Below are 230,686 nucleotides of genomic sequence, written 5' to 3'. Positions count from 1 at the left end.
CGACATCTATTTCGGCAACGATTACTGGGAGCTGACGCCGATGAACATTTCGCATTTTATCGGCGACACGACGCTCGATCTCACGAAGGCGCAGGTGCCGATCGGAGAGACGAGAATCCAAATTTCTTCCTTTATAGGCGATGTTAAAGTATACGTGCCGAACGACTTGAGGATCGGCATACAGGTGATGTCCAGCTGTTTGATCGGAGACGTCAAGGTGCTCGATCAGAAGCGCGGGGGGTTCTTCAACCATATGTCGGTGGCGACGCCGAGCTATCAAGACGCGGAACAACGGGTCGTCCTCGTCGTCAGCAGCTTCATCGGCGACGTTCGCATCATGAAGGTAGGTTGAGACGATGAGGGCGATTATTCGATACAGCAAATGGAGGGCGCCGATCTACGCGGGTACGGCGACCCTCGTTCTCATGCTGGCGCTCTATTATTCGTGGGACATGTTCGGCAAAGAACCGCCTCCTAGAGCGGAGCTGTGGTTAAGCTGGACGGTCGGTTTGCTTCTCGTGCAAGTCGGCATCTCGTACCGGTTCGGCCAGACGACTCAGCGCAAGCTGGATCAGTTGCAGCTCGCGATGAAACACGCGGCGGCGGGCAATTTGAACGCCAGGCTGCCGGAGGTGGAGCATGACGCGTTTTCGGAAGTTCATCGCGATTTCAATCGGCTGATGGGTTCGTTGGAAGCGCGGCTGAAGATGCTGCAGCAGCTTGGAGAGCGGGATATATTGGAGGAGGCCACGAGTCTGGAAGCGGCCGTCCTCGAAGAGCGGCGCCGCCTTGCTCGCGATCTGCACGATTCGGTCAGCCAGCAGCTATTCGCGCTCCACATGTCCGCTTCTTCACTGCCGAAGCTGCTGGAACTTAACCCGGAGCACGCGAACAAAGTGATGGAGCAGCTCATTGCGATGTCCTCTACCGCCCAGCGCCAGATGCGCGGACTGATCGCGCAATTGCGGCCGATGGAGCTGCAAGGCCGGACTTTATGCGAGGCGATGGATCGCTGGTTCCCGGACTATTGCCGCCAGAACGGGCTTCAGGGAACGCTCGATATGCAGCTTCGCAGCCGACTGCCCGAGGCGATGGAGCATCAGCTGTTTCTTATCGTTCAAGAGGCGATGGGCAACGTGGTGAAGCATGCGGAAGCGACAAGCGTTCGCTTGTACTTGGGGGAGACGGACAGTCAAGTCGTCTTGAATATCGAGGACGACGGTTCCGGTTTCCGGAGCGAGCAAGTGAGGACGGAAGCCTACGGCTTGTCGACGATGAGAGAACGCGCGCAGAAATTGGGCGGCGAAGCGGAAATTATGAGCAAGCCCGGTGCAGGCACGAAGGTCAAAGTGTGGTTCCCTATCTTCGGAACGGAGAATGAAGACAGGTAGATACATAGATGAGGAGATGAGAGAATGACGGACAAGGCAACTTCTCCATGGAAAGTGTTGATCGTAGACGATCATGAGATGGTCAGAACGGGCTTGCGCACGTACCTGATGCTGGATCCGCGCTTCGAGGTGATCGGGGAAGCGAGCAGCGGTTTGATGGCGCTCGAGACGTTGTCGAATGGCGGATATGAAGGCCGAATGCCCCAATTGGTGCTGATGGATCTCATGATGCCGCAGATGGATGGGGTAGAGACGACCAAAGCGCTGCTCGGCAAATTTCCCGAGCTTCGAATTATTATTCTGACAAGCTTCCTGGAAGACGAGAAGGTCGTGGCCGCGATCGAGGCGGGGGCGGTCAGTTATGTGCTGAAAACGGTGTCCGCCGACGAGCTCATCTACGCGATGCAAGGCGCGATCCGCAACATGCCGGTCATGAGCGGAGACGTATCCCAAGCGTTGACGCGGGGTCTTCGGAAACGGTCGGCCAGCCAGGAAACCGAAGGTTTGACCGAGCGCGAGCGCGAAGTGTTGCTCCTTATCGCGGAAGGTCGCTCCAACAAAGAAATCGGCGACGAGCTCCACATCAGCATTAAGACGGTCAAGACGCACGTGAGCAACCTGCTGATGAAGTGCGAGTTGGAGGATCGGACGCAGCTTGCGATATTCGCCCATCGCAACGGTTGGGTCAAGGAAGGATAAAACCCCTGCAAGCGGGATAGGCTTATACTAAACCAAAGGGGGTTCCATTCGGTATGCATTCCATTCCCTCCTCGCTTACGTCGCAGGAACAAGAATTCGTAATCGTCAAAAACGATTTGTCGGAGCATGGCTTCGCGTTGGGCGGCAACTGGGACTACGATCACGGGTCGTTCGACTGCGCGCTCGACGACAAGCACCAAGTGTGGCTGCGGCTGCCGTTCAACGTCACGAACGGCAATTTGGACAGCGAATCGCAAGAGATCGATGCCAAAATAAAGTTCGGAGAACCCTACGTCCTTAAGCACTTGTATAACGAAGGGTCGGATAAAGAGGCGCAGCCAAGAATACTCGGAGCGTTAATCGATCAGTTCCAGGACCCGGTAGACAAGGATGCGAGCATCGAAGCCCGCTGGATCGACGAAGCGAAGTCGAAGCTGCGGCAAGTAGAAGCGATATTCCCGGCATGAGACGGCACGCGGTGCCGTTTTTTTGCGTCGTCCTACTCGAGAATTCACCTGTGCTTTTACTTCCTTCTCATTTCCGTTTAAGATAGTTTTAAGGTTTCGCGATTAAGATAGGAACATGAACACAGGAAGTCGCCACATTATACGGCGCAAGGAGGCAATCGCGATGGATGAATTTTTCAAAAAACCGGAAGACGATAACGAAGCGCAAGATCAGACGAAACGCGACGATCCGTACGCAAGCGTGCGCAGAGAATCCGAACCTTATACATTCGGTCCGTTCGGGGCTAACCAGGCCAAGCCCTCGATAAGCGAGGCGCCGAATTCCGATCAACCGCACGACATCGTCGTGCCGGGTTCCGTAACCCGGGAATATCGCCCGTTCACCGTATCGGGAGGCGTCGAGAGAAGCCAGTTCGGTTCCAAGCCGCCTCGCAGAACGTCGCTGCGTTCCGCCTTCGCCGCGTTCCTGGTCGGCGTGCTTGCCGTCGGAGCGCTAATGTACTCCGCGGACCGGTACAACTGGTTCTCCGACGATATATTCGGAGGAACCACGAAAGCGGCGACGGAAGCGGACGTAAAGGCGGCCAGCAATCCGGTAAGCAACGCTTCCGACGTCGTAAGGCCGAACAATATCGCCAAAATTTTCGAGCAATCATCTCCTGCCGTCGTTCAGATCGAGACTTACGCCAATTCGCGCAGCAGCGCGGGCAACTTATGGCAGGACGACTTCTTCCGCCAATTCTTCGGCGACGATTACGGCCAAGACAACGGCGGCGAAGACGGCTCCCTGCAGCAAAGCGGCATGGGATCGGGGTTTATCTTCGATTCGACGGGTTACATTCTGACGAATCAACACGTGATCGCGGATGCGGCCAAAATTAAAGTCATCGTCGACGGATATGAGCAACCGTTCACGGCAGAATTGCTGGGTTCGAGCTACGAGCTGGATCTGGCGGTGTTGAAAATCAAAGGCAGCGACTTCCCGACGCTTAAGCTCGGCGATTCCGGCAGCATGAATATGGGCGACTGGGTCGTCGCCATCGGCAACCCGTACGGCTTCGACCATACGGTGACGGTCGGCGTGCTGAGCTCCAACGAACGCGAGATCAGCATTCCGGACTCGAACGGAACGCGCAACTATAAGCATCTGCTGCAGACGGACGCTTCGATCAACCCGGGCAACTCCGGCGGTCCTCTGATCAATCTGCTGGGCGAAGTCATCGGGATCAATACGGCGGTCAGCTCCCAAGCGCAAGGCATCGGATTCGCCATACCGACCAGCACGATCAAGGACGTTCTCGAGAATCTGAAGAGCAACACGAAGATTCCGCAGAAGCCGGTGCCGTTCATCGGCGCGACGCTTCAAGACGTGACTCCGCAAATCGCGGAGAGACTGGGCATCGACGCCAAGACGAAGGGCTCCTTCGTCCGCGAAGTTCTGTTCAATACGCCGGCTTACAAGGCGGATTTAAGACAGTACGACGTGATTACGGGAATGGATGATAAGAGCTATGACACGTCGGCTGCGCTTATCGAAGCCATCAAGACGAAAACGGTAGGCGACAAGGTGACGCTGCACCTCATCCGCGGCGACAAGAAGCTTGACATCGCCGTGACGATCGGCGACCGGAACGAATTCGAAACGCAACATTAAGCTGCAGGAAGCCATGTGGAGCGGGATACCGGATGCGGTTGTCCCGCTCTTCGCACGATAGGGGAGGACGGTCCATGGCAAGACCTCATATTGCTGTTATCGACGACGACGACAAGATCACTTCGCTCTTGCGCAGAAGCCTGGCGTTCGAAGGTTATGACGTATCCACGGCGCAAGACGGCGGAGACGGGCTTAAGCTGCTCGGGAGCCGTCATGCCGATTTGATCATTCTGGACGTCATGATGCCGAAGATGGACGGCTGGGAAGTGTGTCGCCGGTTAAGAGAGGCGGGCATCTCGTCGCCCGTGTTGCTGCTTACGGCGAAGGACGAGGTGCAGGATCGCGTGAAGGGCCTGGACCTCGGCGCGGACGATTATTTGGTGAAACCGTTCGCGCTGGAAGAGTTAATGGCGCGGGTACGCGCGCTGCTTCGGAGAAGGCCGGAGAAGGCGGAAGATTCAACGCAATTCCGGTTCGAGGACTTGCTGCTGGACGTGGACGGGCGGGAGACGATTCGGGGCGAACGCCGGATCGAGCTGACCGCGAAGGAATTCGACCTCTTGCATCTGTTCATGCAGAATCCGAAACGCGTGCTGTCGCGGGATCAGATCATGGAACGAATCTGGGGTTACGATTACAGCGGAGAATCCAACGTGCTTGAGGTATACGTCGCCATGCTTCGCCAGAAGCTCGAAGAGCAAGGAGAGAAGCGGCTGATCCAGACGGTACGCGGCGCCGGCTACGTCCTGAAAGGGGACGGCTAGCATGTCGATCAGGCTGAAGCTGACGCTATGGTATTCCGGGCTGTTCGCGATCGCGTTCGTCGTCTTCGGGATGACCGTCTACAACGTCGTAGAGCACAATACGAAGTCCGAACTGCGGGATCGCCTTCGCGAAGTCGCTTCGAAGGTTCAAACGTCCGGCGGTTTTTTCGGCGAATACAATCTCGATTCTACCGCGCCGGGTTTCGACGCTTCGGTTATCGGTATTCAACTGGTGGACTATAGAGATCGCCACGCCGGCATCGTGCTCGGCAAGTCGCGCAATATGATCGGCGTGCGAGGTTCGGAGGTCACGCTGCCTTACCCGGACCAATCGGAAGCCCGCGAGAGGTTTGCGGATACCCGTATCGGTCACTATTCTTTCTATATTTACGAGAAGCCGATCTATATGAATGGGACCAAAGACATCGGCGGTTTACTGTTGGTAGGCGCGAATACGGATCGGGAGGAACAGTTCTTCGCCCAGTTGAGAGGCATTCTGTGGATATCCGGCGGGGCGGCGCTGCTCGCGGCGTTCTTGCTCGGAATGTTCCTCTCGCGCAAAGCGCTCGCGCCGATCGATCGCGTAACCGCCGTCGCCCAACAAATCCAGAGCGGGTCGGAGCTCGGCTTGCGCATTCCGCGCGAACGCGCCGACGACGAAGTGGGCAGGCTCACGGATACGCTCAACGGGATGCTCTCCGGTCTGGAAAAGGCGTACAAAAACCTGGAAGAGACGAACGCGGCGCAGCGCAGATTCGTATCGGACGCCTCGCACGAGCTTCGCACGCCGCTGACGACGATTCGGGGCAACGTGGATCTATTGGAGAAAATATGGGCGGATCAAAACGGCGAAACGGAAAGTCAGTCGCAAAGCTTGTCGGATACGGACAGACGCCAGCTCTCGCTCGAATCGATCCATGATATCGCGGACGAAGCGAGGCGGATGAGCCGATTGGTGAACGATCTGCTCGCACTCGCGCGCGCGGACGCCGGATACGTCGTGGAGATGGAAAGCTTGTCGCTTCGGCCGCTTGCCGAGGAGGCCGCCCGGAGGGCGTCCTTCCTTCCGCGGCGAGCCGATTGGCTGGTCGGACCGTTCGAGGCTTTGGACGGCGTATGGGTGCGCGGCAATCGGGATTACTTGCTGCAATTGCTTTTCATTCTGATCGAGAACGGATTTAAGTACACGAGCGAAGGAAGCGTAAGATTATATGCATCGCGATCCGGCGAATACGTCGGGCTGACCGTCGCCGATACGGGGATCGGTCTCCTTCCCGAACATGTTCCTCACATCTTCGAACGGTTCTACCGCGCGGACGCGTCCCGGGGCGAGACGTCCGGTACGGGATTGGGCTTATCGATCGCGAGATGGATCGCCGAGCTGCATCAGGCCAAGATCGACGTGCAAAGCCGTCCGGGCGAAGGCTCGGCTTTCACCTTATGGATTCCGGTCGTTCCTGAGCCGCAGATGCAATAAGAGGTCAACATACAAACGCACAATAGCGGTTCAGGGGCTATGTGCTCCTGATACCGCTATTGTGCATTCTAACCTAAGGATAGTCCAAGGTTTAACTTAGAGGTTCAACGGTTCACCAACGGCCTAGCTTCGATGACCGGCGTTGGTTGGGATTCATGTCCGGCTTTGTCGACTGCGGTTACGTAAAAACTATATTTGAAGAAATAGGTCCCCGACACGATTAGAAAATTTTCATTGCCATTGGTCGGCACTACGCGATAATTGGTTTCCATGTTGCTTTTCCTATACACATTGTAATATTGGATGTCAGGGTTGTAATTCGCCCAGACTAGCGTAATCTTACTTTCCCCGGGGAAGGCTCGCAAATTCTCGGGCCTGATCGGATGATCGTCATCCACCCTGACCGGAATGGGGCGATCCGTCACCGTACCGTCGCCGACCGAACCACGATTGTTAATCCCCCAGCCCCATAGAGCTCCGTCCGCGGACATGGCTAATCCATGACTCCAGCCTTTCGCAATGTCGATAATATCGGAAGGAAGTCCCTGTACTTGTTTCGGAGATTCCCATTGATAGTTGTTTATATTGCATCCGAAACTATAGACTTTTCCGGCCTTATTAAGCGCTAGAAAGGAGTAAGATGCATCGATTTCGGTTATTCCGGTCAAACCGGGGATTTGTTCGAGTTTGGAGTTATAGTTTGAATCGTTGCTGCACGCGTTTTTATCGCCCCAGATCCAGACAGTACCGTCAGCCTTCAATCCGATCGTAGCCATTTGTGCGCCGCGAAACGACTTGAAACCGGTAAGGTTGTAGTTTCTGATCGGCGTTGGCTGCGACTTGTCGGCTGTGTCCAGCCCCAATTGTCCGGAATGATTACTGCCCCATACGTATACCTTGCCATCGGCTGTTGTCGCAAAGAAGGAGTCACCTTCGGCGAAAATAGTATCTATGTTGCTCGGCAAACCCGATAGTTGACGAGGAATATGATATTTATCTCTGGCAAGCCCGCTATTGTAGCCCCATTCCCATGCCGTTCCGTCCTTCTTTAGCGCTATGGCAACACCACCACCCAATGCAACCGATCGCACGTTATTGATCGGTACGATGATAGGGATGGCAGACGATTCGACAATCCTCACGTCGAATGGATTCACCCTCAAGCCTAATAAACCTTCATGGTTCTTTCCGAAGCCCAACAGATCGCCGTTCGCTTTGACCGCAAGTGTCGTGCTACCGTTTGTCTCGACCGATACGACATTGACCAGTTCGTTCACGACGGGTCTCGTTTCGAAGTAGGTGCTGCGCTCGCGAAGACCGAGTCTACCACTTTCGTTATCGCCCCATACCAAGAGCTTGCCGTCTCTCAACGCGAATGAAGATTTGTAACCGGCTTCCACGGCATGGATGTCCGAGCCTTCCGCGGCAGCCTCGCGAGGCGTTCCCGCGTTCCAGACGACCGCACCCGCGCCTAATACGGCGCATAAGGCAAGCTTGACGCCTAACGCGATTTTTTTCATTTTACCGACAGTGTTCATTTCTCTTTGCTCCTTATTTTTTTCTAATTAAATATAAAACTGTATTCCGTTGCTATATCGTCCACAAAATAATTTTTTGTAATAGATGATGTAAAAATGATGCTTTACGAATAAGACATTCGCCCTAAAGCTAATTACGTAACCAGGAAAATGGAATTATTTATTAAAAATAAGTAAATCCTATTCAATTTATTGTCGATATGTTAATAGGCAAACAGCCACATCCCACTAAAAGATAGCGAGGAAGAGGACGATGACGACAGTACAGCGGAAAGGCAAGGCAGGTACGGGAATCAAACTGATGATGTGCGCGTTATTGGCCGCAAGCTTCACAAGCGCAATCGCGCCGAGGGAAGCTGCCGCCGCGCAGGTACCTGCGATGAAGGCTATAGGGGCGGCGGGCGATATATCGTTCGCGATCGCTGCGGACGGGGAACTATGGAACTGGGGGGATTTCTACGAAAACCCGGATAGGTTAGTGGGACAGCCAGATCTTGATGTCGTACAACACTTATGGTCGATCGACGACGTATGGGGGGGACAACCATTCGGACTATCTTCCATTTCGGCCGGGAACAATCATGCGCTCTTTCTAAAAGGAAGCCAGGTATGGGGTTTGGGCGCCACCGACTTCGGTCAACTGGCTTATTTGCACCCTTTACATCCTAAGGCGGACCGGTTTACCGTTTATCCGGAGGATCTCGGCATAAGCAATGCGAGATCCGTCGCGGCGGGCGACGGCCACTCCGTTGCGCTGAGAAGCAACAGAACCGTATGGGAATGGGGATTCAACGCATTCGATTTCTTGGGGGAACGTACGCCGGACGAGTGGAAAAAACCGGTCCAGGTTCCCGGTTTTCCTGACGACACCGCAATGATCGCGGTCGCCGCGGGAGCACGACACACGTTAGCGATTAACGCCAATAACGAATTGTTTGCTTGGGGATACAACGGAGATGGCCAGCTTGGCATCGGCAGCGCGGAATTGTTCGCGAAGATGCCGACCAAAGTCAAAGGCAACTTGAAATTCAAAGCGGTCGATGCCGGACCGGATTATACGATCGCGTTGAACGTAGACGGTACCGTCTATGCTTCGGGTTCGAACGCATGCGGTATTCTAGGCACGAATGCGAAATACAGTACCGTGTTAGTCCAAGTAAACGGATTAACCGACATTGTCGCGATTGCCGCGGGCGATCATCATAGCCTCGCGTTGGGCAAGGACGGTAAAGTGCGCGTATGGGGATGCGAGACGAAGGACAGCCAAACGGTCACTAAGTTGCCGCGCACGATCGATTATCCCAATAACGTGAAGTCCATCGCAGCGGGCGCATGGCATTCCGTTATCTTAACGGACGATGGTGTGATGTGGGCATGGGGCGACAATTCGAAATATCAGGTCGGACCATTCGGCGCGTCCACGATTCCGAACCCGGTCCAAATCGTTCACGACTCGTTCAAGCCGGAGTTTATTTCCGTGACTCCGGGCGATAAACAGGTGAAGCTGGTATGGAAGACGGCAGGGAACGACGTAACCGGGCATGAAATTTGCTGGAGGTCTACAAGCGGCGGGGGAACCACCTGCCAAAAAATTGAAGGTAAGTCCTCTTACGATGTATATACCTACACGGTAACCGGTCTCTCATACAGCCCTAGGTATGAATACAAATTCTATGTAAGGGCGAAGGACAAGAGTGGGAAAAAATCGGAAACCTCCGATTACGTCACCGCAAATCCGACTTTGAATCTCGTACCCGTAAAGACGATCAAGATACTGAACTGAATGGACGTTGGAACATAGGAGAGGAACGGTTCCATAAGCAGTTTATCGCATAAGTACGTTTGCGCAAAAAGCATGTCCCGTAGATGGGTGCAATCTACGGGACATGCTTTTTTTTGTTCCAGCATAGGCTGTGGCCGGAGCGATTTTGCCGAAAGACGTCGAAGATGCCTTTAAAAAGGAAATCAATCTTATTTGATTATAATTGGTAAAATTTATACAAAAAAATGAGCAGTTTGCGGTATAATGTGTGTGAAATGGGATCGACAAGAAAAAGGGAGTGATAAGGTGGAAAACGGTGTAAGGAGAAAAATACGTTTAACGGCAACGATCGCGCTGTGCGCAGTTCTCGGATCGGCAGCATGCGTATGGAACGGAAACTCGCCCAAACGGGCGAATGCGGCTCCGGCCATATTCGCGGTCGCCGCTGCAGGCGACCATACGATGGCTCTGCGGGACAATCAGTTTCTAGTATGGGGCGGGAACGGATTCGGCAGTCTGGGCCTTGGCGAAAGCTCTCCTTTGTTAGTCTACGCCCCGACTTCTAACGAATTGCGCGGAGTCGTCTCTATCTCGAATTCCCAATCGCACTCGCTGGCGTTATTGGGCAACGGCGAACTTTGGGGCTTCGGGAGTAACTACTATATGAATCTGGGGAGCGGCTCGGAAGTCGCCTACACTCCGCGCCGAATAACGGGTATTGCCGATGTTCAGTCAGCCGCGGCGGGCATTCATTCTACATTGGCGCTTAAGCGAGACGGATCGGTCTGGGAATGGGGGAATTTCCCCGACCGCGTCGCGCAGGAGCGGCAAACTCCCAAGCAAGTGTCCGGTTTGCCGTCCGGGATTAAGACGATCGCCAAAACCTGGGAAACCTCTTATGCGATTACCGGAGCTGGCGAATTGTATGCATGGGGGAACAACAATCTAGGCCAAGTCGGATCGGCTTTGGCGGCGACGTGGCAGTACGTGCCCATTCGAGTGAACATCGGTTCGGGCGTTAAGGCAGTCGCTTCGGGGCGTTATCATACGATTGCTTTGAAGGAAGACGGTACCGTCTGGCAATGGGGTTACGCCGGCTGCAGTCCGAATCCCCCGAACCATAACGCTTCGCCGGAGCGCCTATTAAATCTGCCTACCATCAAGGCCATTGCCTCGGGGGACACCCATAACCTTGCCATTGACGCCGAGGGCAAAGTTCATGCATGGGGATGTTATCCTCATGACAATAACAGCGATTGGATGCAGCCGACAACCGTAGATTCGCTTAGCAACGTTATTGCGATCGCGGGCGGCACCAGGCATTCCGTTGCAATGACTTCGGACGGCAATATTTGGGCTTGGGGAAATAATCTGCAAGGTCAGATTGGGGATGGAAGCGCTTCCAGTAGGCGGACTCCGGTCAGAGTGGCAGACGGCCCGCCGGATCAGCCGAAAGGATTGAGAGCTACGGCCGGGCCGGGCTCGATTCACCTCACCTGGACGCGCGGCGAGGAGGATGTGCATCGTTATGAACTGTCATGTAGAACAAAGTCGTCCGGCGTCTGCGTGAAAAATTACCTCTTGGGGACGAGTACCTCGTTTACGATGACGAGCCTCAGTTACCTTAACCAATACGAGTTTGTGCTTGTGGCGATCGATTGGCTGGGACAGAGATCGGCGCCGTCGGCACCGATAATCGCGAAGCCGCGGCCAAGCAAAAAAGAGCCGATATTAAGGTAGCCGCGTAAAGAACGAGGGAGCTGTCTCTAGGTCATAGAGGCAGCTCCTTTTATAACCGACCGAACCGTCATTGCGCGGAATCGTCGAGATTTTCTTACCTTTCTCCGGGCTTGCGATTAAGGTATAATGAGTAGCAACGGAACGCCCGGAAACGATAAATCGCAATACCGATGAACCGCGGGCGGGAAAGCAGGCGCTTATCATGGAAGTCGTGAAAATATCTCCGAGAGGTTATTGTTACGGCGTCGTAGACGCGATGGTATTGGCATTGCAGACAGCGCGCAACTTGTCGCTGCCTCGTCCGATCTATATATTGGGTATGATCGTTCATAATAGCCACGTGACGGATGCATTCAAGGAAGAAGGCATCATTACGCTAGACGGCAGCGACCGCTTGGAAATATTGGAGCAAGTCGACCGGGGGACCGTTATTTTCACCGCCCACGGCGTTTCTCCCGAAGTTCGCCGCAGAGCCAAGGAGAAGGGGCTCACGCTTGTCGACGCGACTTGTCCCGACGTGACGAAGACGCACGACCTGATTCGCGAGAAAGTAGGCGAGGGCTTCGAAGTCGTATATATCGGCAAAAAGGGCCATCCGGAGCCGGAAGGCGCAATCGGCATCGCGCCCGGCCACGTGCATCTGATCGAGCGCGATGAGGATATTGCGAAGCTGCACCTGGATACGGAACGCATAATCATAACGAATCAAACGACGATGTCCCAGTGGGACATCAAACATCTGATGGAACGGCTTCTTAAGGCGTTCCCGACGGCCGAGATTCACAATGAGATTTGCCTTGCGACGCAAGTGCGGCAGGAAGCGGTGGCGGCGCAAGCGAAAGAAGCTGACCTCTGCATCGTCGTCGGCGATCCGCGCAGCAACAACTCCAATCGCCTCGCGCAGGTGTCGGAGGAGATCGCGGGCGTACCGGCCCATCGCATCGCCGACCTGGGCGAGCTGGAACGCGAATGGCTGCAGGGCGTGAATAAAGTATCCGTAACCTCGGGAGCTTCGACGCCGACGGCTCTCACGAAGGAAGTTATCGCGTACCTGGAGCAATACGATCACAATGATCCCGCAACATGGCCGATCGTTCGAACGGTCAATCCGAACAAGCTGCTGCCTAACGTCAAGGAGCGGACTACGGAGGAATCCAAATAACGGGCTCCCGGGCTAAGGAGAACGACATGCAACATAGACTAAGCACAACTTGGCGCTGGCTGAAGTACAAGTACTTGCTGCTCATGCGCGCCGAAGGCGGCGCGTCGATGGTCGCGATGGGCTTCGCGATCGGCATGGCGATCGAGATGTTCACGCTGCCTACGTTCGGTTTGGCCTTCTTCCTTATCTTCCCTTTAGTTAAATTATTGCGCGGCAATCTCCCGGCGGCGCTGATCGGATTCGTCTCCGGCAAGCTGATCTACATTCTCATGTCGTTCCCGAATGCGAAGGTCGGATCATGGATTCTGCCCGATCCCATTCATTTGTTCGAGCATGAGTGGGCGAACAAGCTTCTGCTCAAGGATTTAAGGCTTACCGTAGGCGGAATGATCGTCGGCGCATTGCTCGGAGTCCTCTGTTATTATCCCGTCAAATTCAGCGTTAACGCGTTCAAGTCCAAACGCAAGGAGAAGCGCAGGGCGAGCAGAGTTCGCTGGGAATCGGGTTCATCCTCGCATTGTTAGTCGATCGTCGAATAGATGCGCCGTCGGTCTTCCGCGCATATACCGCGAAAGTGGAGTTGCTCGGATGACCGTTGACAGGGCATCTATTTTTCGTTATAGTTACTTTAGTGCTTAAAAGCGTATAAGCGTTGACGCGTATACGCGTCTAAGCGTATAAGCGTTAAACCAATTAGGAGCGTGACTTATTTATGATCGTCATTACTTCCCCCCATATATCGGATAGCCGTATTGCCGAGATCGTTCGCGTCATCGAGCAAAGCGGCGTGCAAGCGCACGTCTCCCGCGGAACGGACCGCACCGTGATCGGCATCATCGGCAAGGCAGCTCCTTCGCTTGCAGAGCACATCCGCTCGATGCAAGGAGTTGAGAACGTGATCAAGATTTCGAAGTCTTACAAGTTGGCGAGCAGAGACTTCCACCCGGACGATACGATCATCGAAGTGAAGGGCGTCAAGATCGGCGGCGACAATCTGGTCGTTATGGGCGGACCTTGCGCGGTGGAAACGCCGGAGCAAATCGATGAAATCGCCCGATTGGTGAAAGCGGCCGGCGGTCAAGTGCTGCGCGGAGGCGCGTTCAAACCCCGCACGGGTCCGTACAGCTTCCAAGGAATCGGCATCGAAGGTTTGAAATGGATGAAGGACGCAGGAGACAAGTACGGCTTGCTTACGATTACTGAAGTCATGGCCCCCGAGTTCGTGGACGTATGCGCGGAATACGCGGACATTATGCAAGTCGGAACGCGCAACATGCAGAACTTCGACCTGCTGCGCAAACTAGGCACGATTAAAAATCCGGTGCTGCTCAAGCGCGGCTTCAGCGCCACCTACGACGAATGGTTGAACGCGGCGGAGTACATCCTGGCCGGCGGAAACCCGAACGTGATGCTGTGCGAACGCGGAATCCGCACGTTCGAGACCTACACGCGCAACACGTTCGATCTGACGGCGATTCCCGTGATCCAGCAGCTTTCCCACTTGCCGGTTATCGCCGATCCGAGCCATGCGACCGGACGCCGCGAGCTCGTTGAGACGATGACGAAAGCTTCCGTGGCCGCCGGCGCGAACGGTCTGATTATCGAGATGCATACCGATCCGGACAATTCGGCGACGGGAGACGGCGTACAATCGCTGTTCCCGGATCAATTCGCCAACCTGCTCAAGGAACTCGAGCAGCTTGCTCCGCTTCTTGGCAAGAAGTTCGACACGCAGAAGGCGCCTGCCGAAGCGTTCGCGACTTGGATTAAATAAGTCATTCCGTGAGAATAGGAATCTCGATTTGCAACGGCCTGCGGAGCGCAGGCCGTTTTTGTCGTTATGACAAGTCTGGCGTCGATCAGTCGATTTTGAATGTTTGATGAACAAGAGTCTAAAATGTGAGAAATGCTAACATAACCACAAAAAATACCTTACATAAGTATTGACGCTTCACAAGACTCGGTTTTATAATTACCTCATAAGTTCAATGAAAACTTGAACAATAGACCGACAAAAACCTTTTAATGTTCGGGAATGGGGGGGAAATTTAAATGTCTGCTCAACAAGTATTGGATTTAATTAAGGAAAAAAACATTGAATTCGTTGACTTCCGCTTCGTCGACCTTGGCGGTCGCGCTCACCACATCACGCTTCCGGCTACAGAGGTAGAAGCTGAAACGTTCGTGAATGGCGTTGCATTCGACGGTTCCTCGATCGTAGGCTTCCGCGGCATCGAAGAATCTGACATGGTCATGATGCCTGACACGGATTCCGTATACGTTGATCCATTCACCGCTCACGCCACTTTGATCGTTATGTGTAACATTCATACTCCGGACGGCGAGCGCTATGAGCGCGACCCTCGTTCGATTGCCCATAAAGCTGAAGAGTACTTGCAGAAAGCCGGCGTAGGTACGGCAGCATTCTTCGCGCCTGAATCCGAATTCTTCGTCTTCGACGACGTTCGTTACGAAAGCACGATGAACTCCTCTTCTTACTTCGTCGATTCAGAGGAAGCCGCTTGGAACACGAACCGTAAAGAAGAAGGCGGCAATCTGGGCTTCAAAGTCGGCGTTAAAGGCGGTTACGTTCCCGTAGCTCCGGTCGACTCCCAGCAAGATATCCGCAGCGAAATGGTTCGCTTGATGCAAGATACCGGTCTGCGCGTAGAGCGCCACCACCACGAAGTCGCGACGGCTGGCCAAGCGGAGATCAACTTCCGTTTCGACACGCTGACCAAGACGGCCGACAACCTGATGAAGTACAAATACATCATCCACAACGTTGCCCGCCAATACGGCAAAGTCGCAACGTTCATGCCTAAGCCTCTTTTCGGCGACAACGGTTCCGGCATGCACGTTCACCAATCGATCTTCAACGAAGGCGAACCGCTCTTCTATGAGAAAGGCGCTTACGCGAACCTGAGCCAGTTGGCCCTGTACTACATCGGCGGCATCCTGCACCACGCTCCAGCGTTGATCGCGATCACGAACCCGTCGACGAACTCGTTCAAACGTCTCGTTCCTGGTTACGAAGCTCCGGTTAACTTGGTATACTCCAAAGGCAACCGCTCCGCAGCCGTTCGTATTCCGGTTGCAGCCGTTACGCCTAAAGGCTGCCGCATCGAGTTTCGTACGCCGGACTCCACGGCTAACCCGTACCTTGCTTTCGCAGCTATGCTGATGGCAGGTCTGGACGGCATCAAACGCAAAATCGATCCAACCGCTCTTGGCTATGGACCGTTCGATACGAACATCTACGAGCTTTCCGACGATCAGAAGAAAGAAATCCGCAGCGTACCTGGCTCGCTCGACGAAGCGCTCGACGCTCTGGAAGCCGACTCCGATTTCTTGACGGAAGGCGGCGTATTCACGAAGTCGTTCATCGAGAACTATGTTGCCGTGAAACGCGCTGAAGCGAAAGCCGTTAACATCCGCATTCACCCTCACGAGTACAGCCTGTACTTCGACTGCTAATCATAGGACTTATGCGCGAAGCTCCCCGCAAGGGGAGCTTCTTTCTGTTGTCGTGCAAAGTCGGATATTGGTTAGTGTCTCGGATATCGGATAGTGTCTCGGGTATCGGATAGTGTCTCGGATATCGGATAGTGTCTCGGGTATTGGTTAGTGTCTCGGGTATCGGATAGTGTCTCGGATATCGGATAGCTGCAAAAGTGCAGTAAACATAGGTGTGATGCTATAGATACGGCGGCAAGCTGCAGAGGTGCAGTTAAATCGACGCGGATCGTTTCGTTAGAGCGAATGGTAAGAGAATACCTGCATGATAGCAGGTATTCCCTTTGTCTATCGAGGTCGGCTGGCAAGTACCTGTACTTGTGCTGGTATTTACTGCAGAGCAAGCTCCTTGCCGCCGCCGAACGGGAAGATTGCCAGCACCTCGTAGCTCGGCCGCCGGCCGAGGTGCGTGCGAAACAGCGTGACGGCATCCGCCGTCCACGCTGCGGCCGCGTGCGGCGCGTCGCATGGCGCAGCCTGCCACGCCGCCGCGATGGCCGCCGCCGGATCGCCTGCGGCTCCGGCGGCGCCGGACCAACCGCGCGCGAGCGTAGCGTGCGCGCGGAAAGGCCTCGCCTCCGTGGCGAAGCCGGAGGCGTTCAAGCTCTCGCCGAGCGCTGCGTGCAGCTCGGCGAGAGCCCCCGGCGCGGCCGCCGGCTCCGCCACGCCGCACCACAGCACGCGCGGCGCCGACGGGGAACCGAAGGTTCCCGCGTTCGTCAGCGCCAGCGTGAACGGCGCCGCGCGCGCAGCCGCGGCCGCTGCCGCGTCGCCGAGCGCGGCGAGCCGCGAGGCGGGCGTATCGCCGAGGAAGTGCAGCGTTACATGCAGATCCTCGCTATGCGTCCATTGGCGGAACGGCAGTTCCCGGGCCATCGCGGACATTCGGCAGCCTAAGTAGGCTTTGGCTGGCGGAGATAGTTGTAGACCGAGGAAAAGACGAAAATTCTTCATATATCCACCCATTTTCGTTCGGAATTTCATGAATTTGACGCACAAAAATTGCAGTTTCTAGTTGCTCTGCGCATGAAAGCTTTGTTATGATTAGCCTATCCTAATTCTAGACAAGGTGGGAACAAGAAAGATGGCTAATCGTGCCTATAACTTCAATGCCGGCCCTGCGGCGTTGCCGCTTGACGTGCTGAAGACCGCGCAAGAACAATTCGTTGAATACGAGAATAGCGGAATGTCCCTGATGGAGATGTCGCACCGCGGCGCCATCTACGAGAAAGTCCACTACGAAGCGGATTCGTTGCTTCGCGAGCTGCTCGGCATCCCAAGCGGCTATAAAGTGCTCTTCATCCAAGGCGGAGCAAGCACGCAATTCGCCATGGTTCCCATGAATCTGCTTCGTCCGGGCCAGACGGCCGCTTACGTATCCACGGGCAGTTGGGCGACGAAAGCGATCCAAGAAGCGAAACTGTTCGGAGAGACCGCGATCGCGGCATCTTCGGAAGCGGACAAATTCATGCGCATTCCGGCGTTTAGCGAGCTGAACTACGCTTCCGACGCTGCCTATCTTCATCTGACATCGAACGAGACGATCGAAGGCACGCAATGGGCCGAATATCCGGATACGGGTTCCGTTCCGCTCGTCGGCGACATGTCCAGCGACATCCTGTGCCGTCCGGTCGACGTATCCAAATTCGGCTTGATCTATGCCGGAGCGCAGAAGAACCTCGGTCCTTCCGGCGTTACGATCGTTATTATCCGCGAGGATCTCATCCGTAAACCGGAAATCGCCGGCGTGCCGACGATGCTCCGTTACGAGACGCATGCGAAAGCCGATTCCTTGTACAACACGCCTCCGACTTTCGCGATCTACATGGTAGGCGAAGTGTTGAGATGGGTGAAATCGCAAGGCGGCGCAGCAGCGATACAGAAGCTCAACACCGAGAAAGCCAACCTGCTGTACAACTTGATCGACGGCTCCGACGGCTTCTACCGCGGATGCGCGATGCAAGGAAGCCGTTCGATTATGAACGTAACGTTCCGCCTCGGTTCAGAAGAGCTCGAGAAGCAGTTCGCCAAAGAATCGGAGCAGCAAGGGTTCGTCGGCCTGAAAGGCCATCGCAGCGTAGGCGGCTTGCGCGCTTCCATCTACAACGCGGTACCGATCGAAAGCGTACGGGCTCTGGCCGAGTTTATGAAAGAATTTAGGCAACGCAACGGCTAAGCTAGACGATAAAGCATACTAGCGGTACAATTGTACCGCTGTATGCTTTTTTTTGTGTGTGGAAACATCGGCAAGGAGGATCAGCTTTATGGCTTTCCATATCGTGCTCGTCAATCCGGAAATTCCGGCGAATACGGGCAACATCGCGCGTACGTGCGCGGCAACCGGCACTCATCTTCATCTCGTGCGTCCGCTTGGTTTCGATACCGACGACAAGACGCTGAAGCGCGCGGGACTGGATTATTGGTACGCCGTTAACATTACCTACTATGACTCCTTCGAAGAGGTGAAGGCCGCATTCCCGGAAGGGCGGTTCTTTTTCGCGAGCACGAGGGTGACGAAACGCTACAGCGATTTCTCGTTCAAGGACGGGGACTTGTTCGTATTCGGCCGCGAGACGAAGGGGCTTCCGCAAGAGCTGCTGGACGCGCATTCGGAGACGGGCATGCGGATTCCGATGACGGACAAGGTCCGCTCGCTTAACCTGGCGAATTCCGCTGCGATTGTCATCTACGAAGCGCTTCGGCAGAACGATTTTCCAGTTTGAACAATTTGGTTATATCCCTAAATTCCGGTCGGATATATCTGTAGTGGATGCGCGGCAATTTTCTGTCTATTTCGATTTATTTTTACCTGTTTTGCATTATTCTAAGTAAATAATTATTATTGCAGGAGATCAATTGTCGATATCGAACGCTATAGGGTGGCAAAAGTGTTTCAGTAACTAACTAGATTTGACACTTGAATGGAGGAAATGCTTTGAAACCGGCTGGCGTTGTTCGTAAAGTAGACCAATTGGGACGTATTGTGTTGCCTAAATCTCTCCGTAAACGGTATCAGATGAACGAAGGAGATCCCGTAGAAATTTTGGTTCAAGGCGATCATATTATTCTTGAACGTTATCGGCCTCGTTGCGTGTTCTGTTCTTCGATGGAGGGCGTAGGAGAGTTCAAAGAGCGTTACGTCTGCGCTTCCTGCCTGAAGGACATGCACGGGCTGTAAGCATAGCCGCGAGAGCAAAAAAACCGTCCAATCCATGGACGGTTTTTTTGTTGCCGGTAAGATTGGAAATTCGGAAAATGGGGATGGGATGGGGTGGAGTGGGATGGGATAGAGAGGAGATGGAGATGGAGATAGAGAGGAGATGGAGATGACCTGAGCGAAGGGGATACCGATAAAAAGAGCGATTAAATAACGATATATCGACAGCTATAATGGCGTCTATCCGACCAACTCGAGGAATAACAACCAATCGATACTTATTTGAGCGCATTCGTGCCAGGCGGCCGAAATCTCCTCGAATAAGTGAGAATGGTTGTTATTTTTGATTTATATCGGGGAAATTAGAGAATTAACTGCTAATGGTTGTTATTCGGCGATCCTAGCACCTTTAGCGGGATATGTTCTAACCATTGCGGGCATGAAAAAAGCCGGCTCTTCCGCATGGAAGAATCCGGCTTCGGGGCGATCGATTAGAGCCCGCTCGTTTTATCGTCGTTATAAGATGCCGTCAGAATTGCGCCGATGAAGAGCACAAAGACGATGATGACGACCCAGAACTTATTGGACATTCCAAAAATCTGATTCGCTTCTTCCGCTGCTTTGGCAGCCGTCTCCGCAAGAAACATGTCCTACACCTCCGATTGACTCCTTCTATTATAACCAACGACATCCAAAAAGAAAACGCTAAAATGTGTGAACAATTTGCAACTTGCATGCGGCTATGGAACGGCATCGGTTCGCATATAGATGTACCGAGAGTAGGCAACGTTAGGGGAGGGAAACGCTCTGAACCAGGTCATTAACTGGATGGGTGGCTGGCCCAAGGAAGGCTTGATCGCGGGTTCCGATTGGGACGAGAGACTGGCGAGGGCGGCAACGAAGACGGCGCAGGCTGTCGCGCTCGAAGGCTTAGCGAGTCGTCGCGAGGCGCATGGCACGCAGAAGCTGCGCGAGCAGCTGGCCCAAGGGCTGCTGAAAGGCAAGACGGGAGGCAACGGCAGGCTGCTTACGGTGACGCCTGGCGCGGACGGCGCGCTCGCTTGGATCGTGGAGAGGACGGCGAAGCAGGGCGACGTCGTCTTAGTCGAGCGCTTGACGTCGAGATCGGCGCTGCAGACGTTCAGACGCGCGGGGTTGCAGCCGCTGGCGATCGCCGGTGATCGGAACGGGATGGACCCGGAGGCGCTTACGATGGCGCTGTATCGTTATCGGCCGAAGCTGGTGTATGTCGGTTGGACGTGCACGGACCCGGAAGGGGGGAGCTGGAGCGAGGAGCGCAAACAAGCGGTTCGCTTCCGGTGCCAAGAGGCGGGGGTGCTGCTCGTTACGGATGACCGGCAGGAAATGCTGCAGTACGAGGGGGAAGACCCGGAGCTGCAAAGACGCGTCGATACGGGGTGCTTGTCGATCGGTCAATTGCCGCCGGGGTTGATCTCGGGCTTGCGAATCGGTTGGATCGCGGGCAACGCCGACCCGCTGAGGCTGGATGCGACAGGGGACCAGCCTCCCGTCAAAGAGCCGCCGGTCAGCGAGATCGAACAACAGGCGCTATCGGATCTGATCGAGGAGCATCCGCTCGCGCCGTTAATCGATATGTTCAAGGTGCAGTGCGGGATGCGGATGAAGCAGATCACCGATCTGCTGGCGCACAAACGGCTGCCCGACCTGAGCTGGGTAACGCCCAAAGGGGGCATGCACTTATGGGTTACGCTGCCGGTTGGATTAGACGGCGAGACGCTGCTGAAGGGCGCTTGGCTCAAAGGGCTCATCTTCCAGCCGGGCGGTCCTTTCTATGCGAAAGACCCGCAGTGCAATACGCTTAGACTCACCTTCGCTTTCGCGGACGAGAGGCAGCTTAGGCAAGGCGTATCGCGTCTCGCCGAGAGCATCGAAGAGTTCACGGGCAGGTGGTCGATCGGCTAATCGGTTACTCGTCCGCTCCTACGGCGTACAGCCTGCCGTCACGAACGACAACCTGACGTTGCATCAGCCGTTCGTCCGGCATATTCAAGCATGCGCCGGTCTTCGCGTCGAACGTCCAGAAGTGTAGCGGGCAGAAGAGCACGTCGTTCATCGGCCGGACTTCTCCTCCCGCGTGGGGGCATAATCCGCTGAGGAGCCGATATTCGCCGTCCCCGCACCGCACGAGCCAATACGGCGAATGATCGATGGTGACTTCCGCCGGTAATGTCTCGTATTGTTCGATCGGACCGAGTTCCGCTTCACTCATTTTGAACGCCTCCGTTCGCATCCGCCGCCGCCGTCTCCGTCGCGGTCGTCCACGCGAATTTGCTTGACCACGCCGCTACGACCTCGGCGTATTGCTTTAACGCTTCGTGCCCCGCTGGGGATAGCTCGTATCGGCCTACGCCAAGCCTTCTGAACCATCCGTAATAGTTCGTGCGCAGCATGGGGCCGGCGTCCGGGCAACCGGTCCACGCCTTCACTTGCTTCGGCGCCGAAGGACCGTGGACGGCCAGCGCCATCGCGCATTGGATCGCCCGCTCGCGATATGCGGTCACGAGCTTGCGCTTCGTGCTGCCTCCGACGTTGTAATCGCCGCTTCTGGCGGAGAACTCCTTGAGCAGCCGAGCCGCTCCTTTCCTGCGTCCGCCGGCGGCCGCGGCCAGCGCGTAGGCTTCCTTCGACTCGGCGGCGGTTTCGCTTGCCGGGTTCTGGATGCGAATTCGCTCGGATGCATACGGAGTGCCGGGTTCGCACCACACTTCGATGACGGGCGCTTTCGTTTTGTAGAACGTAACGGTTATGAAACCTAGCTGAAGCCTGCGGCATAGGGTCGTAATCTCTCCGAACCGCTGGTTATGCGCGCCTTTCTTCGTTCGGTTCCGCTCGACGGCGAGCCATACGGCAGCGCCGGTTTTTTGTCTATCTATGCCTTGAAGCAATAGCGGCAGCGTAAAAATCCGCTTCATCTCGACGATCGTCGGATCTTGTTGCCCGGGATGGTAGGCGACCAGATCGCAGTCTCTGACTTCTGCTTTGACTTCGAATCCGCGTCCGGAGAAAAAAGCCTTGATCGGCGGATAGAGCTCGGTCTCATGCTTGACGGCCAAGTCAAGCACCTCCTCGTAACAATGGGATCTTCGTCGGGCTCGAACTAACTCACCCTCGTAACAATGGGATCTTCGTCGGGCTCGAACTAACTCACCCTCGTAACAATGGGATCTTCGTCGGGCTCGAACTAACTCACCCTCGTAACAATGGGATCTTCGTCGGGCTCGAACTAACTCACCCTCGTAACAATGGGATCTTCGTCGGGCTCGAACTAACTCACCCTCGATGCGCAAGAATATCGCCATTATAACATACGCCGGCTTTCCGAAAGACAAGTCGTTCTCTAGGAATTGATGTCGTGTCCTCACAATGTCAGGTCAAATTCGTCCGCCTTGCCGCATAGGTATGTAATACGTTCGGGTGACGAGTAGAGAAAGAGAGCGAGGAGGAAGCGGCATGGACATCTTCAAGCGGATTGCGGAGTATCGGGCCGAGAGTGAGAAGCTGAACTGGTCGGGGACGTTCCGGGATTATATCGAGCTGCTGCGGCGCGATAGCACGCCCGCGATGACCGCTCACGCTAGGGTATACGACATGATCGTCTCCCAAGGGGTAGAGGAGAAGGGCGGGAACAAAAGATATAAGTTTTTCGAATCGGAGATCTTCGGCTTGGACCGGACAATGGAGAAGCTCGTGGAGGAGTATTTCCATTCCTCGGCGCGCAGGCTCGACGTTCGCAAACGGATATTGCTTCTCATGGGCCCGGTGAGCGGAGGGAAGTCGACGATCGTGACGCTGCTCAAGAAAGGACTGGAGAGCTACTCCCGAACGGACCGCGGAGCCGTGTACGCGATTAAAGGCTGCCCGATGCACGAGGACCCGCTGCATCTCATTCCTTCCGAGCTGCGGGACGATGTGGAGCGGGAGCTGGGCGTGCGCATCGAAGGCAACTTGTGCCCTTCTTGCCAGATGCGTCTCAGAACCGAATACGAGGGCGAAATCGAGCGCGTAGACGTGGAGCGGGTATTGATCTCGGAGGAAAACCGGGTCGGCATCGGCACGTTCAGCCCGTCCGATCCGAAGTCGCAGGATATCGCGGATTTGACGGGGAGCATCGACTTCTCGACGATTACCGAATACGGTTCGGAATCGGACCCTCGGGCGTACCGTTTCGACGGGGAATTGAACAAAGCGAACCGCGGGCTGATGGAATTCCAGGAGATGCTCAAGTGCGACGAGAAATTTCTATGGAATTTGCTGTCCCTTACGCAAGAGGGCAACTTCAAGGCGGGCCGGTTCGCGCTGATCAGCGCCGACGAACTCATCGTCGCGCACACGAACGAATCGGAATACAAAGCGTTCATCGCCAACAAGAAGAACGAAGCGCTTCAGTCGCGGATGATCGTCATGCCCATTCCGTACAACCTTAAAGTGTCGGCGGAAGAGAAAATATACGCCAAGCTGATCGCGCAATCGGACATGAGACATATTCACATCGCCCCTCACGCGCTGCGATCCGCCGCGATCTTTTCCATTCTCTCGAGGCTCAAGGAATCGAAAAAGCAGGGAATGGATCTCGTCAAAAAAATGCGGATGTACGACGGGGAAGAAGTGGAAGGCTACAAAGAGGCGGATTTGAAGGAGATGCAGAACGAGTACTCCGACGAAGGGATGTCCGGAATCGACCCTCGCTACGTCATCAACCGGATTTCCAGCGCTTTGATCAAGCACGATCTGCCATGCATCAATGCGCTTGACGTGCTGCGGGCGATGAAGGACGGACTCGACCAGCACCCGTCGATTACGAAGGATGAACGGGAGAAGTATCTCAATTTCATCTCCGTCGCACGCAAGGAGTACGACAATCTCGCCAAGAAGGAAGTGCAGAAGGCGTTCGTCTACTCGTTCGAGGAGTCTGCTCGCACGCTGTTCGAGAACTACCTCGACAACATCGAATCGTACTGCAACTGGTCGAAGATCAAGGACCCGCTGACCGGCGAGGAGATGGATCCGGACGAGAGGCTCATGCGCTCGATCGAGGAGCAGATCGGCATCTCGGAGAACGCCAAGAAGGCGTTCCGCGAAGAGATTCTAATCCGGATCTCCGCCTATTCCCGCAAAGGCAAGAAGTTCGACTACAGCACGCATGACCGCCTGCGAGAGGCGATCGAGAAGAAGCTGTTCACCGACTTGAAGGATATCGTGAAAATCACGACTTCGACGAAGACGCCGGACGAGAACCAACTGAAGCGGATTAACGAGGTATCCAAGCGGCTGATCGACGAGCACGGTTACTGTCCGGTTTGCTCCAACGAACTGATGCGGTACGTGGGCAGCTTGCTGAACCGGTAGACTGGCGATCAGGCAGACTCGTTACGATCGGTTCAAATCGCCCGCGAGTTTGTTCAGAAGCGTATCGCTTTCGTCGTCTTGCGTGATCTCCCAGATCATCGCGCCGCCTAAACCGCGGGATTTCACATAGCTCGTCTTGTATCCGATCGATTCGGCATCTTCGTAGGAGACGAAGGTGCCGGTCGTTTTTTTGTACAGATAGGGCACTTTCGCTTCGCTGTTCCAGTAGCGCACGAAACCGTTCGCGTTGATCCAGCCTTGCTCCATGATTTGTTCGTAGCTGTACATCTTGCGCGTCGGTCCGTCGCAGTCTTGATAGAGCCCTTGGTTATCGGCGCCGCAAGAAGTCCAGCTTCGTCCGTAGAACGGCACGCCGAGCACGAGTTTGCCCGCGGGTACGCCGTTCTTCAAATATTGATCCACGACCGCGTCGATGTTGTTGCTCTTGTTCGCGCGGCTCGGGTCTTGGCTATCCGCGTATAGAGGAGCGTTATGATTGCTCGAATCGTCCCAAGGTCCATGGTAGTCGTAAGTCATAAGGTTGATCCAATCGACGGCAGCCGCGATAGACGAAATTTCGACGTTGTTCAAGAAACCGGGGAATGCGCCTCCGGCGATCGTCAGCAAGTAATCGCGGCCGTCGTTCTTCTCCGCGGAATCCAGCTGTTGACGGATCTCTTGCAGCAGCAGCGTAAAGTTGCGCTTGTCCTCGGGACGTTCCTTGTTGCCGGCAAGTCCTCCCTGAACGGGATACTCCCAATCGATATCAACGCCGTCGAAGCCGTGTTGCTTCATGAACGCGACGGCGCTTGCCGCGAATGTCTGCCTGGACGCGCTAGTCAGCGCCGCGTCGGAGAACTGTCCCGACCAAGTCCAGCCTCCTACGCTGATCAGGGCGCGAAGCTTCGGATTCGCGGCTTTAAGCTGCCTCAGATGCTTGAAATTCTGAAGATCGGCGTCCGGATCTCCGAGAACGACTTGGCCGTCGCTCACGTTGGCGAAAGCGTAGTTGACGTGCGTCAGTTGCGATACCGGCTGTTCGGACAGCGGCTCTTGCAAGTAAAGTCCCCATGACGGGTAATAGGCGATCACTTTATAAGATCGGGCTGCCGGTGTGCTCGGCGGAGCGTTAGGCGGCGTCCGGTTCGTGATGCTGACCGTATTCACGGCTTGCTCCCAAGATACGGCGAAATTCATCTTCTCCGCGATTGCGCGCAACGGAACGAATAAAGTCGGGCCGACCTTCTTCGGAACGGGAGAGATCGTGGTCTTCACTCCGTTCACGGCGGCTGTCGTACGACCGACTTCCATCACGATCGTCGTACCCGGCTTCGTCAGGCTAAGGCGGGTACGATCCAGCCAATCGATGCGGAAGCCTAGCGTCTGGGCGAAAGGACGTACTTGTATGTAGGTATTGCCGTTGCTTATGAAAGGGCTTTCGGAGAAATCGATGCGACCGCCGTTGTAGGTGACCTGAACGGATTTTTCCGCATGGCTTGGAGGCGGCAAGATGACGTAGATGGTTGCGGTTACGATCAGCGCGATGAGGATGGCTCTGAGGGCGACGTGTTTCAACGCAATCTCTCCTTCGGTTCTCGCAGCCCCGCGTCGTCCCGCGAAAGCTGCGAATCTACTAAGTAGCTAGCTTATCTTAGTTTCCAAGAGAGATAGGGTTTACGTAAAGGCAAACATTTTGGCATCGGAGGGAATTGCAGGTTAGATCGCCATTCGTTCGGCGAAAGGAAGGCGGACCTCGAAGGCGGTCGTACCGTTATCCGGATCGGATCGGACGTCAAGCTGCCCGCGATAATGACGGACTCTCTCCTGCACGATCGCAAGCCCGAGACCGGAGTGTCCTTCGCCTTTGGTGCTGTAACCGGCTTGGAAAATACGGCTGCGCGTCTCGTCGTCGATAGGCGGGCCGCTGTTCGTTATCGTGATCCGTACCTCGTTATTATCGTAGAAGATCGATACGTGAACGGATCGCTTTCCTGCCGGCATCATCATCGTCGCATCGAATCCGTTATCCACGAGATTTCCAATGATTTTGATCATGTCGAGCATATTGATCGCGGTATCCGGCACGTCCCACTTCCTCGGCAGATCGCAGGTGAATGCGATGCCGTATCCGAGCGCCATCGTCGTCTTCGCCTTGGCGAAAGCGGCAAGAGCGGGAACGGTGTGGTTCATAATATCGTTGACTTCGCTGGTTTCTTGGACAAGCGTCGCCGTATACGTCTGCAACTGTTCGAATTTGCCCATTTGCGCCATCGCGTGGATGACCTGTACATGATTCAAGAAATCATGGCGTTGACCTCGTACGGACGCGAACATGTTGTTAATGTCGTCCAAATACACTTCCTGGGTCGAACGGATCGCGTCCGCGCGCGTCTGCGTCAACATGCGGAGCATGAAGACGAGCGCGGTTAGGCTGACGATAATGGTGAAGTAGATAAGGATCGTCGTAACCAATTGATTGTTGGCGTCGGATGCGAACTTTACGGTGTAAATGGTTCCTAGAGAGACAAGCTGGATCACGATGAGCGCGATGATTTTGAGCAGCGTCTTGTTTTGATTGAAGCCGATGGTTAACCATTTAAAAGTAGAGAGAGAAAATCTCTTTCTCACGAACCAAGCTAAGATAAGAATTATAGTGAGGATGGGATAAAGTATAGAAATGAGTATAGACAAATTCTGACGAAGCAAGGATTCGATTTCTTCTACGCCTATTGCGGTTGCGATGGTGGTGATGATGATATCCATCAACATACTGAGGAGGGTGCTTCCGATGAATAAGAACAACCTCGTGCGCAGAGATAGATCCTTGAATATCAGAATAATAAGCAGGATCATCGCGAACAAATTATTGATGATTTTAAGAAGAGGGGGGATATAGAAGAGCATAATATCGGTATATAGAGAATGGGCAACCGTCAAGAAGACTAGTCTCGCGATTAACTTATTCGGTTGCGGACGCAAGAGCGAGAATACGAATAACAAAACAACGAACGTTTGCGGTAATGAAAAGAGAACGTGCAGTCTTAAGGCGTCAAGTAGAGTATCCATATAAACCGTCTCCTTATGATGCGGGCTCAAGTAAGCTCACTAATATAACGCCCGCGAAGACAAATCGTTCGTGCTGCAGCTCTAATTCTTCGAAAAACTAAGCAGGTGTTCAAAGCTTCGGCTTTCCTCGCAAGGCAGTCGAACCGTGAAAGTCGTCATTCGCGTTATCTCGCGAGTCTCTTGTACGAGATTTGCGGTGTAGGATCGCAACTGATCGTACTTGCCCATTTGCGCCATCGAATGGATGACTAGCACATGGTTCAGGAAATCGTGCGGCTGCCCGCGGTCGGACGTGAACATATGTTGAATGTCGTCGACGTAAACCGCTTGCGTAGAACGGATCGCTTCCGAGCGAGTTTATGTAATCATGGTTAGGAAAATGCTGACTGTGGATTTGAATTTATTACTTATATACTATAGATATATAGTAGAATAATCGATAAGTTTTAATAAAATTTAAGTGATTTATGGTAAAATAGACATGATAAAACTAATGATAGGTCTTTAAAAGGGAGATACACCCATGAGTTTGCTTGAATATATCACTTTTTCTTTTTTGGAATATTTATCGTTATTTGTGTTTATTTTTGTTCAATTCCGTTTCTCTATTAAAGAGAACATTACTCAAATCGGCATGATTGCTTTATTGCTCTCTTTCGTTTCATATTCTTTTACGAGTTCCGATTTAAACGGAGTATTGCCTTTGGTTCAATTTATCATTGTTCTTTTATATATACGTATGGTAATGAAAGTAACTATTTTCAATGCTTTATTAATGTACTTCGTGGGGTACATCGTGCTTGGAGTGGCCCAAACCTGTATTGTTGCAGTTGCAAGACATATTCAATTTTTACAAGGGGACTTGAAACCTGCAACGTATGAAGGTGATGTACTTCAATTCATTTCGAGTTGCATCCTGCTATTATCCAGCTATGTAATTTATTATTTAAAGGGTGGATTTAGTTTCATAGAAGCTAGAAGTCGATTTTCGAAAAAAACGTTTGTTGGGAAAAATGTTATATACATTAGTTTTGTTATATTAGCGTTTATCATCACGGTCGTATCGAGTATAATTATGATTGAACTTGAAAATCCTCCATATCTGTTGATAGCTTCAATCCTATTGATCATTCTTATTTCATTGTTCTACCTTTCTTTAAGAAAGGATGAGGTCATTGATTGAAGCCCTTTCTAATCGTCTGGCTTTGAAAATGAAACAAGTAAACCCCGAACAGACTACAAGCGTTGAAGTTATGAGTTTTGCACTTCAAGGTCTTCTCCAGAATACTTTGGCTATTATAACAGCCTTTATAGTCGGTGTATTTCTAGGTAAACCTTGGGAGACAGTGATTGCTGTCATTTCATTCATGGGATTACGGTTTGTGTCTGGCGGCCATCATTTTAATAGTGCACTCCTTTGCTTTCTTTCCTCTGCAGGAATATTCATCGTGATCCCTTTACTTAATTTCGACGATATGACACTGATGGTTCTTAATTGCATAAGTCTCATTATCGTATGTATATTTGCTCCTTCTGATATTAGGGAACATATCCGTTTACCTGAAAAGTACTTTCTCCTATTCAAACTGGCTAGTGTGTTACTTGTGGCAATAAACTTCATGTTTCTTTCGTCTATTGTTACCATCGCATTTACAATACAAGCGGTTACACTAGTACCTTTTACCAGGAGGTGAGAAACAATGAAAAATCCAGGTAAAGTATTGGTTTCGGTCATCTCTAAACTACTAGCGGTGACTGCAGTTATGTTTGTAAGTACGGCATGTGCATGGATCATTCATCGTCCCAAAGTTCCATCCGAACTACAAAGTAAGAAATAGGGGGGTAATATATGACAGAACACATCCGATTGTTGGATCGCGAAGGAAATCCCTGTGTAGTTACAGTCGACGAAATCATCGCGATCAAACCGACGGCTGACGGTCCGGAGTTTCATACGAAGGACGAACTGTATTACTATCCCACCACTCTGGAAGAGCTTCTAGTCATACTGAAAGATCAAGGATTCGAACGGTTAGACCGGACGAATCTGGTGAACTTGAACCATGTGAAAGAGTTCGACAAGAAAGCCCGCAAGGTTTATTTCGAATCGCCGCACAGCAAAGACAGCAAGTTCGCTACCGTCTCCGAAGCGAATATCAGCAAGGTGGAGCACTTAGTCAAAGAGGAACAACCTACATACAAGACAGTCCCGAAACCGTCGTTGTTCTGGAACAAGTAACGGCTGGCAACCAAGCTGAAAGGCTTGGTTGTTTTTATATCATTTTATAGACAAAAACTATTGCGTATATAGATTTAATATATTTCAACAATAAATGTATTGGTGATATAACGGGATTAGCATAATTTTACCGATTGGAGATGAACAGTTATGGAGCAGAAAGTTCACTGGGAAGCAGCAAAATACGACGGTTCGATGGGGTTTGTTTCCGAATACGGATTAAGCTTGCTTGAGTGGCTGCGACCGCAGGCTGGCGAAAGCATGATAGACTTCGGCTGCGGTACGGGGGATCTTGCGGCCCGGATCGCGGAGAGCGGAGCCGAGGTGCTCGGCGTTGATATTTCCCCGGAAATGGTCGAACGGGCGCGGGTGAAATATCCGAATATCGGTTTCGAATGCGGGGATGGCACGACATGGCGTTCGCCACGGCTATTCGATGCGGCGTTCAGCAACGCGGCGCTGCATTGGATGAAAGATGCAAGAGCTGTTGCGACGACGATAGCAAGCAGCCTCAGAATCGGCGGCAGGTTCGTCGCGGAGTTCGGCGGGTACGGCAACGTACGCGATATCGTTCGGGCGATGCGAGAGACGTTGGAAGCGCAAGGGCGTATGGATGCGTTCGTCATGCCGTGGTATTTTCCGAAGTTGGGGGAATATGCGTCTGTGCTGGAACAAGAAGGCTTCGAGGTGCGGAAGGCAATGCTGTTCGACCGGCCGACACCGCTGGAGGATGGGGAGCAAGGAATGATGGGCTGGCTGCGGATGTTCGGACACGCGATGGTGCCGAATGCTTCGGCTGCGGAATCGGAAGCGTGGTTCGAGGAAGCCTGCGAACGGCTTAACCCTGTTGCTTATAAAGCCGGGCAATGGACGGCGGGATATAGAAGAATCCGGGTCGAGGCGGTAAAGTTAGGCTAGAGCAGGACAATATTGGATACAACATAGCCTCGAAGCCGCATTGACAGAACGGCCGTTGCCTTGCGAGAATGAGGGAATCAACTTCGCGGAGGAACATACAACAAGATGAAACTATTCAAAACCTGGTACGCGATACTATGGCTGGCGCTTCCATCGCTATTCTCGTTCGCGACGCAGACGGTTACGGGATCGATTAATCTGATTATCGTCGGCGACTTAGGCTTTCTGGCCATTGCGATCGTAGGCGTTACGAATATTATCATGTACAACGTATTCGCCATTTTCTCCGGAATCGGACATTCCGTCAACTACTTGGTCGCGCAAAATTTCGGCGCGGGAGAGATGCGCAAAGGGATGCAACGAACGTACTTGGCGCTCGTGGTCAGTGTCGGGGTTGGCGTATTGATTACGCTTGCCGGCTGGCTGGCTAGCGATACCGTACTGAAGCTGACGGGCGCATCGCCTAATTTCCTTGCCGAAGGCACCGAGTACGTGGAGCTGAGGTTCTATGCGATGGCGTTCGGCATTATCAGCTTCGTGTTCCATGGGTTTTTCAGAGGCGTCGGGGATACGAGAACGTCGATGATCGTCTCGATCCTGTCGAACGCGCTGATGGTGGGGTTAACCTATGGAATGACTTACGGTCATTGGGGATTGCCGAACCTCGGACTCGTCGGGGCCGGATACGCGCTTCTCATCGGCGAGGCGGTTCAATTGGCAATCTGTCTCATCGTATTCTGGGGGCCGATGAACCGTAAGTTCCGGACGCGCAGCATACCGCAGCCGGATTGGAAGGAACTCCGCTTGATTTCTCAGGAGAGCGGCAAGTTGGGTCTGCAAGAATTTTCCATGAGCATATCCATGTACATCTTCACGATATTCGTATTGACGCTCGGCGAAGTGGCCACGGCAGCGAACGAGATCGCGCTTAACGTCATGTCCTTCGGGTTCATGCCTGCGTTCGCGTTCGGCTCGACCGCGACGATTCTGATCGGCCAACAGCTCGGCCAAGGTAATCCGAAGCTGGCGAAAATCATGGGCACGCATACGGCTGTGCTCGGCGCGATCTTCCTGTTCCTACTCGGAACGGCGGAGCTGATATGGGCGGAATCGATCGCGAGATTGTACAGTCAAGATCCCGAAGTATACGAATTGGCGGCAGAGCTGATCCGGGCGTCGGCCTACTTGCAAATCTTCGACGGATTCTATAACTTCTATGCCGGCGGCTTGAGAGGAATCGGGGACACGACGTTCCTGATGCGAGCGTCGTTAATCCTCAGTTTGTTCATGTTCGTTCCCGTTACGTATTTGTTCGTCAGCGTGTTCGAATGGGGAAGCATGGGGGCATGGTACGCGCTCTACTCCTATTTGGTCGTTCTCGGACTTGCGGTGATGATACGTTATTATCGAACGGACTTTACGACGGTACAGTTGAAGGAAGCGCACGGATAACGAGTGCGCAACGAAACGGGTGAGCCGATGCGGCTCACCCAAGACTGCCGAGAAAATCTCGGCAGTCTTTCTTTTTGTGTTTACTCGGATAGGCCCATCCATTGATTTTGTAAGGTTTGCCGCTCTTCATTTGGGCAATGTTGGAAGCTGCTTAATAGGCAGCTTTTGCTATTTGTCAAGTACTTTTCGAAGCCGAAAACAGACATTTCGCGACGCGATTTTGCCGTGTTCGTGCTTCTTATACCATTTCGAGGTCGTTTATTGACATTTCGCGGCAATCCCATTTCGCAGGTGGATGGATTTCCATATACTAGAATAAGAGATCGGCACTCTGGATTCGAGTATACCGGAAGGAGGGGTTCGGGATGTCTCAGATTAAGATACACGTGAACGATGTGCGGGCCGAGAACAAGGCGTTCAAAAGAATGATCGGGAGGATCGGCGACGAGAGAGATGAGCTATCTTCGATACGCCGTAGATTGGACGGCGATATTACCCGGAGGCGGAACATCGACTCGCGGATGAGTCAAGCAGGGTCAAAACTCAATGACGTACAAACCCGGCTTCAAGCGTTGTATCATTTTATTGAATACGGAATGGATGCCTACATACAAGCGGACGATATAGCAAGAGATCACCCGTTCGAGAAAAAGAAGAAAAAATCGATATGGGATAAAATCGGTGGCGCCATCAACGCGGCGGCGGACGGCGTAGCGGGGTTCGTGGAAGGCGTAGCGGACGCGGTGATCGGTACCGTCGAGGGCATCTTTAACATGATTGCCCATCCGATTCAGACGATTCAAGGACTCGTGTATGTCGTGACGCATCCCGTGGACGTGGCCGTTGGCATTTGGACCGCCGTATCCGAATCGTGGAACAACGACGTCGTCAACGGAGACGCTCAGAGCCGCGGCAAATGGTTCGGGCGGATGATCGGCGAAGTCGCGCTCGCAGCCGTCGGAACGAAAGGCGTCGATAAGATCGGCAAGCTGGCCAAGGGATCGAAGATTGTCCAAGAAGCCGCGGGCGTACGGATCGTACCTGATGCCCTGAGAAGCAGGCTTCCGGGTGGGAAATGGCAAACGGGTTCCCCAGGGAAACCGGAAGTTGAGGGAACCTCGTTACATTTGCCGAGAGAAGAGAAAGTAAAGCCCCCTAGGTCCAACAACCCTGATGAGGAGATTAAGAAGCGTGTACTTCAGAATATTGAGAGAAGTAAAACCGCCCGAGAATCTTCAAAATTCGATGAGTATTTAAGAAAAGAGAAGGAACTGCTTACGGAAATAGAGAAGAAGAAGGTTCTTGAGGGGACGGGTGAAACTGTTTCGTACTATAGGGTTCAAGGTGGCGAAATGCCAAATGCTAGCCAAGTCAGAATACAGGTTGATGCAAATGGAAAAATGGTAATACCGAACAAAGATGCGAATTTGAATGTAAGTGCAGGAACTAGGGAGCATGCCGAGTATTTTCAGCAAAAAAGGGGTAACGGTGCAGAAATCGTTGAAGTTGAAGTACCGAATTGGTTTGATGATTTTGTGAAAGAAAATGCAATTCCACAGTATAAGTACAATTCAAATCCTCTTAATCAAGGGGGGGCAGCACCAAAAGTGGTTGACCCGAGCACACCGGGCACATCATATGAATTCCCTGCCCCTTGGATTCAGTGGCTTGAAGAGTATGGTAAAATTAAAAAATAGGAATATTGAGGGACTTGAATGCTGAGGAGGAGGTAAAGTGCATCAGAAGCCGAAGTATGCTGAGACTATAATAGTTCTTGTTAAAAATAAGAACCATTTCAGATGGTTTGTTGCAGATAAGGAGATATGGTTTTTAGATTTGAAAAAACTAATTTCTTCATATCTTGAGAAAGGATTTGACATTCCTAATCCTGATGATTTCTCTGACAGATTTAATATTGCAGTTGTAAGCGACGAAACGGCGGAGGACTTCCTTCTACAGCTTAGTGACTTCGAGGTTAGAACAGAAGAATTAAGGGAGATGTTAGAGCAGAGGACGTATAGTCATATTTCAGATATGTTACCTTCCCTATACGTGGACTTTGATGAAAAGGAATTGACATCCTACTATCCTGAGCCTGCATCCTTTGAACTATATGTACCGGATGGGTGGCATGGGAAGTACGGGCAATTTATTGGTGTCATTCCTGAGGTCTATCGTTACTGGATAATCCAAGGTACAAATCAATTTTTATAAGGAGAGTAAAATGAATAATTCAGACACCTTTACGATAATGAAGGATATGTTCGGTAAACAGGGAAGTGAGGAGCAGGTAGAAGGGCTTACACTAATAATTGATGGCAAGCTGAAAGATGTTTTTGATACCATAATAGCCAAGTCAGATGATTATAAAAATTATACTGATGTACTTAGTAGTGTGATTGTGCATGGGGTAAGCGGGATAATTGAAAAACTGAAATAATTTATGTGGTTTTGGTGGGGGATACCCAGTCATCGGGAGCGATTGCTGAGGCTGGAGCGGGAATCGTAACGGTTTTACATGTGGTAATGATGGAGGCTGTCTTTTCAAGTCTATCGGACTTGGAAGACAGCCTTTGTTATTTGTCAAGACCTTTTCGAGGCCGGAAATAGACATTTCGCGACGCGAATTCGTCTTGTTCGTGCTTCTTATACCATTTCGAGGTCGTTTATTGACATTTCGCGGCAATCCCATTTCGCAGGTGGATGGATTTCCATATACTAGAATAAGAGATCGGCACTCTGGATTCGAGTATACCGGAAGGAGGGGTTCGGGATGTCTCAGATTAAGATACACGTGAACGATGTGCGGGCCGAGAACAAGGCGTTCAAAAGAATGATCGGGAGGATCGGCGACGAGAGAGATGAGCTATCTTCGATACGCCGTAGATTGGACGGCGATATTACCCGGAGGCGGAACATCGACTCGCGGATGAGTCAAGCAGGGTCAAAACTCAATGACGTACAAACCCGGCTTCAAGCGTTGTATCATTTTATTGAATACGGAATGGATGCCTACATACAAGCGGACGATATAGCAAGAGATCACCCGTTCGAGAAAAAGAAGAAAAAGTCGATATGGGATAAGATCGGAGGCGCCATCAACGCGGCGACGGACGGAGTAACAGGGTTCGTGGAAGGGGTAGCGGAAGCGGTGATCGGTACCGTCGAGGGCATCTTTAACATGATTGCCCATCCGATTCAGACGATTCAAGGACTCGTGTATGTCGTGACGCACCCCGTGGACGTGGCCGTTGGAATATGGACCGCGGTATCCGAATCGTGGAACAACGACGTCGTGAACGGAGACGCTCAGAGTCGCGGCAAATGGTTCGGACGGATGATCGGCGAAGTCGCGCTCGCAGCCGTCGGAACGAAAGGCGTCGATAAGATCGGCAAGCTGGTCAAGGGATCGAAGATTGTCCAAGAAGCCGCGGGCGTACGGATCGTACCTGATGCCCTGAGAAGCAGGCTTCCGGGTGGGAAATGGCAAACGGGTTCCCCAGGGAAACCGGAAGTTGAGGGAACCTCGTTACATTTGCCGAGAGAAGAGAAAGTAAAGCCCCCTAGGTCCAACAACCCTGATGAGGAGATTAAGAAGCGTGTACTTCAGAATATTGAGAGAAGTAAAACCGCCCGAGAATCTTCAAAATTCGATGAGTATTTAAGAAAAGAGAAGGAACTGCTTACGGAAATAGAGAAGAAGAAGGTTCTTGAGGGGACGGGTGAAACTGCTACCAAATTAAAAGCCGCAAAACTATCTTCTGAGAAGATTGATCTTGAGTGGTTGCCCGATAAATACACTGCCGTTGAAGTAAAAGGCGCTGTTAAAGTAGCAGGTAAAGAAGTAGATGTGTCAAGAAGGGTTTACCAAATCGAGATTGATAAAAATTATAATCCAAAAGATCCGAGTGCGGCTGGAATGAGCAATAAAGAACTCATGGAAAAAGGGAGAGCTCCTTATGTTATTAAGGATGGCGAAGAGAGCAGAGTAGAATTACACCATTTGATTCAAAGAGAGCCTGGCGGAATGGTGGAAATTGCCGAAACAACGCATGATAAATATAGTTCCGCTTTACATGGATTGGTAGAAGACGGCAATAGTTTTAGAAATGATCCTGATCTTGAAAAACAGTATAATAATTTTAGGAGCAATTACTGGAAAATGCGTGCAAATGAATAATGGGAAAGGGGCGAATATGCATGAACGAAACAATAAGTAAAATGATTGAGGAGTATTCCCAAGAGAAAGACTTCTTTGGAGAGGTATCTGAGGAAGAAATTCAGAGTGCCGAAAAAGCGCTTGGATTAAAATTCCCTCAAAAGTATCGGGGGTATGTAATAAATTATGGTTCTGGCGGGATATGTGGTGTTGAAATCTTAGGGGTTCAGGGTAAACTTGGTGCTTCAGTAGTAAAGGCAACAGAAAGATGGAGAAGATTGGGGTTAAGTGATGGCCTTATTGTGATTGAAGATTCGGGGGAATTTATAAGGTGTATGTATTCAGCCGATATTGGTGACGAAAAAGTTTATACTTGGGACAGAGGCGGGAAGAAATTGTCTGTGAGGTATGAAACGTTTGACGATTATGTTATAGATATGTTTCAGGAAGGGATCGATAATTTATAATGGATATGGCAGAGAAAATGCTTAAAGAAATTTTTAATTAAAAGGTGGGGCCGCTCAGTACCGAATGAATCCATCATTCATGCCGATACATTACACGGGTTGATTACGTTCAAATACTAAACATTCTGACTACCGAGAAAATCTCGGCAGTCTTTCTTTTTGTGTTTACTCGGATTGGCCCATCCATTGACTTTGTAAGGTTTGCCGCTCTTCATATGGGCCATATTGGAAGCTGCTTAATAGGCAGCCTTTGTTATTTGTCAAGACCTTTTCGAGGCCGGAAATAGACATTTCGCGACGCGAATTCGCCTTGTTCGAGCGTCTAATACCATTTCGAGGTCGTTTGCTGACATTTCGCGGCAATTCTATTTCAGGCGTGGATAGTTTTCCATATACTAGTAGCGAGAGTGAAGCGCTCCGGATTCGAGCAGACCGAGAGGGGGAAATTGTGCTGTCGCAGATTAAAATTCATGTGAACGACGTGCGGGCCGAGAACAAAGCGTTCAAGAGAATGATCGGCAGGCTCGGCGACGAGAGAGACGAACTCTCCTCGTTACGCCGTAGATTGGACAGCGAAATTACCAGGAGGCGGAGCATCGACTCGCGGATGAGTCAAGCCGGGTCAAAACTCAGTGATATACAAACCCGGGTTCAAGCGTTGTATAATTTTATTGAATACGGAATGGACGCATACATACGAGCAGACGATAAAGCTAGAGATCATCCGTTCGAGAAAAAGAAGAAAAAGTCGATATGGGATAAGATCGGAGGCGCCATCAACGCGGCGACGGACGGAGTAACAGGGTTCGTGGAAGGGGTAGCGGAAGCGGTGATCGGTACCGTCGAGGGCATCTTTAACATGATTGCCCATCCGATTCAGACGATTCAAGGACTCGTGTATGTCGTGACGCACCCCTTGGACGTGGCCGTTGGAATATGGACCGCGGTATCCGAATCGTGGAACAACGACGTCGTGAACGGAGACGCTCAGAGTCGCGGCAAATGGATCGGACGGATGATCGGTGAAGTCGCCCTGGCAGCCGTCGGAACGAAAGGCGTCGATAAGATCGGCAAGCTGGCCAAGGGATCGAAGATTGTCCAAGAAGCTGCGGGCGTACGGATCGTACCGGGAGCCTTGAGAGGCAGGGTTCCGGGGGGCAATTGGAAGCCGAGCACCCAAGGCAAACTGGAATTTGAGGGAATACCGTTACATTTGCCGAAAGAACAAAGTGTAAAGCCTCCTTCGATCAATAGACCTAATGCGGATATCAGAAAGCATGTACTTGAGAATAATGAGAAAAGTAAAACCGCCCGAGAGTCTTCAAATTTCGATGAGTATTTAAGAAAAGAGAAGGAACTACTTACGGAAATAGTGAAGAAAGAGGTTCTTGAGAGGAAGGGTAAAGGTGTACCTGAGATTAACCCTAAATATGCTACAGCAATTGATAACAAAGTAACAATTAAGGAACAAGTGGAACTACCAACATGGCTTAAAGAAACATATACTGATGGCCTATATCGAACAGTCATCACAAATGAAAGTATAACGTTATACCGTACTTTCGGTGGTAAGGCAGGAGAAGGTGGGGCTTTCGCTACTACGGTACCTGCTGCAAACAGAATAGGCAGTAAAATAGACTCTGCTCTTTTGCCGGAATGGAAAAATAGTAGACAGTATGAGGCAGTTATTGAAATACCCAAAGGTACAGAATTAAATATCGGTAAAGTAGAGCAACAAATGACACAGACAGGGACGGTTCTTAAAGGAGGAGGGGATCAAATTTTGCTGCCGCAAAATTGGCCGAATGAATGGATAAAAGAAATTAGGGAAGTCCCAAGCAGATAAGGAGGAGAAGGGTATGTCAAATAATGAAAAGCATGATAGGTTACATCTACAATTAAGAAAGGTATTAGCTCTATTAAAGGAGCAGTATATAACACAACCTACACCCATGCTCGAAATGATTATTTCACGTTATCAACATGCTAATGATATCTTGGAGAGCAGTAATCGCGAAGAACTGACAAGAGACATGTTTAAAATCAGTGGTTCAGCAAGGGCATATTTGGAATCGTATAGTGACTATATGAATCCAATGCTTGGTGAAATGGATAAGGCAGAGAATATGCTTAAAGAAATTCTTACTTAAAAGGTGGGGATACCCAGTGCCGAATGAACCTCAACGCTTGATTTTTATACCCTAAATAACGCTATGCCGATACATTACACGGGTTGATTACGTTCAGATACTAAACATTCTGGGGTGAGCCATTGCGGCTCACCCGTTTACGATTTCGCCGCCGTTGACGTGCAGCACTTGACCGGCTACGTAAGAAGAATCCTCGCTTGCCAAGTAGACGTACGCCGGGGCAAGCTCGGAAGGCTGGCCGGCTCTCGTCATCGGCGTGTCCGAGCCGAACTTGGCGACTTGCTCGGCGCCGAACGTCGAGGGAATCAGCGGCGTCCAGATCGGACCCGGGGCTACGGCGTTGACTCGGATGCCTTGGCCGATGACGTTAAGCGCGAGCGAGCGGGTGAAAGCGACGATCGCGCCTTTGGTTGCCGAGTAATCGAGCAACGTCGGGTTACCTTTGTATGCGGTGATCGAAGCCGTGTTGATGATCGTCGCGCGGGCGGACAGGTGAGGCAGCGCGGCTTGCGTAAGGTAGAACATGCCGAATACGTTTGTTTTGAACGTGCGCTCTAGCTGTTGGGGGGTAATCTGTTCAAGCTTGTCCTGGGGATGCTGCTCGGCTGCGTTGTTGACGACGACGTCCAGGCGTCCGAACGTTTTGATCACTTGGTCTATCGCGTAGTTGCAGAATCCTTGGTCGCCGATATCGCCGGATATCAGCAGAATTCGGCCGCCGGCGGCTTCGACGAGTTTCTTCGTCTCTTGAGCGTCGACTTCTTCGTTCAAGTAGACGATGGCGACTTTCGCGCCTTCCTTGGCGTACAGAATCGAGACGGCCCGTCCGATTCCGCTGTCTCCGCCGGTAATGATCGCGACTTTATCCTTGAGCTTGCCAGCGGGGCGATAGATCGGCGATTGCGCTTCGGGCAGCGGATTCATGTCCTTCTCGATGCCGGGCTGACGATCCTGATGCTGCGGAGGGAATGAAGTCGGGCGTTGCGGATTAGTTGGTGCGGTCATGCGAACACTCCTTTCGTTCTGAGGGTAGGGTATACAGGTTTGGCAGGAGTTAGTCATAGGGGTGAGATAGCTATTGGCACGAATGGAGGCTGGTAGCAAAATAACAACAAATTGCAGTTGTTTTGGGCTGTAGTTGTGGAGGCGCGAGAAATAACAACATTATGCATTTATTTTTGCGATAATGGCTTCGCACGACCGGAATGGACGGAAATAACTATCGATTGGTTGTTATTTCTACGGAATGGACGAGATCGGTAATAATAACTATCGATCCGCAGTTATTTCAACACAAAAAGGCAAAGCATCGGGATTTCCCCGCATGCTCCGCCTTTTTACACCCCATCCGCACCCTACGCGTTCTTCCTCGAAGTCTTCTTGCCATCGCAGCTGAACAGCACTTTTTTCTCGTCGACGATCGTCTCCAGATGAACCGGTTTACCCCATAACGTTACGAGATAAGGCAACGTTCGCTCAACGTATTTCAAATCGAGCTCGACTCCCTCGAACCGGTGCACGATGAACAGCTCGCCATTGCGTTGATAGTCGCCGTCGGTCACTTCCAAGAACGGGAAGCCTCCGTTCACGCGGGAGAACGCGAGCTGGTCGCGGATATTTTCCCACGTTTTATCGGTAATCTGCCATTCCGGGCCTTTCTTCTCGAAAATATACAGGTCAAGCTCCTCGACAAGCTCCTTGGTAAGGTAGTTGCGCAGGAACGAGATGTCCGAATCCAGCTCGCGCACCTCGAATATTTTCTCGTGTCCGTACTTGCGCTCGATGTCCTCGAAAATTTTCAGCCCGAGATAGTACGGGTTAAGCGAATGGCGCGAAGGCTGGACGACGGCGGAATTGAGCTTGGCGTATTCGATCGTCTCCTCGCTCGTCAGCGGGAGCTCCCGCATGATTTTCTGATGCCAGTAGGAAGCCCAACCTTCGTTCATGATCTTCGTCTCGATCTGCGGCCAGAAGTAGAGCATCTCCTCCCGAATGATGCTCATGATATCGCGCTGCCAGTCTTCGAGCTCCGGCGAGAACTCTTGAATGAACCAGACGATGTCCTTCTCCGGCCGAGGCGGGAACTTGCGCGATTCCGATGCGCCGTCGGCCTGCTTGGCCGCACGCGCCTCCGATTCCTCTAACTCCCACAAATCCGCGTATCTTGGGTCGATCTGCCGGGCGCCTCGTTCCTCTTTCAAGCGCTTGGTCTGGATTTCCGTATATTTTTTCTTGTCGAGTCCGTAAGGCTTGTGAATGCTCGGGTCGACGTGCTCCTGCACGGCCATGACCGCGTCGAGGAAACGCTCGACTTCGGCGGCGCCGTATTCGATCTCGTATCCGTTAATTCGTTCGGCGGCTGCCGACATGCTCTCGACCATGTTGCGGTTGGAGATGGAGAAGCGGGCATTGTTCTTGAAGAAGTCGCAGTGCGCGAGTACGTGGGCGACGATCAGCTTGTTCTGCACGAGCGAGTTGCCGTCGAGGAGGAAGGCGTAGCAGGGATTGGAATTGATGACGAGCTCGTAAATTTTGCTGAGACCGAGGTCGTATTGCATTTTCATCTTATTGAAGGTTTTGCCGAAGCTCCAGTGCGAGAACCGAGTGGGCATCCCGTACGCGCCGAACGTGTAAATGATGTCCGAAGGGCAAATTTCGTAACGCATAGGGAAAAAATCGAGATGAAAGCGCTCGGCAATCTCGGTAATCGCCGATATCGCTTCTTCCAATTGTTGTTGCTCCTGTTCGTGCGACATGCTTGGTCAAGCCCCCTGTCGATCGCGATAGATTTCACCACCTTATGTATATGAGGGAAGCGGCTGGAGCGTGACAGGTACAGGGGGAAAGTTAATTAGGATAGGAAGAAGGGGGAATGCGATTGTCATATTTGAGTTGCTTATGTTAATAAGGCAATAGAAAGACCGAGTGCTGTGAACACCCGGCTGAGTCGGAAGATTGGCGAGGTGGAGGCCGCGGAGGCGATCTGGATCGGAAGAGCGGGCAGAGATGGGGGCGCGGGAAGTTGCGAGTTTGATTGTCTGCAATGATGCAGTTAGTCCCGAACAAATAGATCGTAAATGCATGAACACCTGCGACAATACAGGTAAACGAACAATAAATCTTCCAATGGCCGAATAGCCGCTCCCAACACTGCACTTTTGCAGGTGTTTTTTCGTAACTACCCATGCGCTGGCGAGTAACTGTATGATTACAGGTTTTCCGAAGATCATGATCAGTGGAGTTATGGGACAAAGACGACGCTATTTCCGATGTCGAGTAACTGTATGACTACAGGTTTTCCGAAGAGAGCAATGACAAATGTGATGAATCCGATCCTTTATGCGATAGGCGATCATGTGTTCTCATGGTATGATAACAAAGGAAACCATCCCATCAACCATATAAAGCCGAACACGTTCCATGCCAGCAATAACGGCACGCCGATCGTGAAGCCGCGATGCTTCGTTTTGTGGCGGAACGCGTACATGCCGATCCAGGAACCGAGCGCGCCTCCGGCAAAGGCGATGAACATCAGCGTATTCTCGGGGGTGCGACGGGCGCGGCGGCGGGCCAGCGTCTTGTCGCGGCGCATGGAAGCGAAGCCGATCAGATTGAGCACGATAAAGTATGCGGCGATGATCAAGGGTAATTCCTCCGAACGATGTAAAATAAGAAGCGCCTCCGCATGCCTAACCGGCTGATTGGGGGGGCGTTCGTTCTGCTTACCCCTAATATAACGCGGCGTGACGGATTAGGTTGCACTCGGTATCCGCGCATGTTACAACAGAGATTACAATGTTATCGGTAAGGAGTGGACGTTCAAGTGGCAGAGCAGATGGCGCCTCGCGAAGAGGAAGAGCAGAGGCTTCGCGACACGCTGGAGCAAGTAAGCCGCAGGCTGCGCAAGGAGATGGCGCTCCTCGGGGAACGGCGCGACGACGTCGTCGGCATCCGCCAAGAGTTCTGGGACGACGTGCGGATGAGCTTCACCGATTCCACGGAAGTGGAGGAAACGTGGCGCAGCATCATGCAGCAGGCGGAGCTTCTCGCGGAGCGCGAGCGCAGCCACCGCGTCGCGTCGGAAGCGGTCGAGCGGTTGACGAAGCAGTTCGATTCGCCGTATTTCGCGCGGATCGATTTCGCGGAGCGGGGCGGCCCGGACGAAGTGATCTACATAGGAAGGGCGTCTCTTGTCGGGGAAGACGGGGACACGTTCTGGGTATACGATTGGCGCGCGCCGATCTCGAGCTTGTTCTACGATCACGAGCCGGGGCCGGCCGCTTACGCGATACCGGACGGCATCATGGAAGGCGAGCTGAAGCTGAAGCGCCAGTTCGTCATTCGCGCCGGGCAGATGAAGCATATGTTCGATACGTCGGAGACGGTCGGCGACGAGATTCTGCAGGCGGTGCTGTCCGAAGGCTCGGATACGTCTATGAAAAGCATCGTGGCGACGATCCAGAAGGAGCAGAACCGGATCATCCGCGACGAGAAGCACCGGATGCTCATCGTGCAAGGCGCGGCGGGAAGCGGGAAGACTTCGGCGGCGCTGCAGCGGATCGCTTATTTGCTGTACCGGTTCCGCGACACGCTAAAGCCGGATCAGATCATCCTGTTCTCCCCTAACCCGGTATTCAAGGGTTACGTGTCGCGCGTACTGCCGGATCTCGGAGAAGCGAACATGCTGCAGATGACGTTCCGCGAGCTGGTCGAAGCGAGGCTGGGCCGGAGGTTCGAAGTCGAGGACCTGTTCTCGCAGACCGAGGCGCTCGCTTCGATGGCGGGAACGGAGGGCGGCGAAGCGAGGGAACGTGCGGTAAGGTATAAGGGTTCGGAGCATTATTTCACGACCGTGGAAAATTATTTGAAGCGGCTGCAGACGGAAGGCGTCAAATTCCGACCGCTTCGGTTCCGCAATATGACGATCGCTTCGGCCGAGGAGATGGCCGAGCGCTTCTACGCCATCCAAGAGGCCGACGGGTTCGGCACCCGCGCCGCAGGCTTGCGAAGATGGTTGAACGAGCGGCTCAAAGCATGGATCGAATCGCAACTGGACGAACCCTGGCTGGAAGAAGCGGCGGAGCTCGCGGAGACCGAGGACGTGCAGCGAGCGTTCGTCGACGTGCGGAGAAGCGGCGGTTTCCATGACGACGCGTTCGACGACGAGGAGCAGATGAGCATCCGAATCCGCAGGCGTGCGGCCGAGGATGCGATCGCGCCGCTGATCAAAGCGGTACGGAGCTACCGGTTCATCGATCCCGTCGCGACCTATCATGAGCTGTTCTACAGCCGGTCTTTGTTCACGGCCTGCGCGCCGGACGGCTTGCTGCCGGCCGGGTGGGATTGGATGGCTTTGCGCGCGGAGGAGACGTTGGGCCGGAAAACGATCGACCATGAGGACGCGACTCCGCTCATGTACGTGGCCGAAGCGCTCGAAGGCTTCCGCCGCGTCGAGGGGGATATCTCTCATGTGTTCGTAGACGAAGCGCAGGATTACTCGCCGTTCCAGGCGGCTTACTTGCGCCGCCGGTATCCGCGTGCACGCATGACGGTGTTAGGCGATTTCAATCAAGCGATCTATTTGCAATCGCAGCAAAGCGGAGGCTTCGGCGGTTGGACGCGCCTTATGGCGCCTGAATATACGGCGGTATGGAAGCTCACGACGAGTTACCGCTCCACGAAACCGATCGTGGAATTTACGAAGAAGATTCTATTACCGGAGGATGCGGCAAGCATTAGGCCGTTCGAGCGCGCGGGAGAAGCGCCTGCGGTCGTCCCCTGCAGAGACGTCGCGCAGATCGGAGAGCGCGTCGCGGCGGCGATCGGGATACTAACGGCGCGGGGCTACGGCACGATCGGGGTAATCGCGAAGACTTCGAAGGAAAGCGGCGACGCCTACGCGTTGCTAAGCGAGAGGCTCACCGGAGAAATCGCGATTACGCACGTGACCGGCGTATCGGCGGAGCTTCCGAGAGGCGTGTCGGTTATTCCGTCCTACTTAGCCAAGGGAATCGAATTCGACGCGGTGCTCGTATGGGATGCAAGCGCCGATCGTTACGGCAGGGAGCAGGACCGCAAGCTGCTGTATACGGTGTGCACGCGCGCATTGCACGTGCTGAAGGTGTATTACGTCGGGGAGTCTTCTCCTTGGCTGCCGCTAGATGAGTAGAAACCGGGGAGAGCGAATGGGATGAACGCAGATTTCAAAGACGCCTTGCAGGCGCTTCGCACTTATTATGGTTATGACGCGTTCCGCGGCGGTCAGCGCACGCTGATCGAGGCGATGCTGCAAGGCCGCGACGTGCTGGGTATTATGCCGACCGGCGCGGGTAAATCGATCTGTTATCAAATCCCGGCCGTGCTGCTGCCGGGCGTAACGCTTGTCGTCTCGCCGCTCATCTCGCTGATGAAGGACCAGGTCGACGCGCTGAACGAGACCGGGATTCCGGCGACCTACATTAACAGCTCGTTATCGCTCGCGGAGACGAACGAGCGCATGCGGCAAGTGGCTGCGGGACGTTACAAGCTGCTCTATATCGCTCCGGAGAGGCTCGAGTCGGAGCATTTTCGAGCGCTCGTGCGCAAGCTTGAAGTGCCGCTCATCGCGGTGGACGAGGCGCACTGCGTATCCCAGTGGGGGCACGATTTCCGGCCGAGCTATATGACGATCGTCCGGCTGCTGCGCGACATCGAGTCGCGTCCGATTATGGCGGCATTCACGGCAACGGCGACCGACGTCGTGAAGGACGATATCGTCGAGCGATTGAAGCTAAGCGATCCGGTGCGGGTAACGACGGGGTACGCCCGCGACAATCTGACGTTGTCAGTCGTCCGCGGAGCGGACAAGCGGCAGTATATGAGCCATTTTCTGCGGGAGCGGCCAGGTCAGGCGGGTATTATCTATGCGTCTACCAGGCGCGAAGTCGATAGCTGCCACGCTTGGTTGAACGGGCTTGGCATCGCGGCGGGCAAGTACCACGCCGGATTGCCCGAGGAGGAGCGCGCGCGTACGCAGGATGCGTTCCAGCGGGACGACGTGCAGGTCATCGTGGCGACGAACGCGTTCGGGATGGGAATCGACAAGTCCAACGTCCGGTTCGTCATTCACCACAACATGCCGAAGAACCTTGAGGCGTATTATCAGGAAGCCGGACGCGCGGGGCGCGACGGAGAGCCGGGCGACTGCGTGCTGCTGTTCTCGCCGCAGGACGTCGTGACGCAGAAGTTCTTCATCGAGCAGAGCGAGGCGGACGAGGAGCGTAAGCGCAACGATTACCGGCTGCTGAACGAGATGGTGCAGTACGCCCATACGGGCGACTGCTTGCAGCTGGCGATCGTGCGGTATTTCGGCGAGGAGAACGGGGAGCCTTGCGGACGCTGCGGCAACTGCACGGACGACCGGGAGATGCTCGACGTGACGGACGAGGCGAAGCTGGTGTTCGGGTGCATTCACAAGATGCGCCAGCGCTTCGGCGTCACGATGGTCGCCAAAGTGCTGCGGGGCGCCAATGACGCCAAGCTCCGGCAGTTCGGCTTCGATAGCTTGGCGTATTACGGCAAGCTGAGCGGGCAGACGGAAAAAGCGATCGTGCAGTTGATCCAGTCGCTTGTCGGCGACGGGTATTTGCGGCTGACGGACAGCCAGTATCCGGTCGTGCAATTCACCGAACGCGTTCGGGATGTGATCGAGCAAGGCGAGCGCGTGTTCCGCCGGGTCGAACGGGAGCTTCCGCCCGAGCTGGCTCGCGGAGGAAGCGGCGGCAGGTCGCGGGGATCGCGTACTGGCGGAGGAGCGGGCTCGCGCGGATACTCGGAAGATCCGGCGCTGTTCGATGCGCTCCGGCAACTGCGCAAACGGATCGCGGACGGCGAGCGGCTGCCTCCGTTCGTTATTTTCCACGATGCCGTGCTTCAGGAGATGTGCCGCGTGAAACCGCGAACGGAGAGCGCGATGAGGGGCGTCAAAGGGATTGGAGAGGCCAAGCTTGCCAAGTACGGACAAGCGTTCCTGGAAGTGATTCGGGCACACACTTAAGGAATCGAATCCGCAAACCGACCTATCCAACGAGAGCACGGAAGATCAGGTTATCGTTCGTTCCCGATGTTACGATTAGTCCATAGGAGGTTATGCGTGTGGAATGGCTAACCCGGATGAGCGACGCGATCGACGCCATGGAGCGAACGATGAAGAAGCCGCTCGATATCGACGCAATTGCCAAGGCCGCGTATTCGTCCCCGTTTCATTTTCAAAGAATGTTCGGTATGCTGACCGGGATGACGGTAGGGGAATACGTACGCAAACGCAAGCTGACGTTGGCGGCCCAAGAGCTCACGAGCTCTTCGTCCAAGGTGGTCGATATCGCGCTGAAATACGGCTACGACTCTCCCGAGTCGTTCGCGAAAGCGTTCCGCAAGCTGCACGGCATCGCGCCGTCGGATGCCCGCAAGCCCGGCGCCAGCTTGAAAGCGATCCCCCGCATATCGTTCCATATTTCTCTCAAAGGGGACAAGGATATGGATTATAGAATCGTCGAGAAGAAGGCGTTCAAAGTGATCGGCAAAGCGATTGAAACGACTTCCGCGGATGGCGAGAACTCGCGGGAAATTCCGCGGTTCTGGCAGGAGAGCAATCAGAACGGCATGGTCGACGACCTGATCTCCCTAGCGGGCGGAGCAGATGCCACGCTTGGCATCTGCATGGACATGGCGATGGAGAACTGCACGTTCACGTACATGATCGCCGTAGAGAATAGGGCGGGAGTCGAAGCGCCCGAGGGGTTCGCCGTTAGGGAGATTCCCGCGCACACATGGGCCGTGTTCACGTCGATCGGACCGATGCCGCACGCGATTCAAGACGTATGGACGAGAGTCTTCCAGGAATGGTTCCCGGCGACGGGTTACGAGCATGCCGGAGGACCGGAGTTCGAGTCGTATCCGGAAGGCGACGTGAACGCCGACGATTACCGCTGCGAAGTCTGGGTTCCGATCGTGAAGAGGTGAGCTTATGTTCAGAAAGCTGGAATGCGTCTGCATTCATACCGTCGATATTGAACGTTCCTTGGAAGTGCCGGACGGCAACGCGTTCGTGCTGGTCGGCCGATAATCAATGAATGCTATACGAAACCCCTTCCGGTAGCGGAAGGGGTTGTTGCGTTGTAACCGGAAGCTGCTCCTTTACTTCGGATCGCGCAGAAGCAGGTAGACCATATAAGGGCCGCCGAGTATCGCGGTTAACAGTCCGCAAGGGATTTCGGTTGGGGCCATCAGCGTTCGGCCGGCGAAATCCGCGGCGAGCACGATGATTCCGCCGAGCATCGCGGCGATCGGAATGAGCGTCCGGTGTCTCGTTCCGACGATCCGCCTCGCCAAGTGAGGCGCCATCAGCCCGACGAAGCCGATCGTGCCGACGGTGGCGACCGTCGATCCGGCCAGCGCGACGGCGATGAACAGCAGCCAAGTTCTGCTTCGGTGAATCCGGTTGCCGAGTCCGGTCGACGTTACGTCGCCGAGTCCTAGCACATCGAGCGTACGGGCACTGAGCCAAGCGAGCGGAAGGAAGACGACGACCCAAGGCAACAGCGGCCAGAAATGCTCCCAGCTTCGTTCGTACAAGCTTCCGACCATCCAGATCGTCGCTTGGTTGACTTTGCGGATATTGCCGTCAAGCAACGCGATAGAGATGACGGCGTCGCATACGAACGCGATGCCGATCCCGATCAGCACCATGCGAATCGTCGAGACGCCCTTACGCCAGGCGAGCGCATAACTGAGCGCGGCGACGATTAACGCCCCCGCGAAAGCGAATGCCGGCAGCCAGTCTCGGCTGACGTCGAGCCAGACGATGACGACGACGGCGGCTAATCCGGCGCCCGCGTTGAGGCCGACGACGCCGGGAGAAGCAAGCGGGTTGCGCGTGATGCCTTGAAGCAGCGTTCCGGATACGGCCAGACTGGCTCCGGCCATCCAGCCGATCAAGGCTCGCGGGACGCGAAGAGTACGGATAACGAAGTCGTATTCGCCGGTTCCATAACCGAACAGCGTAGCGAACGTATCTCCGATCGAGATCGCATATTCGCCGGTACCGATCTGCAATAGCAACAGCAGCAGCGTTAGCGGCAACAGCACGGCATAAACGAGAAGGTTGCGGGATGCGCTCGTCATGCGGGTTCCTCTTTCTTGCGCGCCGCATAGATGAAGAACGGAGCGCCGAACAGAATCGTCATGATGCCGACAGGCACCTCGCCCGGATGCCGGATCAGCTTGCCCGCGATATCGGCCGCGAGCAGCAGAACCGCGCCGAACCAGATGGAATGAAGGACGATCCAGCGATAATCGCTCCCCGCGAACGAACGGACGAGGTGCGGCGCCGCAAGCCCGATGAAAGCGATCGGTCCCGCTAACGTAACGCATGCGGAAGCCAGCAGCGCGGAGACGAAGAACAGCATCGCCTTGCTCGCGCGGATGTTGTTCCCTAGCCCGGCAGCCACTTCGTCCCCCATCTGCAGGACGTTCATGCGCTTGCCGAGCAACAGCGTACAGATGAGCCCCGACACGATTACAGGCAAAGTCTGCAATAAAGGCTCCATGCCTCGGCCCGTAACCGAACCGGCAAGCCAGAAACGCATTTCGTCGACCGTCCGCTCGTTCAGGACGAGAACGCCTTGCGTCAGCGAATGAATGAACATGGAGATGGCCGTTCCGGCCAAGATGAAGCGCATCGGATTCAGCGCCCGGCGCCCCGCGGTGCCGAGAGCGAAGATGAAGGAAGCCGCTAAGCAGCCCCCGGCGAAAGCGGATAGGTTGTACAGCCATAAAGCGGAACCGGGCATGGCGAACATCGCGATCACGATAGCCATGGCAGCCCCTTGGTTCACGCCTAGCAGCTCGGGCGAAGCCAGCGAATTGCGGGTCAGCGACTGAAGGCAGGCCCCGGCGACGGCCATTCCGGCTCCGACCGCCATCGCGATGCATGCCCTCGGGAGGCGGATGGTGGCGACGACCCAGTGATCGTCCGTCGCCCGGTCTCCCCAGAGGGAGGACCATACGGTTGTGAACGAGATGAGCAGCGAACCTGTAGACAGCTCGGCCAGGAATAAGGCGGCTAATGCCAGCAAGCCGGCAACGGAAAGCCAAACTTGTTTGTTCATGATTTCTCCAAAAATATAATAATAAAATGCAATTGACATCAATTTACAAAGTAAATATACTAATCAGTGGCAAAGAAAATGAGAATCATTATCAGTTAGTTTGCCATAATTATCCTACCATCGGGGGAGTGGAGTGTCAATGAAAGAAAGAAGAATACGGCTGCCGCTGCTCGTTTTGGGACTGGCGTTGGTCCTGATCGCGGCGGGTTGCTCTACGAGCGGAAACAACAATAACGCGGGATCGCCCGAAGCGGCAAGCCCCGCCACATCGGCTGCCGCGCCGAGCGAGTCCGCCGCCGCTGCAACATCCGAGACCATCGTCGTCAAGCATGCGATGGGAGAAGCGACGATCGACGGCGTGCCGAGTCGCGTCGTCGTTCTGGACAACGGAGCATTGGACAATGTGCTCGCTCTCGGCGTTAAACCGGTCGGCGCGCCTACGGTGCAGCTCGATAATCCGTTTCCGGCGTATTTGACGGCCCAGACGGACGGCATAACGAATATCGGAACGATCGACGAGCCGAACCTGGAGACGATCTCTTCGCTCAAGCCGGACGTTATACTCGGCAGCAAGGATACGCATGAAGCGATTTACGATAAGTTGGAACAGATCGCTCCGACCGTATTCGTGGATACGCTCGGCTACACTTGGAAAGAGAATTTGAAGCTGCAAGCGCAGGCGATCGGCAAGCCGGCGGAAGGAGACAAGCTTCTAGCGGATTATACGGCGCGGCTCGAAGAGTTCAAGGGCGCGATGGGAGATTCCCTGGCGACTACCGATGTGTCCATTCTGCGGCCGCGCGCGGATCACGTCCGCATTTACTTAAGGCAGTCGTTCAGCGGCATCATTATCGAGGATGCCGGACTGCCGCGTCCGGATTCCCAGAAGGCGGACGAATTTTCCAAGGAAGCGACGGAAGAGCAGATTGCGGACCTGGGAGGAGACGTCATTCTTTGGTTCACGCGCGACACCGATCATTTGCTTAAGTCGAAGCTGGAGAACAACACGTTGTGGAAAAACCTCGATGCGGTCAAGAACAATAAAGTTCACGAGGTAGACGCGGAGACTTGGCTTAGCGGGCTTGGCGTACAAGCGGCTAATAAAGTGGTGGACGATCTGTTCAAGTACATGGCGGAATCGAAATAGTTAACGCTCCTAGGAGGGCCGCTGGCGAGGTGAGGCGGCCTTCCTTATTTCATTGCAGAGTGAAAGGGGGTGTACTAATGAAGTCGAAGCAGCGCTTGATCGTAGAATGCGAGACCGCCGCGAGAGAATGCCCGTCCGTGATGGCGGAACTGCAACAGCTCATCATCGACAAATTGACGGTTATGGACGGTCATGCGATCGTGACCTTTTCATGGGAAAGCCGTGCGGTCGACGAACAAGAGCAGAAGAAAGCCTCTGAGCCGGTCAGGCATACCCTAAGCGGAAGACAGCTCGAGATCGCCTTGTTGCTGTGCAAACATCACTCGATCCGCAAAATCGCCGGCCAGCTCTACATCACGGATAACACGGTGAAAAAGCACATCCAGAACATCAAGCGTGCTTACGGACTCCGATCGACCGGACTTGATTTTCTGTACGAGCTTCAGGGTAAATTGAACGAAGAGCAAGCGAGCGGAGTACTTCTCGCGGAGAACATAAATCATTCGATCGAATAATTTACAGTTCCCTGTCAACGGCGTTACGATTGTCTTGTTAGTGATAATGATTATCATTATCGCGTATCGAGTAACAATCGTAACCGTTGGGAGGGATTTTTGTGTTTAATGCCGGATTATCGACCGCGACGAAGCCGGATTCGGGTTCCGTTCGTTGCCACGCCTCTTTGATGGACTGCATCGGCCGTACGCCGCTCGTTCGCTTGAGTCGTCTTTTTCCGGAAGGGGGACTCGCCGAAGTATACGCCAAGCTGGAAATGATGAACCCGGGAGGAAGCATGAAGGATCGTCCCGCGCGCCATATCGTGGAGGAGGCGTGGAAGCAAGGCATTTTGCACGAACGAAGCCACTTGATCGAGAGCACTTCCGGCAATCTCGGCATCGCGCTGGCGATGATCGGAAGGCTGTACGGGTTGGAGGTTACGTGCGTCGTCGACCCGAACATCAGCAGCACGAATTTGAAAATCATGAAGCAGATGGGCGCCCGCATCGCGATGGTTACGGAGAAAGACGCGCAAGGAGGCTACTTGCATACCCGGATAGAGAAAGTCCGGCAGTTGCTGATCGAAATTCCTTTCGGCTATTGGATTAATCAATACGCGAACGAAAGCAACTGGAAAGCCCACTATTACGGCGCGGGCGACGAAATCGCAGAATCGATGGATCGATTGGATCTATTGGTCGCGGGAGTGAGTACTTCCGGCAGCATTATGGGAACAAGCCGCAGATTGAGAGAAAAATTCCCGAACTTGCAAGTCGTCGGCGTCGACGCCGTCGGGTCGATTATTTTCGAAGGCGCCCCGGCAGGCAATCGCCGCTTGCCCGGCATCGGCGCGAGCAGGGTGCCGGAGCTCCTGAACCGCGCGGAAATCGACAGGGTCATACACGTCGGCGATTACGAGTCGGCATTGACATGCCGGGAGCTCGTCCGAACGGAGGGCATCTTCGCAGGCGGCTCTTCCGGATCGGTCGTGGCCGCGATACGCAGGCTCATTCCCGAGCTGGACCGGCCTACGCGCATCGTGACGTTGCTGCCGGACAGGGGCGAACGTTATATGGATCTTGTATACGACGACGATTGGCTTGAATCGGTAAGAGAAAGGGAGATCGAATGATGTCGGTCAAGGATCGGGAAGTTGGGACCGGGCCAGAGTTGTTGTATTTGAGCCGCGGAAATTTGGCGGAAGCCGGCGGGGAATCGCCCGCGTTATACGCGGAGGTCATCGAGCGGACGTTAGCCCTTCACGCCGAAGGAAAGTTCGTTCAGCCTCTAAAGCCTTACTTGCGGATCTTGGACGAGAACGGCGAACCCGGACATATCGCGGACCGCATCATCGCGATGCCATCCTATGTCGGAGGCGGGTTCGGCATCTCCGGCCTGAAGTGGATTGGCAGCAAGCACGATAATCCGGCGAAGCGAGGGATGGAGCGGGCAAGCGGACTCATCGTGTTGAACGATCCGTCGACGAATTACCCGATCGCGGTGCTCGAGGCGTCGCTGATCAGCAGCATGCGCACGGCCGCGGTAACGGTCGTCGGCGCGAAGTTGTTGGCGAGGGAAGGGTTCAGCGATGCGGCGTTCGTCGGATGCGGGTTGATCGCGCAGCGTCAGGCGCAGAGCTTGATCGAGTGCTGCCCTTCGTTATCCCGAGTCTATCTATACGACGTCAGCGACGAATCGGCTAGGCGGATGGGCGCGTGGTTGCAGGCACGTTATCCGAACGTTGCCGTGCAGGTAGAGGCTTCTGCGGAAGCCGCCGTGCGCAATGGGGAAGTCGTCGTAACCTGTACCGTCGCCGATCGGCCTTATATCCCTTTCGAATGGCTGCGACGCGGAGCGTTCGTCAGCAACGTGTCGATCATGGATTTGCATAAGGACGTGTTCTTGAAAGCCGACAAAGTCGTCGTGGACGATTGGGAACAAGCGAACAGGGAGAAGAAGGTGTTGAACCAACTCGTGCTCGAAGGCCGGTTTTCCCGGGACGGCTTGCACGCCGAGCTGGGCGAAATCGTTGCGGGCCGGAAGCCCGGGAGGGAGTCTCCGGACGAGACGATCGTGCTTAACCCGATGGGAATGGCGATCGAGGATATCGCCTGCGCTTATCGATTATACGAGCTGGCAAGGGACAAGGGGATAGGGCTGCGGCTGCCGCTATATGAGTGAGTCCGCAATAACTTGGAAAAAACATCTGTCGATCCTCTGGGCAGGCCAATTCTCGGTATCGCTCGGTTTGACCGGGACGACTCCGTTCATCGGCCTGCACATGGCTCGGTTGACGGATGACGGAGGCTCGGTTGTGCTCTGGGCGTCGTTGGCCATGGCCGGACCTTCGCTTGCGTACATGCTGACGACCCCGCTATGGGGGAAGCTTAGCGACAGAATGGACAGAAAGTGGTCGGTCGTCCGGGCGCTTTCCGGACTTGCCGCATGCATGATCGGAATGTCCTTGTCGACGAACGCCGCAGCGTTCCTTCTGTTTCGGCTGCTTCAAGGAGCGCTCGGAGGCATTTCGGACGCGAGCCTTAGCTGGATTGCCGCATCGGTTCCTCCGGACAGGAGAGGCGAAGCTATAGGCATCTACCAGCAAGCTTCGCTCGCGGGCTCGCTGGGCGGACCTCTGCTCGGCGGATTAGCGATGTCCTTGGCGGGTGAAGCATCCATGCTGATATTAACCGCCTCCTTGGCGGCGTCGTGTGCTTGTGCCTCCGCCTGCTGGCTTCCGAAGGGACGGAATGCGTCCGCACGGAAGCGGGACAGGAGGGGGGAGCCTGGAATCGCCGCCACGCTGGCCGTATTCTGGCGAATGAAGGAATTGCGGGTGATGCTGACGGCGGGATCGCTGACGAGAGGGATGACGGCTGCCTTGGCCGTGCTGTTTCCGCTAACCGTAAGCGAACGGTTCGGGGGCGGCTCGGGAACGGCAGCGCTAATCGGAATGCATGAAGCGGCGGGAGGGTTCGGTGCGCTGATCGGTTCAAGGTACTGGGGCACACGGTCGGACCAACGCGAAGGCAAGACGATGATCCGCCTGGCTTCGCTGATGGGTGTGCTGACGATAGGGCTTCAGGCGGCGTCGCCGGTCTATGCGATGCTATTGCCTTGTCGGGCGATTCAGGGTTTCTATTCGTCGGCGATTTCCCCGTTCGTGCTTAGGGCGATAACGCGGGAAAGCGGTCAGGATAGTCTCGGCGTCCGGATCGGAACCGCGAACAGCGTGCTTGTCTTCGGGCAATTCGCCGGTTCTTTCATTCCCGCGGCTCTGCGCGGTATTGCCGATCCCTCCCTCGCCGTCGCGGCCGTCGGCTTGATCCCCCTCGCGGCGGCAGGTTCGGCAAGCAGCTTGAACGTACGAAGCCGAAATCGCATATTAACTCGCAAGAAAGGCGGAAACTCGAATGAATCCAGCATTTCCGGTTCATGAACCGTATAGGAACGCTCTGGCGGCCGAACAAGCTTTGGTCGTCAGATGGCTGAACGCGTATCTCCGGGAATCCGGACAGTTTCCCGAACACGGACGTTCGGACGGGGAGATCAAGCTACCGGTTACGAACCGCACGCTTTATTTGTCCTTTCAATATTTGTCCGCCGCCGGACATCACCGGTATCGATTTCCGATTCGGGGATCGATCGCCGCGGGGAGCAAGCCGGTTGAGCTCTCGGGAATCGAAACGATCGATTGGCTGCTTGCCGAGATTGCCGCCTCCGAGCAGGGGCTACCGGATATCGGCGAGCGAGTCGCTCGGTTGCGGGAGCGGGCGCTCAACAGCATCTCGAAGACGGAAGCGTATTTGCAAGCAGCCGATAGGCGCTTGCTATGCGCGCGGGACGGTCTGTCTGCGGCGAATACGCTACTGCGGTCGGAGCAGTCGCTGCTGTTCGGTCATCCGTTCCACCCGGCTCCCAAAAGCTCGGAAGGATTCTCCGTAGAGGATTTGACCCGATACGCTCCGGAACTAGGGGCAAGCTTCCCGCTGGCTTATTGGGCCGTACACCCGGATTGGCTGGAGGAACGGTGGCTGCCTGGCGCGGAAGCGGGACAATTGAAGGACAATTGGCTCGAATGGGAGAGGACAACGCTCGCCTCGACGGAAGAGAAGCGCCTGCTAAGCGAGGGCTATCGGTTACTGCCCTGTCATCCATGGCAATCCGATTATTTGCGTTCGCTGGATTCGGTCAGGAGCGGAATCGACGAAGGAAAGCTGATCGTTCTTGGCGATCTAGGCGAACCGTGGCACCCGACTTCGTCGGTTCGCACCGTATGGTCGAACGCTCGCCCGTATTATTTGAAATTGCCGCTCCATGTGAGAATTACGAATTTCATCAGGACGAACGACGAGGAGCAAAGACGGCGTTCCTTGGATGCCGCTTGCGTCTGGGAAGAAGCGAAGCGGACGTTCGAACGCGGACGGTTCGACGTCATGCCCGAATACGGGTTCCTCTCTCTTAGAGGGCCCGGGCTGCAGGCGGAGACGACCGTTCTGTTCCGCGACGCTTCGCCGATATTCCGTGCGGAATCCGAGGATTGGCACGTCGCGGCTTCCTTGCTCGAAGACGAGAATGAGGCGTCGCCGCGGCTGCCGCGCCATGCGCCGGACGCGGAGGAATGGGTGCGGCGTTATGCGGATACGTATTTATCGCCTGTACTGCAACTGTTCGCGGACTATGGGATTAGCTTGGAGGCGCACGTGCAGAACGCGCTCATTCGGATCGAAGGCGGGTTCCCTGCCGGTTGTCTGGCCAGGGACATGGAGGGGATGAGCGTGTCTCGGGGCTCGGCGTTCGCTAGGCGATGCATGGGCACCGTCATCGAATCGGCGAGCCCGGTTCTCTACGAAGAAGAGGAGGCTTGGATGAGGTTGCTGTATTACAATGTGACGAATCACTGGGGCCATATGCTCGCGGCGGTGTCCCGGTCGTCCGGGGCCGAGGAACGGCGATTGTGGGCCTTGACGGCAACGTCGCTCGCGGACCGGGCATCGTACGGTTCGGAGCGGCTGCAATATTGGACTCGTCGGTTGCTCGATCGGAAGGGGCTGCCCGCCAAGGCGAATTTGATCAGCGGATTTCAAGGGCGCGGCGAACGTCCCGTATACGGCGATATTCCGAATCCGCTCAACGGGACGACGATAGATGGGGAGGGATGGCGATGAACAACGGGCTGCTGGATTCCGAATCGTGGCGTTTGTTCCTGAAATCCGGCGAAGCCGACGCGGCGCGGGAACGCGTGCGCAGGCAGCTATTCGAATCTCTGGTTCACGAACAGTTGGTAGCGATTCGGCCGATCGCGGAGGAATCGTCAGACCGGCGGCAATGGGCGATCGAAGGGTCGACCCGCCAAGAGGTTCGTGTCCGCTATCTGTTCAAGGCAAGACGTACGGCAGGCTTCGGGCGTATACGTATCGAGTCCGGATTGAGACGGCAGATCGAGCGGTCCGAACAGGGAGACTGGGCGGACGAAGCCATCCCCTGCTCCATGGCGGAGCTGTTGGAGGAGCTGGTTGCCCATGATCCGGAGGCAACGCCCGATCGGCTCGCGGCGTTCGCTCAAGAGATGGAGCATACGATCGTGAACGACGCGCTCCACTCGTGGCTGCAGAGGCCGGATAACGGCATTGACGACGTAGATAGCTTAACCTATTGGGAAGGGAAGATGAGCTTCGCCCATCCCTATCACCCTTGTTACAAGTCAAGAATCGGATTTACGTTAGACGACCATTTGAACTACGCGCCTGAATTCAATCCTAGCTTCGGCCTGCATTGGCTCGCCGTGCAACGGGAGTGGCTTGAAACCCGCACTCTGTCCGATCTGGATTACGGAATATTCATCGAGCAAGTGATCGGGACAGGTCAGATCGAGCGGTTCCGGCGGAAATTGCGCGAAAGCGGGTACGTTCCCGAGCATTACGAGTTCATGCCCGTTCATCCTTGGCAGTGGCGGTTCAAGCTGGCAGCCGACACGGCCGCATTGACGGCGGAGAACGCGATTGTGCCTTTAGGCGCAGGCGAGGAGCGATACCGTCCGCTGCAATCGATTCGGACGCTTGCCAACGGGACCGACCCGGCGAAGCCGTACGTAAAAACGGCGATGAACCTGCTGAACACATCGGCGTTAAGGGTTATCGGCGCTCATCATATCCGCAACGCCCCCGTCATCTCCGAATGGCTTGACGGCATTGTCCGGCAGGACGATTACCTGCAACGCGAATGTCGGGTCGTCGTTCTGCGCGAGACCGCAGGTGCGGCGCTCCGGTACGACCGGCTGCCGGAGCCGTTGGGACGGCTGCTGAACGGGGCCGCCTCCGCCGTGTTCCGCGAAAGCATAGAACCGATGCTCGCAGCCGGAGAGCGAGCGGTTCCGTATACGTACGTCACCCATCGGGAGAGCGGCGGCAAGCCTATCGTGCAAGACTGGCTGCAACGATACGGCGTAAGGGAGTGGCTCGCGAGGCTGCTGGAGGTGACGATGGATCCTCAGCTTCACCTTTTGTACGCTTACGGGATCGGCTTGGAGGCGCATGGTCAGAATATGGTCCTTATCCATCGCGAAGGTTGGCCGGAACGGATCGCGCTTCGCGATCTGCCGGGCGGTATCCGCTGCATGGAGGACGGGGGCATGTTCCGCAACCGGCCCGAGATTCCGCCGCTTGACGTGAAACCCGGCGACACCCATCCGATTATGACGGATTCGCCGGCGGAAGTGCGGGATTATTGGTTGGACGGATTCATGCATATTCAGCTTCACGAGATCGCCCTGCTGTTCGAGGAAGCGTTCGATCTCGACGAATCGATATTCTGGAACATGGTCGCAAGCCGGGAGCTCGCTTACCGGAGCTGTTATCCGGAATGGAAGGAGCGGTACGAGCTATTCGATCTTGGAGCGCCTACGGTTAGCGTCGGTCAACTTACGGCGCGTAAGATCCGCGGGGAGGGCGAAGGCCGCGAGCATGCCGTTCCGAATCCTTTGTCTGCCGCGATACGCGGCGGCCAGCCTATCGGCGTAGATGCGCGCTCGGAGGAAGGGGAGTCGGTTCGATGAGGATCGCAAATCCGTTAACCCATGCGGCGAACTCGGCCGAACGATGGGCGATCGAACGCATGTCCGTTCGCGAACCGGACGCTCCGCTTAACGCTTACGTATACGATCTGGATGCGCTGCGACAGCATGCCGGGAATACCGTCGCCCGGCTTCCCGCGTTCTGCCGGATGTACTACGCGATGAAGGCGAACAGCGAGGACGTCTTGCTTCGCGCGATCCGGCCGTACGTTCACGGCTTCGAAACGGCGTCGATCGGCGAGGCGAGGAAGGCGTTCGCGGTCGATGGCGACGTTCCGATCATCTTCGGGGGGCCGGGCAAGACCGATGGCGAACTGAGGGAGGCAATCAGATTAGGCGTAGAGCGCATCCATGTCGAAAGCTTGCACGAATTGCGACGGCTCGGGCGAATCGCGGAGGAGGAGGGGCGCGAGGCGACGATTCTGCTCCGCGTCAACGTGCAATGGGATCTGCCTTCCGCTACGCTGCTAATGGCCGGCAAGCCGACGCAGTTCGGAATGGAGGAGTCCGATCTGGCGTCCGTCGCCGAATGCCTTGGGCGCTTGCCCATGCTTCGTATGGCGGGATTCCATTTGCACTCCCTCTCCAATCAGCTTAGCGCGGACGACCACCTGGCGCTGATCTCTTTCTACTTGCGCAAGATGGAAGAGTGGAACGCGAAGCACGGATTTGCCGGTTCTATCCTTAACGCGGGCGGAGGAATCGGGGTTTCCTATAGCGAAACCGTTCCGCAATTCGATTGGGAGAAGTTCGCAGTAGGGCTGAATCTGCTGGGAGAAAACCGGTTGCGGGAAGGGAAGGAGCCGCCGCGAATCGATTTCGAATGCGGACGTTATTTGACGGCGTTCTGCGGCGTATACGCCGCAGAGGTCATCGACGTCAAAAAGAATCACGGGCGCGCGTACGCGATTATACGGGGAGGGACGCACCAGTTCCGTCTGCCGGCATCGTGGAAGCACAATCACCCTTATCGGGTCGTTCCCGTCGATTCATGGCCGTATCCGTTCGAACGCCCCGCGGTTGCGGACGAACCCGTAACGATCGTCGGTCAGCTATGCACGCCCAAAGACGTGCTGTCCGACGACGTGCGGGTCCCGCTGCTTCGAAGCGGGGACGTCGTCCTGTTCGTATTGGCGGGCGCTTACGGATGGGCAATATCCCACCATGATTTTCTAAGCCATCCGCATCCGGAAGCGGTGTTTGTTTCAAGTAGAACGTAGGCATGTTCAGAAGTTGCGATAGACGTACGGGTCTTTCGGCTGTTCGATCGGTTTGAAGCGGGTTGCCTTGAGCACCGGAATCGTCTGCTTGAACGGTTGATAGAGCTCCGAGGTGAGGGTGCCGGTTACTTCGACCCAATCGTCGTCGCTGAGCTTCGTCCCCTTAGGGAAATCAACGAGCATGCCGAACACGCCGGAATCCGCCGCGCAATGGATGAAGCCGAATCGGAACAGGAAGTAATGCTCGCCGTCGACCTGTTCGCCTTTGTAGGCAAAACCGGTGAACGAAATGGTCTTGTTCATGAACAGGCCGGGATTGTTATAGATGACTTCCATGCCCTTCATATAGTTGTCGTCGCGAAGCGCGATCTCGTCGAGGCTGGCGAACTCGGACAATTCCTTGTCTTTGACCTTATTGTAATTTTCCTTCGAGTAGAACACGCTGGAATCCGGTCTTAGGAACTGATGGTTGCCGGGGTTTTTGTCCGAGAACGATTCGTCCATGCCCGGGAAAGAGAAGCCTTTCGCCTTGACGAAGCTCGAATCGAGCGTCTGTACGGGAAGGAAGATCCCCGTAATAATCGGAAAAGCGAGAATCAAGTAGCCGACGACGCGCTTCCAGCGGTAAGGAGATGCGTGCGAGTGCCCGTGGTCGTGGTCGTGGTCGTGGTCGTGGTCGTGGTCGTGCGAGTGGTCATGTGCATGATCGTGGTCGTGAAGTCCATGGCCGCGGTCGTGTTCATGCTCGTGCTCGTGCTCGGAATCGTTGCGCTCCTGTAGTTGCTCGGCCTTTTTCTCCGCAGCCCGCTCCAGTAAATACATTCGAAGTCCCTCAACTAAGCTAAGCAGCAGTAGCATGCCGATGGCGATCGTGGACAAATAGGCGTATTTCGTATTGATGTACATATTCAGCTTGCCGTCCCAGCGAATCAACAGAAACATGAAGGCGAAGCCGAACATAATGTAGAAACGAATCATCCCCAAACCCTCCCTACGATAAGCGCTCCGACTAAGGTGAACAAGGCGACGAGCGATATGAGTACGATCACGAATTTCGTTCGGAACGTACCGAGCAGCATGAGCGTGTTTTTAATGTCGATCATCGGTCCGAATACGAGAAAAGCGGACAGCGCGCCGGTAGAGAACGTTGAGCGGAACGACGACGCGATGAACGCATCGGCTTCCGAGCAGAGCGACATGACGAACGCCAAAGCCATCATGATGAGCGTCGCGGTCACAGGGTTGCTGCCGAGATGAAGCAGCGTCGATGTCGGAACGAACGTCTGCATGCTGGCCGCGATGAACGCGCCAAGCACCAAATATTTGCCGACGGAGAAAAACTCGTCGATGCTGTGCAGAAGCACGGAGTAGATTCTTGCGTACCATGCAGGACGACCGACGGCAACGAGATGATGGGCCGGTGTTTCCGAAGTTGCCGCTGTCTCCGCTGTCGCATGCTGAAAGTGGTTGGCGTGGCGAAGAGGAAGCGTCGGAAACAGCAAAGCGATCGTTAGCGAAACGGCGAGCGCAACCGCGAATGCCATACCGGCGCGAATGGCTGCCATCGTCCAATCGTTGCCGAAAGCGATGAAGGTAGAGAATACGACGATCGGATTGACGATGGGCCCGGTCAGCATGAAGGCGATGCCTGCGTTGAGCGGCACGCCTTTATTCAGCAAGCGGCGGGTAATGGGGACGATTCCACATTCGCAAGAGGGGAAGAAGACGCCGACGCTGCATCCAAGGAGCGATGACAGCACGCGGTTCTTAGGCATGACGCGCGCGATCCATTGCTCGGTGACGAACGATTGGATGAGACCGGCAATCAGCACCCCGACGAGAACGAACGGGATCGCTTCCATGATCATGCTTAAGAAGATCGTATTTAACTGGTAGAAAGTCGTCACGCGAGCACCTGCTTCATTCGAGTTAATGGCAATCTTCGATACTTCCACGCGGTTTCGGTTAATTCCTGCCAAAAGGATGAAGCTCTCGCACTTTCGTTTTGAAAAAGGTCGCGTTCCTGCTACAATGGAAGGAATGAGGTTTACGGGAGGATTATGGGTTGAATCAGATCATTACGGTTAACAAAAAGACGGTAAGCGTCAGCTTCACGAATTATTTCGATTCCACGTTCGGCGAATTTCTATTCCGGCAAGTCATGTGCGACGTGTATATGCCGGGCAACGAGGTCGTTCCGATCGATCTCGAGAAAGAGCAAATCCGGCTCATTCTCGAAGCGTTCAAAAATCGGAAAGAGCTTTACAACGAAATTCGCAAAGAAGACATTAAAGGCCAATCCGTCTACGTCATTACGCCGCAAATGCGCTATGACCTGCGCTGGCTGAAGGGGCCGAAGCCTAAGAAGCCGCTTACGAAAGAAAAGCCCCCTAGCGACGACGATGACGACGACTACGATATTCCCGGCGTTACGGCGACGACGGAAAGCGCAAAGCCGGCAACCCAGCCTCGCGAATTCAAGGACGCGCGCCGCCAACATTTAATGTCGATCGGATTCGTGCTCAACGAATCGACGAACAATTGGGTGCGCAAAGGCATTCGGTTCCCGGACGGTAAAATTAACGCCGCCCCGTCGGACGAGCAGTTTATCGACGATATGACGAGGCTGATCGCCGCCGACGAGCGCAGCCGGCAGAAACGCACGACGGCGAAAAGCGAATAGACGTAGACGTACGCGGGCAGGGACGAAGCGGAAGAAGCTTTGTCCCTTTTTTACGTCGTTACATCGATATCCCCTTCGCTCAGGGGGGGCTTAGCGGCATGCAGTGCCGCTAAACCCGGTGAATCCGCGGGACAGGCTGAATAGCGGCATACAGTGCCGCTAAACCCGGTGAATCCGCGTGACAGGCTGAATAGCGGCATACAGTGCCGCTAAACCCGGGGAAATCGCGGGACAGGCTGAATAGCGGCATGCAGTGCCGCTAAACGCGTGGAATCCGCGTGACAGACTGAATAGCGGCATGCAGTGCCGCTAAACCCGGTGAATCCGCGTGACAGGCTGAATAGCGGCATACGGTGCCGCTAAACCCGATGTCCCCTCGCTCAGGGGGAGCGGGATTGGCGCCTCAGGCGGCAACCGTTAGGCACCTATCTTCTTCTTCCTTAATAAATTAGGAAGAAGGGCGGAGGTGGTGCATTTGCGCAGTAACAGCTACGATAACCGGATGGCGATGTTCTTGGCGGCCGTGTGCAGCCAGACGTATGCGCAGTTCGAGGATGCCGACGGAGGATTCATCGTTCCGCAAGGCTACCGAGTCGCTGAAGCTTTCGAGGCGAAGTCGTTCGGAGGCAAATGGGAGCGGTTCGGTTTTATCCTGGAGTCGGACAATCGTCTTATCCTTGCTTTTCGGGGCACGAGCTCTACGACCGATTGGATTTCGGATGCGATCGCCAGCCAAGAGAAATACAAATGCGTTAAGGATGCCGGGTTGACTCATCGCGGCATTTCGAACATCTATTATTCCGCTCGTCCCGCTATTGTTCCTGCGTTGAAGAAGCAGTCGTCCTCGGAAAAAAGATTGTTCATCACCGGCCACAGCTTGGGAGGAGCGCTCGCTACGCTCAGCGCGATGGACATGAAGAAGAATGCCGGGTATGCGCATCCCGTCGTCTATACGTTCGGAGCGCCTCGGGTCGGCGATCCGGAGTTCGCGCACGCTTATCGGGAGCGGGTGAAAATGAGCTGCCGCGTATACAATCTATTGGACGCCGTACCGTTACTGCCACCGCAAACCTATAAGCCTCCGAGAAAAGAGACGACCTATCATTACATGCACGTCAATGAGGGGATTCCGCTCCAATTCAACAACGGGTCAGTGTCCGCCAACCACGTGATCGGAAGCTATTATCGAGAACTCGCGAAAGCCGATCCTGCCTATGCCGCAGCGTTGGAAAGAGATAATCCCGGTTTCCCGCCGCCGCTCGCCTAAGTGTTGAAAGATTTGAAGAATCGTTAGAACCTTTGTCGAATACGATTCTCGCAAAAGGGAATTATGATATTCTCAGACTATGAGAATACGCGCGGGAGGAGATTCGGGTGCAAGAGGAACAAGGGGTAATCGAGCCCGTCGACGCGAACGACGCGGAAGCGGGTCGGCGGTTAATCGAACAAGCTTTTCACTATTGGGAGCAGACGGTTCACGATTTGCAGCGCGAGATGCGCGAGCTAAAAGGCCGTCTTGAGAGGCTCGAGCGAATGCACGAGGAACCCCAGCCCGTCGTGCTCGCGCTGCCGGAGATGCCTCCGGTTCCGGAACCTCAGGATCGGCCTTCCCGCTTGGATCGTCACCGTAAGCCGCGTTGGTTCTAGAAGCTCGCCCTCCGTCGGGCGAGCTTTTGTGCGTCTTTATAACGATATCCCCTTCGCTCAGGGGAGCGTACAGGGGTGCACGCGAACGTTATAGCGCGGCGGGACCGAGTTGCAATGACTCGATGAGCGGAATAGCGCGGCGAGACCGCGTTACTGGGGTTCGAAATGACTCGATGAGCGGAATAGCGCGGCGGGACCGAGTTACGGTTACGAGTATTGCCCTCCTGAGCGAAGGGGATATCGATGTAAAGGACCGTCGAACGTCGAAGTAACTACGAATCGATAGATATTTCAACGCAACACCTCCGCAAAGGCAAAATAACAACAAAACGATAGTTTTTTACGTGTGCTCGTGCCGGTTGGCCGATTATTACGCTAAATAACTACGAATTGTTGTTATTTTTGCATTTACGCGATTGTCGAGTGAAATAAATGCAGATGGTTGTTATTTCGCCTAATAGCCGTTCTGTCTTCCAATCCGCCTACTCCGCGCTTGCCGCTGCCTCTTGCGTGATCTTCCTAACGGCGGCGTTATACACGGCACGGTTGTCCCACAAAAAGGCGACGACGCCGGTAGAATCTTCGAAGAATTGTTCCTCGTCGTCGTGATAGTCCGTTCCAAGCCCGTGAATGCTGTAGCGCTCGCCGCCCGCATACTTCATCAGCGTCCATTGACCGCCTCGGCTCCGATCCTCGAATACGATGTAAGATTTGCCGCCTGCATCGTCCCAGCTCGCTATCTTCTCGAAGTTGTCCAGAATCGACGAGATGTCGCTCTTTTTCTTGATTTGCATAAACTCTCCCTCTCCTTATCGGCTCCATAAATTCGCTATCCGCCTATATTTTAGCGAATTCGGGTTGCGGAGGGTGTCGACCGCTGTCGCGAGGATAAAATTGATGAAGGCGAGGGAAGAGTCGAAGATGCGAGCGATAAATTAACGCCAATCAAGAACTGCAAAGGACCGAGTGGCATCCGGGAGGACAGAGCGTTGCTTACGGCATTGACGGCGGGGTGGCGTTGAATCCGCCGGAGACGGCTTGGACCGGCATGCAGCGGGCGTACTTCTACGCGCCCGGCGCTTATCAGCAAAGCATCCACCAGCAGGTGAGCGTGCCGACCAATAACGCCAACTACAAGTTCGAGGCGTGGGTTCGGCTGAACAACGCGACGCCGACGACCGCGCGCGGAGATATCGAATTACGGCGGCTCCGCGCAATATTACAATATGGCCAACGACGGGGTATGGAAGTATATCAGCATCGATAACATCTTCGTCACCTCGGGAGTCGTCGACGTCGGCTTCTACGTGAACTCCCCCGGCGGCACGACGCTTCATATCGACGACGTCAGGCTGACCCAGCAATAGCTTTCCAGGCTTCAGGACGAAAAACCCGAGCGCATGCTTCTCCAAAGCGCGCTCGGGTTTTTCTATGCTTTTTACGGTTGAAGTAGTATTGCTACTGCTCCGAGATCGCTCTATCGACTTTACTCCTCCGCCTCGCGTCTCTTGCCGCCGGTAGCGGTCGTCTGGGCTAGAACGAGGTTTATTTCTCGAAATTCTACTTGCTGCGTTACGATCGTAACGAGGTCATGTTCTGGAGGCGTTGTATGGGCGAGCAAACGATTAGATATGTCTATGAACAAAAGGAAGGCAGCAACATAGCAATTAAGTTTAACGGTTTGTTCTTTGGATCTTATGAGATTGATCGTTTTTTGGAACAGAGCGGGTCGGAAGATCATTACAATGAATTTCTACCTGGCATTTATATGAAGAAGGATCAGAAGTTCTTTAGCAGGATGGATAGAGCAATCAACAAGCTTGATTATAGGAAGCGGGAAAAACCTACAATAGGTTTGATCTTTCGTTTGCTCTATTGTAGATTGGTCGATAAATGGTTATTCGAAAAGCAAAAAGTCATGATCACAATAAATATAGTAAACAAGAGAGATTCAATAGAGATCGTCGATGAGGCAAAGACCTTGTATACCCAAAGAACTCCAGTATTCAATCCTTCTCAAGGCGAGCACGACTATACAAATGATTCGATAGAGTTTAAGTGGGTGGATACATCCCATATCCTGTATCCCTTTAGATCCGGCGGGGATGGAAACCGATGCAGGATAAAAGGGATTTTTCAGACGCTTAACCTATTGAATGGACATCGTGATAACGAGTATGTTTTTTTCAGCGAGCATGAGATGTTTGTGGCATCTGCGGAATCGATCGGATTGATGGAGGAGTGCAAAAAATTCGAACGTTGTATGGATATATACAATCGCTTCAATAACAATGAGTATGTACAACCGGACATTGAACATTGGTATGATGAAATCGTGTTGGAGGAATATAATGGTCAATATAGAATAGCAAATGCAAATCATAGAGTATGCATTGCGAAAAGATTCGAAGTGCCTTCCGTTTATGCGAAGGTATATAAGTACAGTGAAAAGAAGATTGCAGAACCGAAGAGACGGAGCGTAGTATCTGGATATGGTCGTCATACTCGCGGGAATAACAAAGAGATTCTATTCAGCTTCTATCACACGATAGGCCAGTTGGGGATTAATAAGGAAACGAGTCAGTATATTTTAAAAGAAGGATTAAGAGGCAAAGATTTGGTTGATTTTATCGAGAGAGAATCAGGGAAAAGCTTGTATGAGTTAGCCCGAACATCCTTGAATAGATAATGTTCTGATCGGATCTCGTTGAGATCTTCTTATTTTCTTCATACGGCGTTCGTTAAAAATTCAATTGCCTCCTGTAAGATTCGGATATCGACTCTTGCGGGAGGTTTTGATTATGCATCGTATAAGCACGGCATGGGCGGGTATTGCCGGAGGATTGCTTTATCTATTCTTCGGCGCGGCTTTCGCGATGACGCACGGCAGCACGACTTATAATCGCAACGACACTTGGCTCGGCTTCGACAGCTTCGATTACGGGATATCGTATCCAATAACGTTATCGATGCCCAGCAAGAATGGAACGGGGATATTGGAATAGGGGGCTGGTATTTGTTTTTATTTTCCCATCTGCTATTGATGATCGGAATGATGTCGTGGGGTTGGTCGCTTAAGGGCAATGCGCAATATCGGCGGCTTGCGCGCCTATTATTCGCTACAGTCGTATTTACGCTCGCTTTGTTTGTCGGCGGAGAATGGATGGCCAATCATTCCGACGAGAGCTTTTGGTGGGAGTTGGCCGCCGGATTCGCCTATTGGCCTGCGGGGTTATGTTGGATCGGTATCGGAATGACGAGTCTGCGAGTTTGCAGCAAGAGCCGGTAACGATTCTGCATTACATGCTTGCGCATAAGAGCGAGTAGAAAGCGACCGACAACACGCGGATCGGTCGCTTTTTTTTGTCACCGCCCCGCTTTTCCCCAGTCGATGAACTTGTTCACGAGCGTGTAGATCGGAGTCGTGTCCGCCATATCGGCCAGGCCGCTCGCGTCCGCCATGAAGAAGACGAGCAGGAACGGCAGCAGGCCGATGACGAGGATCGCCAGGATCAAACCGGCGGCAATGCTGCGTAGGATTCGAACCGTAGACAATCGTATCGCCTCCCTTAATCGTTAAAGCGACCGTCCCTTCGGGAGACGATCGCTTATTCGCTTTAACCCGCCGCTTCGCGTTTCTTGAAGAACGTCTTGAGCGCCGAGTATATCTCCGCTTTTTCCTTGATCACGTAATAGAGGAACTGCTGATGCTCCAGATGCTTGTAAGCCGACATCAGCGTGCTCGACCGGTTGTATTGATTGACTTCCCCGTAGCCGAAAATATTCGATTTCTTCAGCATCTCCTGAATGAGGCGGACGCACCGCTCGTTATCGCTCGTCAGGTTGTCGCCGTCGGAGAAGTGGAACGGATAGATGTTGTATTGCGAAGGCGGATAACGGCTGTCGATGATTTCAAGCGCCTTCACGTAAGCGGAGGAGCAGATCGTGCCGCCGCTCTCGCCGCGCGTGAAGAACTCCTCCTCGGTCACTTCTTTCGCCTCGGTATGGTGCGCGATGAACACGATCTCGACTTTCTCGTACTGCTTGCGCAGAAACCGGCTCATCCAGAAGAAGAACGACCTCGCGCAATATTTTTCGAAGCTGCCCATCGATAGGGGTGTGGCGTAATTAACGAATGTGACAAGTCGTCGCCTACATACGTTGAAGTAACTGAACGTGTGGGGGAGAAGCGATGAAGTTTACCTTTACGGAAAGGGAAGGCGATACTCCGATCGAGGAGTGGTTGGTGGAGAGGGTAAAGGAATTCGCATGGCGAACATACGGAATCGAGATTGAAATCTTCGTTCGATCAAATGAAGAAGATCATGGGAGGCGAGATACTTGTCTGCTTCCGAAAAAATAAAATGCGCGGTGTATGCAAGGGTGAGCACGGACAAACAAGGCGATTCGATCGAGAATCAGGTCAGTCAGTGCCAAGAATATATAAGCCGACTTGGTTCGCTTTATGATGCAGAAAATCTGCTTATCTACCGAGATGAGGCCGTATCGGGATATTACACGAGCGTGTTTCATCGCGCAGAAATGAAGCAAGCGATTAAGGATGCACGCGAACATAAATTCAAACTGCTTGTTTTCAAAGAAGTCAGCCGCGTAGGCAGAGACAAACAAGAAAACCCCGCGATTATCGGCATGTTCGAACAGTACGGGGTACGCGTTGTCGCGATTAACGATAATTACGATTCCTTGAACAAGGACAACATCACGTTCGATATTTTGTCGGTGCTGTCCGAGCAGGAAAGCAAGAAGATATCCGCACGCGTGAGCAGCGCCCGAAAGCAAAAAGCGAGGCGAGGCCAGTGGGGCGGGGAACCTCCAATCGGCTATGTCGTTAATGCAGTTACCAAAAAACTCGAGGTCGATCCGGTTTGGAAGCATATCCCCAAGACGATTTTTGATCTTTATGTATATGAAGGGCTAGGTACTTTTAAGATTGCGCTCTGTCTGAATAATCAGGGCTATCGATCCAAGAACGGATCATTATGGTGCCGCGAGACCGTTAACCAAGTATTAAGGAACCCGGCCTATATAGGAAATGTGGTACACGGTAAGCGGCGGAACATGCTGCAGCGCGAATATGAGGACGATGGACGGATGTCCAAGCGCAAAATCCAAATAAAAACCGCTAAGGAAGAGTGGAACGTTGTTGAAAATGCTCACGAGCCGCTTATTGATCGTGCAATCTTCTATAAAGCACAGCAAATTCTACTTTCAAGAGGACATAAGAGGATGCCAAATCGCGCGTATCATCCTTTAACCGGGATCCTTTTTTGCGGTAAGTGTAAAGAAGGAATGGTTTGTCAAAAACGATCTTATAACGGCAAGGAGTACCGATATTACATCTGCAAGACGTACCATAAGTACGGAAGGAATTGCTGTGATCAAGCCAATGTGAACGCAGGAGAGATCGAAGATGCTGTCCTTACTTTAATTCGAACAAAGCTGCAGAACATTCCTTCGGAAATTTTTACGATCAGGGTTGCGATAGAAAAAGAGCTGGGTCGACTTGAGGAAGAGTTGAAATCCGCTAAAAGCAAAATCCAAAAGCTAACTAAGGACCAGATGGCGCTTTTTCAGCAAAGGGAGCTCTTTACTGAAGAGGTTTACACTCAAGAAATGCTTGCGAAAAAGCGGCAAATTCATGTGGCGAATGAGGAGAGCGAAAACTTATCTCGGCAAATTGAGAATCTAACTAAGTCCGTTAACCAAGCATCAACGTTACGCCATCTTCTTGAGGAGTTTCGAGAATTAAATATTGAGGAGGCACGTTTAAGGATTGTACTGCACGAGTTAATAAAGGGAATTGTTTATAATGACGGTCACCTTGAAGTTAGCTACCATTACGGTTTTGGGTTCGGTAAGATCTCGGCGTCATGCCCGTTAGTTTTTTGAAGGTTTTATAAAAGTGGGGCAGCCCTTGAAAGCCGCAGGTCAGCGCGATCGTTTCTATATTCTTGTCGGTCTCCAAAAGCAATTCTTTAGCGTGAACCAGCCGCTTGGCATTAACATAATCGGTCACGTTCATGCCGGTGAGCTGTTTAAACGCCCGCGAGAAATGGGCGGGGCTGACGCAAGCTTTCTCGGACAGCTCGGCTAGGCCGCCGCATTGAACGGGATTACGGTCAATGCGGCGCAGCGCGTCCTTGATCCACTGAGGACCGATACGATTGTCCGCCGAAGAGCTCTCCTTTGTAAGATTGTGACGGTTCAGCCCGAGCAGAAGCTTTTGCAGATCGAGTCTGATCGAGTGGCGGTATCCGGATGTTTTCGCTTTCAGTTCCTCCGCCATTGCGTTTATCGAATGTTCGATCAACTGCCGTAACGGTTCGGACAGCTCCAGTTTATATTGTTTTCGCTTGCGGGCGATGTCGAAGCATCTTAGCGGATCGTACCCTTCGCCCAGCGATTCATCTTGTACGAGGGTGGGAGCGAAGAACACCGCGGTAGACACGATGGGCTCCTCGGCGGACGGAAATGCTCGATGTATGGTGTTACCCGGTATGAGAAACAAGTCTCCGCCGCTTTTTTCATACAGGGCGTGATCGATGAAGAAGGTTCCTTTGCCCGAGTGAATGTATACGATCTCGTACAAATCATGCAAATGGTCAGGCAGCTCGTTCATCGAATAACGAGTGCCATGATAGACAAGATCGAACGGAAATATCGGATCTAGATAAAAGGTTTTACGCATCGGGTGCATGCGACACGCCTCCATGGTCTGTCTTTAGATTCTATTGTATATCAAAATCGGGTATAAAATTGCAATCTGATGTTATTTTACTATTCATGCAAACGTGTACAATGAAAGAATAACAAGCTTATGAAGGAGAGAACTCCCATGCGAATCGATGCCCATCAGCATTATTGGACGATGTCTCGCACGGATTACGGTTGGATTACGCCTGAGTTGCCGGTGCTGTACCGGGATTATTTGCCGGGGGATCTAGAACCTATTCTGCAGAAGCATGAATGGAATGGAACGATTGTGGTGCAAGCTGCCCCTACGATAGACGAAACGGAATATTTGTTGACCCTTGCCGATGGCTCTGAATCCGTATTGGGTGTCGTCGGGTGGTTGGATTTGTTCGATCCCTCGCATCGAGAACATTTCGAACGATTGCGCAGACAACCCAAATTCGTAGGTTTTCGGATCATGATCCAAGAGATGACCGATGCGAATCGCGTGCTCGAGCCGTCATTCGTGCAAGCGCTGCGAGAGTATGCGAGGGACGACGTGCCCGTCGATTTGCTCGTGAAATCAAACCAACTGGACGCCCTAAACGCGTTGCTGGATGCCGTTCCCGGCTTGAGAGGGGTTATCGACCATATCGGCAAGCCGCGTATCGCAGAGCAAGCGTTCGAACCGTGGGCTACGCAGATCGCGCGCGCGGCCAAGCATCCGAATATCTATTGCAAAATATCCGGTATGGTTACGGAAGCCGATCACCAGGCCTGGGAGGAGGAACAATTCCGACAATACATTGAACATACCCTTAGCGTATTCGGCCCCGATCGGGTCATGTTCGGCTCGGACTGGCCGGTATGTTTGCTCGCGGCGAGCTATGATCGCGTTATGGAGATTGTTCAGGGCGCTATTCCGCAAGAATGGGGAGCCAAGGAGAAAGCCCTGCTGTTCGGAGGAAACGCCAAGGCGTTTTATAAACTATAGGAGTGATGATATGAAGTATCGCCCATTAGGCAAAACAGGATTGGAAGTTTCCGCTCTTAGTTTCGGCGCTTCTTCCCTTGGTTCCGTATTCCGCGAGACGGATGATGCGGAAGCCATTCGTACGGTGCACGCTGCGATCGACGCAGGTATCAATTATATCGATGTTTCGCCTTATTACGGCGCGACCAAGGCAGAAACCGTTTTAGGGAAAGCGATAAGCCAAATGTCGCGAGACCGATTCTATCTATCCACGAAAGCCGGTCGATACGGGGTCGATACGTTCGATTTCTCGAGCTCGAGAATAGAATCCAGTTTGGAAGAAAGCCTGAGGAGGCTGAATACGGATTACGTAGATATTCTGTTCCTCCATGATATCGAATTCGTTCCGCCCGAGATCATCTTGGAAGAAGCTATTCCGGCACTGAACCGTTTAAAGAAGCAAGGGAAAATACGAAATTCCGGCATTTGCGGATTACCTTTGGCGTTATTCGAACAATTGCTGCCTCAAGTCGAGGTCGACGCGATCATTTCCTATTGCCATTACTCCTTGAACGATACTTCTTTGCTTCAACTATTGCCGTTATTGGACGCAAGAGGCGTCGGACTCGTTAATGCTTCGCCTCTGTCGATGGGGCTTCTGAGCACGCGAGGAACGCCGGACTGGCATCTCGCAAGCCCGGAGCTGAAGGAGACTTGTCTGAAGGCTGCGCGATACTTGGAAAGCCGCGGGGAAGACATCGCCAAGCTGGCGATCCAATTTTCAACAGGCAATGAGCGGGTCCCGACAACCCTCGTCAGTACGGCGAACCCCGATAATATCGTTAGAAACGCGAAGTGGACGGAGGTGCCTATGGATCTTGAACTGCTGAGCGAGGTTTCCGATATCTTAAAACCCGTTCACAACACTACGTGGGTAAGCGGACTGCAGCGATATAACGAAAATATTCAGGTTTAAGAGGAAAGAGGTCATCGTATGAAAGGGATCATTTGCGAGGAAATCGAATCTTTTCTAATGTCGGAAATGCTGCCGGAGCCGGTGCTTACGACAGGACACGCCATCGTGGGTATTCGCAGAATCGGAATTTGCGGCACGGATTATCATGCCTATAAAGGGAATCAACCTTTCTTTCAATATCCGCGGATTTTAGGTCATGAGCTTTCCGGCGTAATCGAAAGCATTGCCGCTAACGAAGAAGGCTTCGCTGTCGGTGATCAGGTTTCGGTCATTCCTTATATGCATTGCGGTGATTGCGTGGCATGCAGGAGAGGAAAAACAAACTGCTGTACGGACATGAAGGTGCTAGGCGTTCACATCGATGGGGGGATGCGCGAGCGCATTTCCGTTCCGCTCTCGCATTTAATCAAAACAAACGGACTAACGCTTGACGAGGCAGCGATGGTCGAACCGTTGGCCATCGGCGCGCATGCCGTACGCAGAGCGGAAATCTCGGCAACGGATACGGTTCTCGTTATCGGTTCCGGTCCGATCGGACTCGGGGTTATGGCATTCGCCAAATACGCGGGAGCGAGAGTCATCGCGATGGACATTAACGAAGAGCGGCTTGCGTTTTGCAGGTCGTGGGCTAAGGTGGACCAAACCCTTAACGCGTTGGATTCCGATGCGAGGGAACGACTTTCAGCCATGACGAACGGGGATTTCCCGGTCGCGGTGTTCGACGCTACGGGAAACCCCGCCTCTATGATGAAAGCATTTGATTTCGTTGCCCATGGAGGGAAGTTGATATACGTCGGACTCTTTAAAGGCGATATCGCCTTCTCCGATCCGGAATTCCACAAGCGGGAGCTGACGCTGATGGGAAGCCGTAATGCAACGATTTCCGATTTCTATCACGTGTTGGATGTTATTGGAGAGTATAGGTTCGACATTAACCAATATATTACGCACCGATGTTCCTTTGACGGCATGATCGATGTTTTCGAAGATTGGTTGAAGCCTGAATCCAAGGTTATTAAAGCGATCGTAGAGTTATAAGCAGGGCTTGCCGAACGGTGTTTAACCGTCTAAGGCTAGGCAACGGCGACAGAGAAACTAGCAGTCGTTAACCGAGTCCGCAAGAGGAGCTGCGTACCGTTTGCGCGAGACAAATAACCGGAAGGGCGGACAAACGCACAATGGATAAGAAAAAAGGTTTGCAGGCGATTGAAGAAACGATTGCAAGAGGCCGATTCAAGGACGATTGGGACTCCCTCGCGTCATTCCGGGTTCCCGACTGGTATAGGAACGCCAAATTCGGCATTTTTATTCACTGGGGCCTTTACTCCATACCCGCCTTCGTAAACGAATGGTACTCGCGCAATATGTACATGAAGGATTCAAAGGAATACGAGCATCATATTCGTACCTACGGAGAACACAAAAAGTTCGGTTACAAGGATTTTATTCCGATGTTCAAGGCGGAGCGTTTCGATGCGGAGGAGTGGGCCGAGTTGTTCAGCCGCAGCGGGGCCAAATACGTAATGCCTGTTGCCGAACACCATGACGGTTATCAAATGTACAAAAGCGAACTTTCTCGGTTTAACGCTTATGAAATGGGTCCGGGCCGAGATCTTCTCGCCGAAATGAAAACCGCGTTCGAGCACAAAGGTTTGGAGCTATGCGTCTCTTCCCACCGCGCGGAGCACTGGTTCTTTATGTCCCATGGCAAGGAATTCGATTCCGATATCCATGAACCGCTCGCATGCGGCGACTTCTACTGGCCGTCGATGCCGGAGCCCCATCATCATGATCTGGCAGGTTCCCCTCCGAATCGGGAGTTTCTGGAGGACTGGCTGCTCCGATGCTGCGAGCTCGTGGATCGTTATCGCCCCAAAGTGTTTTACTTTGACTGGTGGATCCAGACGACTGCATTCAAACCTTATCTGAAGAAATTCGCGGCTTATTATTATAATAAGGGCGAAGAATGGGGCTTCCCCGTCGCCATCAATTACAAGCACGACGCTTACATGTTCGGCACCGCCGTACTCGATATCGAAAGAGGCCAATTCGCGGAGCTGAAGCCGTACTTCTGGCAAACCGATACAGCCGTTGCGAGGAATTCCTGGTGCTATACTCCCGATAATGACTACAAATCGTCGGTCGAGATCATTCAGAGTCTGGTCGATATCGTGAGCAAAAACGGTAGCCTGCTGCTTAACGTCGGTCCCAAAGCGGACGGAACGATCCCCGACGAGGACCGGGATATTCTTCTTGCCGTCGGCGAATGGATGCGGGTCAACGGGGAAGCGATTTACGACACGACGTATTGGAAAACTTTCGGCGAAGGCCCGACTGCAATCAAAGAAGGCCAATTTACGGACGGTGAGGCCACCGTCTTCACAAGCGAGGACATCCGCTTCACGGTAAAAGGGCGTTATCTGTATGCCACGGTTCTTTCATTCCCGGAAGATGGCATCGTGCGAATTCGCTCGTTGAAAGAGAATTCTCCCCACTATCATGGACTCATCCGGGAGATCCGCGCGCTCGGATTCGATGAACAGCCGTCATGGGATCGAAATGCCGAAGCTTTATCGATTCGGACGGCAACCATAAAAAGCTCTGTGCCGGTTGTGTTTCAAATTGAGCTGGCATAGGGTGTCGCGCAGTAGATTATAAATCTCGAGGAGCTGATCATCCCATGCTAAAGGGCATCCCGCCGATCCTTTCGCCGGAGCTATTAAAGATCTTAATGGAGATGGGTCACAGCGACGAAATCGTGCTGGCCGATGCCAACTTTCCAGCCGCAAGTCATGCCCAAAGGCTTGTAAGGTGCGACGGCCACAACATACCTGAGTTGCTTGAAGCTATTCTTCAGTTGTTCCCGTTGGATCCCTATGTCGATAAACCGGCAGCCCTTATGCAAGTTGTTCCGGGCGACCCTGTGGAGACACCGATATGGGACGCGTACAAAGCCATCGTTCAAGCAAACTTCCAAGCGAGCGAACCGTTCGAGCAGGTTGAGCGCTTTGCATTTTATGAACGCGCCAAACAAGCTTATGCCATCGTTGCGACAGGCGAGAAAGCGTTGTATGCGAATTTGGTTTTGAAAAAAGGCGTTATCGGCGGTTAATCCGTGAAACGAAAATCAGGGTCATTTCTCCGTCAATGTGGAGATATGACCCTGTTCTTCTTCTATGGACTCTTAGGGGTTATATCAATCGATTCTTATATTCCGTCGGCGTCATGCCGGTAAATTGTTTGAAAATCCGGCTGAAGTAGAAGGGATCAGGATATCCTACGGTTTCGCCTATTTCTTTTACGGACAACTCTTTTTTCAGAGAAAGCAAATGCTTCGCCTCGTTCATTCGGAGCGTCATTATATATCTGGAAGGAGACTCGCCGGTGTATTTCAAGAAAATTTTACTCAAATGCGGCGCGTTAATGTTAAATTGCTTGGCTATATCTTCGAGGCTGAGCTCGCGGGAGTAGTTGTTTTTGATAAACTCCGCCACGGTCTTGACGACTTCTTCGGCGGAATATTGCCGGTTTTCCAGGAGACTAGGTGATTTTAAATCCGACCTGTCGCTTTCGATCAACATCTTTAACTTCGAAAGCAGCTCCTCCAAGTCTACTTTTTTGACCGGCTTGAGCAAGTAATCGATGACGTTCGCTTTCAACGCTTGCTGTGCGTATTCGAACTCGCTATAACCGCTGATGATGACTTTCTTAACCGCGGGATAATCTCTTTCAACGGCTTTAATCAAGCCGATGCCGTCCAAAACCGGCATATGGATATCCGTAATGATAATGTCGGGCACTTGCGTGTTTTCCATGAACCGAAGGACGCTTTCACCGTCATTCGCGGCTTCTATAACATGGAACAAAGCATCGGTTCGCTCGATTTGATTGACGAGCGTTCTGAGCAGCAACGGCTCGTCCTCGGCTACGATAACCTTAATCGGATTCATGGACTCGCCTGCCTTTTTCTTTGAGATATAGGGGGCCGCCGATCGTAACGATGGCACCGCGATCCGGTAAGTTGCGTATATCGAAAAACATTTTGCCGCCGTAATGCAATTTCAATCTTATGAAAATGTTGAGCAATCCCATTCCGTGCAGCTTTAAAGCCGGAAGCACGTTGTTGTGTTCAATCTCTTTAACCTGTTCATAAAAACGAGCTTGTTCTTGATGATCGAATCCCGTACCGTTATCTCTGACCTCGATGATCCAGCGTTGATCCACGATTTTACCGCAAACGGAGATCTCCCAAGGAGGGCTTGCTTTTGTTCCGTATTTCAAGGCATTTTCGACCAAAGGTTGGATCATAATCTTAGGGATTTGGATTTGTTGAATCGAGGGATCTAAATCGATCTTGCATGAAAGCATATCTCCATAACGGAGCTTCATGCAAGTTAAATACATTTCGGTATAGCTGATTTCTGTCTGGATATCGACTAACGCCGTCTCGTCGGCAGCAATATACCTCATCATGTCGGATAAACTGTCGCACATTACGATAATCTGTTCATTCATCCGCTCATACGCCATGGCGCTTATCGTCGCTAACGAATTATACAAAAAATGCGGATTCATCTGAGATTGAAGCGCCGTCATCTTGGCTTGAAGCTCTTGGGACTGAGAAAGCAGCAATTGATCGAAAGAATCTTTAAGCCGGGCATTCATTTTCACGAACGAAGCATTCAATCTGTCCCATTCGTTCAAGCCGCTGTTCAACCCGACGGCCGGACCGGAAACAAGCGATTCCAGACTCATCGATTTAATCGTTCTATTCAGCGAGTTGAGCGGGCTAGTTATTCTTCTGGATGCGAAAAACGATAAAATAATGAGAAACGCTAAAATAATAAGCGTCACGAAAATAGCTAAACGCGTGAATTTATTGAGCGGGGAAAGCAGCGTTTGGTTCGAAACCATGACCGCGATATTCCAGTTGGTCAAGTCGGAGTGCCTGATCGTGAGCAGCACCTTGTCTTTGGTTTGCGGATCGGCGATGTAGGTGCGTTGGTCGGATGAAAAGTTATTGGACGGGTTATTCAGGATGTTGCTCACGATGTGACGATCTTGCTCGGTAGAATCGTAGGGGTATATAACCTCGCCGGCATTGGAATAGATTAAGACTTTACTAAGCGAAGGGTTATCTTTGGTTAGCTGAATGAAGCTGCTGAACACTTTGTTGTAGCTCTGCTTGACCTCTGCGATGCCTTTGGGAGCATTATATTTATCGGAGAAATAGCGGAATAGAGAGAGCGACACGTTATTTTTCAAGCTCAAGGAGCCGTTGTCCGATGTAGAGAGTAGCAATACTTTCGACTTCTTATTGTTATTAACGGCGGTATACCAAGGTTGGCTGGCAATGTCGATTTTCTTTTGGCTGTTGTCGAAGCCTACCCCGATCTGGGTACCGGAAAATAAGTGCAGATACACTTGTTGAACCGGATAAGAGGGACCGACAAGGGCAACCAATATATCGTATAGAGCCGTGGGTTTATTAAGACGGCTAACGCTCTGTTCGGAAGTCTGCGGGGCCGAATTGTCGGTATTCGCGGCTTCGTACGCCGAAATTTGATCGGTAATGAGGTTGGAGTACAGAATGCTGACGGAGACGGAATCTAACTTCTGAACTTCTAAATCCAACTGTCTTTGAAGAGAGGTGGATAATTCGGATATGGAATCGAAAGCTTTGGTTTTCAATAGATTGGAAGCCCACAAGTAGAAGAGCACGAACAAAAATGCGATTCCGACCACGATAATGGATGAATAGGTAAGGAACAAGATCGAACGGATGGATCGCGGTATCCTTATCAAATGAATTGGTCTCCCATCCTATCAAGTTGGGTTGTTTTTCCCATTCTGCATCCTCTATGAAGAGATTGTCAACCTTCGGAAAAAATGTACAAATAAACACACAAGCATCTCCATGGAGTGAATGAGAGCGCTTAAATATAATGAAATTGCAACATGAATACGTTTTCAAAAATAGGAAAAGGGGAAATGGGAATGAAGAAAATGTTGAGTGTCATTACGGTACTCGGACTTGTGTGTGGAGTGTTAAGTGCTTGCGGCAATTCCGGTAACAATAATTCTCCGCAAGATACCGCGTCAGCGGCCCCCACTCAGGCGAGCGCACCGGCAAGCGAAGCTCCCGTAAAGAAGAACATAACTTTATCTTATCTTGCAAGTCAAGACTGGATTAAGGATTCGGAAATGAAGCTGGCCGAGAAATTCGAAGAGCAAACGGGCATCCATATCGACTACCAAATCGTACCCTCGGATCAATATTTCAATGTACTCAAAGCAAAGCTGGCGGCGGGCGAGGCGCCTGACATCTTCGGCGGCCAAAGCGGCAAGTTCGACCTAGGCCCTCTGTACGATGTAGAGAATAACGCGGTCGATCTATCGAACGAAGAATGGGTGAAAAGAGAAGATCCGCTATTCGTAGAACAAGCCACATTGAATTCCAAGGTTTATGCGTTAACGGTTTGGGATCCAAGCGCCAGCTGGGTTATCGTATACAACAAGAAAATTTTCGAAGGCCTCGGCTTGAGCATTCCGAAGAGTTACGAGGAATTCCTCAAAGCTTGCGAAGCTATTAAAGCCTCTGGTGTAACGCCGATCTATGAGCCGATCTCCGACGGGTGGCACCATGTCTTATGGTTCCCCGAGTTAGGTGTAAGGTACGAAGAACAGGATCCCGGTCTTTCCGATAAATTGATTAAAAACGAAGCGAAGTTCGAAGATTCCGCCGTTCTTGAGCAATCGCTCTCCCAATTCAATGAATTGATGCAAAAAGGATATTTGGGAGACAATGCATTCTCTAACACGTATGCCGATACCGAAAAGAACATGGCTGGCGGCAAATACGCCATGACGGTGTACAGTATCGGCCTTCCGGCTCAAATCGAAACGGCAGTTCCGGGAAGCAGCGCTGCCGATTACGGATTCTTCCCGATTCCGCTGAACGACAACCAGGATCTTAACGTTAACCCTGCCGCTCCGAGCAAATTTATTTCCAGCACTTCCAAGCACATCGACGAAGCGAAGCAATACTTTGCATATTTGACGCAAACCGAGAATCTTCAATTCTTTCTGGATAATGAACCGAAATTCACGGCGCTTAATTTCCCGGGTGTAAAAGCAAAATACAACGAGGAACAAGCCGCGTTCTTTGATACCTACGGCAAAAAGACGGGTACTGTTTATCAAACGGCTATCAACTACCTGAATCCGCAGTGGATGGACATCGGCAAAGATATGTCAGCCATGTTTGGCAAACAAATGACGCCGAAAGACATCTTGAAGAACATCGACAAGAGACGCGAGCAACAAGCGAAAACCGCAGCGGATCCAAACTGGAAGTAAGGAATATAGCATAGGAAGGCGAGGCTCGATAATGACTTCGGTTGTCATCGAGCCTTGCTTTATCCAAAGGTCGGAAAAGAACGGGGAATGAAAAGATGACTAGACGAACTTATCCGTTTTATTTTATAGCCATTGCATTAGCGTTCTATATTATTTTCACGGTCGTTCCTAGCTTAATGGGCATTTATTTGTCCTTCACGGATTGGAACAGCTATGCCAAAGCCATTCACTTTATCGGCTTCGATAACTTCAAGACGATTTTCTCATCCGATGAAAACTATTTGCACGGCATTAAAAACACGGTTATTTTTACGATTTCCACCATTATATTAAAAACGGTTATCGGTCTGCTCTTGGCTGTTTTAGTAAATAAGGGAATCAAGCTTCAAAGTTTTCATCGCGTTATCATCTTCATGCCCGCCATCATACCAATGCTTGTCGTAGGTATTATCTTTAAGTCGATTTTCCATCCGGAAACGGGCTTAATCAACGAAGCGCTGAGGGCAATCGGATTAAGTCAATGGACGCAGCATTGGCTGACGGATATAGATTGGGCGTTTAAATCGATCATCGCGGTCGATGTTTGGAAAGGCGTAGGTTATATTATGGTCATTTTGCTCGCGGGTCTTCAAGCGATCTCGCATACCTATTATGAGGCTGCGGATATCGACGGGGCCGGCGCTTTCAAGAAGTTTAGATTTATTACCGTTCCGCTGCTTATGCCGGCGCTCATGGTAACCACCGTATTAAACCTATTATATGGTCTTAAAATTTTCGATACGGTATACGTCCTTACCAACGGAGGGCCGGGATACGCGACGGACGTTGTCTATACGCAGGTGTTCAGTCAGTTTTCTCTTGGGAGCTATGGGGTAGGAACAGCATTAATTACCATTCTGTTTATCATTATGACCTTGCTAGGTTATTTTGCCGTAAAGCTGATGTCAAGAGAGGAACAACACTGATATGGCAAACAAATTCATGAAAAATCCGATTCAGAATATCGCGATATGGATCATAAGCATCATTGCTATCGTCCCTATCTTGCTTATTGTCATTAACGCCTTTAAGTCGGCGCCGGAAGCCAGCTCCATGAATTTTAATCTTCCAAGCGAACTGCGGTTCGGGAATTTCTCAACGGTAATCGAAAAAGGAAAGCTAGTTCACTCTTTTCTAAACAGCATAACGTATTCCAGCCTGTCCTCGTTGTTTTGCATCCTCTTTTCCGCGATGGCTGCTTATGTGCTATCCCGAAACAAGACGAGGTTTAATCGTTTTATCTACTTTTTTATGATCATGGGCATTGCGCTGCCAGTGAATTACTTTACGTTGATCGACGTCATGAAGTGGACGGAATTGATTAATACCAAAGCCGGGATTATCGTCCTATACATGGTCACGCAAATTCCATTCAGCGTATTTATTTTATACGGCTTCATCGGAGGCGTGCCGAAGGAACTTGACGAGGCAGGGGTAATTGATGGGTGCGGGCCGAAAAGACTGTTCTTCTCCGTTATTTTCCCTATGTTGCAGCCAGCGGCGGTTACGGTGTTCATCCTCTCATTTTTAAATACATGGAATGAGTTTCTCTTGCCGCTCTACTATTTGAACAGCGCCAATAAGTGGCCGATGACCTTAGCCGTCTACAACTTCTTCGGACAATTCCAACAGTCTTGGAATTTGGTTAGCGCGGATATTATATTGACGATTTTGCCTGTCATCATTATTTATCTGCTAGGGCAGCGCTTTATTATATCGGGTATGACAAGCGGATCGGTTAAAGGTTAGGGGAAGAGGGGGATAAGATGCCAATCATAAACCACGCGACGTTGCCGGACGGACTATTCATTGAAACGACCGAAGGGACAATGAAGCTTACGCCGGAATCGAATAGCATCGTCCGTATTCGGTTCACCAAGGAGCCGGCTTTCGGCACTGAGGAAAGCCTGATGATTGTTCGAAATCCGGGTAAGGACGTTCACTTCTCCGTTAAGGACGAAAGCGATCATTTGAAGTTTTGCACGACGAGCGTCGTCGTTCTAGTCGATAAAAAAACAGCCGCATTTACCTACTACGATTCCAATGGCGTTTTGTTGACGAAAGAGCCATCCAGAGGCGGGAAAACGCTGGACCCTGTCGATGTTGTGAAAACCGTATTTGACGAGAACGCCGTGCTGGAAACCGGGCAAGGGGCAGATGGGTTACGAGTCAGAGCGGACAATATAAAGAAGGTCGTAGATAGGAAAGCTTACCGTACGAAGCTTGAGTTCGAATGGTCGGACGGGGAAGCCTTGTACGGGCTCGGATCGCATGAAGAGGGCATGTTCAACTTGCGGGGGCAGCACCAATTTCTTTATCAGCAAAATATGAAGGCGGTAGTTCCGGTTATCGTGTCGACGCAGGGCTACGGAGTCTTAGTGGATAGCTACTCCTTAATGACCTTCCATGACGATGCTTTCGGTTCCTATTTGTCGACCGATGTAGATAACGAGATGGACTTCTACTTCATATACGGCCCGGAGCTGGATGAAGTTGTTCAAGGAATACGGTATTTAACGGGGAAGGCTCCTATGCTTCCGAAATGGGCATACGGATATGTTCAATCCAAGGAGCGCTACGCGTCGCAACGCGAGTTGATCGAGACCGTCCGCGAATATCGTTCCCGCCGTTTGCCTATCGACTGTATCGTCTTGGATTGGAAATCTTGGACCGGCGAGCTTTGGGGACAGAAGACGCTTGACCCGGAACGTTTTCCGAATCCGAAGCAAATGATGGAGGATCTTCACGGCCTGGATACACGCCTCATGGTTTCTATCTGGCCGATTATGAACCCTAACAGCGATAATCATAGGGAGATGGCCGAACAAAACGGTTTGCTCGGGAATCATGCCAACTACGATGCATTCCAGGAAAAAGCTCGCGATTTGTACTGGAAACAAGCCAACGAAGGATTGTTCTCGCACGGCATCGACGCATGGTGGTGCGATTGCACGGAGCCGTTCGAAGCGGATTGGAAGGGAGCGGTTAAGCCCGATCCGGAGGAGCGGATGCGCATCAATACGGAGGAAGCGAAACTCTATTTGGATCCCGAGTTGATCAACGCCTATTCATTACTCCATTCTCGTGGCATCTTTGAAGGACAACGCCGCGCGACCGAGAGCAAACGCGTGGTCAATTTAACTCGTTCAGCCTATGCGGGGCAGCATAGATACGGGACAATTACCTGGTCTGGCGACATATCCGCGAATTGGGAAACGCTGCGAAAGCAAATTCCCGACGGACTTAATTTCTGCGCAACCGGCTCCCCCTACTGGACTCTCGACATAGGCGGATTCTTTGTTCAGAATAAGCCCGATCTTTGGTTCTGGAACGGAGATTACAATGACGGCGTTCAGGACATGGGGTACCGGGAATTATACGTACGGTGGTTTCAATACGGAGCTTTTCTGCCGATGTTCCGATCTCATGGAACGGATACGCCTCGCGAAATTTGGCAATTCGGCGAACCGAATGAACCATTCTATGAAACGCTTACGTTCTACCTTCGATTAAGATATAGGTTGCTGCCTTATATTTATTCCTTGGCGTTTCGCGTCTATCGCGACGATTATACCCTAATGCGAGCCTTGCCCTTTGATTTCCGTCACGATGCAAACACCTACGATATTAAGGATCAGTACATGTTCGGCCCGGCCTTGCTTGTCAATCCGGTAACCGTGCCTATGTATTACGATGTTGGTTCCGAACCTCTCGAGGACGTCGAAAAAACAAGAACGGTTTATTTACCGGAGGGTTCATCTTGGTTTGACTTCTGGAGTCATCGGGTATACGAAGGCGGGCAGAAGATTGAAGCAGAGGCACGCCTGGAACACATTCCCGTATACGTTCGTTCAGGTTCGATCATTCCGTTAGGGGACGATGTTCAATTCGCCGATGATCGTTCAAGCGATCGCCTATATATTCGAATATACGCGGGTCAAGACGGGTCCTTTGATTATTATGAAGACGAAGGCGACAACTATGGTTATGAGGAGGGGAGATTCGCAGTATCGAGGATGCATTGGGACGAAGGGCGTAGAATCTTCACGATCGAGGAGAGAGAGGGGTCTTATCCCGGATTGAGAACCCAGCGTGAGTTAATCGTTTTACTGTTCGAGTCGAATGGCACCGTAAGTCCGGAGGCCCCAAAAGTAAAAGATGTCACTTACGCGGGACAAACCATAGAGGTGTTATTTTAAGCCTAACTAGGTGAAACGGATTTTAATATGGTTATCGGAGAAGGTATATCGGTGGCATGGATTTCGCAGATGTATTTGCCGTAACCAAAACCGTCATTCACAAAGATACCGGAAAGACGATTGGAATGGTCGTCTTGTATATAGAAGAAGCCGTAATCGCATCCATATACGACAAAGAAATGAATTATAAGGGGGGCAGATTTTTTATTCCAGATCGCAACGGGCAAATCATTTCCTCGCATAACAAAGCTAGCCTGTTTCGGGACTATTACGAGGCGACTGCCATATCGGGTCTTGATTTGAACGGGGAAGAAGCTAGCTTTATTCACGACGGAGGAACGCAAAGAAATAAACCAAGTCATCATTCGAATCGGTGCACTGTGTTTGTTGCTGGCGCCGGCCGTCTCTTTCCTGTTGTCCCGTTCGATCACAAGGCCGATTTTCCGGCTCGCCAGAACGATGAGGGATATTCGTACCGGACGTATGAATGCCAGAAGCTCGTATAGAGCCGAGAACGCAGAAGAGCAGAGGACGAATGCGGAGATCGAATTTAAATCGCTGCAAGTTCGGAATCCCGGAATCCTGGGATTGGCACCATTTTAGCTAAGCGTTGTCGAAGTATCATTTTTTCGTGTACTTCAAGAACAGCTTGATTTATGCCTCCGGGACGATTGCCATCACGCTGGTAACGGGAAGCATGCTCGCTTACTGTTTGAGTCGCATGAAGTGGAAGTTTAATTCAACGGTTCTGATCTATATCTCTCTCGGTTTGATCGTGCCCATTGAAGTCGTTGTCATCCCGTTATTCCAATCGATCAAGGAGCTTCATCTCCAAGAGAGCTATCTGGGTCTCATACTGCCGTATACCGGATTCTCCCTCGCTTCCTGCGTGCTCATGCTGTATGCGTTTCTCCGCTCTTTGCCCAAAGAGCTGGAAGAGGCCGCCTGCATAGACGGCACGAACGTGTATCAGACTTTCTTCCGAATCATTATGCCTATCGTCTTGCCCGCGCTCGTAACGCAAAGCGTGCTGGTGTTCATGCGAATCTGGAACGAGTTTCCGTTAGCCTTTATTATTGCCTCCAAGGATCATTTCCGGCCTATCACTGTCGGCGTTTTCGATTGGGGAATCTTCGCAGCGTCCATGCTCCTGTCAAGTTACCGTCGCTTATCGTCTATCTGATTGGAAACGAGAAGATCGAGCCTTGGCCGATGTGCTTGGATTTATTGTAGTTAAAGATGAAGCGATTTTCGTCTAGGCTTCGAATGGGAATCTTGATGATCTGCTTTCCGTTGGAGGCTAGGATGCTTTCGTCCGTAACAAGGTCGGGAAGGTTCTGCTTGATCGCTTCGCGGGCTTTCTCTCGGTGACGGCTTTGATCCAGATAACCTTTGCGGTGCAGGGACCAATCTTCCTTAGAAACAATAAAAAAGCGGCTCCGTCATCGCCGCTGAACTGCACCCCGTCAAGTAGACAGTACAAAAAATAAAGATCTATTATGCGGCCTTAGCCCTGTATTCCATGGGGCTGAGGCCGTGTAGTTTTTTCTGCAATCGTTCGTAGTTGTAGAAGTAAATGTAATCTACAATGTCGTCCTTTAATTGCTCAAAGGTTTGGTATTTATGTAAATAATACTTCTCACACTTCAACGTACCCCAGAACGACTCCATTGGTCCGTTATCGATGCATCGGCCAACTCGGGACATGCTCTGCTTCATGTTGGCGGCTTCCAACTTTTCTTTAAAGTCCGTTGAAGTGTATTGGTAGCCTCGGTCGCTGTGAATCATAGGCTTACTCCCGGACGCAGTTTCCAGTGCTAATTCCAACGTCTTAAACACCAGCGGATTGTTGTTGGAGTGCCCCAGCACGTAGGACACAATCGAATTATCATGGAGGTCTAGAATCGCGCTTAGATAAGCCTTCTGGCCATGACCGTATTTGAATTCCGTTACGTCCGTTACCCATTTCTCATTAGGCGCATCCGCTTGAAACTTGCGATTTAGCAGATTTTCGGCCACATGCTGAGGGGTGGAGCGAGGATATTTCTTTTTCTTTCGGCGGATCACCGACTGGATTCCCTTAATCTTCATTAAACGCTGCACGCGTTTGTGGTTAATAGGCTTCTGCAGCTTACTGCACATATGCAGCGTGAGTTGGCGGTAGCCGAAAGTTCCCTCGACCTTCCTGTAGATGGACATCATGACTTCCGCCAGCTCCTGGTTCTCCAGTTCCCGCTGACTTGGCTTATGGCTAAGCCACTTGTAGTAACTGGATCTTGGAATCCCTGCAACTTCGCACAGAAGCTGTATGCTGAGCGACTCTGCCTGTTGCACGGCCTGTATCGCGAGATAGACGTTCTCCTGACGATGTTGGCTTAGCGACGCCTCCTTTGGAACTCTTGTAACTTTTTTAAGAAGGCATTCTCCGCTCTAAGACGCTCCATTTCATACTCCAGCTTCTTTATCGCGAGCTTTTGCTGATCCGCCTCGGTTAACTCTTCAGGAGCCTTCTTGCGTCCTCTGCCGTCTCGTAAAGCATCCTCGCCACCAGTCTCATACTTCTTTACCCATCCATAAACTTGTTGGTACGAGACCTTGAATTGGCTCGCTGCCTGCTTATAGTCCTGTTTATTTGCAAGGCAGTACAAGACAATGTCGAGCCTTTCCTGCCATGTTGTAGAACGTCCTTTGGTCATCGTCTTTGTTCCCCCAGTATAGGTGTTCAAGCGCATATGACCATTATACTTCCTTATCCAGTTATAGAGCTGCTTCGTGCTGGCAATCTCATATTTATCAATAATTTGGTATTGGGACAGCCCACCCTCAAGATAATCCTTCACCGCCTGAAGCTTGAGCTCAGCATTGTAACTCCGGTAACGTGCACGATGCCCCAACCCTTCATATCCCCAAAGCTTGTAACCACGCTGCCATCTCGCCAGGGTTGTTCTTTGAATCCCGTATTTATTCGCTGCAGCCGAAACACTAATTTCTCCGTTTGATATTGCTATTAGAATAGCCATCTTCTCCGAGGCATTAAGTTTTCCTCTAGTCATGAAAACTCCCCTTACAGTAGCAGGTTTTATTATTTCACCTGTCTACTGTAAGGGGAGCATATCACGCTTCACCTCCCGTAAGCTTTAGTTAGTTATGCAACACTCAAGGATATGGGTTTGGCGTAATTAACGGAATGTGACAAGTCGTCTCCTTCATACATTGAAGTAACTGAACGTATGGGGGAGAGGCGATGAAGTTTACCTTTACGGAGCGGGAAGGCGATGCTCCCATCGAGGAATGGTTGGTCGAGAAGGTAAAGGAATACGGCGAAGAACATACGGAATCGAGATAGAGATTTCTATTCGCTCTCAAGTGGATGATCAAGGGAGGAGGCGAGAGTCTTGTCTTCCTCCGAAAAAATAAAATGCGCAGTATATGCGAGGGTGAGTACGGACAAACAAGGCGACTCCATAGAGAATCAAGTCGGTCAGTGCCAGGAATATATAAGCCGATTAGGTCCTCAATACGATACTGAGGATCTTCTAATATATCGGGATGAGGCCGTCTCGGGGTATTACACGAGCATGTTTAATCGTGCAGGAATGAAACAAGCCATTAAAGATGCTCGCGAACATAAATTCAAGCTGATTGTGTTCAAAGAAGCCAGCCGCGTAGGTAGAGACAAGCAGGAAAACCCCGCGATCATCGGCATGTTCGAACGGTACGGAGTTCGGGTTGTCGCGATCAATGACAATTACGATACCTTGAATAAAGACAACATCACGTTCGATATTTTGTCGGTACTATCCGAACAAGAGAGTAAGAAAATATCAGCTCGCGTGAGCAGCGCCAGAAAACAAAAAGCAAGGCGTGGACAGTGGGGGGGGCGAGCCCCGATTGGATATGTTGTTAATCCGGCTACAAAAAGCTCGAGGTCGATCCGGATTGGAAGCATATCCCTAAGACGATTTTTGACCTATACGTAAATGAAGGCATAGGCACCTTCAAGATTGCGGTCTATCTGAATAATCAAGGTTAACGGTCAAAGAACGGATCTTTGTGGTGCCGTGAGACCGTTAATCAAGTACTAAGGAACCCAGCCTACATTGGAAATGTGGTTCACGGTAAGCTGCGTAACATGCTTCAGCGCGAATACGAAGATGACGGAAAAATGACTAAGCGAAAAGTCCAAATAAAAACAGCTAAAGAAGAGTGGAACGTCGTTGAAAATGCTCATGAGCCGCTTATTGATCGTGCCGTCTTCTATAAAGCACAGCAAATTTTGTTTTCGAGGGGACACAAACGGTCACCAGGGAGAGCGTATCATCCCTTAACTGGTATTTTATTTTGCGGCAAGTGCAAGGAAGGGATTGTATGTCAGAAGCGGACTTTTAACGGGAAGGAATACCGTTATTACATCTGTAAAACCTACCACAAATACGGCAGGCATAGATGTGATCAAGCCAATGTGAGGGCAGATGAACTCGAAGCAGCTGTAATAAATTTGGTACGAAAAAAGCTTCAGGATATTCCATCTGACATTTTCACGATGAAAGTCGTGGTTGGCAATGAGCTTGGTAGACTTGAAGACGAAATAAAATCCATAAATAAAAGGATTCAAAAGCTGACCAAAGATCAAATGGATTTATTTCAGCAAAGAGAGCTTTTTCCGGAAGATGTATACACTAGGGAAATGCTAGCCAAGAAACAGCAAATAAAGATAGCCCATGAGGAATGCGAAATCGTGAATCAAAGAATGGCAAACCTACAGAAATCAGATGCCGAAGTCTCTTCCTTACAATATATTTTTGAGGAATTTCGCGAACTGAACGTAGAAAATGAACGGATAAGAGGTTTGTTTCATGAGCTAATTAAAAGTATTTTGTACAAGAGTGGTGATATAGAGGTGATTTATACGTATAGTTTCGATTGGCTTGTAAAATGACACTTTGATCGAATAAGGTGAATCTATTGCGGAATAAAAAGAGAAATCGGGATATCTGGCATCGATTTCAAGCGCCTTGACGTAGGCTGACGAACAGATCGTCCCACCGCTTTCTCCCCGCGTAAAAAACTCCTCCTCGGTTACTCCTTTCGTCTCCGTATGGTGCGTGACGAACACGATTTCTATCTTTTTTGCGGACGTCGTTTAAGATGATTTCGTTGTCGATCATGACTCGCTTATCTTTCTGCTCTAATCGCGGAAGCTCCAATTCCTCGAAGAGCATACGCTTAAGCCCAGCAATATTAATTTCCGTCTCGACATAATCGACGCCTGGTTTAGACTCAAACATTGAAATGAACATCTATAAATTACTGTTTGATGAAGTGGATGAATTTTTCAAAAAAAGTGCGGTAATAAAAAAAAAATTAATATCGATGAGACTTTCTGCAAATAAATATTATCTGGTTTATAAACATTTTTCGGTACAAATAGAATATTTAATTATTTAAGTATTTCCTATACTTTCCATAGGGGAAATGTGCACAAAAAGTCGAATTATTGGAGAGGAGTAATTTTAAAGGAGGAAGGTGCAATGTTTGGAAATGAACAAAATACAGTTTGTCTCCACAATAAATTCAAGGAACAAGTTAATAAATTTCCCGAATCCATTGCGATAATTTACGGTGATCAAAAGCTGAATTACAAGCAACTCCAAAAGGCAGCTTAGTTGGTCTATTTCTTTAATGGTCTTTGGAAACTGAAAATTCGGGGCTTTATTTGTTTACTACGCATAATAAGATCTATACCGGGAGAGCGATGCATGTTATACATCGAGTTCATTAAAAAGGCGTTCCAGGAGAGATACAGCTACCGATTGGATTTTTTCCTCTCCATTATGGCCAGTTTGTTTGCATTGTTTATTCAAATCAATGTATGGACCGCTTTATTTCAGAGTCAAGGAGTTGCCAATGTTGTTTCCCTTCCACAGATGCTAAGCTATTCGATAATGACTTCCGTGATTTTGACGCTAACGAAGTCCAAAATCAGCGGAAATATTTCGGAAAGAGTTCAAAACGGAAACATCTCGTCCGATTTTATTAAACCGATCAACTTCAAAAGTTACCTTTTCGCCGAGGACATGGGCAGAAATCTATTCCAAGCCGTACTGATCAATTTGCCGGTGTGCGTCGTGATCGCTCTCATTTACGGATTTATTTCTTTGAATGACCCGTTGCAATGGATACTGTTCATAGGCAGCCTTCTATTGGGGGTGGCCATTGCTTTTTACATCAATTACATAATTGGTCTATCGGCATTTTGGTTGGAGACTGCGTGGTATCTCCCTTTCTTTACCGGTGCATTGTTCAACTTGTTTTCAGGGGCCGTTATTCCATTGTGGTACTACCCGTCATGGTTATTTAATATATGCAGCTGGCTTCCGTTTCGATTTGTATTTTATGAACCCATTGCAATCTATCTAAGTAAATATTCCATCAGCAGCTCGCTGAACATCATAGGATTAGAAGCACTTTGGCTAATCTTGCTGTATACGGTGGAGAGAATCGTTTGGAGGAGAGTCAATCATAGAATTTCGGTGTATGGAGGGTAAGGGTTCATGGGCTACCTGGATTTATACTTTACGTTTATCAAATTAAGAATTATGGGAGTCGCGGAATATCGGAAATCTTTCTTTATGGGTGTACTGGCCCAGTTTTTTTCATATGCATCGGAAATATTACTTGTTTGGCTCATCATGAAGCAATTCAAATCGATCAATGGCTGGGGAGCATACGAAGTTACGATTCTTTATACCATCAATTTAGGGTCGTACGCACTCGCTGGCTTTTTGTTCTTTACGCCGTGCAATCAAATCAGCAGCATGGTGAAAAACGGTTCATTTGACGAGGTATTGACCAAACCTTTGAACAACTTGTTATATCTGATCTGCAGAGACTTTAATACGGCGTATATCAGCCACTTGTTGTTATCGCTATTTGTAATCGCTTATAGCCTTAATGCTCTGGCCATACCTATCGATATAAGCTCAATTGCGTATATCATCGTAATCTTTTTGAGCGGAGCCTTGATTCAGGCAGCGGGGTTGATTGTGACTTCTGTTCCCGCTTTCTGGGTAGTCGAAAATTCCGGAATCAAAGAAATATTCTTTTTCGAGTTCAAAAGCTTTGTTAAATATCCCATTTCGATTTATCACAAAAGCATCCAGATTATTTTAACCATGGTGTTGCCTTATGCCTTTATCAATTTCTTTCCGGTTCAAGTGCTGCTTAAGAAAAATGATTACGTCGGCTTTAACCACTCTCTCCCCTATATTAGTCCGCTTGTAGGTGTCTTTTGTTTCACGATCGCATACTTGTTCTGGAAAAAAGGGATCAACAATTACTCCAGCACGGGCTCATAGGAGGCTAATGATGAATACGATCATTCAACTAAAAAATGTGACCAAGGAATATAAGGTTGTACAACATGAAAAAGGGATTGTTCCGACGATGCTCTCTCTGTTTCACCGAAAATACGAGATCAAAAAGGCGATTAACGATGTCTCCTTCGAAATTAAAAAAGGAGAGCTGGTCGGATATGTTGGTGCCAATGGCGCCGGCAAATCGACAACGATCAAAATGCTGACCGGCATTTTGGTTCCAACGGAAGGAACCCTTTTGGTGCACAACGCAGTTCCCTATAAGAATAGAAAAGAAAACGCTAAGAAGATTGGCGTTGTATTTGGCCAAAGAACGCAATTGTATTGGAATTTGCCAATGGAAGAAACCTTCGACTTATTTAAAAGAATATACAAAATCGAAGACAAGAGGTTCAAAGAGAACGTCGGCTTTTTTGTAGAACTGCTGGAAATGAACAGTTTTTTGCGGACCCCCGTGAGACAATTAAGCCTAGGACAACGAATGCGGGCGGAACTGGTCGTCTCCTTGCTGCATGATCCGGAAATATTGTATTTGGATGAACCGACGATAGGATTAGATGTCTCTATTAAACGGAAAATAAGAAGTTTCATTAGGGAAATAAACAAAGAAAGGAATACGACCGTTATTTTGACGACCCATGATATGGACGATATCGAGGCTGTCTGCAATCGTATTATTACAATCGATAAAGGGGCATTGGTCTTCGACGGAAGTCTTGATCAATTTAAAAATAAATACAGCAACGGCAATGTATTGATTATAGATTTCTTGGAGAATACACCGAAACAATTGGACTCCCGAATCCGAATCGTGAAGGAGGAAGGAACGAAGAAGTGGCTTTGGTACGATAAGGATATTATATCCACCGCCGAAGCAATAACGCTTATTACTAGAAATCATGAAATCGTAGACATACAAGTTCAGGAACCCACGATTGAGGCAGCAATGTACGAGATTTATAAATTCCAATCGGATAAAGAAAAAAATAAAGATCGTCTATTAGTTTAGCGCGTAACGGGAGCCCTGAATCTAGTGAATTTTATCGATGTGGGGCTAAAAGGAGGAAACTGAGTGTCAACTTCTTTGACAATTGAACAAAAAGTATTATTGAGAACAATTCGTTCAATTCTTTTGGAGAAACCTATTCAAAACAGAGATTACATTGATGTTGATTGGAATGCATTTCTTGACCTTAGTAAGAACCATAAAGTAATGCCAGTCATATTCAAAGTTGTATCTCCGTATATTCCACCTGATTATCAATCCTTCTGGAAAGAGGCATATGAGAATCATGTTTCTAAAATCAATAGCATTCTATTAGCATTACGCGACGTGACGGCGATTTTAAAAAAAGAAAACATCCATTTTTCGGTGATGAAAGGTTTATGCCTGTCCGTGTTGCTGTTTGATGATATTTTTGCAAGACATACAGGAGACATAGATTTGTTATTTAACGACAGACATTCAAAACAAGCATTTGATTTACTTTCCCGTCATGGGTACAAATCATATATTGGAGTGGATAGAGCCGATCTCTGCAACATTGAACAAGGACTTGCTTTGCAAATTCCATTCCCATTGTTAAAAGGATATCGACATCATGAATATTTTGAAATGTGGAAACAATTTGAGAACCATTATGTCAGCGTTGAAATTCAGCGTTATTTACATGAGACGATTATGTGTGAAGATAGTATTGAAACCTTTATTCGATCAAATACGCAGATTAATATCAGAGATTTTCAGGTTCCTACAATGGATTTGTACCATACGTTCTTATGCCTTTGTGAAAATGCTGATAATGACGGATCAAGCGAACAGCCAATTTTGAGAAACATGTTTGATATTGCGATTTTCCTGAAAAAGTTCAAAACGCAAATAGATTGGAATCGATTGTCTGTTTTGGCTGACCACTATAAAATGGGGAGCATTGTTCATCAAACTTTGAGCGAAGTGAACGATTTGTTTGGTGAAGTCATGTCCCACCAATTCAAAACCATAGAGAGTATACAAAAATGGAAGTGGAACCTTTCAATTCATGACAGAATTTTCACAACACCGGAAGAATATGAGCGAGAGAGGCTTAAACAGCATCAACAAAAAACCATACAAAAAGTTATATCTCGCATTGAAGTTTTCAAAGATTCGCATAAAGAACCAAAATTATTAGAAAACTTCTCTTCATATGAAATTAATGCCGATCGTTTTGATTTGAATTTAAAATTTTTGTTCGAATTGAATTCAAACAAATTGGATTGTTACATTCAATTTGAAAATAGTGCATATGAAATTTTACATGCTTACACCTTTATCTTTAAGATGCTGAACAACCATTTGAGCTATGATCAAAATTTTTTGTTTCATGAATATCAAATTTCATGGAAAGAAAAAAACTTGTTCCTCAAAAATGGGAATGGCGAAGACATTTCAAAGGTCGAGGTAGTAAATATTGATGGAACTAAGGTCATGTACTTTTCTTTGCCATTTAGCGATAGCGTTATTGTTCGTAATTTAGTAGAGCATAACCAATTGGTTTTTCAGTTCAATTTATTAATCAAGCCATATTTCCACGTATATCATAATTTTGATGGAGCCTTTATGGTCTTATCAGCAAGATAGTTTTCATGAATTTAAAAATGGTTGGAGGTATCATGAAGACTTTTGACATTGAGGTTGCTGATTGCCCTGAGCATCAGTTCATCACATTATTAGAGAGTTTGCTTACAAGAATACGAGAGCGAGTATCGGAAGTACTGCAGCAAGAAACTTCGCAACGCATGTTAACCAAGTCCCTTATCGAACATCCCAATCTGCAAGTGCGTTCCAAATTGGCGTTCTTCTTGGAATGCTTTATGCATTTACATGCGGGCTGGTCAAATCTATTGAAATTTCTCGAATGGGTCAAGGGGTTAACGGCAGACTCCATGTTTGATCACATGTTCGAGAAAACGATTCAATTGGTAAATGCATGGCAGCGGTTTCAACTCGAATACAATCGACTTCTAAGAAAGCCGGAGTTATTTTCACAAGAGTTTGCAACGAAATTTTCTGCAATTATTGATCGAGAATACAAGACCTACCGCCTGTTTCTTGAACTGCTAAAGCGTGAACAATATGCATGATTTGATAACTCAAAAGACGATCGTTATTTTTGGCGGTACAGGTGATCTTGCTCAAAAGAAGCTTATCCCTTCCATAATGAAAATGCGCATAGAAGAGGATTTGTTCCCCCAGCTGAAAATAGTCTGTATTTCCAGAAGACAGTTGACGGAGAATGATTTCACGCAATACGTGAGGCGCATATACAACAGTTTTTGCGAGACTTATTCGTATTACATAGATGAACAATGGTTTTTAAGATTTATGGGATCAATTTATTACTATGCAATGGATGTAACGCAGGAATCGGACTTTAAGGGTCTTAAGGAATACCTTAATCGCTTAGACGAAATGCGTAATTCATCATTTAACGAGAGAATCTTTTTCCTTTCCTTATTGCCAAGCTTATTTTCTATCTCCATCCGTAATCTTGCGGCATCGACTATTCTTGCTGATAGCGGCGTTAGAAAGATCGTGGTAGAAAAACCGTTTGGTACGAATTTGCAAACCGCGCTTGAGATCGAAACCGAACTTGTTAAGCATTTTCGCGAAAAGGAAATATTTCGGTTGGATCACGTACTTGAGAAAAAGTTTTATAAGGACCTCTACCATATTCGTTCAGTATGTCCTCGTTTTGATTGTTATTGGAACAGTTCGTTCATTAACAAGATTGAAATCGAGTGGAACGAGTCAATTGGGATAGAGGGTAGAGGTCAATACTACGAGTCTGTAGGGGCCCTGCGAGATATGGTTCAAAATCATATCCTGCAAACATTGTCCCTTGTCTGTATGGAGCTGCCGGCAACCGGAGAGCTGTTCATGCTTCGCAACGAGAGAGCTAGGTTAATTGGAAATCTTACGAAATTCGAACAGGAAGAAGAACTGGGACGAAAGGTTATACGTGGGCAATATATTGGCTATCGAGAAGAGGATAACGTAAATCCGAATTCTGTTATTGAGACATTCGTACGTCTTGAATTAACGATTCGGAGTTTGCGCTGGAAAGGTACTGACGTTGTACTGAAAACCGGAAAGAGAATGGAAGAAAAACGCACGAGAATCGAAATTTCATTTAAATCACCACAAACAGTGAAGACACTCAGAGATCTTCTCAGTGAGTTTACGAATTCTTACGATTCCATAATCTTCGATGTCATGAGAGCTAAAATCATTGTGACCGATATGCACAATAACTCGGTTGATTCCAAGAGGAACTCCATTTCTTATGATAAGTTGTTTCAACGTATAATTTCCGGTGATCAAAGCTCATTCGTCTCGTGGGAAGAGATTCAAGCATCTTGGCAATTCATTGATCATATTCGTCGGTTGTGGGAGCAGAATACCACAGGAATTTGTTGTTACCAATTAGGGTCCATAAATTAGCGAGAAGCGGAGGGGGAGCCTGTTGAACTACCAAAAGAAAAATGTATATGAAGCATTAATGGAAAAAGAAATCAGCCACGAAGGGATGGGGGTGAACGAGAAGAACCGTCTTTTCTCAAAAGTTGATTTCCAATCGCCACTCGATTTCATCGATTATGTAATTGTTCCTCCCCAATCGAGCATCGGGGTACATCGTCATGGCAACAACGAGGAAATCTACTTTATCGTTAATGGAGCCGGAAACATGGTCCTCGGAGAATCGGAAATCCAAATTAAAGCGGGAGATGTCATTGTAAATCCCATTGGGGGAACTCATGGATTAATGAATAATTCTGATGCTAATATTTCGATTCTTGTGTTTCAAGTATCCATGCAAAAAGGAGTCTGACAAATGTGAGAAACTTGCATTTCGTAGATAATGTCCTTACCGTCTCTGACGAAAGACACGTTGTGAATTATGAAATTGCGATGACAAAAGATATTTTCAACCCAGAAAACGAAGTGATAAAAAAATATTGTAACGATAGGAAGCTACTTGTATTAATTAGTGAGAGTATAAACAAACTTTATATAGATAAAATCAGCAATTATTTTTCGACTCATTTCCATCCAGAGAAGTATAAGATCATTACAATTAATACAAACGAGCAAGAAAAAAATATGAGTGCCGTCCTTTATATTTGCAATGAAGGTAAAAAGTTCAAATTGGATCGGAATTCACTGATGATCGGTATTGGGGGCGGAATTTTACTTGATATTGTCGGATTTGCAGCATCTATGTATAAACGGAAGTTGGAATACCTGAGAATACCAACGACCTTGGTTGGTCAAATAGACGCGGGGATTGGTATTAAAACAGGAATAAATTATGAAGGATCAAAAAATTTCTTGGGTTCATTTTATCCTCCAAAAGCTGCGATTAATGATTTTTCCTTGTTATCGACATTAGAGGAGAAAGAAATTCGTTGCGGATTATCTGAGATTGTAAAAATGGCAATCATCCGAGACAACCAATTATTCGATTTGGTTGAGGAATATGGAGCCCAATTGATACAAAGCAAGTACAGAAGTCATCAGTCGGCTGCCATAGAGATTAATCAACGTGCAATCATTAGAATGATTGAAGAACTTCGGGTGAATTTCTATGAAGCTGATTTGGAACGGTTGGTCGATTTCGGACATTCCTTCAGTCCGTATATTGAAACGAGCTCAAATTATCGAATTAGCCATGGCATTGCAGTGGCAATGGATATGGCTTTGTGCACAGAAATTTCATATCTTATGGGATTACTTTCATTACCTAATCGTGATCGTATCTTAAAGCTGCTAATCAGTCTGGGTCTAGATGTGCACGTTGGTAATGAGGATGCAGAAGGTTTATGGGATTCCTTGAATGATATCGTATTGCACCGAGGGAATCATCTCAATCTTGTTTTACCAAACGATATCGGTAAAGCAATCTTTATCAAAGATTTGAAAGAGATTAATTTTGAGTTAATTCATCGTTCGTTATTCGAACTCACTGCATTCCAGTCACGGTACGGGAGGGAACTGAATGTATGAAAGCCTTCCTCGTAATGGATATTGGTGGGACGTATTTCCGCTCAGGGTCGTATTTGGAGTCTGGAGTTTTGGTGGATGTAAAGAAAGTGAATTCGGATAATTTCATAAATCTTCCGGACATAACCATTGAACAAATGCAACAGGATTTCTTAGAATCCATCACTAGAATTGTTGAGGAGTACAAACTTTCGAATGACTACCGGATCACGGGTTTGGGAATTTCCTTCCCTGGACCTGTAACCGATGAAGGCGTAGTGAGAGAAGCGCCTACCCTATGGGGGAACACTTCCAGTGAATTCCCATTAAGACACTTGTTGCAGCTTCGTTTCAGCGATCTTGAAGTCATAGTTATGAACGATGTTACTGCGGCCGGTTGGAGGTACGTCAAAAGTAAAAGTGATCGTTTCTGTATCATTACTGTTAGTTCTGGAATAGGCAATAAAGTATTCTGGAACGGTGAAGTTTTAATTGACTCCAATGGTAGTGGCGGAGAAATCGGTCATTCCTATTATGGAGGACGCTTCAAGGAATTGGTGTGTGATTGCGGCTGCAAAGGGCATCTAGGAGCAATTTCCTCAGGGCGGGGAGTTGAAAAAGTAGGGGAATATTTGAAGAATGAATATCCGGAACAATTCACCCTATCTTTGCTTTCGCATTCCCCCAAAATAACAACTTTCGAAATGATTAAAGCGTTGGCGGCGGAAGATGACTTCGCCAAGATTATCCTAGATGAAAGCATAAAACCGTTAGCGCATTCAATGTCCTTCATCTGTCAATTAATTGGTATAAAACGTTTTGTTATTATCGGTGGTTTTGCGATCGCTGTCGGGAATCCATACATCGAAACATTGAAACGGCACTTAAATGAATTGCATGAATTTCAGAAAGACACGGAGATTGAGATTGTATTCGGTGAGAATGACGATAACCATGGATTAATTGGCTTAGGAAAATACATTAATGTAGTAGAAGGGAATGGACGACTGTGTTAAAAACAAGTTCATATTTGGAGTACCTAGCTAATAATACTTGGCCGGATCCGTCGTTAGGACCAGCCGTGAAAGGGGAAGGTATTTACTTTTGGGATACCGAAGGCAATCGATTCGCTGACTATTCGAGCCAAACACTTAATGTCTTGTTAGGTCAGTGTCATCCAGCAATTGTAGCGGCAGTCGTAGAGCAGGCCCGCACTCTAACCTACATTTCGAGTCGCTTTAGCTCCGTATCTTTCCTCGAAGCTTCGAAATTAATTGTTGAACTAGCACCGAAACATTTAACGAAGGTTAATATAAAAATGTGTGACGGCTCCGATGCCAATGAGGCTGCTCTTAAAATCGCAAAGAAGTTTACTGGAAAGAGCGGAATTATCTCTTATAACGGAGGTCATACGGGTCAGACGACTCAAACCATTCATATTCGCGGTTACGCAAGAGATTACAACACTTTATTAGGGACGACCGAGGATGTTGTCTTTATCGATCCACCTTCATGCGATGAACCTAGCTCTTTTTTACGGTCGCTCGAACAGCTCCACGATGCGATCAGTAAACATGGAAACATTGCCGCTGTCTTTGTTGACCCTATTATGGCCAATGCTGGCGTACTCGTTGACGAGAATACCGGAACCTACCTGAAGGAAATTCAACGTTATTGCCGTGAGAATGATATTCTATTCATAATTGACGAGAACCAAAGTTTCGGTTGGATGCCTGGTATATTTGCAACAAATTACTATGGAATAGAGCCGGATATCGTAACACTTGGAAAAGGACTTTCGGCAGGTCATCCGCTCGCAGGCGTACTTCTTCATGATAAATTAAAGGCAGTACTTGATTATAACGAGGCTGATTTCACTAATGGCGGACACCCCATTTCCTGCGCAGCGGCAGTAGCTACTCTGACCACCCTGAAGTCTGAGGAATTTGATATTTTGGGTAAAGAATCAGAAATGATCAAACGACTCGAGAAATTGAAAAACATATCAAAAGTGCCGATCCGCACGAGAGGGGTCGGACTGATTCACAGTATTGTAATTTCAGTTGGCAGCAAGGAAGAAAACCTTTCGACAACTAAGGGAATTTACAATCGTTTACTACGCAAGGGTGCTTTCTTCAGGCTATATGAAAATCGTATTGTAATTAAACCACCCATCATCATTACTTACGAGCAGATCGAGGAACTTTTTGCAATTCTCGAAGAATGCTTTGCTTCGTAGGCCGGTCTATGAATATATTACCTGATTTGATCAATTTTCAAAGCTTCGCTTGGCGCAGTTTGTTTCTTGAATACCAGGACCCTCGTGAGATTCTAATGAATTTAGGAGGGTATATCGAAGATCAACTTCATAGATTACCAAAGACGAATATTGTAGATGTTCCAGGAACTTTCTTACAACACGATAAGGTTTGGATTGGTGAAAATACAACGATTGAGCCGGGAGTTTATATTAAGGGACCGGCACTAATCGGATCTAATGTTACTATCCGACATGGTGCATACCTTAGAGAGAATGTAATTATTGGGGATAACTGTGTCGTGGGGCATTGTAGTGAAATTAAACACAGCGTCTTATTAAACAAAGCGAAAGCTCCCCATTTCAACTATATTGGCAATTCAATTATAGGTGAAGGGGTAAATTTCGGCGCTGGGTCGATATGTTCCAATGTGAAAAACCTTCCGTTTAAAGGCGCTATTTCGATCGAATTCAATGGACATAGATGGAGTGCGGAAACCCCTTACTTTGGCTCAATTGTAGGAGATAATGCCAAGATCGGGTGCAACACGGTCCTGAATCCTGGCACAGTAATTGGTAAAAATGTTGTCACTTATGCCAACATTTCACTCAAGTGCCATATTCCGGACAACCATATCGTGAAATCTAATGCCGAAATCGTGCCAATCGTGTAGGTGGGGGAGAATATGGACAGAAAACTGAATGCCGTAATCGTAGGTTTAGGTAAAATGGGAAAAAAGTGGATCGATGTCGTAAATCGAAACCCTAAACTACAATGTATTGGTTATGTGGATCCTATGCAGGATACTTTGGAGCGCATTAGAAATAAATACGACTTCCGTCAGGATGTGATGTTTGAACGTTATCAGGATGCTTTTTCGGGTACGCCGAAAGCTGACATTCTGATCAACGTCACGCCGCCAAATTTACACGAAGAAATAAGTGTTGCCGCCATTGAACATGGCATCCATGTGCTAAGCGAAAAACCGTTAGCTGATACATTGAAATCAGCCCAAACGATTATGGAACGAATAAAGGGTACACAACTGAAGTACATGGTTAGCCAAGATTATCGCTTTAACCCAATTCCGAGAAAAGTGAAACAATTGTTGAAAGAGGGGTTCATTGGGGACCTTTCTCATATCCAGGTACTGTTTGCACGTAATCCTAATTTTTCACCTGACAATTTTCGGTTAACTGAAATGGAATATCCGATGATAATCGATATGAGCATTCATCATTTTGACTTGTTGAGGTATTTCACGGAACAATTACCTAAAAGCATCTCCACAGTAAGTTATAACCCAAGTTGGAGTCCATACAAATCAGATGCGGCGCATTCGATGATCATCGTTTTAGATAGCTGTCAAGTTACTTATGATGCATCTTGGTGTTCTGTCGGGCTGGAAACGTCCCGTGCAGGTACATGGAGATTTGACGGCAGAAAGGGAAGTTTGCTTTGGGAAGATTCAAGTCTATATCATATTCATACCGTTAATCAAATCACAGTGAAACAACTTATCGACAATAGCGTGTCGACCCAATCTTCACAGGATCTTGTCTTAGAAGAGTTCATCCAATCTATAGTCGAAAACCTCGAACCAGAGTGCAACATATTCGACAACATCAAATCCCTACAGATGGTATTTGATGCTGTTGAATCGGCAAAGAGAACGAAAGCCACTATCTAGGCATACTAGAAAGATGAGGTTATGACGATGCAGTTCACTCTATGTTTTGGGGCGTATCAAGGTAAAGATGTTACCTATCACTTAGAAAAAGTAAGAGATCATCAGCTTGCGGGTCTTGAGTTTTATCGGTGGTGGAATCTAGACCTTTCTGCTGTAAAGAAAGACATCGAAAGAATTGATAAACGAATCGTTTCAATATGTGCACGCTACATCAGCCTAGTTGATGAAACTCTCCGTGATTCTTTCATTGCTGGAATACGTGAAACGATTGAAGCGGCGAAGAGCCTCGGTGCTACTTCGATTGTGACGCAAACTGGCGATTTACTAAGTGGCGTTACAAGAGAGAAACAAATGAATACGATGGTGGAAACCTTAAAAGTATGTGCACCGCTATTCGAGAAAGCGGGTCTTGTTCTTGAGATAGAGCCACTAAATACCCTGGTTAATCATCCAGGGTATTTCCTGCAGCATTCAGATGAAGCGTATCGAATTGTCCAAGAGGTCGACTCTCCTCATGTTCAAATCTGCTTCGATTTTTACCATCAGCAGGTTTCAGAAGGCAACTTGATCTCCAATGCAAGGAAATACTTCGATAAAATAAACCATTTTCATATTGCCGACCATCCCGGCCGGACCGAACCTGGTCTTGGAGAAATTAACTACCACAATATTTTAAAGGCTTTAGTAGAACTGGATTTCACCGGACTTGTAGGATTGGAGTGCAAATTTATAAATGACACTGATGAAAGCATAGAGCGGTTTAAAAAAGAATATATCGAACGGATTTTTCCTCTTGAAGAGGTGACACCTTGAGGTTAGTTTACGATTATGAATATGGGACCGTATATGATGAAAACTTCAAGAACTCAATACTTACGGAACCGACGTATTTCGATATAGATGCACATGGGAACTTTCCTCTCATAGTCGATGGGAATAAGCAATTCCGTTTCTTTGGCAAATTACTAGAACGGGAAGATTGGGTGGATATCGGAAACCCAATGGCGGGAAGACCCCTTATCATGGATCGAGAGGGGAATTTCATTGCTTATTCTACTGAGCGCATCCGATTCTCTTGGGAGCAAGAATTAGATCCAGAGACTATTCATATTTTAGACGAAGATAGAGCGTTGCTTACACTTCGAAAGAAACAAAAAGTGATTCTCATTGACGCAAGCGGAAAAATTATATGGTCTTTCGGTAAAGATCGGAAGCCGGGAAGCGGACAACTGAATGTTCCGATGTACTCATGCTATCTTCTTCAGTCAAACACCGTACTGATTGCGGATTCGATAAATTCACGGGTTCTTGAAGTGGATCTAAATGGCAAGATCTTATGGCAGTACGGAGAGGCAGGTACACTGGGATCTGAGGGGCAACTCTTGTGGAAACCTACGTGCGCGAAACGGCTCCCCAACGGAGACACTGTTATAGCGGATTCCAAAAACAGACGCATTATAAGGGTAACGAGGGAAAAAACCGTCGTTTCTTCTTTGGGCGAAGCGACTATTAAGCGATTAATACTCACCTATCCAAGATCGGTTGAGGAATTGGCAGATGGTACATTCCTGATTGCAAATACCCACAGCAATGCCTTAGTACGAATCGATTCCGATATGAGTCGAATGATAGATTTCTACGAAAACATTGGGAATCCGTTTTATTGGCCAAGATGCACTGCCACTAACATGAATCGATCGGAAATTGTGGTATGTGATGGGCTGAACAATAGGCTCGTTCTATTAGAATACCCAACCTTTGAAGAAAAACATAACTTAATGCAATGCCAATCAGGGGATTCCTTTCTGCCATTGGGTGACCCTCATCACCTCGAAATTAATAAGACGACAGGACATTACCTTGTGACACTCACAGAAAATAACGAAGTAATTGAGCTTAGCCGAAGCGGGAAACTCGTTAGGAAATGGGGGGGACTCCAGGATCCGCATTCTGCTAAGTATATTGAGAACGGAATCGTAATTGCCGACTCAGATAAGCACAGAATTACTCTTCATTTCGATGATCAAACCATTCAGCATATCTCCTCCTTCGTAAATAGTCGAGGAGACGTGGAAACGTTCCATCGGCCCAGATTTGCTACCAAGTATCGAGAAGGATATCTCGTCATGGATACAGGAAATCAGCGAATCGTTTATATCGAAAGCAAGCAATCGGGAGTATGGAATGGGAAAGTGGTAGAAATCGACTTTCCACCCAACGTCATCTCGAGTTTGTGTAATCCGAGGTGGATATATATCAGAGAAAATGGTTCGCTCATCATTACTGATACGGAAAACTGTCGAATCATTCACTGCACCGTCGCAAGTGACGGCCTTTAGGAGGGATCGAATGTATCTTCATGACCGTGCGACTGCAGAAAGTTGGCTTGAATGGGCCGGTAAGAAAAACCCCGGAAGATGGGTAGACCATTCTTATAACGTAGCAAAGGCTGCGGAAGTTATTGCTACGGCAATGCAGCAGTCGGGAGAGGATATTGACCCCAATATCGCATATATTTGCGGTATTTTACACGACATTGGCAGATTTAGGGGGGTTACGCCTTCTGTCGTCCATTCTTATGACGGATATCAATTGATGATCGAAAAAGGATACCCCGGAAATGCACAAGTTTGTGTTACTCATTCCTTTCCTATTCAGAATAGAATGATTGAAACGAGTAACGGCTGGGATGAGGTGCCGAACCATGTGCAAAAGGAACTTATTTCGTTAATTCATCAATTTGACTGGAATCAATACGATTTTCTATTAACCTTATGTGACGCCCTCTCCGAAGCTGACGGCTTTACGCTAATTGAAAGAAGATTAGTTTCCGTTGCGATCCGTCATGGGACGAATGCGAATGTTCCCATGCATTGGAAAGGCTTCTTTCAGATAAAGAATGACATTGAACAGAAGATTGGACAATCCATCTATCGCTTTTTTCCAGAGACCTCTGATTCCATATATAGTCCAATAGTAATTGACAATTAGGAAAGGGTGGCTCTATAAATGATAATCACTTTTTCAGGAATTGATGGTTCAGGAAAGACTACACTTGCCCAAACTTTAACAAATGCTTTGCTAAACAAAGGCATAGACACTGAGTATGTAAAACCACGCTACGTTTGTAATTCAATAATGAAAACTTTTTGTGAGTTCGAGTTCGGTGATCCGCTATCTTACATCCCGAATTTAGACAGTACACTTTATATGTGTGGTATTGTCGTGGACTTTATGGACTTGCTTAATGAAAAGCTTAGAGACCATGATGGCAAGGTATATGTGTGCGATAGGTATATATTTGACGTTCTGGCACAAGCATTTCATTATGGCGCGGATCCCAAACCTATTACAGCGCATTTCAAGCACTTCCCGGTTCCGGATATAAGTTTCTATATCGAGATTGACCCTCTCGAGGCCCATGAAAGATTACTAAAAAGAGTAGATCCTCCTATCTATGATATTGAGAGTTTAGATAATTTAGAGAAACTGAAAGCTGGTTATGCCAAAGTTAATAATATGCTTATTTGGAAAAGACACGTCATTGATGCCTCGACCAAGATAGATGGTATATTAAAATACCTGGATAAAATAGTTTAAATACCCACCATGTCGAGAGATTGTTTATGTATGAGGACAGGGATTGGAGAATGTACGAGGAAATGACGTCGAGGTGCAGACCAGCGATTGGTATATGGTGCATCTTTGCGGTCGTCCTTTAACGGCGTCCCGAATGTGCGACTTAGGACGTGAAAGCGCGATTCAGAAGGCCGAATGGGCGGCAGACGGTTGGCTGCGCCTGGCGGAAGGAGGCCATGAGCCCCGCCTGCTGGTTCATTCGCCTTTACCGGAGCATCGCTTCGATGAATGCGTACATGGAACGGGAACGGACCATTTTGACGAAGACATACTCGGTATCCACCTGAACACGCTTCGAGAACCGGCGTATGCGTTCAGGAATTGAGCGGTGCCCGAAAGTATGCGGATTTTTCAGTGGGGCTTGGGCTGCCACAGTCCCTAACGGATAAAAGACTCCAGAAGGAGTCTTTTGCATAGAGTAGCAAGTCACTTTTGAAAGAATCTCTTTAACGCAAGATAGATTTCGCTTTTTTCTTTGATGACATAGTACATAAATTTGGGATCCTCGATATGCTTGTAAGCCGCCATCAGCGTACTCGAACGATTGTACTGATTGACTTCACCGTACCCGAACATATTGCTTCTTTTCGTCAACTCCGTAATGAGCCTTACGCACCGCTCGTTATCCGATGTCAGATTGTCGCCGTCAGAAAAATGAATCGGATATATATTGTACTCGTTTGGCGGATACCTGGAATCAATAATTTCCAAGGCTTTGGCGTAAGCAGACGAGCAAATCGTCCCGCCGCTTTCCCCCCGAGTAAAAAACTCCTCTTCGCTGACTTCCTTAGCCTCTGTATGATGCGCGACGAACACGATTTCGACTTTTTCGTATTTCGTCCTAAGAAACCTAGCCATCCAGAAAAAGAAGCTGCGCGCCGCGTACTTTTCGTAGCTTCCCATGCTTCCCGATGTGTCCATTAGAGCGAGGATGACGGCGTTGGAGTGGGGCTTTTCAACTTCATTCCAAGTCCGGTAACGGATATCGTCCGGGGAAATCCCGCCGATCATCGGACGACCGTCCCGAGAATTGCGCCGCAAGTTTTCGAGAATCGTCCGCTTCTTATCGATATTGGATACGATGCCTTTCTTGCGGACGTCGTTAAAGATGATTTCGTTGTCTGTCATGACGCGCTTGTCTTTCTTTTCCAAACGGGGAAGCTCCAGTTCCTCGAATAGCATGCGCTCCAGTTCCGCGATATCGATCTCCGCTTCGAAGTAATCGGCCCCCGGTTGATCGCCCGCGCCTTCGCCTTTACCCGGACCCTGCGTCTCCGCAGTATCTCTGCCCAGCACGTCTCCGACTTGCGTATCGCCATCTCCTTGGCCGACGTGCTTCGATTTATTGTAGTTATAGACGAACCTGTATTCATCCAAACTGCGAATGGGAATCTTGATGATTTGCTTGCCGTTCGAGGCGAGAATACTTTCGTCGGTGACAAGATCGGGGAGATTCTGTTTGATCGCTTCGCGAACTTTCTCTTGATGCCGGCTTTGATCCAGATAGCCTTTGCGGTGCAGGGACCAATCTTCCTTAGAAACAATAAAAAGCGGCTCCGCCATGGCCGCTTCACCTCCCGTAAGCTCTAGTTCATTACGCCACACCCATCGACCCCGAAGTATCCATCATGGCTAGAATAACCGCATTGTTATGCGGCTTCACGATTTCTTCCCACGTTTTGAAACGCAGATCGTCCGGCGAGATGCCGTGGATTTCCGGATGTCCCTCGCGCGAGTTGCGGCGTAAATTCTCGAGGATCGTCCGCTTCTTGTCGATGTTGGACATAATGCCTTTGCGCCGAACGTCGGTGAACCGGACTTCCTTCGACTCGATCTGCTCTCGTTCCTTGCGCTGCAAGTAAGGAAGCTCCAGCTCTTCGAACAGCATCGACTCCAGCTCGGCCATCGAAATTTCGGCTTCCACGACGTCTTCGCCCGGATCGGAGCCGGCATTCTCCCCTTTGCCGCCTTGCGGCGTCGGATCGACCCCCAGCACGTCGCCGACTTTGCTGTCGCCTTGGCCTTGGCCGACGTGCTTCTTCTTGTTCATATTGAATACGAACCGATATTCGTCCAAACTGCGAATCGGGATCTTTATGATCTGGCGCCCATCCGACAGCACGATGTTCTCTTCGCTGATCAGGTCGGGCAAGTTCTGCTTGATCGCCTCTCTGACTTTCTGCTGGTGACGCGCTTGATCCTGGTAGCCCTTGCGGTGGAGCGACCAGTCTTCACGGGACAGAATGAATGAGGAATGGTTCATGGGCAACCCCCTCTCGCGAGTAGTGAAATCGTTGATCGTAATCAATATATTCAAGTTGCCGCAAACAATGTGTGCGATATGCCCGGGGTACAAGCACATGGAAACAAAACATAGTCCGCGCGCAACTGACAGATGTCCCCTCGATCGATTAAAATAGTTAAGAGAATCGTTCGATTCCGTAAAATGTTCGGGAGGTTACGCCTTCATGAGGTTCATACATACGGCGGATTGGCATCTAGGCAAGCTGGTACAGGGCGTCTATATGACGGAGGATCAAAGGTTCGTGCTGCGGCAATTGGTAGATGCGGTAGAGCGGGAGCGCCCGGACGCGGTCGTCGTCGCGGGCGATCTGTACGATCGGGCGGTACCGCCGACGGAAGCGGTCGAGCTGCTGGACGAGCTGCTCGCCGAGCTGGTGCTGCGCATCGGCGTGCCTGTGCTAGCGATTTCGGGCAACCACGACAGCCCCGATCGGCTCGGGTTCGGCACGCGCATTATGGAGGCGCGGGGACTCCATCTCGTCGGGCAGTTGCCCGCGGAGTCGAAGCCGGTCGTGCTGAAAGACGGGGACGGCGAGGTGCATTTTCACCTCGTACCGTATGCCGACCCGGCTCAAGTTCGGTTCGCTTACGGGGACGAGACGATTCGTACTCACGACGACGCGATGAAAGCGATCGTAGGACGGATCGGGGAGCGGATGGTTGCAGGCGCTCGACACGTGTTCGTCGGACACGCTTTCGTGACGCCCGGCGCGGCGCCGCAGGAGAATACGAGCCAGTCGGAACGGCCGCTTGCGGTCGGCGGCGCGGAGCACGTTCACGCGGAATACTTTAAGGCGTTCCATTATACGGCGCTCGGCCATCTTCACCAGGCGCACCATGTCGGCGACGAGCGGGTACGGTATTCGGGTTCTCCGCTCAAGTATTCGATATCCGAGGAGCATCATCGCAAAGGGTATTACATCGTCGAACTAGCGGGAGACGGTACGGTTGCGATGGAGCAGCGGTCGTTCGCGCCGCTTCGCGACATGCGCAGAATCGTCGCTCCGGTCGAGGAGATCGTAGCCGCGACCGGTTTCATATCCGAGGATTACGCGTTCGTGACGCTGTTAAGCGACCATCCGGTGCTGTTCCCGATGGAGAAGGCGCGCGCCGTGTATCCGAATGCGATGCATGTCGAGGTTAAGCCGGCTACCGTAGCGGAGGGTGCGGTTGAGGATGGCGCCGACCACGCCGGCGTATCGCGCAGGGAAGCCGATCCGGTGTCGCTGTTCGCGGCGTTCTACGAGGAAGTCAAAGGGCAGCCGCTTACCGAGGATAAGAGGCGCTTGTTCGCCGAGACGTACGCGGAAGTCGTGCGAGAGGAAGGTGGCGCGGTATGAGGCCGATTCGATTAAGCATGACCGCGTTCGGTCCGTATCGCGACACCGAGACGGTCGATTTTCGGTTGCTGGAGGATCGGCGGCTGTTCGTCATCTCCGGCAACACCGGCGCGGGCAAGACGACGATATTCGATGCGATCTGCTTCGCGCTGTACGGAAGCGCCAGCGGAGAAGACCGCGCGGAGACGCGGATGCTGCGCAGCCATTTCGCGGAGGACGACGTCCATACGGCGGTCGATTACGAATTCGGCGTAGGCGGGCGCACCTATCGCGTCATTAGGCAGATGCCGCACCGCCGCGCAGGCAATAAGAACGAAACCGGCGGCAAATCCGAGCTGTACGAGACGACGTCGGGAGAGGACGTGCCTTGCGTCGACCGGTTCATCGTCTCCGACGTGAACGCGAAGCTGGAGTCCGTCATCGGGCTGACGAAGGAACAATTCAGTCAGATCGTCATGCTGCCTCAAGGCGAATTTCGCAAGCTGCTTACGTCCGATACGGACAATAAGGAAGAGATCCTGCGGCGCATATTCCGGACAGGGCTGTACGAGAAGCTGGAAGAGAAGTTTCAGCGCAAGCACCGCGAGCTGCAGGACACGCTGAAGCAAGAGAAGGCGACGCAGGACGTCTACGTGAAGCAGGCCGAGGAGACGCTGCCGCAGCGGGAAGACAGCGCCTTAACCGCGGCCCTGTCGCAGACGTACCGCAGCTCGGCGCAGGTGATGGAAGGGCTGACGCAGGAAGCCGAATATTACGGCGAGCAGGCTGCTGCGGTGTCGGCGCGCCGCGACGCGTTGGGCGCGAGGCTTGCCGAAGCGGAGACGGCGCTGCGCGAGGGGCTTGCGCTTGCCGGCCGGTTCGCGCAGCTGGCGGATAAGCAGGCGCAGCGGGAGCAGATGGCCGCGCGGCAGAGCGACATCGATGCGCTGGCTCGCGGCGTGCAGCTTGCCGAGCAAGCCGCCAAGCTCGAGCCGTACGAGGAGCAAGCGGAGGCGGACAAACGGCAAGCGGAGGCGAAGGCGGCGCAGCTGGAGCGGACGCTTGGGGCGGTCTCCGAAGCGGAGCGGGCGTTAGCCATGGCGGAGGAGCGTTACCGCGCCGAACAAGCGCGCGAGCCGGAGCGGACCGAGGCGCAGCTCGCGCTGCAGAAGCTCGGCGAGTACGCCGAGGTCGTGCGGACGCTGGAGCAGCGCGAGCAGGAGCTTGCGCTGCTCCAGCAAGAGGAGCGCAAGCTGGCGGCCGAACGCGACGCGGGAGAGAAGCAACTGGTCGAGCTGCGCGAATCCCGGCGGGCGAAGCAAGAGCGGCTCAAGGCGATGGAGGCGGAAGCAGAGCGTCTGCCCGAAGCGGAGAAGCGTCTTCAGCTAACGATCGATCGGTACAAATGGCTGAATGAAATGGTTACGCTCGATGCTCGTCTCATCGAACAGTCCCAGAGCAGGCAAGCCTTGGCGCAATCGGCCGAACGGATGAGACAACGCCACGACGAGCAGGAAGCCTTGTGGTTGGAAGGACAAGCCGGCCTTCTGGCCATGCACCTGCACGATGGAGCGGCTTGTCCCGTATGCGGCAGTCTGGAGCATCCGAGCAGAGCGACCGCAGTCGAGACGATTCCGACACGGGAGCAGATTCAGGAGCTGAAGGAGCAGCTTCGCGCCGCGGAGCAAGTCTTGAACGAAGCGGTTGCCCAAGCGTCGGCGACCGTCGAATTGCGAGAGGGTAAGCTTGCGATCATGGATGAACTCGGGTTGTCCCAGGATCGTTCGTGGTCTGGGCAGCTCGATCAAGCGAAGGAAGACGGCGCAAATCATCGGGCCGATAAGAACAAGCTGGAGGCTCTGAAGACCGAAGCGGTATCTCTCAAGGAAAGCCTTGAGCAAGAGGAAGGGCAATTGGAGAAGCTGCAGACGGATCGCGAACGGCTAATAGAGCGGTTAGGGCGCATCACGCTCGATCGAACGACGAAGCAAACGCTGCTCGAGAACGAGCGAGGCCGCGTACCGGAGGACGTTCGTTCGCCGGCACTGCTGACGTCGCGCCTGAACGGCACATCCGCGCGACTCCAACAGTTGACCGACGCTTGGGAAGCTGCGCAACAAGCGTTGGAGCAAGCGCGGACGCGGGTAACGGTCGAGCGAACGAACGTAACGCAGCTTACGGGCCAGCTCGAAGAGGCCAAGCAGCGGCAAGCGGAAGCCGCCGCCCGGTTCGCTGACGCGCTCGCCAAGAGCGGGTTCGGCGACGACGCGTCAGCCTACTCGTCGGCCAAGCTGCCGGAGCAGGAGCGGATGGCGAGGCAGCGTCAGATCGAGACGTTCAAGTCGGCGTGGGCGGCGCTGGCGCAGCAGATCGAGGAGCTGGAGCGTGAATTAGCAGGGAAAGCGGCTCCCGGGCTCGACGAGATGCACGCCGCGATCGCCGAGCTCAAAGCGAGCAACGATCGCGTAACCGCCGAGCTTCACGGCGTGCAGCAATTCAAGCAGGAAGCGCAGCGCCTTCTAGCGGCGATCGCCAAATCGCACGAGCAACTGGCGGACCTGGAGCGGCAATACCAGAGCGTCGCCGATCTCTATCAGATGCTGAAGGGCGACAACGCGTTGAAAGTGTCGTTCGAGCGCTACATTCTCATCGAATTTCTGGAGCAAATCCTGCAAGCGGCGAACGCCCGCCTGCAAGAGTTGTCGGGCGGCCAATTCCTGCTGCAGCGCAGCGACAGGCTGGAGGCGCGCGGCAAGCAGAGCGGGCTCGGCCTCGACGTGTACGACGCGTATACGGGCCAGAACCGCGACGTGAAGTCGATGTCCGGCGGCGAGAAGTTCAACGCGTCGCTATGCCTCGCGCTCGGGATGACCGACGTCATCCAAGCGTACCAAGGCGGCGTCTCGATCGAGATGATGTTCATCGACGAAGGCTTCGGGTCGCTCGACGAGGAGTCGCTGGGCAAAGCGATCCGGACGTTAATCGATTTGCAACGGGCAGGACGCATGATCGGCGTCATCTCCCACGTGCAGGAGCTGAAGCAAGCGTTCCCGGCCGTGCTCGAAGTCAGCAAGACCAAAGACGGCCACAGCCGAACTTCGTTCTTTTTGAAATAGTTATATCTGTTGGTCAGGTTTAAGGTATGATAGTGAAGCTTGTACTACACCGCGAACAGGGGATTGACGAATACGAATGATCAGATACGTGAAAATCGGCGCGCTCGCCGCCATGCTGTCCGTCGCGCTCGGAGCTTTCGGAGCCCATGCGCTTAAGGACGAACTGTCATCGGACATGATGGACGTCTATCAAACCGGCGTGCAATATCATATGCTCCATGCGATAGGCATTCTGCTCGTCGCGCTGCTCATCGACAGATTGCCGCGCCCGAAGCTGGCGCTGTGGTCGGCGCGTCTGCTGCTGGCGGGAGTGGTATTATTCTCCGGAAGCCTCTATGCCCTCGCGTTAAGCGGAGTGGAAGCTCTCGGGGCGATCACGCCTCTCGGAGGAGTCGCGTTCATCGCCGGTTGGATATGCCTAGCGCTGGCCGCGCGAACCCAAAAGTGAAAAATGTGGGATTTCTCTATACATCTTTCGACTAGCGTTTATAATGAGAGTTGTAGAGAGTTCGCTATTTTTCCCGAATGGGGAGGAAGGACGTCGTCTTGTGAACGACATTTGGCCTGCATGGATCGCCGCCGGTTTAATAGCCGCCGCCGGCTCCGTGGCGTTAGGTCGGCAGTTCGCCCGTAGGCGCCGCCGGCAAGAGGCTTCGGTTCCTTCCTATCATTCCGAACTGCTGAATTCCCTTTATAATAGCAGTCCGGTTGCTTTTGCCGTCATCGATAAGCAGGGCCGACTTCTCGATATCAATCAAGATCCTACGGATTTGATCGGTTACGACAAGTCCGAGATGATCGGAGAGCCGTTCGCCCAATTCGTGGACGAACGTTCGTACGATCATACGTTGCAGATTTTCGTCAGGACGCTTCGGGGACAGAACGTATCGCAGGAAATTCGCGTTGTGCACAAACAGGGCCACCCCGTCGACTTGATCATTTCGTCTTCGCCTTTGGTACGGGACGGTTCGACGATCGGGTTGTTAGTATTCATCCAAGATATAAGCGAACGCATACGCACGTTGGAGCGGATTCGCTACATGGCGTATTACGATGATATGACGGGACTTCCGAACCGCCGTTATTTCACGAGCCGATTGGAAGAGAAGCTCAAGAGCGCCCAATCGCCCGGCACGAAGCTGGCGGTATGCTACATGGACGTCGATCGGTTCAAGCTCGTTAACGCTTCTTTCGGCCGGGAGTTCGGGGATATGCTGCTGCTGCAGATCGCGGAGCGGTTGACCAGATGTTTGCCGGAGAACGGGGACATTGCCCGCATGGAGGGCGATGAGTTCGTCGCTCTGCTGGATCTCGTGAAAGACGGCCAAGACGTTACCGTCCGGCTGGACGCGATGATGGCCGTGCTCGAGGAACCGTTCGAGCTGAACGGCCTTCCGTTGCACATTACGGTCAGCATCGGCGTAGCGGTCTGGGAAGAAGGAATCGTAGACGCGGGCACGCTGATGAAGCGCGCGGATACGGCGTTGCACAAAGTCAAAGAGAACGGCAAAAATCATTATGTGCTCTTCTCTCATGAGATGGATCCGATCGCGATGCAGAAGCTGACGATCCAGCACGAGATGCGGCAAGCGCTGAACAATCGAGAGTTTCGCCTCTACTATCAGCCTCAATACGATTTGGCGTCGGGTCAGATCGTCGGGATGGAGGCTCTCATTCGTTGGAGGCATCCGGAGCGCGGTCTCGTGCCGCCGAGCGACTTCATCCCCGCGGCCGAGGAGAGCGGAATGATCGTTCCGCTCGGAGATTGGGTCATCGAGGAAGCGTGCCGTCAGAACAAGGAGTGGCAGCTTGCGGGCTTGCCGAGCATTCCCGTGTCCGTGAACTTGTCGTTCAGGCAATTCGTGCATCGGAATTTGACGGAGAAGATCGCCGAGGTACTGGAGAAGACGGGACTCGATCCGAAGTTTCTCGAGCTGGAGATTACGGAGAGCATGACGATGGACGTCGATCGGGCTTCGCTCAGCTTGAAAGAACTGACGGAGCTCGGCGTCAACATCAGCATCGACGATTTCGGTACCGGGTACAGCTCCTTCCATTACTTGAAGAAGCTCCCGATCGCAAGGCTGAAGATCGATCGCACTTTCGTGCGCGACATTCAACAAGACCCGAACGACGCGGCGATCGTCGCGGCGATCATCGCGATGGCGCACAACCTTCAGATGCAAGTGATCGCGGAAGGAGTCGAGACGGAGGAGCAGGTGCATTTCTTGCGTCGTCACCATTGCGACGAGATGCAAGGCTACTTCGGCAGTCCGCCGCTCGACAGCGGGAGCATATCGAGCTTATTGAAGGAGCATCTCAACCGCTCGGCGCTGCCGTTAAGCGCGAACTATAGCTAGAATCCTATAGAGACAATTCCCCTAAGGAACTAACTCGAAAAAGTAAATAACCAGGATGGAGCAGGGTTTGTATCTGCTCTATCCTGGTTTTGTTTTGGTCTATCGCAGCCTTTTTAAGGATATGGTGGGCAAGCGAAAGCCAGCTCGATCATCCGCCGAACCGATAGCGCATAACCTTCCTCGCTTCGGAGTCACACCTGTTGTTTGTACCGCAATACCGCAGGCACACTGCATGGAGTACAGTTCGTTATCACAATATCGTCATTTATCTACTGAATAACTGCATCGAATACTTCTCATTATCGCTGAAACAACCGGAACTCTCATTTTCCGCCAAATAGCTGCACTTCGTACCGTTTATAGGTCAAGGTGTATCCCATCCATTGGAATAGCTTCATTGCATGCAGTTAGTCCGAGTGATGACGCTGCGTTGGCCTGGTGGATATCCTCTTTGTCATGCCGCTCTCTATCGACTGACCCTCTACTCGATGAAATCGTCGATTTCGTTCAGGAGAACGGTATACACTTGCTTCTCGTCTACGTGATAGACGGTCAGCATTTGATTGCTCGGGTCGTAGTTAACGACGCGGCACGGTAGGCTCATCTTAACGCCGCGGCCTTTGTTGATATTGAGCCGAATGAGTTGGTTGCTCTGTATGAAATGGCGTATCCGGATTTCAAGCGGGTTCGTCTTACTGGCTTCTTTGGCGTGTGGTTTGGCATTGACGGGTTCTTTGCCGGGGGACTTGACGTGTTCTTTGATCGGGATGGGCACGGTCTGCGTCGTCTGGGCAAGCGCTTGTTCGATCGCCGAGCCGAGCCGTATACCCGATCCGATTCGATAATCCGCGAAATTGCCGCTGTTGAGTACGCGAAGAAGCTGTTCTAATGCCGCTCCGTTGCTTGAGGCATGGAGCATGACGTCTACTTGGAACAGGTAGGCGCCGTCGGAATCGGGTTTCTTCTGTGACATCGTATGTCCTCCACTGGGTACACCGTTTATTTCTTTAGGTAAAATTAATATAACACGTTTTGTCCGCCTAATGTAGTACTTTATAGGGCAAAAGGCCTTAATGTTCGCGAACATTGCCGCATATTCTATACAACGTAATTATGCACTGACTTGGCGGTCTGGAGGTGGTAGGCATGGTTAGAATCGTGCCGATTCGCGTCGACGATTGGACGGCGATCGGCGTCGAAGTGCTGTTGCCCAAGACGACGCTCGTCGCGATCGCGGCAGGCGGCGGGTATATTATGTGCGGCGCGCTGGATGTCGGACTCCTTAACGACAAACTTAGAGACCGGCAGATTATTGCCGGGCGCGCCGTAGGCGTCCGCAACTTCGAGCAGCTGCTCGACGCGCCGCTCGAATCCGTTACGGAAGCCGCTGCGGCAATGGGCATTAACGTCGGCATGAGCGGGAAAGAAGCGGTCCGCCTATTGGCGGGGTCCGCTTCTTAACGAATGCTATAGCTCCGCGAATAAGTTCTTTAAGCTCTCCGAATAAGGCGCGCGCACGATGCCTTTCTCCGTAATGATCGCGGTGACCAGCTCGCTTGGAGTAATGTCGAAAGCCGGGTTGTAGATCGCGACGCCCTCGGGAGCCGTGCGCTTGCCGAATCCGTGCGACACTTCGTCCGGATGCCGCTCTTCGATCGGAATGTCGGCGCCAGTCGGCGTCGACAAGTCGATCGTCGAAAGCGGACAAGCGACGTAGAACGGGATATGATGGGCTTTGGCCATGACGGCCACGCCGTACGTTCCGATTTTGTTGGCGACGTCGCCGTTGGCGGCGACGCGGTCCGTGCCGACGATGACCGCCTGGACCCAGCCTTTGGACATGACATGACCGGCCATATTGTCGCAGATGAGCGTGACGTCGACGCCGGCCTGTTGAAGCTCGAATGCGGTTAGCCGGGCGCCTTGAAGCACCGGACGAGTCTCGTCGGCGAACACTTTCAACCGGATGCCTTGCTCAAGCGCGAGGTAGAACGGAGCGAGCGCGGTTCCGTATTTCGAAGTCGCGAGTCCGCCTGCGTTGCAGTGCGTAAGCACCCCCATGCCGTCCTTGAACAGAGTCAAGGCGTGCTCCCCGATCAATCGGTTCGTTTCCTCATCCTCCGCGTGAATCTGTTGCGCTTCGTCCAACAGCGCGCGAATCGCATCCTCCAGGGACGCGCCTTCGGCGGCTAACGCGTTGGCGCGCGCCTTCATCCGGTCGAGCGCCCAGAACAGATTGACGGCCGTCGGCCGCGAAGTCGCCAGATATTCCGCATGTTTGACGGCTTCCGCAGTCAGTTGCTTCGTATCCCCGGCGAAATCGATAATGCCCAGAACGACGCCATAAGCAGCCGAGATGCCGATGGCGGGTGCGCCGCGGACTTTAAGCTCGCGAATGCCTTCCCATACTTCTTGCGGCGTCGTTAACCGCAAATAGACGGTTTCTTCCGGCAGCAAGCGTTGATCGAGCATCAACAGGGCGTTGTCGTCCCATATCAACGATCTAAGAGCTTCCGGCGTATTGGATTGTTGCGCTTTCGGTGTTGTCACGATGTTGCTCCTCTCGAGGTTTCCGGCAATGGCTGTTACCCGCGCACGACGGCGGATTCCGCGATGTCGATCAGCTGTTCGATCGAAGTCAGCTTGCGGTTGCGTTTAATGAGCTCCTTGCCGATCGCGAGCGCGATTTTTTGCGCTTTCTCGCGAACGGCCGGTTCGGGGATTTTATCGATGTCGGCGACATGGGCAAGGCCCACGACCCGGCGAACCATTTTCGCGCCCGCAAACCCGATCGTATCTTGCAGCAGACGTTGCATGTAATCATCTTGATAGCCGGCGGAGCGCGCGACGCGATCGACTCCGTGCTCGTTCCATAACGCGCGGAATTTGCTTTCGAACCCCGTCCAGATGTCTCGAACGGTCTGAATGAGGTACGCTCTGCGCGACTGTCTGGCGGAATCGCCGTCCGACCAGTGTTCTTGGCTGGCGAAGTTGAGCAATATATTCGCCAGCACGGCGCCGATATCGAAGCCCATCGGTCCGAAGTACGCGAATTCCGGATCGATGACTTTCGTCGATTCCGGCGTAATGAAGATGCTGCCGGTGTGCAAGTCGCCATGAAGCAGGGCTTGCGCATGCGTCAGGAACTTCTCCCGAAGCTTCGCGACTTCCAGATGGAGCTCCGTATCGGACCATAGCAGGGACGCTTCGATCTTCAGGTGGTCGTCGAAGTTGTTCGTATCGGCATCCGTGTAAGGATGGTCGAAGATCAAATCCTCCGTGATTTTACATAGCTCCGGATTCGCGAAGGACGCCGCCAGCGTCTTCTTCTGCTGTTGATTCATGCCGAGATCGGACGTGAAGAACAGCGTGCGGGCCAGGAATTCCGAGATATCGCCGGCGAACTTCGGATAGACGCCGCCTTCGATCAAGCCGCGGCGCATGATGACGTGGCTGCTCAGGTCTTCCATTACTGTAACCGCCAAGTCGTTGTCGGTGTAGTATACCTTCGGCACGAGGCCGGGCGCGAATCGTCCTTCGAGCTTAAGCGCTTCGCTCTCGATCCTTGCGCGGTCCAGCGTCAGCGGCCAAGATTCGCCGACGACTTTGGCGTAAGGGAGCGCCTGCTTCACGATTACTCCCGCTCCTGAGGACGGCTGAGTGACGTGGAACACGAGGTTAAGGTTGCCGTCGCCGATTTCGCGACATGTCAGCTCGCCGTTCCCGCTGAAGAGACCGGGGATGGTCTTCGCGAGGGCGATCGCTTCGGTTTCGGACAAAGGATGGTATTGGCTCATTGTATTCTCCTCCGCGGAACATATCCGATAAGATTAGTACACATTCATCGTTAACAATCTAGATGATAGTATAAATGAATTTGCAGGCGGTTGAAAGCCCGGCCGCGCGCAAAGCAAAGGAAGACCGAACGCCGGCGATTCCGGTCGTCGATCTTCCTCCGCTTATAGGGGTATGAGAGTGCCGGATTTGTCACATCCTTACTACGTGAGCGAGAGCGTGCGCAAGGACGATTCGCGGACGACGAGACGGTGAGGGATGATCTGCCTGGCCGTAATTTCGACTTGCTGGATCATTCGCAGCACCATCTGGGATGCGGTGTATCCCAACTGATACGTACCCACGTCCACGCTCGTGATCGGCGGCATCGTGAGTTCGGTCAGCGCGATGTTATTGAAGCTGACGATGGCGACGTCTTGCGGGATGCGGTAGCCAAGCTCCGTAAGTCCCTTTAATACGCCGAAAGCAACGACGTCGTCGATGATGACGAGAGCGGTAGGGGGCTCGGGTTGCGACATGATGGAAGCCATCGCCCGATAGCCGCTTTCCAACAGAAACTCGCCTTCGACGACCCATCCTTCTTTAAAGGGCAGACCGGCCTCGCTTAACGCCTTCGTATAGCCTGCCATACGGTCTTGCGTCATGGCGAGCTTGGTCGGACCGCTGACGAAGCCGATGCGGCGCTGACCTTGGGCGATCAGATGCTTCGTCGCGTCGTAGGCAGCTTGCACGTTGTCGTTATCGACCGACGGTACGTCTTCGTAATCCAGGCTTCTGCCTAACAGCACGAAAGGCATTTTTTCTTGGCGAAGCAGATGGATGACCGGGTCGGAGGCGCGGGAGTAGAGCAGCAGCAGCCCGTCCACGCGTCCGCTTCGGACGAGCCGGGTCACGGTTTCGAGCTCCTCCTGCTCGTTCGTTCCGCCCGCCATGAGCAGGTCGTAACCGGAGCGGGTGAGCTGGGCGAGCACGCCGCGAATCAATTCGTAGAAGAAGAAGTTGAGCAGCAGCTCTTCCGCCGGCCGCGGCAGCACGACTCCGATCGTGCGGGTCGTTCTGGACACGAGGCTCTTGGCCATGATGTTCGGATGATAGCCAAGCTCGTCCATGATTTCTCGTACGCGTTTGCTCGTTTCCTCGCTAATGCGGGGATGATTCGCGATGACCCTCGATACCGTCGAGGGAGAGACGCCCGCTTTCTTCGCGACTTCCTTTATTGTGACCGCCATAAGGTTTCGTCCTTTGTTCTAGTATTTGATTAATCGTATCGGAAACGCCTGAAAGTGTAAACCGGTAGTTGTTGTTGCGCAGATTGCACAAAAGTATCCGTTTACATTGTGCCATCTGTTGCACAAATCAACAAGGTTAGGGATTGTTAGAAAACGAGAGATAAATAGAGTATTTATAATATTTTATAACCTAAATGAACGAAAATAATATGTGCAAACGATTTACTTATTTTTGATTAGGCGTATCATAAGAGATGTGTTAAAAAGCGCTTTCAAATCCGCGAGCATGCTTGATTAATAAGAAAATCGGCGATATGTGTAGTGCTGTGCAACGATGAACAAACGTTTGCGCAAACGGCTACAAAAATATGCCGATTGATGGCATGCGGGTACGGCAGCGCACAAATCTATTGAGAATCAGAGAGGGGTTCACACGGTTTATGAGCAAAAAACAACTGCTACTTCTGTCCCTGGCGTTGACGACTGCGGTCGGTCTGACAGCATGCGGAAGCAACAACAATGGGAACAACGCTTCCCCTAGCGCACCTGCAGCAACGGAGAGCGCTCCGGCAGGAACCGATGAAGCGCCTGCCGAAGAACTCGCGCCGGAAGCAGGCGCAAAGCTCGTTGCTTGGTACTCCGCAAGCGAAAAGCAGCTTGTAGAAGAAGCGGCTGCGACTTTCAAAGACAAATACGGCATCGACGTGGAAATCCAAGACGTAGGCCCGGATAAATCGATCGAGAAAATCATCAACGACGGCCCCGCGGGCGTAGGCGCGGACGTATTCCTCGCGGTTCACGACCGCCTAGGCGCAGCTGTGCAAGCCGGCGTCGTTCTGCCGAACGATCTGCACGAAGAGGGTTCCAAAGCGAACAACTCCGACAAAGCGGTAGATGCGTTCACGATCGACAACGTTCTTTACGGCTATCCGATGTCCGTCGAGACGACGGCAGTATTTTACAATAAAGACCTCGTTCCTACGCCACCGAAAACCTGGGACGAAGTGATCTCTTTCGCCAAAGGCTTCAACGACGTTAAGAACCAAAAATACGCGTACATGTGGGAAGTCGGCAACGGTTACTGGAGCTGGGCGTTCTTCGGCGGATACGGCGCGTACGTATTCGGCAACGACGGTTCGGATCCTAACGATATCGGCCTGAACAACGCCGGCGGCGTTGAAGCGGCGAAGTTCTTCGGAAGCCTGAAGGATCAAATCCTTCCGATCAAAGCCGGCGACATCAAAGCCGACATCAAAACGAGCTTGTTCAACGAAGGCAAACTCGCGATGAACGTATCCGGCCCTTGGCAAACGAAAGAATTCCAAGCCAGCGTGAAAAACCTCGGCGTTATGGAATATCCGTCGCTGCCTAACGGCAAGCCGATGATGCCGTTCTCCGGCGTAAAAGGCTTCCTCGTTAACGCCTACTCGAAATATCCGATCGCCGCGAAGATGTTCGCCGAGCTCGTGTCCGGCGAAGCGTCGCAAGCCCGCAACTTCGAGCTGTTCGGAAGCTTGCCTTCCAACAAGAACGTAGCCGCAAGCCCGACGGTAAGCAACGATCCGTTCGCAAGCGTGTTCCTGAGCCAGTTCAACAATTCCACGCCAATGCCTAAGATCGCCGAGATGAACGGCTTCTGGGCAACGCACGAAGCGGCTCTCGCTTCCCTGTGGAACGACAAGGCCGACGCTCAGAAGACGATGGACGAATGGGCGAAGAAAATCAAAGACGCCAACGCTGCGGCACAGTAATCCGCGGAGACATCCAGAATAAACGAGTTCGCCACGCACCCGCCGGTTAACGGCGGGTGTATGGTTTACAGGAAGGAGAGGACAGCGTTTGAACAGAACTCCGACGATCGCGGGTTGGTTATCCGCGCTCTTCATGGGACTCGGACAATGGTATAACCGGCAATACGCGAAAGCCGTCTTGTTCATGGCCGTGTACGCGACGGGACTATACGTGGCCTTCGCCGTGCTTCCGCCGTACTTGAAAGGTTTAATATCGCTAGGAGACAAGGGAGTACATCTAGAGAAAGTCGGTAAAATATCCAGGCTTGTTCCGGGCGACCATTCCATCTTCATGATGATTAACGGCGTGCTGGCGCTGCTCGTGCTGCTCGTCATCGTTTTCCTCTACGTATTGAACATTCGCGACGCGGTGACGGTAGGGCGCAGACGGACGCAGGGGCAGGATTCATCCAAGCTGAACAACGGCCTGTTTCCGTGGCTTCTACTTGCGATCCCTTTCCTGGGCGTGCTATTCTTCACGGTCATGCCGATCGTATTCACGTCGCTGATCGCGTTCACCAACTATTCGTCGCCTAATCATATTCCGGCCAAAAACCTGGTCGATTGGGTAGGCTTTTCGACGTTCCACAATCTGTTCAATATGACGGGGTGGAGCGACACGTTCGTCGGCGTACTTACGTGGACGATCATCTGGGCTATTCTGGCAACGGTGACCTGTTACTTCGGCGGCATTCTCGTCGCGCTGCTCATCAGCCAGCAAGGCGTGAAGTTCAAGGGCTTCTGGCGCACGTTGTTCATTATTCCGTACGCAATTCCTCAATTCGTATCCTTGCTGATCATGCGGAACATGCTGAACGAGCAGTTCGGGCCGATCAACCAGTATTTCCGGGCGTTCGGGTTAGGCGGGCTGCCGTGGCTGAACGATCCGTTCTGGGCGAAAGTGTCGGTTATCGTAGTCAATATGTGGATCGGCATTCCGGTGACGATGGTTCTCGTCATGGGCATTCTGACGACGATACCGAGAGACCTCTACGAAGCGGCCGACGTCGACGGGGCATCGCAGTGGATGAAATTCCGCAACATCACGATGCCGTTTATCCTTTTCGCCACGGCTCCGATTCTGATCTCCCAGTTCGTAGGCAACATCAACAACTTCAACGTCATCTACCTGCTCACGGGCGGCGGTCCCGCGACCGTTAACTACAACAACGCGGGCGAGACGGACCTGCTCGTCACGTGGCTCTTTAAATTGACGATCGACTTCAAGCAATACAACATCGCGGCGGCTGTCGCGATCCTGATCTTCCTGTTCATCGCTACGGCGGCTATCCTGCTGTTCCGGAGAACGAAATCCTACCAAGAGGAGGACATGATCCAATGAAGCCGAAGCTGCTCATTAGCTACGCTGTGCTGGCGCTAATCGGCGTCGTATCGATATACCCGGCGCTTTGGACGGTGCTGTCCTCCTTCCGCGTCGGCAACTCGCTGTTCAGCGATACGTTCATTCCCCAGCAATGGACGCTCGATCATTACAAGGATTTGTTCAGGACGCGGGGAACCCGGGATATCCAATACGCCAAGTGGTTCTGGAATACGCTGCAGGTGGCGGCGGTCAGCACGGTCATCGGCACGATTCTTCAACTGCTTACCGCCTACGCCTTCTCCCGGTTTCGCTTCAAAGGGCGCAAGCCCATGATGATGGTCGTGCTCATACTAGGCATGTTCCCGGGATTCCTTAGCATCATCGCAATCTTCTCGATCTTGCAGAAGCTCCAATTGCTTGATTCCAAGTGGGGTCTCGTCCTCGTCTATTCGGCTGGCTCCGCGCTCGGAATGTTCGTGGCCAAAGGGTTCTTCGACACGATCCCGCGCAGCTTGGAAGAGGCGGCGAGAATCGACGGGGCGAACAATATGTCGATTTTCTTCCGAATCATTCTGCCGCTCTCGCGTCCGATCATCACTTATATTTCTTTAATGACGTTTACTGGCGCGTGGGTCGACTTTATTTTCGCAAGGGCGATTCTGACCTCCAGGGACGAGTGGACGCTGGCCGTAGGCCTGTGGAGCATCATCGATTCGTATAACAGCACGGAGTTCACGCTGTTCGCCGCGGGATGCGTGCTCGTCGCGATTCCGATTACGATTCTTTACATGTACACGCAACGTTTCCTTGTCGACGGATTGACGGCGGGAGCTTCCAAAGGATGAGTCGGTCGCTGCGGTTGGCGGCGGGCGTGCTCATCGGTTCGGCTTTGTTGCTTGCCGCCTGTTCGGAGGGCGGGACGAAGCAAGCCGAGGGTCCTAGCAACGCCTATTACGAAATTTTCGTTCGGTCGTTCGCGGATTCGAACGGCGACGGGATCGGCGACCTGAACGGCGTTACGGGCAAGCTTGACTATATCGATAAACTCGGTGTGGACGGCATCTGGCTCATGCCGATTAACCCGTCCCCGAGCTATCACGGTTACGACGTCACCGACTATTACGGGATCGACTCCGACTACGGCACGCCGGAAGACTTCAAGAAGCTGATCGACGAAGCGCATAAGCGCGGCATTAAAGTGATCATGGACCTTGTCGTCAACCATACGAGCGTGGAGCATCCGTGGTTCGTCGATTCCGCTTCGGGCGAAGGCAGCGGGCGTCGCGACTGGTATACGTGGGCGAGCTCGCGTCCGGATGGGGCGAGCCCATCCGACGGAGCGACGGGAGCGGAGCCTTGGCACTCCCGACTGGGCGACCAATACTTGGGCATTTTCTGGGAAGGGATGCCCGACCTGAACTTCGACAACCCCGATGTTCGCAAGGAGATCGTAAGCATCGGCCAGTATTGGCTGAAGCAAGGCGTCGACGGATTCAGGCTGGATGCGGCCAAGCACATTTACGGCGACTTCAACTCGACGCTGAAGACGAAGAGGGTGAAGGATGCCAACCAAGCTTGGTGGCAGGAGTTCCGCGAAGGCATGAACGAGGTTAAGCCGGACGCGTATCTCGTCGGCGAAGTGTGGGACGCGACCGCGGTCATCGGTCCTTTCTTGAATAACGCGCTGGATTCCGCGTTCAACTTCGATCTGGCCGCGAATCTGATCAGCGCGGCGGATTCGGAGAAGGCGCCGGACTTCGGGTTTACGGTGTCCCGCGTGAACGAGTTTTACGCGAAACAATCCGGCGGCAAAGCCGTGGATGCGGTGTTCTTGACCAACCACGACCAGAACCGCGTCATGACGGCGTTGAAAGGCAACGCGGATCATGCCAAGACGGCCGCGGCGCTCATGCTGACGATGCCGGGCAACGCGTTCATCTATTACGGCGAAGAGCTCGGCATGACCGGCGCCAAGCCGGATGAGCGCATCCGCGAGCCGTTCCCGTGGAAGATCGCGCCGGGAGATCCGGCGGAGACGACCTGGGAAGCCGCAACGGGCCGAGGAGGCGGCCAAGTGTCCGTGGAGGCGGAAGACGAGACCCCCCGCTCGCTTCTGAACCATTATCGGACGCTGCTGTCTTGGCGCATGCAAGAGCCGGCGCTTCGCGGAGGAACGATCGAGTCCTACGAGGCGGACAACGACGCGATTGCTTCCTATATTCGCAAGAACGGCGAACAGACGCTGCTCGTGCTCCATAATCTGTCGGGCCGGCAGCAGGTTGTCGCCTTCGCGGAGATGAAGGAGCAACGGCCGAGTTTCGACGAGCTCATCCTGTCGACGAGCGAAGACGCCTCGCTGCAAGGTAGGGAGCTTACGCTGCCGCCATATACGAGCGTCGTGCTTCAACCGTAATACGCGATAACCCTCGGACCTGAACCCCCTTCAGGCTCGGGGGTTATTTTGTAGGCAGGCATTAGCGTTGTCGCACAACGTTACTGCGGTGCGCTGCCGAGACGGAGTTAAATTAGCGTTGTCGCACAACGTTACTGCGGTGCGCTGCCGAGACGGAGTTAAATTAGCGTTGTCGCACAACGTTACTGCGGTGCGCTATCGAAGCGGAGTTAAATTAGCGTTGTCGCACAACGTTACAGCGGTGCGCTATCGAAGCGGAGTTAAATTAGCGTTGTCGCACAACGTTACTGCGGTGCGCTATCGAAGCGGAGTTAAATTAGCGTTGTCGCACAACGTTACAGTGGCGCGCTATCGAGACGGAGTTAAATTAGCGTTGTCGCACAACGTTACTGCGGTGCGCTATCGAAGCGGAGTTAAATTAGCGTTGTCGCATAACGTTACTGCGGCGCGCTATCGAAGCGGAGTTAAATTAGCGTTGTCGCACAACGTTACAGTGGCGCGCTATCGAGACGGAGTTAAATTAGCGTTGTCGCACAACGTTACTGCGGCGCGCTATCGAAGCGGAGTTAAATTAGCGTTGTCGCACAACGTTACTGCGGTGCGCTATCGAAGCGGAGTTAAATTAGCGTTGTCGCATAACGTTACTGCGGTGCGCTGCCGAGACGGAGTTAAATTAGCGTTGTCGCACAACGTTACAGTGGCGCTCTACCGTACAAGTGATAGAGCGATTAGGTTGACGATGGTATAATCCGATGGTACGATGGATTTATCGAATTAATCCTTATTGGAATAGTCAGAATTAATAGAAAACAGATTGGAGTTGGGAGTATGGCTAATATCGTCGTCGTATCCGGGAGCCCGACGGCAAACTCGCGCCTATACGGATTAACGCAATATAGCGAGTCGCAATTGAAACGGCTTGGCCATGAGGTCGCCCATCTGCAGGTCGCTTCGTTGCCCGCGGAAGATTTGATCAAGGCGAACTTCGCCAGTCCGGCGGTTATCGAAGCCGTCGCGCAAGTAGAGAAGGCGGATGCCGTCATTATCGCCAGTCCGGTATATAAAGCTTCTTATACGGGCGTGCTGAAGACGTTCTTGGATTTGATCCCGCAGAAAGGCTTCCAGAATAAAGTGATCGCGCCGCTCTTCATCGGCGGAACGATCGCGCACCTGCTGTCGATCGACTATGCGCTGAAGCCGGTGGCGGCCGCGCTCGGAGCGACGAATATTCTGAGCGGCGTATATGCGATCGATCAATGGGTGGAGCGCGTAGAGGGCGGGGGCTTTAAGCTGTCCGACGAACTGGCCGAGCGTCTCGACACCGCGATCGCCCAACTGAACGAGGAATTGAAATGGCAGACGCTCCGTCAAGGAACGCCTGCCGCGAAGTGAAGACCGATTAGGTTCGGACGATCGCGAAACCGTATGAAGGAAGCGCAACGCTCAGTTTGCCTTTGCTTCCCGCAACGGTGCCGTCGCCGAAGACGACACGGGCAGCCGTTTGGCTTCCAATCGGAAGCGATACGGTTGCTTTTTGTTTGTTCGCGTTAAGGGCGATGACGAATTTCTCGTCGCCATGTTCGCGCGAATAAGCGAGCGTGCGATCGCCGTTCTCCGCATGTAGGACTTTGTACGAGCCGTCCCTGAGGGCGCGGTGATTACGGCGTAGCCGTACGAGCTCGCTGAAGAAGGCGAACAGCTCGCGGTCCTGTTTTTCTTCCTCCCACGGCATGCACTTGCGGCAGCCTGGGTCTTGCCCGCCGTTCACTCCGACTTCGTCCCCGTAATAGATGCAAGGCGTGCCGGAGAACGTGAATTGGATCGCCGAAGCCAGCTTCATGACTTTTTTATCGTCGTTGCACAGGGTCAACAAACGCGGCGTGTCATGGCTGCCGAGCAAGTTGAAGGCGGCCTCCGACGCTTGCTGCGGGTACGCCGCCAGCAAGGAGCCGACCAAGTCCGCGAATTGCTTGCCGTCGCGCGTGCCTCTCACCGCGAAGTCGAGCACCGCCTCGGTGAACGGGTAGTTCATGACCGCATCGAACTGATCTCCGCTAAGCCACGGCAAAGAATCATGCCAAATCTCTCCCAATATATACGCCTCGGGATTCGCGCGCTTCACGACGTCGCGGAACGATCGCCAGAACCGATGGTCGACCTCGTTGGCGACGTCCAGGCGCCAGCCGTCCACGCCGATATCCTCGATCCAATAACGCGCGACCTCGATCAGATGAGCCTGAACCTTCGGGTTTTCCGTGTTCAGCTTCGGCATATGGCGCTCGAACGCGAACGTGTCGTAGGTCGGAATCCCGTCCTTGACGTCGATCGGAAATTCGCGGACGTGGAACCAATCCGCGTATTCGGAAGCGGCTCCTTTATCGCGCACGTCGACGAACGGGGGCCATTCTCTGCCGCTATGATTGAACACGGCGTCCAATAGCACTCGGATGCCTCGCCGATGGCAGGCGTCGACCAGCTTCTTGAGCAGCGCGTTCGTGCCGAAATGCGGATCGACTTTCAAGTAATCCTTCGTATCGTACTTATGATTCGTCGGCGCTTCGAACAACGGGTTGAAGTAGATGGCGTTGACGCCGAGCGCGGTCAGATGGTCCAATCGATCAAGCACGCCTTGCAGGTCGCCGCCGAAGAAGTTGCTCGTCGTAGGCTCGCCGCCCCATGGCTCGACGTCTTCGGGATCGAGAGATCGGTCTCCGTTCGCGAACCGCTCGGGAAATATTTGATAGAACACGGCGTCCTTGACCCACGACGGCGGTTCGAACACGTCCGCGGGATTCAGGAACGGGAACTCGAAGAACAGGTTGCGGTTCGCCGGTTCCTCCTCGTGCAGCCCTTGTTCGTCTAACCAGAGCGACTCCGAGCCGGACTCGAGTTTAAAACCGTATTTGAGTCTCCGGTACTTCGGTTTAATGGCGAGTTGCCAGTAGTCGAACAGAGAATCTTGCGCATAGACGGACATATCGGCTACGCTGGCTCCTACGATGTGCCAATCGTATTTATCTCCGTGAATCAACTCTACGCGCGCGACATCGTCACGCTTCGTACGCAGGCGGATATGGATCGTCGAACGATCGTAAGCGTACGACCAGTTGTTTTTGGGACGGTGGAAAATCGCTTCTCTCAGCATACGTTTGTCTTTACCTCCATGAGATCGACCTGAATGTAAGGATTCCCGCAAAGACGTAAAAAGGCACAGCCCCGGACATGAATTCGCTCCGAGGTTGTGCCTTCCGTCGTTCGGCAAGGGCAGCATGGCCTTTTAATTAGCTACTATTATACTACAGTCCGGTTGCGGATGAAAATACGGCAGCCAACAGGGGACGAGCAAGCCGAAGCAGCATCGAATATGTTATAATATGGGGATGGTTCTAAGGAGGGCGGATCAGACTATGGAAGGGTCGATTGCGTTAAGGGAATGGGCGGCGGCCGTAGAGGCGCTCGCATCCGGAAGGCAAATCATCGTGCTGCGCAAAGGCGGAATCGCCGAAGAGACGAAGGAATTCAAGGTCGAAAGTCCGAGCTTCTATTTATTCCCGTCGTACGAGCATCAGAAGCCGCACCTGATGAAGGAAGAGGCCAGGGATGCGGTCGTTCGGACGCAAGAGGAAGCATCGGCCCATCCGGATACGGTGCGGATCAACTATTACGCGGAGGTTGTCCACGATCTTGAAGTGACGGACGAAGAGACGCTTCAACGACTCGACGAGCTGCATGTGTGGACGCAAGATTATGCGGTCGAGAGGCTGAAGTGGAAAAAAACGAAGCCGCTTCACGTACTCGTCTTGCGTGTATACGAACTGGAGGAGCCCGCGATGCTTCCGGCCGACGAAAGCTACGGGGGTTGCAAATCTTGGCTGCGAATTCCGTCGATCCTTACGTCCGCGATGCGCCCGGTCCTGCCGGATGATAAGTTCGCGGCCATGGCAGGGGAAGCTTTGCGCCGCGTGCGCGGTTGACGATAGCGTTTACAAGCGTTGAAGCTCCCGTAAGGATGCGATTTGTTTGCTTTTTTCAAATATCTTTCATAAAATTGTTATTGAGAATCAGTGAGAATCAGATTAGAATAATTATAAATAAGGAGTCGCCTCGTACGAGAATTCCCGTTACGGCGAATCCGCAGAAACCTGGAGGTTATTGAGAAGCATGTCGACACAATTCGAAATTCGCGGTTTGAAAGCAACGATCGAAGACAAAGAAATTCTTAAAGGCATCGATTTGAAAATTAACGGCGGGGAAGTTCACGCCATCATGGGTCCGAACGGTACGGGCAAAAGTACGCTCGCTTCCGCGCTCATGGGCCATCCTAAATATGAAGTCACCGAAGGCGAAGTCGAGCTGAACGGAGAAGACGTGCTCGAGATGGCAGTCGACGAGCGGGCACGCGCAGGTATGTTCCTCGCAATGCAGTATCCGAGCGAAATTACCGGCGTTACGAACGCGGACTTCCTGCGCAGCGCGATCAACGCTCGTCGCGGCGAAGGCAATGAGATTTCCCTCATCAAATTCGTTCGTCAAATGGAAAGCAAAATGAAGCAACTGGAAATGAATCCCGAGTTCATGCACCGTTACTTGAACGAAGGCTTCTCCGGCGGAGAGAAGAAACGCAACGAAATTTTGCAAATGATGCTGCTCGAGCCGAAGCTCGTCATTCTCGACGAGATCGACTCCGGTCTGGACATCGATGCGCTTCGCATCGTCGCGGAAGGCGTTAACGCGATGCGCGCGGAAGACCGCAGCTTCCTGATCATTACCCACTACCAGCGTTTGCTGAACTACATTAAACCTGATTTCGTGCACGTCATGATGCAAGGCCGCATCGTGAAATCCGGCGGTCCTGAGCTTGCGCAACGCCTCGAAGCCGAAGGCTACGATTGGGTCAAAGAAGAACTGGGCATCGTCGACGAAACCGTCGGCCAAGCTTAATTGAAGGGGAGGTTATTGCAATCATGAGTACGCCTACCACCTCTTTCGGCCGCGAAGCGGCCGCTGCGATCGCCCGCAGCAAAAACGAGCCTGCATGGCTGATCGAATGGCGCGAAGCGGCAGCCGACCTGGCTGGCAAGCTGGAACTGCCGAAACCCGAGAAGATGCCGTTGCAACGCTGGACATTGGATCAATACGGCACGAATCGTCCCGGCAACGTCGTAACTTCCGTTGCCGACTTGCCGGCGACGATCACATCCCTGCTGCCGCAAGCCGACAAAGGCGCATTGATCGTTCAGCATAACTCTTCCGTCGTCTACACTCGCCTTTCCGACGAGCTGAAGACGCAAGGCGTCGTCCTGTCGAGTCTCGAAGAAGCCGCGCGTACGCACGAGGACCTGCTTCGCAAGCACTTCATGACGTTGTACGCCAAAGACGAGCATAAGCTTGCCGCGCTGCATGCGGCGCTTTGGAACGGCGGGGTATTCCTGTACGTCCCTAAGAACGTCGTGATCGAAGAGCCGATTCAAGCGCTTCTGTTCGCCGACGACGCGGAAGCGACGTTCATGCCGCATATTCTGGTCATCGCGGACCAGCACAGCGGCGTGTCGTTCGTCGAGCAAGTCGCGACGACGCTGCAAGCGTCCGAAGCGACGCTGCTGCACAACAGCGCGGTCGAAGTATTCGCGAAACCGGGCGCGCAAGTGCGTTACGCATCCGTTCACCATATGGACGAGAGCGCGGTCGATATCGCTTACCGTCGCGCCCACCTCGACAACGACTCCCGCGTCGAGTGGATCATCGGCGACTTGCACAACGGCAATACGGTTACCGACACGAAGTCGATTCTTAAGGGCAACGGCTCCACTTCCGATTCGAAGATTATCTCGATCGGCAAGGGCAGCCAGCGCATGAGCATTACGACGCAAGCCGTGCATTACGGACGTTCATCCGAGAGCGACATGATCACGCGCGCGGTCATGAAAGAAGAAGCGACGGCGATTATCAACGGCATCACGAAGATCGAGCACGGCGCGACCAAAGCGAACGGACAGCAGACGGAGAAAGTGCTGATGCTGAGCCCGAAAGCCCGCGGCGACGCGAACCCGATCCTGTTGATCGACGAAGACGACGTTAAAGCCGGCCATGCGGCCAGCGTAGGCCAAGTGAATCCGGATCAAGTGTATTATCTGATGTCTCGCGGCATTACCCGCCAAGAAGCGGAACGCCTGATCATTCATGGCTTCTTGGATCCGGTCGTTTCCGAAATTCCGCTCGAAGGGTTGCGCGAGCAGCTTCACCGCATTTTGGAAAGAAAGCTGGGATAAGCGATGGATGCCAAAGCTCTCAAGGCCGAGTTTCCGATCCTGAACCAGGATATTAACGGACACCCTCTCGTCTATTTGGATAACGCGGCGACGACTCAGAAACCAATCAAAGTTATCGAAGCGGTCAAACGCTATTATGAGTGGGATAACGCCAACGTCCACCGCGGCGTCCACACGTTAGGGTCGCGGGCGACGGACGCTTACGAGGGCGCAAGGGAGAAAGTCGCGCGTTTCATTAACGCGCCGGCTTCCCGCCAAATCATCTTCACCAGAGGTACGACGGCCGCGCTCAACATCGTTGCATCGGGCTATGCCCGCCAAACGCTTCGCGAGGGCGACGAAATCGTCATCACGCCGATGGAGCACCACAGCAACCTGATCCCTTGGCAGCAAGCCGCCAAGGCGACGGGAGCGACGTTGAAATACATTCCGTTGCAACCGGACGGCACGATCAGCTTGGCAGACGTCGAGAGCACGATCACCGCGAACACGAAGATCGTATCCATGACGTATATCTCCAACGTGCTCGGTACGATCAATCCGATCGCCGAGGTCGCGAAGATCGCGCACAAGAACGGCGCGATTATCGTCGTCGACGGCGCGCAGAGCACGCCGCACCTGAAGGTCGACGTGCAAGCGCTCGACGTTGATTTCTATGCGTTCTCCGGCCATAAGATGTGCGCGCCGACCGGAATCGGAGTTCTATACGGCAAAGCGCAACTGCTCGAGCGTATGGAGCCTGTCGAGTTCGGCGGCGAAATGATCGATTTCGTGGAGCTTTACGACTCGACGTGGAAAGAGCTGCCGTGGAAGTTCGAAGGCGGAACGCCGATCATTGCCGGAGCCGTAGGCTTGGGCGCCGCGATCGACTTCCTGCAGGAAGTCGGGCTAGACAACATAGACCGGCACGAGAAGAAGCTGACCCGATATGCGATGGACAGCCTGTCCGCGATCGACGGAATTACGATCTACGGACCGCGGCAGGAACGCGCGGGACTCGTGACGTTCAACCTCGGGGACGTGCATCCGCACGACGTGGCGACGGTGCTCGACACCGAAGGCATCGCCGTTCGGGCCGGCCACCATTGCTGCCAGCCGCTTATGCGATGGCTGCAAGTGAGCGCCACGGCGCGGGCCAGTATTTATTTATACAATTCGGAAGAGGACATCGACCGGCTTGCGCAATCGCTCGTCCGCACGAAGGAGTTTTTCCTATGAGCCAACTAGACGATCTGTACCGCCGCGTCATCATGGACCACTACAAGTCCCCGCGTAACCGCGGCGAGCTCGAAGCAGGCTCGGTTACGGTGAACTTGAACAATCCGACCTGCGGCGACCGCATCTCGCTGCAGCTGGAGATCGAGAACGGCATCGTAAACAACGCGAAGTTCACGGGCGAGGGCTGCTCGATCAGCATGTCGTCGGCTTCGATGATGACCGATGCGGTGAAGGGGAAGACCGCGGATGAGGCGCTCAAGCTGGCGGACAAATTCTCGTCCCTGATGAAAGGCGAGAGCGTGGAATTCGACGAGTACGAGGATATCGAAGCTCTATCCGGCGTGAATAAATTTCCGGCCAGAATCAAATGCGCGACGCTCGCCTGGAACGCGCTGCGCAAAGGCGTGGAGCACGGGCATGGCAAGCACGAAGGAATCGAACAATAAAATGTGAAGGGAGCTGACCGCATTGGCTAAAAATTTGGAATTCGAAGAGTATAAATACGGTTTCCGCGACGAGCACAAAGCGATTTTCCAATCCGGTAAAGGCTTGACCGAGGAAATCGTGCGCACGATCTCCGAGATGAAAGGCGAACCGGAATGGATGCTGAAGTTCCGTCTGAAATCGCTGGAGCAATTCCGCAAGATGCAAATGCCGCGTTGGGGCGGCAATCTGGATGAGCTTGATTTCGACGACATCCAGTACTACGTCAAGCCTTCCGAGAAACAAGGCAAGACTTGGGAAGAAGTACCGGAGGAAATCAAAGCTACGTTCGATAAGCTGGGTATTCCGGAAGCGGAGCAGAAGTTCTTGGCGGGCGTATCGGCTCAGTACGAGTCCGAGGTCGTCTACCACAGCATGCAAGAGGATCTCGAGAAGCAAGGCGTTATCTTCACGGATACCGATACGGCACTTCGCGAGCATCCGGAAATTTTCAAAGAATATTTCGGCACGGTCGTTCCTTCGGCGGACAACAAGTTCGCCGCATTGAACAGTGCCGTATGGTCCGGCGGAAGCTTCATCTACGTTCCTAAAGGCGTGAAGTGCGAAATTCCGCTGCAAGCGTATTTCCGTATCAACTCCGAGAACATGGGCCAATTCGAGCGCACGCTCATCATCGCCGACGAAGGCAGCTTCGTTCACTACGTCGAGGGCTGTACGGCTCCGATCTACAGCACGAACTCGCTGCATAGCGCGGTCGTTGAGATCATCGTTAAGAAGGACGCCCGCGTCCGTTACACGACGATCCAGAACTGGGCTCCGAACATTTATAACCTCGTTACGAAGCGTGCGGTTGCCGAAGAGAACGCGACGATGGAATGGGTCGACGGCAACATCGGCTCGAAGCTGACGATGAAATATCCGGCGGTGGTCTTGAAGGGCCGCGGCGCGAAAGGCATGGTCCTCTCGATCGCGGTTGCGGGCAAAGGCCAACACCAAGACGCGGGCGCGAAGATGCTCCACCTTGCACCGGACACGACGTCGACGATCGTATCGAAGTCGATCTCCAAGCACGGCGGCAAAGTAACGTACCGCGGTATCGCTTCGTTCGGCCGTCAAGCCGAAGGCGCGAAAGCGAACATCAAGTGCGATACGCTTATCCTCGACAACCAGTCGACGAGCGATACGATTCCGTATAACGAGATCATGAACGACAACATCGTTCTGGAGCATGAAGCGACTGTCTCCAAGGTGTCCGAAGATCAGCTCTTCTACCTGATGAGCCGCGGAATGACCGAAGCGGAAGCGACGCAGATGATCGTCATGGGCTTCATCGAACCGTTCACGAAAGAACTGCCGATGGAGTACGCGGTCGAGATGAACCGTCTGATCAAGCTCGAGATGGAAGGATCGATCGGCTGATCGTCCGTTGGAACGTACAACCCGGTCTCTCCCAAGGGAGAGACCGGGTTTATTTGTTGATACGGCTTCGGAATATTCCGTATGCCCGGGCGTCATCCTAATGGGGCAACAACTTTAGGGAGGCGACGAACACCGTATGGACACAAGGAAGCTGCTGACAGTCGCGTTAGGGGTCATGCTGCTGTCGGGTTGCGCCGCCAACTCTGGCGGTACAAGCAATGCGGGCAACGCGGGAGATACGGGCAATATTGGCAATACAGACATTACGGGGAATACGAACAATGCAGGCGGTACGAGCAATACGAGGTCTTATTCGAGCACGGTAAAAATCAGGACGAACGAGGAGTCCCCGGCATTATTGACGGATGGCCGCAGCAGCGTTCCGATCAAGACGATCCAGAATACGCCGTACGTCGCGCTTGACGAGTTGGCGAACGTCGCGGGGTTGCGCGGGAAATGGCTGCCCGACGGCAGCTTCGGCGTCGGCGATACCGATCCGGCTATGATGTTCAGATCGGGGGAGAGCCAGGTCGATGTAGAAGATCGGCGCGTCCGTTTGCCGGCGCCGACCGTAAGCGAGGGCAACAGGCTGTATGTTCCGGTAGCCGGATTGCAGCAGTTGTTCGGAGATGAGGCAGGGTTCAACGTGGAAGCCGATCGGGTGGCATTCGTTCCGAACCCTACGATGGAGGATACGGAATCGGCAGCGAACGAGCCTGACTTCCAAGACGATCCGTCCGAATGGGATACGGGATCGGAATCCCCGATGTCCATTAACAGCACGGATGGTCGATTGAGAGCGTTAGCGGTCAGGAGCAATTCGGACCGGAACAAGCTGGTGAATTACGCGGACAACTACATGGGCGTTAAATACGATTTCGGCGCGGCGCCGTACAGCGCGCGCAACAAGAGATTCGATTGCTCGACGTTCGTGCAGAAAGTATATGGCAATTTCGGTCACAAGATGCCCCGTCTTGCGCGGACACAGGCGAAGCGAGGCAAGACCGTCGCCCGGAATAAGCTGAAGAAAGGCGACTTGCTGTTCTTCTACGTTCCAGGAAGGTTCAAGACGAATAAGACGGTCGGCCATGTGGCCATCTACTATGGCAACGGCAAGATGATCCACGCCAGCCCGAAGCCGAAGAACGGCGTTCAACTGACGAATATCAATAAACCGTACTGGAAAAAGACGTTCCTGTACGCCAAACGGAATTTCTAAGTCAAAGGGCAGCGGCCGAGATCGGCGCTGCCCTTACGTTACATAAAAATATGTTTGATATCATACTTTCTTTGTGCGGACAAATCGATGAACGAATCGGAATCTTCCAGTTGGATAAGCGGTCTGAAATAATCGGACGGATTCGTCATGACGATCGTTCCGGATTCGCCGTTCGTCAGCTCGACTTTCTTGCCGATGAAGTTCGGTACCATATGGCGGATGAACGTATGCGTAATATCCGGATCTAGTTTGTTGAAGCTTAATTCGTGCATTTCTCTCAAGACGATAAGCAAGTCCCGCTTCTCTCTGTACGCGCGCGAAGAGATCATCGCGCTGTACACGTCCGCCACCGCGACGATTCTCGCGAGAGGATGGATGTTATCCTTCGTCAATCCGAGCGGGTAGCCCGACCCGTCCATCCGTTCGTGGTGTTGAAGCGCGGCTAGGTGAATTCCCGAATCCTCGAGAGAGCCTTTAAGAATGTCGTATCCGTATCTCGGGTGGTTTTTCACTTCCTCGAATTCGACTTCCGTCAGCTTGTCCGGTTTGTTCAGGATTCCATCGGCCACTTTGCATTTGCCGATATCGTGAAGAAAGCCGGCTTTGCCCGCGCGCACGGTGTCTTCCTCGTTCCAGCCGATCCATCGGGCGATATAATAGCTAAGCATTCCGACCTGCACGGAATGCTGGTAGGTGTAATCGTCTTGGCTATTGAGCATAAGCAGGAGCGACACGACGTCGCGTTCCGCCTTGAAGTTCTCGACCAAGGGTTGAAAGCTTTCTTTGACGTCTTCCTCGTAAATCTTACCGTCGGAGAGCGCTCGTTCGAACAATTGCTCCGCTCCCGCGACCGCATCGTAGTATAGCGGACGCAGCAAAGGGTTATACGCGGTATTCTCCGGCTCCGACGAAAGTCCCGATCTAGGTTCTATCTCCAGGAAATCGATCTGGTGCTGATAGAGGCGGGATAGCTCTTTCTCGTTGAGCATTGTCCCCTTCGAGAGTACGTGCAAGCCAAAAGAGTTGAAGATATCTTCCGTCAGTCTGTCTCCGGATCGTACGTCTGTGATATGTACCCTCATGTCACACCTCGACAAGTTGTTCGAATGGGTTTCGCCGGTCTATATAAATAGTCCTTTCGTCACTATGCTACCAAGTAAAGCGCTTTCTTGCAATAGGAGAGGAGTCTCGGTTCATTCTCCGAGCAACTCCGTATAGGTTCTTCTTGCGAGCGTCTCGTCGTCGGTCCCCATGATCAGCGCCCGGCCGTCCGTGAATAGGACGAACGCAGGCCTATTGTCGCGGCTTAACTTGATCAAGTAGGGGTTTAGTTCGACTTCGCCGAGCGTTCGCCAGGTTTCGGCCAGTTTCTCCAAAGGAACGGCTAGTTGCCTGGTAGGCTGGATTTGAATCGTATTTCTGCCGCACAAGGATACGGCGATCGCCTCGTCCCGGTTTCCTTCCAAGCTATCGAACTTTCGCTCGCCGCAGACGGGGCAATTCGGCCTTCTGGCGTCGCGAATCGATAACGATTGCCATTGCGAATGCCAAAGATCGATTTGCAGCAACGAACCGTGAAGCGCTTGATGGTTGCCGCTGAGCAGCTTGATGGCTTCCATCGCCTGCAGCGAAGAGATCGTATCGATGATTGGGGCTAGGACGCCGGCCGTCTCGCACGTATCGAGAGCGCCTCCTCCGGGCGGTTCGGGAAACAGGCAGCTTAAGCACGGCGTCTCGTTCGGCAAGACGGTCATCGTCATGCCGGAGCTTCCGACGGCGCCGCCATATATCCAAGGGATTCCATGCTTTACGCTGATTTCATTCATGAGATAGCGCACGGAAAAGTTATCGCTGCCGTCGATGATCAGATCGGCTTCCCGCAGCAGCGATTCCGCGTTATCCGCGCCCAAATGGGCGATGCGCGCATCGACGGCGATATCGCGGTTGATCAAGGCTAATCGCTCTGCCGCGGCGGCGGCTTTCGGCTTTCCAGCCAGCGCGTCGCTCTCGTCATAGAGCATTTGGCGCTGCAAGTTGCTGAGGTCCACGACGTCGCGGTCGATTAACGTGAGCTGGCCGACTCCGGCGCGCGCAAGGTGGTTCGCGGCGACGCATCCTAGCGCGCCGACGCCCACGATCGCGACGCGAGCTTCTCCCAGACGGCGTTGTCCGTCCCGGCCGATCGCCGAATAACGGATTTGCCTGGCGTATCGTTGCTCCGGCGGAAGCAAAGGCTGCATAGGCTCGTTCACCTCTGCCCTTCGTACGAGGCAAGCGGATTCCACGGACCAAGCTGATGGCCTTTCCACTCGGTGCCGTCCTCGTAGATTTCTTTTTTCCATATCGGTACGGTCATCTTGAGACGCTCGATGGCGTACCTGCTGGCGTCATAGGCTTCCGCGCGGTGCGGAGAGGATACGGCAATGACGACGCTGATCTCGTTGATGCCGACCGTACCTAACCGATGAGCGATCGCCGTCGCCGTTCCCGGCCATCGCTCCCCGATCTCCGCGCCGATCTGCTCCATGGCGGACTCGGCCATCGGGATATAAGCCTCGTATTCGAGCGTCACCGTTCTTTTGCCCTTCGTCCATTCCCGCGTCGTGCCTACGAAGGCGATCGTCGCGCCGTGATCCGGATGATAGACCCGGGAAGCTACCTCGTTCACGTCTATCGGCTGGTCCGTAATGACGAATCGATTAGCGATTCCGCGACCACCGTGAGGTTGTTCGTCGATTCCCCCGGATACGGGAGGCAGCAGCGCCAGCTCATCCGCGGCGCCGACTTGCGTCTCGTCGCTTACGAACGCGCGGTTGCGCGCCATGAAGCACAAGGCGACGAGATCCGCATGCTCGGGATATTGAGCTTGCAGCCGTTGTTTGATCTGAGCGACGGTCAGCGTCGCTTCTTCCCAACTTAGCTCGAGGGCTCGCGATCCGATCCGATCGGCGATCCCCGCGAATAGGGCGATCGTCCAAGCATGTGTCATCGTTATGTTCTACTTCCTTCCCTGAACGGTAAACATTGCCTCATCCAAGCATACCATATCGATCGTGAAAATGTTATGCTATAGGCATATCGCAATCGCTTGTTCGAGGGTGAGTCAGTTCGAGCCCGACGAAGATTCTGTTTTATCCGAGGAGGGAAGAGAGAGTGGAGAAGATGCCCGCGCTCGTCGATCGGTTCGGCAGAACGCATACGTATTTGCGTATTTCCGTAACGGATCGCTGCAATCTGCGTTGTCTATATTGCATGCCTGAGGAAGGCATGGTTTTCATGGAGCAAGATAAGCTGCTCAGCTACGCGCAAATTCTGGAAGTCGCCGCGGCCGCCGCGAAATTCGGTATTCGCAAGTTCCGGATCACGGGCGGAGAACCGCTCGTCAGGCCGAACTTAGACGAACTCGTCGCCGGACTGTCCGCTCTGCCCGGAATCGAGGATATATCTCTGACGACGAACGGGATCCTGCTCGCGCCCCAAGCGCGCAAGCTGAAGGAAGCGGGACTGAAGCGCGTCAATATCAGCTTAGATACGCTGGATGCCGCTCGCTTTAAATTTATCGCCCGCAGAGGCGATCTGAACAGGGTGCTCGAAGGCGTCCAAGCGGCAGCCGAAGCGGGATTGACGCCGATCAAGCTGAATTGCGTCCTCCTGAAAGGCGTTAACGAGGACGAAATCGAGACTTTCCTGAAGCTGTCGACGGATCAGCCGCTGCACGTTCGCTTCATCGAATACATGCCGATCGGCCATGAAGATGCCGGCTGGCGCAACCACTATTTGCCGTTGTCGAAGGTTCTGGAAGAGGCGCGGCGTCTAGGCTACGCCGTTCACTCGGTCGAAGGGCCCCAAGGAAGCGGTCCGTCGGACGATTATCGTATCGAAGGCGGCGTCGGAACGTTCGGGCTCATCCATCCGATCAGCGATCAATTCTGCAAGAACTGCAATCGGCTTCGGCTTACGGCAGACGGCAACCTTAAACCGTGCCTGTACTGGGTCGATGAGCTGAACGTCAAGCAGGCTCTGGGTTCCGAGGAGGCGATGGAGCGTCTGTTCCTCAGGGCGATGGATATCAAGCCGGAGAACCACGAGATGGCCGCCTTATTGGCCGGAGAGAAACTTACCCACGTGCCGACGGAACGGCGGATGTCGCAAATCGGCGGTTAGAAGAGCGGCGGATCGAGAGATCGTAAGACGCCGGCTGCGGACATCGGCATATCACTAGGAGGATTCGATGAACGGTCGAGACGTCACGTTGACATTAATTCATACGAACGATATCCATAGCCACTTCGACGCCGCTTCCCGCATTGCATCGTACGTGGAGGAGGTTAGGCGGAGCGTAGGCGAAGACAACGTGCTGCTACTCGATTGCGGCGACTTCCTGGACCGGGTCAGCGTCGAGACCGAAGGCTCGGGCGGAGCCGCGAACGTCGCGCTGCTGGAGCGATTCGGCTATGACGCGGTACTGATCGGCAACAACGAGGGCTTATCATACACGATCGAAGAGCTCGATTCCTTGTTCGCGGACTGCACGGTCCCCGTCGTCTGCGCGAATATGATTCGGGAGAACAGCGGAGAGCCGCCTTCGTGGATGTTGCCCTCCTGGACGACCGTCAAGTCGGGAATGCGAATCGGCGTCATCGGCTTGACCGCCGCATTCGAAGTGTACTACCGTCTCCTCGGATGGGAAGCGCTTGAGCCGATATCGGTCGCCCGGACGTACGTGAGCAGGATAAGGCCGAACGTGGACGTCGTGATCGTGCTCTCCCACCTCGGCCTCAAGTACGACGAGCAGCTAGCCGCGCAAGTAGAAGGGATCGATCTGATTCTCGGAGGCCATACGCATCATCTGCTTGCTTCCCCGCTGACGATCGGCAACACGACGATTAGCGCGGCAGGCAAGTTCGGACAACACGTCGGAAGGCTGGAGCTAACGCTTGCGGAGGGCGGGAACCGGGTACGAATCGCGGGCGAATGCTTGCCGACGGACGAGATGAGGCGCGACGCGGGCGTCGATCGATTGATCGCCGATTACCGTGCCGAAGCCAACGCAACGTTGAGCCGCCCGGTCGCGAACTTGACCGATCCGCTGCCGTTGCAACCGTACGAGGAATCTCCGCTGGCAACGCTGCTGGCGAGCTCGGTAAGGCGCGTGACCGGCGCAGAGATCGGTCTCGTCAACGCGGGCCAGTTGCTTGCCGGCTTGCCCGCGGGCGAGGTGACGGAGCTGACGCTTCATGAGCTTTGCCCTTCTCCCATCAACCCTTGCGCGATCAAGCTGAGCGGCCGGCAGCTCATCTATGCGCTCGAGGAAAGCTTGCTTCCGGAATATTACGAGCTCGAATTCCGCGGCTTCGGTTTCCGGGGCAAAGTGCTCGGAACGCTGTGTACGGACGGTCTCGAGCTGCTGATCGACGAGACGAAGCCGGCGTACAATCGGATTGTCGAAGCCCGGATAGGCGGCGAACCGCTTCAAGCGGACCGCCAATACGACGTGGGGACGCTCGACATGTTCACTTTCGGAGTCGGTTACGTGGGTTTGAAGGAGGGCGCCGACGTTCGCTATTTGTTGCCGAACTATATTCGGCATACGCTCGCGGCCGCGTTGAACGACGAATCGATGATCCGCGATTGCTTTCGGCCGAGAAGAAGCTATAGGCAACGACTGCTTTAGAGCAAATGACTTATACGTACCCTATTGATGCACAAGGAGTGACACGATAGCATGCTGCATTGGTTCGACTCGGTGATTTTAGGGATTGTCGAAGGTTTGACCGAATTTCTGCCCGTATCCTCGACGGGACATATGTTGCTCACGAACAAGCTGCTTGGCTACGAGACGACGCCCGAGGAACTGAAATCGTTCGAAATCATCATTCAGTTCGCGGCGATCTTAGCGATCTCGCTCGTGTACCGAAACAAGATCCTGCAAGTATTCGGAATCGGACGCAAGGAAGCGGTCCGGGGATTGTCCGTGGACGCGTTTCCCGAACGCCGCCTGAACATGATTCACGTCGCGCTGGCGATCGTCCCTCCGCTCGGAGCTGCGTTCCTGTTCCGCGATTATATTAAAGACGATGCTTTCAATAATACGTCCCTCGTATTGTGGGCGCTGGTCGTCGGCGGCATCTATATGTGGATTTCGGAAGCGTTGTACGAATCCGGCAGAATCAGAAGAACGTCCGAGACGATGGATCAGATTACATACAAGCAAGCGCTCATTATCGGCTTGATTCAATGCGTGTCCGCTTTATGGCCGGGCTTCTCGCGCTCGGGCTCCACGATGGCGGCTGGCATGTTGACGGGACTTAGCTATCGCGCTTCCGCCGATTTCTCGTTCTTCGTGGCGATTCCGATCATGACGGTGGCGACGGGGTACGAGCTGATCTCGAACATCGACCAATTCCGCTCCGGCGCGATCGACGTCGGCTTCCTGGCCACCGGATTTATCGTCTCTTTCGTCGTAGCATGGCTTGTCGTCGTCGCGTTCCTGCGGATGCTGCAGAAAATCAAATTGCGTTATTTCGCTTGGTATCGTTTCGCTCTTGCCGCGCTATTCTATTGGTTTATTATGAATTAATTCGAAGTTTGACGAATCTTGTCGCATATTTTTGTCGTAAACCCTTGTCTTGTCTGCGTAAATATCTTACATTCACATTAGACAACATCGAGGCAAAGGGGGGAAAGTTACGAATGCGCATGGTGCCGATTTCGTTATGCAGGCCGGGCATGAAGCTGGCCAAACGAATATATTCTGACGATGGCATCGTGTTGTTGGCGGAAGGCGTCGAACTGACGCCGGCCATGATTCGCAGGTTGAGCAATAGCCCGATTCATTTCTTGTACATCGAAGATGCGCGTACGGAGGGAATCGTCATTCCGGATATGCTGTCCGAGGAGACCCAAAGGCAATCGATGCAAGCGATCCGAATGGCTTTCCGCGAGTACGTCGACCAGCCGGCCAGGCGCAAATCGGTAACTTACCCTTACGTAGGACGGTCGATCAGGCAGTCGATGCATATGATTCTGGATGAGCTCGGAAGCAACAAAGACGCCATGATCATGCTGATGAACATGCATACGGTCGATCATTACTTGTACACGCATTCGCTTAACGTATGCGTGTATACGGCGTTGCTCGGCATCGCTAACGGCTATGACCAGGATCAGCTCATGACGCTGGGAATCGGTTCGATGCTGCACGACATCGGGAAGACGCAAATCTCGATGCAAGTTCTGCTCAAGCCGGGCGCCCTGACCAAGTCCGAGTACGAGGAGATGAAGCGCCACGCCGAGCGCGGGTTCGACTTGCTCAGGGACGAACCTAATATCCCGCTGATCGCCGCGCACTGCGCCTATCAGCACCATGAACGTCTGAACGGCAGCGGTTATCCGCGCGGCCTGAAAGGCGACGAGATCCACGAGTACGCCAAGCTGATCGGCATCGTGGATTCTTACGACGCAATGACGAGCCATCGGATCTACAAGAAGGCTATGCTTCCGCACGAGGCGGTGGAAGTACTCTATACCGGAAGCGAATCGCTGTACGATACGGAGATGCTGAAGCTTTTCCGCGACAAGGTAGCCATCTACCCGATCGGGGTTACGGTGAAGTTGAACACGGGCCAAAGCGCCGTCGTCGTCGACATTAATTCCGCTGTCGCTCACAGACCGATCGTTAGAGTCATTACGGACGAAGTCGGCGAAGACTTGTCCGTTCCGTACGAGATGGATTTGTCCAAGCAGCTGAACATTCTGATCGATTCGGTCGAGCTGGGCGGATTGGACAACAATTCGCTTCCGGCTTGACCCCCTCAAACCGGCTTCCCCTTGCAGCCCAAGCGGCCCAAGGAGAAGCCGGTTTGCATTAGGAGCCATCCGACCAGTACAATATTCATATATACACAGTAGACAGGAGCTATTCGACATGTCCGGTTTCACCCTTCCTTCCGCCGCGGAACGATTCGCGCCGCCGGCGGGTTGGACGCCGCTTTCGCCCGCCTACGATCCTTGGGATCCGATTCGTTCGCTGAGCCGATATGGGCGTCATAAGCTTACGAGCGTCGAATTTACGGTAACCCATTTATGCAACATGAGATGCGAGCATTGCGCGGTAGGCGACAGCTTGACGATGACCGAAGCGCCGCATCTTCCATTGGATACCCTATTCCGCAGGCTCGACGAGGTCGAGCATTTGGAGACGATCAGCTTAACGGGCGGAGAGCCGACCTTCCGGACGGAGACGATAACGGAGGTGATGCTGCCGTTATTGAAATACGCGAGAAGTCGCGGCATCAGGTCGCAGCTCAATTCCAACGTAACGCTCGATTTCGAACGTTACGAATTGATAGCGCCTTATCTGGACGTCATGCATATTTCTTTCAATTATACGGAGGCCGAGCATTTTCACCAGATCGGCTTCGCCAAGTCCGGCCGCCACGTTAAGCATGAGACGACCCGGAAGCTGTACGAGCGCATGGTCGACAACGCGAGCAAGCTCGCGGCAGGCGGATTATTCGTCTCCGCTGAATCCATGATCAACTATCGCACGTATAACCATATTGCGGATATTCACCGATTGATCGTCGAGATGGGGTGCAAGCGGCACGAAGTGCATCCGATGTACCCGAGCTCGTTCGCGTCCGGCTTGCCCGTTATAAGCAAGGAACAGATGCGGTCGGCCGTTGAAACGCTGCTTGATCGCCGCGATCGCAACGTATGGATGCTGTTCGGCACGCTCCCGTTCTTCGCTTGCAGCGACAGCGAGGAAGAGCGCGGTTTAGTCAGGCGTATAATGGCAGAACCTAACGTTACCGTGCGGAACGATCCGGACGGCCGCAACCGGGTGAACGTGAACATGTTCAGCGGTGACGTCTACGTCACGGACTTCGCGGCGATTCCGTCATTCGGCAACGTGAAGGACGAACGGCTTGACGACCTCTTCGAGCGTTGGCAGAACCATCCGATGCAACGGGCGATTAACTGCCATTGTCCCGAAGCGGGCTGCTGCGGTCCGAATTTGCTCGTGGGCGAAATGTATTACAAAGGTGCCGACTTCTTAAGCAGAAGAGCCATACCTTAACCATCATCCGTTCCTGATCGGACGGTAAGCGAACGAGGAGTTGGTACTAAGTTGGAACAGTTTCAATGGGGATCGATCATATGGAATATGCTTCTTGTTCTTTTCTTAGTTCTATTGAACGGATTTTTCGTGGCGTCGGAATTCGCGCTTGTGAAGGTGCGGCAATCCAGGCTGACGCAGCTCAGCAACGAAGGCAACGTTCGCGCGAAATACGCGCTTAAGGTGAACCGGAAGCTGGACGCTTATTTGTCGGCGACGCAGCTCGGCATTACGCTCGCATCGCTGGGACTTGGCTGGGTAGGCGAACCTGCCCTCGCCGACTTAATCATCGAACCGCTCCTGCGCGAGTTCGGCGTGACCGATCCGGATATTATTCACCCGATCGCATTCGCGGTCGCGTTCTGTATTATTACGTTCCTGCACATCGTGCTTGGAGAGCTTGCGCCTAAGTCGCTTGCCATTCAGCGGTCGGTAGGCGTATCCTTATGGCTTTCGTGGCCGTTGCTGATGTTCTACCGTTTGTTTATGCCGTTCATCTGGTTTCTGAACGGCGCCGCCAACCGTTTGCTCCGTCTTTTCGGCGTAGACCCGGCCACCGAGCACGAGGTACATACCGAGGAAGAAATCCGCATTCTCATGAATCAGAGCGCGAAGACGGGCATCATCGACAAAGACGAGATGACGCTGTTCGATAACGTATTCGAGTTCGCGGACCGCGTGGCGCGAGAAGTCATGCTTCCCCGCACGGATATGGATTGCCTGTTCACGAACCAGAGCTTCGCGGATAATCTGAAGCTCGTCCACGCGACTAAGCATACGCGTTACCCGGTAGGCGTGGAAGACAAAGATCAAATTATCGGCTTCGTCCATATCACCGATCTGCTGATGGCCGCGCCGGACCAAGAGCATGATATGAAGAAGCTGATGCGTCCGATTCTTAGCGTGCCGGAGACGATGGAAATCAGTAAAGTGCTGAAGTTGATGCAGAAGAGAAAGTCCCAGCTTGCGGTCGTCATCGACGAGTATGGGGGCACGGCGGGTATGTTGACCGCGGAGACGATCATGGAAGAAATCGTAGGCGAAATTCACGACGAATTCGACGACGAACTCCCGAGCGTCGTGGTGAAAGGGGAATTAACCTCTGTAGACGGGCGTATGCTCATAGAAGACGTGAACGATCTGCTAGGCCTCTCCATCGAAGACGAAGAGGTCGATTCGATCGGCGGCTGGATGTTCAACCATCTGGAAGGCAACATCGCCAAAGGGCAGAAGGTGAACGACCAGGGCTATACGTTCGAGATCGCGCAGACCGAACGGCTTCGCGTCGTCAGGATACATATTTACCGCGAGCAGCCGCTCGTTAAGGAAGCGGCGGGACAAGCCGCGATACCGAAGGAATAACCGGCAACCGGGAGAGCCGGGGAGAGAGGGGAACGTCGATGCCGATCAGAACCGTTATTTTATTAGGCGCTTCGTTAGTTTTTCTGTATTTGCTATTCACGGTAGGAGCGCCATTCCTGCTGGCGATCGTAACGGCTATATTCCTAGAGCCGCTGACGACGGTGTTCATGAACAAGACGAAGATGAACCGGCTGGCGGCTTCGACGATATCCAGCACGATCTTCACGGTCGGACTGCTCGGGATGATGGCGCTCATCGGCATTAAGCTCGTCAACGAGTTCGCCGACTTCCTCCAGAAGACGCCGGGTATTCTGGAGAACGCCCAGACGTATTTGAGCGATCGGCTCGAAGATCTTCAGAATTATACGAACGGTTCCGGCGGCGCGGACCAGTTGGAGAACTGGTTGGGCAACCTGACGAATATGTTAACCTCTCTGGCGACTAACGTCGCCGGTATACTGGGCAACTTCGCCAGCGGCATACCGGACTTCTTCATTTTCTTCATCGTGTATCTCGTGGCCGTCTATTTGTTCGCGCTTAGCTTGCCGATGATGAAGGCTTCGTTCCTTAGCTTGTTCGACGACAAGTCTAAAGTTCAAGTCGAAGAAGTGCTGGGGAGCTTGCGCAAATCGGTATTCGGATTTCTTCGCGCCCAATTGCTGCTAAGCGTCGTAACCTATATTCTATCGTTCATCGGGCTGCTGATAATCGGTACGAGTTACCCGCTCGCGATCGCGCTGCTTATCGTCGTGGTCGATATTCTTCCGGTGCTCGGTACCGGCTCGGTACTCATTCCGTGGGCCGTCTATCAGCTTGTAACCGGAGATATATTCACGGGGATCGGGCTCATCATCCTGTTCCTCGTCATTACCGTCGTCCGTCGCATCATCGAACCGAAAATTCTCGGGGACGCGGTCGGCATCGGTTCGTTGTCCGCTTTGATCAGCTTGTACGTCGGGTACGAGCTCGTCGGGATCGTCGGCGTGTTCCTCGGTCCGATCATCGTCATCGTCATTTCGGCGATGCGCAAGGCGGGGTTGTTCGAGTTTAAAATCAAGTTCCAGTAATCGTGCAATAGTCGGAATAAAGGTGGGCTTAGCGAATGTCGAATCCTAACTTGGAACAAGACATGCTGGCGGCGATGTCGAGAAGCGGCTGGCGAATTACCGATCAGCGCAAGACGCTTGCGAACATATTCGCCGGCAATGAAGGGTACTTGTCTCCGAAGGACGTCTATGACGAGATGAGCCGAATATACCCGAGCGTGAGCTTCGAGACGGTGTACCGCAATCTCAGAATGCTGAGCGAGATGGGTGTGCTCGAGCAGTTCTACTTCATGGACGGCGGGCTTAAGTTCAAAGGGAGCTGCATCGATCACCATCATCACCATCTGATTTGCGTCAATTGCGAGAAGACGCTGACGTTCGAGTACTGTCCGATGGAGCAGCAACTGCAGCTTCCCGGCGACTATAAGATCTTGAACCACCGGTTCGAGGTGTACGGGATTTGCGAGTCGTGCCAATCGGCGTCGCAGGAAAAAGTATAGGCGATCAAGACCGTGTACCAAGGTACACGGTCTTGATTTTTTGCGGACGGCGGCTGAATTGGTGTAATAATACATGAGATTCATTCGATTCGTAAGGCTGCGGGTAATGACCTGCGTAAGTGCAGCTATTCTGTGGGGAAAAGTTCCGATTGGAAGGTAATCGTTCGAATAACTGCAGTATTGCATGTATCACAGGACCATCAGTCTAACCGGCTGATAATTACTGCATGAACGCAGGCGATTATTTTACCAGGCTCGGCCTTAGAATACCTTCTTCTGCTCCCGGTCCGCCTTGAGGATTTCGACTGCTTCTTTGAAGCGCAGCGAATGCACGATCTCGCGCTCGCGGAGGAATTTCAAGCTGTCTTGAATATCGACGTCGTCGGTATAGTCGATTAGCCATTGATAAGTCGCGCGGGCTTTCTCCTCGGCCGCGATGTCCTCGTACAGATCGGAGATCGGATCGCCTTTTGTATCGCGAGACTAAACATGTGTTTGCCAAACAACATTCACAATCTCTCCGTTCAATAGTTCGATCCGATTGATAATTTGGCGAAGCGCATTTTTTGCTCTGACTCGATCGGCCCCTGATATGTCGACGTATAAAGCTCTCACGGACTTCTGCAGCTCCTCTGCGCTTACTTTCCGTCGATCCCCTTGTTCTAACCTGCGTAACAGCTCATTTCGGTCTTTTTCTGTACGCTCACTTGCGGCCTTTAGATCCTGCGCGGAAATTAACTCGTTTTCATAGGCCTCAATCTGTTTCTGAATTCGTTTGTCAACCTTTGCGAGTTGAGATTTGATTTCATCAATTTCGCTAGCGTTTGATCGTGGTGCAGTAATCTGCAAGTCAAGTGTATCGGACTTAGATTCAATCAATTTATTGACCTCACTAATAATTAAACTCTCCAAATCTTCTCGATGGACTGCGTGGTGCTTACATTCGTAACCAATAGCATACCCGGAACAAATATATCTGAAATAATCGTAATTCTTGTTGTTTGGTCGCTTATATCTCGCTGTATTACCACGCATATTACGTCCACAGTGTCCGCACTTTACGAGCCCGGTGAGCAGATAGGTCTCACTATCTGCATGTTTATTTGCCGGGATTCGGCTATCCAGTATTGCTAATATCCTCTGTTGCCGCTCTGGCGGAATGATGGCTGGGTGAGTGTTCTCTTTAACAATCCATTGTTCCTTATCTCGAATTACGGTTTTACCGTTCTTATTCTCGCGCATATTGTATATCGTATTTCCGGCTATAACTGGGTTCCGTAAAACACGTTTTATGTTCGTCTGATCCCAAGGTTTACCTGCTTTAGTACAAGATCCACGTTCGTTTAATTTCTTTGCTATCATTCGATATCCGTCTCCAGCTTCAGCAAGATCCGCCATTAGTAATACAAATTGGGATTCATTATCGTTGATTTCGTACATCCCGTTGTAGATGTCTAGACCGAAACATGGTCTAGTCAGGGCTTTGTTGGTGTTCCGTGCAAGCGAGAGCATATTATCTTTTACTCGTTCACTGTTACGTTCTCGCTCAAACTCTGCAAATGTCGCAAGGAGTTGGAGGACCATTCGGCCAACAGCTGTTGAAGTATCAAAACTCTCTGTAGCCGAAACGTAGTGGCAATCATATTCATCAAGTAATTTAACGAATTGGAGCATGTCAAGTAGGTTCCGGGACATACGATCGAGTTTCGATGTAAGCACGATATCGAACTCTTTTTGCTTCACACGATCGATTAACTTTTGGACGTATGGGCGTCGCATGTCTTTCGCGCTCTGTCCTTCATCAGGAAAAAAAGTCGGATGGTTCCACCCCATAGCCTTACAGTACGCCTCTAAACGTTCTTTTTGCTCAGGTAATGAATTTCCTTTGTCGGCTTGTTCATCAGTCGATACGCGAATGTACGCAGCAACACGCATGAGATACCCTCCAGAATTTAATACTTGATATTGACAGGAGACATATACCAAACCATTTTTCCAATTAATCTTAGATTCGCAGAATCTTCGCTATTTGAGTCGTATAACTTTGCGACATGCTCGGGGTTGTAGCTGTCCGGTTCTAACGCGATCGTATTGTGAAGTTGGTAAAACCGCTTAAGTGTAGCGTCTTGTCCGTTAACTGCCACTGCTGCAACATCTCCGTTATTAACCTCTTCGCTAGGGTCAATTAATGCATATGCTCCATTTGGAACGATTTTGTTCATGCTGTCCCCGTTTACCTTGAGCAAGAATGCAGTTGGATGGTTCTCGGCAATCGCTTCAGGTACCTCTATATATTCTTCAACTCGAAGCATTTCGAGAGGAACCCCGGCTGCAATAGACCCGTATAATGGGACTTCCCACGACTTCCCCTTGACTGGTATAGCATTTGGAGGCAAGTTGTTACCGGAGGGAGTTTCCTCGAATAGCAGATCATCTATTGACACGCCTAATACATCAGCGATCATTTCAACTTTCCCCATCCGAGGCTCATTCTTGCCCGATTCCCAATATCCTATCATTACATCAGACACACCAACTCTCTTGGCTAACTCTGTCTTAGAAAGACCCTTCATTGATCTAAATTTTCTTAGATTTTTTGAGAAAGTAATGGTGTTCACGGTTATTCCCCTAACATTTTTTCTTGATTGTAGCACGTGTAATCTAAGTTTACAACAACAAATCTAAATTTACTTAGATGAAGTGTAATTTATTGGAGCTAAACCTATTGACACCTAAGCTAAACTTAGGATAAGATAGGTTCACCGGAAGGAGGTGTTAGGCGCAATGGAGGCAATCAGGAAAACCTTGCGGGAGTGGCGGGCATACAAGAACTTGGATAAACAGGATATTGCGGCAGCAATAGGAGTCCATCCAAGCACGTATGCAAAGTGGGAAGCTAAACCGTCTGATATGAAAATACGCGAGGCGGTTCGGGTAGCGCAAGCACTTGAGTGTGAGGTAAGCGCAATCATTTTTTTTGAGTCAAATCCTAAGTTTAGCTTAGGAGAACAGCGGGCTGTTAATCAGTAAACTCGGACAATCCGTTCTGCATATGTTTCGTCAGGAGGTGTTGCCGTGAAACGCGCTGAGCGTCCAAAGTTACGAATCGGCGGCCATTTTTTTGAAGTTGAGGGGAAGTTGGTTGAGATCGACCCGATGAAGACCAACCTCCCCTCTCAATGTAAATTGATCTGGGCGGAGGCAATGACCGGCAATAAATACAGCCTCGTCCCAAAAGTAGAAAGCAGCTCCCGTTAGGAGCTGTGTGAAGGACAAGCCTTGTGGCCCAACAGAAGGAGTGACTACCTATCAAACCGCGTTACGAAGTAAGACCCTGGCAGCTCGACGGTACCACGTTCCTCTGCGTATGGGACACCAAGAAGAACGAGCGCGCACCATCGCCGCTGTGGATTACTGAGAAGTTCGCGCAAGAGGATGCGGACAAGCTTAACGCCGCGGTGACCGTGGAGGGTAACAACAAAGAAACCTCTGCGGCAACAGAGGCTTCGAATGAATCGGAAAGATGTACTCATGATCAATTCATAAGAGGCGATCACGTGTCGGGTATTACGCTTGAGCGCGAAGCCATGCCCATACCTGAGGCTTAACCCAACCTTGCATCTTTTTTAGGCGATCACCGTCGACTTTGATCACGACGAGAAAATCATTGTTCGTAATGTGTTTTTGCAAGAAGTTGTAGACGACATCGTTCTCATTGTCTCCAGGCAATCCAACAAGCCAAAGCGTTTCGTGAACCTTGCAGTACTCGTAAGTTCTGATGTCGTTAAAAAATGCTGGGTATGAACCAGTTCCAGACAGTTGGAAGCTAACAGCATGGACAGACATAGGTACCCTCCTGTATTGATTTAGTGAATTTGGTCAATTTCCAATATTCGACAGAAAGAGAGTAAACCCTGCTAAGGAGGTGAACAAGGATGCAAGCAGTTAACGCAATGCCGGACCTTACCGGCACACTCGTAGCGTATGAAGGTGACGCGAAAGCGCAGTATAGTCCGTCATTCTATCGGATGCCTGCTGTTCCGGAGTCCGAGCCGCTTGTCAAACGCTTGGAGCGTCCGCTGCGTGTAAGGCTGGACTACAGTCTAAACGGCGCGATCTTGGTGCCGTCATGAGCGGGAGTAGCTGGTTCATTATTGGCGTATTCGTTGGAACAATCTTCGGCGTAGTCATGATGGCGATAACATCGATCGCTAAGCAGTCGGACAAGCAGGCAGAGAGTGAGCTAGATGATCGGCATTTCGACAAGAAAATCTGAGAGGGAGATGAACAACGATATGGGAGAAGCAAGACGTCGCAAGCTGGCTGGAGAAACGGAGCCAAAGGGGTGAGCATGGAGAGAGTTAAAACCAAGCCGACTAACAAGAAATTGGCTCCCAACTGGCAAGTGGGGCATGTTGGAGCCTTATCGAATCCTAGTGATTCCACGAGGCAGATGAAACGAAAAACGACCTAATCGGGGTAGGATCCGATCAGGCCGCAAGACAACACTATTCAACCCCATCATACCGCATCGACGCGGCAGGGGCAAGGAGGATCTTTATGAAAGCTACTGGCATTGTACGTAAAATCGACGGACTTGGGCGCGTGGTTATCCCTATGGAGATGCGCAAGACGATGGACCTGCCCGAGGGAACGGCCTTGGAGATTTTCGTTAACGGTAATCAAATTGTTCTCCGCAGATACGAGCCCGGCTGCGTGTTCTGCGGCAGCATGACGGACGTTAAGGTTATCCGCGAGAAGCTGATCTGCACGAGCTGCGTTTCCGAGATTGCTGAAAGCCGGGGTGTTCACGCATGACGGAACCAGTAAAAGGCTACAAGGTTTTCAATCGTGATTGGACATGCCGCGACTTCCAGTACGAGGTCGGCAAGACGTATACGCTGGAAGGCCACTTGCGCGTCTGCGGATCCGGCTTCCACTTCTGCGATAAGGTCGCCGATTGCTTCAATTATTACGACTTTGATCCAGATAACCGAGTCGCCGAGATCGAAGCGCTTGGTGAAGTCGTAACCGACGGCGACAAGTCCGCGACGAACGTGATCCGGATCGCCCGCGAGCTGAGTTGGGCAGAGATGCTCGAGCTGGCGAACAGCGGAAAAGGCAATACCGGACTTTCCAACGCGGGCCACCGCAACGCGGGCCACAACAACGCGGGCCACCGCAACGCGGGCGACTACAACGCGGGCGACTACAACGCGGGCCACCGCAACGCGGGCGACTACAACGCGGGCCACAACAACGCGGGCCACAACAACGCGGGCCACAACAACGCGGGCGACTACAACGCGGGCCACCGCAACGCGGGCCACAACAACGCGGGCGACTACAACGCGGGCGACTACAACGCGGGCCACCGCAACGCGGGCCACAACAACGCGGGCGATTTCAATTCTTGTAACTGGTCTACTGGCACGTTTTGCTCTATTGAACAACCGTTCATGCTGTTCAACAAGCCTTCTCAAATCTGCCGCGCCGAGCTGCTCTGGCATCCAGGTATGCGGGCGGCACGCCAGCTACGCGTAGTGGACGACGAAGGCAACCGGATCGACTATAAGGAAGCTTGGGCGAAGCTTTGGAACGAAGAATTCGGTAATCCGGAACGGATCGCGGTCCAGTCGCTGCCGAACTTCGACTCTGACGTATTCTTCGACATTACGGGGATTCGCGTATGATCGCGGCGGAGAAGAAGCGCCCAGCTCGCAAGCTCGAGACGCGGTTGCGTTCCGCAGTTATCGTGCTACTTAAACCGGAGTGCGAAGTTTGCGGCCAGCGAGTGGACAAACAATTCCTTAAACCATTCCCGGGTGCGCCGGACAAAAAGGCTTGTTCTCATTGCATTAACGATTACGCCGTGGAGGTAGAGAGATGAGCATCAAAATTAGCAAACTCGAGATCGAAAACGTTAAGCGCGTCAAGGCGGTCAAAATCGAACCGACAGCGGCCGGCCTTACAATCGTCGGAGGCAACAACAAACAAGGCAAGACGAGCGTTCTAGACGCCATCGCTTGGGCTCTCGGCGGTAACAAATATAAGCCGTCTCAGCCGGATCGTGAAGGATCGGTCGTTCCGCCTTATCTCCATATCGTCTTGTCTAACGGGCTGATCGTGGAGCGCAAAGGAAAGAACAGCGACCTTAAGGTCATCGACCCGAACGGCAAAAAGGGTGGTCAGCAGTTACTCGATAGCTTCGTCGAGGAGTTGGCGATCGATCTTCCAAAATTCATTAACGCTACGAGCAGGGAAAAGGCAGCTATCCTGCTACGTATCATCGGCGTCGGGGACAAGCTTCAGGCGCTAGAGAAACAAGAGTCGGAAATTTACAACCGGCGCCATGCCATCGGTCAGATCGCGGATCAGAAAGCGAAGTTCGCCAAGGAACAACCTTACTTCTCGGACGCTCCGAAAGATCCGGTTTCTGCCTCGGAACTGATCCAGCAACAGCAAGCTATTCTCGCGAAGAACGGCGAGAATCAGCGGAAGCGGCAGAGAGTTCGCGAAATCCAATCCGCTTTCGAGCAACAGGGTCTCGAGGTGAATCGGTTAACGGCCATGCTTAATGCCGCTCAATCCAAGTATACCGGCCTGCAGGAGGACTTGGCTATTGCTCAAAAAGACGCGCTCGATCTACAGGACGAATCGACAGCTGAGCTCGAGGCTAACATCCAGCAGATCGACGATATCAACCGTAAGGTACGGGCTAACCTCGACAAAGACAAAGCCGAAACAGACGCCAGCGAATATCGTCAGCAATACGACGCGCTGACGACCGAAATTAATGCAGTTCGTCAGCAGAAGTCTGACTTGCTGAATAGCTCACAATTGCCGCTGCCTGGTCTTTCCGTACAAGACGGCGAGCTGACCTATAACGGACAGCACTGGGACAATATGAGCGGCAGCGAGCAGCTTATCGTATCCACGTCGATCGTACGCCGTCTCAAGCCACAATGCGGTTTTATCCTGCTGGACAAGCTTGAGCAGATGGACATGAAGACGCTGGCCGAGTTCGGCGACTGGTTGGAGCAAGAGGGACTGCAGGCCATCGCTACTCGTGTCAGCACCGGCGAAGAGTGCTCGATCATTATCGAGGACGGTTATGTCGTAGGACAGGAAGGAATTGAAATTCAGCAGCCTCCTGGAGAGATTGACGCTGGACCGACATGGAAGGCAGGGGAGTTTTAAATGGAAGTCATCAGCGGTAAAGTCGCTAAGGCAAAGAAAGTTGTCATCTATGGACCAGAGGGGATCGGCAAGTCGTCGTTCGCGGCCCGATTCCCGCGGCCGATCTTCATTGATACCGAAGGATCGACAACGGAAATGGATGTCGACCGGTTGCCGAAGCCGTCGAGCTGGGAAATGCTTCGTCAGCAAGTCGTATGGGTTAAGCAACAGAATGGCCGTTTCGGATCCCTCGTCATCGATACGATCGACTGGGCAGAGATGCTGGCGGTAAACAGCATCTGTGCGGCGCACAACAAAGCCGGCGTAGAGGACTTTAGCTATGGTAAGGGATACATCTACGTGGCGGAGGAAATCGGGAGGTTCTTGAACCTCCTGAGTGACATTGTCGAGTCCGGTATCCACGTTGTATTGATCGCCCATGCTCAGATCATCAAGTTCGAGCAACCGGATGAGATGGGTGCGTACGACCGCTATCAGCTCAAACTCGGACAGAAGACAGGATCGCGCACGGCGCCGCTTGTGAAAGAATGGGCTGACATGGTTCTCTTCATCAACTACAAGACGTTCAGCGTGGCTACTGACGATAAGGGCAAGAAGAACAAAGCCCAAGGCGGCGCTCGTACAGTCTACGCTACACATCATCCTGCGTGGGACGCGAAGAATCGTCACGGACTTCCTGACGACTTCCCATTGGACTATAGCCATATCGCGCATATATTTACCTCTCCAGTTGCATCGCAGTCGCCTACACAGGAACAGCCTCCAGCTCTATCGACGCAAGCTCCAGCTGCGACACCGAGTCTACAGCAAGTTCAAAAAGCTGAAGCAGTAGCGAACACGCCGTCGGCTGGCGAATTGAATCCGAAGATTCCTCAAGCGCTTCGTGACTTGATGATTGAACATCAGGTGAAGGAGACGGACATACAACTCGTGGTAAGCCAAAAGGGGTACTACCCTTACGACACTCCGATCGAGAACTATGATCCTAATTTCATCAATGGCGTGCTCGTAAGTGCATGGCCGCAAGTCTTCAGCATGATCGAACAAGCAAGAAAAGATCTGCCATTCTAAACACACCAGGAGGATACACACATGAGCACTGAACGCGAATTGGGTTGGGACGACGAGATTCAAAAGGACGGCGGCGAGTTCATCGTTCTTCCGGCAGGCGACTACAACTTCACGGTATCCAAGTTCGAACGGAGCCGTTTCGCTGGAAGCGAAAAGATGCCGGCATGCAATCAGGCGAAGTTGGAGCTGACGGTCCACTCGCCAGAGCACGGCGACGTAGTCGTGTTCCATAATCTGTTCCTGCATACGAAGACGGAAGGTCTGCTCTCCAACTTCTTCGCCGGAATCGGCCAGAAGAAGAAGGGCGAGCCGCTCCGCATGAATTGGCAAGCGGTAGTTGGTGCCCGCGGTCGGTTGAAGCTGGAGATTAACAAATTCAAAGGAAACGACGGCAGCGATAAAACCAACAACAATGTTAAGACCTTCTATGCGAAGGATGATTCTCCCGGCCATCAGGCTCCATTCCCAGGCACTCAGGGCGGCGGGTATACGCCGGGAAAATTCTAGGGGGCGCCGATGGAACTTAGACCCTATCAACAAGAGGCGCGGGAATCTATCCAGCGGCAATGGGAGGGCGGCGTGCGACGTACGCTGCTCGTCCTTCCTACCGGCTGCGGGAAGACGATCGTTTTCTCTAAGGTTACCGAGGATCGGGTGAAGAAGGGCGAGCGCGTACTCGTCCTCGCCCACCGCGGAGAGTTGCTGGACCAGGCAGCTGACAAGCTGGAGAAGTCAACCGGATTGAAATGCGCGACGGAAAAGGCAGAACAGACCTCGATCGGCAGTTGGTATCGCGTTGTGGTCGGTAGTGTACAAACGATGATGCGTGAGAAGCGGCTGGAGCAATTCAGCCGCGATTTTTTTAACACGATCATTGTTGACGAGGCGCACCACTGCATTTCCGACAGCTATCAGCGCGTCCTGCAGCATTTCGATTCGGCCAATGTCCTCGGCGTTACGGCCACACCGGACCGCGGCGACATGCGGAATCTCGGATCGTACTTCGAGAGCTTGGCCTATGAATATTCGCTGCCCAAGGCGATTAAAGAGGGTTATCTCAGCCCAATCAAGGCGATGACCATTCCACTCAAGATTGACTTATCAGCAGTCAAGCAACAGAGCGGGGACTTCTCGTCCGGGGACCTTGGAACCGCGCTCGATCCGTATCTCGAGCAGATTGCGCAGGAGATGAAACGCGTCGCGCCCGATCGTAAGATCGTTGTATTTCTCCCACTCGTCAAGACGAGTCAGAAATTTACTGGCATCCTCAATTCGCTCGGATACCGGGCTGCGGAAGTCAATGGAGATTCGGAGGACCGGGCGCAGATCCTTGCGGACTTCGATGCCGGCAAATACAACGTATTGTGCAACAGCATGCTCCTAACGGAGGGATGGGATTGCCCTAGCGTCGACTGCGTCGTTGTCTTGCGGCCGACGAAAGTCCGTAGCTTATATAGCCAGATGGTCGGGCGCGGAACCCGGTTATATCCCGGAAAGACGGAGCTCTTGTTGCTCGACTTCTTGTGGCATACGGAGCGACATGAGCTATGCCATCCGGCTCACTTGATAGCAGAAAACGACGAGATCGCCCAGGTCATGACCAAGCAGATCGAGGAGTCTGGCATTGCTCTCGATCTTGAAGCAGTAGAGAAGCAGGCGTCTGAGGATGTTATCGCTCAACGCGAAGAAGCGCTCGCCAAACAACTTGAAGAGATGAAACGTCGCAAGCGTGCGCTGGTAGACCCTCTGCAATTCGAGATGTCTATCCAAGCCGAAGACTTGGCGAGCTACGTACCGTCGTTTGGATGGGAGATGAGCCCGCCGAGTGAAAAGCAACTGCAGACACTTGAGAAGCTTGGAATTTTCCCGAATCAAGTAGACAATGCCGGCAAAGCAACGAAGCTGCTCGAGCGCTTGGATAAACGACGTACAGAAGGACTCACAACGCCAAAACAGATTCGTTTCCTTGAGGGTCGAGGATTCCAGCACGTGGGAACTTGGTCATTCGAATCTGCCAAGAAGCTTATCGATCGCATCGCGGCAAATGGTTGGCGAGTACCTGAGGGGATCAATCCTAGAGAATATCGAGGGGAGATAGTAACTCCGTGAGCATCATTGACCAACTTACCGAGCTTAAAGAGCATGAAGAAACGATTATTTGGGTTAAAGGCGAGCCATTCATCGTAACGCGCGCAACGGATGGTGACATCGAGCGAGTTACGAAGGGAATTTGCTTGGACTAGGGGTGACTGTATGAATTGGAAGAGGGCCACTGATAAAGAGTTATTGGTCGTCATGGGGTCCGATCGCGAAGCCCGGTTATCGGATGTATGCGCAGCAAAGGAAGAATACGAGCGGAGAAATCGGAAGATTCCGACGACTCAAATCAATTTCAAACGGAAGACGGTATATCCGCGATGAACCATGTCAGCCTATTCAGCGGCATCGGCGGACTAGATCTTGCAGGCCATTGGGCTGGAATGGAATCATTGCTATTTTGCGAGCGTGAGCCGTTCGCACAACAAATACTCCGCAAACACTGGCCGGACGTCCCTATTATCGACGACGTCCATAACGTAACGAGAGAGGAGGCAGAACGCCTTGGAATTAGAGCAGTTGACATTGTTTCCGCCGGATTCCCCTGCCAGCCCTTCAGCCACGCCGGGAAACGGGGGGGGACTGACGACGACCGCTATCTCTGGCCGCAAGTTGTACGCGTATTGTCCGAACTACGGCCCCCTTGGTTTGTTGGCGAGAATGTTGCTGGGCTCCTCAGTATGGCAGAGCCAGATGGGCCGCCTAACGTGGTCAGTCGCACCAATTATCGCACGCCGGAAGAGGACTATCTCGAAAGTATATTTACACAAGCGGAAATTATGCTCATCTACCGTATCTGTAAAGACCTTGAAGACATCGGATATGAAGTCCAAGTATATGTGTTTCCGGCTGCGGCTGTCGACGCGAAAAACCTCCGAGAGCGGGTCTTCATTCTGGGCTACTCCGAGCGCGGCCGACTCCGTGGGAAGTCACGGCGGCGGACAGGGGAAAAGCTTACGGACGGACATCGCGGAATGGAAGGCGGGTATGTGGCCAACTCCGAAGGCGAACAACTCAACAGGGCCGAGCACCCACGGAGAAGGGGGGCAGGATTTGCAAACGGCAGTTCTATGGCCTACTCCGAGAGCGAACGATGCGGAGAAACGAGGGAGTGTGTCGTCGGACGATGTTCGACACGGTCTTCCTGGAGCAGTAAGAAAGATGTGGCCGACACCGAAAGCAAGCGATGCAATCATGGGAACGACCGCAAGGACAAGTGGTCGACCAATCGAGAAATCGACACATCTACAAACGCAAGTGCATCTTCATTCACTGGCTGGTCAACTCAATCCGGAATGGGTAGAAATCCTAATGTGCTTTCCTCCTGGATGGACAGAAACGGAATAAATCCATTGGACGAATTAGTCAAGTTCATCGCCACATATCCCCAGCCCGCACTACTCGGACAAGCTCAGCAAGATTGGGAGCCTCCGAGGGTGGCAGTCGGAGTGAAGGATCGTGCGCCGCGGCTGAAAGCTCTCGGGAATGCCGTGAACCCTTTACAAATATTCCCGATTATGTATGCGATAAAGGTCATCGACAATTGGTTAAGGAGGGAGCGGACATAGAAACTTCGCAAATTCTACAAGGGGACAATCTCCATGTCCTCCCAACACTTAAACCGAAGTCATGTTATACCTGTGTCACAAGCCCACCATATTGGGGCCTTCGTGACTACGGTATCACTCCTAGCGAATGGCCGGAGATAACGTACACGCCGATGCCGGGGCTTCCGCCGATCACGGTTCCGGCATGGACAGGCTGCCTCGGACTGGAACCCACGCCGGAGATGTTCGTCGCGCATTCGGTTCACGTCTTCCGACTCGTTTGGAGAGTGCTGCGGGATGACGGGACGATGTGGCTAAACTACGGTGACAGCTACGCGGGAAGCAATAAAGGTCGTTGGGGTGATGGTTCCGGCGTTATCGGCGAAAAACCGATGCAATCAAAGGCAAGAACTTCCGGATCGCTTTCGTACTCGGGGTTCGATTCAGGACTGAAGTCGAAGGACCTTATCGGAATTCCGTGGCGAGTGGCTTTCGCGCTTCAGGCCGATGGTTGGTACTTGAGGATGGACAACGTATGGAACAAGCCAAACCCAATGCCAGAGAGCGTCCAGGATCGACCGACGAAAGCGCATGAATATGTTTTCCTTCTATCCAAGTCGGAGAAGTATTACTACGACAAGGAAGCGATCACGGAGTCTTTGTCCGAGTCATCAATCTCCCGGATCAATCAAAATATTGAATCCCAAGGTGGTTCAAAGAGAGCGAACGGCGGGAGTAGACCGAGCAGAGCGATGAAAGCTGTATTCACGGTAAGGGGTTCTAAGGGAGTAATAAATAATCCTATGAACTCGGCATTAAGAGACGAAGATGCACCATTCGAAGTCCCAAAAAACAGAAACAAACGATCTGTATGGACCGTACCAACCGCCCAATTCAGCGAAGCGCATTTTGCGGTTATGCCGGAAGACATAGCTGTAACGGGAATATTGGCCGGCGCTCCAGTTGGAGGCGCGGTACTCGATCCGTTCGGAGGAAGCGGGACAGTCTACAAGGTAGCGATCGAGCAAGGACGTATTCCGACAATCATCGAGATTGGTCCGCAATATGTAGAGATAGCCGAGCGCCGGACGAAGATCATACAACCAACAATTCAATTTTAGCCCAAGGAGGATATAGGGATATGTACTGGGAGCGGATCGACAAAGGAGACAAACGAGCGCTCGCTCTCGCGGATCGGCATTATACTCGCCAGTCTCCCCGGCAGCAATCAATTCTGCCGCCCCGGTCGAAACCTCGTACTCCTCAGCCAAGACGAAAAAGCGCTATGGGTGACATGGGACGGTATCCGGGACGACGGCTGGGCAGCGTGGGAGTGTACGATATTCCGGAATGAGGGGCCGTTTATTTCCTCGCATCTCATCATGCTGGCGCTCGGCATCACTCGGCAGGAATGGGGCGCACCCCCGGAGGATGGGATGATAACGTACGTCGGAAAACACCTAAACGGCGGATGCTTTCACGCTGCCGGATTCACAAAGGCTGGAGCAAGCAAGAGCGGAAAAGCCTGCCTACATCTCCGCGCAGATCGGTTTCCGCCGCCCCTTCAAGTCTTTGAGAAGCAAATACTACTTTTCTAGGAGAGGATAAACGGATATGAAAGCATATTTGGCAGGGAAGATAACGGGAGACAAAAACTACAAGCGAAAGTTTGAAGAAGCGTAAAAACGGTTGCAACATGAGGGCTTTACGGTAATCTCGCCTGCGGTGTTGCCTGAAGGAATGACAAGTGGAGATTATATGCGGATATGTTTTGCGATGTTGGACAGCGCGAATGTTGTGGCATTCCTGCCTGATTACGAGTTAAGCAAAGGCGCGATGTTGGAATGGTCATATTGCCAGTACGTTGGGAAACAAACCTATTACCTTAAGTAAGTAATTCCGAGAAGGAGGCCAATTAACCCATGAAAGCCATATCCATACATCAGCCTTGGGCGACGCTGATCGCCATTGAAGCAAAGAAATTCGAAACGCGCGGATGGAAAACAAATTACCGTGGGACGATCGCAATTCATGCAAGTAAAACAGAGCCGGTTAAAGTGCTTCGCACGCTTCCGAAAGCTGATCAAATCCGCATCATGAATCGCTATTATAAAGAACTCAATATCGAATCAGGAGCCATCGGGAAAATGCCTGTCGGTAGTGTTGTTTGCACCGCCGAACTAATTGAATGCTATGAAGTTCACGAGGATCACACGGGCGACGCTGTGCTCATGTTGGGCGGAGTGACCAAGGTATGGGTTCCTAGGGATTCGGATGAATTTGCATTCGGCGGTTATTATAACGGACGGTTTGCGTGGGAATTGACTAACGTTAAGTTGCTAGACAATCCTATCCCCGCCAAAGGGCAGCAAGGACTATGGAATTGGGAGGCACCGCAATGAGCGCGATCAATAAACACTGCCAAGCTTGCGGAATGCTGCTGAATCATCCGGCAGAGTTTCACCCATACGAGTTCTGCGTTCTTGTAAAAGCAGGACAGGACCCGCGCCGACTGTATGCGGACATTGCGAAGCACAGCTCATCCAACCAAGGAGAAGCAGCAAGACTGCGGGAGGCGATTTCGGAGGCGCTTATCTTGTGGGATAGCCTAACGACGGAAGGTGACCTTGAGGGAACCATTGAACGAATGGTTCAAAAACTTCGAGATGCTATCGTCCTAAATGCAGCAAAGAATATGGTAGACAAGTGGCCTGATTGGAAAAAGGCAGTTTATGAACCCGAAGCAAGACTGCGGGAGGCGCTAGCGTGGTACGCAGACAAAGAGAACTACGAGTTTCCGGAATGTGGCGATTATCAAGTCCACAACCCGCCTGTATGGGATGACGGTGGCGAGAAAGCTCGCGAAGCCCTCTCCCAACATACAGAGGATACAGGATGCGAGGAATGTGGAGGTAAGGGATATTACCCCGCCGAGGCTGGAGACGTAGGGTATAGCGGTCCGGGATCGCATCATATGTGCTTATGCAACCCAGAAGTTGATAGATTAATAGGAATACAGAAGGTGCGGGAACTATGTGATCGTCAAACGAATGCCGGACGCGCGTATGTAGCAGATTTCATCGCTGAGGCATTCGGGTATATTGGCATCACCATACCAGGCATTACGGATGGAGGTACACCGAATGAATAGCACACATGAAGGATATGCGAAACTCTTAGAGCAGTACGAATCGGCAAAAGAAATGATAGATAACATGGCGTTGCAACTTCGATTCATTTGGAAGAACACGAAAGAACAATCTTATTCAAATCCCAACAATCACGCATGGAATGAGTTTGGCTACTTGGAGAACTGCATAAAACGTCTTGAATTGCAGATGGCGGAAATGATGGTTGTCGCTCATGATTTCCGCAAATCATTCCAAAAGGGGACGGCTGGAGGGGAAGCAGATGGGTGATATAACGAAGAACACCAAGTTCATTAACGTTTGCTGGACATGCGGAAAGCATCATGACCTCGGGGATTTATCTTTTGAACGCCCGGACGGACAAGGATACAAATGCGACGCCTGCCCCGGATTCGTAATAAGCCCGTCAGGAAAGGTGCAAGGGTTCTTAGCTCCGGTCGTCAAGATATTCTTAGTCGAAGACGGAGAAACGCATCGGTTTGCGGCAAAGGACGAAGAAGAGTGCCGCGAATATTACAAAGAACTGTACGGAGAGGATTTAGACGAGGAATCCGATGTCACAGAGATCACCGATCCGGAAGAGTGGAATCGAAAGTTCATTCACGTTGAAGATCAGCCTGGACTCGCATCGATCATCGACATTATCAACGAATCAACGGAATTTCCCACAATTATTTCATCAACCGTCTATTAGGGGGCGCGGAGATGCGTGATATAAAGTTCAGGGGAAAATGTTCGGATGATGGTAGATGGGTTATCGGAAATCTCGTTAAGACTCCATATGGCCTATATATCATTCCGCAGAATGTCTTCGCAAACAGCATTCCGCAATTCTCAGTCGATCCCGAAACAGTCGGTGAATACACCAGTCTCAAAGATCGTAACAGCAAGGAGATATACGAGGGGGATATCGTACAGATCATCGAGCATGGTTTCGACAATATAAACGATATCGACTACTTCGAGCAATGGTTGATAAACGAAAGAGTCATTTCACACACAATCGATGAAGACGGCTACATCGATTACCAATATGCGAAGTGTAACGACGCGGTTGTGATGGACAGATTCCCTAAATACTGGTTGCGGAATGAATCCTTCGGATATGAAGGTGAGGATCTTGTTGATCCGGAACGATGCGAAGTCATCGGCAACATCCACGACAACCCCGAACTCCTTACGGAAGGAAAATAGTGATGGAACGAAAAGTAGACCTCATAGCATTGCTAGAGTACGTAGACCCGGTCCGGCTGTCGTATCAGGAATGGGTTAACGTTGGCATGGCCCTGAAATATGAGGGCTACACGGCCAGCGATTGGGATGCCTGGAGCAAACGCGACGGCGGCCGATACAAACCCGGCGAATGCTTCCGAAAGTGGACAAGCTTCGAAGGAACCGGGAAGCCGGTCACTGGCGCTACGATCACGCAGATGGCAAAAGACGGCGGATGGTTGCCGCGAGGAACGCGGGATGATCGGGATGACCACGAATTGGGATGGGACGATGAGATCGCAGGCGACTACGTCGTGGTCGACCGCAATTGGATCGAAGGCAAGGAAATCCACGAACCGTCCGTCTGGAATCCGGTCCAGCAGCTTACGACGTACCTGTCGACGCTGTTCGAGGCATCCGAGAACGTCGGTTACGTCACGGACACTTGGCAGAATGACGACGGCAAATACTTGCCGACGAAGGGCGCGTGGGACCGGACGGCCGGCGAGCTGATTCAGCGGCTAAATCAATGTGGGGGCGACCTTGGCTCCGTACTAGGCGATTACAATCCGGAAGCTGGCGCGTGGATCCGCTTCAACCCGCTCGACGGTAAAGGCGTGAAGAACGAGAACGTGACAGAGTTTCGTTACGCTCTCGTCGAATCCGACACAATGGACATCGAGAAGCAAAACGCGATCATGCGCGAGCTCGAGCTGCCGATCGCCGTTATGGTGTACAGCGGCGGGAAGAGTCTTCACGCCATTGTGCGCGTCGAAGCTCCAAACTACGACGAGTACCGTAAGCGCGTCGATTACCTGTACAACGTATGCAAAAAGAACGGCCTGAACATCGACAATCAGAATCGTAACCCGTCGCGGCTGTCGCGGATGCCTGGCGTCGAGCGGAACGGTAAGAAACAATTCATCGTGGACACAGGTATCGGTAAAGCGAGTTGGTCCGAGTGGTACGAATGGATTGAGGGCGTGAATGACGACTTGCCCGATCCGGAGAGCCTGACGGATTACTGGGATAATCTTCCCCAGCTTTCGCCGCCCCTCATTCACGGCGTGCTACGTCAGGGCCATAAGATGCTAATTGCCGGACCATCTAAGGCAGGGAAGTCATTCGCACTGATTGAGATGTCCATTGCCATCGCTGAGGGAGTCAAATGGCTAGGGTGGCAATGTACTCAAGGCAAGGCGTTGTATGTCAACCTCGAGCTCGATCGCGCTAGCTGCTTGCATAGGTTCAGGGACGTATATACGGCACTGGGACTATCGCCGCGGAACATTTCGAACATCGACATCTGGAACCTCCGTGGCAAGTCCGTACCGATGGACAAACTGGCACCAAAGCTGATCCGGAGGGCGCAGAAGAAGGGCTATATCGCCATCATCATCGACCCGATCTATAAGGTGCTGACGGGCGACGAGAATAGCGCCGATCAAATGGCGCACTTCACGAACCAATTCGATAAGATCGCTACGGAGCTAGGCGCCTCCGTCATCTACTGTCATCATCACTCTAAAGGCGCGCAAGGTGGCAAGAAATCGATGGACCGCGCGAGCGGCAGCGGCGTATTCGCCCGCGACCCGGACGCGCTGATTGACCTTGTGGAGCTCGACGTGACCGAGGCGCTGCTCGCCCAGGAAGAGAACAAGGCGATCTGCTCGGTCTATCGTCGCTACTTCGAGCAGCACAATCCGACATATCTGCGAGATTCTGTATCCCAGGATGATGAGCTGAGCGCTAAGGCGATGGAAGATCATGCACGCCGGGCGATCTACGATACGGAGCAGGCGGCCGCGAAGGAAGAGATTCAACGCGTACTGCAGGCCGTCCGTAATCGTTCGGCGTGGCGCGTAGAAGGCACGCTGCGGGAGTACGCCAAGTTTGCGCCGGTCAATATGTGGTTCCAGTATCCGATCCATCGCGTCGACGACGTAGGCAGCTTGAAGGACATCGATCCGGAAGGAGAAGCAGCTCCGTGGCAGCGTGCGGCCGGCAAACGCAAGGACAAGGCAGGCAAGGAACGGCGGAGCAAGGCCGAGGAGTTCGAAGACGCGGTAGCGAACTGCAATATGGGCGAGCCTCCAACAGTTAAGGACCTCACTGAATGGTTCTCGTCATCGGGCAAAGAAGTGGCTGAACGGACGATTCGGGATTGGGTGGCGAAATTCGGTTTCATGATCGACAAGAATAACGGCTTCGTAGTGGTCAAGAAAGACAACGGCGGCGACCATGATTAACGCCGCCGCAATAAAATTCGCCAAACGGCGGGGAAATCATCATTTTATGGTCGCCGCCGCACGGAGGTTATTCGTTTTTATGGTCGTTGCTTTGCGGCGGAATTGCGGCGGGGATTTGATACGTCATGGTGCTCGCCGCCCGGAGGCGGGGACACCTATATATAAATATATAGGGATAGGGAGGGGCGTGACGCAAGCGCCCCTCCCCCTCCCCCTGACATTTATAAACGCGCAAGTGGAATAAAATGGGAGAAGGTGACGACCGCATGACGACAGAGTTCTTCATGCCGATGAAACCGCCGACAGCTACTCATCAAGAAAAACAGGTTGCGGTTGTGAACGGTAAGCCAGTGTTCTACGAACCGGATGACTTGAAGGCGGCGCGGGCTAAGCTAACGGCACACCTGGGACAACATGTGCCGGATAAGAAATACACTGGAGCGCTGCGCGTGATCGTCAAATGGCTGTTTCCCATCCCTGATGGCAGCAAGCACTATGACGGGGAGTGGAAAACGACGAAACCTGACACGCACAATCTGAACAAGTTGCCGTTCGATATCATGACTGATCTCGGGTATTGGAAGGACGATGCCATCGTCGCCAGTGAGATCATTGAGAAGTTTTGGGCAGCCATGCCCGGCATTTACATTCGCATTGAGGAGCTGTAGCCGATGGACTATAACGCGGTTTTTGGAGATGTCCTAGCTTGGATCGGACAAGCCAATCACGCTGCAACCATGCACGGTATGGATAGCGACGAGTTTTGGAAGTGGGCCGCGGATTCCGCAGGCAACTTGTGCAGGAAGTATGACGACAATCGCCTCGTAATTAAGCAAATGACGATGATGGTTGAATGGTTGGAGGAAGTTTTCGAGAGTCGGAAGAAGGCTGTATAAACTGGAGGGGTAGACATCATGATCGAACAGCTGATGCAATATAGACAAATGCAAGCAAGACTAAATGTGCTGTCGACGTATAGCGTCGGCATGGGCATCACCGTCAGCCGGCTAAACGAAGACGACCAGCTGCAGGAATTACACCGCCGGCTGCGTAATTTGCCGAGCTATAAGTACCTGTCTAGCAAGGAGCAGAAACTTGAGACAACAGCACATGCGTATCTTGGTGGCAGATACCCAACGGGAATTCGTAGTCAGCAGAGAGCTATTCCGCGAGTCGGTGCTGATGAAGAGGATGACAAACTGCTTGAAGAGTTGCGCGAGAAGATCGCAAAGGTTATAGCGGCCCGTGGTTACGAGATCCGAGACGACATAGACGCTGTTCTAGAGCGCTTGGCAGAGTATCAGGATCTGCAGGCGGAAATCAAAAGGATTGATAACGTGCTGGCCGAGTTGAAGCTGTTAAAGCCGGACTATGAAAAACTGTTGCGGCTGAAATACATCGAAGGCCTCAGCGTAGAAAACATATGCAAGGCGCTTTCGGTCGTCGAAATGACTTACAAGCGTTGGCGAAAAAAAGCTATAGAAGAGTTTGAAAAGCTAATTATTTAAAAGTTGTACCGTTGTGAGTACCCCTATGTGTACCTTTTGGGCCATGTCAACCCGTGTTAATATGGTATTGAGGCGAAATGGGTAACTGACAATCCACTATATGGGTTAGGCGGTTGCCCATTCTGCATTACAAGGCTCAAGGCACCTTTCTGTATGGATTGCAGGAGGTGGCGAAGGTAACCGCGCATCAAAGGGACCGGGGTAAGCCCGATCGCGATGCGCGGTTTTTATTTACCCGAGAGGACGAGAGGAGATATGGACGATGCGTTAACAGTCAGAATGACCGATCACGCTTACGAGCAGTACTGTCAGCGCGTCGAGCTGATCGATCGGACAAGACTCAGAGAGCATGTGACCCAAGTCGTGAATAGCGGCGAATGTCATCGCAAGAGAGAGTTCGTGCAGATCGACGGAGTTTGGTGGGTATTCGAGGTTACGGGCGATGTAATGCTGCTGATTACGTGTTACGGCCGCAGCGACTTCGACATTCCGAGGGCGTTAGCGTGGGCGAAGGTACAGAACGACAGGATCAATCTTGATGGAGCGAGGTGATAACGATGAGCGCGAATAAGCTGACGGCAAAACGAAAAAAGTTTGCTGATGAATATCTTAAAGACCTCAACGGGACAAAAGCGGCTATGCGAGCTGGGTATAGCGAGAAGACAGCGAATGAACAAGCAGCGAGGCTGTTAGCAAATGCTAGTGTGCAGGAGTATCTGCAGAAGCGGCAGGCTGATCGCGCGCATCGAACCGAGATCACTCAGGATATGGTGCTGCAACGTCTATGGGCTATCGCGACGGCGGATCCGAACGAGCTTGTCCACTTGCGCCGCCTATGTTGCCGTCATTGCTTCGGTATCGATCACGCCTACCACTGGCGAGACGAGGCTGAGTACGCGGCGGCCGTGCAACTGGAGAGAGACGACGCGCTAGCTAATAACCGAGAGCCTAACTTACCTACAAACGAGGGAGGCTACGGCTACGACAAGCTCGAGCGCCCGCATCCTAAGTGCCCGCAGTGCCGGGGCGAGGGTCGTGCTGACCTCCATATGGCCGACACGCGCGACGTTAGCGAGTCAGCTAAGCTCTTGTATGCAGGCGTTAAATCGACGCAGGCCGGTATCGAGATCAAACTACAGGATCAGCAGAAAGCACTCGAACTCGTGGCGCGCCACCTCGGCATGTTCAACGACAAGTTGAAGATCGAAGGGGAGATGGTCATCTTCAAGGGCGAGGAGCAGCTTCTGGACTGACATCCGCACAAAGCGCGTATTTTGTCGTAAAGTACAAAGCCTTAACACATCGAATATCGCCAAAATTGACCGTGAGCGCCGATTAGCTATTTTTGATCGGTGCTTTTGCATGTGTCAGAAGGTTGTTCTAAGGCGCAGCAAGGCAGAGAACACGAACTCTCGTTTTCTCCGTTTTTCTCGCGTTTACGCCCCAATCCATTTCTAGCGAATCGAGGTGATCGTCATGGGCGAAATCAACCTGGCCGAGGTCGTTGGCGGCGGTTACGGCTCGTTCTGGCGATCGCGCAAACGGTATCGCGTCCTGAAAGGTGGCCGCGCCTCGAAGAAGTCGCGGACCGTGGCGCTATGGTACATCTACAACATGATGAAGTACCCGCTGGCGAACACGGTTGTCGTCCGGAACACGGCCAATACGAATAAGGACTCGACATTCGCAGTACTCAAGTGGGCGGCCCGGCGGCTTGGGGTATACCACTTGTGGAAGTTCACGGAGAGCCCGCTAGAGGGAAAGTATCTACCGACCGGTCAGAAGATCCTCTTTCGTGGGTTCGACGACCCGTTAAAGATCACGTCGATCACGGTAGATGTTGGCGTTCTCTGCTGGGCATGGGTGGAGGAAGCGTTCGAAATCGCAGACGAGGAAGAGTTCCGGACCTTCGACGAGTCGATCCGGGGCGACATGCCAGAAGGGTACTTCAAGCAGCTGACGCTCAGCTACAACCCTTGGATCGATAGCCATTGGACAAAACGTCGATTCTGGGATCAGGAAGATCCGGACGCCGACCGGTTCACGACCACGTACAAATGCAACGAGTGGCTGGATGATGCGGATAGACGGCTGATCGAAGAGTTGGAACGCACTAACCCAGCTCGGTTCAAGGTCGTTGGCCTCGGGGAGTATGGCCTGCCAGGCGGGACTTACTTCGAGGAGTTCCGCGAGGACGTGCATGTCATTAAGTCTTTCGTCATCCCTCCGGACTGGCAGCGGTTCAGGGTGCTAGACTATGGCCTCGATATGCTGGCCGGTTACTGGATCGCAATCGACCGGCAGGGATTCGCCTACGTGTACAAAGAGGTATACGAGTCGAATCTCATCATCAGCGCCGCAGCTAAGCGGCTGACCGAGATGACGATCGAGGATATCAAGCTAACCTACGCACCGCCTGATCTGTGGAACCGCAGGCAGGATACGGGTAAGAGCGCGGCTGAGATCTTCCAGGAGAACGGCATCACGCTGATTAAGGCAGGCAATGAGCGCGTGCAAGGTTGGTTGAACATGAAGGAGTGGCTGACACCGTTCGAGATGCAGGACGAGCAGACTGGCGAGCTCGTGAAGACGGCGCGGCTCCGGTTCTTCGACAACTGCAAGAACGCCATCCGGACGATCCCTTCTGTACTCAAGGATGAGAAGGACCCGAACGACGTTGCCACAGAGCCGCATGAGTTGACCCACGCACCGGATGCAATTCGATACTTCTGTATCATGCGTACGTTGCCAACGAAGCCAGAGCCTAAGCCGGTCGACAACACCATGGAGGCACGCGTACGTAGGAACATAGAACGGCTTAACAAGCCAAGCAAGCGGAAGGGAATGAAGATGTTGTGACAATTAAAGACGTATTGATATACAGCCTAAGCGTTGAAGCATTGCTTTTACTTGCGTTGTTTATCGTTTCAGAGATCCGCGGCGATGCTAGGTTTCGTCGGATGTCCGATATGGTCACAGAGTCGCATCAGCTACTAGCGAAGAGCATCGACGCTCGAGACGCTGAACGGCAAGCCTGGGCAGTTGAACGACAGCAGCTCCTCGATCGCATTCAGGCACCATCGTTCGGCGAGTACAAGCAAGCCGAAGTCCGCACGATCAAGGCCCAGAACGGCGTGAAGGAACCGCCGCCGCTGGAGCAACTATAGGAGGAGAGAAATGGACAAGATTCTTGAAAAGTACAAGCGCGTTAAAGCTGAAATGGAAGGGCAGATCGAGCTTAAGGTATGGTCTGAACACGAAGTGATCTTGGCGTACAGCCCCCTACTCAATAAGATAGCTAGAGATTACGTAGAGTCTGTTATCATCGCCGAGAAGGCACAACAACCCAAGGAGGTAGACAATGAAACTCTATAAATTCACCTGTGGCGCCGACGAGAAGATCGGCGTTTTTGTTGACGACAAAGAGGCAAACAGCCGCCGCGCCGAGGTCGATCCGACGTTCCAATACGTCCATACGACGATCGAAGAGGTCCGCGTCCCCGGCTACAACATCACGATCACGCCGATCGGCAAGAAGGCCGAGCCTAAGGTGGAGGACGACAAGCCGGATCAATCCGGTGGTAGCGATCCTGACGAGTTCGATGCGATGGAGAAGCCGGAGCTCGTCGAGTTCATGAAGGCGAACGAGATCGAATACAAGCCGCAATGGGGCGACAAGCGGTTGCGCGAAGCGGCACGTGCATGGAAGGCCGCACAACAAACGAAAACGGAGGATGGACAATGAACTTCGGACAAGCACTAGAAGCATTGAAGGCAGGTAAGAAAGTAGCTCGTGGTGGCTGGAACGGCAAGGGGATCTTTATCGAACTCCAACGACCGGATGCTCATAGTAAAATGACGCACCCCTATATCTTCATCGACACGACCGGCCTGCAGACAGACAATCCGCAGGCTCCTAAGTCGCGCGTGCCTTGGTTGGCATCGCAGACTGACATGCTTGCCGAGGATTGGGGTGTTGTCGAATGATCCCAACGGTCGGACGGATGGTCTATTACAAGAGTCTCGGTTCGCCAGGCGGCGAATTCCAAAGCGTTGATCGCGCAGCAGTCATCACGGCGGTGCATAACGCAACCTGCATCGATATCTGCGTGTTCAACCCGAATGGGCTTTACTTCAACCAGAAGGTCACGCAAGGTCAGAACCCCGGCCAATGGGATTGGATGCCGTATCAAAAAGGGCAAGCCGCTAGAACTGAGCAGCTTGAAGCTCAGCTTCGTGCACAAGATCAGGATATGAGAGACCGATAACCCAAGGCGCTCCCAATAGAGCGTCTTTTCTTATGCCAAAACCAAGGAGGCTAACCCATCATGGCACTTACTGTATCCCTCGTTAACCGCACCGTATTTGGAGACAAGAAGATCAGCGTCGCCGACGTAACGTTCGATAGCTCGTACGCTACCGGCGGCGAAGAACTCGACCTAAAGCTCCTCGGCCTTAATAGCGTGCTGTTCCTGCAGTCTCAGCCGAAAGACGGATACCAAGTCGAATGGGACGGCACGAACAAAAAGCTTCTCGTCCGGGCGACCGGCTCCGCAAACAAAGCGGCGTTCACACAGCTCGACAGCGCGACCGACATTGCAACGTTAGTCATTCGAATTATGGCATACGGCAGCTAAGGAGGCGATGAGCCGTGGCGAAATCCACCCAGAAGGGCGCTTCCGCGTCCCCGGACACCAAGCAGACGCGGCTCACGCCCGATGTTGTTCTCGATTACTTCCGCAGCGCGGAGAACTGGACAGACATCCGTCAGCAGCTCGTTAACGTGAACTACTTCGTCGGCAATCAGTGGATCGGCTGGAACGCTTCGCATCGCAGGATTGAAGTTCTGCCGCAGCAGTCCGGCGAGGTCCGCATATCGCGTAACAAGATAAGGCCGCGCGTCATGACGCTCCTGGCGAAGCACTTGAAGTCGAAGCTCAAATACAACGTCATTCCCGGAAGCAAGGAGCAGCAGGACATAGACGCGGCGAAAGCGGCGGACAAGTTCTTGCATGTTCAATGGCAAGAACTCGACCTCACGACGAAGTCGCGCGAATTGTTCTTGTACATGCTTATCCAGAAACGCGCCTGGATTAAGACGTGGTTTGACGCGGAGGCCGGAGACGAGATTTCGCCGGAAGAAGGCCAGCCGGGATATAACAAGTGGGTCGAGCGCGGCAAGAAGCCGATTCACCAGGGTGTCATTCGCGCGCGGATATGTAATCCGCTGACGATCTTCTGTGACCCGGCCGCGACGACCGAAGAGGAGATCCGCTGGATCATCGAGCGCAAGGCGCGTGACGTCGACGAGATCTTCGAGGAGTACGGCGTCGAGGTTAGTGCCGACGCCAACCTCGATTATCTGAACACCTACGATATCACGCGCGTCAATGGCGACGGTATCGGCGCATATCAGACGACCCGGATGCGTAACATGGCGATCGTCTACGAATTGTGGATCAAGCCATGCAAGAAGTATCCGGAAGGCGTCAAGATGACCGTCTGCAACGGTCAGGAGCTCGACTATACGGACGCTGCCGGCGACATGCCTTATCAGCTCTTCGGCTATATCCCGATCCCGGGTAGCTTGCTCTTCGATGCGATCGTAACGGACATGCTGCCGCCTCAGCGCGAGATTAACGTCATGCGGTCCATGATCGCCACACACGCACGTCGGCTCGGGAACAGCATGTGGCTAAACCCAATCGGCAACGGCGTCGACGAGGAGGACCTCGTTAACGAGATCGCGGGTATCATCAACTACACGGCCGTGAACGGCATGAAACCGGAACGTATTCAAGCGCCGGACATCCCTTCGTTCTATGGTCAGGAACTCGCGAACAACGCGATCGACATAGACGACTCGTCCGGGGCACGCGAGGTCAGCCAAGGGCGTATGCCGGCCGGCCTCGATACGCTGGGCGGTCTTGAGATCATGGTCGAGCAGGAGAACGAGAAGCTCGCGGTCGCCGCGCAGAACTACGAGCAAGGCATGAAGAAGGTTATGCGGCGTATTTTGCGACTCACGAAGGCGCATTACACCGAGGAGCGGCAATATCAGATCCTCGGCGAGGACAACGAGATCGAGGTCATTAGCTTTAACGGCTCCGATCTGACCGGCTTCGAGGATGTTAACATCGTCCAGGGCTCCAGCCTGCCGGAGATGAAGGCGGCCCAACAAGAGCGCATCATGACGATGTGGGAAGCAGGCGCGATCGTCAAGAAAGACGGTACGCCGGACACGGCCAAGCTCTTGCGGCTGATGGGAATGGGTGATTCGACGGAGCTTTTCGAACAACAGCAGCTTGACGAGAACAACGCCAAGATGGAGAACAAGACATTCGAGGACTTAGCGGAAAATCCGGAGTACAAGGCCGCAGCGGCAGCGTATCAGCAGATGCTATTACGTTATCAGCAAGCGGTTACGAGTCTCCCGCCGGAACAGGCACAGCAGGTACAACCGCCCGAGCCACCTCCAGGTACGCCGGCTATATGGGACAGCGACGACGATGAGGTGCATATTCAACTGCACAATACGTTCCGCAAAACGGCACGTTATCGTAAGATGCCGCCGGAGCTGCGGTTCATGGTCGACCAGCATTATCAGCAGCACGTCGATCGGATAAACGCCCCGATGCTCGCCCAGCAACAGGCGGAGGCGGCCGCGAAGGCCGGACAAGCCGAAGAGGCGGAGAAGGGGCGTAAGCATCAGCTCGATATGAAGCAGATGGACAACGAAGCTAAGGCCGCGAGTGACATGCTCAAGGCCGAGACAGCGCTCGTGACAGCCGGCGCGGGAGGAGGTGCGACATGAACCGGAAATATATCAGCGGCGTGGCTGTAACGCCGGATGACGACGTGACGATCGGTCCTACCGCCGGTTTATTCGTCGGTGGAACCGGGGATCTTGAGATCGAGTTCTACGGAGGCGGTACGGTATTGCTTGAGAATGTTCCTAACGGGACGTTCTACGACGGCTTCTGTGTCGTGAAGGTCAAGGAAGGCACAACAGCAACAAGCGTTATCGCTTTATACTGACGGGCACTCGCTGAGACTGCGAGTGCCTATTTTCTATTCATTTTCGCGCGGCGTTGAGCGTGTGGAGTTGCGCCGCCCACACAGGAGGTTTTTTACATGTCGAGATTCTTATTGCCAATGAAATTGCAGTTGTTCGCGGAAGGCGAAGCTGCATCGGGCGTTGAAGGGACTCCTGCCGCCGGGGAGCAATCGCAAGTATCCGAACCGCCAGGCGAACCAGTCGGCGATCAATCTGGTGAACCAGCCAAGCCGAACAACTTCGAGAAAGCATTCGCTAAGCGCCTATCTGAGAAGGAGGCGCAGTGGAACACCGCTAAAGACGCGGAGATCCAAGCACTCCGTGACCAGTACAAGGACTACGACACGTTCAAGCTGGCCGCAGAGTACCTCCAGCAGAAAGCTGGCGTACCTGACATGCTGACGCTCAAAGAGGAGATCGAGCTCGTTCGACTCCAGGAGCGCGCAGAGAAGGAGAAGGTCCCGCCGTCCGTCTTGAAGCGCATCGACGAGCTCGAGGCGAAAGCTGCGAAGGGTGAAGAATACGAAGCCCTTCAGAAGGAACAAGCCGAGCGGCAGGAGTTCGAAACTTCGTTGAAGACGTTCAGCGATGGGAAGACGCTCGGCGACAAGCAGCTCGATCACACAGAGCTGTGGAAGTACATGCACGAGAACGAGATCGCGAATCCGGAAGTCGCCTATAAGGCGATGAGGGCGGATCTCCTCGAGGAGCAGCTTAAGACGGCCGAGGAAGATGCCGTCAAGAAATATCTCGAATCCAAAAAAGCACCTAAAGCGGAAGGCGCTCCGGGTGCAGCAGCGCGGCAAGTGCCGACGACTGGCGGCGGATTCAAAGGAGCCGAACAGCGCGCGGCAGAGCGCATACGTGCAGCCCGGACAGCCGAATAAGGAGGGGCCAACATGCCCGCAACACTGTCCACGATTGAAGATGCGTTGAAGATTGACTATCTCCCGGAGATTCAGGAGCAAGTCAACAACGGCGCGAACTACTTTGTTAAGAAGTTGAAGGAAAAAGCGGAGAAGATCGACGGCGATGGTCGTAATTTCTACATCGCCCATCACTTCGGCCGCAACACCGGCGTCGGCGCGGGCACGGAGATGGGCGATCTGCCTACTGCCGGCCAACAAGGGTACAAGGGTTCGACGGGTAACGTCGCCTATATCCACGGCCGTCTGCAAGTCTCCAACGCCACGATCCAAGCGTCCAAACGCGACGAGACGTCCTACCTGCGCGCGCTGACATCCGAGGTCAAGGGACTCACGACCGACCTGCAGAACTATATGCGCCGCGCGTCGCTCGGTGACGGCACAGGGAAGCTCGGTACGTTCGCGGTGAACACGACCACGACAACACTTACCGTCAACGACGTGCGTCTGTTCTTTGTTGGTCAAGTCATCGACATCATCGACTCCGACGGCACGACGGTCGATCAGACGGCGAAGGTCATCACGGACATCGACTACGATGCCAAGACGATCAAGATCAGCGGTTCGAACATTTCCACTGCCGCCGGTGACTTCGCCGTTAACGCGGGCACGCTCGGTCTAGACCCTGTTGGGCTCGCGTCAATTATCTCGAAGACAAGCACGTTGCAGACGCTAGCTCCGGGTACGTATGGTTGGTGGAAAGCAAACGTACTTGCGAACGGCGGCACGCTGCGTCCGATCTCGCCAGAGCTCATTCGTGCGATGATCGACCGTCAAGACATCGTGTCCGGCACGAAGACGGAATGGCTGTCCGGCTCGCACGGCATTCGCGCGGCGTATGAGGCGCTGCTCACGAGCCAGAAGCGCTTCGTCAATCCGATGGAGCTCGAGGGCGGCTACAAGGCGATCGAGTTCGACGGCTTGCCGTTGATCGTCGACCGTTACCATCCGGCAAATCGTATCTGGGGCGGGAACTGGGACGACATTGGCTGGTACTACACGTCCGAGCTCGCATTCATGGACGAGGACGGCAGCATGTTCTCCCGCGTGCCGAACAAGCCTGCGTACGAGGCGACGGCGTTCGAGTACGGCACGATGGTCTGCCATCGCCGGAACGCGTTCTCCGAGCTCGCCGATCTGCAAGAGGCGTCCGGCTACTAGGCCGCGTCATAACGAACGAGAGGGGCCTTCTGGGCTCCTCTTTTTACATATTCCCGAGGGAGATGACTTCATGTGAACCGACATTACCGCCAAGGCTTCCGTCGTGATTTCCTCAACGATCTGAATGACGTCGAGCCTCAACTGCAAGCATACGACGAGCACTTATACCTGATGTATAACGGCGAGACCGGCGAACACCTCATCATGGATGGTCTGACTGAGCTCGCGGTTATGAAGATCCCTCAACCGGGATGGCCAAATCTGAACAGCGCGATCGTCGACCATATCCGGAAGATTCATACGATGAATGGCTTCTCGGCCGTCGCGGAGATTGAAGCCGCGGACAACGCTAGAGAGCGTGACGTTGAGCGACGCAAGGATGAGCTCGCTGAGGACTTCGCCAAGAACATGTACCACGCAGATAAGTATTCCATCACGGTTAACTGAGGAGTGAGACGATGAACACGGGAGAACTGATCGATCGCGTACGTCTTGAAGTCCATACCGATCTGACGGATGCCCAGATCGTTAGTAAGTTCAACCTGTTGTCGCTTCAGCTCTTTCGTGAGTTCGTATTCCCTGAGCAAGTCACGATCTATACGACTACCGATACTCCGTATCTAGCTCTACCAGCAGACTGCGCGGAAGATCGCATCCGCTGCGTGATTATAGACGATATCGAATACACCAAAGTGACTCCGGAAATTCAGAATCCACCGGCTAATTTTTGTACATCGTTCCTCGGAGCACTTTATATCAATCCTGTGCCTCCAGCCGGTAAGGAAGCTTATCTATATTACAGGCCGCGGCCCATTACGCTTAGCGCCAGTGCCTTGTCTACCAGCCCGAACTTCCCCGAAGATTATCACGAGCTCTATGTCTACGACGCCGCCAAGTGGATTGCAGGTTTAGCACGCGATACGGATATGCGCAATAACTTCCAAGCGGATTTCGATGAACTTATGAAGAGGGCGAAGAAAGGTCTTAAGAAGATGGGTCTGAAGCGCGTAAAAGAAACTACTATTTGGTGAGGTGGAGAGATGGAAACAGCTATGAGCATTGCGATGAAAGACATGGGGAAGTTAATAGCAGCGGCTAACTCTCCACAATCTGAAATAGATGAGCTTAGAGGCGAGTTTGATGCGCTTCAGGCGGAAACTGTGACAGGGGTATATAACATTGTCACAGGATACGGTGCTGATCCGACAGGAGCAACATTCAGCGATTTAGCTTTCAACAACGCGGTGAATGCCGCAGTTGCGGCGGGCGGCGGAATAGTGGAATGCCCGCCTGGAACCTTTAACTTTAGCATTTACCCATCATCATTACGTCAAGAGACGATTACAGAGACAAAAGACCTTAAAAACATCATTATCCGTGGTGCAGGAAAAGCGACAATATTAAAGGGTGTTTCTGCTGATGGACACGACGTATTGCAACTTAACGGTGTAAAGAACCTGACCATCAAAGACTTAGCGATCACATCTATAAAAACCAGTCCGGCAGATATGTCACACGGCTGTAACGGTATTTCTGTTACAAACGGCACGAATAACGTCACAATTGACAACGTGTATGCGTATGATCTCCCTTATGTCGTTAAACCGACTTATGTTGATGGCGGCAAACCATTTACTGTACAACCTGGAGCGCTTGGGGTGGAGGCTTGCCATAACATCAATGTGATTAACTGCGAGAGTGATAACTGTCCGTTTGGTTTTGAAGCAAGTATGACGGGAACAGAGCCATACCAACCTTATGGAATAAACGTAATAATGAACACATTCAAGGCATTCTATCGGATACTCTCCATAGGCGCAAGCGCACCTGCTTCCGGCAATTTCAATGAAAAGTTGATGTTTAATGTCGTGGATAATATAGGAATCGGAGCACAACAGGCCCTTGCTTTGACTAGAGTAAGTGGAATGTTTGAAAACAATCAATTCTATTCTGATTTGACAGCTATCCCAACAGCAATATCTATCGATACGGCAGTTGTTCCGATTGGCGTAGTGTCTTGCGAACATGCAGTTGTTAAAGACAATTTTGTCTACTACGCGCGTTGCGATCATTACGCGCGTGTAGGTGGGACGGGATCGGGTGCAACCAAATTCTGTTCGTTCAAGGACAATCAATTCACGGGTGCGTCCGATGGGGCAGGATTCCTCGCAATTGATTTTGGAGGGAACACGGTAAGGAATAGCGTGTTCGCGAATAACCAGTTCCGGGGCGTTACGACCGTCGCCTACGACGAAAAGTATTACGAATCCGCTAACGATAACGTTATCGTCACGAATGGGGCGGGAACCCGCTTTGAAAAGCTTGGAATCGGCACTACTGGCGATATTAGCGGAGCCGATTTTGTCATAAATGGCATGCTTGGTTTTACTTACTCGGACGGCAAGTCCGCGACTAACTTCATCTTCCGTAATGGAATCCCAATCGCCGTTAAGCAAACGATTAGCAGCGGGGCCACAACGAAGGTGTTCCAAGTCCTATCAAATGCAGATGCCGAATTGTTCAACATTGACAACAGTGGCCACATTCTCACAAATCAGGTAACAACGGCAGCTGTTCCTGGGACGCAGACTAAGCGGTTGCCAATCTACGATGTGGCTGGAACGCTAATGGGTTACATTCCGATTTATAGCACCTAAGTGAACCTACGGACGATAATGCGCAGCAAGCCGAGGGTTTACGACCTCGGCTTTTTATTTTGCAGAGGAGGGGTGAACCGTGGCTAACTGGACACCTATATCTGGCATCAAGCCGCCTATTCCGATCCGGGACTTCGCCGGCGTGTACAAGCCTGACGACGAGGGCTTCAATTTAGCCGATAACGTGTTCACGGAACTCATTAACTTCTGTCCGGATAAGTATCCTGCAATCACGACGAAGCCCGGCTATAGCGTCATCGGTACGTTCGGGACGCGCGTGCTAGGACTCGGCGCATGGAAGGACAGCGAGCTCCATGCGGTCTTTAACGACGGTAGCTGGAGACGGCTAAATAATGATGGAACATGGACCAGTTTGGCGACGGGGCTCAACACCTCGGCCGACTGGTCTTTCTGCAACTTTAAGGGGAATCTGACAGAGATCAACCTGATCGGCGCGAACGGTACGGATGCGATCAAGAGGTATAACGGTTCGACCGTTCAGAACCTCACGAATGCGCCATCAGGCGGCAACTACATTACAACGCAGGCTAACCGGCTGTACTGCGCCAAGGAAAACTCCGTGTTGTTCTGCGCGCTAAATAAGCCGACCGACTGGTCAACGGTCGACGATGCCGGCGAGATCGGTTACCAAACGACGAACGGCGAGACGATCAATGGGCTTAATGCAGGGTATCAGCACGTTACGGCGTACAAGCCGTCATCGATGTCGGAACTATACGGTACGGGTCCAAGCAACTACAGCTTTCCTGTGGCCGGAAGCGACATCGGAGCAACTGGAAACAAGGCGGTTACAGTTAAGGACGACGTGCAGTTCTTCGTCTCACGCGACGGAATCTTCCGCTATGACGGCGGAATCAGGCCGACCAAGGATTATTCGGTGGCGGTATACAACTTCGCTCGTGCTATGAATCCGGCGCAGCTGGCAAAGTGTGTCGCGGAGTCGGACGGGCGGTACCTGTACTTCGCTATCCCTTATGGATCGGCGACGGAGAGTACGACATTGCTGCAGTACGATCCGATGCATGGCGCCTGGTACACGTGGGACGGCGTATCCATCACGCAGATGCTTCGCGTCGGCTCGAAGTTCTACATCGGCGACGCATCCGGGCGCGTGCTGCTCCTTGGCGGAACGACGGCAGCGGGCTCGGCCATCACATCGACGGCGATTACGAAGCCGTTCGCGCTCGACTCTATCGCCCGTAAGCAGGAATGGTACAAGCTGTGGATCGTCGCCTCCGTGCCAGCTGGCAGCACGCTACAGGTGTACGCGAGCGGTAAGGCAGCCGGCAACGACTGGACGCTTGTCAACAGCCTGACGGCCGCGAGCGAGATTCAGTACAAGGAGCTGCTGATCCCAACGACGTCGCTTCGCGGGGCAAATGCGGTCCGCCTAAAGATCGTTGGTACGGGGCCGGTTACAATACATGAACTGACTCGCCAAGTTAGGGAGTTACCAATGAGGAGGTAAAGAGATGCCATTACAACCGATCAAGGTGCTGACCGAAGCGGCGAAGAGTTTGGAGGAGCTAACCAACGAGCTCGCCAAGATGCAGAAGATCCTGAATTACCTCCTCGAAGGTAATCTCGACTTCGACAATATCAGGGCACGCGGTATTAAGGCAGAGAATATTGAAGCGAACTCGATCACGGCCAATGAGATCGCGGCAAACACTATCACAGCCGATGAAATCGCGGCAAACACCATTACTGCTGACAAGATGGATGTCAATGAGTTGTCGGCGATCTCAGCGAATCTCGGAACGATCAATGTTGGCACTCTGATTGGCGTACTTATCCAAGCCGCCACTATTATCGGTTCGTACATTGCTACCGCAAACGGGACTTACCCAAGGTCAGAAATGAATGTGCTCGGTAATTTTTTCGGAGCTTTTAAAGATGCTAACAACTCGATTAAATTAGAGTCGGATTATTTTGGAAATCCCATAATAATTCAGGCGGCAGGCGGTGTAGAGCAATGGCTAATTACTCCTAACCCATCTGGAGGGATGATTATCCAATCGCTTGATGACCTTGTATTAGCTGTGTCAGGAAATATAATCATGAATAATCTCGGGTTCCAAGTCCAGGTCCAGAACTGGGATTCTGTATACGGCCTAGGTAACCTACAAACACTCCAACAAGCGCTTGATAATAAGGCTAACAAATCAGCAGTTTCCAAAACGGTATATGTTGCCTCGACGAGCGGAGGAGCGGCAACAACTCCATTGACAATAACAAATGGTATAGTCACTTCATAACTTATATAGTATTATTGGGGAAAATGGCAAAGGATGATAATCAATGAAAAAGATTGTCATAGGCATTCTTATCGGCGCGGCATTAGCTTTCTCAGGACAAGCGCTGGCAGAAACTACCTCAAAAGTCGGCAAGACAATACAAACCGAATATACTGTCGTTGTCGACGGTGATCCCCTAAAAATGAAGGCTATTGCCGTAGATGGTTCGTCGTATACTCCAAACCGAGTATTGGCGGAAGCTGTCGGGTATAATGTAGATTTTAAAGACAATACTGTAATCCTCACAAAGAAGGAGGATGATATCATGAGCGATGTTGTAACGATCCCTGAACAGACTGTGCCAGAGCAGAGTGGTAACGACCCTGCGGTAACCGGCATTAGTCTAGAAGGTATTGAGGCGGGTTTAAAATCACTTAACTCGTTGCTGGATTTTGCTAAAAATTCACTTGAGAGAGCGACAACAGAAGAGGGAAAAGAAAAAATGAAAAAGAAGATAGAAGATATTACGGCTCAGATAGAGTCGTTAAATGAGATGAAAGATCAACTTGAATCGCAGCAACCAAAACAATGAAAAATGACTTTATCAGGTTCGGATTAATTGTCGCCATAATTTTTATCTTTGCAATCTTCGTTTACCCCACGCCAATTAGGTACGAGACAATTAATATCGGAAATGGCAATACCGCATTAGCCAAAATCAATAGAATCACAGGGAAAACGATGGTTTTCATCCCCACAGACGGCGGGGGATGGGAAGAGTTTGAAAAATAACAATAGTAATAGGTCACCTCGACACCCTCTGCGGGTGTCTTTTTCATTCCCAAAGAAAGGACTGATGCTGGATGGCTGCAGTACCGGATCCGAATAACCAGCGCAAGTACATCGAGAATATGGCCGCAGGTAAGACATCGACCGGAGGACAGGCTACGGCAGGTCAGATCGCTTGGGCTAAGGCACAAATACCGAAGCTTCCCGCTGCCGTCACGCCGCAATCCGATAAGCCGCCGGTGACGGCACCAGCCGACATTCCAAATCCATCCACTGGCGCAACAACGTCCGGCACGTCGACGATGACCGTCCCAACACCGCCGGCGGTAACGAAACCGCCGACAGAGTATGACAACTGGAAGGCGAAGCAGGACGAGCTCTTCGGGAGGTTAGAGAGTCTCGTTAACACGCCGTTCTCCTACAATCCGGAGACTGATCCGGGCTATCAAGCTCAGCGGCAGCTCGCTCAGCTACGTGCCGGTGATGCATCGAAAGCGGCGATGGAGACGATGAACGCAAGCGGGCTGCTCCAATCCACGATGACGAACAGTCAGCTCGGACAGATCCAGCAACGGGCGGAACAGGAGGCGGCAGCTTATATCCCGCAGTATCGAGATCAGGCATACGGGCAATTCCAGGATCGCCTGCGCTCTGCTGCTGACCTGCTAAGCACGGCGCGTAATCTACGCGGAGACGAGTTCAACCGATCCGTGACGGAGGCAGAATTGACGGGCAATTATCTCAGCGATAAAGATAGGACTGCCCAACCATTGCTCCAAAACTTGATTACCTACGGTCAGGAATTCGGATCGGCAACTCCGGAGCGGCAAGCAGAGTTGCGGAAGCTCGCTGATGATACCCGTGCGCAATTGGCGAGCATGGGAGTCGACCCATCGCTCTATGATCCTAATCTCTCCACTGAGCAACGCCAAGCATCGCTTGGTAAACTCGGAACGCGTACGCTTGCAGGAGAACATCAGGACTATGCCCAACAAGCGGATCAGCGCGACTTCGAGTTCCGGCAAGCCCAGCAACAATGGGAGAACCTGTTCAACCAAGCGCAATTCGACGAGTCGAAGGCTGCACGGGTCTGGGAGCAGGCGTTCAAGGAAAAGAGCTTCGCGCAAGAGGTCAAAGACGCGGCCGCCTCTCGCGGGCTTCAATGGGCAAGCCTCAATCAGCGTGAACGGGAGTTCATCGCCGACCAAGCGTTCCGTGATAAGGAATTCAAGTATCAGCAAGAAAAAGACGCGGCTGCCGCAGGTACGAATGACTTCGAAGCGGAGGTCATGAGTGGACTCAGAAAATTCGGTTCGCCTGATGAAGCTCGCGGCTGGCTTACCGAGAACGCGCCGGAGATCACGAAGCGACTAGGTAGAGAAGGTTATGACGACATCCTCAAGTCGCTACCTTCGTTCTACGGCATAACGGAGAAGTCCGACGACTCCGCGATCCGTCAGAAAGCCATTGACGCCGCAATGAAAGACGGCGATTGGTATAGTGCGAACGAGGCTGAGCGGCAAGCACTCATCAATAAGTATATGGCTTATTACCAGTAAAGGAGGCTGACCCATGGCACTGACCAGTCCGGATGATTACAAGAAGCGAAAGGGCGTGTCAGTCTCCTCTACCTCTAGTAGTTCATCTAGTGGGCTCACGTCCCCGGAAGACTATAAGTCCCGTAATATGCCTGAACGCATCCGCGCCGCTGAGAATAAGCAGTATGCCGACGCTATGGGACCGTCTCGCCTGTTGGAAATAAGTAACCTAGAGGCCGAGCGAGAGAAGGACCGTCTAGCGAATGAGACAATGAAGTCGATCGGCATGGACTTTGCCTCTCAACATGGCGGCGGACCACTTAAACTAAGCCAAGAGGGCATAAAGCGTATTGCCGCAACACAGCCTGTAGAGCCGGATCGTCCGAACTATATAGAACGTGTCCGCGAAGATACAAAGAAATGGCCCGCTTTGCTCCGTCCGATCGGGGCGGCAATCGAAGCCGTTGCCGAAGCTCCTTTAATGGTATCGGCACGCCAACAGTTAGGCACGGCATCGGATCGCGATAAACTGTATGAGCCTAGCAAGGCCGCTCAATTAGCCGGAGGAGCGCTTAATACGATCGGTAATATTACGTTCTCCGGTTCACCGATGGGTGGCATCTATCAAGGAACGGGGCAAGCGATATCTAGATATGCGCCTAGACTTGATAGTGCGGCTGACGGATTGAAAGCCGCAACTGGAAGGGTAGCCGCGTCAGCAATCAAAGGCGTTGCGGAGGGCGTGCCGACGAACATCGCGCAAGAGCTTATCGTTAACCCCGAGGCATCAGGTAAAGACCTGGCGGTAGCAGGGGCTGTCGGTGGCGCGTTCGGCCTTCTACCGGCTGCCGGTCGTGCAATTGCTGAAGGGGTTAGAGGTGCTCGAGGAGCTGCAGAAGGAGCTGCTAGAGGTGCCCTAAGTGCCGTAGATGCACTTGACCGCACAAGCAAATTGCCTCAGTATTCCGGAAAGCTGCGGGTCGACAAGTCTCTTCGTTCATCTCCGGTAGAAGGCGCTGTCGTAAGCGAATTACCTTCAAGCGATCAAAAACAGCCTTGGGAGATGACGAGAGAAGAATTCTCACAAATTCCCGGCACGATATATGAACAATCAGACTTTCAAAAGGAGTTCGGACTTTCTGCAGAACCTCCGATGCCATCGCCGATGGAAGCGCAATCGAGTCGTTTATCCGGGGAATATGATAAGTATCTTTTGTCGGATCCGCGAACTTTTGAAGATGGGTACGGAATAGGCACTGAATTTGAAGTCCCGATTCCGGAAGGTGAATTTGTCACCATTTATCGTGTTGCTCCGCTTTCCGAAAAAATCATACTTCCCGGAAAATATGTGTCTACTTCAAAGAAATACGTTGAACATCATCTTGAAAACCATACCAGTGGCAGATTGATCGAGAACCCTGAATTGTTGAAAGGTTCTCATATCCTAGAAGCGCGCGTACGTAAGAATGACGTCGTGGTCGCTGCTGGAAATGAATTGTGGTGGGCTCCGAAAGATGCGTATCAATCCGTATTGGATTTGGCAAAGTCGAAAATGCCATCCATAAGTAAAGTTAATGCTAGTTCTCTTACTGAGCCTACGGTTAGCGTTGAAAGATCTCCTGACGTTCAGCCTAGCAAATATGCGGCGGAGAGAATCGCAAAACGCCGTAATCTCGGTTTCCCGCAGCCCGAGCTTCCTACAGTACGTCGTCCGATCATGCGCGAGACGGCACAGGCTGGAGAAGACGGAGCTGCTCGGGCAGCGAGCGACGCAGACCTGCTCGGGTTCGTTCCGAAAGGCGATAAAGGTCGGTTCACCCACCCGGAGGACACGCGGACATACATCCGCTCCGGAGCAGAGAAGGAGCCGATCAGCTTCGAGAACGCGGTTAATAACTTCTACACGAACGCGTTCGATAATCAGCAACGCATTAATCAGTTTGACAAGTACGTTGAGTCTGTAACGGGTACGCCGCTTTCGCCGGAGGAGCGTTCCTATTACTTGGCGCTTAACTCTCGCGGCTCCGATATGGTCTCCAACCACATCTTAACTGAACAGCTCGTGAACGCTAAGGGCGATGTGATCGGCCAATCTCTCAAGGACATCACGAGTCAGATTCCACGCCGGGCATACAAGAATTTCACGGACTACCTCATCGCGAAACATGCCGAGACGCGGATGCTTCGGGACGAGACGGTGTATAACCGTAAAGCGAATATGACGGTCGATAAGGTGAAGCAGAAGATCGCCGATTACGATCGGACGTATCCGGAGTTTGCGAAGATCGCCGATCAACTCTACGAGTGGAATGAGCAACTGACGAAGTCCTGGCTCGTTGACACCGGGATCATCTCGCCCGAGACGGCGAAGGCGTGGAAAGATGCGAATCCCTATTGGGTGCCGAATAAACGATTCTTCTCCAAGCTTGAGCGCGCGGGCAAGGGGCTCGGGGCGAAGCGCGGATACGGGAATCAGAATAACCCGGTTAAGAAGTATTCGCCTACGGGGTCGGAGCGCGACATCATCGACCCGATCGAATCCATGATCGAGTATGTTGACCGTTACGTGAAGACGGCTAAGCGTAACGAGGTTATGCAAACCCTTATCAAGAACATCCGTAAAGATCCGGAGAGCTTCGGAGATTTCGCGGTAGAGTTAAAACGCGAGAAGGTCGAACCCGGATCGCTCGGTGACGACGGATTCGATAAGTTGATCGAGAGTATGGACGATGAGTTTAACCGGACGCTCCGGAAGAGCGATATTGAAAAGGATAATGTCATAAGCGGTCTGATCGATGGGGAGCGTGTCTATCTGCGCGTGAACGACCCCGCACTCCTGGAGGCACTCGTTAATATTACGCCGCAGGCACGCAGTAAGGTGCTAGAGTCCGCACGTAAGGCGACGAACCTCGTTAAGGTGCTGACGACCGGCATTAACCCGATCTTCTCGCTAACGCGGAATATCTTTCGAGACATCCCGACCGCATTCATCGCGTCCAAGACCACGAATAACCCGTCCCGCTTTGCTTGGGACTTGCTTGACGGCGTCGTTAGCACCTTCGGGAATAAGGACTTGTACAAGCGGTACAAGGCAGTAGGCGGAGGACATTCCAGCCCGGTCGCGGCCGACCGTGATCTCCTCGCGCAGAGCAAGCAATCCATCCTGCCGCAAACCCGCAGGGGGCTAGGGTTCCTCCCGCGTGCGAAGAGCGCGCTCGAGAATCTGAGCAACGTGATAGAGTCGGCCCCGCGTCTTGGGGAATTCAAGCGCCTAACGGAGGCCGGCGGAGACAGCTACGGCAGCCGCGTGGAAGGGTTGTACGAGGCGAACGACATCACGACCAACTTCAAACGGCACGGCACCGTTTCGAAGGAGGCCGACGCGATCTTCTTGTACTTGAACGCTGCTCTGCAGGGCTTGGATAAGACGGCGCGTATTTTTAAGGATAAGCCGGGCGCCGCGGTCTCGAAGTCGCTCCTGGCCGTTACATTGCCGACGATCGCGCTCTATGCGCTAAATCACGGTGACGAGGCGTACGAGAACCTGAGCAACTATCAGAAAGACAACTTCTTCAACATCCCGAAAGGCGACGGCACGTTTATTAAGATCCCAAGGCCGCGCGAGATCGGAGTTCCGTTCGGATCAGCAGTTGAACGAGCTTTGCGCGAGTGGGTTGATAAGGATCCGGAGTCGTTCCGCGACTTTTCCGATACGATCACGACCGCGTTCGCTCCTCCAGGTGTTCCGGCTAAGGAGCTCGCCGAGGGTGATTTCATGGGCGCCGCTGTCTCTCCGATACGTGATACGATCGCTGGCCCGCTGGTTGATGTTGCCGCTAACGAGAATTTTGCCGGGGCGCCGATCGTGCCTGGATACCTCGAGGGTGCTTCGCCTCGTAACCAGTACGACGCGAACACCTCGGAGATCGGGAAGAAGATCGGCGACATCCTGAACGTATCGCCTAAACAAGTCGATCATTTAATCCGATCGTATACCGGCGTCGTCGGGCAGCTTGCGCTCCCCGCTTCGGCAAAAGGTGGCACGGTAACGGACATGCTTACGAAGCAGGTCACAGCGGACCCGGTGTTCACGACCGATGCGACAAGGTACTTCTACGAGTTGAAAGATAAGGTCGATACGCAGTACCAGGATTTCAAGGTCACGGGTGAACCTCCGGCAGGATACAACGACGCAGCACGGAAGTACCTCGATTCCGTAGCCAGTGACATGTCCGACATCACCAAAGCGATCCGCGCGGTCGATGATATGGACCTCTCTGCTGGAGAGGCTAAACGGATGAAGCGCGAGCTCACAGAGCTACGAAATACGATGGCGCGCACCGCTTATAAGGCTGTTGCCGGTCAGCAGTAACACAGGGCTCCGCGTAATCGGGGCTCTTTCACATACATCACGGCTCACACCTAGGAGGCTACACATGAATAGGGAACAAATCGCGGCATCGAGTATCGGAGCTATTGCTCTTCCGATTTTTGAATTTATCTATGGCGAGGGAACGGCTGTAATGTTCAGCGTATTCGCATTAGCATTCTTTATTCTATTAGATTGGCTAAGCGGATCGAGAGCATCGCGCAAGGATAACACCTACGCCTCGCACTACGGGATTGACGGCGTGTTCCGAACGTTCTTCATGCTGTTATTGCCGGCAGGGGGCCACATGATCGACGTGGTGTTCGGAATCCCCGGCGTCGTATTTGGGATTCTCGTCGTCGGGCTGCTGCACCATACGATTAAGTCCATGACAGCGAACGCGGTCCGCGCAGGGTGGGCAGAGTGGTTGCCCATTAGCTTACTTGAAAAACTAACAGCTTGGGTCCAGTCCGAGATTGATTCGAAGATAGACCGCGCCGTGAAGAGAATGTCGGATCGCGAGGTGGGTAAATGAAAAAAGGAATCGATTGTGCTCAGCCGTTGACGGCCAGCGTCGCAAAGTCGCTTGTCGCCGCTGGGCAGACCTTCGCTGCTCGTTATCTCGTCCCGATAACATACAAGTGGAAGCGCCTGACGAGAGCGGAGGCGGAAGCGATCACGGCGGCCGGCATGAAGATCATAAGCGTGTTCGAAACGACTGCTAACCGTCCAGCTGGGGGCGCGAAGTACGGCACGGAAGATGGTAAGGCGGCGCTGGCAGAGGCGAGAGAAATCCGTCAACCTGCGGGATCTGCGATATACTTCGCTGTCGACTACGACGCGCATCCGAGAGACTATGATGCGATTGAAGCGTACCTGCATGCGGCAGCTTCGCAGCTCTCAGGGTACAAAGTTGGCGTCTACGGCTCGTATGCCGTCATCGAGGAGATGGCGAAGCGAGGGGCGGCGAAACACTTCTGGCAGACGTATGCCTGGAGTCGCGGCAAGAAGTCAGCGCGTGCGAACGTATGGCAGCATAAAAACGGTGTGACGCTCGCCGGCCATCCGCTAGATTTGAACGAGTCTTACGGGGGCGAGGGTTGGTGGAATACGAAATCGGCCGACAAACCGGCACAGGAGGTAAAACCGAAAATGAGCGCAGAAGACGCTAATAAGATTATCGGATTCCTACAAGCAGCGTGGAAGGCGACGGGAGACCAGGAATCGCGGGCAGAGTTCAATCGCCTCGCCAACGAGCTACGCAAAGCATCCGGACAACCGCTGCAATAACGAAATGCCCGGGGGCTTCGGCTCTCGGGCTATTTTTGTTTTATCCCACTGTACAATCCACAATTTACCTTTATTTACTCTTGATAAGAACAGACGTTCGCTATATAATGACAGAACAAATGTTCTTATTTGGAGGTGAATATGATGTATGACGTCCATCGCGTAGAAGTCTTGCCGGAGTTGCTGACGTTGTCGCTAAACTTCAAAGAGCCGATCGGTGTATTGGCGAATGCAGATCAGCCTTACACGGTCACAGGGATCGTCGAGGAGATCGACGATACGTCTGTCTTGTTAGAAGGCCGGCTGATCCAGTTGAGCAACATCGTAGGTGTAGAGCCATGAAGCTGGACGATACATCGCGAAAGCTGCTTCGGATATTGTACAACGCAAGGGGAGTTCCATTGATCGAGGAGTTGGCGCGTATGTCCGTAAGAACTCCAGGGCAGGTAAAGATGGCGCTGCGAGTACTAGCGGTTGAGGGGTTCATTCAATACGATCCGGATAATCACCGTGAGTTAAAGATCATCCAGGCGTGGGAAGTAGGACCGGAAGTGATTGACGTGAGGGCATTAGAACGGAGGATGGTGGATTGGGAGTTATATCCTGGGCGATAAGTACGAATCTAGAGTACATAACAGGAATGGTATCCATTTTCTGTGCAATTTAGTAAGGGATTATTTTTGTCAGCGGACCTAGACGCATTTCGACAGCGTTCGACTCGATTGTTCAAGTAAAGTCGATTTACTGAGAGCTATTAGCTCACAAATATCCGAAGGAGGTGCGGATATTAATCCGCTGCTTGCGATTCCTCGTTCATGAATTTTCTGTTGATCGCCCACTCGTGTAATTGGTCTTCGGAGCACCCAAAAATCAGGCAAGCAGCATGAATGTCTTCGGGTTGCATCGCGCGTTCATTTTTACAGAAGTGTGAGATCATCCGCTTGTGCCGCCCGGTCAACCTAGCGTAATGGGACTGGGTCCAGCCGCGTGCAGTAATCATGTCGAGCAGCAAGCACCTCCCTCGGGAGATGTACATGCTCGTATTTACTCCTTATCGTTTTCCTACCATTATACATCAAAGGATGGAACAGTGAATGATGACGAGACAAGTAAACGCTGAAAAGTTAACGCTGCGAGCTGCTCGAAAATCTTCAGGTTACTCCGCTGCTTCTGTCGCTAACTACTTAAAGGTGTCAGTTGGATCGTTGTACAGATATGAAAGGAATGCTGACAATCTAAGGATATCAACTGCGACTAAGATGCTGAGCTTGTACAATGTTCCGGCTAAGAAAATAAGATTTAGCAATAATTTTGATATGCCTTGATATATAATCGGATCGCCCTTGGCTTGGATATAAGTGGCCGTCCATGGATTGCCTGCGGCATTGTTATAGAACAGAGCGCTGTCATGGTTGACGAAGTGGGGACCGAGACCGGCTGCTTCGAGCTGCTCGGGGGTCGCATCCTTGGTCAGCTTGTAGATCATCGTGGCGATCATCTCGAGGTGGGCGAATTCCTCCGTGCCGATATCCGTCAACAATCCGATGACTTTATCCGGTATCGTATAGCGCTGATTCAAGTACCTGAGCGCGGCGGACAGCTCTCCGTCGGCGCCGCCGTATTGCTCGACCAAATAGCGGGCCATTCGGGGATCGCATTTGCTAACGCGTACGGGATACTGCAGCTTTTTCTCATAAATCCACATCGGCGTTCCCCCTTAAACTTGCCATGGCCAAGGGGTGTCGACCCACTGCCATGGAAACCGGGAATAACTGTGTCCGAACTGCAGGAGCGGCCCGTGCTTCATCTCGAAGGCGGCGGCCAGCCGCTGGCGGCGCTGCACGAGCTGATTGAACTGCTGGACGGCTTGCATATCCATCGGGTGCGTATCGAGATACAGCGTCAGCTCCACGAGAGCGAAGTCGACGACCTGCAGCTCTTCGAGATCGGAGCAGTAGGCCATGTGTTCATTGCGATCGGCATTCTCCGCGCGTTTGCTCTTAGGAGAATCGGCGCGTTCCTCGCGTTCGTTATGCTCAGCCATTCGGTTTCCCTCCTTTGACGGAGCGTCTGGACGTGAAGGGGCTGTAAAGCGCGGGCCATAGCGTTCCTCGCCGCAAAGCTTCTTCTAGCGGGAACTGCGGCAAATTCATCGGCTGGTACGGAATGAATTGGTTCGGCGGCACGATATACCATTTGACCCTGATCGGCGGACAAGGATCGTTCGGACTGACGTAGGGCTTCCAATCACGCCATTGCGAATCGTACATAGTTCGGCATCCTCCTCCAAGTTGGCGCTTTGGCGCGCCGCTATACGAGAAATCATCACCGCTATTGTATGCGGCAACGACAACGGTTCAGACCTTATTACCCAGGTCGATCTGAGGATATTCCCACATGAGGAAGCAGGGGAAAAGTCGATCGTTGTCGAATAGCCAAATAGATCATAGTCAAGGAGATGAAGAATGCGTAAGAATAAGGGATTTACGCTTCGATTTGCGGTAAACGCGCTCGTACTGTTCAGCGTTCTCGTCACGGTTATCATCAGCGCCGTGGTAGGCTATCAGAGCCAGAAGGATTCGCTGACGCGAACGACCTATCAGATGAACCGGATTTACACCGATAAAATAGCGGATACGGTAAACGGCTTGTTCGACTCCCTGTTCGATAGCTTGGATGAATTCGGACGGGAAATGTCGAAAGATTTACGCCGCTCCGATCTCCACGAGAGATTCGAACTCTTCCAGCGCACGCACCGGAACTTCAACGCCGTATTCCTGATCGGCAAGGACGGCATACTCGTAGAAGGCTCCAACGCGAAGGAAGAGAATATCGGAACGAAGATCGATTCGGTAGGAGCGAATCAAGCGCTCGAAGAGCGCAAGCCGCTCGTGTCGGAGCCGTATATGAGCATGACGACGAATAAATTGATCGTCATGGTGAGCCACCCCGTTTACGACGAGAAAGGCGAATACGCGGGCTTTATCGGCGGGTCGATCCGCCTGCACGAGACGAGCATTTTCCAGAAGATTCTGGGCAATGCCCCGTTCCACGAGGATGGATCGTATGCTTATGTAGCCGGCAGCTCGGGTGTATTGCTCTATCATCCGGATAAGACGAGAATCGGCGAGGATATTACGTACAGCGAGATTGTCCAGGAAACGATGAAGGGCCGCAGCGGCACGCAAAAGACGACTAATTCGCGCGGCATTAAGATGTTGGCCAGCTACACTTACATTTCCTCGGCAGGTTGGGGCATCGTCTCTCAAACGCCGAACATAATCGTCGTCGACTCGGCTCGCGGGCTCGTCAAAGAGTTAATGCTTTACATGCTCCCGGCGCTTATTCTGTTCATAGGGGTCATCTATTGGCTCATCGGCAAGCTTGCATCCCCGTTCTCCGTCCTTGCGCGGTTCGCGGTCCAACTGTCGTCGCGGAATAGCGGCAAAGTCGCTTTCCCGAGCATCCATCATTGGAATTACGAGGCGAACGAACTTCATAAGGCGTTCGGCAGAGCGGTCCGGCATTTCCGCTTTCAGTTCGAGCATTTGAAGAGAGACGCGCAGACCGATCCGCTGACCGGACTGTTCAATCGCCGCACGCTGGATCAGTTCGTCGCGCATCACATCTCGCAAAGGCTGCCGTTCTCGATGCTGATCATGGATTTGGACAATTTCAAAAGCGTGAACGATACGTACGGACACGACGTCGGCGACGAGGTGTTGCGTTTTCTGGCGGAGGCGTTAAAGCGATTGTTCGGCGAAGAATACGTGGTATGCCGGATGGGCGGGGAAGAGTTCGTCGTTCTCGTGCCGACCGACGATGCCGAAGCGGCGTTAAACGATGCGGAATCCGTTCGTTCGTACATGGCGGATACGGCAAGTCCGACGGGGAATCGCGTGACGATCTCGATCGGCGTAGCGACTTATCCGGCAATGGCGGAAACCTCGGAGCAGCTATACCGGAAGGCGGACGATGCGCTATACCGGGCGAAGCGACTCGGTCGCAACCGAGTCGAATTGGCGGGCGAGGACGATAGGGATGTGAAGTCGAGCTAAAGAAGGGGGGCAGGCGCCATGCCGATCATTCAGAAGCTGGCGTCGTCGCAGGGACGCAAAGACGAGGAGCCGAACATCGCATTGGCACGGGAAATCGCCCGGTCAGGCGACTCGGAAGCGGTCCGGGAGTTAGTCGGTTTGCTGCTAGTTAAGAACAAAGACGTTCGATGCGACAGCATTAAGGTGCTCTATGAGATCGGCGCGATGGAACCTTCGCTCATCTCGGAGCATGCGGAAGCGTTCGCCGCGTTGCTTGGCGATAAGAACAATCGTCTCGTCTGGGGCGCGATGACCGCGCTCGATGCGGTCGCGTCTTGTTCGCCGGAGCTGATATACCGTCAGCTGCCGGTTATCATGGAAGCCGCCGATAGCGGATCGGTAATCGCGAAGGATCACGCCGTCGGCATCTTGATTAAGTTGTCCGCGATCGAAGCTTATGCGAGAGAGACGTTCCCGATGCTCCTCGCGCAGCTTAGAAGCTGTCCGACGAACCAATTGCCGATGTACGCGGAGAACGCTCTTACGCTCATTCACGCGGGGAACAAAGAGGCGTTCAACGAGACGTTGCTTGATCGCCTGACCGAAATCGAGAAGGACAGCAAGCGCAAACGCGTAGAACGAGTAATCAATAAAGCCGTTAAACGGTAAAATAGGTTGGGGAGAGCAACTATAGCAATAGAAAGAAGGCAGCCTGTTATGAACGCTAGGAATGCACGAGATTGTCCGGATGCGATGATTTTCGATCTGGACGGCACGCTCTTCCAGACGGAGACGCTGCTCACGACGGTGCATCGCCGTTTGTTCGCCCAGCTTCACGCGGAAGGATTATACGGGGAAACCGCGCCTCCGATCGATCGATTACTGGGCTCGCTGGGCATGCTGCTGTCCGATATATGGAAGCAGGTCATGCCGGACGGATCGCCCGAGGCCCACGAGAGAGCCAACGAGCTCATGCTCCGTTACGAGATGGAGGAATTGGCGAAGGGCGTCGGTTCGCTGTATCCGGGCGTGGCGGAGACGTTAACGGAGCTCCGTCGCCGCGGAATTCGTCTATTCATCGCAAGCAACGGATTGGAAACGTACGTGAAAGGCGTTCCCGCCGAGAGAGGGATCGGGGAGTTGTTCGAAGGAATGTACAGCGCGGGGGAGTTCGGAACGTCCTCCAAAGTCGATCTCGTCCGTCGCTTGCTGGATACGTTCGGCGCGACGTCGGCGTGGATGGTCGGCGACCGCTCGTCGGACGTGGCGGCGGGCAAGGAGAACGGACTGTTCGTCGTCGGCTGCGACTACGCCGGATTCCGGCGCGAAGGCGAGTTGGACGGCTCGGATGCAGTCATTCGCGCGTTCCCGGAGCTGCTGGATTTGTTGGAGCGGCAACCTTCGCCGCGTGGATAGGACCGAAACTTTTCTCGTTGGACATGAGCTTCGATTGGATCAGCTACTCCCGCCGTCCGCTGGAGGGACGCCCAGGTGTCGTAGGGGGTGTATCGGAATTGCTGGTGGCCACCGCGGCAGAGGATCGCCGATTCGGCGGGAGAAGTGAAGTCGAGGAAGAAGAGCAAAAGAGTCTACTGATAACCAATGGGCAATGGAAGGGTTCCGGAATACGCAATACATCGAGTACGAAAACACCTATGACTTTCGCGATGGCGACGCCATGTTCTATTATGCGGATCTCTCCAGTAACTACGACTTCAATTCCTGCGTTCCGCACTAATACAGGAAGAGAGTAGCCAAACCTCTTTGGTAATCCGATTTACTGAAGATACTACCCTATAAATACAAATCTGATTTTGAGTTATATTTAGGCGTGAGCGACGATTTTCGTTGCATGGAACAATATGAAAAACGGCCATTGTTCGCTTTAACTGCGACAAGGCCGTTTTCGTGTTTTCTCATGATTACTCCGAATATCTACCCGATCTGCGTTCTGGAGGGGCTGAGCTTATTCACAAAATATGGTATTTGATACACATATCATCGCTTTTAGGAAAGACTAGAGGGTTGATTCTATGGGGACGAGTAGTCAATAAGTTGATAAGTCAAAAGCTTAGGCTTCTTTCCGAAATATGACCGATATTCAATGAAATATGTTTTACCAAAATCTATAATCTTCAAATCATCATTCGAGACCGTAATGTTTTTTTCTTGTCCGCCTAAATTAACAATTAATATCGATTTATTCTCAACATCGGCACTAATTATTTTTGCAATCTCGCCTGTTGTCTTCTTCTGAACTAAAGTCATTGTTAAGAATAACATAAAAATAACTACAATTAACAAAATGGTAGGCATTTTTAAATTTTTACTAAAATTCACTATTCTCACCCCCTAAAGAATGGAGAAATGTGTACTATTTATGATATTTTACAATGCAGATCCAAAAAAATCAAAAGATAGGTGGGAAATTATGTTCAAAAAATCGTTGTCTGTTCTATCAGTAACAATTGTCTCAGCAGCTATACTTATCCCAACAATCAGTGTTCAGGCAAAAGAAAAAGATCCAAATGTCGTCTTCAAGAGTGAGAAATTCGGCTCCACAGTCGTCTCTTTCTTAAACGATGGAAGAATTAAGGGAGTTCCACATCCCGAAAAATTAAGTAAAGAGGATCGAAAGAAGATTTTGAAACAATTGAATTTTAAAGACAAAGACATTGAAGAATATCCAGACGATTTCGAATTCGTTCTACTTCAGGAAGGCGGCCGAAAAGTCGAAGTAACTGTAGGAGATTACCAACACACTGTTACTCACGAAGATGGTACTACCGAAATAATTAATGATAGTCTGGTAGCCAGCACACCTACTACAGAAGGCCTCCCTAAGTCTAATGGAGAAGTAAATGTACTCTCCATGGGAACTGCTTCTGATGGGAAATGGTCTGGTGCCGGTGTCTTGACTTACTTAGGGACAACCACAACAGAGTATAAGTATAAATATAGAACTACATTTAATTGGTCTTCTAAACCGAATTATGTCTACGTAGACGACATTGCAATCTCTTGGAATGATACTTCCGTACCAGTGGGAACTTCTGGTTATGATTACCGTAGGTATGAAGACGGTGGGTATTACTCTCACACGAGCAGAATGTCTCTTACACAAGTCATTCCTGCTGGTGTATCTGCAGAGATCGACTTAGCAAGTCAAGAAGGCAACCATTATGGATATCTCGAAAGAGAAGTGAGAATTGCTAAAACAAGGCAAGGACTAACAGAGGTATTTGGTTCAGCGTATGGACATTCACATTTGCCTAGCTGGATGGGCGGTATTGGCGTATCTATCGGTTGGGCATCTATTGATCTGTCAGGTACTGGAGATCAATGGACATGGACGAGTACATTTACCGTGGGATCCACTTCATAAAACAAAATTGGTAAAAGTAATTTGATTAAATAATGGGGCTGTTCCAAAAGGATGTTTAGCTCGCTTTGAGAACAGCTCACTTGCGACAAAACCCTAGATATTTATGAAGACGGCGGCTACAGAGTGGTTATCCCTGTGCCGCCGTCTCATGTTTTTTTGTCTATTGCTGCTTTTATTAGTGAATTATGTGCAAGCGAAAGCCACCCGACCTACAGGCTTACCTTCGACAAGCCACAAAGCAGAAAAGGCCGGAATCCCCGGTTGTTTTTCATTTGCCCGAACACACTTTCCGGCTCGATCATTCGTTTGACCGATAATGCATAGCCTTCCTCGCGCCGGAGTTTCTCTAGTACCTGCTCTTTGTAACGCCTATACCTTTGACTGACACTGACTTCTTGATTCCCGGACTTCGTGCATGCAGACTTTAGCAGACACCCTTCGCAACTTAGGCTACGGTAATACCGATTGCGAACTTCGAACCCGCTATCCGTCTTCTACGTGCTTTCTTACTTGAGCGGCCTCACCAAGCTCTGCAAGGTCTGCTCCTCGTGTTCTTTCTCGTCCTCAAGCTCGGACGCGTCAATACAGCGAATAAAGTCTGGACCTTCACTCGCCAGTTCGGCCTGTTGCTTGACGACGGTTTTGCCCCAATCGAATAAATAGCGATTTGCGTTTGCTTCGATCTTGATGCCGTAGACGAAATAGTGATCCAGCTCGGTGTACTTCTCGTCTACGAAAAATTGCAAGCGACCGTAAAGACCGACTCCAGAACGGACTTCATCCGTTCGGAGTTAATACGGTTGATGGTACGAAAGTCTGGCCGCTGTCCACGAGATACACTCCTTTCCTTTTTGTCGATAGAAAAATAGCCTTTTTACAAGTCAAAAAGAACCCGTTTTTTGATAAAATGGAAGTGCGACCCACTATTTACGAAAGAAACGGTTTCTTCGTTTCTATATTTCCCGTCAAATCGCTAAAGCTGTCCGGGAACCCGTCATTTTCAGGTGAACCGCCGGCAGGAGCGAAGCGTTTGGCTTTGAAATCCGGGGATGTTATTGTAAATCCTAATTCCAAATTCCAAATCCCCTGATTTTAACAGCAATCGGAACGAGATACATCTCCGTAAAAAACAAAGCCGATAGAAAAGAAAGGGGGTATCCCTTAGTTGTTAACATTACTTTTGGGACACCTCCCTGTTTCGATTAATATACGCCGTAAGCTTCCAAGTTCAAAGCCTGCGGTTGATAGTTTCCGTCAGGCTGTCCGGAGCTTGCGTTCCGATGCTCGGCCGATAAAGACGATTTGTGGCCGTGCGAGACCCTGCGCTGCTGATACACCCAGAGTCCGTACTCGATGGGACGAACGATCGCTTTGCGGTAGACGTCGCGTTCGCCCGCCTTGCTGAACACTTCGCGAGAAGGCTTCGGATTGACTTCGAGCAGCCAGATTCTTCCGTTACGGTCGATCGCAAGGTCGAGGGCAAGCTCGCACAAGGCCTCGTAGGTCGACTCCAGGTGTCTAGCGACGCTAATGCCGAGCTTTTCGGCTGTCGACTTGATCTGCGAGATTTGCGCTTCGCTGCCGACCCATTGCCGAAGCAACGCATTCATCGAAGCCGCCTGCCCGCCGCCGTGCAAATTCGAAGTGATGCTGCCCGCGGGGCCGATCCGGCCGGCGCATCCCGTCACTTCCCACGCGCCGGAGCCGTTCTTCTGCACGAGCATTCGGTAATCGTGCACGCGCCCGTTAGGCAGCTTGATGTTAAGCCCTTGTTGGGCGATGTATCGGTCTCCGTGCATATCCCAGCTCCGGATCGCGGGCGCCAAGCTTTGGCCGGACACGACTTTCGGCTTTACGATTCCCCGGGAATGGTTGCGTCCTTGCAATAAATAGGAGCCTTCCGACCTGCGGTCGATGCGCAGAATGCCGCGTCCGCCGGTGCCGTTGATCGGCTTCACGTACACCGTAGCATACTTGCGAAGCAACGACGTCACGTCTTCGGTCGATTGATACAGCTTCGTGGCGGGTAAATGGTTGCGGAACGCGGGTACGCGCGATAGCGTTTTGTATATCGTCCATTTGTTGCGCAGCGGACGATTAAGGAACGTAAGATGCGAGTAGCGTCGTCGGAAAGCGAGCAGCTCTTGGAACCGATGGCTGCGCTGAATGCGGCATCGATCGTAGATCACGTGGGGGAATTTCACCCACTTGCGACTCCAGCTTCTCGTCTCCGGCTTGAAGTGCAGCGCGTTGATCCGGCCGGCGCCGTCATCGACGTCTTGCGGGGTGAAGACGAAGACATGAATGCCGATCCGTTTGCCCGCGGCGATCATTTTCTCGTATACCGGCCGTTCCTCCAGCGTTTTTCTGTCGTTCAAATATAAAGTAAGAATGCCTAGAACGGGCTGAGACAATGCTGTCGTCACCTCCGCGCGGGCGTTGCCGGCAACGCTTGCGTATCGTCGTCCGCGCGATGACCGAAGACGACGTCCGAGATCGACCGGTCATCGGTTTGAGCGTTGCCGTCCTCTTGGCTGCTTCGTACGAATCGAAGCGTCGGCTTGCCCGTCGGACCGGTTTCGAGCCCGACGGCGACGAGTCCGGCGGCGAAGCACATCGCTACGCTCGCCGCGTTGTCTATGGCAACGTTGCAGGTCAACCGTCCCCAAGGCTCAGCCAATACGCCGAGCAGCTTGCGCCCGACGCCGCGCCCCCTGAGGGCGGGATGCACGGTGACCAGGCACGCGGATTCGCCGAATTGGACGGCGAAGGCGACGCCCGCCGGGCAGCCGCCCTGGGTATAGGCGACCGCGATCGCGGTTCCCGGTTGCGCGAGCTCCGCTTCGCTCACGAGCAGCAGCTTCTGCCAGGCGAGCGCCGTAATTCTGCGTTCGCCGTGGCGTCTTACGAAGCGAAGCAATTGAAACCGTCCGCTCTCCCACTCTTCGGGCTTGAGCAACCGATAATCCAAGATGACGCTCACAAGGCTGCGCCCCCTTTGAATTCTTTCTTCTGCTGATGCAAATACAAGCTGTATTGGAAAATCCGTTCGAGCGATTTGTTGCGGATGTGCGGCTCGTCGAACTTCATCGGTTTGGAATTCGCTTCGAAAAACCAGACGTGACCGGTCGTGTCGACGCCGAGATCCATGGACATCTCGCACATCCGGGTATGGGAGGAACGTTCGATCTGCCGCGCGAGCGTCAATGCCGTATCGCGCACTTTGCTCAATACTCTGGCCGATTTCTCCCGGCCGAATATCGAAGTCAGCAGCCGCTCGGGATCTTCGATATACCCTCCGCGCGGAACATGGGTCGTTATGCTGGAATCGCCGGCGACTCTTGCGCCGACGCCGGTAAGCTCCCATTTGCCCAGACCGTTCTTCTGAATGAGCGCCCTTAGATCGAACGGCCGGTCGTTGACCGTGGCCAGCGCAATGCCCTGCTGCGCGATATAGGGCTCTCCAAGAGCTGCCGATTGCTTAAGCACTTTCCCCCACAGACGCTTAAGCGTCGTGCAATTGTACGTCGAACTGCCTTTCTCCTCTTGGATTTGCAGCCGATAAGGCATATTCTTCTCCGGCTGCACCCTAACGGTCATGATGCCGACGCCGGCTTTGCCTCTTACGGGCTTCAAGTACAGGAGCCGGTGTTTGCGCAGCAGTCCCGTCAGCACGCCCGACCGCGTCAGCTGTCTCGTCACCGGGATATATTGGCGCGTCGATCGGCTCTGGTGAAGCCATTGGAACAGCGACCATTTGTTGAAGAAGCGCCGATTGAACAGCTTGATGCCGGGATGCTTGGAGATCGCGGCAAGCTTGCGCTTCACTCTTAACAGCCGTTCGTCTTCGCGTTGGGGGATCCGGTTGTATACGATCGTCGGACGCGGGAACCAGGCAGAATGCCAAGTTTCCCGCGACGAGTCGTACGTGTAGCCGAGAACCCTCGGGGCGGACAGCTTAAGGTCCTTGGTCGTCAACACATAAGTGAGAATGCCCATCTTCTTGCCGGTTTTCAGTAAATCCGCGAAGTTGTTCCGATTGCCCCGGAACATCTGCAGATCGTCGTCGATCGTCAGGATGGCGACGACGGGAAGGTCCGCGTTCGTCTCCACGATTCTCGGTTCGGCTTCAAGGGACTTCGGAATGATCAAGCCTCATCCCTCCTGCGGAATTTGCTCAAATACAAGCAATGCTCCAGAATATATTGAAGCGACGCCTTGCCTTGCTCCTTCAGCGCCGGATGCTTGAAGATCGACCGGCCCGGCTTCGCGTTCGCCTCGAACATCCATACTTCGCCGTCCCGGTCGATGCCGATATCCAGGCCAAGCTCGCCGAGGGTATGCGAGTAGTTTCGTTCGATCGCTTCGGACAGCTTAACGGCGATCCCTTTCGCCTTCTGCAGCACGGTGTCGGCTTGGTCGCCGAACGTCCTGCTGAGCGCCTGCTCCGGCGTCATGAGCGATCCGCCGTTCTTAATATGGGTCGTAACGCTGCCTCGTCCGGCTTTCTTGGCGCCGATGCCGGCGACGACCCATTTGTTATTGCCGTCCTTGTGCATGTGGAAGCGGAAGTCGATCGGGCAGCTATCGATCTCGACGAGCCGGATGCCTTGTTGCACGACGTAGCTGCTTAGCCCGCTGCCATGCCTGGCTCGCAGCATCTTCATGAGGCTGGCGAAGTTGCTGAAGCGAAGCAGCACGTTGCCGCCGTTCCGGCGATAGCGAACGAAATAGCCTCTTCGCGGATGATAGGTTAATCGATAGATTCCGATGCCCAAGCTGCCGGCGGTCGGTTTATAGTAAAGAAATTGGTGCTTCTCCAGCAGCTCCCTGATTCGCTCGGGGGTGGGATTATTCACCGATTCTGGCAAGTGGCGCAGCGCCTCCACGTCGTTATCGAGCAGCTTATAAACGTCGGATTTGTTGAAGAAGCTCCAGTTGAAGAACGGAATTCTTTTTCTTAGGAATCGTTCCCTCAGCGACGTGATCGGCATCGTCGTCTCGGCTCGCCTGCTGGTCAACCGGTTGTAGACGACGTCGGGCAGCGGCACGACTCTTCTCACCCAACCTCCGCCGCCGTCGAGGAACCAGGCGTTGACGGTTTCTTGCTGCCAGTTGATGTCGCGGGGAGTAAAGGCGAAGAAATAGGCGCGCTTTTGCCCAAGCCGGAGCAATTCGCGGACGAAGCCGGTTCTGTCGCCGAAGGGCGCGACTTGCGAGCGACCGCCGTCGGTCAGGACGCCGATTAACGGTCCGAGCTGGATTTCGTTGCCGTCGTCAGCCGAGACGAAGACGTTACCGGACTTCGGTACCCTTACGGAACGCCGTAATCCGGCGGACATATAGACGTGATTGCCTTTGCGTTTAATCGTCCTTACGGTGGCGGGAACGGTATCCCGTCCGAGCTTCACGTTAACTGATTTGCGTCCGCTCAGCTTTAACAGCTTCGCAAGCGGGCTGGATAACCATACGATCCGCTCGGGCTGTTGCGTGAAATGGACGTTACATAGGGTCAAACTCATGAATTACCCTCCCAGATGGTCGAAGCAGAATTGTGCTGGCATAGGACAACGGCATAGCGAGGGCTCGCTCGGCCGCATCGTCGCCGGCGAACTTCATCGCCATGCGTCCAGGTTTGGAATTTGCCTCCAGAAACCAAAGTTTTCCGCTTCGGTCGACGCCGAAGTCAAGTCCGAGCTCCGCGAATCTGCCGAGCGTCTCTTCGAACCAATCAGCAAGCGCCAGCGCTGCCCCGCGAATGTCTTGTTCGAGCGCCCGAGCCTTCTCCGAGCCGAATAGCGGGCTTAGCGCCGCGCTTGCCGGTTCCGCTCGTCCGCCTCCGTGCAAGTTGGCGGTCACCGTTCCTTGCGAGCCGATGCGGGCCGCGACCCCGGTTATCGTCCAGCGGCCGCGCTCGTTCTTCTGCAGAAGCGCCCTTAGATCGAACGGCTCGCCGAAGGCGGTCCGAAGCTCGAGCAGGGGCTGCATGATATAAGCGCGAGAGCCGATCCAGCGATGAAGACGGGCGAGGGCGTCGCGTTCGCTTCGGAAGGAGCGAACGAACGGGCGATTGCTACTTGTTCGGCCGGATAATAAGGCCGAGCCGTCGGCGGCGCGTTCGAACGCGACGACCCGCCTGCCTTGACTGCCTGCCGCCGGTTTAAGGAAAGCCGAGTCGCCATGCTCGCGAAGCCATCCGACAAGCGAGTTCGTTCCCTCGTACGCGGCGGTCGGAGGAACGAGCGGCGAGAACTTCTTCTCTCGCGAAAGCAACTCGCCGATTATCCGTTTGTGCGGCAGCCGGCTGTTCAAGAATGTGAGCGGCCGAACGGCGATTATGCGATCAAGCGCAGACCGAAAACGCCGCTTCTCCGTTTCGGAACTCGGCCAAGCGCGATCGTAGACGACGCGGGGCAGCTCGCTAACCCGCGGCATCCAGCGCTGTTCGCGTTTGCTCCAGCTCCATCCGTTGACGGAGTTGCTGCGTGCGTTCCAGGTCCATGGCGCAAAAACGACGAGCGATATGCCGAACCGTTGCGCGACGAGGCTGAGCCTGCGAATGTACGCGTCCTCGGCGAAAGGCAAGGAGCCGTCCCGTTCGCACACGAGCACGCCGAGCACGCGCGAGAGCTCCTCGCGGACGGCCGTTCTAGAAACCGGAGATGTAGCGCGCATATTGAATGATCATCCGCACGGAAGGGCGGATTTTCCCCTCGGTTAAAGGTGTATTATCGTTCTTGGACGGCTTGGAGTTCACTTCGAGCAGCCATACTCTGCCGCCCGTATCCAATGCGAGGTCGATGCCAAGCTCCGCGAAATGCGCCGGAACGTGCGTATCGATGCCCTTGGCAATGTCCAACGCGGCTTTCTGAAGACGCGAGTATGCGCTGCCTCGCTGCGAGACGGGCAAATTGGACCTGGAGACGGCTTCCTTGACCTTCGATAACGTCCCTCCGCGCGCCAGGTTGGAGACGAAGTGACGGCTGCCCGCCGTGCGGCCGACAATGGAAGTAAGCGTCCACTTGCCGGTCATGTTCTTCTGGGTAAGCGCCCTGAAGTCTACGGGGCGTCCGCCGACCTCGATGAGCGACAGCCCTTGCTGGATCTGATACTTGGTCTGCTTCATCTTCGGGGCGATCGCGGCGAATAGCTTCGTCAAGCTGGCGAACGGCTGTCTTCGGGTACCGCCCATCGTCGCGAAAGACGCCATCCAATTATCGGGGCCGATTCGCGTAATGCGAATAATTCCTTTGCCGAGACTTCCTCTGACCGGTTTAAGGAACACGGAGCTGTAACGGGAGCACATGCTTTTGAGCTGGCTGACGTTATGAAGAGAGTGCGATTCGGGCAAATACTTGAGTAGCGAGCCGTCTCTCTTCAGCGCGTCGAATACTTCGGCCTTGTCGAGGAATTTCTCGTTGAATACGTGAGAGTTGTACTTTTGCCGGATTTCTCTGATGAATTGCTGTACGATCGGCAAGTTTTCCAGCTTCCGCTGGGTGAGACGGTTGTTCACGACGTCCGGAGCGGGAAGCGTCAGGCGGTGCCAGCCTCTGGCGTACACCCATCCGTCGACGGACGAGAGATTGGACCCGATTCCGCCTGGCGTAAAGAAATAGACGTAAGCGCCTTGCGCCCGGCATGCGTCCGTCAACTCCCGGCAGAACATCGTGATGTCGCCGAACGGCTTGTCGGGATGGCTTGGATGGTCTCTGCTGACAAGCACGCCGATGACCGGGCCCAGAGACAGCGTTCGCGAGCTCGACTGATAACGCAGGCGGATCGGAGTTCCGGCGTAAATTCCCATCCGCCTCGCAAGCGTCTGGCTCATGCGCAACCCGTTAAACTTCGGCACGGGGACGAGGGTAACGGAGTGGCGGAATGAACCGAACTGAACATTAACTTGTTGCTGGGCCGGAATTTTCCACGTTCTCATCAGCGACTCCGCCAGCATCAGGACATTGTCGGACAACATGCTCGAACTGATGATGTGGACATCGATTTTTGGGGTGGACATTCTCTTACTCCTTCCACCGTTCGATTGCCATGGCAAGGCTTTGATAGGCTCCTTCCCGGGGGCTCGCGAGAATACTCCATTGTATGAGGACGAATATCTATCGGTGATTGCCCCTATCACATTGGGACGGGGAGGATGGGAAGTTGGGGTATAACCGCGTTAAAGGTGACGGGTCGGCTTATCTGCAGGTGAAAGGTAACCATCCGCCGAGCGAACGGCTTGGCAACCTAAACCGATTCGGGTACGATGAGATTGGAGCAAGCAGGCTATGGGAGACGGAGTGGCACAAGATAGATGAATGATAAAATGGATTACGCGAGCTTGCCCGGCGGCTGGATTCAAGCAAGGGTGCCGCTGCCTTTTGCGTTGAAGCGGGTGAATAGCTACCTGCTGCCGGAAGAGGACGGAGGATGGACCGTCGTCGATCCCGGCCTGAGGACGGCAGATACGATCTCCTATTGGGAAGAGACGTTAAGCCAATGCGGAATCGCATGGTCTCAGGTTCGGAGAGTCGTGCTGACGCATCACCATCCCGACCATTACGGTCTGGCCGGATGGTTTCAAGAGCGGAGCGGCGGTGCACCGGTCTATATTTCGCAGGTCGCGCTTGATGCGGCTCGCCGCCTGTGGGGAGAACGGGAATCGTTCTCGGGCGAGCTGACGAACGCTTTTCTGGCACACGGGCTCGCTTCGGAGCTAGAAGCGGACATGCGGGAGCATCTCGTATCGTTCAGATCCAGGGTCGCGCCTCATCCGGCCGACGTACGGATTCTCGAGCCGGGCGGCGAGTTTCGCATGGGCGGCGCGAACTGGCGCTTGATTCGCGGGGACGGTCATGGACCGGGGCACTTGAGTTTCTACGATCCGGATTCACGGCGCATCCTTTGCGGCGATCAAGTGTTGCCGGATATTTCGCCGAATATCGGCTGGATGCCGAATGCGGATCCGAATCCGCTGGATTCCTATCTATCCAGCATCGCCGCCATGCGTACGCTCGAGGTCAATATGGCATACCCGGGGCATCGCGAGCCGTTCGCGGCGTTCCGCGAACGCGTGGCGCAGCTGCTCGATCACCATGAGCGTCGTCTGTCCGGAATGGCCGAGCTTATGGGCGATTCCACCGTCACCGCGTTCGAGATGTGCGAAATGCTGTTCGGAGCAAGATTGCGCGGCAACGCGCATAACCTTAGGTTCGCGCTAGCGGAGACGATCGCCCATCTGATCATGCTCGAGCATCGGGGCGTCGCCAGGCGAACGGAGGAAGCGGGAGTCGTTCGATACGAACGTCGATAAACGAAAGGAGCAGATCCGCGATCTGCTCCTTTCGTTTATGCCGTGGTTACCGTTAATCGCTCCCGACGCTCTTGGCTTGCTGCTGCTCTTCGCGCTCCGCTTGTTTCCGGTGCGCAAGCCGGCTCGACGCCGCAGCCGCGATCGCGCCTACGATGTCGTCGAGGAACGTATGAATTTGGCCGCTGCTTTTGTCGTTCAATTTTTTGAGTACGCCGGGTTTGAATTTATCGATGTAGCCGAAATTCGTGAAGCCGATGCTGCCGTAGACGTTCACGATGCTGAGCGCGAGCACTTCGTCGCACCCGTACAACCCTTCGTCGTATTTGATCATATCCTGCAACGGGGGAAGCAGCTTGCCTTCCTCGGCAAGCACGTCGAGCTGAATGCCCGTCAGGATGGCGTTCTGCACCTCGCGTTTGGATAGGACGCGTTCTACGCTGGCCACGCATTCGGCGAGCGTCAGCTCGGGGAAGTAGTCTTTCTGCAGCAGCATGACCAATTGCCCGATCTGTTCCTTCGATACGCCGCGCTTCGAGAGCCACTGCTCGGTCGACTCGGCGACGAATTTGCTGTTCAGGCGGTAGACGTTAGGCTCTGACATGAACAACACCTCTCTTGTCTTAAGGACAAACCATACATATTTGTCCAGGGGGCTCGTATACATAGTACTATTAATTAGGGAGACGAATTAACGGCGATCCCTAGCGGGAGGAATAGTACATGAAAGCGAATATCGATCGGTTCATCAGGCGGAAAATGGCGGCGTCGGTCCTGCTGCTGCTCCCGCTGATCGCGGCTTGCGCGCAGAACGGCAATAACGGCGGGCAACAGGCGGCGATCGATCCTCCGCCGGCAGACATCGAGAGCGCGATGCTGCAGGAAATCAGCGGGACAGCCGATAACGCGTCTGTAAGCCAGGATCAACTTACCGTATATCTTATGGACCGCAACGGATATTTGGCACCGATGACGCTGGGCGTTAATTTGACCGGCGAGTCTACCGGCGAGGTCGCGAAGGAAGCGCTCGCTTGGATGACGTCGGACAACAAGCTGAAAGATCAACTGCCCGAAGGATTTTCGGCTATTCTGCCGACAGGGTTGACAGCGGAAAGCATTAACGTCGACGAATCCGCCGGTTTAATGAACATCGACTTCGCGGGTCCGATGCCGGGTATGATCGCGGCTGACGAACGCCACCTGCTTGAAGCGATCGTGTGGACGATGACCGAGCTACCGGGCATCAACAAAGTGAAGTTGTCGGTAGGCGGCCAGCCGCTTCGCAGCCTGCCTTCCTCCCGCATGCCCGTGTACGACATCTTAACGCGCGCGATCGGCATTAACGTCGAGAAGGCCAAGGGCGTGGACATTAATCGTTCGATGGCGGTCACGCTCTATTTCTCCTCGCAATCGGAAGCGGGAGAAGGGTATTTCGTACCGGTCACCCGGGTCATCGATAGAACGCCGGATCGCGCTCGCGCCGCGCTGGAGCAACTCATCAAGGGACCGTCCGATACGGCAACGCTTAAGCCTGTTTTCAAGACGGCGATGACGATCGAGCAACTAAGCTTGCTTGCCGACACCGTGAACGTCTCGCTTAAAGACGAGGAACTGAAGGCGAAAGCCGACGTCCCGGCCGAGACGATGGAGGCGCTCGTTCTAACGTTGTCGGAAGCGACGGGCGCGCCTCAAGTACGGGTCGTCATGAACGGAGACGATTCGTTCTTGGATTCCGAAGACCGGCCTTACGATCAACCGGTGCTCCGTCCGTCGGCCGTTAATGCCTTGGAACAATGATCCCTATGCGCCTTCGGCCGGTTATGCCGGTCGGGGGCGTTTTTCGCTATGTAACCCAATTGTTGCCAAACGCGGGCGAGTTCATGCGAGTAGAACCGAATCCGCGCTGGATGCTTTTGTTTCGAGACTTTGGTAGAATGGGGAAGATTCAGTACGTGGGAGGCAAATGATGATCATGAGATCCGATGGCAGACAACCCCGTGACCTGAGAGCTTTCTCGGTCACTCTTCACCCGAATAAATACGCGGAAGGCTCGGTGCTTATCGAAGCGGGAGACACGAAAGTGTTATGCACGGCAAGCGTCGAAGAGAGGGTTCCGCCTTTCTTGAAAGGGCAAGGCAAAGGCTGGGTAACAGCCGAGTATTCGATGCTTCCCCGGGCTACGCATTCCCGCAATCAACGGGAATCCGCCAAAGGCAAACTAACCGGAAGGACGATGGAAATCCAACGTTTGATCGGGCGCGCGCTTCGTTCCGTCGTCAATCTTAACGCGCTCGGCGAACGGACGATTACGCTGGACTGCGACGTCCTGCAGGCGGACGGCGGTACGCGGACGACTTCGATTACCGGCGCATACATCGCGCTCGCGCTGGCGATCCATAAGCTTGACGCTACGGTCAAGTTCGAACGTTATCCGTTAACCGACTATTTGGCTTCGATCAGCGTTGGCGTCATGGATGAGCCGATCGTGGATCTGAACTACGAAGAAGATTCCAAAGCGAAGGTCGATATGAACGTGGTGATGACCGGCTCGCGCGCGTTCGTGGAGGTGCAGGGAACGGGCGAGGAAGCCCCGTTTTCCCGCTCGGAGCTGGACGGCATGCTGCAGCTTGCGGAGGAAAGCATTCTGCGGTTGATCGAGCTTCAGAAAGATACGCTTGGCGACGCGGGAGCGCGGATCGGCGGAGGCAAGGCATGATCCGGCGCGGCGCAACGCTGTTGATCGCGACCCGTAACGGCGGCAAGACGAAGGAGTTTCGCGAAGCGTTCGGCGCGATCGGCATCGACGTCAAAGATTTGCGCGATTTCGAGGGAATACCGGAGATCGAAGAGACCGGCGAGACGTTCGCGGATAACGCCTTCATTAAGGCGAAGGCAGTCGCCGAAATCGCATCGCTACCCGTGCTGGCAGACGATTCGGGCTTGTGCGTCGACGCGCTCGGCGGCGCCCCCGGCGTCTACTCGGCGCGATATTCCGGCGAAGGCGCGACGGATGCGAAGAACAACGCGAAGCTGCTCGCGGAGCTTGCATCGGTCGGCGCTAAGGCGGACGCCGGCGGCGCGGGAGAGGCGGAAGCGCTAAGCGCCGCGCGGTTCGTATGCGCGCTCGCGCTGTACGATCCCGCCGACGAAAGCATTGTACAGGTCGAGGGCACGGTCGAGGGCTATATTCTGCGCGAGCCTCGCGGTGCCGACGGTTTCGGCTACGACCCGCTTTTCTGGGTGCCGTCGCATGGCCGAAGCATGGCCGAGTTGACCGTCGCGGAGAAGAACGCGATCAGCCATCGGGGCAAAGCGCTCGCGGAGCTAATCGGTAAGATCGAGGTAACGGAATAGACACGATGAAGGACCGTATCTCCAGCACATGTAGTGCAGGCGAACGGTCCATTTTTATGCCTTTACATCGATATCCCCGTCGCTCAGGAGCAGGGTGGAGTACGCGACATTATAACGATATCCCCGTCGCTCAGGAAGGGAAATAAGCGCACGAAGTGTCACTAAATACGCCGAAAGACCGAGTCACGAGGAAATAAGCACACGAGGTGTCACTAAATGCTCAGAAAGACCGAGTCACGAGGAAATAAGTATACGAGGTGTCACTAAATGCTCAGAAGGACCGAGTCACGAGGAAATAAGCACACGAGGTGTCACTAAATGCTCAGAAAGACCGAGTCACGAGGGAATAAGTATACGAGGTGTCACTAAATGCTCAGAAGGACCGAATCACGAGGAAATAAGTATACGAGGTGTCACTAAATGCTCAGAAAGACCGAGTCACGAGGAAATAAGCACACGAGGTGTCACTAAATGCTCAGAAAGACCGAGTCACGAGGAAATAAGCACACGAGATGTCACTAAATGCGCGGAACGAGCGCGAGCGCTCCCTGAGCGAAGGGGATATCGATGAAAGGGGCCTCGCAGCCATATATAACACCGATCCCCTTGCTCCCTGAGCGAAGGGGATATCGATGCAAGGGGCTTCGCAGCCATATATAACACCGATCTCCTTGCTCCCTGAGCGAAGGGGATATCAATGCAAGGGGCTTCGCAGCCATATATAACACCGATCCCCCTTGCTCCCTGAGCGAAGGGGATGTCGATAAAAAGAAGCCCAGCCAACCAAACGCGCCTTACAGCACGATCCGAACCTTATAGTGCCTGAGCCAGAAATCCATCTGCAGCAAATAGGCGAACAGCTGCGGGCCGGACATGAGCTGCCCGAACCATGGCAAGTGCGAGCTTGCGTCCGGATTGGCAGCCAGCTCCCGCACGCGGGAGGAGTTGATGAGCGGCAGCAGCGGAGAAGACGGGTCGTCAAGCCTCTCCAACAATCGAGTGCGCACGGCCGTTAAGTAGTTCGGGTTATGCGTCTTCGGATAAGGACTCTTTTTGCGGTAGAGAACGTCGTGGGGCAGAACGCCTTCGAGCGACTTGCGCAAAATGCCTTTTTCGCGGTTGCCCGCGGTCTTGATTTCCCAAGGGATGTTCCAGACGTACTCGACGAGCCTATGGTCGCAATACGGGACGCGCACTTCCAAGCCGACGGCCATGCTCATCCTGTCTTTGCGATCGAGCAACGTCGGCATGAACCGGGTAACGTTCAAGTAGCTCATTCGGCGCATGCGCCTGCGAGCCTCGTCCTCGCCCGGCAGCTCGGGAACTTCGCCGATCGCCTGCGCGTACCGATCCGCTAAGTAAGCCTGGGGCTGCAGCTTCTCGCGAAGCTCCGGCGACAGCAAGCCTGCCCGCATTCCCGTCGCCAGCGACCAAGGGAACGTCTCCGCCTGCAGCGCTTCCTCGCGATGAAACCACGGATATCCGCCGAATATTTCGTCCGCCGCTTCGCCGGAAATCGCGACGGTAGCTTCCTTTTTGATCTCTCGGCAGAATAAATACAGCGAAGCGTCGATGTCCGCCATGCCCGGCAAATCCTTCGCCAATACGGCCGCTTCCAAAGCGTCCACTAATTCGGGCGTGTCGAACTGAACGGGATGATGGACGGTGTTCAGATGCTCGATCATTCTCGTAATCCAAGGAGCGTCGGCGTTCGGCTGAAAGTCGTGGGATTTGAAATGCTTGTCGTTATCCACGTAATCGACGGAGAACGTATGGACGCTGCCTTGTCCTTCCCGCTCGTAATAAGAGACGGCTAAAGCGGTCAACGCGCTGGAATCGAGGCCGCCGGACAGCAACGTGCATACCGGAACGTCCGACACCAACTGCCGTTCGACGGTATCTGACAGCAGCGCGCCGACGCGCTCAGCCGTTTCTTCCTCGCTATGCTCGTGCGGAGAGCTCTCGAGCTGCCAATAGGCGGTAATTCTCATGCCGTCCCGGTCGTAATGCATGCAGTGTCCGGGCTTCAGCTCGAAGAAATCCCGCCATACGCCATGCCCCGGCGTACGAGCCGGACCGATGACGAACAGCTCGGCGAGACCTTCCGCGTCGACTTCGGCGGGAACGTCCGGATGGGCCAATATCGCCTTCGGCTCCGAGCCGAACAGCAGACGACCTTCCTCCCGGCGATAAAAAAGCGGCTTGACGCCAAGCCGGTCCCGTGCCATAAATAGTTTCTCCTCGTCGGTTCTCCAGATCGCAAAGGCGAATATTCCGTTGAACTTCTCGACGCATTCCGATCCCCATTCCACGTAAGCAAGCAGCAGCGCTTCCGTATCGCAAGTCGTGCGGAAGCGGTAGCCGAGCGATTCCAGCTCCTTGCGAAGCTCAGGCGCGTTGTATAGTTCACCGTTGTAGACGACGATGCAATCGTGGTGATCCGCGTTTTTCGCCCTCCGTATCATCGGCTGCGCCCCGCCAGCGGGATCCATGACGGAGAGCCGGCGATGCCCGAACGCGCAATGCCGCGACAGCCAGGTGCCGGATGCATCCGGACCGCGCAATTCCAACGTTTCGGTCATTTTCTCGATCGTATCCGCCTGCTTCGTTAGATCTTCGTTCCAATCGATCCAGCCGGTTATTCCACACATACGACTTCACCTCATCAGATGATATGCGAAATAAGGCATAAAATGTATGTCCTCGGGGAGAAAATACATTACGGAAACGGTACGATACCGGGAAAGGAGCCCCGTGGCCTAATGACTGAAGCTCGTGTGCCGGATCACGAAAGAAAGACGTATTACGTCTCGGTAGGGGCGGGACAAGTGCTGGAAGACAAAGAAGCGGCGCCTTTCGAGCTCGTCATTCGCGCGAACGAAGAGGAGCTTAACAAGCTGCAGGAGCTGTTCGAGGAAACTTCCAGCACGGACGAAGCGGGAGCCTTTACGTTCGACAGAAATCCGCTCGTAAGCGATCCCCCGGAGGACGAGACATACGACGGATTGATCCGGGACGTTTACCGCTTGCTGCACGAGCTGGGTACCGAAGAGACGAAACGTCATATCGAGTCGATGAACATTTTACAATGACACACTGGGGGAAAGCGCGATGGCGACTTTTCGCGAAGCCCGATATAGCCGGGTGGTAGACCGCGGGGGACATCGGCTCGCCGAGGTCGAGGTGTTTACCGGACGGACCGATGATCCGCAATACCTCGCGTATTTCAGCGTATGCCCGAACGGCGACTACAGACTGGATCAGGTGCTGGTCAACGATGCGGATACCGAGGTCGATTGGTTCGACAACAGCCTTCACAGTGCCTTTTCCGACGTTACGCCGCAGATTTTCTCGTCTCCGGATCATGTCGGGTTGCTGGACCATGACGAGTTTACGTCGCAATTGCTGGCTCACGAAGGGGTCAAGGACGCGTTGGATCAACACTTAAGCACGCATAACCCATAACATGAGGATAAGGAGATAGACAGATGGCGGAGAAATTTAAGAAGAACGATGGCAACAAATATGCCAACCAAGGCGACAATTACGCCAAGAATGTCATCAAAAACCGAGACGAACTGCACCCCGCGCAGAATAGCCCGGCTCGCCCGCATAACCGATAGACCGGCATGAACGACGGACGCCCGGTTTCGAATAAAAACACGAACCCCCGAGAATCCGGATCCTCGGGGGTTTATCGTTCATTGCTTATTAGGTAGACGCTTAATGGCGTCCCAGGAGGGACTCGAACCCCCGACAACTCGCTTAGAAGGCGAGTGCTCTATCCAGCTGAGCTACTGGGACACGCGAGTGCTATTGTAACACAGAATGAATTCGATTCGCAAGGCTGTAATTGGCATAAAATCATTTCGCGGTTCAGCCTTCCATCTCGATTCTGGCGCGCAGTCCGCCGACGTCGTTCAGTCTGATGTGCCGGTCGTGGATTTGGATGACGCCCTCGTCCTGCAGCTCCTGCAGCACTTTGGATACGGTCTCGCGTACCGCCCCGACCATCTCGGCCAACTGCTGATGCGTGATTTTGAGCGGCATCGTATATTCGTTCGCCCCTTGCGACAGGCCAGGCTCCGCCAATAGGAGCAGCCGCTTGACGATACGCGTTCTGACATTCAGGAAGGTCAGGTCGTAGATTTGCTGATTCGCCCGGCGCAATCTCTCCATCGTGTAGTCTAATAATTGGAACGCAATGTTGCGGTCCTGCTCGATCAGCGTCTGGAAATCGTTCCTGCGCAGAATATACAGCTTCGTCTGCACGAGACATTCCGCGGTCGCCGATCGAACGAGTCCGGGCTTCATCATGGCCATCTCGCCGAAATACTCGCCCTCGTGGAGGAAGGCGAGTATGACTTTCTTCGACTTATCGAACGTATAGATGCTGACGGAGCCGCTGCGTATGAAGAAGATTTCGTCGCCGTAATCCCCTTCGAGGAAGATGAGTTCGCCTTTGCGGTACGTTTTCTGATGGATGTAGGGGGCCATGCGGTCCAGAAGTACAGGATCGATCTCGCGGAAAAACGGAATCGAAGACTGCAGCTTCTGACGATCGATCGGCAATATTCTCACCCTCCAATTGAATCGTACATAAGAACTTTTTCGATCTGGAACGTCGTATGCGCCATGAGATCGACCTTCGTGTTGCAACGGTCCAGCACGATGACCGGTCTGCTTGGATTCGCTTTGTTGATCGCGGTCACCCGTCCCGTCAGTCCGCCGGTCAGCGCGACCATCGTACCTACGGGATAAGGCTGGAAAGTTTTGATGAAGGCTCTTGCAACCGCATAGGAGCAGGATGTATCTATTTTCGACATGACCATGTCGATTCCTTCCGCGGGAAGCCGCGATGCCGTCTTGTCGTTCATAAAATAATCGAAGTCGCTGGCGACGCCGCAGATCTGCGCCGCTTCGTTGCAATTCGAATAACTGATTCCGAACGGAAACCCGTGTCCGTCGATTTGCTCGTGATGCTGGAGCACGATCCTGAGCGCGCCGTCGGGAATGCCTTTCACTTTCTTCAGCATATCGTAGCCGATGATCGGATGATGCATCATCAGCGAGCCGTCATGGGGCAGCACGAGTCCGATGTCGTGAAGCAGGCTTCCGATCGCGACTTCCTCCAGCTGTTTTTTGTTGTAGCCGAGCGTCTTGGCGGTTATTAGGGAGAGGAAGCATACGTTAAGGCTATGGGAAATCAGTTCGGCAGGATCGGTCGATAGGTCTTTGGTACTCATGGTCAGATCGGAGTCGTTCGCGAAAACTTCCGTAACGTGGTCTGCCCATTCCAATAAGGGGCGAACGGGAATGTTGTTCAATTGGCGAACCGCTTGAAAAATTTGCTGGAGGATTTCTTCCGTGAGATTCATGAGATGGCTGATCTTATTTAAATCGCTGTTTTCCGAAGCGCGATGCGCCGTTAGCTCTACGAAAATATATTTTTGGCCCAATCGCTTGATTCCTTCGATGAGCTTCTCGTTTAAAGCCACGCCTTCCTTTAACATGAGGCGGCCGTCCGGAGAGTAAATGCCGCGTCCCAGCAAATCTCCGTTTACTACTTTTTCAACGGGCAATATGAGCATAGGGTTTATCCATCCTATCTTTTTTGTCTATAGGAAGTGTAACACTCAAAAAGTGACGATTTCTGTAACCTTCGCTACATTTTTGATAATTTTAATAGGTCTTTAGGTTCGGTACTCTCGGCTTGATAAGAACGCATGTTCGTTATATAATGGAACAAATGTTCCCGTACGGAGGCGAATCCAATGTCGATCGAGAGAAGCGTCGGTCGGATTGTCGAGCTCATTTATCAGGACAGCAAGGGGAATATTACGCAGAGGCAGATCAGCGTCCGGCAAGTCGAACATGGGATGTTGAAGGGGTTCGACACGGTCAAGCACGCCTATCGCACGTTCGCGCTCGATCGGATCTTGGCGTCGCGTCCGGTAAGCCGGATTTAAGCCGCGGGATGCCGGCATCCGATGTGACCACGCCGGTCGCGCGCTTCGCTTCCTTTCCATTTGCCATGCCGTTCGTGCTATAATGCGATGAACGGAGATGGCCGCGGTCGCGGCTTGGAAGGGGGATAGCCCCATGACGGAGCAACATAAAGATAATCTCGTCTTATTTCCGAAGACGCTTGACTACTATCAGATTCAATTGACCAAGATGTTAGAGACGGAGCGTTACGGCGACGCTAAAGGTTTGCTCGAGTTTCTGCTTCAATGCCGAGGCGAAGCGGAGCGCCATCACACGGAATGGCAAGCGCTCCTCGGCTGGTTGGACGCCGCGTTCCCGGAAGCCGTTTATGGTATCGCCCCGAACGGATTCGGAGCGGAAGACGACGAAGAAGACGAGCAAGAGGAAGATTGGCTGAAGCGCAAAGTTCAAGGCCGCGCCCAGTCAGACGTCGATTACATACCTAAGCTCCTTGCATCGCTTTACAACGTTGACGATCCCGAACAGCAATTGCTTGCTCTCGGCCAACTCATGCACGTGGAACATCCGGATATCGAGAACGCGCTGAAGCAATGGTTGGCAAGAGAGCCGTATTTGCCCTCGATCCAGTTCAAAGCGCTGCAGGCGCTTAGGAAACAGGGATGCGCCGGACCGGTGACGCTCTGGAGAGACGGCGAGAGCTTGAGCGTGGACGCGGGGGATACGCCGATGTCGTTCTCCGAGTTTCCTCCCGGCGTTCATCAAGTGCTGGATCGAGTCCATCAAGCGGCGGAAGTATCGGATCCGACGCTCAGCTATTTCGCGGAAGAGATGTGGAAGGAATGCGTGCAATCCGCGTACGGAACTTCGACGTATAGAAGCATGATCGACGACGCCGACAGCGCATCCGATTTGTGGGCGGCGGCCCTCCATCAGTTGCTGCTCGAGAAGCTGCAAGGCAAGCTGAACGACGAATGGATTAGAGAGCAATACGGGATCACGGCCGAGCTGCGATTCCGATATGAGCAGGCGTTAAGGTGGCTGCGGCAGTATGCGTTGGAGCCCCGGAAATCTTAGCTTATAGGTTTTTCTTGAATGGCGGTCAATGTTGTTTTATAATGGAATGGTTTATGTCATGGTCGCATGATCGCGGCAAGAAGCTACGGAGGGGAAAGCATAATATGAAAGCTAATTGGGAAAAAATAGAGAAGAACATCGGGGTCCTTGAAGTCGAGGTCGATGCAGAGCAAGTCGCGTCCGCATTGGATAAAGCGTTTCGCAAAGTCGTTCAGAAGGTGAACGTACCTGGATTCCGCAAAGGCAAAGTGCCGCGCGGTATTTTCGAAGCCCGTTTCGGCATCGAAAGCTTGTACCAAGACGCAATCGATATTCTGTTGCCGGAAGTGTACACGAAAGCCGTCGAAGACACGGGCATCGAGCCGATCGACCGTCCCGATATCGACGTCGAGCAATTCGGCAGAGGACAAGCGTTCAAGTTCAAAGCTAAAGTTACCGTTAAACCGGAAGTGAAGCTAGGCGAGTACAAAGGCCTAGTCGTTCCCGCGGAAGACGCGAGCGTCGGCGAAGAAGAGATCAACGCCGAACTTAACCGTCTCCAACAGCGCCATGCGGAACTTGTCGTCGTCGACGAAGGTCCTGCTCAGCTCGGCGACCACGCGGTGATCGATTTCGAAGGCTTCTTGGAAGGCGTTCCGTTCGAAGGCGGCAAAGGCGAGAACCACACGCTCGAGCTCGGTTCCGGTTCCTTTATCCCCGGCTTCGAAGATCAAGTCGTCGGCCTCAACATCGCCGAAGAGAAGGACATCGAAGTTTCGTTCCCGGAGAACTACCATGCCGAGAACTTGGCCGGTAAGCCGGTCGTGTTCAAAGTCAAATTGAACGAGCTCAAACGCAAGAACTTGCCTGCGCTTGACGACGAGTTCGCGAAAGACGTCAGCGAGTTCGACACGCTGGACGAATACAAAGCCGATTTGACGAGCAAACTCCAAGAGCGCAAAGCGAAAGAATTGGAAACGGTTCGCGAGAACGCGGTCGTGGACAAAGCTTCCGAAGGCGCAGAACTTGAAGTGCCTGAAGTGCTCATCAATAACGAAATCGACAACATGCTTAAGGATTTCGAAAACCGCTTGCGGATGCAAGGCATGAACCTTCAATTGTACTTCCAATTCAGCGGTCAAGACGAAGCTGCCTTGCGGGAACAAATGAAGTCCGACGCCGAGAAGCGCGTTCGCAACAACTTGGTTCTCGAGGAAATCGCTAAAGTCGAAGGCTTCGAAGTGTCCGACGCGGACATGGAAGAAGAGCTGCAGAACCTGTCCAAGATGTACAACCGTTCTGCCGACGAGCTTCGCAACATCTTTGCTTCGAACGGTTACTTGGAGAGCCTCGCCTCCGACCTTAAAGTTCGCAAGGCGGTTAAGTTCCTGATCGAGCAAAGCAAATCCGAATAAATTTACAGCATCAAGCGATAAGATAAGGCACGTGAAACCCGCGTGCCTTATTTTTCACCCCGCGTACGGTCCGAGGCGCGGCAAGTCGGCTTGGCGCAACTCAAGCAGGCGCTTGTCAACATGACATTCGGATTTGAACGTGTTAGAATATTACCGAGATTGGAAGTCCATTCAGAAAAGAGGTTGGTTGCATGCTGGTACCTATGGTCGTCGAGCAGACGAATCGCGGAGAGCGGTCGTACGACATTTACTCTAGGCTCTTGAAAGACAGGATTATTTTTCTCGGAAGCGCGATTGACGACGATGTTGCCAATCTCGTCATTGCCCAACTGCTTTTCTTGGCGGCGGAAGATCCTGAAAAGGATATTCACTTGTACATCAATTCTCCCGGCGGGTCGGTTACTGCCGGAATGGGAATCTACGATACGATGCAGTTCATCAAACCGGACGTATCCACGATCTGCGTCGGCATGGCTGCCAGCATGGGCTCGCTCTTGCTGACCGCAGGCGCGCCGGGCAAACGCTTCGCGCTTCCGAACAGCGAGATCATGATCCATCAACCGCTCGGCGGGGTAAGAGGTCAGGCATCCGACATTAAGATCCACGCCGATTGGATCGTCAAGACAAAAGAGAAGCTCAACCGCATTTACGTTGAACGTACCGGCCAACCGTACGAGAAGATTGAGCGCGATACCGATCGCGATAACTTCATGAGTGCGGAAGAAGCCGTTGCATATGGATTGGTCGACCGCGTTATTACTACACCTGTTGCGACTAGCGCTTAGAGCGCGGTTACAGCCGTTTTTCAAAGGAGGGTTTACATGTTTAAATTTAGCGACGAGAAGGGTCAATTGAAATGCTCGTTCTGCGGCAAATCCCAGGATCAGGTTCGCAAGCTGGTAGCCGGTCCGGGTGTCTATATATGCGATGAATGCATCGAGCTGTGTACGGAGATCGTCGAAGAGGAGCTCGGACACGAAGAAGAGCTCGATATGAAGGATATTCCGAAGCCGAAAGACATCCGCAATATTCTCGATCAGTACGTCATCGGCCAAGAGCAAGCGAAGAAATCGCTCTCCGTAGCGGTGTACAACCATTACAAGCGCATTAACTCGCAGACGAAGATCGAAGAAGTCGAGCTTCAGAAGAGCAACATCATGCTTGTAGGTCCTACCGGGTCCGGCAAGACGCTGCTCGCGCAGACGATGGCTAAGATTCTTAACGTCCCGTTCGCGATCGCGGACGCGACTTCCCTGACGGAAGCCGGTTACGTCGGCGAAGACGTCGAGAACATTCTGCTTAAGCTGATCCAAGCTGCCGATTACGACGTGGAGAAGGCCGAACGCGGCATTATCTACATCGACGAGATCGATAAAGTCGCCCGTAAATCCGAGAATCCTTCGATTACTCGCGACGTATCGGGAGAAGGCGTACAACAAGCGTTGCTCAAGATTCTTGAAGGCACGGTCGCTTCCGTTCCTCCGCAAGGCGGACGCAAGCATCCGCATCAAGAGTTCATCCAGATCGATACGACGAACATCCTGTTCATCTGCGGCGGCGCGTTCGACGGTCTGGAACAGATCATCAAGCGCCGGATCGGCAAGAAAGTCATCGGCTTCAGCTCCGCCCTCGAAGGGCAGAAAGACATGAAGCCGGGCGAATACTTGTCGCTGGCCCAACCGGAAGATTTGCTCAAATTTGGGCTCATTCCGGAATTCGTCGGTCGTCTTCCCGTGATCTCCACGCTGGAACCGCTTGACGAGGCTGCGCTCGTGCGCATCCTGTCCGAACCGAAGAATGCGCTGGTTAAGCAGTACCAGAAGCTGCTCGAGATGGACAACGTCAAGCTTGAGTTCGACGGCGGAGCGCTCGAAGCGATCGCACGCGAAGCGATCAAGCGGAACACGGGCGCGCGCGGACTTCGCGCCATCATCGAGGGCGTCATGCTGGACGTCATGTACGAAGTGCCTTCGCGCGACGACGTCGTCAACTGCCTCGTGACCGAGAAGGTCATTAAGGAAAAGCTGGCGCCGGAGCTCACGACCAAGAAAGGCAAGAAAAAAGAAGAGAGCGCGTAACGCAAAGCATGATGGGAGCAGGACGAAAGCCGATACGGTTATCGACTACTCGGCGTTCGCCTTAATCGCCGGTTCCACCCCGAGTAATCAATCGGGGTGGATTTAGCTTATACAGGGGAGATTCTTAAGATGTACAAACGTACCGATACGGTCGCCGTTCGCGTGGGGAATTTAACGATCGGCGGCAACAATCAAGTAATATTGCAGAGCATGTGCACGACGAAGACGGCCGACGTTGCCGCTACGGTCGCGGAGATTAAGCGACTGGAGGAAGCGGGTTGCCAAATCGTTCGGGTTACGGTCAACAATAAAGAAGCCGCGGAAGCGATCAAGGAGATCAAGCGCCAGATCAGCATCCCTCTCGTCGCTGACATCCACTTCGACTATCGTCTCGCGTTGATGGCCATCGAGAACGGCATCGATAAAGTGCGCATTAATCCGGGCAATATCGGCCGCCGCGAGAAAGTCGAAGCGGTCGTTAAAGCGTGCAAGGAGCGGAGCGTGCCGATTCGGATCGGGGTCAACGCGGGGTCGCTCGAGAACCATTTGCTCGAGAAGTACGGCTATCCAACGGCGGACGCGATGGTAGAGAGCGCCTTGTACCATATCGGCATACTGGAAGAGCTTGATTTTCACGATATTATCGTTTCCCTTAAAGCATCCGATGTGCCGATGGCGATCGAGGCATACACGAAGGCGGCGGAAGTCATTCGCTATCCGCTCCATCTGGGCATTACGGAAGCGGGCACGCTGTTCTCCGGCACGGTGAAGAGCGCGGCCGGACTAGGCGTGTTGCTTAACCATGGAATCGGGAACACGATGCGCATCTCGCTGAGCGCGGATCCCGTGGAAGAGATCAAAGTGGCGCGCGAGCTGCTTAAGGTATTCGGGCTTATTACCGATGCGCCTACGTTAATTTCTTGCCCGACGTGCGGAAGATTGGATATCGACTTGTTCGCGGTGGCGAACGAGGTAGAGGAGTACTTATCGAAGCTGAAGGTACCGATCAAAGTATCCGTCCTTGGCTGCGCGGTTAACGGGCCGGGAGAGGCGCGCGAAGCGGACATCGGCATCGCGGGAGCGCGCGGAGAAGGCATGCTGTTCCGTTATGGCGAAATGATCCGCAAAGTACCCGAAGCCGATCTCGTCTCCGAACTGAAGAAAGAGATCGACCATATCGTCGCCGCCTACACGGAAACCGGAGAAATCCCGGGACGCAAACACTAAGACAACGTTCTTGCGCGAGTCGCGCGATTAAATGTAACAAAGAAATGCGGGTTGATACTTAGATGGCGAGCAATAGGGAACAGGTTAAGTTTCAGCTCGATCGTACGACCGTAGAGCGACTTTGCACGGAAGCGGTAACGAGGCAAGGGGAAGTGATGCTTCGAGGGGGCCAAGTCGGCTCCCTTAAAGCTGATACGGCCTTCGGCGGCGTTACCGCGATCGTGAAATCGAATACGAACAAACGAGAGGAAGTCGAGATCGTATGGGGCGGAGCCCATGAGATCGAGGCTTCTTGCTCATGCGATCCGTACGCGGCGTCCGGGGCGTATTGTCCGCATATCGCTGCCGTCTTGCTTACGATGGCCAAGGATACGACGGATGACGAGTCCGCGCAGTCTATCGCGATTACCGATCGCGATTCGCAATTGACCAAACAGGTCATTTACTTGTTCGATCGCGACTTGTCTCGCCAGTCCGAGTTGCAATTGGAAGATGATGCGATTCCAGAGCAAACCCAAGAGCTGGACGTCGAGTTCGCTTGCCGGGTGATGCAAGGCTTTTCAAGTCGCCCGATGCTGGCCGTCACGATGAAAATCGGCGTCTCCCGCCTCTATATCGTGCAGCGGATGAAAGATTTTCTGAACAACGTCGATAATCGCAATCCGATGGTGTTCGCGAAGCATTTCACTTACGATCCGCTCGAGCACGTCTTCAAACCCGCCGACGAACAATTCATCCGCTTGATGATCGAAGCGATGCGAGCGGAAGAAATCTATAAAGATTTGTTTCATTCGTTCTCCTCGTATTCGCATCGTGAGGAGAGGATCTTGATGATTCCTCCGGCGATCTGGGGGCGCATGCTGCCTCTTGTCGAGCAAGTGAGGCTGACATACGAGGATAAAATGGGCAATGGCGGACGGATGAAGGCCATGACGGGTCCGTTGCCGCTCCATGCTCAGTTGAACAGAGCGGGAGAAGCGGGCTATCAGCTTGAATTCGAAGGGCTCAAACATGCGATTTTCCTCGAAAATTATGGGACGGCGGTCGTGAACGGCATGTTGTTCGAGGCGGACGGCGAGCAGTTGAAGCGCATGGCCGAGATCAAACGGATGTTCCATTACGAGTCTCGGACGCGGCTGCTCATTCAGCGGGATCAGCTGGAGCCTTTTCTCGAACGCGTCGTTCGAGGACTAAAGCCGATGATGGACGTGCGCATATCGCCGCAGATCGCCGACCGGATCGTAAATCCGCCTCTGCAAGCGAAGATGCATATCGATTTCGAGGATAATAAGCTGCAAGCAAGTCTCGAATACGTGTATGACGACATCATCATTCGTCCGCTGCCGCAGCTCCAATCGCAGATGAACAATCCCGACGTGATCCTCATGCGGGACATCGAACGCGAGCATCGGATCATGTCGCTGATCGAGCGGGCCGCGTTCAAGTTTAATGGCAGACAAGTGTACTTGGACCAAGAAGACGACATCTATGACTTTCTGTTCGTGCTGCTTCCGCTGCTGGCTAACGACGTCGAGATTTACTCGACCGAGGCGGTCAGGGACATGATGCGAACGGAAGAATATCGGCCCAAAGCCCGATTGGACGTCGACGCCCATACCGAATGGCTCGAAGTTTCGTTCGACATGGAAGGCATGGACACGGAAGAAATCCAGCGACTGCTGCGCAATTTGGTGGAGAAGAAGAAATATTATCGGACGTCGGCCGGCGCGTACATGTCCTTGGAGCAGGACAGCTTCAAGGAGATCCATCGCTTGTTCGACGAGCTTGATCTTGCGAGGCCGGAGATGAGCGGCAACCGTCTTCGGATGCCGGCCGTTCGCAGCTTTCAGCTCATGGATCGGTTCGGCGCGACCCCGGGCGTACAGCTCGGCAGGTCTTTGCGCAAGCTGTGGGACAATCTTCGCAATCCGGACAACTTGGATTTCGAAGTGCCGCAGGAGCTAGATCCTGTGCTTCGCGACTATCAGAAATACGGCTTTCAATGGCTCAAGACGCTGTCTTACTATGGCCTGGGCGGCATTCTGGCCGACGATATGGGGCTTGGGAAGACGGTTCAGAGCATCGCCTATATCGTGTCGGAGCTGCAAGAGCCTTCCTCGGGGGACGAGGAGAATGCCGACAGGAAGCCCGTGCTTATCGTCTCGCCCGCATCGCTGATTTATAACTGGGAGCGGGAATTCAAGAAATTCGCTCCTAACGTCAGAACGGTCGTCGCGGCGGGCGATCGTCAAGAACGCGCCGAAATGATGGAAGACCTATCGGCGGCCGACGTCTGGATTACGTCTTATCCGCTATTGCGCCGTGATATCGAGCGGTATGAGAAACAGCGGTTCCGGGCCATGTTCCTGGATGAAGCCCAGGCGATCAAAAACCACGCTTCGCTGACGGCCCATGCCGTTCGCCGAATCCATGCCTCCCAACGCTTCGCCTTAACGGGAACGCCGATCGAGAACTCTCTCGACGAGCTTTGGTCGATCTTCGACGTCATTTTCCCCGGTTTGTTCGGAGGAAGAAAGGCGTTCTCGGATCTTCCCCGGGACAAAATCGCCAGAATCATAAAGCCTTTCATTCTGCGCAGGCTGAAGAGCGAAGTGCTGAAGGAGCTGCCGGACAAAATCGAGAGCGTGCAACCCTCGGAGCTGTCCCTCGAGCAGAAGCAGCTGTATCTCGCTTACCTGGAACGCCTGCAGAGCGATATCGCGAAGGATCTGGCGCAGGACGGCTTCCAAAGAAGCCGGATGAAAATATTGGCCGGGCTCACGAGGCTCAGACAGCTTTGTTGTCACCCCGCTCTGTTCATCGAAGGGTACGAGGGTACGTCCGGAAAGCTGGAGCAGCTGATGGAGATCGTAGAGGAGTGCCAGGGCGGCCGCAAGCGCATGCTGATTTTCTCGCAATTCACGTCGATGCTAAGCATCATCCGTTCGCAGCTTGACGAGAGGGAGCTGTCGTATTTCTATTTGGACGGCTCGACGCCGGCCCAGCAGCGCATTGAGATGTGCCAGCAGTTCAACGACGGGGCGAAGGAAATTTTCCTCATCTCGTTAAAGGCCGGCGGGACCGGCTTGAACTTGACCGGCGCGGATACGGTCGTGCTATTCGATCTGTGGTGGAATCCGGCGGTCGAGCAGCAGGCGGCGGACCGGGCGCACCGAATCGGGCAGAAGAACGTCGTGCAAGTGATCAAGCTTGTCGCGCAAGGGACGATCGAGGAGAAAATGCTGGAGCTGCAGCAACGGAAAAAAGATCTGATCGACGAAGTGATCCAATCGGGGGACGCGGCGATATCGACTTTGACGGAGGAAGATATCCGCGAGCTGCTGGAGATTTAGCGAATGTTTGTCGGCGAATAGCGGTTATTCCTTCCGGTTTTCGGGCAATACTACCAAGTATAGCCCGAAGGCCGGATTTTTTTTGTTGCCATCCAAAGGCATAAGATTAGCTCGATTGGGGAGGACAGGTTTACATGACTTTAAGCTCGATCCTGATGCTCGTTCAAGTTTTTTTTGCCGTCGTAATCGGCATTTATTTTTGGAACTTGCTGCGCAACCAGAAGAGCAACCGCAGCGCGGTCGATCGCGAGTCGCGCAAGGAGATGGATAAGCTTCGCAAGCTTCGCTCGATCTCCCTGACGAAGCCGCTCTCCGAGAAGACGAGGCCGGTATCGATTGCCGACATCGTCGGCCAGAAGGAAGGGCTTCGCGCGCTGAAGGCGGCTCTGTGCAGCAGCAACCCGCAGCACGTTCTCGTCTACGGCCCTCCCGGAGTCGGCAAAACCGCCGCAGCCCGCGTTATCTTAGAGGAAGCGAAGAAAAACAAGCTTTCCCCCTTCCGGTCCGAAGCGAAGTTTACGGAGATCGACGCGACGACGGCGCGTTTCGACGAACGCGGCATCGCCGACCCGCTGATCGGCTCCGTGCACGATCCGATCTATCAGGGCGCAGGCGCGATGGGCGTCGCAGGCATACCGCAGCCGAAGCCGGGCGCGGTGACGAAGGCGCACGGCGGCATTCTGTTCATCGACGAGATCGGCGAGCTGCATCCGATTCAACTGAATAAGCTGCTTAAGGTTCTCGAGGACCGCAAAGTGTATTTGGAGAGCGCTTATTATCATGCGGAAGATACGAATATCCCGATGTACATCCACGATATTTTTCAGAACGGGCTGCCAGCAGACTTCAGGCTGGTCGGAGCGACGACCCGCTCTCCCGGGGAGCTGCCGCCGGCTTTGAGAAGCCGATGCATGGAAGTGTTCTTCCGGCCGCTCCTGCCGGACGAGATCGGACAAATCGCGGAGAACGCCATTCAGAAAATCGGGTTTGCGCCTAGCGTGGAAACGATCGAGGTCGTGAAACGGTACGCCACGAACGGCCGGGAAGCGGTCAATATTATTCAGCTGGCCGCAGGCCTCGCTTTATCGGAAAGTCGCGACGAGCTTAACGCTTCCGACATCGAATGGGTCGTCAATAGCAGCCAGCTTCCGCCACGGCCGGAGCGCAAAGTTCCCGCGAAGCCGCAAATCGGCTTGGTCAACGGATTGGCGGTGTACGGCCCGAGCATGGGGGCGCTGCTCGAAATCGAAGTAACGGCGATCCCGGCGCATCATGGACGCGGCCAATACACCATTACCGGCGTCGTGGAGGAAGAAGAGCTCGGCGGCGGGCAGCGCACGCTTCGGCGCAAAAGCATGGCGAAGGGCTCGCTCGACAACGTGATGACGATTCTGCGGCGCAACGGCTTCCAGCCGGAGAATTTCGACCTGCACATTAACTTTCCGGGCGGCACGCCGGTGGACGGTCCGTCCGCAGGGGTCGCGATGGCGGTGGCGATCGCATCGGCGCTCCTTCGCCAGCCCGTCGACAACAAACTGGCGATGACCGGCGAGGTAAGCATTCACGGAGGCGTCAAGCCTGTCGGCGGCGTGATCGCGAAGGTCGAAGCCGCGCTGCAGGCTGGCGCGGAGACTGTGCTTATCCCGAAGGAGAACTGGCAGGCGATCTTCGAGGGGCTCGAAGGCGTCAAGGTGATTCCCGTCGACCGGATCGAAGAAGTGTTCCGCCACGTGTTCGGCGAGCATATGATCCACGCGGACGCCGAGTGGCAGATCGCCGAGCATCCGGTCGCCGCGGACGCGTTCGCGGCGGCTCCCGCGGGTTCCGTGCTGCACGCCGGCGCGAAGTTTACGGAGAGCGATAAAGGGTAAATGAAGGGCGGCGGTCCGAAGGTCACTTCGGCGTCGCTTTTTTGCGTCCGATGCTGCAGCTAGTATGGCTTCCGATGCGTGGTAATAGCGTCCTCACACGCCGCTAAATCGTATAAATGCGCCGGCGCGCGGCAATAGCGTCCTCCTACGCCGCTAAATCGCAAAAACACGCCGACGCGCGGCAATAGAGGCCTCCCACGCTGCTAAATCGCCAAAACACGCCGACGTGCGGCAATAGCGTCCCCCCACGCCGCTAATTCGCAAAAACACGCCGACGCGCGGCAATAGCGTCCTCACACGCCGCTAAATCGCATAAATGCGTCGACGCTTGGCAATAGCGTCCTCACACGCCGCTAAATCGTATAAATGCGCCGACGCGCGGCAATAGCGTCCTCACACGCCGCTAAATCGGTATAAATGCGCCGACGCGCGGCAATAGCGTCCTCACACGCCGCTAAATCGCCAAAACACGCAGACGCGCGGCAATAGCGTCCTCATACGCCGCTAAATCGCAAAAACACGCCGACGCGCGGCAATAGCGTCCTCCCACGCCGCTAAATCGCAAAACCACGCCGACGCGCGGTAATAGCGTCCTCACACTCCGCTAAATCGCAAAACCACGCCGACGCGCGGCAATAGAGGCCTCCTACGCCGCTAAATCGCAAAAACACGCCGACGCGCGGCAATAGCGGCACCACGCGCCGCTATATCGCAAAAACATGCCGACGCGCGGTAATAGCGTCCTCACACGCCGCTAAATCGCATAAATGCGTCGACGCTTGGCAATAGCGTCCTCACACGCCGCTAAATCGTATAAATGCGCCGACGCGCGGCAATAGCGTCCTCACACACCGCTAAATCGCAAAAACACGCCGACGCGCGGCAATAGCGTCCTCACACTCCGCTAATTCGCAAAAACACGCCGACGCGCGGCAATAGCGTCCCCCCACGCCGCTAAATCGCCAAAACACGCCGACGCGCAGCATTAGCGTCCTCCCACGCCGCTAATTCGCATAAATGCGCCGACGTGTAGCAATAGAGGCCTCCCACGCCGCTAAATCGCCAAAACACGCCGACGCGCGGTAATAGAGGCCCCCTACGCCGCTAAATCGCAAAACCACGCCGACGCGCGGCAATAGCGTCCTCACACGCCGCTAATATCCGTCGCCGGGCCGCCGACGGCTCCTGAGCTAAGGGGATAACGGTCGGCGCGGCTTCCAGCAACTGGGTGTTCATTTTTGCGGCGAGCGAATACATTTGGTACAATGACGAAAGATTTAACTAGCTCCAGATCCTTCGAGGAGGTGCCCAATCATGGGAACCGGCAAACAGAAAAGTCGCTCCATTCCACTGTTGCCCTTGCGCGGGCTGCTCGTCTACCCAAGCATGGTGCTGCATCTGGACGTAGGCCGCGAGAAGTCGGTCAAAGCGCTGGAGCAATGCATGATCGACGATCACATGATCCTGCTCTGCTCCCAGTCGGAGGTTAATATCGAAGAACCTACTCAGGAGGATATTTACCGCGTAGGTACGATCGCCAAGGTCAGGCAAATGCTCAAGCTGCCGAACGGCACGATCCGCGTTCTCGTCGAGGGCGTAAGCCGGGCCGAAATCGAGCAATACTTGCCGAATGACAATTTCTACGAGGTGCTGACTCACGAGCTGAATGAAGGGCAATCCAACGATTCGGAGTTGGATGCCCTCATGCGCGCGGTGCTAAGCCAATTCGAACATTATATCAATCTGTCCAAGAAGGTTACGCCGGAGACGCTTGCCGCCGTATCGGATATCGATCAGCCGGGACGGCTGGTGGACGTCATCACGAGTCACCTGTCGCTCAAAATCAAGGACAAGCAAGAAATTCTCGAGACCGTCGAAGTCCGTCCGCGGCTCGAGAAGCTGCTCGATTTCCTGAACAACGAGCGCGAGGTGCTCGAGCTCGAGCGGAAAATCAGCCAGCGCGTCAAGAAACAGATGGAAAAGACGCAGAAGGAGTATTACCTTCGCGAGCAAATGAAGGCGATCCAGAAAGAGCTCGGAGAGAAGGAAGGCCGCGCGGGAGAAGTCGAAGAGCTTCGCAACCAACTGGCCGAAGCCGAGCTGCCCGAGAAAATCGCCGCTAAAGTCGAGAAGGAGATCGACCGTCTGGAGAAAATGCCGGCGGCGTCCGCGGAGGGCGCGGTCATCCGCACGTACGTGGAATGGCTGCTTGCGCTTCCGTGGATGAAGATGACCGAGGACGATCTCGATATTGCTAAAGCCGAATCGATACTCGAGGCGGAGCATTTCGGGCTCGACAAGCCGAAGGAACGCGTCCTCGAATACTTGGCGGTGCAGAAGCTCGTCAAGAAGCTGAAGGGGCCGATTCTGTGCCTCGTCGGGCCGCCGGGCGTCGGCAAGACGTCGCTGGCGCGCTCCATCGCCAAATCGCTAGGGCGCGAATTCGTGCGGATCTCGCTCGGCGGCGTCCGCGACGAAGCCGAAATCCGTGGTCATCGCCGGACGTACGTAGGAGCGATGCCGGGACGCATCATTCAAGGGATGCGCACCGCGGGATCGGCGAATCCCGTGTTCTTGCTCGACGAGATCGATAAGATGGCGATGGACTTCAGGGGCGACCCTTCGTCGGCGCTGCTCGAAGTGCTCGATCCGGAGCAGAACGCCACGTTCAGCGACCATTACATCGAGTTGCCGTACGACTTGTCCAACGTCATGTTCGTGACGACGGCGAACGTCGTTCACAATATCCCCAGACCGTTGCTCGACCGGATGGAGCTGCTGTATATTCCGGGCTATACCGAGCTCGAGAAACAGCAGATCGCCGAGCGCCACCTGCTGCCTAAGCAGATGCGGGATCACGGTCTCGAACCGGAGCAGCTCGTACTCGAACCGGACGCGCTGCTCGCGCTCATCCGCGAATATACGCGCGAATCCGGCGTCCGCAACATGGAGCAGCAGCTGGCCTCGATATGCCGCAAGGCGGCCAAAGCGATCGTCTCGGATCCGGAAGCCGCTCCGTATGTCGTCGACCTGGCGAAGCTGAAGGAGCTGTTCGGGCCTTCCAAGTTCCGCTACGGCATGGCCGAGCAGGAAGACCAGATCGGCGCCGTTACGGGGCTCGCCTGGACGGAAGTCGGCGGGGACACGCTCGTCATCGAGGTTACCGTCATGCCGGGCACCGGCAAGCTGACGCTGACGGGCAAGTTGGGCGACGTCATGAAGGAATCGGCGCAAGCGGCGTTCAGCTATACGCGCAGCCGCGCGAAGGAGCTGGCGATCGATTCTCAGTTCCATGAGAAGAACGATATTCATATTCATATTCCGGAAGGAGCCATCCCGAAGGACGGCCCTTCCGCGGGCATTACGATGGCGACCGCGCTCATCTCCGCCCTCACGAACCGCACCGTGTCCCGCATGGTCGCGATGACGGGCGAAATTACGCTGAGAGGTCGCGTGCTGCCGATCGGCGGGCTGAAGGAGAAGTCGCTGGCGGCGCACCGAGCGGGCATCAAGAAGGTGATTATACC

The 230,686-nt window shown here is 52.8% G+C and carries 220 protein-coding genes, 1 tRNA gene and 8 pseudogenes (2 of these 229 cut by a window edge); 174 read left to right on the top strand and 55 right to left on the bottom strand.

Going from position 1 to position 230,686, the window contains the following annotated elements:
* From liaF to COHPA_RS0107465, 7 genes are all read left to right on the top strand, one after another.
* Window positions 1-352 carry the 3' end of a cell wall-active antibiotics response protein LiaF gene (gene liaF, locus COHPA_RS25945; protein WP_027085577.1) on the top strand. The gene continues 725 nt to the left of window position 1, outside the view, so 352 of the gene's 1,077 nt are visible here — the last part of the coding sequence; its start codon lies off the left edge, out of view; the stop codon is at window positions 350-352.
* A 4-nt stretch (window positions 353-356) separates the two neighbouring features.
* Window positions 357-1,391: a HAMP domain-containing sensor histidine kinase gene (locus COHPA_RS0107490; protein ID WP_027085576.1), complete on the top strand. Its 1,035-nt coding sequence runs from the start codon at window positions 357-359 to the stop codon at window positions 1,389-1,391.
* A gap of 24 nt (window positions 1,392-1,415) precedes the next feature.
* On the top strand, window positions 1,416-2,090 hold the full coding sequence (locus COHPA_RS0107485; RefSeq protein ID WP_027085575.1) for a response regulator: 675 nt from the start codon (window positions 1,416-1,418) through the stop codon (window positions 2,088-2,090).
* A 53-nt stretch (window positions 2,091-2,143) separates the two neighbouring features.
* The gene (locus tag COHPA_RS0107480; protein ID WP_027085574.1) at window positions 2,144-2,557 is read left to right on the top strand and encodes a YugN family protein; all 414 of its coding nucleotides are present in this window, start codon (window positions 2,144-2,146) and stop codon (window positions 2,555-2,557) included.
* 163 nt (window positions 2,558-2,720) lie between these two features.
* Window positions 2,721-4,211: a S1C family serine protease gene (locus COHPA_RS0107475; RefSeq protein ID WP_027085573.1), complete on the top strand. Its 1,491-nt coding sequence runs from the start codon at window positions 2,721-2,723 to the stop codon at window positions 4,209-4,211.
* Between the two features lie 74 nt (window positions 4,212-4,285).
* Entirely contained in the window at window positions 4,286-4,975 is a 690-nt protein-coding gene (locus COHPA_RS0107470) for a response regulator transcription factor (RefSeq protein ID WP_027085572.1), read from the top strand.
* Window position 4,976: 1 nt separating this feature from the next.
* A complete protein-coding gene (locus COHPA_RS0107465; RefSeq protein WP_027085571.1) occupies window positions 4,977-6,452 on the top strand; it encodes a sensor histidine kinase in 1,476 nt (491 codons plus the stop codon).
* A gap of 104 nt (window positions 6,453-6,556) precedes the next feature.
* Here COHPA_RS0107465 and COHPA_RS0107460 read toward each other — a convergent pair whose 3' ends face one another.
* Complete coding sequence (locus tag COHPA_RS0107460) at window positions 6,557-7,990, bottom strand: RCC1 domain-containing protein (RefSeq protein WP_027085570.1); 1,434 nt, start codon at window positions 7,988-7,990, stop codon at window positions 6,557-6,559.
* A 253-nt stretch (window positions 7,991-8,243) separates the two neighbouring features.
* Between COHPA_RS0107460 and COHPA_RS0107455 the strand changes: the two genes are divergently transcribed.
* The 6 genes from COHPA_RS0107455 (at window position 8,244) to glnA (ending at window position 16,131) form a co-directional block, all read left to right on the top strand.
* Window positions 8,244-9,773, top strand: a complete 1,530-nt coding sequence (locus COHPA_RS0107455) for an RCC1 domain-containing protein (protein ID WP_027085569.1) — start codon at window positions 8,244-8,246, stop codon at window positions 9,771-9,773.
* A gap of 285 nt (window positions 9,774-10,058) precedes the next feature.
* Complete coding sequence (locus COHPA_RS0107450; protein ID WP_027085568.1) at window positions 10,059-11,492, top strand: fibronectin type III domain-containing protein; 1,434 nt, start codon at window positions 10,059-10,061, stop codon at window positions 11,490-11,492.
* 202 nt (window positions 11,493-11,694) lie between these two features.
* Window positions 11,695-12,654: a 4-hydroxy-3-methylbut-2-enyl diphosphate reductase gene (locus tag COHPA_RS0107445; RefSeq protein WP_027085567.1), complete on the top strand. Its 960-nt coding sequence runs from the start codon at window positions 11,695-11,697 to the stop codon at window positions 12,652-12,654.
* 26 nt (window positions 12,655-12,680) lie between these two features.
* Complete coding sequence (locus tag COHPA_RS0107440; protein ID WP_027085566.1) at window positions 12,681-13,178, top strand: DUF2062 domain-containing protein; 498 nt, start codon at window positions 12,681-12,683, stop codon at window positions 13,176-13,178.
* 188 nt (window positions 13,179-13,366) lie between these two features.
* Entirely contained in the window at window positions 13,367-14,428 is a 1,062-nt protein-coding gene (gene aroF / locus COHPA_RS0107435; RefSeq protein ID WP_027085565.1) for a 3-deoxy-7-phosphoheptulonate synthase, read from the top strand.
* 278 nt (window positions 14,429-14,706) lie between these two features.
* Window positions 14,707-16,131: a type I glutamate--ammonia ligase gene (gene glnA, locus COHPA_RS0107430; RefSeq protein WP_027085564.1), complete on the top strand. Its 1,425-nt coding sequence runs from the start codon at window positions 14,707-14,709 to the stop codon at window positions 16,129-16,131.
* A 369-nt stretch (window positions 16,132-16,500) separates the two neighbouring features.
* On the opposite strand, the gene thpR is transcribed toward glnA, so the two are convergent.
* Window positions 16,501-17,169: an RNA 2',3'-cyclic phosphodiesterase gene (thpR, locus tag COHPA_RS23145; RefSeq protein WP_084760456.1), complete on the bottom strand. Its 669-nt coding sequence runs from the start codon at window positions 17,167-17,169 to the stop codon at window positions 16,501-16,503.
* Between the two features lie 85 nt (window positions 17,170-17,254).
* On the opposite strand from thpR, the gene serC reads away from it, so the two are divergent.
* From serC to COHPA_RS0107410, 3 genes are all read left to right on the top strand, one after another.
* On the top strand, window positions 17,255-18,346 hold the full coding sequence (gene serC / locus COHPA_RS0107420) for a 3-phosphoserine/phosphohydroxythreonine transaminase (RefSeq protein WP_027085562.1): 1,092 nt from the start codon (window positions 17,255-17,257) through the stop codon (window positions 18,344-18,346).
* 88 nt (window positions 18,347-18,434) lie between these two features.
* The gene (trmL, locus tag COHPA_RS0107415) at window positions 18,435-18,893 is read left to right on the top strand and encodes a tRNA (uridine(34)/cytosine(34)/5-carboxymethylaminomethyluridine(34)-2'-O)-methyltransferase TrmL (RefSeq protein WP_027085561.1); all 459 of its coding nucleotides are present in this window, start codon (window positions 18,435-18,437) and stop codon (window positions 18,891-18,893) included.
* A gap of 212 nt (window positions 18,894-19,105) precedes the next feature.
* Window positions 19,106-19,348: an AbrB/MazE/SpoVT family DNA-binding domain-containing protein gene (locus COHPA_RS0107410; protein WP_027085560.1), complete on the top strand. Its 243-nt coding sequence runs from the start codon at window positions 19,106-19,108 to the stop codon at window positions 19,346-19,348.
* A gap of 470 nt (window positions 19,349-19,818) precedes the next feature.
* On the opposite strand, the gene COHPA_RS25490 is transcribed toward COHPA_RS0107410, so the two are convergent.
* Complete coding sequence (locus tag COHPA_RS25490) at window positions 19,819-19,974, bottom strand: hypothetical protein (protein WP_156926612.1); 156 nt, start codon at window positions 19,972-19,974, stop codon at window positions 19,819-19,821.
* A gap of 181 nt (window positions 19,975-20,155) precedes the next feature.
* On the opposite strand from COHPA_RS25490, the gene COHPA_RS0107400 reads away from it, so the two are divergent.
* Window positions 20,156-21,271, top strand: coding sequence for an aminotransferase class I/II-fold pyridoxal phosphate-dependent enzyme (locus tag COHPA_RS0107400; RefSeq protein ID WP_027085559.1), 1,116 nt, complete (start codon window positions 20,156-20,158; stop codon window positions 21,269-21,271).
* Window positions 21,272-21,275: 4 nt separating this feature from the next.
* On the opposite strand, the gene COHPA_RS0107395 is transcribed toward COHPA_RS0107400, so the two are convergent.
* Window positions 21,276-21,578: a Rieske (2Fe-2S) protein gene (locus tag COHPA_RS0107395; RefSeq protein WP_027085558.1), complete on the bottom strand. Its 303-nt coding sequence runs from the start codon at window positions 21,576-21,578 to the stop codon at window positions 21,276-21,278.
* Window positions 21,571-22,422, bottom strand: coding sequence for a DUF2161 domain-containing phosphodiesterase (locus tag COHPA_RS0107390; protein WP_027085557.1), 852 nt, complete (start codon window positions 22,420-22,422; stop codon window positions 21,571-21,573). The genes COHPA_RS0107395 and COHPA_RS0107390 overlap by 8 nt, the downstream gene beginning before the upstream one ends.
* Window positions 22,423-22,819: 397 nt before the next feature.
* On the opposite strand from COHPA_RS0107390, the gene COHPA_RS0107385 reads away from it, so the two are divergent.
* Window positions 22,820-24,715 carry a PrkA family serine protein kinase gene (locus COHPA_RS0107385; protein ID WP_027085556.1) on the top strand — a complete coding sequence of 632 codons (1,896 nt, stop codon included), beginning with the start codon at window positions 22,820-22,822 and terminating at the stop codon, window positions 24,713-24,715.
* A gap of 21 nt (window positions 24,716-24,736) precedes the next feature.
* Here COHPA_RS0107385 and COHPA_RS23140 read toward each other — a convergent pair whose 3' ends face one another.
* From COHPA_RS23140 to COHPA_RS26440, 3 genes are all read right to left on the bottom strand, one after another.
* Window positions 24,737-26,290 (bottom strand): glycosyl hydrolase family 18 protein, encoded by a 1,554-nt coding sequence (locus tag COHPA_RS23140; protein WP_027085555.1) that lies wholly within the window; start codon window positions 26,288-26,290, stop codon window positions 24,737-24,739.
* Window positions 26,291-26,431: 141 nt separating this feature from the next.
* A complete protein-coding gene (locus COHPA_RS0107375; RefSeq protein WP_169733251.1) occupies window positions 26,432-27,343 on the bottom strand; it encodes a sensor histidine kinase in 912 nt (303 codons plus the stop codon).
* A gap of 519 nt (window positions 27,344-27,862) precedes the next feature.
* Window positions 27,863-28,090, bottom strand: coding sequence for a Spo0B domain-containing protein (locus COHPA_RS26440; protein WP_425393703.1), 228 nt, complete (start codon window positions 28,088-28,090; stop codon window positions 27,863-27,865).
* Between the two features lie 214 nt (window positions 28,091-28,304).
* Between COHPA_RS26440 and COHPA_RS0107370 the strand changes: the two genes are divergently transcribed.
* The 13 genes from COHPA_RS0107370 (at window position 28,305) to COHPA_RS0107315 (ending at window position 39,166) form a co-directional block, all read left to right on the top strand.
* The gene (locus tag COHPA_RS0107370; RefSeq protein WP_027085553.1) at window positions 28,305-28,964 is read left to right on the top strand and encodes a hypothetical protein; all 660 of its coding nucleotides are present in this window, start codon (window positions 28,305-28,307) and stop codon (window positions 28,962-28,964) included.
* Entirely contained in the window at window positions 28,957-29,475 is a 519-nt protein-coding gene (locus tag COHPA_RS0107365; RefSeq protein WP_027085552.1) for an accessory gene regulator ArgB-like protein, read from the top strand. Before COHPA_RS0107370 ends, COHPA_RS0107365 begins: the two co-directional genes overlap by 8 nt.
* 6 nt (window positions 29,476-29,481) lie before the next feature.
* A complete protein-coding gene (locus tag COHPA_RS26435) occupies window positions 29,482-29,619 on the top strand; it encodes a cyclic lactone autoinducer peptide (protein ID WP_084760447.1) in 138 nt (45 codons plus the stop codon).
* A gap of 11 nt (window positions 29,620-29,630) precedes the next feature.
* On the top strand, window positions 29,631-30,020 hold the full coding sequence (locus COHPA_RS24275) for a LytTR family DNA-binding domain-containing protein (RefSeq protein WP_027085551.1): 390 nt from the start codon (window positions 29,631-29,633) through the stop codon (window positions 30,018-30,020).
* Between the two features lie 150 nt (window positions 30,021-30,170).
* Complete coding sequence (locus COHPA_RS0107355; protein ID WP_027085550.1) at window positions 30,171-30,938, top strand: class I SAM-dependent methyltransferase; 768 nt, start codon at window positions 30,171-30,173, stop codon at window positions 30,936-30,938.
* Between the two features lie 105 nt (window positions 30,939-31,043).
* Window positions 31,044-32,390, top strand: a complete 1,347-nt coding sequence (locus COHPA_RS0107350; RefSeq protein WP_027085549.1) for an MATE family efflux transporter — start codon at window positions 31,044-31,046, stop codon at window positions 32,388-32,390.
* Window positions 32,391-32,755: 365 nt separating this feature from the next.
* Window positions 32,756-34,087, top strand: coding sequence for a hypothetical protein (locus tag COHPA_RS26070; protein WP_027085548.1), 1,332 nt, complete (start codon window positions 32,756-32,758; stop codon window positions 34,085-34,087).
* Between the two features lie 37 nt (window positions 34,088-34,124).
* The gene (locus COHPA_RS0107340; RefSeq protein ID WP_027085547.1) at window positions 34,125-34,604 is read left to right on the top strand and encodes a hypothetical protein; all 480 of its coding nucleotides are present in this window, start codon (window positions 34,125-34,127) and stop codon (window positions 34,602-34,604) included.
* A 10-nt stretch (window positions 34,605-34,614) separates the two neighbouring features.
* The gene (locus COHPA_RS0107335; RefSeq protein WP_027085546.1) at window positions 34,615-34,830 is read left to right on the top strand and encodes a hypothetical protein; all 216 of its coding nucleotides are present in this window, start codon (window positions 34,615-34,617) and stop codon (window positions 34,828-34,830) included.
* 333 nt (window positions 34,831-35,163) lie between these two features.
* Window positions 35,164-36,570, top strand: coding sequence for an HNH/ENDO VII family nuclease (locus COHPA_RS26065; RefSeq protein WP_027085545.1), 1,407 nt, complete (start codon window positions 35,164-35,166; stop codon window positions 36,568-36,570).
* A 20-nt stretch (window positions 36,571-36,590) separates the two neighbouring features.
* Complete coding sequence (locus COHPA_RS0107325; protein WP_035120279.1) at window positions 36,591-37,016, top strand: SMI1/KNR4 family protein; 426 nt, start codon at window positions 36,591-36,593, stop codon at window positions 37,014-37,016.
* Window positions 37,017-37,464: 448 nt separating this feature from the next.
* Entirely contained in the window at window positions 37,465-38,862 is a 1,398-nt protein-coding gene (locus COHPA_RS26060; RefSeq protein ID WP_027085543.1) for a hypothetical protein, read from the top strand.
* Window positions 38,863-38,875: 13 nt separating this feature from the next.
* Window positions 38,876-39,166: a hypothetical protein gene (locus COHPA_RS0107315; RefSeq protein ID WP_027085542.1), complete on the top strand. Its 291-nt coding sequence runs from the start codon at window positions 38,876-38,878 to the stop codon at window positions 39,164-39,166.
* 129 nt (window positions 39,167-39,295) lie between these two features.
* Here COHPA_RS0107315 and COHPA_RS0107310 read toward each other — a convergent pair whose 3' ends face one another.
* The 3 genes from COHPA_RS0107310 to COHPA_RS0107300 all read right to left on the bottom strand — a co-directional run bounded on the left by COHPA_RS0107310 (window position 39,296) and on the right by COHPA_RS0107300 (window position 42,809).
* Window positions 39,296-40,171, bottom strand: a complete 876-nt coding sequence (locus COHPA_RS0107310) for an SDR family oxidoreductase (protein WP_027085541.1) — start codon at window positions 40,169-40,171, stop codon at window positions 39,296-39,298.
* Window positions 40,172-40,521: 350 nt separating this feature from the next.
* Complete coding sequence (locus tag COHPA_RS0107305) at window positions 40,522-41,922, bottom strand: SpoVR family protein (RefSeq protein WP_027085540.1); 1,401 nt, start codon at window positions 41,920-41,922, stop codon at window positions 40,522-40,524.
* A gap of 596 nt (window positions 41,923-42,518) precedes the next feature.
* Window positions 42,519-42,809, bottom strand: coding sequence for a DUF1294 domain-containing protein (locus COHPA_RS0107300; protein ID WP_027085539.1), 291 nt, complete (start codon window positions 42,807-42,809; stop codon window positions 42,519-42,521).
* 180 nt (window positions 42,810-42,989) lie between these two features.
* Between COHPA_RS0107300 and helD the strand changes: the two genes are divergently transcribed.
* The 3 genes from helD to COHPA_RS0107285 all read left to right on the top strand — a co-directional run bounded on the left by helD (window position 42,990) and on the right by COHPA_RS0107285 (window position 48,166).
* Window positions 42,990-45,335, top strand: a complete 2,346-nt coding sequence (gene helD, locus COHPA_RS0107295) for an RNA polymerase recycling motor HelD (protein WP_027085538.1) — start codon at window positions 42,990-42,992, stop codon at window positions 45,333-45,335.
* A 21-nt stretch (window positions 45,336-45,356) separates the two neighbouring features.
* Window positions 45,357-47,201, top strand: coding sequence for a DNA helicase RecQ (gene recQ / locus COHPA_RS0107290; RefSeq protein ID WP_027085537.1), 1,845 nt, complete (start codon window positions 45,357-45,359; stop codon window positions 47,199-47,201).
* A 92-nt stretch (window positions 47,202-47,293) separates the two neighbouring features.
* Window positions 47,294-48,166 (top strand): AraC family transcriptional regulator, encoded by an 873-nt coding sequence (locus tag COHPA_RS0107285; RefSeq protein ID WP_035119394.1) that lies wholly within the window; start codon window positions 47,294-47,296, stop codon window positions 48,164-48,166.
* Between the two features lie 174 nt (window positions 48,167-48,340).
* Here the strand turns inward: COHPA_RS0107285 and COHPA_RS0107275 are convergent, their stop codons facing one another.
* Both COHPA_RS0107275 and COHPA_RS0107270 read right to left on the bottom strand, forming a co-directional pair.
* Window positions 48,341-49,327 carry a FecCD family ABC transporter permease gene (locus COHPA_RS0107275; protein WP_027085535.1) on the bottom strand — a complete coding sequence of 329 codons (987 nt, stop codon included), beginning with the start codon at window positions 49,325-49,327 and terminating at the stop codon, window positions 48,341-48,343.
* Window positions 49,324-50,313 carry a FecCD family ABC transporter permease gene (locus COHPA_RS0107270; RefSeq protein WP_027085534.1) on the bottom strand — a complete coding sequence of 330 codons (990 nt, stop codon included), beginning with the start codon at window positions 50,311-50,313 and terminating at the stop codon, window positions 49,324-49,326. The genes COHPA_RS0107275 and COHPA_RS0107270 overlap by 4 nt, the downstream gene beginning before the upstream one ends.
* A 139-nt stretch (window positions 50,314-50,452) precedes the next feature.
* On the opposite strand from COHPA_RS0107270, the gene COHPA_RS0107265 reads away from it, so the two are divergent.
* The 8 genes from COHPA_RS0107265 (at window position 50,453) to COHPA_RS0107230 (ending at window position 60,250) form a co-directional block, all read left to right on the top strand.
* Window positions 50,453-51,460, top strand: coding sequence for an ABC transporter substrate-binding protein (locus COHPA_RS0107265; RefSeq protein WP_027085533.1), 1,008 nt, complete (start codon window positions 50,453-50,455; stop codon window positions 51,458-51,460).
* A gap of 77 nt (window positions 51,461-51,537) precedes the next feature.
* Window positions 51,538-51,975 carry a response regulator transcription factor gene (locus COHPA_RS0107260; protein WP_027085532.1) on the top strand — a complete coding sequence of 146 codons (438 nt, stop codon included), beginning with the start codon at window positions 51,538-51,540 and terminating at the stop codon, window positions 51,973-51,975.
* Between the two features lie 170 nt (window positions 51,976-52,145).
* Window positions 52,146-53,090 carry a 2,3-diaminopropionate biosynthesis protein SbnA gene (gene sbnA, locus COHPA_RS0107255; protein ID WP_051421809.1) on the top strand — a complete coding sequence of 315 codons (945 nt, stop codon included), beginning with the start codon at window positions 52,146-52,148 and terminating at the stop codon, window positions 53,088-53,090.
* Window positions 53,090-54,139 carry a 2,3-diaminopropionate biosynthesis protein SbnB gene (sbnB, locus tag COHPA_RS0107250; protein WP_027085530.1) on the top strand — a complete coding sequence of 350 codons (1,050 nt, stop codon included), beginning with the start codon at window positions 53,090-53,092 and terminating at the stop codon, window positions 54,137-54,139. The genes sbnA and sbnB overlap by 1 nt, the downstream gene beginning before the upstream one ends.
* The gene (locus tag COHPA_RS24265; RefSeq protein WP_027085529.1) at window positions 54,132-55,397 is read left to right on the top strand and encodes an MFS transporter; all 1,266 of its coding nucleotides are present in this window, start codon (window positions 54,132-54,134) and stop codon (window positions 55,395-55,397) included. The genes sbnB and COHPA_RS24265 overlap by 8 nt, the downstream gene beginning before the upstream one ends.
* Window positions 55,372-57,126, top strand: coding sequence for an IucA/IucC family protein (locus COHPA_RS0107240; protein WP_027085528.1), 1,755 nt, complete (start codon window positions 55,372-55,374; stop codon window positions 57,124-57,126). Before COHPA_RS24265 ends, COHPA_RS0107240 begins: the two co-directional genes overlap by 26 nt.
* The gene (locus COHPA_RS23110) at window positions 57,123-59,012 is read left to right on the top strand and encodes an IucA/IucC family protein (protein WP_027085527.1); all 1,890 of its coding nucleotides are present in this window, start codon (window positions 57,123-57,125) and stop codon (window positions 59,010-59,012) included. Before COHPA_RS0107240 ends, COHPA_RS23110 begins: the two co-directional genes overlap by 4 nt.
* Window positions 59,009-60,250, top strand: coding sequence for a type III PLP-dependent enzyme (locus COHPA_RS0107230; RefSeq protein WP_027085526.1), 1,242 nt, complete (start codon window positions 59,009-59,011; stop codon window positions 60,248-60,250). The genes COHPA_RS23110 and COHPA_RS0107230 overlap by 4 nt, the downstream gene beginning before the upstream one ends.
* Before the next feature lie 6 nt (window positions 60,251-60,256).
* Here COHPA_RS0107230 and COHPA_RS0107225 read toward each other — a convergent pair whose 3' ends face one another.
* Window positions 60,257-61,228, bottom strand: coding sequence for a TIGR03943 family putative permease subunit (locus COHPA_RS0107225; protein ID WP_027085525.1), 972 nt, complete (start codon window positions 61,226-61,228; stop codon window positions 60,257-60,259).
* Window positions 61,225-62,118: a permease gene (locus COHPA_RS0107220; protein ID WP_051421808.1), complete on the bottom strand. Its 894-nt coding sequence runs from the start codon at window positions 62,116-62,118 to the stop codon at window positions 61,225-61,227. The genes COHPA_RS0107225 and COHPA_RS0107220 overlap by 4 nt, the downstream gene beginning before the upstream one ends.
* A gap of 197 nt (window positions 62,119-62,315) precedes the next feature.
* Here COHPA_RS0107220 and COHPA_RS0107215 point away from each other — a divergent pair, with 197 nt between their 5' ends.
* The 3 genes from COHPA_RS0107215 (at window position 62,316) to COHPA_RS0107205 (ending at window position 64,580) form a co-directional block, all read left to right on the top strand.
* Window positions 62,316-62,933 (top strand): hypothetical protein, encoded by a 618-nt coding sequence (locus COHPA_RS0107215; protein WP_027085523.1) that lies wholly within the window; start codon window positions 62,316-62,318, stop codon window positions 62,931-62,933.
* A gap of 469 nt (window positions 62,934-63,402) precedes the next feature.
* Window positions 63,403-64,200, top strand: a complete 798-nt coding sequence (locus COHPA_RS0107210) for a lipase family protein (RefSeq protein ID WP_342667802.1) — start codon at window positions 63,403-63,405, stop codon at window positions 64,198-64,200.
* 107 nt (window positions 64,201-64,307) lie between these two features.
* Window positions 64,308-64,580, top strand: coding sequence for a hypothetical protein (locus COHPA_RS0107205; RefSeq protein WP_027085521.1), 273 nt, complete (start codon window positions 64,308-64,310; stop codon window positions 64,578-64,580).
* Window positions 64,581-65,062: 482 nt separating this feature from the next.
* On the opposite strand, the gene COHPA_RS0107200 is transcribed toward COHPA_RS0107205, so the two are convergent.
* Window positions 65,063-65,374, bottom strand: a complete 312-nt coding sequence (locus COHPA_RS0107200) for a hypothetical protein (RefSeq protein WP_027085520.1) — start codon at window positions 65,372-65,374, stop codon at window positions 65,063-65,065.
* Between the two features lie 432 nt (window positions 65,375-65,806).
* On the opposite strand from COHPA_RS0107200, the gene COHPA_RS25480 reads away from it, so the two are divergent.
* The 4 genes from COHPA_RS25480 to COHPA_RS0107175 all read left to right on the top strand — a co-directional run bounded on the left by COHPA_RS25480 (window position 65,807) and on the right by COHPA_RS0107175 (window position 67,869).
* Window positions 65,807-65,947: a hypothetical protein gene (locus COHPA_RS25480; RefSeq protein ID WP_156926610.1), complete on the top strand. Its 141-nt coding sequence runs from the start codon at window positions 65,807-65,809 to the stop codon at window positions 65,945-65,947.
* 242 nt (window positions 65,948-66,189) lie between these two features.
* Entirely contained in the window at window positions 66,190-67,269 is a 1,080-nt protein-coding gene (locus COHPA_RS0107185) for a hypothetical protein (protein WP_027085518.1), read from the top strand.
* A gap of 112 nt (window positions 67,270-67,381) precedes the next feature.
* Entirely contained in the window at window positions 67,382-67,585 is a 204-nt protein-coding gene (locus COHPA_RS0107180; protein ID WP_027085517.1) for a hypothetical protein, read from the top strand.
* Between the two features lie 11 nt (window positions 67,586-67,596).
* Complete coding sequence (locus COHPA_RS0107175) at window positions 67,597-67,869, top strand: hypothetical protein (protein WP_027085516.1); 273 nt, start codon at window positions 67,597-67,599, stop codon at window positions 67,867-67,869.
* 77 nt (window positions 67,870-67,946) lie between these two features.
* On the opposite strand, the gene COHPA_RS0107170 is transcribed toward COHPA_RS0107175, so the two are convergent.
* Both COHPA_RS0107170 and COHPA_RS0107165 read right to left on the bottom strand, forming a co-directional pair.
* Window positions 67,947-68,135, bottom strand: coding sequence for a hypothetical protein (locus COHPA_RS0107170; RefSeq protein WP_027085515.1), 189 nt, complete (start codon window positions 68,133-68,135; stop codon window positions 67,947-67,949).
* Between the two features lie 62 nt (window positions 68,136-68,197).
* Window positions 68,198-68,692: pseudogene (locus COHPA_RS0107165) on the bottom strand (DUF444 family protein); the annotation flags it as partial.
* 229 nt (window positions 68,693-68,921) lie between these two features.
* Here COHPA_RS0107165 and COHPA_RS0107155 point away from each other — a divergent pair.
* On the top strand, window positions 68,922-70,490 hold the full coding sequence (locus tag COHPA_RS0107155; protein WP_027085513.1) for a recombinase family protein: 1,569 nt from the start codon (window positions 68,922-68,924) through the stop codon (window positions 70,488-70,490).
* Here the strand turns inward: COHPA_RS0107155 and COHPA_RS0107150 are convergent.
* Window positions 70,429-71,298 carry an AraC family transcriptional regulator gene (locus COHPA_RS0107150; protein ID WP_027085512.1) on the bottom strand — a complete coding sequence of 290 codons (870 nt, stop codon included), beginning with the start codon at window positions 71,296-71,298 and terminating at the stop codon, window positions 70,429-70,431. The genes COHPA_RS0107155 and COHPA_RS0107150 overlap by 62 nt on opposite strands.
* A gap of 138 nt (window positions 71,299-71,436) precedes the next feature.
* Here COHPA_RS0107150 and COHPA_RS0107145 point away from each other — a divergent pair, with 138 nt between their 5' ends.
* The 5 genes from COHPA_RS0107145 (at window position 71,437) to fucU (ending at window position 76,334) form a co-directional block, all read left to right on the top strand.
* Window positions 71,437-72,267 (top strand): amidohydrolase family protein, encoded by an 831-nt coding sequence (locus COHPA_RS0107145; protein ID WP_027085511.1) that lies wholly within the window; start codon window positions 71,437-71,439, stop codon window positions 72,265-72,267.
* Window positions 72,268-72,277: 10 nt separating this feature from the next.
* Entirely contained in the window at window positions 72,278-73,222 is a 945-nt protein-coding gene (locus COHPA_RS0107140; RefSeq protein ID WP_027085510.1) for an aldo/keto reductase, read from the top strand.
* Between the two features lie 18 nt (window positions 73,223-73,240).
* Window positions 73,241-74,260, top strand: a complete 1,020-nt coding sequence (locus COHPA_RS0107135; RefSeq protein ID WP_027085509.1) for a zinc-binding alcohol dehydrogenase family protein — start codon at window positions 73,241-73,243, stop codon at window positions 74,258-74,260.
* Window positions 74,261-74,400: 140 nt separating this feature from the next.
* Window positions 74,401-75,858, top strand: a complete 1,458-nt coding sequence (locus tag COHPA_RS0107130) for an alpha-L-fucosidase (RefSeq protein WP_027085508.1) — start codon at window positions 74,401-74,403, stop codon at window positions 75,856-75,858.
* Window positions 75,859-75,902: 44 nt separating this feature from the next.
* Window positions 75,903-76,334, top strand: coding sequence for an L-fucose mutarotase (gene fucU, locus COHPA_RS0107125; RefSeq protein ID WP_027085507.1), 432 nt, complete (start codon window positions 75,903-75,905; stop codon window positions 76,332-76,334).
* A gap of 79 nt (window positions 76,335-76,413) precedes the next feature.
* Here fucU and COHPA_RS0107120 read toward each other — a convergent pair whose 3' ends face one another.
* Entirely contained in the window at window positions 76,414-77,172 is a 759-nt protein-coding gene (locus COHPA_RS0107120) for a response regulator transcription factor (RefSeq protein ID WP_027085506.1), read from the bottom strand.
* Window positions 77,159-79,027: a sensor histidine kinase gene (locus COHPA_RS0107115; protein WP_027085505.1), complete on the bottom strand. Its 1,869-nt coding sequence runs from the start codon at window positions 79,025-79,027 to the stop codon at window positions 77,159-77,161. The genes COHPA_RS0107120 and COHPA_RS0107115 overlap by 14 nt, the downstream gene beginning before the upstream one ends.
* A 192-nt stretch (window positions 79,028-79,219) precedes the next feature.
* Between COHPA_RS0107115 and COHPA_RS0107110 the strand changes: the two genes are divergently transcribed.
* The 6 genes from COHPA_RS0107110 (at window position 79,220) to COHPA_RS23105 (ending at window position 86,002) form a co-directional block, all read left to right on the top strand.
* Window positions 79,220-80,581, top strand: a complete 1,362-nt coding sequence (locus COHPA_RS0107110; protein WP_035120247.1) for an ABC transporter substrate-binding protein — start codon at window positions 79,220-79,222, stop codon at window positions 80,579-80,581.
* Between the two features lie 95 nt (window positions 80,582-80,676).
* A complete protein-coding gene (locus COHPA_RS0107105) occupies window positions 80,677-81,546 on the top strand; it encodes a carbohydrate ABC transporter permease (RefSeq protein ID WP_027085503.1) in 870 nt (289 codons plus the stop codon).
* A gap of 1 nt (window position 81,547) precedes the next feature.
* A complete protein-coding gene (locus COHPA_RS0107100; protein ID WP_027085502.1) occupies window positions 81,548-82,369 on the top strand; it encodes a carbohydrate ABC transporter permease in 822 nt (273 codons plus the stop codon).
* A 17-nt stretch (window positions 82,370-82,386) separates the two neighbouring features.
* Complete coding sequence (locus tag COHPA_RS0107095) at window positions 82,387-84,819, top strand: glycoside hydrolase family 31 protein (protein ID WP_027085501.1); 2,433 nt, start codon at window positions 82,387-82,389, stop codon at window positions 84,817-84,819.
* 56 nt (window positions 84,820-84,875) lie between these two features.
* Window positions 84,876-85,325 carry a cache domain-containing protein gene (locus COHPA_RS25805; RefSeq protein WP_027085500.1) on the top strand — a complete coding sequence of 150 codons (450 nt, stop codon included), beginning with the start codon at window positions 84,876-84,878 and terminating at the stop codon, window positions 85,323-85,325.
* Window positions 85,326-85,450: 125 nt separating this feature from the next.
* A complete protein-coding gene (locus tag COHPA_RS23105; RefSeq protein ID WP_027085499.1) occupies window positions 85,451-86,002 on the top strand; it encodes a carbohydrate ABC transporter permease in 552 nt (183 codons plus the stop codon).
* A gap of 19 nt (window positions 86,003-86,021) precedes the next feature.
* On the opposite strand, the pseudogene COHPA_RS25030 reads toward COHPA_RS23105, so the two are convergent.
* Both COHPA_RS25030 and COHPA_RS26430 read right to left on the bottom strand, forming a co-directional pair.
* Window positions 86,022-86,265: pseudogene (locus COHPA_RS25030) on the bottom strand (DUF444 family protein); the annotation flags it as partial.
* Window positions 86,266-86,316: 51 nt separating this feature from the next.
* Window positions 86,317-87,872, bottom strand: a protein-coding gene (locus COHPA_RS26430) for an IS3 family transposase (protein WP_425393678.1) whose coding sequence is annotated in 2 segments (ribosomal slippage) — window positions 86,317-87,215 and window positions 87,215-87,872 — 1,557 coding nt in all. Because the reading frame shifts where the segments join, the coding sequence is not laid out codon by codon here.
* A gap of 342 nt (window positions 87,873-88,214) precedes the next feature.
* Between COHPA_RS26430 and COHPA_RS26055 the strand changes: the two genes are divergently transcribed.
* Together COHPA_RS26055 and COHPA_RS26050 are read left to right on the top strand one after the other, a co-directional pair.
* Entirely contained in the window at window positions 88,215-88,799 is a 585-nt protein-coding gene (locus tag COHPA_RS26055; protein ID WP_027085496.1) for a recombinase family protein, read from the top strand.
* A 71-nt stretch (window positions 88,800-88,870) separates the two neighbouring features.
* Entirely contained in the window at window positions 88,871-89,758 is an 888-nt protein-coding gene (locus COHPA_RS26050; protein ID WP_245590290.1) for a recombinase family protein, read from the top strand.
* Between the two features lie 48 nt (window positions 89,759-89,806).
* Here COHPA_RS26050 and COHPA_RS25025 read toward each other — a convergent pair.
* Window positions 89,807-90,095, bottom strand: a pseudogene (locus COHPA_RS25025) (DUF444 family protein); the annotation flags it as partial.
* A gap of 483 nt (window positions 90,096-90,578) precedes the next feature.
* Between COHPA_RS25025 and COHPA_RS0107045 the strand changes: the two are divergent.
* From COHPA_RS0107045 to COHPA_RS0106965, 17 genes are all read left to right on the top strand, one after another.
* Window positions 90,579-91,367, top strand: coding sequence for an ABC transporter permease (locus tag COHPA_RS0107045; protein ID WP_027085493.1), 789 nt, complete (start codon window positions 90,579-90,581; stop codon window positions 91,365-91,367).
* A 6-nt stretch (window positions 91,368-91,373) separates the two neighbouring features.
* Complete coding sequence (locus COHPA_RS0107040) at window positions 91,374-92,177, top strand: ABC transporter permease (protein ID WP_027085492.1); 804 nt, start codon at window positions 91,374-91,376, stop codon at window positions 92,175-92,177.
* Window positions 92,178-92,187: 10 nt separating this feature from the next.
* Window positions 92,188-93,204 (top strand): ABC transporter ATP-binding protein, encoded by a 1,017-nt coding sequence (locus COHPA_RS0107035; protein ID WP_027085491.1) that lies wholly within the window; start codon window positions 92,188-92,190, stop codon window positions 93,202-93,204.
* Between the two features lie 63 nt (window positions 93,205-93,267).
* Window positions 93,268-94,815 (top strand): nucleotidyltransferase family protein, encoded by a 1,548-nt coding sequence (locus tag COHPA_RS0107030; protein WP_027085490.1) that lies wholly within the window; start codon window positions 93,268-93,270, stop codon window positions 94,813-94,815.
* 32 nt (window positions 94,816-94,847) lie between these two features.
* Window positions 94,848-95,318, top strand: a complete 471-nt coding sequence (locus COHPA_RS0107025) for a hypothetical protein (RefSeq protein ID WP_027085489.1) — start codon at window positions 94,848-94,850, stop codon at window positions 95,316-95,318.
* On the top strand, window positions 95,311-96,678 hold the full coding sequence (locus tag COHPA_RS0107020) for a glucose-6-phosphate dehydrogenase (protein ID WP_027085488.1): 1,368 nt from the start codon (window positions 95,311-95,313) through the stop codon (window positions 96,676-96,678). The genes COHPA_RS0107025 and COHPA_RS0107020 overlap by 8 nt, the downstream gene beginning before the upstream one ends.
* A gap of 22 nt (window positions 96,679-96,700) precedes the next feature.
* A complete protein-coding gene (locus COHPA_RS0107015; protein ID WP_027085487.1) occupies window positions 96,701-97,066 on the top strand; it encodes a cupin domain-containing protein in 366 nt (121 codons plus the stop codon).
* 5 nt (window positions 97,067-97,071) lie between these two features.
* The gene (locus COHPA_RS0107010) at window positions 97,072-98,241 is read left to right on the top strand and encodes a sedoheptulose 7-phosphate cyclase (protein ID WP_027085486.1); all 1,170 of its coding nucleotides are present in this window, start codon (window positions 97,072-97,074) and stop codon (window positions 98,239-98,241) included.
* The gene (locus COHPA_RS0107005) at window positions 98,238-99,233 is read left to right on the top strand and encodes an ROK family protein (RefSeq protein ID WP_027085485.1); all 996 of its coding nucleotides are present in this window, start codon (window positions 98,238-98,240) and stop codon (window positions 99,231-99,233) included. Before COHPA_RS0107010 ends, COHPA_RS0107005 begins: the two co-directional genes overlap by 4 nt.
* Window positions 99,227-100,456 carry a class-III pyridoxal-phosphate-dependent aminotransferase gene (locus tag COHPA_RS0107000; RefSeq protein WP_027085484.1) on the top strand — a complete coding sequence of 410 codons (1,230 nt, stop codon included), beginning with the start codon at window positions 99,227-99,229 and terminating at the stop codon, window positions 100,454-100,456. The genes COHPA_RS0107005 and COHPA_RS0107000 overlap by 7 nt, the downstream gene beginning before the upstream one ends.
* A gap of 8 nt (window positions 100,457-100,464) precedes the next feature.
* Window positions 100,465-101,148 carry a DapH/DapD/GlmU-related protein gene (locus COHPA_RS0106995; protein WP_027085483.1) on the top strand — a complete coding sequence of 228 codons (684 nt, stop codon included), beginning with the start codon at window positions 100,465-100,467 and terminating at the stop codon, window positions 101,146-101,148.
* A gap of 12 nt (window positions 101,149-101,160) precedes the next feature.
* Entirely contained in the window at window positions 101,161-102,165 is a 1,005-nt protein-coding gene (locus COHPA_RS0106990) for a Gfo/Idh/MocA family protein (RefSeq protein WP_027085482.1), read from the top strand.
* Window positions 102,166-102,186: 21 nt separating this feature from the next.
* On the top strand, window positions 102,187-102,978 hold the full coding sequence (locus tag COHPA_RS0106985) for a TIM barrel protein (protein ID WP_245590289.1): 792 nt from the start codon (window positions 102,187-102,189) through the stop codon (window positions 102,976-102,978).
* The gene (locus tag COHPA_RS0106980; RefSeq protein WP_027085480.1) at window positions 102,975-104,504 is read left to right on the top strand and encodes an outer membrane protein assembly factor BamB family protein; all 1,530 of its coding nucleotides are present in this window, start codon (window positions 102,975-102,977) and stop codon (window positions 104,502-104,504) included. Before COHPA_RS0106985 ends, COHPA_RS0106980 begins: the two co-directional genes overlap by 4 nt.
* Window positions 104,505-104,514: 10 nt before the next feature.
* Window positions 104,515-105,156: an HD domain-containing protein gene (locus tag COHPA_RS0106975; RefSeq protein WP_027085479.1), complete on the top strand. Its 642-nt coding sequence runs from the start codon at window positions 104,515-104,517 to the stop codon at window positions 105,154-105,156.
* A gap of 18 nt (window positions 105,157-105,174) precedes the next feature.
* Window positions 105,175-105,765: a dTMP kinase gene (locus COHPA_RS0106970; RefSeq protein WP_027085478.1), complete on the top strand. Its 591-nt coding sequence runs from the start codon at window positions 105,175-105,177 to the stop codon at window positions 105,763-105,765.
* A 43-nt stretch (window positions 105,766-105,808) separates the two neighbouring features.
* Window positions 105,809-106,129 (top strand): family 43 glycosylhydrolase, encoded by a 321-nt coding sequence (locus COHPA_RS0106965; protein WP_027085477.1) that lies wholly within the window; start codon window positions 105,809-105,811, stop codon window positions 106,127-106,129.
* 101 nt (window positions 106,130-106,230) lie between these two features.
* On the opposite strand, the gene yhbH is transcribed toward COHPA_RS0106965, so the two are convergent.
* Together yhbH and COHPA_RS0106955 are read right to left on the bottom strand one after the other, a co-directional pair.
* Window positions 106,231-107,367 (bottom strand): sporulation protein YhbH, encoded by a 1,137-nt coding sequence (gene yhbH / locus COHPA_RS0106960; RefSeq protein ID WP_027085476.1) that lies wholly within the window; start codon window positions 107,365-107,367, stop codon window positions 106,231-106,233.
* A 40-nt stretch (window positions 107,368-107,407) separates the two neighbouring features.
* A pseudogene (locus COHPA_RS0106955) lies at window positions 107,408-108,067 on the bottom strand (DUF444 family protein); the annotation flags it as partial.
* Window positions 108,068-108,272: 205 nt separating this feature from the next.
* Here COHPA_RS0106955 and COHPA_RS0106950 point away from each other — a divergent pair.
* The 4 genes from COHPA_RS0106950 to COHPA_RS0106935 all read left to right on the top strand — a co-directional run bounded on the left by COHPA_RS0106950 (window position 108,273) and on the right by COHPA_RS0106935 (window position 114,903).
* Window positions 108,273-109,448, top strand: a complete 1,176-nt coding sequence (locus COHPA_RS0106950) for an exonuclease SbcCD subunit D (RefSeq protein WP_027085474.1) — start codon at window positions 108,273-108,275, stop codon at window positions 109,446-109,448.
* The gene (locus tag COHPA_RS0106945) at window positions 109,445-112,543 is read left to right on the top strand and encodes an AAA family ATPase (protein WP_027085473.1); all 3,099 of its coding nucleotides are present in this window, start codon (window positions 109,445-109,447) and stop codon (window positions 112,541-112,543) included. The genes COHPA_RS0106950 and COHPA_RS0106945 overlap by 4 nt, the downstream gene beginning before the upstream one ends.
* A gap of 76 nt (window positions 112,544-112,619) precedes the next feature.
* Window positions 112,620-112,991 (top strand): DUF423 domain-containing protein, encoded by a 372-nt coding sequence (locus COHPA_RS0106940; RefSeq protein WP_027085472.1) that lies wholly within the window; start codon window positions 112,620-112,622, stop codon window positions 112,989-112,991.
* Between the two features lie 100 nt (window positions 112,992-113,091).
* Window positions 113,092-114,903, top strand: coding sequence for a putative bifunctional diguanylate cyclase/phosphodiesterase (locus COHPA_RS0106935; protein ID WP_027085471.1), 1,812 nt, complete (start codon window positions 113,092-113,094; stop codon window positions 114,901-114,903).
* A gap of 481 nt (window positions 114,904-115,384) precedes the next feature.
* Here the strand turns inward: COHPA_RS0106935 and COHPA_RS0106930 are convergent, their stop codons facing one another.
* On the bottom strand, window positions 115,385-115,876 hold the full coding sequence (locus COHPA_RS0106930; RefSeq protein ID WP_027085470.1) for a hypothetical protein: 492 nt from the start codon (window positions 115,874-115,876) through the stop codon (window positions 115,385-115,387).
* A gap of 173 nt (window positions 115,877-116,049) precedes the next feature.
* Here COHPA_RS0106930 and COHPA_RS0106925 point away from each other — a divergent pair, with 173 nt between their 5' ends.
* Window positions 116,050-116,364: a YunC family protein gene (locus COHPA_RS0106925; RefSeq protein ID WP_027085469.1), complete on the top strand. Its 315-nt coding sequence runs from the start codon at window positions 116,050-116,052 to the stop codon at window positions 116,362-116,364.
* Window positions 116,365-116,370: 6 nt separating this feature from the next.
* On the opposite strand, the gene mtnA is transcribed toward COHPA_RS0106925, so the two are convergent.
* From mtnA to COHPA_RS0106905, 3 genes are all read right to left on the bottom strand, one after another.
* The gene (mtnA, locus tag COHPA_RS0106920; protein WP_027085468.1) at window positions 116,371-117,453 is read right to left on the bottom strand and encodes an S-methyl-5-thioribose-1-phosphate isomerase; all 1,083 of its coding nucleotides are present in this window, start codon (window positions 117,451-117,453) and stop codon (window positions 116,371-116,373) included.
* Between the two features lie 35 nt (window positions 117,454-117,488).
* Window positions 117,489-118,700: an S-methyl-5-thioribose kinase gene (gene mtnK, locus COHPA_RS0106915; protein ID WP_027085467.1), complete on the bottom strand. Its 1,212-nt coding sequence runs from the start codon at window positions 118,698-118,700 to the stop codon at window positions 117,489-117,491.
* A 201-nt stretch (window positions 118,701-118,901) separates the two neighbouring features.
* Window positions 118,902-119,927: a LacI family DNA-binding transcriptional regulator gene (locus COHPA_RS0106905; RefSeq protein ID WP_027085466.1), complete on the bottom strand. Its 1,026-nt coding sequence runs from the start codon at window positions 119,925-119,927 to the stop codon at window positions 118,902-118,904.
* A 440-nt stretch (window positions 119,928-120,367) separates the two neighbouring features.
* On the opposite strand from COHPA_RS0106905, the gene COHPA_RS0106900 reads away from it, so the two are divergent.
* The 6 genes from COHPA_RS0106900 to ssuE all read left to right on the top strand — a co-directional run bounded on the left by COHPA_RS0106900 (window position 120,368) and on the right by ssuE (window position 126,846).
* Entirely contained in the window at window positions 120,368-121,678 is a 1,311-nt protein-coding gene (locus COHPA_RS0106900; protein WP_027085465.1) for a sugar ABC transporter substrate-binding protein, read from the top strand.
* A gap of 88 nt (window positions 121,679-121,766) precedes the next feature.
* The gene (locus tag COHPA_RS0106895; RefSeq protein WP_027085464.1) at window positions 121,767-123,059 is read left to right on the top strand and encodes a carbohydrate ABC transporter permease; all 1,293 of its coding nucleotides are present in this window, start codon (window positions 121,767-121,769) and stop codon (window positions 123,057-123,059) included.
* Complete coding sequence (locus COHPA_RS0106890; RefSeq protein WP_027085463.1) at window positions 123,056-123,886, top strand: sugar ABC transporter permease; 831 nt, start codon at window positions 123,056-123,058, stop codon at window positions 123,884-123,886. Before COHPA_RS0106895 ends, COHPA_RS0106890 begins: the two co-directional genes overlap by 4 nt.
* On the top strand, window positions 123,883-125,454 hold the full coding sequence (locus tag COHPA_RS0106885; protein WP_027085462.1) for an alpha-amylase family glycosyl hydrolase: 1,572 nt from the start codon (window positions 123,883-123,885) through the stop codon (window positions 125,452-125,454). The genes COHPA_RS0106890 and COHPA_RS0106885 overlap by 4 nt, the downstream gene beginning before the upstream one ends.
* A gap of 67 nt (window positions 125,455-125,521) precedes the next feature.
* A complete protein-coding gene (locus COHPA_RS23095) occupies window positions 125,522-126,202 on the top strand; it encodes a hypothetical protein (protein ID WP_156926609.1) in 681 nt (226 codons plus the stop codon).
* Window positions 126,203-126,282: 80 nt separating this feature from the next.
* Window positions 126,283-126,846, top strand: a complete 564-nt coding sequence (ssuE, locus tag COHPA_RS0106880; protein WP_027085461.1) for an NADPH-dependent FMN reductase — start codon at window positions 126,283-126,285, stop codon at window positions 126,844-126,846.
* A 7-nt stretch (window positions 126,847-126,853) separates the two neighbouring features.
* Here the strand turns inward: ssuE and COHPA_RS0106875 are convergent, their stop codons facing one another.
* A complete protein-coding gene (locus COHPA_RS0106875) occupies window positions 126,854-128,599 on the bottom strand; it encodes an alpha-glycosidase (protein WP_027085460.1) in 1,746 nt (581 codons plus the stop codon).
* 262 nt (window positions 128,600-128,861) lie between these two features.
* On the opposite strand from COHPA_RS0106875, the gene COHPA_RS0106870 reads away from it, so the two are divergent.
* The 7 genes from COHPA_RS0106870 (at window position 128,862) to COHPA_RS23090 (ending at window position 136,023) form a co-directional block, all read left to right on the top strand.
* Window positions 128,862-129,428: a DUF1802 family protein gene (locus tag COHPA_RS0106870; RefSeq protein ID WP_027085459.1), complete on the top strand. Its 567-nt coding sequence runs from the start codon at window positions 128,862-128,864 to the stop codon at window positions 129,426-129,428.
* A 187-nt stretch (window positions 129,429-129,615) separates the two neighbouring features.
* Window positions 129,616-130,395, top strand: a complete 780-nt coding sequence (gene sufC / locus COHPA_RS0106865) for a Fe-S cluster assembly ATPase SufC (protein ID WP_027085458.1) — start codon at window positions 129,616-129,618, stop codon at window positions 130,393-130,395.
* A gap of 23 nt (window positions 130,396-130,418) precedes the next feature.
* Window positions 130,419-131,723, top strand: coding sequence for a Fe-S cluster assembly protein SufD (gene sufD, locus COHPA_RS0106860; protein WP_027085457.1), 1,305 nt, complete (start codon window positions 130,419-130,421; stop codon window positions 131,721-131,723).
* A gap of 3 nt (window positions 131,724-131,726) precedes the next feature.
* Window positions 131,727-132,941 carry a cysteine desulfurase gene (locus COHPA_RS0106855; protein WP_027085456.1) on the top strand — a complete coding sequence of 405 codons (1,215 nt, stop codon included), beginning with the start codon at window positions 131,727-131,729 and terminating at the stop codon, window positions 132,939-132,941.
* A complete protein-coding gene (gene sufU / locus COHPA_RS0106850) occupies window positions 132,938-133,387 on the top strand; it encodes a Fe-S cluster assembly sulfur transfer protein SufU (protein WP_027085455.1) in 450 nt (149 codons plus the stop codon). The genes COHPA_RS0106855 and sufU overlap by 4 nt, the downstream gene beginning before the upstream one ends.
* Window positions 133,388-133,409: 22 nt before the next feature.
* On the top strand, window positions 133,410-134,804 hold the full coding sequence (sufB, locus tag COHPA_RS0106845; RefSeq protein ID WP_027085454.1) for a Fe-S cluster assembly protein SufB: 1,395 nt from the start codon (window positions 133,410-133,412) through the stop codon (window positions 134,802-134,804).
* Window positions 134,805-134,940: 136 nt separating this feature from the next.
* Window positions 134,941-136,023: a C40 family peptidase gene (locus COHPA_RS23090; RefSeq protein ID WP_027085453.1), complete on the top strand. Its 1,083-nt coding sequence runs from the start codon at window positions 134,941-134,943 to the stop codon at window positions 136,021-136,023.
* A 38-nt stretch (window positions 136,024-136,061) separates the two neighbouring features.
* On the opposite strand, the gene COHPA_RS0106835 is transcribed toward COHPA_RS23090, so the two are convergent.
* The 3 genes from COHPA_RS0106835 to COHPA_RS26240 form a co-directional block, all read right to left on the bottom strand.
* Complete coding sequence (locus tag COHPA_RS0106835; protein WP_035119388.1) at window positions 136,062-137,105, bottom strand: HD-GYP domain-containing protein; 1,044 nt, start codon at window positions 137,103-137,105, stop codon at window positions 136,062-136,064.
* Window positions 137,106-137,216: 111 nt separating this feature from the next.
* Complete coding sequence (locus COHPA_RS0106830; RefSeq protein ID WP_027085451.1) at window positions 137,217-138,275, bottom strand: ThiF family adenylyltransferase; 1,059 nt, start codon at window positions 138,273-138,275, stop codon at window positions 137,217-137,219.
* The gene (locus tag COHPA_RS26240; protein ID WP_027085450.1) at window positions 138,272-139,012 is read right to left on the bottom strand and encodes a molybdenum cofactor biosynthesis protein; all 741 of its coding nucleotides are present in this window, start codon (window positions 139,010-139,012) and stop codon (window positions 138,272-138,274) included. The genes COHPA_RS0106830 and COHPA_RS26240 overlap by 4 nt, the downstream gene beginning before the upstream one ends.
* Before the next feature lie 173 nt (window positions 139,013-139,185).
* Here COHPA_RS26240 and moaA point away from each other — a divergent pair, with 173 nt between their 5' ends.
* From moaA to COHPA_RS0106785, 8 genes are all read left to right on the top strand, one after another.
* Entirely contained in the window at window positions 139,186-140,187 is a 1,002-nt protein-coding gene (moaA, locus tag COHPA_RS0106820; protein WP_035120218.1) for a GTP 3',8-cyclase MoaA, read from the top strand.
* A 67-nt stretch (window positions 140,188-140,254) separates the two neighbouring features.
* A complete protein-coding gene (locus COHPA_RS0106815) occupies window positions 140,255-141,697 on the top strand; it encodes a bifunctional metallophosphatase/5'-nucleotidase (protein WP_027085448.1) in 1,443 nt (480 codons plus the stop codon).
* Between the two features lie 51 nt (window positions 141,698-141,748).
* A complete protein-coding gene (locus COHPA_RS0106810; RefSeq protein ID WP_027085447.1) occupies window positions 141,749-142,603 on the top strand; it encodes an undecaprenyl-diphosphate phosphatase in 855 nt (284 codons plus the stop codon).
* Between the two features lie 113 nt (window positions 142,604-142,716).
* The gene (locus COHPA_RS0106805; protein ID WP_027085446.1) at window positions 142,717-143,832 is read left to right on the top strand and encodes an HD-GYP domain-containing protein; all 1,116 of its coding nucleotides are present in this window, start codon (window positions 142,717-142,719) and stop codon (window positions 143,830-143,832) included.
* Window positions 143,833-143,950: 118 nt separating this feature from the next.
* On the top strand, window positions 143,951-145,105 hold the full coding sequence (gene yfkAB, locus COHPA_RS0106800; protein ID WP_027085445.1) for a radical SAM/CxCxxxxC motif protein YfkAB: 1,155 nt from the start codon (window positions 143,951-143,953) through the stop codon (window positions 145,103-145,105).
* 87 nt (window positions 145,106-145,192) lie between these two features.
* The gene (locus COHPA_RS0106795; RefSeq protein WP_084760960.1) at window positions 145,193-146,506 is read left to right on the top strand and encodes a hemolysin family protein; all 1,314 of its coding nucleotides are present in this window, start codon (window positions 145,193-145,195) and stop codon (window positions 146,504-146,506) included.
* A 38-nt stretch (window positions 146,507-146,544) separates the two neighbouring features.
* Window positions 146,545-147,573, top strand: a complete 1,029-nt coding sequence (ytvI, locus tag COHPA_RS0106790; protein WP_027085443.1) for a sporulation integral membrane protein YtvI — start codon at window positions 146,545-146,547, stop codon at window positions 147,571-147,573.
* A gap of 35 nt (window positions 147,574-147,608) precedes the next feature.
* Entirely contained in the window at window positions 147,609-148,052 is a 444-nt protein-coding gene (locus COHPA_RS0106785) for a Fur family transcriptional regulator (protein ID WP_027085442.1), read from the top strand.
* Window positions 148,053-148,313: 261 nt separating this feature from the next.
* Here COHPA_RS0106785 and COHPA_RS23085 read toward each other — a convergent pair.
* The 3 genes and pseudogenes from COHPA_RS23085 to COHPA_RS0106770 all read right to left on the bottom strand — a co-directional run.
* A pseudogene (locus COHPA_RS23085) lies at window positions 148,314-148,523 on the bottom strand (manganese catalase family protein); the annotation flags it as partial.
* Between the two features lie 12 nt (window positions 148,524-148,535).
* Window positions 148,536-149,987 carry a recombinase family protein gene (locus COHPA_RS0106775; protein ID WP_027085441.1) on the bottom strand — a complete coding sequence of 484 codons (1,452 nt, stop codon included), beginning with the start codon at window positions 149,985-149,987 and terminating at the stop codon, window positions 148,536-148,538.
* A 17-nt stretch (window positions 149,988-150,004) separates the two neighbouring features.
* A complete protein-coding gene (locus COHPA_RS0106770) occupies window positions 150,005-150,670 on the bottom strand; it encodes a helix-turn-helix domain-containing protein (protein WP_245590288.1) in 666 nt (221 codons plus the stop codon).
* Window positions 150,671-150,836: 166 nt separating this feature from the next.
* On the opposite strand from COHPA_RS0106770, the gene COHPA_RS0106765 reads away from it, so the two are divergent.
* On the top strand, window positions 150,837-151,082 hold the full coding sequence (locus COHPA_RS0106765) for a helix-turn-helix transcriptional regulator (RefSeq protein WP_027085439.1): 246 nt from the start codon (window positions 150,837-150,839) through the stop codon (window positions 151,080-151,082).
* A gap of 45 nt (window positions 151,083-151,127) precedes the next feature.
* Window positions 151,128-151,310: a hypothetical protein gene (locus COHPA_RS0106760; RefSeq protein WP_027085438.1), complete on the top strand. Its 183-nt coding sequence runs from the start codon at window positions 151,128-151,130 to the stop codon at window positions 151,308-151,310.
* A gap of 309 nt (window positions 151,311-151,619) precedes the next feature.
* On the opposite strand, the gene COHPA_RS0106755 is transcribed toward COHPA_RS0106760, so the two are convergent.
* Window positions 151,620-151,898 carry a hypothetical protein gene (locus COHPA_RS0106755; RefSeq protein ID WP_027085437.1) on the bottom strand — a complete coding sequence of 93 codons (279 nt, stop codon included), beginning with the start codon at window positions 151,896-151,898 and terminating at the stop codon, window positions 151,620-151,622.
* An 89-nt stretch (window positions 151,899-151,987) separates the two neighbouring features.
* On the opposite strand from COHPA_RS0106755, the gene COHPA_RS0106750 reads away from it, so the two are divergent.
* The 45 genes and pseudogenes from COHPA_RS0106750 to COHPA_RS26415 all read left to right on the top strand — a co-directional run bounded on the left by COHPA_RS0106750 (window position 151,988) and on the right by COHPA_RS26415 (window position 191,455).
* Entirely contained in the window at window positions 151,988-152,185 is a 198-nt protein-coding gene (locus tag COHPA_RS0106750; protein WP_027085436.1) for a hypothetical protein, read from the top strand.
* 427 nt (window positions 152,186-152,612) lie between these two features.
* Window positions 152,613-152,870: an AbrB/MazE/SpoVT family DNA-binding domain-containing protein gene (locus COHPA_RS0106740; RefSeq protein WP_027085435.1), complete on the top strand. Its 258-nt coding sequence runs from the start codon at window positions 152,613-152,615 to the stop codon at window positions 152,868-152,870.
* Complete coding sequence (locus COHPA_RS0106735; RefSeq protein WP_027085434.1) at window positions 152,867-153,745, top strand: DUF7666 domain-containing protein; 879 nt, start codon at window positions 152,867-152,869, stop codon at window positions 153,743-153,745. The genes COHPA_RS0106740 and COHPA_RS0106735 overlap by 4 nt, the downstream gene beginning before the upstream one ends.
* Window positions 153,746-153,938: 193 nt before the next feature.
* On the top strand, window positions 153,939-155,252 hold the full coding sequence (locus COHPA_RS0106725; protein WP_027085432.1) for an AAA family ATPase: 1,314 nt from the start codon (window positions 153,939-153,941) through the stop codon (window positions 155,250-155,252).
* The gene (locus COHPA_RS0106720; protein ID WP_027085431.1) at window positions 155,253-156,323 is read left to right on the top strand and encodes an ATP-binding protein; all 1,071 of its coding nucleotides are present in this window, start codon (window positions 155,253-155,255) and stop codon (window positions 156,321-156,323) included.
* Window positions 156,324-156,344: 21 nt separating this feature from the next.
* Entirely contained in the window at window positions 156,345-156,830 is a 486-nt protein-coding gene (locus COHPA_RS0106715) for a hypothetical protein (RefSeq protein WP_027085430.1), read from the top strand.
* Window positions 156,831-156,839: 9 nt separating this feature from the next.
* Window positions 156,840-158,432 carry a DEAD/DEAH box helicase gene (locus COHPA_RS0106710; RefSeq protein ID WP_027085429.1) on the top strand — a complete coding sequence of 531 codons (1,593 nt, stop codon included), beginning with the start codon at window positions 156,840-156,842 and terminating at the stop codon, window positions 158,430-158,432.
* Complete coding sequence (locus COHPA_RS25800; protein WP_169733250.1) at window positions 158,429-158,566, top strand: hypothetical protein; 138 nt, start codon at window positions 158,429-158,431, stop codon at window positions 158,564-158,566. Before COHPA_RS0106710 ends, COHPA_RS25800 begins: the two co-directional genes overlap by 4 nt.
* 87 nt (window positions 158,567-158,653) lie before the next feature.
* On the top strand, window positions 158,654-159,988 hold the full coding sequence (locus tag COHPA_RS24260; RefSeq protein WP_245590287.1) for a DNA cytosine methyltransferase: 1,335 nt from the start codon (window positions 158,654-158,656) through the stop codon (window positions 159,986-159,988).
* Entirely contained in the window at window positions 159,964-161,088 is a 1,125-nt protein-coding gene (locus COHPA_RS0106690; protein WP_245590286.1) for a DNA-methyltransferase, read from the top strand. Before COHPA_RS24260 ends, COHPA_RS0106690 begins: the two co-directional genes overlap by 25 nt.
* 493 nt (window positions 161,089-161,581) lie before the next feature.
* Window positions 161,582-161,860 (top strand): annotated as a pseudogene (locus COHPA_RS26420) (DUF4406 domain-containing protein).
* Between the two features lie 29 nt (window positions 161,861-161,889).
* Entirely contained in the window at window positions 161,890-162,369 is a 480-nt protein-coding gene (locus COHPA_RS0106675) for an ASCH domain-containing protein (protein ID WP_027085424.1), read from the top strand.
* Window positions 162,366-163,118, top strand: coding sequence for a hypothetical protein (locus COHPA_RS0106670; RefSeq protein ID WP_027085423.1), 753 nt, complete (start codon window positions 162,366-162,368; stop codon window positions 163,116-163,118). Before COHPA_RS0106675 ends, COHPA_RS0106670 begins: the two co-directional genes overlap by 4 nt.
* A complete protein-coding gene (locus COHPA_RS0106665; protein ID WP_027085422.1) occupies window positions 163,111-163,386 on the top strand; it encodes a hypothetical protein in 276 nt (91 codons plus the stop codon). The genes COHPA_RS0106670 and COHPA_RS0106665 overlap by 8 nt, the downstream gene beginning before the upstream one ends.
* On the top strand, window positions 163,379-163,810 hold the full coding sequence (locus tag COHPA_RS0106660; RefSeq protein ID WP_027085421.1) for a hypothetical protein: 432 nt from the start codon (window positions 163,379-163,381) through the stop codon (window positions 163,808-163,810). Before COHPA_RS0106665 ends, COHPA_RS0106660 begins: the two co-directional genes overlap by 8 nt.
* Before the next feature lie 11 nt (window positions 163,811-163,821).
* Window positions 163,822-164,310 carry a YopX family protein gene (locus COHPA_RS24255; RefSeq protein WP_027085420.1) on the top strand — a complete coding sequence of 163 codons (489 nt, stop codon included), beginning with the start codon at window positions 163,822-163,824 and terminating at the stop codon, window positions 164,308-164,310.
* A gap of 2 nt (window positions 164,311-164,312) precedes the next feature.
* Window positions 164,313-166,577 (top strand): AAA family ATPase, encoded by a 2,265-nt coding sequence (locus tag COHPA_RS0106650; protein WP_027085419.1) that lies wholly within the window; start codon window positions 164,313-164,315, stop codon window positions 166,575-166,577.
* A 266-nt stretch (window positions 166,578-166,843) separates the two neighbouring features.
* The gene (locus COHPA_RS0106640; protein ID WP_027085417.1) at window positions 166,844-167,245 is read left to right on the top strand and encodes a RusA family crossover junction endodeoxyribonuclease; all 402 of its coding nucleotides are present in this window, start codon (window positions 166,844-166,846) and stop codon (window positions 167,243-167,245) included.
* Window positions 167,246-167,248: 3 nt separating this feature from the next.
* On the top strand, window positions 167,249-167,473 hold the full coding sequence (locus tag COHPA_RS0106635; protein ID WP_027085416.1) for a hypothetical protein: 225 nt from the start codon (window positions 167,249-167,251) through the stop codon (window positions 167,471-167,473).
* Between the two features lie 18 nt (window positions 167,474-167,491).
* Window positions 167,492-168,085, top strand: a complete 594-nt coding sequence (locus COHPA_RS0106630; RefSeq protein ID WP_027085415.1) for a DUF1492 domain-containing protein — start codon at window positions 167,492-167,494, stop codon at window positions 168,083-168,085.
* A 255-nt stretch (window positions 168,086-168,340) separates the two neighbouring features.
* Entirely contained in the window at window positions 168,341-168,637 is a 297-nt protein-coding gene (locus COHPA_RS0106625; protein WP_027085414.1) for a hypothetical protein, read from the top strand.
* 5 nt (window positions 168,638-168,642) lie between these two features.
* Window positions 168,643-169,338 carry a terminase small subunit gene (locus tag COHPA_RS0106620; protein WP_027085413.1) on the top strand — a complete coding sequence of 232 codons (696 nt, stop codon included), beginning with the start codon at window positions 168,643-168,645 and terminating at the stop codon, window positions 169,336-169,338.
* 223 nt (window positions 169,339-169,561) lie between these two features.
* A complete protein-coding gene (locus COHPA_RS24250; protein WP_027085412.1) occupies window positions 169,562-170,944 on the top strand; it encodes a PBSX family phage terminase large subunit in 1,383 nt (460 codons plus the stop codon).
* Window positions 170,945-171,054: 110 nt separating this feature from the next.
* Window positions 171,055-171,252 (top strand): hypothetical protein, encoded by a 198-nt coding sequence (locus COHPA_RS24245; protein ID WP_051421804.1) that lies wholly within the window; start codon window positions 171,055-171,057, stop codon window positions 171,250-171,252.
* A 10-nt stretch (window positions 171,253-171,262) separates the two neighbouring features.
* A complete protein-coding gene (locus COHPA_RS0106605; RefSeq protein ID WP_027085410.1) occupies window positions 171,263-171,460 on the top strand; it encodes a hypothetical protein in 198 nt (65 codons plus the stop codon).
* Window positions 171,447-171,830 (top strand): hypothetical protein, encoded by a 384-nt coding sequence (locus COHPA_RS0106600; protein WP_027085409.1) that lies wholly within the window; start codon window positions 171,447-171,449, stop codon window positions 171,828-171,830. Before COHPA_RS0106605 ends, COHPA_RS0106600 begins: the two co-directional genes overlap by 14 nt.
* Window positions 171,827-172,072, top strand: coding sequence for a DUF2829 domain-containing protein (locus tag COHPA_RS0106595; RefSeq protein ID WP_027085408.1), 246 nt, complete (start codon window positions 171,827-171,829; stop codon window positions 172,070-172,072). The genes COHPA_RS0106600 and COHPA_RS0106595 overlap by 4 nt, the downstream gene beginning before the upstream one ends.
* A complete protein-coding gene (locus COHPA_RS23055) occupies window positions 172,069-172,353 on the top strand; it encodes a hypothetical protein (protein WP_027085407.1) in 285 nt (94 codons plus the stop codon). The genes COHPA_RS0106595 and COHPA_RS23055 overlap by 4 nt, the downstream gene beginning before the upstream one ends.
* A gap of 60 nt (window positions 172,354-172,413) precedes the next feature.
* Complete coding sequence (locus tag COHPA_RS0106585) at window positions 172,414-172,722, top strand: hypothetical protein (RefSeq protein WP_027085406.1); 309 nt, start codon at window positions 172,414-172,416, stop codon at window positions 172,720-172,722.
* A gap of 14 nt (window positions 172,723-172,736) precedes the next feature.
* Complete coding sequence (locus COHPA_RS0106580; protein WP_027085405.1) at window positions 172,737-174,899, top strand: portal protein; 2,163 nt, start codon at window positions 172,737-172,739, stop codon at window positions 174,897-174,899.
* Window positions 174,896-175,123: a spike base protein, RCAP_Rcc01079 family gene (locus tag COHPA_RS0106575; RefSeq protein ID WP_027085404.1), complete on the top strand. Its 228-nt coding sequence runs from the start codon at window positions 174,896-174,898 to the stop codon at window positions 175,121-175,123. The genes COHPA_RS0106580 and COHPA_RS0106575 overlap by 4 nt, the downstream gene beginning before the upstream one ends.
* A gap of 96 nt (window positions 175,124-175,219) precedes the next feature.
* Window positions 175,220-176,029 (top strand): hypothetical protein, encoded by an 810-nt coding sequence (locus COHPA_RS0106570; protein ID WP_027085403.1) that lies wholly within the window; start codon window positions 175,220-175,222, stop codon window positions 176,027-176,029.
* Between the two features lie 12 nt (window positions 176,030-176,041).
* A complete protein-coding gene (locus COHPA_RS0106565) occupies window positions 176,042-177,229 on the top strand; it encodes a phage major capsid protein (protein ID WP_027085402.1) in 1,188 nt (395 codons plus the stop codon).
* A gap of 72 nt (window positions 177,230-177,301) precedes the next feature.
* Window positions 177,302-177,676, top strand: a complete 375-nt coding sequence (locus COHPA_RS0106560; RefSeq protein ID WP_027085401.1) for a hypothetical protein — start codon at window positions 177,302-177,304, stop codon at window positions 177,674-177,676.
* Between the two features lie 11 nt (window positions 177,677-177,687).
* Window positions 177,688-178,260: a phage adaptor protein gene (locus COHPA_RS0106555; protein ID WP_027085400.1), complete on the top strand. Its 573-nt coding sequence runs from the start codon at window positions 177,688-177,690 to the stop codon at window positions 178,258-178,260.
* 9 nt (window positions 178,261-178,269) lie between these two features.
* Window positions 178,270-179,886: a hypothetical protein gene (locus tag COHPA_RS0106550; RefSeq protein WP_027085399.1), complete on the top strand. Its 1,617-nt coding sequence runs from the start codon at window positions 178,270-178,272 to the stop codon at window positions 179,884-179,886.
* Between the two features lie 79 nt (window positions 179,887-179,965).
* Window positions 179,966-181,375: a hypothetical protein gene (locus tag COHPA_RS0106545; protein WP_027085398.1), complete on the top strand. Its 1,410-nt coding sequence runs from the start codon at window positions 179,966-179,968 to the stop codon at window positions 181,373-181,375.
* 4 nt (window positions 181,376-181,379) lie between these two features.
* Window positions 181,380-182,165 carry a hypothetical protein gene (locus COHPA_RS0106540; protein WP_027085397.1) on the top strand — a complete coding sequence of 262 codons (786 nt, stop codon included), beginning with the start codon at window positions 181,380-181,382 and terminating at the stop codon, window positions 182,163-182,165.
* Between the two features lie 43 nt (window positions 182,166-182,208).
* Window positions 182,209-182,736 carry a hypothetical protein gene (locus COHPA_RS0106535; protein ID WP_027085396.1) on the top strand — a complete coding sequence of 176 codons (528 nt, stop codon included), beginning with the start codon at window positions 182,209-182,211 and terminating at the stop codon, window positions 182,734-182,736.
* Between the two features lie 271 nt (window positions 182,737-183,007).
* Entirely contained in the window at window positions 183,008-184,492 is a 1,485-nt protein-coding gene (locus COHPA_RS0106525; RefSeq protein ID WP_027085394.1) for a hypothetical protein, read from the top strand.
* A gap of 1,696 nt (window positions 184,493-186,188) precedes the next feature.
* Entirely contained in the window at window positions 186,189-188,843 is a 2,655-nt protein-coding gene (locus COHPA_RS25475; protein WP_156926608.1) for an LPD38 domain-containing protein, read from the top strand.
* Window positions 188,844-188,907: 64 nt separating this feature from the next.
* Window positions 188,908-189,375 (top strand): phage holin family protein, encoded by a 468-nt coding sequence (locus COHPA_RS0106515; RefSeq protein ID WP_027085392.1) that lies wholly within the window; start codon window positions 188,908-188,910, stop codon window positions 189,373-189,375.
* Complete coding sequence (locus tag COHPA_RS0106510) at window positions 189,372-190,130, top strand: DUF1906 domain-containing protein (RefSeq protein WP_027085391.1); 759 nt, start codon at window positions 189,372-189,374, stop codon at window positions 190,128-190,130. Before COHPA_RS0106515 ends, COHPA_RS0106510 begins: the two co-directional genes overlap by 4 nt.
* Window positions 190,131-190,271: 141 nt before the next feature.
* Entirely contained in the window at window positions 190,272-190,472 is a 201-nt protein-coding gene (locus COHPA_RS0106505) for a hypothetical protein (protein ID WP_156926607.1), read from the top strand.
* A 752-nt stretch (window positions 190,473-191,224) separates the two neighbouring features.
* Window positions 191,225-191,455: a helix-turn-helix domain-containing protein gene (locus tag COHPA_RS26415; protein ID WP_084760427.1), complete on the top strand. Its 231-nt coding sequence runs from the start codon at window positions 191,225-191,227 to the stop codon at window positions 191,453-191,455.
* On the opposite strand, the pseudogene COHPA_RS23050 reads toward COHPA_RS26415, so the two are convergent.
* The 3 genes and pseudogenes from COHPA_RS23050 to COHPA_RS0106480 all read right to left on the bottom strand — a co-directional run.
* Window positions 191,443-191,835 (bottom strand): annotated as a pseudogene (locus COHPA_RS23050) (manganese catalase family protein); the annotation flags it as partial. The gene COHPA_RS26415 and the pseudogene COHPA_RS23050 overlap by 13 nt on opposite strands.
* 12 nt (window positions 191,836-191,847) lie before the next feature.
* Entirely contained in the window at window positions 191,848-192,093 is a 246-nt protein-coding gene (locus COHPA_RS23045) for a spore coat protein CotJB (RefSeq protein ID WP_035120191.1), read from the bottom strand.
* Window positions 192,094-192,166: 73 nt separating this feature from the next.
* Window positions 192,167-192,400, bottom strand: a complete 234-nt coding sequence (locus COHPA_RS0106480) for a spore coat associated protein CotJA (protein WP_027085385.1) — start codon at window positions 192,398-192,400, stop codon at window positions 192,167-192,169.
* Between the two features lie 195 nt (window positions 192,401-192,595).
* Here COHPA_RS0106480 and COHPA_RS0106475 point away from each other — a divergent pair, with 195 nt between their 5' ends.
* From COHPA_RS0106475 to COHPA_RS0106465, 3 genes are read left to right on the top strand one after another with little or no spacing between them, the layout of a single operon-like run.
* Window positions 192,596-194,188, top strand: a complete 1,593-nt coding sequence (locus COHPA_RS0106475) for a sensor domain-containing diguanylate cyclase (protein WP_027085384.1) — start codon at window positions 192,596-192,598, stop codon at window positions 194,186-194,188.
* 18 nt (window positions 194,189-194,206) lie between these two features.
* Window positions 194,207-194,836 carry a hypothetical protein gene (locus COHPA_RS0106470; RefSeq protein ID WP_027085383.1) on the top strand — a complete coding sequence of 210 codons (630 nt, stop codon included), beginning with the start codon at window positions 194,207-194,209 and terminating at the stop codon, window positions 194,834-194,836.
* Between the two features lie 48 nt (window positions 194,837-194,884).
* Window positions 194,885-195,583, top strand: a complete 699-nt coding sequence (locus COHPA_RS0106465; RefSeq protein ID WP_027085382.1) for an HAD family hydrolase — start codon at window positions 194,885-194,887, stop codon at window positions 195,581-195,583.
* A 615-nt stretch (window positions 195,584-196,198) separates the two neighbouring features.
* On the opposite strand, the gene COHPA_RS0106455 is transcribed toward COHPA_RS0106465, so the two are convergent.
* Complete coding sequence (locus COHPA_RS0106455; RefSeq protein ID WP_027085381.1) at window positions 196,199-196,507, bottom strand: hypothetical protein; 309 nt, start codon at window positions 196,505-196,507, stop codon at window positions 196,199-196,201.
* A 91-nt stretch (window positions 196,508-196,598) separates the two neighbouring features.
* On the opposite strand from COHPA_RS0106455, the gene COHPA_RS0106450 reads away from it, so the two are divergent.
* Window positions 196,599-197,552, top strand: coding sequence for a hypothetical protein (locus tag COHPA_RS0106450; protein ID WP_156926606.1), 954 nt, complete (start codon window positions 196,599-196,601; stop codon window positions 197,550-197,552).
* A 146-nt stretch (window positions 197,553-197,698) separates the two neighbouring features.
* Here COHPA_RS0106450 and COHPA_RS26410 read toward each other — a convergent pair.
* The 8 genes and pseudogenes from COHPA_RS26410 to COHPA_RS0106415 all read right to left on the bottom strand — a co-directional run.
* Window positions 197,699-198,043: pseudogene (locus COHPA_RS26410) on the bottom strand (transposase); the annotation flags it as partial.
* A gap of 15 nt (window positions 198,044-198,058) precedes the next feature.
* The gene (locus tag COHPA_RS0106445; RefSeq protein ID WP_027085379.1) at window positions 198,059-198,298 is read right to left on the bottom strand and encodes a hypothetical protein; all 240 of its coding nucleotides are present in this window, start codon (window positions 198,296-198,298) and stop codon (window positions 198,059-198,061) included.
* 456 nt (window positions 198,299-198,754) lie between these two features.
* Window positions 198,755-199,966, bottom strand: coding sequence for a YheC/YheD family endospore coat-associated protein (locus COHPA_RS0106440; protein WP_027085378.1), 1,212 nt, complete (start codon window positions 199,964-199,966; stop codon window positions 198,755-198,757).
* A gap of 8 nt (window positions 199,967-199,974) precedes the next feature.
* The gene (locus tag COHPA_RS23040) at window positions 199,975-200,535 is read right to left on the bottom strand and encodes a GNAT family N-acetyltransferase (RefSeq protein WP_027085377.1); all 561 of its coding nucleotides are present in this window, start codon (window positions 200,533-200,535) and stop codon (window positions 199,975-199,977) included.
* On the bottom strand, window positions 200,532-201,701 hold the full coding sequence (locus COHPA_RS0106430) for a YheC/YheD family endospore coat-associated protein (RefSeq protein WP_245590330.1): 1,170 nt from the start codon (window positions 201,699-201,701) through the stop codon (window positions 200,532-200,534). Before COHPA_RS0106430 ends, COHPA_RS23040 begins: the two co-directional genes overlap by 4 nt.
* Window positions 201,701-203,074: a YheC/YheD family protein gene (locus tag COHPA_RS0106425; RefSeq protein ID WP_027085375.1), complete on the bottom strand. Its 1,374-nt coding sequence runs from the start codon at window positions 203,072-203,074 to the stop codon at window positions 201,701-201,703. Before COHPA_RS0106425 ends, COHPA_RS0106430 begins: the two co-directional genes overlap by 1 nt.
* Window positions 203,055-204,227 carry a YheC/YheD family endospore coat-associated protein gene (locus COHPA_RS0106420; RefSeq protein WP_084760418.1) on the bottom strand — a complete coding sequence of 391 codons (1,173 nt, stop codon included), beginning with the start codon at window positions 204,225-204,227 and terminating at the stop codon, window positions 203,055-203,057. The genes COHPA_RS0106425 and COHPA_RS0106420 overlap by 20 nt, the downstream gene beginning before the upstream one ends.
* Window positions 204,202-205,569 carry a YheC/YheD family endospore coat-associated protein gene (locus COHPA_RS0106415; protein ID WP_027085373.1) on the bottom strand — a complete coding sequence of 456 codons (1,368 nt, stop codon included), beginning with the start codon at window positions 205,567-205,569 and terminating at the stop codon, window positions 204,202-204,204. The genes COHPA_RS0106420 and COHPA_RS0106415 overlap by 26 nt, the downstream gene beginning before the upstream one ends.
* 143 nt (window positions 205,570-205,712) lie before the next feature.
* Here COHPA_RS0106415 and COHPA_RS25470 point away from each other — a divergent pair, with 143 nt between their 5' ends.
* Both COHPA_RS25470 and COHPA_RS0106405 read left to right on the top strand, forming a co-directional pair.
* Window positions 205,713-205,871, top strand: coding sequence for a hypothetical protein (locus COHPA_RS25470; RefSeq protein ID WP_156926605.1), 159 nt, complete (start codon window positions 205,713-205,715; stop codon window positions 205,869-205,871).
* Entirely contained in the window at window positions 205,864-206,862 is a 999-nt protein-coding gene (locus tag COHPA_RS0106405) for an MBL fold metallo-hydrolase (protein WP_027085372.1), read from the top strand. The genes COHPA_RS25470 and COHPA_RS0106405 overlap by 8 nt, the downstream gene beginning before the upstream one ends.
* A 52-nt stretch (window positions 206,863-206,914) precedes the next feature.
* Here the strand turns inward: COHPA_RS0106405 and COHPA_RS0106400 are convergent, their stop codons facing one another.
* Complete coding sequence (locus COHPA_RS0106400; RefSeq protein WP_027085371.1) at window positions 206,915-207,463, bottom strand: phosphatidylglycerophosphatase A family protein; 549 nt, start codon at window positions 207,461-207,463, stop codon at window positions 206,915-206,917.
* 119 nt (window positions 207,464-207,582) lie between these two features.
* On the opposite strand from COHPA_RS0106400, the gene COHPA_RS0106395 reads away from it, so the two are divergent.
* The 3 genes from COHPA_RS0106395 to COHPA_RS0106385 all read left to right on the top strand — a co-directional run bounded on the left by COHPA_RS0106395 (window position 207,583) and on the right by COHPA_RS0106385 (window position 210,213).
* Window positions 207,583-208,656, top strand: coding sequence for a GerMN domain-containing protein (locus COHPA_RS0106395; RefSeq protein WP_027085370.1), 1,074 nt, complete (start codon window positions 207,583-207,585; stop codon window positions 208,654-208,656).
* A gap of 175 nt (window positions 208,657-208,831) precedes the next feature.
* On the top strand, window positions 208,832-209,575 hold the full coding sequence (gene rph, locus COHPA_RS0106390) for a ribonuclease PH (protein WP_156926740.1): 744 nt from the start codon (window positions 208,832-208,834) through the stop codon (window positions 209,573-209,575).
* Window positions 209,572-210,213 carry an XTP/dITP diphosphatase gene (locus tag COHPA_RS0106385; protein ID WP_027085368.1) on the top strand — a complete coding sequence of 214 codons (642 nt, stop codon included), beginning with the start codon at window positions 209,572-209,574 and terminating at the stop codon, window positions 210,211-210,213. The genes rph and COHPA_RS0106385 overlap by 4 nt, the downstream gene beginning before the upstream one ends.
* A gap of 794 nt (window positions 210,214-211,007) precedes the next feature.
* On the opposite strand, the gene asnB is transcribed toward COHPA_RS0106385, so the two are convergent.
* Window positions 211,008-212,864, bottom strand: a complete 1,857-nt coding sequence (gene asnB, locus COHPA_RS0106380; RefSeq protein WP_027085367.1) for an asparagine synthase (glutamine-hydrolyzing) — start codon at window positions 212,862-212,864, stop codon at window positions 211,008-211,010.
* Window positions 212,865-212,975: 111 nt separating this feature from the next.
* On the opposite strand from asnB, the gene COHPA_RS0106375 reads away from it, so the two are divergent.
* The 3 genes from COHPA_RS0106375 to COHPA_RS26235 are packed head-to-tail and all read left to right on the top strand — an operon-like array spanning window position 212,976 to window position 213,836.
* Entirely contained in the window at window positions 212,976-213,305 is a 330-nt protein-coding gene (locus COHPA_RS0106375) for a hypothetical protein (RefSeq protein WP_027085366.1), read from the top strand.
* A gap of 19 nt (window positions 213,306-213,324) precedes the next feature.
* Window positions 213,325-213,678, top strand: a complete 354-nt coding sequence (locus tag COHPA_RS0106370; RefSeq protein ID WP_027085365.1) for a hypothetical protein — start codon at window positions 213,325-213,327, stop codon at window positions 213,676-213,678.
* A 23-nt stretch (window positions 213,679-213,701) separates the two neighbouring features.
* A complete protein-coding gene (locus COHPA_RS26235; protein WP_281173006.1) occupies window positions 213,702-213,836 on the top strand; it encodes a hypothetical protein in 135 nt (44 codons plus the stop codon).
* A gap of 104 nt (window positions 213,837-213,940) precedes the next feature.
* Here COHPA_RS26235 and COHPA_RS0106360 read toward each other — a convergent pair.
* From COHPA_RS0106360 to COHPA_RS0106350, 3 genes are all read right to left on the bottom strand, one after another.
* Window positions 213,941-214,017: transfer RNA gene (locus tag COHPA_RS0106360), tRNA-Arg, on the bottom strand.
* Window positions 214,018-214,089: 72 nt separating this feature from the next.
* Window positions 214,090-214,785: a Crp/Fnr family transcriptional regulator gene (locus COHPA_RS0106355; RefSeq protein WP_027085364.1), complete on the bottom strand. Its 696-nt coding sequence runs from the start codon at window positions 214,783-214,785 to the stop codon at window positions 214,090-214,092.
* 5 nt (window positions 214,786-214,790) lie between these two features.
* The gene (locus COHPA_RS0106350) at window positions 214,791-215,804 is read right to left on the bottom strand and encodes an HD-GYP domain-containing protein (RefSeq protein ID WP_027085363.1); all 1,014 of its coding nucleotides are present in this window, start codon (window positions 215,802-215,804) and stop codon (window positions 214,791-214,793) included.
* A 183-nt stretch (window positions 215,805-215,987) separates the two neighbouring features.
* Here COHPA_RS0106350 and COHPA_RS0106345 point away from each other — a divergent pair, with 183 nt between their 5' ends.
* The 9 genes from COHPA_RS0106345 to lon all read left to right on the top strand — a co-directional run.
* On the top strand, window positions 215,988-216,182 hold the full coding sequence (locus COHPA_RS0106345) for a hypothetical protein (protein WP_027085362.1): 195 nt from the start codon (window positions 215,988-215,990) through the stop codon (window positions 216,180-216,182).
* Between the two features lie 133 nt (window positions 216,183-216,315).
* Window positions 216,316-217,236 carry a hypothetical protein gene (locus COHPA_RS0106340; RefSeq protein ID WP_027085361.1) on the top strand — a complete coding sequence of 307 codons (921 nt, stop codon included), beginning with the start codon at window positions 216,316-216,318 and terminating at the stop codon, window positions 217,234-217,236.
* Window positions 217,237-217,340: 104 nt separating this feature from the next.
* On the top strand, window positions 217,341-218,630 hold the full coding sequence (gene tig, locus COHPA_RS0106335) for a trigger factor (protein WP_027085360.1): 1,290 nt from the start codon (window positions 217,341-217,343) through the stop codon (window positions 218,628-218,630).
* 191 nt (window positions 218,631-218,821) lie between these two features.
* Complete coding sequence (gene clpP, locus COHPA_RS0106330; protein ID WP_027085359.1) at window positions 218,822-219,415, top strand: ATP-dependent Clp endopeptidase proteolytic subunit ClpP; 594 nt, start codon at window positions 218,822-218,824, stop codon at window positions 219,413-219,415.
* Window positions 219,416-219,451: 36 nt separating this feature from the next.
* A complete protein-coding gene (gene clpX / locus COHPA_RS0106325) occupies window positions 219,452-220,708 on the top strand; it encodes an ATP-dependent protease ATP-binding subunit ClpX (RefSeq protein ID WP_027085358.1) in 1,257 nt (418 codons plus the stop codon).
* A 129-nt stretch (window positions 220,709-220,837) separates the two neighbouring features.
* Entirely contained in the window at window positions 220,838-221,935 is a 1,098-nt protein-coding gene (ispG, locus tag COHPA_RS0106320) for a flavodoxin-dependent (E)-4-hydroxy-3-methylbut-2-enyl-diphosphate synthase (protein WP_027085357.1), read from the top strand.
* Window positions 221,936-221,997: 62 nt separating this feature from the next.
* Complete coding sequence (locus COHPA_RS0106315; RefSeq protein ID WP_027085356.1) at window positions 221,998-225,288, top strand: DEAD/DEAH box helicase; 3,291 nt, start codon at window positions 221,998-222,000, stop codon at window positions 225,286-225,288.
* Between the two features lie 134 nt (window positions 225,289-225,422).
* Window positions 225,423-227,159, top strand: coding sequence for an ATP-dependent protease LonB (lonB, locus tag COHPA_RS0106310; RefSeq protein ID WP_027085355.1), 1,737 nt, complete (start codon window positions 225,423-225,425; stop codon window positions 227,157-227,159).
* A gap of 1,314 nt (window positions 227,160-228,473) precedes the next feature.
* Window positions 228,474-230,686: the 5' portion of an endopeptidase La gene (gene lon / locus COHPA_RS0106305; RefSeq protein ID WP_027085354.1), read on the top strand. Its footprint extends 223 nt past the window's final position; 2,213 of the gene's 2,436 nt are visible here — the first part of the coding sequence; it begins with the start codon at window positions 228,474-228,476; its stop codon lies beyond the right edge, outside the window.

The sequence above is a fragment of the Cohnella panacarvi Gsoil 349 genome, assembly GCF_000515335.1.
GTDB lineage: Bacteria > Bacillota > Bacilli > Paenibacillales > Paenibacillaceae > Cohnella > Cohnella panacarvi.
Note: the sequence above shows the minus strand (reverse complement) of the source record. Positions and strands in the feature narration are given on the sequence as shown.

Excerpts from the sequence above, each read along its gene's own strand:
- COHPA_RS0107180 (WP_027085517.1), top strand. The coding sequence starts at position 67,382 with ATGCATCGTATAAGCACGGCATGGGCGGGTATTGCCGGAGGATTGCTT.
- serC (WP_027085562.1), top strand. The coding sequence starts at position 17,255 with ATGGCTAATCGTGCCTATAACTTCAATGCCGGCCCTGCGGCGTTGCCG.
- COHPA_RS0106540 (WP_027085397.1), top strand. The coding sequence starts at position 181,380 with ATGCCATTACAACCGATCAAGGTGCTGACCGAAGCGGCGAAGAGTTTG.
- COHPA_RS0106570 (WP_027085403.1), top strand. The coding sequence starts at position 175,220 with ATGTCGAGATTCTTATTGCCAATGAAATTGCAGTTGTTCGCGGAAGGC.
- COHPA_RS0106535 (WP_027085396.1), top strand. The coding sequence starts at position 182,209 with ATGAAAAAGATTGTCATAGGCATTCTTATCGGCGCGGCATTAGCTTTC.
- COHPA_RS0106975 (WP_027085479.1), top strand. The coding sequence starts at position 104,515 with ATGTATCTTCATGACCGTGCGACTGCAGAAAGTTGGCTTGAATGGGCC.
- COHPA_RS0107095 (WP_027085501.1), top strand. The coding sequence starts at position 82,387 with ATGCCAATCATAAACCACGCGACGTTGCCGGACGGACTATTCATTGAA.
- COHPA_RS0106805 (WP_027085446.1), top strand. The coding sequence starts at position 142,717 with ATGCGCATGGTGCCGATTTCGTTATGCAGGCCGGGCATGAAGCTGGCC.
- COHPA_RS0106450 (WP_156926606.1), top strand. The coding sequence starts at position 196,599 with ATGTTCAAAAAATCGTTGTCTGTTCTATCAGTAACAATTGTCTCAGCA.
- COHPA_RS0107110 (WP_035120247.1), top strand. The coding sequence starts at position 79,220 with ATGAAGAAAATGTTGAGTGTCATTACGGTACTCGGACTTGTGTGTGGA.
- COHPA_RS0107240 (WP_027085528.1), top strand. The coding sequence starts at position 55,372 with ATGAATCCAGCATTTCCGGTTCATGAACCGTATAGGAACGCTCTGGCG.
- COHPA_RS0107480 (WP_027085574.1), top strand. The coding sequence starts at position 2,144 with ATGCATTCCATTCCCTCCTCGCTTACGTCGCAGGAACAAGAATTCGTA.
- COHPA_RS0107100 (WP_027085502.1), top strand. The coding sequence starts at position 81,548 with ATGGCAAACAAATTCATGAAAAATCCGATTCAGAATATCGCGATATGG.
- COHPA_RS0106940 (WP_027085472.1), top strand. The coding sequence starts at position 112,620 with ATGATCAGATACGTGAAAATCGGCGCGCTCGCCGCCATGCTGTCCGTC.
- COHPA_RS0107490 (WP_027085576.1), top strand. The coding sequence starts at position 357 with ATGAGGGCGATTATTCGATACAGCAAATGGAGGGCGCCGATCTACGCG.
- COHPA_RS0106625 (WP_027085414.1), top strand. The coding sequence starts at position 168,341 with ATGGACGATGCGTTAACAGTCAGAATGACCGATCACGCTTACGAGCAG.
- COHPA_RS0106725 (WP_027085432.1), top strand. The coding sequence starts at position 153,939 with ATGAGCATCAAAATTAGCAAACTCGAGATCGAAAACGTTAAGCGCGTC.
- COHPA_RS0106525 (WP_027085394.1), top strand. The coding sequence starts at position 183,008 with ATGGCTGCAGTACCGGATCCGAATAACCAGCGCAAGTACATCGAGAAT.
- sufU (WP_027085455.1), top strand. The coding sequence starts at position 132,938 with ATGAGCCAACTAGACGATCTGTACCGCCGCGTCATCATGGACCACTAC.
- COHPA_RS0106395 (WP_027085370.1), top strand. The coding sequence starts at position 207,583 with ATGAAAGCGAATATCGATCGGTTCATCAGGCGGAAAATGGCGGCGTCG.
- COHPA_RS0107105 (WP_027085503.1), top strand. The coding sequence starts at position 80,677 with ATGACTAGACGAACTTATCCGTTTTATTTTATAGCCATTGCATTAGCG.
- COHPA_RS0106750 (WP_027085436.1), top strand. The coding sequence starts at position 151,988 with ATGCAAGCAGTTAACGCAATGCCGGACCTTACCGGCACACTCGTAGCG.
- COHPA_RS0107370 (WP_027085553.1), top strand. The coding sequence starts at position 28,305 with ATGAGTTTGCTTGAATATATCACTTTTTCTTTTTTGGAATATTTATCG.
- ytvI (WP_027085443.1), top strand. The coding sequence starts at position 146,545 with ATGCCGATCAGAACCGTTATTTTATTAGGCGCTTCGTTAGTTTTTCTG.
- COHPA_RS0106720 (WP_027085431.1), top strand. The coding sequence starts at position 155,253 with ATGGAAGTCATCAGCGGTAAAGTCGCTAAGGCAAAGAAAGTTGTCATC.
- COHPA_RS0106375 (WP_027085366.1), top strand. The coding sequence starts at position 212,976 with ATGACTGAAGCTCGTGTGCCGGATCACGAAAGAAAGACGTATTACGTC.
- COHPA_RS0107135 (WP_027085509.1), top strand. The coding sequence starts at position 73,241 with ATGAAAGGGATCATTTGCGAGGAAATCGAATCTTTTCTAATGTCGGAA.
- COHPA_RS0106605 (WP_027085410.1), top strand. The coding sequence starts at position 171,263 with ATGGACAAGATTCTTGAAAAGTACAAGCGCGTTAAAGCTGAAATGGAA.
- COHPA_RS0107355 (WP_027085550.1), top strand. The coding sequence starts at position 30,171 with ATGGAGCAGAAAGTTCACTGGGAAGCAGCAAAATACGACGGTTCGATG.
- COHPA_RS0106385 (WP_027085368.1), top strand. The coding sequence starts at position 209,572 with ATGATCCGGCGCGGCGCAACGCTGTTGATCGCGACCCGTAACGGCGGC.
- COHPA_RS0106870 (WP_027085459.1), top strand. The coding sequence starts at position 128,862 with ATGGAAGGGTCGATTGCGTTAAGGGAATGGGCGGCGGCCGTAGAGGCG.
- COHPA_RS0106555 (WP_027085400.1), top strand. The coding sequence starts at position 177,688 with ATGAACACGGGAGAACTGATCGATCGCGTACGTCTTGAAGTCCATACC.
- COHPA_RS0106740 (WP_027085435.1), top strand. The coding sequence starts at position 152,613 with ATGAAAGCTACTGGCATTGTACGTAAAATCGACGGACTTGGGCGCGTG.
- COHPA_RS0106425 (WP_027085375.1), bottom strand. The coding sequence starts at position 203,074 with ATGAGTTTGACCCTATGTAACGTCCATTTCACGCAACAGCCCGAGCGG.
- clpX (WP_027085358.1), top strand. The coding sequence starts at position 219,452 with ATGTTTAAATTTAGCGACGAGAAGGGTCAATTGAAATGCTCGTTCTGC.
- COHPA_RS25480 (WP_156926610.1), top strand. The coding sequence starts at position 65,807 with ATGGCCAACGACGGGGTATGGAAGTATATCAGCATCGATAACATCTTC.
- COHPA_RS0106510 (WP_027085391.1), top strand. The coding sequence starts at position 189,372 with ATGAAAAAAGGAATCGATTGTGCTCAGCCGTTGACGGCCAGCGTCGCA.
- COHPA_RS0107025 (WP_027085489.1), top strand. The coding sequence starts at position 94,848 with ATGAAGACTTTTGACATTGAGGTTGCTGATTGCCCTGAGCATCAGTTC.
- COHPA_RS0106575 (WP_027085404.1), top strand. The coding sequence starts at position 174,896 with ATGAACCGGAAATATATCAGCGGCGTGGCTGTAACGCCGGATGACGAC.
- COHPA_RS0106640 (WP_027085417.1), top strand. The coding sequence starts at position 166,844 with ATGACGACAGAGTTCTTCATGCCGATGAAACCGCCGACAGCTACTCAT.
- COHPA_RS0107035 (WP_027085491.1), top strand. The coding sequence starts at position 92,188 with ATGAATACGATCATTCAACTAAAAAATGTGACCAAGGAATATAAGGTT.
- COHPA_RS0107270 (WP_027085534.1), bottom strand. The coding sequence starts at position 50,313 with ATGAACAAACAAGTTTGGCTTTCCGTTGCCGGCTTGCTGGCATTAGCC.
- asnB (WP_027085367.1), bottom strand. The coding sequence starts at position 212,864 with ATGTGTGGAATAACCGGCTGGATCGATTGGAACGAAGATCTAACGAAG.
- COHPA_RS0106350 (WP_027085363.1), bottom strand. The coding sequence starts at position 215,804 with ATGCTCATATTGCCCGTTGAAAAAGTAGTAAACGGAGATTTGCTGGGA.
- COHPA_RS0107120 (WP_027085506.1), bottom strand. The coding sequence starts at position 77,172 with ATGAATCCGATTAAGGTTATCGTAGCCGAGGACGAGCCGTTGCTGCTC.
- COHPA_RS0107470 (WP_027085572.1), top strand. The coding sequence starts at position 4,286 with ATGGCAAGACCTCATATTGCTGTTATCGACGACGACGACAAGATCACT.
- COHPA_RS0107285 (WP_035119394.1), top strand. The coding sequence starts at position 47,294 with ATGCGTGTGGAATGGCTAACCCGGATGAGCGACGCGATCGACGCCATG.
- trmL (WP_027085561.1), top strand. The coding sequence starts at position 18,435 with ATGGCTTTCCATATCGTGCTCGTCAATCCGGAAATTCCGGCGAATACG.
- COHPA_RS0106930 (WP_027085470.1), bottom strand. The coding sequence starts at position 115,876 with ATGTCACAGAAGAAACCCGATTCCGACGGCGCCTACCTGTTCCAAGTA.
- COHPA_RS0106950 (WP_027085474.1), top strand. The coding sequence starts at position 108,273 with ATGAGGTTCATACATACGGCGGATTGGCATCTAGGCAAGCTGGTACAG.
- COHPA_RS0106550 (WP_027085399.1), top strand. The coding sequence starts at position 178,270 with ATGGAAACAGCTATGAGCATTGCGATGAAAGACATGGGGAAGTTAATA.
- COHPA_RS0106420 (WP_084760418.1), bottom strand. The coding sequence starts at position 204,227 with ATGCGCGCTACATCTCCGGTTTCTAGAACGGCCGTCCGCGAGGAGCTC.
- COHPA_RS24245 (WP_051421804.1), top strand. The coding sequence starts at position 171,055 with ATGGTCACAGAGTCGCATCAGCTACTAGCGAAGAGCATCGACGCTCGA.
- COHPA_RS0106650 (WP_027085419.1), top strand. The coding sequence starts at position 164,313 with ATGGAACGAAAAGTAGACCTCATAGCATTGCTAGAGTACGTAGACCCG.
- COHPA_RS0107445 (WP_027085567.1), top strand. The coding sequence starts at position 11,695 with ATGGAAGTCGTGAAAATATCTCCGAGAGGTTATTGTTACGGCGTCGTA.
- COHPA_RS0107230 (WP_027085526.1), top strand. The coding sequence starts at position 59,009 with ATGAGGATCGCAAATCCGTTAACCCATGCGGCGAACTCGGCCGAACGA.
- COHPA_RS0106815 (WP_027085448.1), top strand. The coding sequence starts at position 140,255 with ATGAACGGTCGAGACGTCACGTTGACATTAATTCATACGAACGATATC.
- COHPA_RS0106340 (WP_027085361.1), top strand. The coding sequence starts at position 216,316 with ATGACGGAGCAACATAAAGATAATCTCGTCTTATTTCCGAAGACGCTT.
- COHPA_RS0106470 (WP_027085383.1), top strand. The coding sequence starts at position 194,207 with ATGCCGATCATTCAGAAGCTGGCGTCGTCGCAGGGACGCAAAGACGAG.
- COHPA_RS0106465 (WP_027085382.1), top strand. The coding sequence starts at position 194,885 with ATGAACGCTAGGAATGCACGAGATTGTCCGGATGCGATGATTTTCGAT.
- COHPA_RS0106400 (WP_027085371.1), bottom strand. The coding sequence starts at position 207,463 with ATGTCAGAGCCTAACGTCTACCGCCTGAACAGCAAATTCGTCGCCGAG.
- COHPA_RS0107130 (WP_027085508.1), top strand. The coding sequence starts at position 74,401 with ATGGATAAGAAAAAAGGTTTGCAGGCGATTGAAGAAACGATTGCAAGA.
- lonB (WP_027085355.1), top strand. The coding sequence starts at position 225,423 with ATGACTTTAAGCTCGATCCTGATGCTCGTTCAAGTTTTTTTTGCCGTC.
- COHPA_RS0106585 (WP_027085406.1), top strand. The coding sequence starts at position 172,414 with ATGGCACTTACTGTATCCCTCGTTAACCGCACCGTATTTGGAGACAAG.
- COHPA_RS0106480 (WP_027085385.1), bottom strand. The coding sequence starts at position 192,400 with ATGTACGATTCGCAATGGCGTGATTGGAAGCCCTACGTCAGTCCGAAC.
- glnA (WP_027085564.1), top strand. The coding sequence starts at position 14,707 with ATGTCTGCTCAACAAGTATTGGATTTAATTAAGGAAAAAAACATTGAA.
- COHPA_RS24250 (WP_027085412.1), top strand. The coding sequence starts at position 169,562 with ATGGGCGAAATCAACCTGGCCGAGGTCGTTGGCGGCGGTTACGGCTCG.
- COHPA_RS0107005 (WP_027085485.1), top strand. The coding sequence starts at position 98,238 with ATGAAAGCCTTCCTCGTAATGGATATTGGTGGGACGTATTTCCGCTCA.
- yhbH (WP_027085476.1), bottom strand. The coding sequence starts at position 107,367 with ATGGCGGAGCCGCTTTTTATTGTTTCTAAGGAAGATTGGTCCCTGCAC.
- COHPA_RS24255 (WP_027085420.1), top strand. The coding sequence starts at position 163,822 with ATGCGTGATATAAAGTTCAGGGGAAAATGTTCGGATGATGGTAGATGG.
- COHPA_RS0106630 (WP_027085415.1), top strand. The coding sequence starts at position 167,492 with ATGATCGAACAGCTGATGCAATATAGACAAATGCAAGCAAGACTAAAT.
- COHPA_RS0107325 (WP_035120279.1), top strand. The coding sequence starts at position 36,591 with ATGAACGAAACAATAAGTAAAATGATTGAGGAGTATTCCCAAGAGAAA.
- COHPA_RS23090 (WP_027085453.1), top strand. The coding sequence starts at position 134,941 with ATGGACACAAGGAAGCTGCTGACAGTCGCGTTAGGGGTCATGCTGCTG.
- COHPA_RS0107040 (WP_027085492.1), top strand. The coding sequence starts at position 91,374 with ATGGGCTACCTGGATTTATACTTTACGTTTATCAAATTAAGAATTATG.
- COHPA_RS0106945 (WP_027085473.1), top strand. The coding sequence starts at position 109,445 with ATGAGGCCGATTCGATTAAGCATGACCGCGTTCGGTCCGTATCGCGAC.
- COHPA_RS0107315 (WP_027085542.1), top strand. The coding sequence starts at position 38,876 with ATGTCAAATAATGAAAAGCATGATAGGTTACATCTACAATTAAGAAAG.
- fucU (WP_027085507.1), top strand. The coding sequence starts at position 75,903 with ATGCTAAAGGGCATCCCGCCGATCCTTTCGCCGGAGCTATTAAAGATC.
- COHPA_RS0106785 (WP_027085442.1), top strand. The coding sequence starts at position 147,609 with ATGTCGAATCCTAACTTGGAACAAGACATGCTGGCGGCGATGTCGAGA.
- COHPA_RS0106990 (WP_027085482.1), top strand. The coding sequence starts at position 101,161 with ATGGACAGAAAACTGAATGCCGTAATCGTAGGTTTAGGTAAAATGGGA.
- COHPA_RS26235 (WP_281173006.1), top strand. The coding sequence starts at position 213,702 with ATGGCGGAGAAATTTAAGAAGAACGATGGCAACAAATATGCCAACCAA.
- COHPA_RS0107475 (WP_027085573.1), top strand. The coding sequence starts at position 2,721 with ATGGATGAATTTTTCAAAAAACCGGAAGACGATAACGAAGCGCAAGAT.
- COHPA_RS0106345 (WP_027085362.1), top strand. The coding sequence starts at position 215,988 with ATGTCGATCGAGAGAAGCGTCGGTCGGATTGTCGAGCTCATTTATCAG.
- moaA (WP_035120218.1), top strand. The coding sequence starts at position 139,186 with ATGCCCGCGCTCGTCGATCGGTTCGGCAGAACGCATACGTATTTGCGT.
- COHPA_RS25475 (WP_156926608.1), top strand. The coding sequence starts at position 186,189 with ATGCGCGAGACGGCACAGGCTGGAGAAGACGGAGCTGCTCGGGCAGCG.
- sufD (WP_027085457.1), top strand. The coding sequence starts at position 130,419 with ATGAGTACGCCTACCACCTCTTTCGGCCGCGAAGCGGCCGCTGCGATC.
- COHPA_RS25490 (WP_156926612.1), bottom strand. The coding sequence starts at position 19,974 with ATGTTTCTTGCGGAGACGGCTGCCAAAGCAGCGGAAGAAGCGAATCAG.
- COHPA_RS0107395 (WP_027085558.1), bottom strand. The coding sequence starts at position 21,578 with ATGAGTGAAGCGGAACTCGGTCCGATCGAACAATACGAGACATTACCG.
- ispG (WP_027085357.1), top strand. The coding sequence starts at position 220,838 with ATGTACAAACGTACCGATACGGTCGCCGTTCGCGTGGGGAATTTAACG.
- COHPA_RS0107150 (WP_027085512.1), bottom strand. The coding sequence starts at position 71,298 with ATGCACCCGATGCGTAAAACCTTTTATCTAGATCCGATATTTCCGTTC.
- COHPA_RS0107265 (WP_027085533.1), top strand. The coding sequence starts at position 50,453 with ATGAAAGAAAGAAGAATACGGCTGCCGCTGCTCGTTTTGGGACTGGCG.
- COHPA_RS0106970 (WP_027085478.1), top strand. The coding sequence starts at position 105,175 with ATGATAATCACTTTTTCAGGAATTGATGGTTCAGGAAAGACTACACTT.
- COHPA_RS0106710 (WP_027085429.1), top strand. The coding sequence starts at position 156,840 with ATGGAACTTAGACCCTATCAACAAGAGGCGCGGGAATCTATCCAGCGG.
- COHPA_RS0106315 (WP_027085356.1), top strand. The coding sequence starts at position 221,998 with ATGGCGAGCAATAGGGAACAGGTTAAGTTTCAGCTCGATCGTACGACC.
- clpP (WP_027085359.1), top strand. The coding sequence starts at position 218,822 with ATGCTGGTACCTATGGTCGTCGAGCAGACGAATCGCGGAGAGCGGTCG.
- COHPA_RS0107400 (WP_027085559.1), top strand. The coding sequence starts at position 20,156 with ATGGGTGGCTGGCCCAAGGAAGGCTTGATCGCGGGTTCCGATTGGGAC.
- COHPA_RS0107225 (WP_027085525.1), bottom strand. The coding sequence starts at position 61,228 with ATGATTCGTTTCTACATTATGTTCGGCTTCGCCTTCATGTTTCTGTTG.
- ssuE (WP_027085461.1), top strand. The coding sequence starts at position 126,283 with ATGGCTAATATCGTCGTCGTATCCGGGAGCCCGACGGCAAACTCGCGC.
- COHPA_RS0106905 (WP_027085466.1), bottom strand. The coding sequence starts at position 119,927 with ATGGCGGTCACAATAAAGGAAGTCGCGAAGAAAGCGGGCGTCTCTCCC.
- COHPA_RS0106505 (WP_156926607.1), top strand. The coding sequence starts at position 190,272 with ATGATGTATGACGTCCATCGCGTAGAAGTCTTGCCGGAGTTGCTGACG.
- COHPA_RS0107460 (WP_027085570.1), bottom strand. The coding sequence starts at position 7,990 with ATGAACACTGTCGGTAAAATGAAAAAAATCGCGTTAGGCGTCAAGCTT.
- COHPA_RS0106620 (WP_027085413.1), top strand. The coding sequence starts at position 168,643 with ATGAGCGCGAATAAGCTGACGGCAAAACGAAAAAAGTTTGCTGATGAA.
- COHPA_RS0106835 (WP_035119388.1), bottom strand. The coding sequence starts at position 137,105 with ATGAGGGTACATATCACAGACGTACGATCCGGAGACAGACTGACGGAA.
- COHPA_RS0107335 (WP_027085546.1), top strand. The coding sequence starts at position 34,615 with ATGAATAATTCAGACACCTTTACGATAATGAAGGATATGTTCGGTAAA.
- mtnK (WP_027085467.1), bottom strand. The coding sequence starts at position 118,700 with ATGAGCCAATACCATCCTTTGTCCGAAACCGAAGCGATCGCCCTCGCG.
- COHPA_RS0106565 (WP_027085402.1), top strand. The coding sequence starts at position 176,042 with ATGCCCGCAACACTGTCCACGATTGAAGATGCGTTGAAGATTGACTAT.
- COHPA_RS26415 (WP_084760427.1), top strand. The coding sequence starts at position 191,225 with ATGATGACGAGACAAGTAAACGCTGAAAAGTTAACGCTGCGAGCTGCT.
- yfkAB (WP_027085445.1), top strand. The coding sequence starts at position 143,951 with ATGTCCGGTTTCACCCTTCCTTCCGCCGCGGAACGATTCGCGCCGCCG.
- COHPA_RS0106775 (WP_027085441.1), bottom strand. The coding sequence starts at position 149,987 with ATGCGTGTTGCTGCGTACATTCGCGTATCGACTGATGAACAAGCCGAC.
- COHPA_RS24275 (WP_027085551.1), top strand. The coding sequence starts at position 29,631 with ATGACAGAACACATCCGATTGTTGGATCGCGAAGGAAATCCCTGTGTA.
- rph (WP_156926740.1), top strand. The coding sequence starts at position 208,832 with ATGAGATCCGATGGCAGACAACCCCGTGACCTGAGAGCTTTCTCGGTC.
- COHPA_RS0106405 (WP_027085372.1), top strand. The coding sequence starts at position 205,864 with ATGAATGATAAAATGGATTACGCGAGCTTGCCCGGCGGCTGGATTCAA.
- COHPA_RS23045 (WP_035120191.1), bottom strand. The coding sequence starts at position 192,093 with ATGGCCTACTGCTCCGATCTCGAAGAGCTGCAGGTCGTCGACTTCGCT.
- COHPA_RS0106890 (WP_027085463.1), top strand. The coding sequence starts at position 123,056 with ATGAAGCCGAAGCTGCTCATTAGCTACGCTGTGCTGGCGCTAATCGGC.
- COHPA_RS0106415 (WP_027085373.1), bottom strand. The coding sequence starts at position 205,569 with ATGTCCACCCCAAAAATCGATGTCCACATCATCAGTTCGAGCATGTTG.
- sufC (WP_027085458.1), top strand. The coding sequence starts at position 129,616 with ATGTCGACACAATTCGAAATTCGCGGTTTGAAAGCAACGATCGAAGAC.
- COHPA_RS0107185 (WP_027085518.1), top strand. The coding sequence starts at position 66,190 with ATGGGCGAGCAAACGATTAGATATGTCTATGAACAAAAGGAAGGCAGC.
- COHPA_RS0106370 (WP_027085365.1), top strand. The coding sequence starts at position 213,325 with ATGGCGACTTTTCGCGAAGCCCGATATAGCCGGGTGGTAGACCGCGGG.
- COHPA_RS26240 (WP_027085450.1), bottom strand. The coding sequence starts at position 139,012 with ATGACACATGCTTGGACGATCGCCCTATTCGCGGGGATCGCCGATCGG.
- COHPA_RS0106715 (WP_027085430.1), top strand. The coding sequence starts at position 156,345 with ATGAGCACTGAACGCGAATTGGGTTGGGACGACGAGATTCAAAAGGAC.
- COHPA_RS24265 (WP_027085529.1), top strand. The coding sequence starts at position 54,132 with ATGAGTGAGTCCGCAATAACTTGGAAAAAACATCTGTCGATCCTCTGG.
- recQ (WP_027085537.1), top strand. The coding sequence starts at position 45,357 with ATGAACGCAGATTTCAAAGACGCCTTGCAGGCGCTTCGCACTTATTAT.
- COHPA_RS0107465 (WP_027085571.1), top strand. The coding sequence starts at position 4,977 with ATGTCGATCAGGCTGAAGCTGACGCTATGGTATTCCGGGCTGTTCGCG.
- COHPA_RS0106885 (WP_027085462.1), top strand. The coding sequence starts at position 123,883 with ATGAGTCGGTCGCTGCGGTTGGCGGCGGGCGTGCTCATCGGTTCGGCT.
- COHPA_RS0106855 (WP_027085456.1), top strand. The coding sequence starts at position 131,727 with ATGGATGCCAAAGCTCTCAAGGCCGAGTTTCCGATCCTGAACCAGGAT.
- COHPA_RS0106635 (WP_027085416.1), top strand. The coding sequence starts at position 167,249 with ATGGACTATAACGCGGTTTTTGGAGATGTCCTAGCTTGGATCGGACAA.
- COHPA_RS0106755 (WP_027085437.1), bottom strand. The coding sequence starts at position 151,898 with ATGTCTGTCCATGCTGTTAGCTTCCAACTGTCTGGAACTGGTTCATAC.
- COHPA_RS24260 (WP_245590287.1), top strand. The coding sequence starts at position 158,654 with ATGCGCAGCAAAGGAAGAATACGAGCGGAGAAATCGGAAGATTCCGAC.
- sbnA (WP_051421809.1), top strand. The coding sequence starts at position 52,146 with ATGGACTGCATCGGCCGTACGCCGCTCGTTCGCTTGAGTCGTCTTTTT.
- COHPA_RS23055 (WP_027085407.1), top strand. The coding sequence starts at position 172,069 with ATGATCCCAACGGTCGGACGGATGGTCTATTACAAGAGTCTCGGTTCG.
- COHPA_RS0107350 (WP_027085549.1), top strand. The coding sequence starts at position 31,044 with ATGAAACTATTCAAAACCTGGTACGCGATACTATGGCTGGCGCTTCCA.
- COHPA_RS26065 (WP_027085545.1), top strand. The coding sequence starts at position 35,164 with ATGTCTCAGATTAAGATACACGTGAACGATGTGCGGGCCGAGAACAAG.
- COHPA_RS0106765 (WP_027085439.1), top strand. The coding sequence starts at position 150,837 with ATGGAGGCAATCAGGAAAACCTTGCGGGAGTGGCGGGCATACAAGAAC.
- COHPA_RS0107020 (WP_027085488.1), top strand. The coding sequence starts at position 95,311 with ATGCATGATTTGATAACTCAAAAGACGATCGTTATTTTTGGCGGTACA.
- COHPA_RS0107140 (WP_027085510.1), top strand. The coding sequence starts at position 72,278 with ATGAAGTATCGCCCATTAGGCAAAACAGGATTGGAAGTTTCCGCTCTT.
- COHPA_RS0107145 (WP_027085511.1), top strand. The coding sequence starts at position 71,437 with ATGCGAATCGATGCCCATCAGCATTATTGGACGATGTCTCGCACGGAT.
- COHPA_RS0107045 (WP_027085493.1), top strand. The coding sequence starts at position 90,579 with ATGTTATACATCGAGTTCATTAAAAAGGCGTTCCAGGAGAGATACAGC.
- COHPA_RS0106600 (WP_027085409.1), top strand. The coding sequence starts at position 171,447 with ATGAAACTCTATAAATTCACCTGTGGCGCCGACGAGAAGATCGGCGTT.
- COHPA_RS0107260 (WP_027085532.1), top strand. The coding sequence starts at position 51,538 with ATGAAGTCGAAGCAGCGCTTGATCGTAGAATGCGAGACCGCCGCGAGA.
- COHPA_RS0106900 (WP_027085465.1), top strand. The coding sequence starts at position 120,368 with ATGAGCAAAAAACAACTGCTACTTCTGTCCCTGGCGTTGACGACTGCG.
- COHPA_RS0106925 (WP_027085469.1), top strand. The coding sequence starts at position 116,050 with ATGGTTAGAATCGTGCCGATTCGCGTCGACGATTGGACGGCGATCGGC.
- COHPA_RS26435 (WP_084760447.1), top strand. The coding sequence starts at position 29,482 with ATGAAAAATCCAGGTAAAGTATTGGTTTCGGTCATCTCTAAACTACTA.
- COHPA_RS0106670 (WP_027085423.1), top strand. The coding sequence starts at position 162,366 with ATGAGCGCGATCAATAAACACTGCCAAGCTTGCGGAATGCTGCTGAAT.
- COHPA_RS0106675 (WP_027085424.1), top strand. The coding sequence starts at position 161,890 with ATGAAAGCCATATCCATACATCAGCCTTGGGCGACGCTGATCGCCATT.
- COHPA_RS0107275 (WP_027085535.1), bottom strand. The coding sequence starts at position 49,327 with ATGACGAGCGCATCCCGCAACCTTCTCGTTTATGCCGTGCTGTTGCCG.
- COHPA_RS0106810 (WP_027085447.1), top strand. The coding sequence starts at position 141,749 with ATGCTGCATTGGTTCGACTCGGTGATTTTAGGGATTGTCGAAGGTTTG.
- COHPA_RS0106795 (WP_084760960.1), top strand. The coding sequence starts at position 145,193 with ATGCTTCTTGTTCTTTTCTTAGTTCTATTGAACGGATTTTTCGTGGCG.
- COHPA_RS0107455 (WP_027085569.1), top strand. The coding sequence starts at position 8,244 with ATGACGACAGTACAGCGGAAAGGCAAGGCAGGTACGGGAATCAAACTG.
- COHPA_RS0106735 (WP_027085434.1), top strand. The coding sequence starts at position 152,867 with ATGACGGAACCAGTAAAAGGCTACAAGGTTTTCAATCGTGATTGGACA.
- COHPA_RS0106985 (WP_245590289.1), top strand. The coding sequence starts at position 102,187 with ATGACGATGCAGTTCACTCTATGTTTTGGGGCGTATCAAGGTAAAGAT.
- COHPA_RS0106595 (WP_027085408.1), top strand. The coding sequence starts at position 171,827 with ATGAACTTCGGACAAGCACTAGAAGCATTGAAGGCAGGTAAGAAAGTA.
- COHPA_RS0106875 (WP_027085460.1), bottom strand. The coding sequence starts at position 128,599 with ATGCTGAGAGAAGCGATTTTCCACCGTCCCAAAAACAACTGGTCGTAC.
- COHPA_RS0107385 (WP_027085556.1), top strand. The coding sequence starts at position 22,820 with ATGGACATCTTCAAGCGGATTGCGGAGTATCGGGCCGAGAGTGAGAAG.
- COHPA_RS0107200 (WP_027085520.1), bottom strand. The coding sequence starts at position 65,374 with ATGCAAATCAAGAAAAAGAGCGACATCTCGTCGATTCTGGACAACTTC.
- COHPA_RS0107485 (WP_027085575.1), top strand. The coding sequence starts at position 1,416 with ATGACGGACAAGGCAACTTCTCCATGGAAAGTGTTGATCGTAGACGAT.
- COHPA_RS0106660 (WP_027085421.1), top strand. The coding sequence starts at position 163,379 with ATGGGTGATATAACGAAGAACACCAAGTTCATTAACGTTTGCTGGACA.
- aroF (WP_027085565.1), top strand. The coding sequence starts at position 13,367 with ATGATCGTCATTACTTCCCCCCATATATCGGATAGCCGTATTGCCGAG.
- COHPA_RS0107305 (WP_027085540.1), bottom strand. The coding sequence starts at position 41,922 with ATGTCGCACGAACAGGAGCAACAACAATTGGAAGAAGCGATATCGGCG.
- COHPA_RS0107440 (WP_027085566.1), top strand. The coding sequence starts at position 12,681 with ATGCAACATAGACTAAGCACAACTTGGCGCTGGCTGAAGTACAAGTAC.
- COHPA_RS23110 (WP_027085527.1), top strand. The coding sequence starts at position 57,123 with ATGAACAACGGGCTGCTGGATTCCGAATCGTGGCGTTTGTTCCTGAAA.
- COHPA_RS0106995 (WP_027085483.1), top strand. The coding sequence starts at position 100,465 with ATGAATATATTACCTGATTTGATCAATTTTCAAAGCTTCGCTTGGCGC.
- sbnB (WP_027085530.1), top strand. The coding sequence starts at position 53,090 with ATGTCGGTCAAGGATCGGGAAGTTGGGACCGGGCCAGAGTTGTTGTAT.
- COHPA_RS0106665 (WP_027085422.1), top strand. The coding sequence starts at position 163,111 with ATGAATAGCACACATGAAGGATATGCGAAACTCTTAGAGCAGTACGAA.
- COHPA_RS0106475 (WP_027085384.1), top strand. The coding sequence starts at position 192,596 with ATGCGTAAGAATAAGGGATTTACGCTTCGATTTGCGGTAAACGCGCTC.
- COHPA_RS26070 (WP_027085548.1), top strand. The coding sequence starts at position 32,756 with ATGTCTCAGATTAAGATACACGTGAACGATGTGCGGGCCGAGAACAAG.
- COHPA_RS0106515 (WP_027085392.1), top strand. The coding sequence starts at position 188,908 with ATGAATAGGGAACAAATCGCGGCATCGAGTATCGGAGCTATTGCTCTT.
- tig (WP_027085360.1), top strand. The coding sequence starts at position 217,341 with ATGAAAGCTAATTGGGAAAAAATAGAGAAGAACATCGGGGTCCTTGAA.
- COHPA_RS25805 (WP_027085500.1), top strand. The coding sequence starts at position 84,876 with ATGGATTTCGCAGATGTATTTGCCGTAACCAAAACCGTCATTCACAAA.
- COHPA_RS0107310 (WP_027085541.1), bottom strand. The coding sequence starts at position 40,171 with ATGACCGCACCAACTAATCCGCAACGCCCGACTTCATTCCCTCCGCAG.
- COHPA_RS0107220 (WP_051421808.1), bottom strand. The coding sequence starts at position 62,118 with ATGATCATGGAAGCGATCCCGTTCGTTCTCGTCGGGGTGCTGATTGCC.